The sequence below is a fragment of the Desulfurobacterium crinifex genome (genome assembly GCF_054656775.1).
This window is the reverse complement of record NZ_BAAHXO010000004.1, coordinates 1,410,283-1,634,347: the sequence shown is the minus strand read 5'-3', so window position 1 is coordinate 1,634,347 and position 224,065 is coordinate 1,410,283. Positions and strand designations below refer to the sequence as shown.

General features: G+C 39.8%; 242 protein-coding genes, 1 tRNA gene and 2 rRNA genes (1 of these 245 cut by a window edge). 143 read left to right on the top strand and 102 right to left on the bottom strand.

Translation table 11 applies throughout. The annotated features are described in order from the left end of the window. The 11 genes from ACYQ3A_RS10455 to purT form a co-directional block, all read left to right on the top strand. Positions 1–323 (top strand): 23S ribosomal RNA (locus ACYQ3A_RS10455); it begins 2,655 nt to the left of the window's first position. Between the two features lie 79 nt (positions 324–402). Continuing rightward, positions 403–519 (top strand): 5S ribosomal RNA (gene rrf, locus ACYQ3A_RS10450). A gap of 41 nt (positions 520–560) precedes the next feature. After that, entirely contained in the window at positions 561–797 is a 237-nt protein-coding gene (locus ACYQ3A_RS10445) for a hypothetical protein (RefSeq protein ID WP_459897259.1), read from the top strand. 130 nt (positions 798–927) lie between these two features. Next, entirely contained in the window at positions 928–1,956 is a 1,029-nt protein-coding gene (pheS, locus tag ACYQ3A_RS10440; protein ID WP_459897258.1) for a phenylalanine--tRNA ligase subunit alpha, read from the top strand. A 1-nt stretch (position 1,957) separates the two neighbouring features. Next, entirely contained in the window at positions 1,958–4,339 is a 2,382-nt protein-coding gene (gene pheT / locus ACYQ3A_RS10435; protein ID WP_459897256.1) for a phenylalanine--tRNA ligase subunit beta, read from the top strand. Between the two features lie 10 nt (positions 4,340–4,349). After that, the gene (zapA, locus tag ACYQ3A_RS10430) at positions 4,350–4,643 is read left to right on the top strand and encodes a cell division protein ZapA (RefSeq protein ID WP_459897255.1); all 294 of its coding nucleotides are present in this window, start codon (positions 4,350–4,352) and stop codon (positions 4,641–4,643) included. A gap of 39 nt (positions 4,644–4,682) precedes the next feature. Next, on the top strand, positions 4,683–5,246 hold the full coding sequence (locus tag ACYQ3A_RS10425; protein ID WP_459897254.1) for a 5-formyltetrahydrofolate cyclo-ligase: 564 nt from the start codon (positions 4,683–4,685) through the stop codon (positions 5,244–5,246). Further along, positions 5,237–6,910 carry a ribonuclease Y gene (rny, locus tag ACYQ3A_RS10420; RefSeq protein ID WP_459897253.1) on the top strand — a complete coding sequence of 558 codons (1,674 nt, stop codon included), beginning with the start codon at positions 5,237–5,239 and terminating at the stop codon, positions 6,908–6,910. The genes ACYQ3A_RS10425 and rny overlap by 10 nt, the downstream gene beginning before the upstream one ends. A 28-nt stretch (positions 6,911–6,938) precedes the next feature. Next, the gene (gene selB / locus ACYQ3A_RS10415; RefSeq protein WP_459897252.1) at positions 6,939–8,852 is read left to right on the top strand and encodes a selenocysteine-specific translation elongation factor; all 1,914 of its coding nucleotides are present in this window, start codon (positions 6,939–6,941) and stop codon (positions 8,850–8,852) included. Next, positions 8,853–9,731, top strand: a complete 879-nt coding sequence (locus ACYQ3A_RS10410) for an AEC family transporter (RefSeq protein WP_459897251.1) — start codon at positions 8,853–8,855, stop codon at positions 9,729–9,731. A gap of 115 nt (positions 9,732–9,846) precedes the next feature. Then, positions 9,847–11,025, top strand: coding sequence for a formate-dependent phosphoribosylglycinamide formyltransferase (gene purT / locus ACYQ3A_RS10405; RefSeq protein WP_459897249.1), 1,179 nt, complete (start codon positions 9,847–9,849; stop codon positions 11,023–11,025). A gap of 30 nt (positions 11,026–11,055) precedes the next feature. On the opposite strand, the gene ACYQ3A_RS10400 is transcribed toward purT, so the two are convergent. Genes ACYQ3A_RS10400 through rpoN form a run of 11 tightly spaced genes read right to left on the bottom strand, consistent with a single transcriptional unit; the run spans position 11,056 to position 21,470 of the window. Continuing rightward, on the bottom strand, positions 11,056–12,303 hold the full coding sequence (locus ACYQ3A_RS10400; RefSeq protein ID WP_459897248.1) for a hemolysin family protein: 1,248 nt from the start codon (positions 12,301–12,303) through the stop codon (positions 11,056–11,058). Beyond that, on the bottom strand, positions 12,303–13,568 hold the full coding sequence (locus ACYQ3A_RS10395; RefSeq protein ID WP_459897246.1) for a hemolysin family protein: 1,266 nt from the start codon (positions 13,566–13,568) through the stop codon (positions 12,303–12,305). Before ACYQ3A_RS10395 ends, ACYQ3A_RS10400 begins: the two co-directional genes overlap by 1 nt. After that, positions 13,569–15,041 (bottom strand): membrane protein insertase YidC, encoded by a 1,473-nt coding sequence (gene yidC, locus ACYQ3A_RS10390; protein WP_459897244.1) that lies wholly within the window; start codon positions 15,039–15,041, stop codon positions 13,569–13,571. Positions 15,042–15,050: 9 nt separating this feature from the next. Then, positions 15,051–15,260, bottom strand: a complete 210-nt coding sequence (yidD, locus tag ACYQ3A_RS10385) for a membrane protein insertion efficiency factor YidD (RefSeq protein ID WP_459897243.1) — start codon at positions 15,258–15,260, stop codon at positions 15,051–15,053. Continuing rightward, positions 15,257–15,622 (bottom strand): ribonuclease P protein component, encoded by a 366-nt coding sequence (gene rnpA / locus ACYQ3A_RS10380; protein ID WP_459897242.1) that lies wholly within the window; start codon positions 15,620–15,622, stop codon positions 15,257–15,259. Before rnpA ends, yidD begins: the two co-directional genes overlap by 4 nt. Next, positions 15,607–15,768: a 50S ribosomal protein L34 gene (rpmH, locus tag ACYQ3A_RS10375; protein WP_459897241.1), complete on the bottom strand. Its 162-nt coding sequence runs from the start codon at positions 15,766–15,768 to the stop codon at positions 15,607–15,609. Before rpmH ends, rnpA begins: the two co-directional genes overlap by 16 nt. A gap of 37 nt (positions 15,769–15,805) precedes the next feature. Continuing rightward, entirely contained in the window at positions 15,806–16,501 is a 696-nt protein-coding gene (locus tag ACYQ3A_RS10370; RefSeq protein WP_459897240.1) for a hypothetical protein, read from the bottom strand. Beyond that, positions 16,473–17,096 carry a hypothetical protein gene (locus ACYQ3A_RS10365; RefSeq protein WP_459897239.1) on the bottom strand — a complete coding sequence of 208 codons (624 nt, stop codon included), beginning with the start codon at positions 17,094–17,096 and terminating at the stop codon, positions 16,473–16,475. The genes ACYQ3A_RS10370 and ACYQ3A_RS10365 overlap by 29 nt, the downstream gene beginning before the upstream one ends. Continuing rightward, positions 17,063–19,732 carry a [protein-PII] uridylyltransferase family protein gene (locus tag ACYQ3A_RS10360; protein WP_459897238.1) on the bottom strand — a complete coding sequence of 890 codons (2,670 nt, stop codon included), beginning with the start codon at positions 19,730–19,732 and terminating at the stop codon, positions 17,063–17,065. The genes ACYQ3A_RS10365 and ACYQ3A_RS10360 overlap by 34 nt, the downstream gene beginning before the upstream one ends. Next, on the bottom strand, positions 19,729–20,178 hold the full coding sequence (locus tag ACYQ3A_RS10355) for a phosphate-starvation-inducible PsiE family protein (RefSeq protein WP_459897237.1): 450 nt from the start codon (positions 20,176–20,178) through the stop codon (positions 19,729–19,731). The genes ACYQ3A_RS10360 and ACYQ3A_RS10355 overlap by 4 nt, the downstream gene beginning before the upstream one ends. Continuing rightward, positions 20,175–21,470 carry an RNA polymerase factor sigma-54 gene (gene rpoN, locus ACYQ3A_RS10350; protein WP_459897236.1) on the bottom strand — a complete coding sequence of 432 codons (1,296 nt, stop codon included), beginning with the start codon at positions 21,468–21,470 and terminating at the stop codon, positions 20,175–20,177. The genes ACYQ3A_RS10355 and rpoN overlap by 4 nt, the downstream gene beginning before the upstream one ends. Positions 21,471–21,497: 27 nt before the next feature. Between rpoN and ACYQ3A_RS10345 the strand changes: the two genes are divergently transcribed. The 3 genes from ACYQ3A_RS10345 to ACYQ3A_RS10335 all read left to right on the top strand — a co-directional run bounded on the left by ACYQ3A_RS10345 (position 21,498) and on the right by ACYQ3A_RS10335 (position 23,567). Further along, on the top strand, positions 21,498–22,388 hold the full coding sequence (locus ACYQ3A_RS10345) for a M48 family metallopeptidase (RefSeq protein WP_459897235.1): 891 nt from the start codon (positions 21,498–21,500) through the stop codon (positions 22,386–22,388). Continuing rightward, positions 22,312–23,265 (top strand): KpsF/GutQ family sugar-phosphate isomerase, encoded by a 954-nt coding sequence (locus tag ACYQ3A_RS10340; RefSeq protein ID WP_459897234.1) that lies wholly within the window; start codon positions 22,312–22,314, stop codon positions 23,263–23,265. The genes ACYQ3A_RS10345 and ACYQ3A_RS10340 overlap by 77 nt, the downstream gene beginning before the upstream one ends. 68 nt (positions 23,266–23,333) lie before the next feature. Then, positions 23,334–23,567, top strand: coding sequence for a hypothetical protein (locus tag ACYQ3A_RS10335; protein ID WP_459897232.1), 234 nt, complete (start codon positions 23,334–23,336; stop codon positions 23,565–23,567). 3 nt (positions 23,568–23,570) lie between these two features. On the opposite strand, the gene ACYQ3A_RS10330 is transcribed toward ACYQ3A_RS10335, so the two are convergent. After that, on the bottom strand, positions 23,571–24,851 hold the full coding sequence (locus tag ACYQ3A_RS10330; RefSeq protein WP_459897231.1) for an anthranilate synthase component I family protein: 1,281 nt from the start codon (positions 24,849–24,851) through the stop codon (positions 23,571–23,573). Between the two features lie 94 nt (positions 24,852–24,945). Between ACYQ3A_RS10330 and ilvB the strand changes: the two genes are divergently transcribed. The 3 genes from ilvB to ilvC are packed head-to-tail and all read left to right on the top strand — an operon-like array spanning position 24,946 to position 28,260. Next, positions 24,946–26,685, top strand: a complete 1,740-nt coding sequence (gene ilvB / locus ACYQ3A_RS10325) for a biosynthetic-type acetolactate synthase large subunit (protein WP_459897229.1) — start codon at positions 24,946–24,948, stop codon at positions 26,683–26,685. Positions 26,686–26,694: 9 nt separating this feature from the next. Further along, positions 26,695–27,228 (top strand): acetolactate synthase small subunit, encoded by a 534-nt coding sequence (ilvN, locus tag ACYQ3A_RS10320; protein ID WP_459897228.1) that lies wholly within the window; start codon positions 26,695–26,697, stop codon positions 27,226–27,228. 24 nt (positions 27,229–27,252) lie between these two features. Then, on the top strand, positions 27,253–28,260 hold the full coding sequence (gene ilvC / locus ACYQ3A_RS10315) for a ketol-acid reductoisomerase (protein WP_459897226.1): 1,008 nt from the start codon (positions 27,253–27,255) through the stop codon (positions 28,258–28,260). A gap of 9 nt (positions 28,261–28,269) precedes the next feature. Here the strand turns inward: ilvC and cysE are convergent, their stop codons facing one another. Beyond that, complete coding sequence (cysE, locus tag ACYQ3A_RS10310) at positions 28,270–28,929, bottom strand: serine O-acetyltransferase (RefSeq protein ID WP_459897225.1); 660 nt, start codon at positions 28,927–28,929, stop codon at positions 28,270–28,272. A 67-nt stretch (positions 28,930–28,996) separates the two neighbouring features. On the opposite strand from cysE, the gene ACYQ3A_RS10305 reads away from it, so the two are divergent. Then, positions 28,997–29,293, top strand: a complete 297-nt coding sequence (locus ACYQ3A_RS10305) for an ArsR/SmtB family transcription factor (protein WP_459897224.1) — start codon at positions 28,997–28,999, stop codon at positions 29,291–29,293. A 1-nt stretch (position 29,294) separates the two neighbouring features. Here the strand turns inward: ACYQ3A_RS10305 and mraY are convergent, their stop codons facing one another. Genes mraY through ACYQ3A_RS10270 form a run of 7 tightly spaced genes read right to left on the bottom strand, consistent with a single transcriptional unit; the run spans position 29,295 to position 35,993 of the window. Further along, a complete protein-coding gene (gene mraY, locus ACYQ3A_RS10300; protein ID WP_459897223.1) occupies positions 29,295–30,371 on the bottom strand; it encodes a phospho-N-acetylmuramoyl-pentapeptide-transferase in 1,077 nt (358 codons plus the stop codon). Positions 30,372–30,375: 4 nt separating this feature from the next. Further along, positions 30,376–31,428 (bottom strand): ABC transporter permease, encoded by a 1,053-nt coding sequence (locus ACYQ3A_RS10295; RefSeq protein ID WP_459897451.1) that lies wholly within the window; start codon positions 31,426–31,428, stop codon positions 30,376–30,378. Positions 31,429–31,432: 4 nt separating this feature from the next. Beyond that, the gene (locus tag ACYQ3A_RS10290; protein WP_459897222.1) at positions 31,433–32,422 is read right to left on the bottom strand and encodes an ABC transporter permease; all 990 of its coding nucleotides are present in this window, start codon (positions 32,420–32,422) and stop codon (positions 31,433–31,435) included. Positions 32,423–32,461: 39 nt separating this feature from the next. Then, complete coding sequence (locus ACYQ3A_RS10285) at positions 32,462–33,127, bottom strand: 2,5-diamino-6-(ribosylamino)-4(3H)-pyrimidinone 5'-phosphate reductase (protein ID WP_459897221.1); 666 nt, start codon at positions 33,125–33,127, stop codon at positions 32,462–32,464. 3 nt (positions 33,128–33,130) lie between these two features. Further along, positions 33,131–33,754 (bottom strand): CDP-alcohol phosphatidyltransferase family protein, encoded by a 624-nt coding sequence (locus ACYQ3A_RS10280; protein WP_459897220.1) that lies wholly within the window; start codon positions 33,752–33,754, stop codon positions 33,131–33,133. Beyond that, positions 33,754–35,088 carry a UDP-glucose dehydrogenase family protein gene (locus tag ACYQ3A_RS10275; RefSeq protein WP_459897219.1) on the bottom strand — a complete coding sequence of 445 codons (1,335 nt, stop codon included), beginning with the start codon at positions 35,086–35,088 and terminating at the stop codon, positions 33,754–33,756. Before ACYQ3A_RS10275 ends, ACYQ3A_RS10280 begins: the two co-directional genes overlap by 1 nt. Further along, the gene (locus ACYQ3A_RS10270) at positions 35,070–35,993 is read right to left on the bottom strand and encodes a Ppx/GppA phosphatase family protein (RefSeq protein ID WP_459897218.1); all 924 of its coding nucleotides are present in this window, start codon (positions 35,991–35,993) and stop codon (positions 35,070–35,072) included. Before ACYQ3A_RS10270 ends, ACYQ3A_RS10275 begins: the two co-directional genes overlap by 19 nt. 59 nt (positions 35,994–36,052) lie before the next feature. Between ACYQ3A_RS10270 and ACYQ3A_RS10265 the strand changes: the two genes are divergently transcribed. After that, on the top strand, positions 36,053–36,652 hold the full coding sequence (locus ACYQ3A_RS10265; protein ID WP_459897217.1) for a riboflavin synthase: 600 nt from the start codon (positions 36,053–36,055) through the stop codon (positions 36,650–36,652). A gap of 24 nt (positions 36,653–36,676) precedes the next feature. On the opposite strand, the gene ACYQ3A_RS10260 is transcribed toward ACYQ3A_RS10265, so the two are convergent. The 3 genes from ACYQ3A_RS10260 to ACYQ3A_RS10250 are packed head-to-tail and all read right to left on the bottom strand — an operon-like array spanning position 36,677 to position 38,727. Continuing rightward, positions 36,677–37,012: a class II SORL domain-containing protein gene (locus ACYQ3A_RS10260; RefSeq protein ID WP_459897216.1), complete on the bottom strand. Its 336-nt coding sequence runs from the start codon at positions 37,010–37,012 to the stop codon at positions 36,677–36,679. 33 nt (positions 37,013–37,045) lie between these two features. Continuing rightward, a complete protein-coding gene (locus ACYQ3A_RS10255) occupies positions 37,046–37,993 on the bottom strand; it encodes a SufB/SufD family protein (protein ID WP_459897215.1) in 948 nt (315 codons plus the stop codon). Continuing rightward, entirely contained in the window at positions 37,993–38,727 is a 735-nt protein-coding gene (locus ACYQ3A_RS10250) for an ATP-binding cassette domain-containing protein (protein ID WP_459897214.1), read from the bottom strand. The genes ACYQ3A_RS10255 and ACYQ3A_RS10250 overlap by 1 nt, the downstream gene beginning before the upstream one ends. Before the next feature lie 160 nt (positions 38,728–38,887). Here ACYQ3A_RS10250 and ACYQ3A_RS10245 point away from each other — a divergent pair, with 160 nt between their 5' ends. The 8 genes from ACYQ3A_RS10245 (at position 38,888) to ACYQ3A_RS10210 (ending at position 49,454) form a co-directional block, all read left to right on the top strand. Further along, a complete protein-coding gene (locus ACYQ3A_RS10245; RefSeq protein ID WP_459897213.1) occupies positions 38,888–40,294 on the top strand; it encodes an NAD-binding protein in 1,407 nt (468 codons plus the stop codon). Continuing rightward, entirely contained in the window at positions 40,295–41,464 is a 1,170-nt protein-coding gene (locus ACYQ3A_RS10240; RefSeq protein WP_459897212.1) for a cation:proton antiporter, read from the top strand. After that, positions 41,445–43,133, top strand: coding sequence for a radical SAM protein (locus ACYQ3A_RS10235; RefSeq protein WP_459897211.1), 1,689 nt, complete (start codon positions 41,445–41,447; stop codon positions 43,131–43,133). Before ACYQ3A_RS10240 ends, ACYQ3A_RS10235 begins: the two co-directional genes overlap by 20 nt. Positions 43,134–43,154: 21 nt before the next feature. After that, a complete protein-coding gene (ileS, locus tag ACYQ3A_RS10230; RefSeq protein WP_459897210.1) occupies positions 43,155–45,959 on the top strand; it encodes an isoleucine--tRNA ligase in 2,805 nt (934 codons plus the stop codon). Positions 45,960–46,064: 105 nt separating this feature from the next. Continuing rightward, complete coding sequence (gene radC / locus ACYQ3A_RS10225) at positions 46,065–46,745, top strand: RadC family protein (protein ID WP_459897209.1); 681 nt, start codon at positions 46,065–46,067, stop codon at positions 46,743–46,745. Next, positions 46,745–47,716 carry a D-glycero-beta-D-manno-heptose-7-phosphate kinase gene (gene rfaE1, locus ACYQ3A_RS10220; protein ID WP_459897208.1) on the top strand — a complete coding sequence of 324 codons (972 nt, stop codon included), beginning with the start codon at positions 46,745–46,747 and terminating at the stop codon, positions 47,714–47,716. Before radC ends, rfaE1 begins: the two co-directional genes overlap by 1 nt. An 8-nt stretch (positions 47,717–47,724) precedes the next feature. Continuing rightward, positions 47,725–48,654 carry a TIGR00269 family protein gene (locus ACYQ3A_RS10215; protein WP_459897207.1) on the top strand — a complete coding sequence of 310 codons (930 nt, stop codon included), beginning with the start codon at positions 47,725–47,727 and terminating at the stop codon, positions 48,652–48,654. Next, the gene (locus tag ACYQ3A_RS10210) at positions 48,648–49,454 is read left to right on the top strand and encodes a menaquinone biosynthetic enzyme MqnA/MqnD family protein (RefSeq protein WP_459897205.1); all 807 of its coding nucleotides are present in this window, start codon (positions 48,648–48,650) and stop codon (positions 49,452–49,454) included. Before ACYQ3A_RS10215 ends, ACYQ3A_RS10210 begins: the two co-directional genes overlap by 7 nt. On the opposite strand, the gene ACYQ3A_RS10205 is transcribed toward ACYQ3A_RS10210, so the two are convergent. Then, positions 49,435–50,388: a hypothetical protein gene (locus tag ACYQ3A_RS10205; RefSeq protein ID WP_459897204.1), complete on the bottom strand. Its 954-nt coding sequence runs from the start codon at positions 50,386–50,388 to the stop codon at positions 49,435–49,437. The genes ACYQ3A_RS10210 and ACYQ3A_RS10205 overlap by 20 nt on opposite strands. A 218-nt stretch (positions 50,389–50,606) precedes the next feature. Between ACYQ3A_RS10205 and ACYQ3A_RS10200 the strand changes: the two genes are divergently transcribed. From ACYQ3A_RS10200 to aspS, 7 genes are all read left to right on the top strand, one after another. Then, positions 50,607–51,470, top strand: coding sequence for a DUF4388 domain-containing protein (locus ACYQ3A_RS10200; RefSeq protein WP_459897203.1), 864 nt, complete (start codon positions 50,607–50,609; stop codon positions 51,468–51,470). A gap of 46 nt (positions 51,471–51,516) precedes the next feature. Beyond that, positions 51,517–52,494 (top strand): c-type heme family protein, encoded by a 978-nt coding sequence (locus ACYQ3A_RS10195; protein ID WP_459897202.1) that lies wholly within the window; start codon positions 51,517–51,519, stop codon positions 52,492–52,494. A gap of 185 nt (positions 52,495–52,679) precedes the next feature. Further along, positions 52,680–53,258, top strand: coding sequence for a class II aldolase/adducin family protein (locus ACYQ3A_RS10190; RefSeq protein WP_459897200.1), 579 nt, complete (start codon positions 52,680–52,682; stop codon positions 53,256–53,258). A 54-nt stretch (positions 53,259–53,312) separates the two neighbouring features. Next, a complete protein-coding gene (locus tag ACYQ3A_RS10185; RefSeq protein ID WP_459897199.1) occupies positions 53,313–54,176 on the top strand; it encodes a prephenate dehydrogenase in 864 nt (287 codons plus the stop codon). Then, positions 54,177–56,744: a PD-(D/E)XK nuclease family protein gene (locus tag ACYQ3A_RS10180; RefSeq protein ID WP_459897198.1), complete on the top strand. Its 2,568-nt coding sequence runs from the start codon at positions 54,177–54,179 to the stop codon at positions 56,742–56,744. Continuing rightward, the gene (locus ACYQ3A_RS10175; RefSeq protein ID WP_459897197.1) at positions 56,732–57,619 is read left to right on the top strand and encodes a TonB family protein; all 888 of its coding nucleotides are present in this window, start codon (positions 56,732–56,734) and stop codon (positions 57,617–57,619) included. Before ACYQ3A_RS10180 ends, ACYQ3A_RS10175 begins: the two co-directional genes overlap by 13 nt. Positions 57,620–57,746: 127 nt before the next feature. After that, on the top strand, positions 57,747–59,537 hold the full coding sequence (gene aspS, locus ACYQ3A_RS10170; protein ID WP_459897196.1) for an aspartate--tRNA ligase: 1,791 nt from the start codon (positions 57,747–57,749) through the stop codon (positions 59,535–59,537). Positions 59,538–59,626: 89 nt separating this feature from the next. Here the strand turns inward: aspS and ACYQ3A_RS10165 are convergent, their stop codons facing one another. Both ACYQ3A_RS10165 and ACYQ3A_RS10160 read right to left on the bottom strand, forming a co-directional pair. Next, complete coding sequence (locus tag ACYQ3A_RS10165; RefSeq protein WP_459897195.1) at positions 59,627–60,127, bottom strand: ferritin-like domain-containing protein; 501 nt, start codon at positions 60,125–60,127, stop codon at positions 59,627–59,629. A 56-nt stretch (positions 60,128–60,183) separates the two neighbouring features. Further along, entirely contained in the window at positions 60,184–60,813 is a 630-nt protein-coding gene (locus ACYQ3A_RS10160; protein WP_459897193.1) for a phosphoribosylanthranilate isomerase, read from the bottom strand. 104 nt (positions 60,814–60,917) lie between these two features. Here ACYQ3A_RS10160 and ACYQ3A_RS10155 point away from each other — a divergent pair, with 104 nt between their 5' ends. From ACYQ3A_RS10155 to glnD, 6 genes are read left to right on the top strand one after another with little or no spacing between them, the layout of a single operon-like run. Then, the gene (locus ACYQ3A_RS10155) at positions 60,918–62,624 is read left to right on the top strand and encodes an HD-GYP domain-containing protein (protein ID WP_459897192.1); all 1,707 of its coding nucleotides are present in this window, start codon (positions 60,918–60,920) and stop codon (positions 62,622–62,624) included. Positions 62,625–62,683: 59 nt separating this feature from the next. Continuing rightward, positions 62,684–63,919 (top strand): ATP-dependent Clp protease ATP-binding subunit ClpX, encoded by a 1,236-nt coding sequence (clpX, locus tag ACYQ3A_RS10150; RefSeq protein ID WP_459897191.1) that lies wholly within the window; start codon positions 62,684–62,686, stop codon positions 63,917–63,919. A gap of 11 nt (positions 63,920–63,930) precedes the next feature. Then, positions 63,931–64,686 carry a triose-phosphate isomerase gene (gene tpiA, locus ACYQ3A_RS10145; protein WP_459897190.1) on the top strand — a complete coding sequence of 252 codons (756 nt, stop codon included), beginning with the start codon at positions 63,931–63,933 and terminating at the stop codon, positions 64,684–64,686. Next, positions 64,683–64,961: a preprotein translocase subunit SecG gene (gene secG, locus ACYQ3A_RS10140; RefSeq protein WP_459897189.1), complete on the top strand. Its 279-nt coding sequence runs from the start codon at positions 64,683–64,685 to the stop codon at positions 64,959–64,961. Before tpiA ends, secG begins: the two co-directional genes overlap by 4 nt. 44 nt (positions 64,962–65,005) lie before the next feature. Next, a complete protein-coding gene (locus ACYQ3A_RS10135) occupies positions 65,006–65,563 on the top strand; it encodes a phospholipase D family nuclease (RefSeq protein ID WP_459897188.1) in 558 nt (185 codons plus the stop codon). Then, entirely contained in the window at positions 65,560–68,181 is a 2,622-nt protein-coding gene (gene glnD, locus ACYQ3A_RS10130; protein ID WP_459897187.1) for a [protein-PII] uridylyltransferase, read from the top strand. Before ACYQ3A_RS10135 ends, glnD begins: the two co-directional genes overlap by 4 nt. 284 nt (positions 68,182–68,465) lie before the next feature. Here the strand turns inward: glnD and ACYQ3A_RS10125 are convergent, their stop codons facing one another. After that, on the bottom strand, positions 68,466–69,608 hold the full coding sequence (locus ACYQ3A_RS10125; protein ID WP_459897185.1) for a cation:proton antiporter: 1,143 nt from the start codon (positions 69,606–69,608) through the stop codon (positions 68,466–68,468). A 40-nt stretch (positions 69,609–69,648) separates the two neighbouring features. On the opposite strand from ACYQ3A_RS10125, the gene truA reads away from it, so the two are divergent. Next, on the top strand, positions 69,649–70,401 hold the full coding sequence (gene truA, locus ACYQ3A_RS10120; RefSeq protein WP_459897184.1) for a tRNA pseudouridine(38-40) synthase TruA: 753 nt from the start codon (positions 69,649–69,651) through the stop codon (positions 70,399–70,401). A 28-nt stretch (positions 70,402–70,429) separates the two neighbouring features. After that, the gene (gene gpmI / locus ACYQ3A_RS10115) at positions 70,430–72,013 is read left to right on the top strand and encodes a 2,3-bisphosphoglycerate-independent phosphoglycerate mutase (RefSeq protein ID WP_459897183.1); all 1,584 of its coding nucleotides are present in this window, start codon (positions 70,430–70,432) and stop codon (positions 72,011–72,013) included. 73 nt (positions 72,014–72,086) lie between these two features. On the opposite strand, the gene coaD is transcribed toward gpmI, so the two are convergent. Continuing rightward, complete coding sequence (gene coaD / locus ACYQ3A_RS10110) at positions 72,087–72,593, bottom strand: pantetheine-phosphate adenylyltransferase (protein WP_459897182.1); 507 nt, start codon at positions 72,591–72,593, stop codon at positions 72,087–72,089. 221 nt (positions 72,594–72,814) lie between these two features. On the opposite strand from coaD, the gene ACYQ3A_RS10105 reads away from it, so the two are divergent. The 21 genes from ACYQ3A_RS10105 (at position 72,815) to ACYQ3A_RS10005 (ending at position 90,710) form a co-directional block, all read left to right on the top strand. Then, a complete protein-coding gene (locus ACYQ3A_RS10105) occupies positions 72,815–73,900 on the top strand; it encodes a 4Fe-4S dicluster domain-containing protein (RefSeq protein WP_459897181.1) in 1,086 nt (361 codons plus the stop codon). Continuing rightward, the gene (locus ACYQ3A_RS10100; protein WP_459897179.1) at positions 73,854–74,732 is read left to right on the top strand and encodes an FAD/NAD(P)-binding protein; all 879 of its coding nucleotides are present in this window, start codon (positions 73,854–73,856) and stop codon (positions 74,730–74,732) included. The genes ACYQ3A_RS10105 and ACYQ3A_RS10100 overlap by 47 nt, the downstream gene beginning before the upstream one ends. After that, positions 74,732–75,517 carry an NADH-quinone oxidoreductase subunit B family protein gene (locus ACYQ3A_RS10095; RefSeq protein WP_459897178.1) on the top strand — a complete coding sequence of 262 codons (786 nt, stop codon included), beginning with the start codon at positions 74,732–74,734 and terminating at the stop codon, positions 75,515–75,517. The genes ACYQ3A_RS10100 and ACYQ3A_RS10095 overlap by 1 nt, the downstream gene beginning before the upstream one ends. Next, positions 75,501–76,742 (top strand): Ni/Fe hydrogenase subunit alpha, encoded by a 1,242-nt coding sequence (locus ACYQ3A_RS10090; RefSeq protein ID WP_459897177.1) that lies wholly within the window; start codon positions 75,501–75,503, stop codon positions 76,740–76,742. Before ACYQ3A_RS10095 ends, ACYQ3A_RS10090 begins: the two co-directional genes overlap by 17 nt. 68 nt (positions 76,743–76,810) lie before the next feature. Continuing rightward, the gene (locus ACYQ3A_RS10085; protein WP_459897176.1) at positions 76,811–77,296 is read left to right on the top strand and encodes a Crp/Fnr family transcriptional regulator; all 486 of its coding nucleotides are present in this window, start codon (positions 76,811–76,813) and stop codon (positions 77,294–77,296) included. Beyond that, complete coding sequence (locus ACYQ3A_RS10080; protein WP_459897175.1) at positions 77,284–79,140, top strand: proton-conducting transporter transmembrane domain-containing protein; 1,857 nt, start codon at positions 77,284–77,286, stop codon at positions 79,138–79,140. The genes ACYQ3A_RS10085 and ACYQ3A_RS10080 overlap by 13 nt, the downstream gene beginning before the upstream one ends. Continuing rightward, positions 79,137–79,979, top strand: coding sequence for a complex I subunit 1 family protein (locus tag ACYQ3A_RS10075; RefSeq protein WP_459897173.1), 843 nt, complete (start codon positions 79,137–79,139; stop codon positions 79,977–79,979). Before ACYQ3A_RS10080 ends, ACYQ3A_RS10075 begins: the two co-directional genes overlap by 4 nt. A 1-nt stretch (position 79,980) precedes the next feature. Next, positions 79,981–80,526 carry an NADH-quinone oxidoreductase subunit B family protein gene (locus ACYQ3A_RS10070; protein ID WP_459897171.1) on the top strand — a complete coding sequence of 182 codons (546 nt, stop codon included), beginning with the start codon at positions 79,981–79,983 and terminating at the stop codon, positions 80,524–80,526. Beyond that, positions 80,507–80,851 (top strand): NADH-quinone oxidoreductase subunit C, encoded by a 345-nt coding sequence (locus ACYQ3A_RS10065; protein ID WP_459897170.1) that lies wholly within the window; start codon positions 80,507–80,509, stop codon positions 80,849–80,851. Before ACYQ3A_RS10070 ends, ACYQ3A_RS10065 begins: the two co-directional genes overlap by 20 nt. A gap of 1 nt (position 80,852) precedes the next feature. After that, entirely contained in the window at positions 80,853–81,938 is a 1,086-nt protein-coding gene (locus ACYQ3A_RS10060; RefSeq protein ID WP_459897169.1) for a hydrogenase large subunit, read from the top strand. Positions 81,939–81,943: 5 nt separating this feature from the next. After that, a complete protein-coding gene (locus tag ACYQ3A_RS10055) occupies positions 81,944–82,264 on the top strand; it encodes a hypothetical protein (RefSeq protein ID WP_459897168.1) in 321 nt (106 codons plus the stop codon). Positions 82,265–82,273: 9 nt separating this feature from the next. Next, positions 82,274–82,678 (top strand): 4Fe-4S binding protein, encoded by a 405-nt coding sequence (locus tag ACYQ3A_RS10050; RefSeq protein ID WP_459897167.1) that lies wholly within the window; start codon positions 82,274–82,276, stop codon positions 82,676–82,678. A 335-nt stretch (positions 82,679–83,013) separates the two neighbouring features. Beyond that, complete coding sequence (gene mdh, locus ACYQ3A_RS10045; protein ID WP_459897166.1) at positions 83,014–83,955, top strand: malate dehydrogenase; 942 nt, start codon at positions 83,014–83,016, stop codon at positions 83,953–83,955. Between the two features lie 9 nt (positions 83,956–83,964). Next, on the top strand, positions 83,965–84,810 hold the full coding sequence (locus ACYQ3A_RS10040; RefSeq protein ID WP_459897165.1) for a fumarate hydratase: 846 nt from the start codon (positions 83,965–83,967) through the stop codon (positions 84,808–84,810). A 57-nt stretch (positions 84,811–84,867) separates the two neighbouring features. After that, a complete protein-coding gene (locus tag ACYQ3A_RS10035) occupies positions 84,868–86,073 on the top strand; it encodes a dicarboxylate/amino acid:cation symporter (RefSeq protein ID WP_459897164.1) in 1,206 nt (401 codons plus the stop codon). A 1-nt stretch (position 86,074) separates the two neighbouring features. Continuing rightward, positions 86,075–86,869: an HAD-IIA family hydrolase gene (locus ACYQ3A_RS10030; protein ID WP_459897163.1), complete on the top strand. Its 795-nt coding sequence runs from the start codon at positions 86,075–86,077 to the stop codon at positions 86,867–86,869. After that, entirely contained in the window at positions 86,866–87,738 is an 873-nt protein-coding gene (locus tag ACYQ3A_RS10025; RefSeq protein ID WP_459897162.1) for a UbiA-like polyprenyltransferase, read from the top strand. The genes ACYQ3A_RS10030 and ACYQ3A_RS10025 overlap by 4 nt, the downstream gene beginning before the upstream one ends. Further along, entirely contained in the window at positions 87,726–88,337 is a 612-nt protein-coding gene (locus tag ACYQ3A_RS10020) for a MarC family protein (RefSeq protein ID WP_459897160.1), read from the top strand. Before ACYQ3A_RS10025 ends, ACYQ3A_RS10020 begins: the two co-directional genes overlap by 13 nt. 3 nt (positions 88,338–88,340) lie before the next feature. Continuing rightward, complete coding sequence (gene dtd, locus ACYQ3A_RS10015; RefSeq protein ID WP_459897158.1) at positions 88,341–88,793, top strand: D-aminoacyl-tRNA deacylase; 453 nt, start codon at positions 88,341–88,343, stop codon at positions 88,791–88,793. Between the two features lie 23 nt (positions 88,794–88,816). After that, positions 88,817–89,932: a mechanosensitive ion channel family protein gene (locus ACYQ3A_RS10010; protein WP_459897156.1), complete on the top strand. Its 1,116-nt coding sequence runs from the start codon at positions 88,817–88,819 to the stop codon at positions 89,930–89,932. After that, complete coding sequence (locus ACYQ3A_RS10005) at positions 89,916–90,710, top strand: 6-carboxyhexanoate--CoA ligase (RefSeq protein WP_459897155.1); 795 nt, start codon at positions 89,916–89,918, stop codon at positions 90,708–90,710. Before ACYQ3A_RS10010 ends, ACYQ3A_RS10005 begins: the two co-directional genes overlap by 17 nt. Here ACYQ3A_RS10005 and ACYQ3A_RS10000 read toward each other — a convergent pair. The 3 genes from ACYQ3A_RS10000 to mnmE are packed head-to-tail and all read right to left on the bottom strand — an operon-like array spanning position 90,665 to position 93,321. Further along, positions 90,665–91,051: a bactofilin family protein gene (locus ACYQ3A_RS10000; RefSeq protein WP_459897154.1), complete on the bottom strand. Its 387-nt coding sequence runs from the start codon at positions 91,049–91,051 to the stop codon at positions 90,665–90,667. The genes ACYQ3A_RS10005 and ACYQ3A_RS10000 overlap by 46 nt on opposite strands. Beyond that, positions 91,026–91,922, bottom strand: coding sequence for a peptidoglycan DD-metalloendopeptidase family protein (locus ACYQ3A_RS09995; RefSeq protein ID WP_459897152.1), 897 nt, complete (start codon positions 91,920–91,922; stop codon positions 91,026–91,028). The genes ACYQ3A_RS10000 and ACYQ3A_RS09995 overlap by 26 nt, the downstream gene beginning before the upstream one ends. Before the next feature lie 4 nt (positions 91,923–91,926). Next, positions 91,927–93,321, bottom strand: a complete 1,395-nt coding sequence (gene mnmE, locus ACYQ3A_RS09990; protein ID WP_459897151.1) for a tRNA uridine-5-carboxymethylaminomethyl(34) synthesis GTPase MnmE — start codon at positions 93,319–93,321, stop codon at positions 91,927–91,929. A 47-nt stretch (positions 93,322–93,368) separates the two neighbouring features. Here mnmE and glmS point away from each other — a divergent pair, with 47 nt between their 5' ends. After that, positions 93,369–95,195: a glutamine--fructose-6-phosphate transaminase (isomerizing) gene (gene glmS, locus ACYQ3A_RS09985; RefSeq protein WP_459897150.1), complete on the top strand. Its 1,827-nt coding sequence runs from the start codon at positions 93,369–93,371 to the stop codon at positions 95,193–95,195. Positions 95,196–95,197: 2 nt separating this feature from the next. Continuing rightward, positions 95,198–96,052: a formyltetrahydrofolate deformylase gene (gene purU, locus ACYQ3A_RS09980; RefSeq protein WP_459897149.1), complete on the top strand. Its 855-nt coding sequence runs from the start codon at positions 95,198–95,200 to the stop codon at positions 96,050–96,052. 2 nt (positions 96,053–96,054) lie between these two features. On the opposite strand, the gene hisG is transcribed toward purU, so the two are convergent. Genes hisG through prmC form a run of 3 tightly spaced genes read right to left on the bottom strand, consistent with a single transcriptional unit; the run spans position 96,055 to position 98,850 of the window. Next, complete coding sequence (gene hisG, locus ACYQ3A_RS09975; protein ID WP_459897147.1) at positions 96,055–96,690, bottom strand: ATP phosphoribosyltransferase; 636 nt, start codon at positions 96,688–96,690, stop codon at positions 96,055–96,057. 11 nt (positions 96,691–96,701) lie between these two features. Further along, positions 96,702–97,970 carry a UDP-N-acetylglucosamine 1-carboxyvinyltransferase gene (gene murA / locus ACYQ3A_RS09970; protein WP_459897146.1) on the bottom strand — a complete coding sequence of 423 codons (1,269 nt, stop codon included), beginning with the start codon at positions 97,968–97,970 and terminating at the stop codon, positions 96,702–96,704. A 1-nt stretch (position 97,971) separates the two neighbouring features. Beyond that, a complete protein-coding gene (gene prmC / locus ACYQ3A_RS09965; RefSeq protein WP_459897145.1) occupies positions 97,972–98,850 on the bottom strand; it encodes a peptide chain release factor N(5)-glutamine methyltransferase in 879 nt (292 codons plus the stop codon). A gap of 73 nt (positions 98,851–98,923) precedes the next feature. On the opposite strand from prmC, the gene ACYQ3A_RS09960 reads away from it, so the two are divergent. The 3 genes from ACYQ3A_RS09960 (at position 98,924) to ACYQ3A_RS09950 (ending at position 103,361) form a co-directional block, all read left to right on the top strand. Continuing rightward, on the top strand, positions 98,924–100,714 hold the full coding sequence (locus tag ACYQ3A_RS09960; RefSeq protein ID WP_459897144.1) for a thiamine pyrophosphate-dependent enzyme: 1,791 nt from the start codon (positions 98,924–98,926) through the stop codon (positions 100,712–100,714). Further along, positions 100,711–101,244 carry an indolepyruvate oxidoreductase subunit beta gene (locus ACYQ3A_RS09955; protein ID WP_459897143.1) on the top strand — a complete coding sequence of 178 codons (534 nt, stop codon included), beginning with the start codon at positions 100,711–100,713 and terminating at the stop codon, positions 101,242–101,244. The genes ACYQ3A_RS09960 and ACYQ3A_RS09955 overlap by 4 nt, the downstream gene beginning before the upstream one ends. 314 nt (positions 101,245–101,558) lie before the next feature. Then, positions 101,559–103,361 (top strand): hypothetical protein, encoded by a 1,803-nt coding sequence (locus tag ACYQ3A_RS09950; protein ID WP_459897142.1) that lies wholly within the window; start codon positions 101,559–101,561, stop codon positions 103,359–103,361. Between the two features lie 58 nt (positions 103,362–103,419). Here the strand turns inward: ACYQ3A_RS09950 and ACYQ3A_RS09945 are convergent, their stop codons facing one another. Genes ACYQ3A_RS09945 through ACYQ3A_RS09935 form a run of 3 tightly spaced genes read right to left on the bottom strand, consistent with a single transcriptional unit; the run spans position 103,420 to position 106,771 of the window. Continuing rightward, complete coding sequence (locus ACYQ3A_RS09945; RefSeq protein ID WP_459897140.1) at positions 103,420–105,006, bottom strand: L-lactate permease; 1,587 nt, start codon at positions 105,004–105,006, stop codon at positions 103,420–103,422. Positions 105,007–105,016: 10 nt separating this feature from the next. Then, positions 105,017–105,460, bottom strand: a complete 444-nt coding sequence (locus tag ACYQ3A_RS09940) for an acetolactate synthase (RefSeq protein WP_459897139.1) — start codon at positions 105,458–105,460, stop codon at positions 105,017–105,019. A 9-nt stretch (positions 105,461–105,469) separates the two neighbouring features. Continuing rightward, the gene (locus ACYQ3A_RS09935; protein WP_459897138.1) at positions 105,470–106,771 is read right to left on the bottom strand and encodes a phenylacetate--CoA ligase family protein; all 1,302 of its coding nucleotides are present in this window, start codon (positions 106,769–106,771) and stop codon (positions 105,470–105,472) included. Positions 106,772–106,853: 82 nt separating this feature from the next. Between ACYQ3A_RS09935 and ACYQ3A_RS09930 the strand changes: the two genes are divergently transcribed. The 22 genes from ACYQ3A_RS09930 (at position 106,854) to ACYQ3A_RS09825 (ending at position 127,339) form a co-directional block, all read left to right on the top strand. After that, the gene (locus ACYQ3A_RS09930; RefSeq protein ID WP_459897136.1) at positions 106,854–108,116 is read left to right on the top strand and encodes a phenylacetate--CoA ligase family protein; all 1,263 of its coding nucleotides are present in this window, start codon (positions 106,854–106,856) and stop codon (positions 108,114–108,116) included. Positions 108,117–108,126: 10 nt separating this feature from the next. Continuing rightward, a complete protein-coding gene (locus ACYQ3A_RS09925; RefSeq protein WP_459897135.1) occupies positions 108,127–109,563 on the top strand; it encodes a hypothetical protein in 1,437 nt (478 codons plus the stop codon). A gap of 158 nt (positions 109,564–109,721) precedes the next feature. Further along, a complete protein-coding gene (locus tag ACYQ3A_RS09920) occupies positions 109,722–110,417 on the top strand; it encodes a biotin--[acetyl-CoA-carboxylase] ligase (protein ID WP_459897133.1) in 696 nt (231 codons plus the stop codon). Between the two features lies 1 nt (position 110,418). Continuing rightward, a complete protein-coding gene (locus tag ACYQ3A_RS09915; protein ID WP_459897132.1) occupies positions 110,419–111,093 on the top strand; it encodes an HD domain-containing protein in 675 nt (224 codons plus the stop codon). Positions 111,094–111,102: 9 nt separating this feature from the next. Next, entirely contained in the window at positions 111,103–112,773 is a 1,671-nt protein-coding gene (gene secD, locus ACYQ3A_RS09910) for a protein translocase subunit SecD (protein ID WP_459897131.1), read from the top strand. Between the two features lie 10 nt (positions 112,774–112,783). Next, positions 112,784–113,671, top strand: a complete 888-nt coding sequence (gene secF, locus ACYQ3A_RS09905) for a protein translocase subunit SecF (protein WP_459897130.1) — start codon at positions 112,784–112,786, stop codon at positions 113,669–113,671. Beyond that, a complete protein-coding gene (locus tag ACYQ3A_RS09900) occupies positions 113,668–114,753 on the top strand; it encodes an LptF/LptG family permease (protein ID WP_459897128.1) in 1,086 nt (361 codons plus the stop codon). Before secF ends, ACYQ3A_RS09900 begins: the two co-directional genes overlap by 4 nt. Next, complete coding sequence (locus tag ACYQ3A_RS09895; RefSeq protein WP_459897127.1) at positions 114,747–115,811, top strand: LptF/LptG family permease; 1,065 nt, start codon at positions 114,747–114,749, stop codon at positions 115,809–115,811. Before ACYQ3A_RS09900 ends, ACYQ3A_RS09895 begins: the two co-directional genes overlap by 7 nt. Further along, positions 115,808–116,497, top strand: coding sequence for an endonuclease V (locus ACYQ3A_RS09890; RefSeq protein WP_459897125.1), 690 nt, complete (start codon positions 115,808–115,810; stop codon positions 116,495–116,497). Before ACYQ3A_RS09895 ends, ACYQ3A_RS09890 begins: the two co-directional genes overlap by 4 nt. 72 nt (positions 116,498–116,569) lie before the next feature. After that, positions 116,570–116,992 (top strand): nucleoside-diphosphate kinase, encoded by a 423-nt coding sequence (gene ndk, locus ACYQ3A_RS09885; protein ID WP_459897124.1) that lies wholly within the window; start codon positions 116,570–116,572, stop codon positions 116,990–116,992. 42 nt (positions 116,993–117,034) lie between these two features. Then, positions 117,035–117,865 (top strand): hypothetical protein, encoded by an 831-nt coding sequence (locus ACYQ3A_RS09880; protein WP_459897122.1) that lies wholly within the window; start codon positions 117,035–117,037, stop codon positions 117,863–117,865. A gap of 27 nt (positions 117,866–117,892) precedes the next feature. After that, positions 117,893–118,669, top strand: coding sequence for a fumarylacetoacetate hydrolase family protein (locus ACYQ3A_RS09875; RefSeq protein WP_459897121.1), 777 nt, complete (start codon positions 117,893–117,895; stop codon positions 118,667–118,669). Beyond that, the gene (argS, locus tag ACYQ3A_RS09870; protein ID WP_459897120.1) at positions 118,666–120,306 is read left to right on the top strand and encodes an arginine--tRNA ligase; all 1,641 of its coding nucleotides are present in this window, start codon (positions 118,666–118,668) and stop codon (positions 120,304–120,306) included. The genes ACYQ3A_RS09875 and argS overlap by 4 nt, the downstream gene beginning before the upstream one ends. Then, positions 120,306–120,947 carry an SPOR domain-containing protein gene (locus tag ACYQ3A_RS09865; protein WP_459897119.1) on the top strand — a complete coding sequence of 214 codons (642 nt, stop codon included), beginning with the start codon at positions 120,306–120,308 and terminating at the stop codon, positions 120,945–120,947. Before argS ends, ACYQ3A_RS09865 begins: the two co-directional genes overlap by 1 nt. Position 120,948: 1 nt before the next feature. Then, complete coding sequence (locus ACYQ3A_RS09860; protein WP_459897118.1) at positions 120,949–122,337, top strand: TatD family hydrolase; 1,389 nt, start codon at positions 120,949–120,951, stop codon at positions 122,335–122,337. Then, positions 122,325–122,732, top strand: a complete 408-nt coding sequence (nikR, locus tag ACYQ3A_RS09855) for a nickel-responsive transcriptional regulator NikR (RefSeq protein WP_459897117.1) — start codon at positions 122,325–122,327, stop codon at positions 122,730–122,732. Before ACYQ3A_RS09860 ends, nikR begins: the two co-directional genes overlap by 13 nt. Positions 122,733–122,788: 56 nt before the next feature. Then, positions 122,789–123,532, top strand: a complete 744-nt coding sequence (locus tag ACYQ3A_RS09850) for a YebC/PmpR family DNA-binding transcriptional regulator (protein WP_459897116.1) — start codon at positions 122,789–122,791, stop codon at positions 123,530–123,532. Between the two features lie 58 nt (positions 123,533–123,590). Next, the gene (locus tag ACYQ3A_RS09845) at positions 123,591–124,628 is read left to right on the top strand and encodes a lytic transglycosylase domain-containing protein (RefSeq protein WP_459897115.1); all 1,038 of its coding nucleotides are present in this window, start codon (positions 123,591–123,593) and stop codon (positions 124,626–124,628) included. Continuing rightward, a complete protein-coding gene (locus ACYQ3A_RS09840; protein ID WP_459897114.1) occupies positions 124,615–125,406 on the top strand; it encodes a tRNA (adenine-N1)-methyltransferase in 792 nt (263 codons plus the stop codon). Before ACYQ3A_RS09845 ends, ACYQ3A_RS09840 begins: the two co-directional genes overlap by 14 nt. Continuing rightward, complete coding sequence (locus ACYQ3A_RS09835) at positions 125,407–126,027, top strand: MotA/TolQ/ExbB proton channel family protein (RefSeq protein ID WP_459897113.1); 621 nt, start codon at positions 125,407–125,409, stop codon at positions 126,025–126,027. 55 nt (positions 126,028–126,082) lie between these two features. Then, entirely contained in the window at positions 126,083–126,901 is an 819-nt protein-coding gene (locus tag ACYQ3A_RS09830) for a 2,3,4,5-tetrahydropyridine-2,6-dicarboxylate N-succinyltransferase (protein WP_459897112.1), read from the top strand. 30 nt (positions 126,902–126,931) lie between these two features. Continuing rightward, positions 126,932–127,339, top strand: a complete 408-nt coding sequence (locus ACYQ3A_RS09825; RefSeq protein ID WP_459897111.1) for a DUF2726 domain-containing protein — start codon at positions 126,932–126,934, stop codon at positions 127,337–127,339. Between the two features lie 96 nt (positions 127,340–127,435). Here the strand turns inward: ACYQ3A_RS09825 and rplT are convergent, their stop codons facing one another. From rplT to ACYQ3A_RS09795, 6 genes are all read right to left on the bottom strand, one after another. Continuing rightward, a complete protein-coding gene (gene rplT, locus ACYQ3A_RS09820) occupies positions 127,436–127,783 on the bottom strand; it encodes a 50S ribosomal protein L20 (RefSeq protein ID WP_459897110.1) in 348 nt (115 codons plus the stop codon). A gap of 62 nt (positions 127,784–127,845) precedes the next feature. Then, the gene (gene rpmI / locus ACYQ3A_RS09815) at positions 127,846–128,043 is read right to left on the bottom strand and encodes a 50S ribosomal protein L35 (protein WP_459897109.1); all 198 of its coding nucleotides are present in this window, start codon (positions 128,041–128,043) and stop codon (positions 127,846–127,848) included. 44 nt (positions 128,044–128,087) lie between these two features. Further along, complete coding sequence (gene infC / locus ACYQ3A_RS09810; protein WP_459897108.1) at positions 128,088–128,648, bottom strand: translation initiation factor IF-3; 561 nt, start codon at positions 128,646–128,648, stop codon at positions 128,088–128,090. Then, the gene (gene thrS / locus ACYQ3A_RS09805; protein WP_459897107.1) at positions 128,626–130,602 is read right to left on the bottom strand and encodes a threonine--tRNA ligase; all 1,977 of its coding nucleotides are present in this window, start codon (positions 130,600–130,602) and stop codon (positions 128,626–128,628) included. The genes infC and thrS overlap by 23 nt, the downstream gene beginning before the upstream one ends. A 21-nt stretch (positions 130,603–130,623) precedes the next feature. Next, positions 130,624–132,672 carry a peptidoglycan D,D-transpeptidase FtsI family protein gene (locus ACYQ3A_RS09800; RefSeq protein ID WP_459897106.1) on the bottom strand — a complete coding sequence of 683 codons (2,049 nt, stop codon included), beginning with the start codon at positions 132,670–132,672 and terminating at the stop codon, positions 130,624–130,626. Then, positions 132,669–132,941, bottom strand: coding sequence for a hypothetical protein (locus ACYQ3A_RS09795; protein ID WP_459897105.1), 273 nt, complete (start codon positions 132,939–132,941; stop codon positions 132,669–132,671). Before ACYQ3A_RS09795 ends, ACYQ3A_RS09800 begins: the two co-directional genes overlap by 4 nt. 48 nt (positions 132,942–132,989) lie before the next feature. Here ACYQ3A_RS09795 and ACYQ3A_RS09790 point away from each other — a divergent pair. Next, a tRNA-Arg gene (locus tag ACYQ3A_RS09790) sits at positions 132,990–133,066 on the top strand. Here the strand turns inward: ACYQ3A_RS09790 and purF are convergent. Further along, positions 133,067–134,455, bottom strand: coding sequence for an amidophosphoribosyltransferase (gene purF, locus ACYQ3A_RS09785; RefSeq protein WP_459897104.1), 1,389 nt, complete (start codon positions 134,453–134,455; stop codon positions 133,067–133,069). It lies immediately after the preceding tRNA gene. A gap of 99 nt (positions 134,456–134,554) precedes the next feature. Here purF and purC point away from each other — a divergent pair, with 99 nt between their 5' ends. The 11 genes from purC (at position 134,555) to ACYQ3A_RS09730 (ending at position 143,852) form a co-directional block, all read left to right on the top strand. Continuing rightward, complete coding sequence (gene purC, locus ACYQ3A_RS09780; protein WP_459897103.1) at positions 134,555–135,280, top strand: phosphoribosylaminoimidazolesuccinocarboxamide synthase; 726 nt, start codon at positions 134,555–134,557, stop codon at positions 135,278–135,280. A gap of 2 nt (positions 135,281–135,282) precedes the next feature. Further along, positions 135,283–136,347 (top strand): tryptophan--tRNA ligase, encoded by a 1,065-nt coding sequence (gene trpS / locus ACYQ3A_RS09775; protein ID WP_459897102.1) that lies wholly within the window; start codon positions 135,283–135,285, stop codon positions 136,345–136,347. A gap of 93 nt (positions 136,348–136,440) precedes the next feature. Then, positions 136,441–137,559, top strand: a complete 1,119-nt coding sequence (gene ribD, locus ACYQ3A_RS09770) for a bifunctional diaminohydroxyphosphoribosylaminopyrimidine deaminase/5-amino-6-(5-phosphoribosylamino)uracil reductase RibD (protein ID WP_459897101.1) — start codon at positions 136,441–136,443, stop codon at positions 137,557–137,559. Between the two features lie 27 nt (positions 137,560–137,586). Next, positions 137,587–138,207, top strand: a complete 621-nt coding sequence (bioD, locus tag ACYQ3A_RS09765) for a dethiobiotin synthase (RefSeq protein WP_459897100.1) — start codon at positions 137,587–137,589, stop codon at positions 138,205–138,207. 196 nt (positions 138,208–138,403) lie between these two features. Further along, entirely contained in the window at positions 138,404–139,399 is a 996-nt protein-coding gene (locus tag ACYQ3A_RS09760) for a cytochrome-c peroxidase (protein WP_459897098.1), read from the top strand. Between the two features lie 111 nt (positions 139,400–139,510). Continuing rightward, complete coding sequence (locus ACYQ3A_RS09755; protein WP_459897097.1) at positions 139,511–140,065, top strand: metallophosphoesterase; 555 nt, start codon at positions 139,511–139,513, stop codon at positions 140,063–140,065. Further along, entirely contained in the window at positions 140,062–140,544 is a 483-nt protein-coding gene (locus ACYQ3A_RS09750) for a KdsC family phosphatase (protein ID WP_459897096.1), read from the top strand. The genes ACYQ3A_RS09755 and ACYQ3A_RS09750 overlap by 4 nt, the downstream gene beginning before the upstream one ends. After that, positions 140,541–141,071 carry an LPS export ABC transporter periplasmic protein LptC gene (gene lptC / locus ACYQ3A_RS09745; protein WP_459897095.1) on the top strand — a complete coding sequence of 177 codons (531 nt, stop codon included), beginning with the start codon at positions 140,541–140,543 and terminating at the stop codon, positions 141,069–141,071. The genes ACYQ3A_RS09750 and lptC overlap by 4 nt, the downstream gene beginning before the upstream one ends. Continuing rightward, a complete protein-coding gene (lptA, locus tag ACYQ3A_RS09740) occupies positions 141,068–141,568 on the top strand; it encodes a lipopolysaccharide transport periplasmic protein LptA (protein ID WP_459897094.1) in 501 nt (166 codons plus the stop codon). Before lptC ends, lptA begins: the two co-directional genes overlap by 4 nt. Then, on the top strand, positions 141,552–142,292 hold the full coding sequence (gene lptB / locus ACYQ3A_RS09735; RefSeq protein ID WP_459897093.1) for an LPS export ABC transporter ATP-binding protein: 741 nt from the start codon (positions 141,552–141,554) through the stop codon (positions 142,290–142,292). Before lptA ends, lptB begins: the two co-directional genes overlap by 17 nt. A gap of 549 nt (positions 142,293–142,841) precedes the next feature. After that, entirely contained in the window at positions 142,842–143,852 is a 1,011-nt protein-coding gene (locus tag ACYQ3A_RS09730; RefSeq protein ID WP_459897091.1) for a diguanylate cyclase domain-containing protein, read from the top strand. Positions 143,853–144,176: 324 nt separating this feature from the next. Here ACYQ3A_RS09730 and ACYQ3A_RS09725 read toward each other — a convergent pair whose 3' ends face one another. From ACYQ3A_RS09725 to ACYQ3A_RS09580, 30 genes are all read right to left on the bottom strand, one after another. Beyond that, positions 144,177–145,394 (bottom strand): minor capsid protein, encoded by a 1,218-nt coding sequence (locus tag ACYQ3A_RS09725; RefSeq protein WP_459897090.1) that lies wholly within the window; start codon positions 145,392–145,394, stop codon positions 144,177–144,179. A 305-nt stretch (positions 145,395–145,699) separates the two neighbouring features. Beyond that, the gene (locus ACYQ3A_RS09720) at positions 145,700–146,917 is read right to left on the bottom strand and encodes a phage portal protein family protein (RefSeq protein ID WP_163328832.1); all 1,218 of its coding nucleotides are present in this window, start codon (positions 146,915–146,917) and stop codon (positions 145,700–145,702) included. Next, positions 146,895–147,299 (bottom strand): hypothetical protein, encoded by a 405-nt coding sequence (locus tag ACYQ3A_RS09715; RefSeq protein ID WP_163328830.1) that lies wholly within the window; start codon positions 147,297–147,299, stop codon positions 146,895–146,897. Before ACYQ3A_RS09715 ends, ACYQ3A_RS09720 begins: the two co-directional genes overlap by 23 nt. A gap of 90 nt (positions 147,300–147,389) precedes the next feature. After that, positions 147,390–148,349 (bottom strand): major capsid protein, encoded by a 960-nt coding sequence (locus ACYQ3A_RS09710; protein ID WP_459897089.1) that lies wholly within the window; start codon positions 148,347–148,349, stop codon positions 147,390–147,392. Between the two features lie 165 nt (positions 148,350–148,514). Further along, entirely contained in the window at positions 148,515–149,882 is a 1,368-nt protein-coding gene (locus tag ACYQ3A_RS09705) for an RNA-guided endonuclease InsQ/TnpB family protein (RefSeq protein ID WP_459894822.1), read from the bottom strand. Then, positions 149,857–150,264 carry an IS200/IS605 family transposase gene (gene tnpA, locus ACYQ3A_RS09700; protein WP_459894824.1) on the bottom strand — a complete coding sequence of 136 codons (408 nt, stop codon included), beginning with the start codon at positions 150,262–150,264 and terminating at the stop codon, positions 149,857–149,859. The genes ACYQ3A_RS09705 and tnpA overlap by 26 nt, the downstream gene beginning before the upstream one ends. Positions 150,265–150,347: 83 nt before the next feature. Then, complete coding sequence (locus tag ACYQ3A_RS09695) at positions 150,348–150,593, bottom strand: hypothetical protein (protein WP_459897088.1); 246 nt, start codon at positions 150,591–150,593, stop codon at positions 150,348–150,350. Continuing rightward, a complete protein-coding gene (locus ACYQ3A_RS09690; protein ID WP_459897087.1) occupies positions 150,593–151,582 on the bottom strand; it encodes a hypothetical protein in 990 nt (329 codons plus the stop codon). The genes ACYQ3A_RS09695 and ACYQ3A_RS09690 overlap by 1 nt, the downstream gene beginning before the upstream one ends. A gap of 10 nt (positions 151,583–151,592) precedes the next feature. Next, positions 151,593–152,084, bottom strand: coding sequence for a phage major tail tube protein (locus tag ACYQ3A_RS09685; RefSeq protein ID WP_459897086.1), 492 nt, complete (start codon positions 152,082–152,084; stop codon positions 151,593–151,595). Then, on the bottom strand, positions 152,084–153,268 hold the full coding sequence (locus ACYQ3A_RS09680) for a phage tail sheath family protein (RefSeq protein WP_163328820.1): 1,185 nt from the start codon (positions 153,266–153,268) through the stop codon (positions 152,084–152,086). The genes ACYQ3A_RS09685 and ACYQ3A_RS09680 overlap by 1 nt, the downstream gene beginning before the upstream one ends. A 72-nt stretch (positions 153,269–153,340) precedes the next feature. After that, positions 153,341–153,550: a hypothetical protein gene (locus ACYQ3A_RS09675; protein ID WP_163328818.1), complete on the bottom strand. Its 210-nt coding sequence runs from the start codon at positions 153,548–153,550 to the stop codon at positions 153,341–153,343. Then, positions 153,540–153,740: a hypothetical protein gene (locus ACYQ3A_RS09670; protein WP_459894941.1), complete on the bottom strand. Its 201-nt coding sequence runs from the start codon at positions 153,738–153,740 to the stop codon at positions 153,540–153,542. The genes ACYQ3A_RS09675 and ACYQ3A_RS09670 overlap by 11 nt, the downstream gene beginning before the upstream one ends. Further along, positions 153,733–153,951: a phage protein GemA/Gp16 family protein gene (locus tag ACYQ3A_RS09665; protein ID WP_163328814.1), complete on the bottom strand. Its 219-nt coding sequence runs from the start codon at positions 153,949–153,951 to the stop codon at positions 153,733–153,735. Before ACYQ3A_RS09665 ends, ACYQ3A_RS09670 begins: the two co-directional genes overlap by 8 nt. Next, the gene (locus ACYQ3A_RS09660) at positions 153,944–154,318 is read right to left on the bottom strand and encodes a hypothetical protein (protein WP_459894944.1); all 375 of its coding nucleotides are present in this window, start codon (positions 154,316–154,318) and stop codon (positions 153,944–153,946) included. The genes ACYQ3A_RS09665 and ACYQ3A_RS09660 overlap by 8 nt, the downstream gene beginning before the upstream one ends. Positions 154,319–154,320: 2 nt before the next feature. After that, complete coding sequence (locus tag ACYQ3A_RS09655) at positions 154,321–154,776, bottom strand: hypothetical protein (protein WP_459894946.1); 456 nt, start codon at positions 154,774–154,776, stop codon at positions 154,321–154,323. Then, entirely contained in the window at positions 154,773–155,225 is a 453-nt protein-coding gene (locus ACYQ3A_RS09650) for a hypothetical protein (RefSeq protein WP_459894949.1), read from the bottom strand. The genes ACYQ3A_RS09655 and ACYQ3A_RS09650 overlap by 4 nt, the downstream gene beginning before the upstream one ends. A 1-nt stretch (position 155,226) precedes the next feature. Beyond that, positions 155,227–155,472, bottom strand: coding sequence for a hypothetical protein (locus ACYQ3A_RS09645; protein WP_459894952.1), 246 nt, complete (start codon positions 155,470–155,472; stop codon positions 155,227–155,229). Then, positions 155,469–156,179 carry a hypothetical protein gene (locus tag ACYQ3A_RS09640; protein WP_459894954.1) on the bottom strand — a complete coding sequence of 237 codons (711 nt, stop codon included), beginning with the start codon at positions 156,177–156,179 and terminating at the stop codon, positions 155,469–155,471. The genes ACYQ3A_RS09645 and ACYQ3A_RS09640 overlap by 4 nt, the downstream gene beginning before the upstream one ends. Before the next feature lie 12 nt (positions 156,180–156,191). Further along, a complete protein-coding gene (locus ACYQ3A_RS09635) occupies positions 156,192–156,449 on the bottom strand; it encodes a hypothetical protein (protein ID WP_459894956.1) in 258 nt (85 codons plus the stop codon). 13 nt (positions 156,450–156,462) lie between these two features. Then, on the bottom strand, positions 156,463–156,807 hold the full coding sequence (locus tag ACYQ3A_RS09630) for a hypothetical protein (protein WP_459894959.1): 345 nt from the start codon (positions 156,805–156,807) through the stop codon (positions 156,463–156,465). Further along, positions 156,804–157,262, bottom strand: a complete 459-nt coding sequence (locus tag ACYQ3A_RS09625; protein WP_459894962.1) for a hypothetical protein — start codon at positions 157,260–157,262, stop codon at positions 156,804–156,806. Before ACYQ3A_RS09625 ends, ACYQ3A_RS09630 begins: the two co-directional genes overlap by 4 nt. Positions 157,263–157,272: 10 nt before the next feature. Next, on the bottom strand, positions 157,273–157,524 hold the full coding sequence (locus ACYQ3A_RS09620; protein ID WP_163328792.1) for a hypothetical protein: 252 nt from the start codon (positions 157,522–157,524) through the stop codon (positions 157,273–157,275). Beyond that, the gene (locus ACYQ3A_RS09615; protein ID WP_459894965.1) at positions 157,521–158,027 is read right to left on the bottom strand and encodes a winged helix-turn-helix domain-containing protein; all 507 of its coding nucleotides are present in this window, start codon (positions 158,025–158,027) and stop codon (positions 157,521–157,523) included. Before ACYQ3A_RS09615 ends, ACYQ3A_RS09620 begins: the two co-directional genes overlap by 4 nt. A gap of 2 nt (positions 158,028–158,029) precedes the next feature. Next, positions 158,030–158,764 (bottom strand): AAA family ATPase, encoded by a 735-nt coding sequence (locus tag ACYQ3A_RS09610; protein ID WP_459894967.1) that lies wholly within the window; start codon positions 158,762–158,764, stop codon positions 158,030–158,032. Next, entirely contained in the window at positions 158,757–158,960 is a 204-nt protein-coding gene (locus tag ACYQ3A_RS09605) for a hypothetical protein (protein ID WP_459894969.1), read from the bottom strand. Before ACYQ3A_RS09605 ends, ACYQ3A_RS09610 begins: the two co-directional genes overlap by 8 nt. A 13-nt stretch (positions 158,961–158,973) precedes the next feature. Further along, a complete protein-coding gene (locus tag ACYQ3A_RS09600) occupies positions 158,974–161,670 on the bottom strand; it encodes a transposase (protein ID WP_459894972.1) in 2,697 nt (898 codons plus the stop codon). 49 nt (positions 161,671–161,719) lie between these two features. Beyond that, entirely contained in the window at positions 161,720–161,944 is a 225-nt protein-coding gene (locus tag ACYQ3A_RS09595; protein ID WP_459894975.1) for a hypothetical protein, read from the bottom strand. 122 nt (positions 161,945–162,066) lie between these two features. After that, positions 162,067–162,282 (bottom strand): hypothetical protein, encoded by a 216-nt coding sequence (locus tag ACYQ3A_RS09590; protein WP_459894978.1) that lies wholly within the window; start codon positions 162,280–162,282, stop codon positions 162,067–162,069. Between the two features lie 108 nt (positions 162,283–162,390). Next, complete coding sequence (locus tag ACYQ3A_RS09585) at positions 162,391–162,810, bottom strand: hypothetical protein (RefSeq protein ID WP_459894980.1); 420 nt, start codon at positions 162,808–162,810, stop codon at positions 162,391–162,393. A gap of 20 nt (positions 162,811–162,830) precedes the next feature. After that, entirely contained in the window at positions 162,831–163,058 is a 228-nt protein-coding gene (locus ACYQ3A_RS09580; protein WP_459894982.1) for a helix-turn-helix domain-containing protein, read from the bottom strand. Between the two features lie 114 nt (positions 163,059–163,172). Here ACYQ3A_RS09580 and ACYQ3A_RS09575 point away from each other — a divergent pair, with 114 nt between their 5' ends. The 3 genes from ACYQ3A_RS09575 (at position 163,173) to ACYQ3A_RS09565 (ending at position 164,934) form a co-directional block, all read left to right on the top strand. After that, positions 163,173–163,598 carry a helix-turn-helix domain-containing protein gene (locus ACYQ3A_RS09575; RefSeq protein WP_459894983.1) on the top strand — a complete coding sequence of 142 codons (426 nt, stop codon included), beginning with the start codon at positions 163,173–163,175 and terminating at the stop codon, positions 163,596–163,598. Positions 163,599–163,702: 104 nt separating this feature from the next. Next, complete coding sequence (locus ACYQ3A_RS09570) at positions 163,703–164,479, top strand: tetratricopeptide repeat protein (RefSeq protein ID WP_459894985.1); 777 nt, start codon at positions 163,703–163,705, stop codon at positions 164,477–164,479. A gap of 11 nt (positions 164,480–164,490) precedes the next feature. Further along, positions 164,491–164,934 carry a hypothetical protein gene (locus ACYQ3A_RS09565; protein WP_459894987.1) on the top strand — a complete coding sequence of 148 codons (444 nt, stop codon included), beginning with the start codon at positions 164,491–164,493 and terminating at the stop codon, positions 164,932–164,934. Here ACYQ3A_RS09565 and ACYQ3A_RS09560 read toward each other — a convergent pair. The 15 genes from ACYQ3A_RS09560 to ACYQ3A_RS09490 all read right to left on the bottom strand — a co-directional run bounded on the left by ACYQ3A_RS09560 (position 164,918) and on the right by ACYQ3A_RS09490 (position 176,445). Then, positions 164,918–165,997, bottom strand: coding sequence for a baseplate assembly protein (locus tag ACYQ3A_RS09560; protein ID WP_459894989.1), 1,080 nt, complete (start codon positions 165,995–165,997; stop codon positions 164,918–164,920). The two genes, ACYQ3A_RS09565 and ACYQ3A_RS09560, sit on opposite strands and share 17 nt — an antisense overlap. A gap of 24 nt (positions 165,998–166,021) precedes the next feature. Beyond that, the gene (locus ACYQ3A_RS09555; RefSeq protein ID WP_459894991.1) at positions 166,022–166,393 is read right to left on the bottom strand and encodes a hypothetical protein; all 372 of its coding nucleotides are present in this window, start codon (positions 166,391–166,393) and stop codon (positions 166,022–166,024) included. A gap of 1 nt (position 166,394) precedes the next feature. Then, a complete protein-coding gene (locus ACYQ3A_RS09550; protein ID WP_459894993.1) occupies positions 166,395–166,709 on the bottom strand; it encodes a hypothetical protein in 315 nt (104 codons plus the stop codon). Positions 166,710–166,718: 9 nt separating this feature from the next. Then, a complete protein-coding gene (locus ACYQ3A_RS09545; protein WP_459894996.1) occupies positions 166,719–167,255 on the bottom strand; it encodes a phage baseplate assembly protein V in 537 nt (178 codons plus the stop codon). A 9-nt stretch (positions 167,256–167,264) separates the two neighbouring features. Continuing rightward, positions 167,265–168,797 (bottom strand): phage terminase large subunit, encoded by a 1,533-nt coding sequence (gene terL / locus ACYQ3A_RS09540; protein ID WP_459897085.1) that lies wholly within the window; start codon positions 168,795–168,797, stop codon positions 167,265–167,267. Next, positions 168,787–169,362, bottom strand: coding sequence for a hypothetical protein (locus ACYQ3A_RS09535; RefSeq protein ID WP_163328753.1), 576 nt, complete (start codon positions 169,360–169,362; stop codon positions 168,787–168,789). Before ACYQ3A_RS09535 ends, terL begins: the two co-directional genes overlap by 11 nt. Next, entirely contained in the window at positions 169,362–169,658 is a 297-nt protein-coding gene (locus ACYQ3A_RS09530; protein WP_163328752.1) for a hypothetical protein, read from the bottom strand. Before ACYQ3A_RS09530 ends, ACYQ3A_RS09535 begins: the two co-directional genes overlap by 1 nt. Further along, entirely contained in the window at positions 169,651–170,127 is a 477-nt protein-coding gene (locus ACYQ3A_RS09525) for a hypothetical protein (RefSeq protein ID WP_163328750.1), read from the bottom strand. The genes ACYQ3A_RS09530 and ACYQ3A_RS09525 overlap by 8 nt, the downstream gene beginning before the upstream one ends. Positions 170,128–170,200: 73 nt before the next feature. Continuing rightward, positions 170,201–173,275 carry a phage tail tape measure protein gene (locus ACYQ3A_RS09520; RefSeq protein WP_459897084.1) on the bottom strand — a complete coding sequence of 1,025 codons (3,075 nt, stop codon included), beginning with the start codon at positions 173,273–173,275 and terminating at the stop codon, positions 170,201–170,203. Positions 173,276–173,414: 139 nt separating this feature from the next. Beyond that, a complete protein-coding gene (locus ACYQ3A_RS09515) occupies positions 173,415–173,732 on the bottom strand; it encodes a hypothetical protein (protein ID WP_163328745.1) in 318 nt (105 codons plus the stop codon). Between the two features lie 4 nt (positions 173,733–173,736). Then, on the bottom strand, positions 173,737–174,726 hold the full coding sequence (locus ACYQ3A_RS09510) for a phage late control D family protein (protein ID WP_459894619.1): 990 nt from the start codon (positions 174,724–174,726) through the stop codon (positions 173,737–173,739). Continuing rightward, positions 174,714–174,947, bottom strand: coding sequence for a tail protein X (locus ACYQ3A_RS09505; RefSeq protein WP_163328741.1), 234 nt, complete (start codon positions 174,945–174,947; stop codon positions 174,714–174,716). Before ACYQ3A_RS09505 ends, ACYQ3A_RS09510 begins: the two co-directional genes overlap by 13 nt. Then, the gene (locus tag ACYQ3A_RS09500) at positions 174,928–175,332 is read right to left on the bottom strand and encodes a phage tail protein (RefSeq protein ID WP_459894623.1); all 405 of its coding nucleotides are present in this window, start codon (positions 175,330–175,332) and stop codon (positions 174,928–174,930) included. Before ACYQ3A_RS09500 ends, ACYQ3A_RS09505 begins: the two co-directional genes overlap by 20 nt. Further along, a complete protein-coding gene (locus ACYQ3A_RS09495) occupies positions 175,325–175,855 on the bottom strand; it encodes a hypothetical protein (RefSeq protein WP_459894626.1) in 531 nt (176 codons plus the stop codon). The genes ACYQ3A_RS09500 and ACYQ3A_RS09495 overlap by 8 nt, the downstream gene beginning before the upstream one ends. After that, positions 175,852–176,445 (bottom strand): phage virion morphogenesis protein, encoded by a 594-nt coding sequence (locus ACYQ3A_RS09490; protein ID WP_459894629.1) that lies wholly within the window; start codon positions 176,443–176,445, stop codon positions 175,852–175,854. Before ACYQ3A_RS09490 ends, ACYQ3A_RS09495 begins: the two co-directional genes overlap by 4 nt. Before the next feature lie 82 nt (positions 176,446–176,527). Here ACYQ3A_RS09490 and ACYQ3A_RS09485 point away from each other — a divergent pair, with 82 nt between their 5' ends. The 8 genes from ACYQ3A_RS09485 (at position 176,528) to ACYQ3A_RS09450 (ending at position 182,653) form a co-directional block, all read left to right on the top strand. Beyond that, the gene (locus tag ACYQ3A_RS09485; protein WP_459897083.1) at positions 176,528–177,382 is read left to right on the top strand and encodes a phage tail protein I; all 855 of its coding nucleotides are present in this window, start codon (positions 176,528–176,530) and stop codon (positions 177,380–177,382) included. Next, positions 177,382–178,827, top strand: coding sequence for a phage tail-collar fiber domain-containing protein (locus tag ACYQ3A_RS09480; RefSeq protein WP_459895534.1), 1,446 nt, complete (start codon positions 177,382–177,384; stop codon positions 178,825–178,827). Before ACYQ3A_RS09485 ends, ACYQ3A_RS09480 begins: the two co-directional genes overlap by 1 nt. A gap of 12 nt (positions 178,828–178,839) precedes the next feature. Further along, entirely contained in the window at positions 178,840–179,739 is a 900-nt protein-coding gene (locus ACYQ3A_RS09475; protein WP_459895533.1) for a hypothetical protein, read from the top strand. Between the two features lie 11 nt (positions 179,740–179,750). Then, positions 179,751–180,350 (top strand): hypothetical protein, encoded by a 600-nt coding sequence (locus tag ACYQ3A_RS09470; RefSeq protein WP_459895532.1) that lies wholly within the window; start codon positions 179,751–179,753, stop codon positions 180,348–180,350. A gap of 2 nt (positions 180,351–180,352) precedes the next feature. Continuing rightward, the gene (locus tag ACYQ3A_RS09465; protein WP_459897082.1) at positions 180,353–180,907 is read left to right on the top strand and encodes a YiiX/YebB-like N1pC/P60 family cysteine hydrolase; all 555 of its coding nucleotides are present in this window, start codon (positions 180,353–180,355) and stop codon (positions 180,905–180,907) included. Beyond that, positions 180,864–181,340 (top strand): M15 family metallopeptidase, encoded by a 477-nt coding sequence (locus ACYQ3A_RS09460; RefSeq protein ID WP_459897081.1) that lies wholly within the window; start codon positions 180,864–180,866, stop codon positions 181,338–181,340. Before ACYQ3A_RS09465 ends, ACYQ3A_RS09460 begins: the two co-directional genes overlap by 44 nt. After that, positions 181,337–181,765 carry a 3TM-type holin gene (locus ACYQ3A_RS09455; RefSeq protein ID WP_459897080.1) on the top strand — a complete coding sequence of 143 codons (429 nt, stop codon included), beginning with the start codon at positions 181,337–181,339 and terminating at the stop codon, positions 181,763–181,765. Before ACYQ3A_RS09460 ends, ACYQ3A_RS09455 begins: the two co-directional genes overlap by 4 nt. A gap of 99 nt (positions 181,766–181,864) precedes the next feature. Next, positions 181,865–182,653, top strand: coding sequence for a DNA adenine methylase (locus tag ACYQ3A_RS09450; RefSeq protein ID WP_459897079.1), 789 nt, complete (start codon positions 181,865–181,867; stop codon positions 182,651–182,653). Positions 182,654–182,937: 284 nt separating this feature from the next. Here ACYQ3A_RS09450 and ACYQ3A_RS09445 read toward each other — a convergent pair whose 3' ends face one another. Continuing rightward, positions 182,938–183,141 carry a hypothetical protein gene (locus ACYQ3A_RS09445; protein WP_163328717.1) on the bottom strand — a complete coding sequence of 68 codons (204 nt, stop codon included), beginning with the start codon at positions 183,139–183,141 and terminating at the stop codon, positions 182,938–182,940. Beyond that, on the bottom strand, positions 183,101–183,454 hold the full coding sequence (locus tag ACYQ3A_RS09440) for a GPW/gp25 family protein (protein ID WP_163328715.1): 354 nt from the start codon (positions 183,452–183,454) through the stop codon (positions 183,101–183,103). Before ACYQ3A_RS09440 ends, ACYQ3A_RS09445 begins: the two co-directional genes overlap by 41 nt. A 300-nt stretch (positions 183,455–183,754) precedes the next feature. Between ACYQ3A_RS09440 and ACYQ3A_RS09435 the strand changes: the two genes are divergently transcribed. After that, entirely contained in the window at positions 183,755–184,441 is a 687-nt protein-coding gene (locus tag ACYQ3A_RS09435) for an EAL domain-containing protein (protein ID WP_459897078.1), read from the top strand. Here the strand turns inward: ACYQ3A_RS09435 and ACYQ3A_RS09430 are convergent. Genes ACYQ3A_RS09430 through ispG form a run of 3 tightly spaced genes read right to left on the bottom strand, consistent with a single transcriptional unit; the run spans position 184,425 to position 186,489 of the window. After that, on the bottom strand, positions 184,425–185,060 hold the full coding sequence (locus ACYQ3A_RS09430; protein ID WP_459897076.1) for an epoxyqueuosine reductase QueH: 636 nt from the start codon (positions 185,058–185,060) through the stop codon (positions 184,425–184,427). The two genes, ACYQ3A_RS09435 and ACYQ3A_RS09430, sit on opposite strands and share 17 nt — an antisense overlap. Next, positions 185,057–185,422 carry a dihydroneopterin aldolase gene (locus ACYQ3A_RS09425; RefSeq protein WP_459897075.1) on the bottom strand — a complete coding sequence of 122 codons (366 nt, stop codon included), beginning with the start codon at positions 185,420–185,422 and terminating at the stop codon, positions 185,057–185,059. Before ACYQ3A_RS09425 ends, ACYQ3A_RS09430 begins: the two co-directional genes overlap by 4 nt. Then, positions 185,422–186,489, bottom strand: a complete 1,068-nt coding sequence (gene ispG, locus ACYQ3A_RS09420) for a flavodoxin-dependent (E)-4-hydroxy-3-methylbut-2-enyl-diphosphate synthase (RefSeq protein WP_459897073.1) — start codon at positions 186,487–186,489, stop codon at positions 185,422–185,424. The genes ACYQ3A_RS09425 and ispG overlap by 1 nt, the downstream gene beginning before the upstream one ends. 39 nt (positions 186,490–186,528) lie before the next feature. On the opposite strand from ispG, the gene ACYQ3A_RS09415 reads away from it, so the two are divergent. The 6 genes from ACYQ3A_RS09415 (at position 186,529) to ACYQ3A_RS09390 (ending at position 193,735) form a co-directional block, all read left to right on the top strand. Continuing rightward, positions 186,529–187,266: a methyltransferase domain-containing protein gene (locus ACYQ3A_RS09415; RefSeq protein ID WP_459897072.1), complete on the top strand. Its 738-nt coding sequence runs from the start codon at positions 186,529–186,531 to the stop codon at positions 187,264–187,266. A 36-nt stretch (positions 187,267–187,302) separates the two neighbouring features. Further along, positions 187,303–188,406 carry a redox-regulated ATPase YchF gene (ychF, locus tag ACYQ3A_RS09410; RefSeq protein ID WP_459897071.1) on the top strand — a complete coding sequence of 368 codons (1,104 nt, stop codon included), beginning with the start codon at positions 187,303–187,305 and terminating at the stop codon, positions 188,404–188,406. Then, positions 188,406–189,056, top strand: coding sequence for a DNA repair protein RecO (gene recO / locus ACYQ3A_RS09405; RefSeq protein ID WP_459897070.1), 651 nt, complete (start codon positions 188,406–188,408; stop codon positions 189,054–189,056). Before ychF ends, recO begins: the two co-directional genes overlap by 1 nt. Positions 189,057–189,065: 9 nt before the next feature. After that, positions 189,066–191,765: a UvrD-helicase domain-containing protein gene (locus ACYQ3A_RS09400; RefSeq protein WP_459897069.1), complete on the top strand. Its 2,700-nt coding sequence runs from the start codon at positions 189,066–189,068 to the stop codon at positions 191,763–191,765. Positions 191,766–191,840: 75 nt separating this feature from the next. After that, positions 191,841–193,025 carry an NAD(P)/FAD-dependent oxidoreductase gene (locus ACYQ3A_RS09395; RefSeq protein WP_459897067.1) on the top strand — a complete coding sequence of 395 codons (1,185 nt, stop codon included), beginning with the start codon at positions 191,841–191,843 and terminating at the stop codon, positions 193,023–193,025. Next, positions 193,022–193,735, top strand: a complete 714-nt coding sequence (locus ACYQ3A_RS09390; protein ID WP_459897066.1) for an aminotransferase class IV — start codon at positions 193,022–193,024, stop codon at positions 193,733–193,735. Before ACYQ3A_RS09395 ends, ACYQ3A_RS09390 begins: the two co-directional genes overlap by 4 nt. A 105-nt stretch (positions 193,736–193,840) precedes the next feature. On the opposite strand, the gene ACYQ3A_RS09385 is transcribed toward ACYQ3A_RS09390, so the two are convergent. Beyond that, a complete protein-coding gene (locus ACYQ3A_RS09385; RefSeq protein ID WP_459897065.1) occupies positions 193,841–194,440 on the bottom strand; it encodes a GTP-binding protein in 600 nt (199 codons plus the stop codon). Positions 194,441–194,643: 203 nt separating this feature from the next. Here ACYQ3A_RS09385 and ACYQ3A_RS09380 point away from each other — a divergent pair, with 203 nt between their 5' ends. Continuing rightward, on the top strand, positions 194,644–194,808 hold the full coding sequence (locus ACYQ3A_RS09380; RefSeq protein ID WP_459897064.1) for a hypothetical protein: 165 nt from the start codon (positions 194,644–194,646) through the stop codon (positions 194,806–194,808). Positions 194,809–194,878: 70 nt separating this feature from the next. On the opposite strand, the gene ACYQ3A_RS09375 is transcribed toward ACYQ3A_RS09380, so the two are convergent. The 4 genes from ACYQ3A_RS09375 to ACYQ3A_RS09360 all read right to left on the bottom strand — a co-directional run bounded on the left by ACYQ3A_RS09375 (position 194,879) and on the right by ACYQ3A_RS09360 (position 198,857). Beyond that, the gene (locus ACYQ3A_RS09375; protein WP_459897063.1) at positions 194,879–195,148 is read right to left on the bottom strand and encodes a hypothetical protein; all 270 of its coding nucleotides are present in this window, start codon (positions 195,146–195,148) and stop codon (positions 194,879–194,881) included. Between the two features lie 92 nt (positions 195,149–195,240). After that, positions 195,241–196,380, bottom strand: a complete 1,140-nt coding sequence (locus ACYQ3A_RS09370) for an MFS transporter (RefSeq protein ID WP_459897062.1) — start codon at positions 196,378–196,380, stop codon at positions 195,241–195,243. Next, positions 196,377–197,666, bottom strand: coding sequence for a 3-phosphoshikimate 1-carboxyvinyltransferase (aroA, locus tag ACYQ3A_RS09365; RefSeq protein WP_459897061.1), 1,290 nt, complete (start codon positions 197,664–197,666; stop codon positions 196,377–196,379). The genes ACYQ3A_RS09370 and aroA overlap by 4 nt, the downstream gene beginning before the upstream one ends. Positions 197,667–197,699: 33 nt before the next feature. Further along, complete coding sequence (locus ACYQ3A_RS09360; RefSeq protein WP_459897060.1) at positions 197,700–198,857, bottom strand: N-acetylmuramoyl-L-alanine amidase family protein; 1,158 nt, start codon at positions 198,855–198,857, stop codon at positions 197,700–197,702. A gap of 103 nt (positions 198,858–198,960) precedes the next feature. Between ACYQ3A_RS09360 and bcp the strand changes: the two genes are divergently transcribed. The 10 genes from bcp to ACYQ3A_RS09310 all read left to right on the top strand — a co-directional run bounded on the left by bcp (position 198,961) and on the right by ACYQ3A_RS09310 (position 206,804). Beyond that, the gene (bcp, locus tag ACYQ3A_RS09355) at positions 198,961–199,440 is read left to right on the top strand and encodes a thioredoxin-dependent thiol peroxidase (protein ID WP_459897059.1); all 480 of its coding nucleotides are present in this window, start codon (positions 198,961–198,963) and stop codon (positions 199,438–199,440) included. After that, on the top strand, positions 199,437–200,222 hold the full coding sequence (locus tag ACYQ3A_RS09350; protein WP_459897058.1) for a TIGR04219 family outer membrane beta-barrel protein: 786 nt from the start codon (positions 199,437–199,439) through the stop codon (positions 200,220–200,222). The genes bcp and ACYQ3A_RS09350 overlap by 4 nt, the downstream gene beginning before the upstream one ends. Positions 200,223–200,231: 9 nt before the next feature. Then, positions 200,232–201,401: a succinyldiaminopimelate transaminase gene (gene dapC / locus ACYQ3A_RS09345; RefSeq protein ID WP_459897057.1), complete on the top strand. Its 1,170-nt coding sequence runs from the start codon at positions 200,232–200,234 to the stop codon at positions 201,399–201,401. Further along, complete coding sequence (locus ACYQ3A_RS09340) at positions 201,392–201,781, top strand: ExbD/TolR family protein (protein ID WP_459897056.1); 390 nt, start codon at positions 201,392–201,394, stop codon at positions 201,779–201,781. Before dapC ends, ACYQ3A_RS09340 begins: the two co-directional genes overlap by 10 nt. Further along, on the top strand, positions 201,774–202,265 hold the full coding sequence (tsaE, locus tag ACYQ3A_RS09335) for a tRNA (adenosine(37)-N6)-threonylcarbamoyltransferase complex ATPase subunit type 1 TsaE (RefSeq protein WP_459897054.1): 492 nt from the start codon (positions 201,774–201,776) through the stop codon (positions 202,263–202,265). Before ACYQ3A_RS09340 ends, tsaE begins: the two co-directional genes overlap by 8 nt. After that, entirely contained in the window at positions 202,249–203,538 is a 1,290-nt protein-coding gene (gene eno / locus ACYQ3A_RS09330; protein ID WP_459897053.1) for a phosphopyruvate hydratase, read from the top strand. The genes tsaE and eno overlap by 17 nt, the downstream gene beginning before the upstream one ends. Positions 203,539–203,636: 98 nt before the next feature. After that, complete coding sequence (locus ACYQ3A_RS09325; protein ID WP_459897052.1) at positions 203,637–204,197, top strand: C-GCAxxG-C-C family protein; 561 nt, start codon at positions 203,637–203,639, stop codon at positions 204,195–204,197. Then, positions 204,197–205,117 carry a hypothetical protein gene (locus ACYQ3A_RS09320; RefSeq protein WP_459897050.1) on the top strand — a complete coding sequence of 307 codons (921 nt, stop codon included), beginning with the start codon at positions 204,197–204,199 and terminating at the stop codon, positions 205,115–205,117. Before ACYQ3A_RS09325 ends, ACYQ3A_RS09320 begins: the two co-directional genes overlap by 1 nt. A gap of 3 nt (positions 205,118–205,120) precedes the next feature. Further along, positions 205,121–205,498, top strand: a complete 378-nt coding sequence (locus ACYQ3A_RS09315; RefSeq protein WP_459897048.1) for a toprim domain-containing protein — start codon at positions 205,121–205,123, stop codon at positions 205,496–205,498. A gap of 196 nt (positions 205,499–205,694) precedes the next feature. Further along, positions 205,695–206,804, top strand: a complete 1,110-nt coding sequence (locus ACYQ3A_RS09310) for an NADH:flavin oxidoreductase (protein WP_459897047.1) — start codon at positions 205,695–205,697, stop codon at positions 206,802–206,804. A gap of 396 nt (positions 206,805–207,200) precedes the next feature. Here ACYQ3A_RS09310 and ACYQ3A_RS09305 read toward each other — a convergent pair whose 3' ends face one another. Next, a complete protein-coding gene (locus ACYQ3A_RS09305; protein ID WP_459897046.1) occupies positions 207,201–209,348 on the bottom strand; it encodes a pentapeptide repeat-containing protein in 2,148 nt (715 codons plus the stop codon). Between the two features lie 234 nt (positions 209,349–209,582). On the opposite strand from ACYQ3A_RS09305, the gene gatB reads away from it, so the two are divergent. Beyond that, complete coding sequence (gatB, locus tag ACYQ3A_RS09300; protein ID WP_459897045.1) at positions 209,583–211,040, top strand: Asp-tRNA(Asn)/Glu-tRNA(Gln) amidotransferase subunit GatB; 1,458 nt, start codon at positions 209,583–209,585, stop codon at positions 211,038–211,040. A 168-nt stretch (positions 211,041–211,208) separates the two neighbouring features. On the opposite strand, the gene ACYQ3A_RS09295 is transcribed toward gatB, so the two are convergent. After that, complete coding sequence (locus ACYQ3A_RS09295; protein WP_459897044.1) at positions 211,209–211,694, bottom strand: MotA/TolQ/ExbB proton channel family protein; 486 nt, start codon at positions 211,692–211,694, stop codon at positions 211,209–211,211. A gap of 83 nt (positions 211,695–211,777) precedes the next feature. Here ACYQ3A_RS09295 and ACYQ3A_RS09290 point away from each other — a divergent pair, with 83 nt between their 5' ends. Both ACYQ3A_RS09290 and ACYQ3A_RS09285 read left to right on the top strand, forming a co-directional pair. Continuing rightward, on the top strand, positions 211,778–212,206 hold the full coding sequence (locus tag ACYQ3A_RS09290; protein WP_459897043.1) for an ExbD/TolR family protein: 429 nt from the start codon (positions 211,778–211,780) through the stop codon (positions 212,204–212,206). After that, positions 212,190–212,810 carry an energy transducer TonB gene (locus ACYQ3A_RS09285; protein ID WP_459897041.1) on the top strand — a complete coding sequence of 207 codons (621 nt, stop codon included), beginning with the start codon at positions 212,190–212,192 and terminating at the stop codon, positions 212,808–212,810. Before ACYQ3A_RS09290 ends, ACYQ3A_RS09285 begins: the two co-directional genes overlap by 17 nt. 2 nt (positions 212,811–212,812) lie before the next feature. On the opposite strand, the gene ACYQ3A_RS09280 is transcribed toward ACYQ3A_RS09285, so the two are convergent. Continuing rightward, positions 212,813–213,337 (bottom strand): hypothetical protein, encoded by a 525-nt coding sequence (locus ACYQ3A_RS09280; RefSeq protein WP_459897040.1) that lies wholly within the window; start codon positions 213,335–213,337, stop codon positions 212,813–212,815. An 81-nt stretch (positions 213,338–213,418) separates the two neighbouring features. On the opposite strand from ACYQ3A_RS09280, the gene ACYQ3A_RS09275 reads away from it, so the two are divergent. Genes ACYQ3A_RS09275 through ACYQ3A_RS09235 form a run of 9 tightly spaced genes read left to right on the top strand, consistent with a single transcriptional unit; the run spans position 213,419 to position 223,986 of the window. Next, positions 213,419–214,000 carry a TetR/AcrR family transcriptional regulator gene (locus tag ACYQ3A_RS09275; RefSeq protein ID WP_459897039.1) on the top strand — a complete coding sequence of 194 codons (582 nt, stop codon included), beginning with the start codon at positions 213,419–213,421 and terminating at the stop codon, positions 213,998–214,000. Beyond that, on the top strand, positions 213,997–217,197 hold the full coding sequence (locus tag ACYQ3A_RS09270; RefSeq protein ID WP_459897038.1) for a BadF/BadG/BcrA/BcrD ATPase family protein: 3,201 nt from the start codon (positions 213,997–213,999) through the stop codon (positions 217,195–217,197). Before ACYQ3A_RS09275 ends, ACYQ3A_RS09270 begins: the two co-directional genes overlap by 4 nt. Before the next feature lie 40 nt (positions 217,198–217,237). Next, a complete protein-coding gene (locus tag ACYQ3A_RS09265) occupies positions 217,238–218,923 on the top strand; it encodes a carbon starvation CstA family protein (RefSeq protein WP_459897037.1) in 1,686 nt (561 codons plus the stop codon). Further along, the gene (locus ACYQ3A_RS09260) at positions 218,901–219,167 is read left to right on the top strand and encodes a DUF7990 family protein (protein ID WP_459897036.1); all 267 of its coding nucleotides are present in this window, start codon (positions 218,901–218,903) and stop codon (positions 219,165–219,167) included. Before ACYQ3A_RS09265 ends, ACYQ3A_RS09260 begins: the two co-directional genes overlap by 23 nt. Next, complete coding sequence (locus tag ACYQ3A_RS09255; protein ID WP_459897035.1) at positions 219,168–220,067, top strand: ArsA family ATPase; 900 nt, start codon at positions 219,168–219,170, stop codon at positions 220,065–220,067. It begins immediately after the preceding gene. Between the two features lie 39 nt (positions 220,068–220,106). Next, positions 220,107–221,456, top strand: coding sequence for a tRNA (N(6)-L-threonylcarbamoyladenosine(37)-C(2))-methylthiotransferase MtaB (gene mtaB / locus ACYQ3A_RS09250; protein WP_459897034.1), 1,350 nt, complete (start codon positions 220,107–220,109; stop codon positions 221,454–221,456). Then, positions 221,392–222,510, top strand: coding sequence for a pyridoxal phosphate-dependent aminotransferase (locus ACYQ3A_RS09245; RefSeq protein WP_459897033.1), 1,119 nt, complete (start codon positions 221,392–221,394; stop codon positions 222,508–222,510). The genes mtaB and ACYQ3A_RS09245 overlap by 65 nt, the downstream gene beginning before the upstream one ends. Next, positions 222,507–223,652: a potassium channel family protein gene (locus ACYQ3A_RS09240; RefSeq protein ID WP_459897032.1), complete on the top strand. Its 1,146-nt coding sequence runs from the start codon at positions 222,507–222,509 to the stop codon at positions 223,650–223,652. The genes ACYQ3A_RS09245 and ACYQ3A_RS09240 overlap by 4 nt, the downstream gene beginning before the upstream one ends. Next, positions 223,639–223,986: a DUF6394 family protein gene (locus ACYQ3A_RS09235; protein WP_459897031.1), complete on the top strand. Its 348-nt coding sequence runs from the start codon at positions 223,639–223,641 to the stop codon at positions 223,984–223,986. The genes ACYQ3A_RS09240 and ACYQ3A_RS09235 overlap by 14 nt, the downstream gene beginning before the upstream one ends. Positions 223,987–224,065: the final 79 nt, after the last annotated feature.

Genomic DNA, 224,065 nt, shown 5'->3' with positions numbered 1-224,065 from the left:
CTGGGTTCAGAACGTCGTGAGACAGTTCGGTCCCTATCCGCCACGGGCGCAGGAGGCTTGAGGGGAGCTGCTCCTAGTACGAGAGGACCGGAGTGGGGACACCTCTGGTGTACCAGCTGTTCCGCCAGGAGCATCGCTGGGTAGCCATGTGTCCACGGGATAACCGCTGAAGGCATCTAAGCGGGAAGCCCACCCCAAGATTAGGCCTCCCTTCCCCTCGTGGGAGTAAGGCCCCTGGGAGACTACCAGGTAGATAGGCCGCAGGTGGAAGCCCGGTAACGGGTGGAGCTGAGCGGTACTAATCGGCCGAGAGCCTCGGCCTTTAACCTACCAGGAATCTCAGTTCCCTTATTCATCTGTCAAGGATAGAAGTTGAATAAGGTAAGTTTTGATAATAGAAAGCCTGGTGCCCATAGCGGCGGGGAAACACCCGATCCCATTCCGAACTCGGAAGTTAAGCCCGCCAGCGCCGATGATACTGCCCTGGAGACGGGATGGGAAAGTAGGGCGGTGCCAGGCTTTTTTATTTTGTCTCCATAACTTTTACCTGGAGGTGAAAGATGGAACTCTGGGTAAGAGCCAATGGAGAAACTGTTAAACTTCAAGGTTCTCTAAAAGCTATCTGTGAATCCCTCCTTGAAAAGTTCAAAGAAAATCCTCAAATCCTTGCATTTAATGGAACAAAGAAAGAAAGAAGAAGATTTAAGAGAGAACTTAGATGTGCAGGTAGAGATCTTCTTAAAGCTGCTGAAAATTATCTTGACTGGTATAGAAGGTGCAGAAGGCTTTTTAACTAAAAATTTAGTGTTTAGCAAAAAGAAAGCCTCCTATAAGGAGGCTTTTATTTTTTTTATAGGAACTTTTTTTGTAAGCCCAAGCTTTGTTATATAATCCACTCTGCAAAGTTTCTGAATTTGAGGTAAGGGTATGGCTGTTTCTCAGATTGAGAGTGTAAGGAAAGAGTTCCTGGAAGGACTGGAAAAGGTTAATTCTATTGAGAAGCTGGAAAAGCTCAGAGTTGAATTTATAGGTAGAAAGGGAAAGGTTACAGAGCTTCTGAAATCCATTCCAAAGCTTCCTCCTGAGGAGAGGAAGGAGTTTGGAAAGGCGTGCAACGTTTTGAAGGGAGAGATTGAATTTCTGATAAAGGAAAAGCTGAGCTACTTTAAGGAGCTTGAAAAAAAGGAGAAGTTAGAGAAGGAAAGGATTGATGTCACTCTACCGGGGAGAAGAAGACCTCTTGGTTCTCTCCACGTAGTTACAAAGACTTTGAAGGAGATAGTAAATATCTTTACTTCAATGGGATTCTCTGTTGCTGAAGGTCCTGAGATTGAAACTGACTTCTATAACTTTGAAGCTCTGAACATTCCAAAAGGGCATCCTGCAAGGGAGATGCAGGATACTTTCTACATTTCAGAGGATGTTGTTCTTAGAACTCACACTTCTCCTGTTCAAGTCAGGGTAATGGAAAAGCATCACCCTCCAATTCAGATAGTTGCTCCCGGGAAGGTCTATAGAAAAGATGCAGATGTTACCCACACTCCTATGTTTCACCAGGTTGAAGGTTTGATGGTTGATGAAAAGGTAACTTTTGCAGATCTTAAGGGAGTTCTGGAGCTTTTCTTGAGAGAGATGTTTGGTTCAGATACAAAGGTACGTTTCAGACCGTCCTACTTCCCATTTACAGAGCCAAGTGCAGAGGTTGATATCGGTTGTGTGATATGTGGTGGTAAGGGATGTAAGGTCTGTAAAGGAACAGGATGGCTTGAAATCTTAGGATGTGGAATGGTTGATCCGGCAGTTTTCAAAGCAGTTGATATAAATCCCGATATCTATCAGGGATTTGCCTTTGGGATGGGAGTTGAGAGAATTACAATGCTCAAGTACGGTATTGATGATTTGAGATTCTTCTTTGAAAATGACTTGAGATTCTTAAGACAGTTCAGGGGTATGTAAGATGAAGATAACTTACAACTGGCTTAAAGAGTTCATTGATATAGATGATCTCTCTCCACAAGAAGTGGCAGATATCCTTACTGACGTTGGAATTGAGGTTGATTCTGTCAGATATGTTGCTGAAAATCTTGAGAAGGTTGTTACTGGAAAGATTGTTGAAATAACAAAGCATCCTAATGCAGATAAGCTAAAAATTTGTCAGGTTGACGTTGGAGATACTGTTTTACAGATAGTTACAGGGGCTGATAATGTTTTTGAAGGAGCTGTTATTCCTGTTGCCCTCCACGGTTCAAAACTGCCAATCGGAATAAAGATAAAGAAAAGCAAGCTTAGGGGTGTTGTTTCGAATGGAATGCTCTGTTCTGAGGAGGAGCTGGGACTGACAGATTCCTCTTCAGGGATAATGATTCTTCCTGATGATGTCGAGATTGGAAAAGACATTAAAGAGGTCCTCGGGCTTGACGATTGGATAATAGAGTACGAGATAACAACAAACAGACCTGACGCCCTCTCTGTCCTTGGAATTGCAAGAGAACTAAAGGCTGTTCTCAACAGACCTATCAAGCTTCCACAAGGCGATTTTGAGGAAGGAGATTTTGAGGCTAAGTATGAAGCTGCCCTTTCCGTTCTTGATGGTGGAGCCTGTCCAAGGTATGATGGATTCATCGTTAAAGGAATCAAGAACAGGTACTCTCCACTTTCCATACAGACAAGACTTTATCTTGTTGGCTTAAGACCAATAAATGCGGTTGTTGATGTTACCAACTATGTGATGTACGAACTTGGACAACCTCTTCATGCCTTTGACCTTGAAAAGCTTACCGGGAAAGAAATTGTTGTAAGAAGAGCTAAGGATGGTGAGGCCATAGTAACGCTTGATGGAGTTGAAAGGAAGCTTACAAAAGATGACCTCGTAATAGCGGATGCTGAAAAGCCTGTTGCAATTGCTGGAGTAATGGGTGGAGAGGAGAGCGGTACTTCTCTATCCACCGAAAATATCTTTCTTGAGTCTGCTCACTTTGATCCTATGACTATAAGGAAAACCTCTAAAAGGCTTGGTCTTTCAACTGATGCTTCCTACAGATTTGAAAGGGGAGCAGATATTGAAAGCACAGATTTTGCAGCAAAGAGAGCTCTTCATCTGATTCAGAAACTCTGTGGTGGAAAGGTTGCTAAAGGTAAGCTCTCTTTCTATCCAAAGCCTTATACTCCAAAAGTGATTGTCTATAACCCCGCAAGAGCTACCAGGATACTTGGAGTTGACATACCCCCAAGGAAATCCTTTGAAATCCTAAGCAATTTAGGATTTACTGTTAAAAAGGAACAGGACTATATCGTTGTTAAGGTTCCTTCATGGAGAAAGTACGATGTAACAAGGGAAATAGACCTGATTGAAGAGGTTGTCAGAATTTATGGAATGAAGAACGTTGTCAGCACTTATCCTTTAATGCATTCAGAGATTGAAAGAAACTTTAACTACGATAGATTGAATGAAGTCAGGGAGTTTTTGGCTTCCCTTGGCTTGAACGAAGCTATCAACTACAGCTTTATAGGTGAAAAACTTTATGGGTACTTTGGACTTTCGATTGAGAATCTCATCAAGATAGCAAATCCACTTTCTGAAGAGTGGGTCTATATGAGGGATAAGGTATTCCCAAGCCTTGTTCAGAATGCTGTTTTGAACATTAACAGGAATGAGAAGGACGTTCTTCTCTTTGAAGTTGCAAAGGTTTTTGAAAGTAGAGGAGAGAAGTTACCTGAAGAGCCTCTACACCTTGGAATTCTTTTAACAGGCAGGGTTTCAGAGGGGCTATTTGGAGAGAGAAAAGTTGACTTTTACGATTTGAAGGGAGTTGTTGAGAGTTTGTTTGAGTTTCTGAAGATAGAAGGAGAATTTGAGGCTGTTAATGACATAAGTTGCCTGCATCCAGGGCAGAGTGCAAAGGTTGTTGTGAAGGGAGAGGAAGTCGGATTTATAGGAAAGCTTCATCCTGATATCTTAGAAAAGCTTGACGTAAAACAGGACATATTTGTCGGAGAGCTCAACATAGGTAAGCTTTTAGAGTTTTCTAAGGATGAGAAGATTGCATTTAAACAAATTCCAAAGTTCCCACCTGTTACAAGGGATATTGCGGTTTTAGTTAGTGTAGATACTCCTGTTGGGGAGTTAGAGAAGATAATAAGAGGTTCTGCAAAATACCTTGAGAAGCTGAAACTCTTTGACGTTTACATGGGCAAAGGAATTCCTGAAGGGAAGAAGAGCGTTGCGTTCTCTCTTGTTTTTAGATCTCCTGAGAAGACCTTGTCAGATGAAGAAATAAATAAGATATTGAATGGTATAATAAAAGCGCTTGAAAAATCCGGAGCCACATTGAGGGCATAAGAGGAAGATTGTGAGCTTACCTGAGACTGTTGAAGTTGTAATATCGGGAAGGAAATTTAATATAAAGACGGACAAAGATCCTGAGTATGTCAAGCATCTCTCTCATAGACTTGAGACCATAGTTGAGAGGATCAGAGCAGGTAACAGCAGGGTTACTTTTGACAAAGCCCTTGTTGTTGCCTGTTTTTACATACTTGACGAAAATGAGTCACTGAAGAAACAGATTCAGGAGCTTGGTGAAGAGATAAAACGGCTTGAAGAAGGAGCCAAGCTTTTGATAAGTACAAAAAAGATAGCTCCTTGATCTTCCCTTATGCCCCTCTGTTAAGATGGGGTTAATAGTGTGCTGACAAAAGAACAGATAAGAGAAGAAATAAAGAAAAAGCGTCTTCTTCTGCCACCGGAAGAAGTAAAAACAAAGAGCGAGAAGGTTATAGAAAGACTTCGAGAAATTATTCCTCCTGAAGCACAAACCTTTATGTTTTACGCTCCTTTTAAAAAAGAGGTAGATCTTTTGCCTTTTGCTGAGGAGCTTCTCTCTTCAGGAAAGCAGATTATTTTCCCAAAAGTTTCTGGTAAGGATATTCTTCCTATAGGGGTTTTCTCTTTGAAGGAGCTCTGTTCCGGATACTGTTCTATCTTAGAACCCCCTTTGGATTATTCAAGAGTTGTGAGAACGATCGATATTGTTTTTGTTCCAGGAATTGCCTTTGACCTTTCCTGTTTTCGAATAGGCTATGGTGGTGGATTTTACGATCGGTTTCTTGCAAAACACGAAGTTGGCACTAAAATTGGTATTTGCTTCGATTTTCAGATTGTTGAGAAGATACCACACGATCCTTTTGATATTCCTGTGGATGTGGTGGTTTCAGAAAAAAGAGAGATAAGGAGGAGTAAATGGAGCTAATACTTGTTGCAATACTGGCAATTTTTACAGGACTTACCGTTGGTTACGTTGTCGGTATGAAGAGAAGTCATGTAGAGAGTGAAAAGATAGAGAAAAAGATAAAAGAAGAAGCTAAGGAGGAGGCACAAAAGCTCCTTGATAAGGCAAAGGAAGAAGCTAATGAGCTAAGGACAAAAGCTGAAAAACTCCTGAGAGAGTCTCAAGAGAAGTTTGAAGAGATGAAGAGAGAGGCTTTCCTCAAAGCAAAAGAGGAGATTCTCAAGGAGAAAGAGAAGTTAGAAGAGGAACTGAGAGAGAAGAGGAGAGAGCTTTCTGAACTGGAAAAGAGACTCCTAAGGAGAGAGGAATATCTGGATAAGAGAGAATCAACTCTTGATAAGAGAGAAGATAACCTTGATAGAAGAGCTGAATTCCTTGATAAGCTGGAGAAAGAGCTGGAGGAAAAGAAAGCAGAAGTTGAAAAGCTGGAAGCAGAGCTACTTGAGAAAGACATGAAGGTGACACAGCTAATAGAGGAAGAGCTCGAAAAACTTGAAGCAATTTCAGGTATGAGTCGTGAAGAGGCTCAGGAAGAGCTAATGAGGAGAATGGAAGAGGAGATCAAGAAAGATCTTGCTATTCGCTACAAGAAGCTTGAAGAGGAGTTTGAACAGACAGTTGAGAGAAAAGCTAAGAAGATTCTTGCAACTACAATTCAGAGGCTTGCAACAGAACAGGTTGCAGAAACGACAGTTGCTGTTGTTGACCTTCCGAACAACGAGATGAAAGGAAGGATTATTGGTAGAGAGGGAAGGAATATCAGAGCTTTTGAGCTTGCAACGGGAGTTGACCTGATTATTGATGATACTCCGGAAGCTGTAACGATTTCCTCTTTTGATCCTGTGAGGAGAGAGATTGCAAGAATTGCACTTGAAAGACTGGTTGCAGATGGAAGGATCCATCCAGCAAGGATTGAAGAGGTTGTTGAAAAGGTAAGACAGGAGATTGATCAGGAAATAATCAACGCTGCTGAGGAAACCCTCTTTGAGATTGGAATAGACAACGTTCATCCAGAACTCAAGAGACTCCTTGGAAAGCTCAAGTTTAGGACAAGCTACGGACAGAACGTTCTTCAGCACGTTAAAGAGGTTGCCTACCTTGCTGGAATGATGGCAGCAGAGATTGGAGCAGATGTTCAGCTTGCCAAACGGGCAGGACTGTTCCATGATATTGGAAAGGCTGTTACTCATGAAATTGAAGGTTCTCACGCTCTCATTGGGGCTGACATTCTCAAAAAGTACGGTGAGCCAGAAGCAGTGATAAATGCTGCTGCCGCCCACCATGGAGAGGCTGAGTTTACAACCATTGAATCTGTTCTTGCTGCGGTTGGGGATGCCTTGAGTGCTGCAAGACCGGGAGCAAGAAGGGAAAGCATTGAGGCTTACATAAAGAGAATCGAAAAGCTTGAAAGCATTGCTGAGTCCTTCCCCGGTGTTATGAAGGCATTTGCAATTCAGGCTGGTAGAGAAGTCAGGATAATGGTTGAACCAGATAGAATTACAGATGAAGAGGCAGCATTCCTCGCCCATAAGATATCCAAGAAAATCGAGGAAGAGGTTCAGTATCCCGGTCAGATAAAGATTACTGTGATAAGGGAAACAAGAGCTGTGGATTATGCGAAGTAGGAAATAGTTTGAGGCAGGATATAGAACAATGTCAAACGATAAAAAGTTTCTTGTTATAGGAACAGCAGGGCATATAGACCACGGGAAAACGACTCTTATAAAGGCGTTAACGGGAATAGATACTGACCGCTGGGAGGAAGAGAAGAAGAGAGGGATGACCATAGACCTCGGATTTGCAAATCTTCAGCTTCCCGGCGGGGTTCTGGCTGGTATTGTTGATGTTCCTGGCCATGAGAAGTTTATAAAGAACATGCTTGCTGGAGCTCATGGCATAGACCTTGTTCTCTTTGTTATTGCAGCAGATGAAGGGATTATGCCTCAGACGAAAGAGCACTTGACAGTTTGTCAGATGCTGGGAACGAAAAGGGGAATAGTTGTCCTTACTAAAAAGGATCTGGTTGATGAGGAGTGGCTGGAGCTTGTCAAAGAAGAGATCAAAGAGTTCCTAAAGGGAAGTTTCTTAGAAAATTCTCCAATTATTCCTGTTTCTGCAAAGAGTGGAGAGGGTATAGATGAGCTGATTGCTGAGATTGATAGGCTTTCTCGGGAGATAGAGTCAAAAAGTGCAAAAGGCATTTTAAGGTTACCTGTTGATAGATCTTTCACAATCAAAGGCTTTGGAACTGTCATAACGGGAACACTTCTCAGTGGAAAGACTCGCGTTGGTGACACAGTTGAGATTCTTCCTGCCGGTAAGGTGGTGAAGATCAGGAGTATTCAGGTTCACGGTAAAAATGTTGATGAGGCTTTTGCAGGGCAGAGGACGGCGCTTAACCTTTCAGATGTTTCAAAAGAAGAGGTTAAAAGGGGAGACCTTATAGCAACTCATGGTTATTTAAGACCTTCGGATAAAGTTGATGTTGAGCTAACCCTGTCTAAGGATGCTGATTTGATAGTTCAATCGGGACATAAGGTTCATTTCCACCATCTAACCAAAGAGGTTGAGGGAGAGGTATATCTCATTGATAAAGATGAGCTCCTACCCGGTGAAAAGTGTTTTGCTCAGATAAGATTGAAGGAGGAAGTTGTACCTGTATTTGAAGATAGATTTGTTATCCGAAATTACTCGCCAGCAAGGGTTATAGGAGGAGGTAAGATTTTAAATCCTCTTCCTGAAAGAAAGTTTAGGAGAAGATTTAGAGACCTATGGCTTGAAGATCTAAAGGTTCTTTCTGGAAATGATAAAAAAGCTGTCTTTGTTCACTATGTTGAAAAGTTTCCAGGAAGGTTTTCAGAAAAAGACTTTGTTCAGTTGATTAATCTTTCTCCTGAAGAGGTCAGACAGTTAGTTGAAGAAATGATACAGGAAGGGAAAATTCTTTCCTTTAGCGGAAAGCTTTATCCGTCAGGATATGTGGATGAGCTGAAAGCGAAAGTTCTATCAACTGTTAAAAACTATCATAAAGAATATCCGATTTCTGAAGGAATAAACAAAGAATCTCTAAGAACAAGGTTGAATGTTATCCCGGAGCTTTTGGCACAGGTTCTAAAAGAATTGATCGAGTCGGAAAAGCTTGTAGAATCTGGTGGAGTTGTAAGGATTTCTGGATTTACTCCAAAAGCGGAAGGAACCCGATTTGAAGGACTGGTTAGGAATGTAGAGGAGTTAATTGCTTCTTCAGGATTTACTCCACCAGAAATTAGGGAGCTCTCATCTCTCCTTTCAGTTCCTGAGGAGGATGTAAACCTCGTTGTTAATTACCTTATGAACAGAAGAGGTTATGAAAAGTTAGGAAACTTTATCTACCATCCAGACACTATGAAAAGAATTAGAGAAATTCTCAGGAAACACTTTGATAAGAAAGAAACTTTAACAGTTGGAGAATTTAAAGATTACTTAGGGATTTCGAGAAAGTTTGCCATTCCACTTTTAGAGTACTTCGACAGCACGGGAGAGCTTATCAGAAAGGACAACGAAAGGATTAGGGGGAATCTGAAGTAGATGGGAGATATTTTTCTAAACGTTATCCTGCCTCTTTATCTCCTTATACTCTCTGGTTTCTTTATCGGTAAGTTAAAACCAGATCTCAAAACAGACACAATTTCGTTTGTTGTTCTCTATCTCTTCGCTCCTGCTCTTATCTTTTCTTCTTTTCGAAAGGTTAACGTTTCACTAAAGGACTTTTCCTGTATATCATTTACTGCACTTGGAGTTTTTGTTGGTGTTTTTCTGCTCTCTCTTCTTGTAGAGATATTCATTTTGAAGAAAAAGAATGAGGCTTTTGAGATCTCTTCTACTGTAATGAATGCCGGTTACCTTGGTATTCCTCTGATTTACCTCATGTTTGGAGATGAAGGGATTCCTTTTGCCGTAACCTACATGGTTGTTATGGCGGTTCTTCACTTTACTCTGGGGATAGTTGTTCTTCAGCGGGAGAATTTAAAAGAAGGACTATTATCAGTTCTGAAAATTCCTCTCATCTATGCAGTTGTTCTCGCTTTCTTTACAAAAGGGATTTCAATTCCAGAAGGAATTGAGAAGATTCTCAAGCTTACTGGAGATGCTACTCTTCCCCTCATGCTGGTTTCAATAGGAATAAGTCTTTCAAGAATAAAACCCTCTGAGATTGAGATCAGCGTCCTGGGAACTGTTGTGAGATTTGCTGGGGGAACACTCACTGCTTTTCTCTTTGCCTCAATTCTCAACTGTCCACCTCTTTTGAAAAAGATATTGGTAGTTCAATCTTCTCTACCCTCAGCCATCCTTAATTATGTTCTCTGCGAAAGATTTAACCGCTCTCCAGAGATAGCAGCGTCAATTATCTTTGTTTCGACACTTCTTTTCCCAGTTTATCTTCTAATTCTGAAAAGCTTCATTTGATTTTCTGAGCGGAACAAGGAATTTCTGCAAAGACTTTTCCTTTTTTGTTTAAAACACAGAAAAGTTCGGTATTCGGTACTGGTATAATTAGGCTGAATTTCTAAAAGGAGGAATCATGAAGATCGGAACTCCACTTGCCCACAATGCTACTAAGATACTTCTCCTTGGAAGCGGGGAGCTTGGAAAGGAATTTGCTATTGAGGCTTTGAGGCTTGGAATTGAAATCATTGCTGTTGACAGTTATCAGTTTGCTCCCGCTCAGCAGGTTGCTCAAAAGTTTTACGTTATCGATATGAAGGATGGTAAGCAGATAAAGAACATTGTTTACAGGGAAAAACCAGATTTCATTGTTCCAGAGATAGAAGCAATAGATACAGATATTCTTGTGGAGTTAGAGGAGGAAGGATTCAACGTTGTCCCTTCTGCTAAAGCTGTGAAGTACACTATGGATAGAATTGGAATCAGAAGACTTGCAGCTGAAGAGCTCGGTTTAAGGACTTCAGCTTACCGTTTTGCTTCGGATATTGAAACCTACAGGAGAGCTGTAAAGGAAATCGGTCTTCCTGTTGTTGTAAAACCTGTTATGAGTTCATCTGGAAAAGGACAGAGCATAGTTAGAAGTGAGGAAGAGGTAGATAGGGCTTTCTACTTTGCTCAGGAGAATGCAAGAGGTAAAGGAAACGCTGTTATTATTGAAGAGTTTATAGATTTTGATTTTGAAATTACGCTCCTTACTGTCAGGACGAAGCATCAGGGAACTCTTTTCTGCGAGCCAATTGGACACATTCAGGTTGAAGGGGATTACCACGAGAGCTGGCAACCTCAGCCAATGACAGAAGTTGCTCTTCAAAGAGCAAAAGAGATGGCTAAGGCTGTTACAGATGCTCTTGGAGGGTATGGAATTTTCGGATGTGAGTTCTTTGTGAAAGGAGATGAGGTCTGGTTCAGCGAGGTATCGCCGCGTCCCCACGATACCGGAATGGTAACAATGATAAGTCAGAATATGAGTGAATTTGAAATTCACTTGAGAGCAATCCTTGGACTTCCGATGGAAATCAAGCTCCTATCACCTGGAGCATCTTACTGCTTCCATGCTAAGGATTATGGTGTTGCTCCTCTTTACGATGGACTTGTTGAAGCACTTTCCATCCCTGATACTAAGGTAAGAATCTTTGGAAAGCCTACAACAAGACCAAAGAGGAGAATGGGAGTAGCTTTAGCTGTTGCTGATACTCTTGAAGAGGCAAGAAGAAGGGCAAAAGAAGCAGCAATGAAGATGAAGGTTATTGAGTAATCCGAGTTCTGCCCGTAAGGGCAGAACTTTTTATTTTTCTATGATTTTTATTTTGTTTATTTTCCTCTTGTCAATGTCTTCAACTATTATTTCAGCTGTCCCAAGATCTATCTTTTCACCTTTCTTTGGAAATCTTCCAAGTTTTGAAAGGATAAGTCCAGCAATTGTGGTGTAATCGGAACTTCTTAGTAACGGCTTTTTCAATACTTTGTTTAACTCTTCAATCTCTACAGAGCCTTCAGCCAGTATCTCATTTCCCATCTTTGTTATTGAAATCCTTGACCTGTCAAATTCGTCTTCTATTCTTCCAACAATTTCTTCCAGTATGTCTTCAAGGGTAAGAATTCCAAGGGTTGAACCGTACTCATCGACGACAATGGCCATCTGGTCTTTTGACTTTTTGAACTCTTTTAGAGCGTCAAAAATGCTCATGTATTCTGGGAATATAAGTATCGGTTTCATAATCTTTTTTACAGGGATATCACCATCCTCAATGGTGAGAAGGTCTGAAATGGAGATGTATCCAACGATATCGTCAAACCTCTTTCTGTAAACTGGAAGTTTAGAGAAGCCAGATTTTTCAAAAAGGCTCAGTGCACTCTTCAGAGGAGCATTTTCATTTACTGCGACAACATTAAGCAGAGGAACGTATATATCTCCAACCGTTTTTTCTCTTAATCTCAGGATATTTTTTAGGATGTTTCTTTCGGTTTTCTCTACTTTAAATCTTGAAGAGCTTTCAACTAAAAGCTGAAGTTCTTCTTTTGTTACAAATGGATTCTGTTCGGACTCTGCACCAACAAGTTTCGCAAAAGTCTTTGCAAAGCCCATGACAATAAATGAGATTGGTTTAAACAAGTAGTAGAAGAAGTAGATAGGATAAACAATTTTAAATGCAATTTGGTGAGAGTATTTCTGGAAAAGACTTTTAGGAATTAGTTCTCCAAAGGTTAAGGTTATTGGGGTAAAAGTTAAGACTGTAGCAATTTCTGGATATGATGCTAAAACTGGAAATATTTTTGTAATGTCGTTAAGGATTAAGGTTGCGTAGATGGTTGAACCTGTTACCGTTGAAAGGTTTGTTCCAATCAGAGTTGTTGTAAGCAGTTTTTCAGGTTCAGAAAGGAGTTTGTTCAGTAAAATTGCTCCTCTATCGCCTTTTTGGAGTCTCTTTTTAAGCTCAACCTTTGGAAGGGAAACAATTGCAATTTCGCTTCCGGAGAAGAATCCTTCAAAGAAAACACAGAGAAGAATCAGAAAAATCGGTAAGAGCTCCATTACTTTTCTCTCTCCACGATAACGGATGTTATTCTGTTACCATCCATTTCATCAACGATGAACCTGTAACCTTTATATCTGATGGATTCCCCTTTTGAAGGAATTTTTTTCATCAGAGCCATGATGAGACCTGCAGCTGTGTCAACTTCCTCAAGGATTTCATCATCCTCAAGGTTGAGGAGCTCTTTCAATTCCTCAATAGGTGTGTTCCCAGAAAGCTTGTATCTACTTTCCGTAATTTTTTCTATTTCTTCAGAGTTTTTCTTCTCGTCTGGAATCTCTCCAACTATCTCACTTAATATATCGTCAAGAGTAACAATTCCGGCTGTGTTTCCGTATTCATCAACCACTATTGCCATGTGTCTTTTAGATCTTTGCATCTCCTCAAGAAGCTTATCGAGGGTGAGGAATTCTGTAACAAAATAAGGTTTATCTGTAAATTGATCTACAGGTTTTTCAAGATCCTCTGGTTTGAGTTTTAAAGGGAGAATTTTTCTGGTGTAAAGAATTCCCACGATTTCATCCAGAGATTTGTCGTAAACGGGAATCCTTGAGAACTTGGTCTTTTTTATCTCCTCAATAGCTTCCTTTAAGGGAATATCCTTTTGAATTGCGAAAATTTTGTGCTTTGGGACCATTATCTCCTTTACGTCCATCTCTCCAAGGTCAAGAGTCCTGTCTATTAGTTCTTTCTCTTCTTTTACAATTGTGCCTTCTTTAGCTCCTTCAGAAACAAGAATTAGAAATTCTTCATCTGTAAGAGCTCTGGGGTTGTTGAACAGCTCAATTCCAAACGGTTTCAAAATTAAAGAGGCAAAACCGACAAGAACAATTCTGAAAGGGGCTATCAGTACGCTAATTAGTTTTATAAACCTCAAGATGAAAAACGCATACTTTTCGCTGTACTTTATTGCAAGTGTTTTTGGTGTTACTTCTCCAAATATGAGAAGAGTTATAACTGTGATTGGTACTGCCAGTGTTGCTCCCAGTTCTTCACCGAGAAGTTTTACAAAGAGCATTGCAGAAGTGGCAGCTATTGCCACATTGACCATTTCGTTGCCAACCAAGATCGTTGCGATGAGGTTTGCTGGATTCTGGAGAAGATGAAGAATCTCCTCAGCTTTTTTGTTTCCTTCTTTTGCGAGTCTCTCAAGTCTCAAAGTATTGAGAGAGAAGAAAGCGGTCTCAGAGGCAGAGAAGAGACCGGAAAGGAGAACGAGAATTGAAAGTATGAAATAGTAGAACGTTAAACTTTCAGACTCCATTTAGCTTTTTTCCCTATGAAGCATTCTATTAATTATAAGGTTTTGAATAGCTGTGATTATGTTGTTTGTTAACCAATAAAGAACAAGTCCTGCCGGGAAGCCTGCAAACAGGAAAGTAAATACAACAGCCATTATTATGAAGATCTTTTCCTGCTGAGGATTTGTTGTCGGAGTGAGTTTCTGTTGGAGGATCATTGAAGCACCCATGAGGATTGGCATTATGTAGGTTGGGTCGGGCATTGAGAGATCATTAACCCAGAGGAAAGAAGCTCCTTTCAGTTCAACAGCATTGAGGAATATCTCATAGAGGGCGAAGAAGACTGGTATCTGGAGGAGTATTGGAAGACATCCACCCATCGGGTTGACACCAGCTTCTCTGTAGAGTTTCATCATCTCTTCGTTGAGTTTTTGTGGGTTGTCTTTGTATTTATTCTTTATCTCATCAAGTTTTGGTGCCAGTTCTTGCATTTTCTTCATTGATTCAAAGCTCTTGTGGGTCAGTGGATGTAGAATAATCTTGATTATGACTGTAAGAATGATGATAACGAGTCCCCAGTTTGGAATGAAGTGATGGAGAAAGAGGAAGAACTTGAGAAATGGCTTTGCGATGAATCCAAATATGCCAAAGTCTATAGCTTTGTCCATTCCAAGAGCTTCAAGCTGTTTTATTTCCTTAGGACCGCCAAAGAAAGTGCCATTTCCAATGAATCCTTTTACGACTGTATGTCCATTGATGCTTTCTACAGAAACGACAAACTGGGAATCCTTTATTGCTAAGAGGAAGTATTTGTCCTCTTCTCCTGCCCATTTTACATTGCTAAAGTTGATAAAGCCTTTTATTTCCTTAGGATCCAGCCTTTCTATTCCTTTATCTGTCTCTACAACTGGTCCAATATGCCCCATCCTTGAAGAATGGGCTTCATTTACTTTTATATCTGGTCCTACAAGTGTTATCAGATCTGCATTTTTTAGCTTAGTTTTGATGTCTATTTTGTAGGAATCTGGATAGAACGTTAGTTCTTTGACAAACTTTCTACCGTCCTTGAGTTCACCCTCAAGGTTTAGCGTAACAGGTTTATCCTTTACCTCAATGTTCTCTGAGTTAGGAGTGAGTGAAAGGTTTGCTAACTCTTTTGAAAGCTCTTTGTCAACAGCAATGGTCATAAGCGGGAATATTCCCATCTTCTTTGAAAATTCAGATACCAGTTGAGCGTTGTACTTCTTAACAGTCAGAGATAGGAGTTTACCGTTTACAGTCGAGATTTCGGCAGAGTAGAGAGGGGTGTCCACTTTGACAACTTTTCCTATTTCTTTTGATGCTGGAATATCTGCCTTTACGACCTGTTCTTGCTTTGGAGTTTCCTTAACTTTTTCCTTCTCTTTGGTTTTTCCGAAAAACAGTTGAAAACCAAGAACCAGTATAAATGCAAGTAAAGCAGCTTGAACTATTGAAGCTATCCTGCTCTTTTCCATTTCTCTCTCCTAAGGGTAGTCTATACCGCCTTTTGAAAAGGGATTACACCTGAGAATTCTGTAGATTGCCTTTATACCACCTTTTAAAAATCCATACTTTTCAATTGCCATAATTGCATAGCTGGAGCAGGTAGGATAATACCTGCAGCTTGAAGGAAATAAGGGAGATATGAATCTCTGATAAAGCTTTATAAATGAAATAGCTGCTGACTTAATCACTTTTCCCTCAGAATTCCTGCTTTTTCTGCTAAGTTAAGAAAATCCCTTTCGACGTCCTGATACTTTTTCCCCAGAATTCCTTTTCTTGCTATGAAGATGATATCAACTGGAGCAAGCCTGTGTTTATTCAATCTGAAAACTTCTCTCATAAGTCGCTTTGCCCTGTTTCTGTCCACAGCTCTCTTTGAAAGCTTCTTTGAGGCTATAAAACCAGCCCTTGGATAACCGACCTTGTTCGGTGTGAAATAAAAAGCCACGGTGAAACCACCGAGGCTTTTTCCAGAATCAAAAACCCTTTTAAATTCCAATTGCTTTCTAAGTCTTTCATGCTTTTTGAACGTAAAGCTTACCTTCTCTTCCACTCGTCACTTACCGTAAGCTTCTTGCGTCCCTTCTTTCTTCTCCTTCTGAGGATCTCTCTTCCGCTCTTTGTCTTCATTCTCGCTCTGAAGCCGTGAACTCTTTTACCGTGAAGCCTACTTGGCTGATATGTCCTCTTTGTTGACAACTGGCACCTCCTTATCGGGCTTAATTGGTATGTGGAATTATAGTCCAGCGGAAGAGTTTGTCAAAAGAGAGAGAAAAGCTTTGAATCCGGATTCCCTGTTCTGTTTGTAGGTTTCTATTGCGAATTTTAGCTCTCCCTCGCTGATTCCAAGCTTTTTAAGAAGCTCTTTATTCCTTATCAAATGATATCCCACAAATTGGAGAAGATTTCGTGGTTTATCGGAGAACTTTGCACTTTCAAAGTCAATGATTCGCAAAGCTCTGCCGTCAAAGATGAGATGTTTTTCCCCTTTAATCTCAGAGTGCTGAACTCCGGCTTTATCAAGGAGATAACAGCTCCTTAGAGCTTCTTTGATGACAGTGTATGGGTCGTAATTTTCAAGAGCCTTTGAAAAAGTTAGACCTTCTATGAGCTCCATAGCGATAAATTCAGAAGTACAAAGGTATGGATAAGGTGCAGGGTTTTCACTTTTAAGCTTGTTAGTCAGGTAATTCAGAATTTCACACTCTTTTTGAAGAGGATTCTCTTTTTCCACGTCTGAGCGGAGGACTTTTACGGCAACGGGTTTGCCCTTGTACAACCCTTTGAAAACAACTCCTCTATAGCCTTTAGCGATGAAAGAATCAAGAGTTATTCCCTTTTCTTTCAACAGGTTTAAGAGTTTATTAATTCTCTCCTTTCTCTTAGCAGGATAATCCAAATACTCATAAAATTGTGAAGTCTGGAATTCCATATGCCTCCTTCAAACATTTCTTTATCAGAGCTTTTTCTGTCAACTGTAGTACTTTCTTATGCCAGTAAACTCTGTAGGGAGAAAGTTTTTTTTCAGTGACTTCTTTACACTTTTCTCCAAGGGGTGACTTTCTGAAGAGAAATTCGTAAAAAGTTTCTTCAAACCTGATGAGTTCATTCTCTATCTGTCTGATGTCTTCAAGCTTTTTGAGTTCCTTGAGTTTCTCTAAGATAGAGAGATCCTCAACTCCAACTTCAAGAAGAACCGATTTGAGGATTTTGTAGAGTTTGTCCAGTTTCAGATAGGGAATAGTTTCTTCTCTCAGTGTACCTAAGGCGTCTTTCGCCTCTTTTCTGGTATAGCTTTTGAACTTTTTTTTAACCAGGTCGCCAATATCCTTAAGGGAGAACCTCTTAGGGAGTTTTTCTTCACTTAAGGCAAGAAGAACAAAGCCGAGAGGAATATCAAGGGAATACCACTCCCTTACTGTCGGTGTGTCGTTTACACCTGAAAAAAAGAAAGAGTTGGGGTATGCTTCTTCCAGTCCTGTCTTTATTTCATTCAGGTATTCGCTGAGACTCTTTTCTCTATCCATTGAATGAACTCCTGATACAGCTCCCTTATCTCCCTTTTGAGGGACTCAATTCTACCACTGTAGTTGATGAATCCACCAAAGAGCCTCTTTTCAGTCTCAGCCCATCTGATCTCCCTGTAGAGCTCTACACACTTTTTGAACTTCTCTTCACTCTTTCTAAGTAAATTAAGTGCTTCAAATGTGTTCCCAATTCTTTTTCTTATGAAGAGTTGGTAGATGTAGCCAATAAACTCAAGGTCAACCACACCTCCTGTGGAGTACTTTACATCGTTTCTCCCTTTGCCCAACTCTCTTTCAAGAGTTTCTCTCATCTTCAAAATCTCTTCTAAAGTCTCTCTGTTAAGGGGTTTCCTAAATAGGAACTCTTCAACCACCTTTTCTGTTTCTTCTTTTAGATCTCCTAATAGGAATCTGAACCTTGTAAACGCTAGTCTTTCCCAAACTCTTGCTGTTTTTTCTGTGTATTCTTTGAAATAGTTTAATGTGAATATGAGCTCTCCTTTTTCTCCAAACGGTCTAAGACGGGTATCCACTTCGTATCCTAAGGATTCGAGCTCTTTTATTAGTTTAAGAGCTTTCTCCGTTTCACTTGAGGGTTTCTCAGAGAAGAAGAGAAGGTCAATATCTGAGCCAACGTTCATTTCTCTGCTTCCATGTTTCCCAAGAGATGCTAAGGAGAATTCGGGCTTTAGCTTTTTGTATATTGTCTTTATGACGAAATTGGCAATTGTTGTTAGCTCTTTAAAGAATTCTTCAATCTCTGTTCTTTTTAGTCTAAGTCTTAGAAGAGCTCTGATCTCAGAGAGATTTTTGACAAAAAGGAGATTTTTAAACTCTTCGTAATCTTTCCTCAGTCCCTCAAGACTTATGGGATTTTCTATATAATCCGGATTGAACATAAAATCTACTATTTCTGGGGTTTCTCTAAAACGTTTTATGAAAAACTCCTTTGTTGAAAGAAGGAAGAAGAGGAGCTTTAAAGCGTGGATTTCGGAAACTATAGAGAAGAAGAAAACTCTGCCTTCTTCCTTTTCAAAGAAGGAGATAAGGTTTTTCATCATATTTTTTGAGTCGGGAGCCTCGAATAGGAGCTCTAAGAATCTATCTCCCATAACGTCAAGTCTGTTGATTTCCTCTATGGAAAGGCTTTTAAGATTTAAGAGAACGTCAATGAATCGCTTAACCTCTTCAGGTTCCCTGAACTTCATTTTCTGCAAATCTTCAACTGTAACAACCGAAAGAGGTTTTCTATCTCCTGTTGGGAAGAACTTGTTAAAGTAGTTATTGACAGTTTTCATGACTTGATTGAGTTTTTCTAAAAATGATTCTCTGTTCTCAAATCCCATCTTCTTTGCGAGCTCTTCGGCTTCTTCTCCTTCTGGATGGAACGTCTGAGTCTGTCTGAAGTTTGTTATCTGGAGCATGTGTTCTACTCTTCGCAGGAAAATGTAAGACTCTTTGAGGTCTGAGTACTCTCTCTCTGTCAGGAATCCCCATTTAAGGAGTCTTTTTAGAGCTACAAGTGTGTTCTTTGAGCGGATTTGTGGATACTTTCCACCGTAGATGAGCTGAAAAGCCTGAACGATAAACTCTATCTCCCTTATGCCGCCTTCTCCCAGTTTTAGGTCTATCTTCTTTCCTTTCTTTATCACCTTGCTCTTTATGAGTTCCTTTAGTCTTAAAACCTCTTCTATCAGCGTCAGGTCGATGTACTTCCTGAAGACAAAAGCTCGTGCAAGTTTTACAAACTCAATTCCGGTATTCTTCAGGTCTCCTGCCGATGGTCTGGCTTTAAGGAGGGCAAACCTTTCCCATGGACGGGCAACTGCTGTGTAGTACTGTTCTAAGGCTTCAATGTCGTTACAGACAGGTCCCATCGTTCCATTTGGGCGAAGCCTAAGATCAACGACCATTCCTGTACCTTCTTCTGTCTTTTTCATGAGGAGATCGGTTATATAGTTCGAGAGAATTGTGAAGTAGTCGTGGTTCTGAAGTTTTCCGTAAGAGCCTCCAGAGGTTTCACCGTATCTTGTTTCATATATGAAGAGGAGGTCTATATCAGAAGCATAGTTAAGCTCAAAGCCACCGGCCTTTCCCATATCGACAACTATGAATCCGGATGATGGCTTGCCGTATCTCTTTTCCATTACTTTTTCAGAGAATCTGAGTGAAGCCTTTATTACAACATCGTGGATAAGGGTTACGTCCCTTACCAGCTCACTGAACTTCGCAAGATTTAAGATGTCTCTCAAGACCACCCGTGCCATCTGGAGATTCTTATAGATTCTGATTCTGTTCATAAACTCTTTCTCTGTTTCGTTTTCAACTTCAGGGATTGAGAAGTCGGAAGGAAGAAAGCGCTTTTTATAGATGTTTTTCAAATCTTCAAGGAGTTCCACATGCTTTATAAGAAAGTCTCCAAGGAACTGAGAGTAGGAGAAGAGAGTTATAAGGTGGTAGAGAAAATCTCCTTTTAGAAAATCTGGCATCTGGTATGAGAGCTTTTCTCTCAGTTTTTCAGTATAGATGAGAGCTCTTCTTCTATTTGGCAATTCTTTTGAATTCTCAATAAAATCGAGAGTTTTCTGCCATTCAGGTTCAAAAATGGTTCTACACTTGTCCATTAAGAATTTCATTCCGGTCTCCTCAGTCTACCAGTTATTTTGTAGAAGTAGAAAATCAAAATAAAGAATACCGAAGCAGATATAGAGAGGGCAAAAATGAGAAGGGCATTTTCAGGTTTAGGATCCAGGAGAATGAGTTTTCTTGTAATGACTATGAATCCTATTTCAAGTAGAGCAAGAACATAGTGCATTCTTTTGCTATAGAACATTGCACTGATGAAATCGAGGATAATGAGAACGAATAAAGCATCGGTCAAAAAGTTCCTCATTGTAGAAAATGGCAGTTCAAACTTTGAAACCTTTAGCATTGAATAGAGGTGAATTCCAAGACTCAGTAGGCAGAAGATCAGGTAGATTGTCATTAGTGTTATGAAAAGCAACCTTAGAGAGGAAACAACTCTGTAAAGTGCTTTGTAACTTTTGTTGCTGAAGAGCTCCATAAGGTCGGGAGTTTTCACCTTTCCCTCCTCTCAAAAGCTCCGGGTATGCCCATTTCCTCCCTGTACTTTGCGACGGTTCTCCTTGCTATTTTGATTCCTTCTTTCTTTAATATTTCTGCAATCTTGCTGTCACTTAAAGGTTTCTTCTTATCTTCGGATTCGATGATTTGACGGATTTTCTCCTTTATGCTATCTGTCGATTTTCCTGAAAGGCTTTTGCGGAAGAAGTATTTAAACGGATAGATTCCATAGGGAGTTTCAACAAACTTATCCTTTACTGCGCGGCTTATGGTTGATTCATGAATGGAAAGTTTCTCAGCTATATCCTGATAACTGAGGGGTCTAAGGGTTTTCCCATCTTTCAGAAACTCTTTCTGGACTTCAAAGACTGCTTCTGTAACCTTCCGTAGAGTTTCGTTTCTCTGGTCGATTGCTTTTTTAAGGTTCAGAGCTCGCTGGTACTTTTCAGTTATGTATTTTTTGATCTCTTCTGTTGTGGCGTAACGGAGATAACCACTGTTTATTTTCAGAGTAAAACTTTTAGGAGAAGTTATTTCCACCATTATTTTTTCACCTGAAAGGTAAACCCTTATATCGGGGACTATCTTTGTGTTGAAATCTCCTGTGTTTCCAGGCTCCGGATCAAGGCGTTTCAGGCAGCATAGGAATTCTTCGAGCTCTTCCTCTGATAGTCCTGTTTCTTCCATGAAGTGTTTTTTTCCTTTCTTGAGAAGCTCCAGTTTTTTAACCGCTTCTATAAATTTAAGGGGGGCCTGGAGCTCTTCTAACTGGACGGCAAACGCTTCCCAAAGAGTGTAAGAACCACATCCAGCCGGTACGAGCCTCTTTATCTTTTCCCTTACCCTTCTTACGTCCTCAACTGAAACAGAGAGCCTGTTGCCTATTTCCTCTTCCGAAAGTGTTAGATAGCCCTTTTCGTCAAGATTATCGATAATAAGAGAGGCTATTTCAAATTCTTTATCGCTCAGTTCAAGTCTTGCTTGCTGGAGAAGGGACTCTCTTAGAGAAGTGGAGGAAGGAATCGCAAAAGTTATCTCTTCTTCTGGTTCATAGAGAAAAATGTTTCCATCCTCTATGACAAAGTCAAGAACGGTTTCTTCTTTTTCTTTTTCCTGTGAACTTTCTTCTTCTTCTTCCAGTTCTAAGAGTGGGTTCTCCTCGATTTCATTTAGTATTGCCTCTTCGAGCTTTAAAACGGGAAGCTGGAGAAGTTGAAGATTTAGGAGTATTCCTGGTGTTAATTTGAGCTGTAAAGTTAATTTACCAACCTGTTCTATCTTCTGCTTCATATATCCTCTATGATAGAATTTTTGATCATGAAGAAAAAATATACCTTTACTTTCATTGTAGCACTGATTCTCTTTGTAGCTGGTTGTGGAGTTGTAAAAACTTCCCCCTTTGGAGAAACCTCCTTTATCTTCATTCCTACCTCTCAGGAAGTTGCCCTCGGAAAACAGACAGCAAAGGAAATTGAGAAAAGGGAGAAGCTCTGCAGGGATCCAGTTGTAAACAGCTACGTTGCATGGGTTGGAAACAAAATTGCTGCCATTTGTGATAGACACGACATAACTTTCCGTTACAAAGTTATTGAATCGGACGAACTTAATGCATTTGCACTTCCAGGAGGCTGGGTTTACGTCTATACAGGACTTTTGAAAAAGTTGAGAAACGAAGCTGAGCTTGCTTTTGTCCTTGGCCATGAGACAGGGCATATAGTTGGGAGACATGCAATAAGGAGACTTCAACTTATCTATGGAATCAATTTCTTACTTTCCCTGACTCTGAAGGGTAAAGATCTGGGTCCTGTGGAGCGGGAAGTAATTAGAGTTCTTTACACTCTTGTTGTAAGTGGATACAGCAGAAAGGAAGAGCTTGAAGCCGATGCAATGGGTGCTTACTATGCAGGAAAGGCTGGCTGGAACCCGGTGGCTTCGATTGAAACCATAAAGCTAATTGATTCACTTATGAAGTTCAAGCCTTCTGGAGTCACGGAGCTCTTTATGGATCATCCGACAAACAAGAAGAGAATAGAGAATCTCAATTACTGGATATCAACATTTCAAAAAGAGTGGCTGAAGAATCCTTTCAACGAGGAGCGCTACAGAGAGAAGGTCTTGAGGAGGCTTGGTGTTGGAAATCTTGAAAGTCGGAAAGGAGACAATCATTCAGGAAGCAGAGGCGTTAAAGGCTCTCGCAGAGCATCTTGATGAGAGTTTTGTAAAGGCTGTTGATCTACTCTATAAAACAAAAGGCAGGGTGGTTCTCACAGGAATTGGAAAGTCTGGTCTTATATGTAAGAAAATTGCCGCAACGTTTGCAAGCACGGGTACTCCTGCTTTTTTCCTCCATCCTGGTGATGCTGCCCACGGTGATCTTGGAATGGTCAGGGGAGATGATACCGTTATTGCCGTTTCGAACAGTGGAGAGACTGCTGAGCTTTTAAACATTGTTCCCATAATAAAGAGTTTCGGAATTCCAGTAATTGCAATAACAAACAATTCTGAGTCTTCGCTTGCAAGGTTTTCAGATGTGACTCTTCTTCTCCATGTTGAAAAAGAAGCCTGTCCTCTTGGATTGGCTCCAACGACTTCAACAACTGCAACCTTAGCCTTGGGAGATGCTCTTGCTGTAACTTTAATGAAGCTTAAGGGATTTAAAAGTGAGGATTTTGCAAGATTTCATCCCGGTGGAAAGCTTGGAATCAGACTGTCAAAAGTCAAGGATATTATGAGAAAGGGAGATGATATTCCGGTAGTTTCTCCGAGTACGTCTTTAAAAGAGGTAATCTACGAAATATCGTCAAAAAAACTTGGAGCTACCGTAGTTGTAGAGGACAGAAAACTTGTAGGAATAATAACCGATGGAGATTTGAGGAGGGCTTTTGAAAAAGGAGTGAACTTTGATACGAGAGCTAAGGATATAATGACTGAAAATCCGAAAACTATTCGTGAAGATATTTTTGCTGAAAAAGCGGTGGAAATAATGGAAAAATACAAAATTACTGTTCTTCCAGTTGTCGATGAAAATGGACAAATTACGGGAATAATTCATCTTCATGATATTCTTGGAAGGAGAATAGGTTAGGATTAAAAAGTTTTGATGATTTTATGTTACAATTTGTAAATAATTTTAAAGTATTTAGGAGGAAAAAGATGGCCAGAGGAAGAAAGCCTGGGAAGAGAGCGAATAAAACTGTAAAACTTTCACTTCCCAAGAAGCTCTATTTTGTCCTTTACGGAATTGCCGGAAACAATGAACAGAAAATGAACAAACTTATTAGATCAATTATCGAAGAAAAACTGGAAAGCTCAACAATTTCTGAACTTTCCCAGATGCTTGAGAGCTCCAAAAAAGAGAAGGAAGAGACAGAAGCTGAGGTTGAATAGTCTTTATTTTATCTTTAAGCTCGCAAGTATTGCCCTCCCTTTGTGGAGGGTTTCTTCATACTCCTTTTCTGGATTTGAGTCCCAGACTATTCCTGCTCCAACCTGAAGAAATCCTTTCTCTTTCCTGAATAAAAGGGTTCTAATGACTATGTTTAGATCCATTGTATCGTTAAATCCTATGTACCCAACAGAACCCGTGTAGAGAGAACGTCTCGTAGGTTCAAGCTCAGCTATTATCTCCATTGTTCTTACCTTTGGAGCTCCGGTAATTGTTCCTCCGGGAAATACTGCTTTGATGAGATCAATAGTATCAACTCCTTCTCTAAGGATTCCTTTAACATTTGACACTATGTGCATCACGTGGGAGTATTCCTCTTTCACCATCAGCTCATCGACTTCTACAGTTCCATATTTACAGACTCTGCCTAAGTCATTCCTCTCAAGATCAACAAGCATGATGTGTTCAGCTCTTTCCTTCTCTGAAAGAAACAGTTCCTTCTCTAATGCTCTATCTTCGTTCCTGTCTCTTCCTCTTCTCCTTGTTCCTGCAATTGGTCGTGTTTCAACCAATTTTCCTTCTCTCTTTATCAACCTTTCGGGAGAGCATGAAACTGCCTTGAACTCCCCAAAATCGAAGAAAAAGGAGAACGGAGAGGGATTGATTTTCCTTAGCCTGTCATAGAGAGCTAAATAATCTCCTGAAAATTCAACGTCTATTCTCTGGGAAAAGTTGACCTGAAACGTGTCACCGGAAGCGATGTACTTCTTTATTTTTTCAACGGCAGAGAAGAAGTATTCCTTTGTCATGTTAAATCCAGAAATTGAGGCAGAAAAGTCACCAAAATCTACATGATCAATAGAAACTTTTGGTATTTCGGAGAGTGAAACAATCCAGAGCTCTTTTTTGAGATTGTCGAAGATGAAAGTGATTTCTGGAAGGAAGAAATAAATATCCGGAAGACCGATGTCGTCTATCTGTCTGTTCTCAATCTTTTCAATGTACCTGTTTGCGTCGTAGGATATGTACCCGTATATGCCGTAGGGGAGATGATCGATTTTAAATCTGTCCGAGAGTTTGTTGAAAAAGTCCTTAAGTTTTCTGAAACCATTTAAATCATCCTTTATTTTGAGTTCTTCTCTAATTCCAATGGCAATTACGGAAAGGCGTCCAGTTTTCTGGTTTACAGATGCTGAGTCGAGGAATAACTTAACAGGATATCCTCTCTTTTTAAGGGACTTAAAAACTTCGTAAGGAGGTAGATAGGGCAACTTTTCTACTCTCAATTGACTCTCCTTTTGAAGGAAAGTTTTGAAAGAATATATGTAGCTTGAGTCAATTGTGCTATCATTCCCATTTACAAGTAGTGAGGAGGAACTGATGAAACTTTCAGGTGCGGAGATTCTCCTCGAAGCTTTAAGGCTTGAAGGAGTCGAAAAGATTTTTGGATACCCTGGCGGTGCAGTTTTAGATATCTACGACAGGCTTCCATTTACACCGTTAAAGCACTATCTAACAAGGCACGAGCAGGGAGCAGCCCACGCCGCCGATGGATATGCAAGGGTTACAGGTAAGGTAGGAGTTTGCTTTGCAACATCAGGACCTGGGGCGACAAACCTTGTTACGGGACTTGCGACTGCACAGATCGATTCTGTTCCAGTTGTAGCTTTTACTGGGAACGTTCCCACTTATATGATTGGAAATGATGCATTCCAGGAAGTTGATACAGTCGGAATTACAAGACCAATAACAAAGCACAACTTTCTGGTTAAGGACGTTAAAGACCTTGCTGAGACAGTTAAGAAGGCATTCCATATAGCGAAAACAGGACGTCCGGGAGTTGTTCTTGTTGACCTTCCAAAGGACATAACGAGAGAGATTACAGATTTCTTTGAGGAAGAGTACAAAACACCTGTTCAGATAAGGAGTTATAAGCCTGTTCTGAAGGGACATCCCGGACAGATAAAGAAGGCAGCGAAAGCTATAGCTTCTGCCGAAAGACCTGTTCTCTATATAGGTGGTGGTGTTGTTTCTTCAGGTGCTTCTGAACTCGTTGTGAAGATGGCAGAAGTGGCTTCAATTCCAATGGTTGCAACCCTGATGGGACTTACAGCAGCTCCCGGAAACCACCCTTACTTCCTTGGAATGCTTGGAATGCACGGAACCTATGCAGCTAATATGGCTGTAACTGACTGTGATCTGCTTATAGCTATTGGTGCCAGGTTTGACGATAGGGTTACTGGAAAGCTTTCAGAGTTTGCCCCTCATGCTAAGGTTATCCACATAGATATCGACAGTGCTGAGATTGGAAAGAATAAGGCTGTTGATATTCCTATTGTTGGTGATGCAAAACTTATTATGGAGGAGCTCCTTCCGGAAGTCGAAAAGCAGGTTTCAAAGAATAGGGAGTTCCTTCTCTCTCGTGAGAAATGGTTAATGAAAGTGAAGAGTTGGGCGGAGAGGTATCCTCTCTACTACGAACCAAGCGATAGAATCATAAAGCCTCAGTTTGTTATTGAAAAAATCTGTGAAGTGACTAAAGGAGAAGCGATAATTACAACAGATGTTGGACAGCACCAGATGTGGGTAGCCCAGTACTATAAGTTCAGGTTCCCAAGACAGCTTGTAACTTCCGGTGGTCTTGGAACGATGGGATTTGGCGTTCCTGCTGCAATTGGTGCAAAGGTTGGAAGACCTGACAAAACGGTCTTCTGTATCTCCGGTGATGGAAGTTTCCAAATGAACATGCAGGAGATTGTTACAGCTGTTCAGTACAGCATTCCAATAAAGGTTGCCATAATAAACAACGGATTCCTTGGAATGGTTAGACAGTGGCAGGGAATATTCTACGACAGAAACTACTCTCAGGTTCATCTTGATGTTCAACCAGACTTTGTGAGACTTGTTGAGGCGATGGGAGGAGTTGGACTGAGAGTTGAGAGACCGGAAGACGTTGAGAAGGCTCTGAAAGAGGCAATGTCAATAAACGATAGGCCTGTTGTTATAGATTTTGTTGTCGATAGGGAGGAAGACGTTTATCCAATGGTTCCACCAGGTGGAGCACTCCATGAAATGATTCTTCCAAAGTATGGTAAGAAAAAGGCTAAGAAGGCTATTTGAGAGGCAGAGATGGAAAAGCCAAATTACAGAAAACATGTGATAAGTGTTTTAGTTGAGAACCAGCCTGGAGCTTTGGCGAGGATAATTGAGCTCTTCAGTTCCAGGGGTTACAACATTGAGAGTTTAAACGTTGGGCATACCGAGGATCCAACAATTTCAAGGATCACCATGGTTGCAAAGGGTGATGAGCACACGATAGAACAAATAGTAAAACAGCTTAGAAGGATAATTGACGTTTTCAAGGTCAGGAATTTGACCGATAAGAAGAAGCTTGATAGGGAGCTCCTGATAGTCAGGCTTAATGTTGACTCTACGGAGAAAAAAGAAGAGGTAAAGAGGCTTGTTGATATCTTTGGAGCTCAAATTGTTGACGTATCTCAAGACACCTATACTGTTGAACTGACAGGAGATGAGGAGCAGATAGATGCTTTCCTCCAACTCATAAAACCCATCGGAATTAGAGAGATGGCAAGAACAGGAAGAGTTGCCATGGTAAGAGCTCTACAGGGAGATACATTCGAAGAAAAGAAAGAAATCAAATAAATTAACGACACAACGGAGGTAGGAATGGCAAAGGTGTATTATGATGAAGATGCAAGCCTTGAGTACTTAAAGGACAAAACAGTAGCTATATTGGGTTACGGAAGTCAGGGACACGCCCATGCACTTAACCTTAGGGATAGTGGTGTAAATGTTGTTATTGGTTTAAGACCTGGTAAATCTGCTGAAAAAGCAAAAGCTGATGGATTTGAAGTTCTCCCACCGGATGAAGCAGCAAAGAAAGCAGATGTTGTTATGTTCCTCCTTCCTGATCCTGTTCAGAAGAGGGTTTATGAAGAGGCTGTAAAACCAAACCTCGAACCGGGAATGGCTCTTGCGTTTGCTCATGGATTCAACATCCACTTTAATCAGATTGTGCCTCCAGAAGATGTTGACGTTTTTATGGTAGCTCCAAAAGGACCGGGACACCTTGTAAGGTGGACTTACCTTGAGGGTGCTGGTGTTCCTGCGCTTGTAGCTGTTCATCAAGATGCAACTGGAAAGGCAAAAGAGATAGCTCTTGCATATGCCAAGGGAATCGGTTCAACAAGGGCCGGAGTAATTGAAACAACATTTAAAGAAGAAACAGAAACAGACCTCTTTGGAGAACAGGCAGTTCTCTGTGGCGGTGCAGCTGCTCTTGTTAAGGCTGGATTTGAAACCCTTGTTGAGGCTGGTTACCAGCCAGAAGTTGCTTATTTTGAGTGTCTCCACGAGCTAAAGCTTATCGTTGACCTCATGTACCAGCACGGACTTGCTGGAATGAGATATTCTATTTCAGATACTGCTGAGTACGGTGACTATACAAGAGGTTCAAGAGTTATCGACGAAAGAGTTAAGGAGAACATGAAGAAGATACTCAAAGAGATTCAAACTGGAGAGTTTGCAAGGGAATTTGTTCTCGAAGCTCAGGCAAACTACCCTGTTCTCAACGCTTACAGAAGGATGGAAGCCGAGCATCCAATTGAGAAGGTTGGTAAGAAGCTCCGTGAAATGATGCCTTTCCTCAAACAGCAGAAGAAGGAACTTAAATAAGGGGGTGTTTCACCCCCCTTTCCTATTAATCTCCTGTTTTAAGGACTTCACTTCAAGTTCAAGCTCATGGATTATATCGAGCATCTGTTTTAGAGACTCCATAACAGGATCTGGAAGTTTCCCGTGTTCGAGATCAACTCTTGTGGGTTTAATTCCATCCCTTCTAACCACTTTACCCGGGATTCCTACAACAGTTGAGTTAGGAGGAACATCTTTAATCACAACAGAATTTGCTCCTATCTTACAGTTGTTTCCGATTTTTACAGGACCAAGAATTTTTGCTCCTGCACCGATTACAACGTTGTTTCCAATTGTTGGATGTCTTTTTCCCTTTTTTGTACTGGTACCGCCAAGAGTTACCTGGTGGTAGATTGTTACGTCGTTTCCGATCTCCGTTGTTTCACCAATTACAACTCCCATTCCATGATCGATGAAAAACCTTCTTCCAATCTTTGCACCAGGATGGATTTCTATTCCAGTTAACCATCTTGAAATGTGGGAGATGATCCTGGCAAGTAGCCTGAAATTATGAATCCATAACCAGTGGGCAATTCTGTGGAACCAGATTGCGTGAAGTCCTGGGTAGCAGAAGAGGACCTCTATTATGTTCCTTGCAGCAGGATCACGTTCAAAAACAACCTTTATGTCTTCTCTAATTCTTTTAAACATTTCTTCTCCTGCAAAATCTTGAACTTACTCGTGTTAAAATACCCACTATATAGAGAGGGAGGTTGTAATGGACGATAGATGTGAAAAACGTTATGGGAAGTATAGCGAATATGCCAAACTTTTTGAAATCCTGTCGAATCCAATAAGAATAGGAATAATAGTTGCTCTTGCCAGTGGTCCAAAAAAACCCAAGGAAATAAGAGAGTTGCTTGGAGTCCCTCAACCCCTTCTGTCTCAGCATGCTTCAATTCTAAAAGAAATGGGAATTATCGAAAAGGTTGATAGGTTTAACGTTAAATCTCCCTGTCGGTTGAAAGATGAATCAATTTTAAGCATTCTTAGAGCTGCTGGAGTGGATGTTTGATTCACCTAATCTTCAGCATACTTAAAGCTATCAAAGCAAGAATTATTGAAATAATCCAGAATCTCACAGTTATCTTAGGTTCTTCCCATCCTTTCTTCTCAAAGTGGTGGTGAAGTGGAGCCATTCTGAAGATTCTTCTTCCTTCTCCATACTTCTTTTTGGTGTATTTGAAATAGTATCTTTGAATAATTACAGAGAGTGTTTCAAGAACAAAAACTCCGCCGGCAATTGCAAGTATAAACTCCTCCTTTGTGATTATTGCTACTGTTCCAAGGAGAGCTCCAAGTGAAAGTGAACCGACGTCTCCCATAAAAACTTCTGCAGGATATGCATTAAACCATAAAAAGACAAGTGAAGCTCCTATGACGGCGGCGCAGATAATTGCCAACTCACCTGCTCCGGGAACATAGGGAAGATGGAGATAATTTGCCAGTTTTACGTTTCCGGCAATGTAGGAGAAGACGAGAAAGACAAAACTGGTCGTGATTACAGGACCTATTGCAAGGCCATCAAGTCCATCGGTAAGGTTAACAGCGTTGGAAGTACCAACAATCACAAAAACTGCCCAGGGAATAAAGAGGTATCCTAGATCTATGTGGATATTCTTGAACACAGGGACGTAAAGTTCCGTAGAAAAGTCCATCGAGTAAAGTACTACCGCTATCAGAGTGGCTACAGTAATCTGGGATATGAACTTCTTTCTTTCAGAGAGTCCTTCAGGATTTTTAAGCTTTGCTTTAATGTAGTCGTCAATGAAACCTATTACTCCGAATCCTGTGATAGCTAAGAGACATAGCCATACAAAAGGTTCAGAAAGATTGTTCCAGAGGATGATGGAAAAAACCAGAGCAGTAATAATAAGTAGTCCTCCCATTGTGGGAACGTTTTTCTTCTTGTGAGTTTCCGGAAGGTATTCTTTTATTGTCTGTTTGAACTGCAGATTTTTTAATCTCTTTTCAAAATAGGGGAACAAGAGAAATCCTACAATCATGGCGGTGATAGCAGCGTAGATGCTTCTAAACGTTATGTATTTGAATAGGATTATCCCAAGTATCTGATAGAAAAGAAGGTACAGCATACCGTTACCTCTCCATCTTTACGTCGAAGTAGTCTCTCAATCCATCTCCAAGAAGGTTGAAGGCCATTATAACCACGAAAATTGCAAATCCGGGCAAAAGAACCCATGGGTAAGCAGAGAGAACGTGAACGTTGCTTGCTTCAGAAAGCATGTTACCCCATGATGGGTAAGGTTCCTGAATTCCCAGTCCGATCAAACTGAGGGCGGATTCGCCGAGGATGTAGCCGGGAATACTCAAGGTTGCTGCAATGATAACATAAGATCGAGTGTTTGGTATTACGTGCTTAACTATAGTATAAAAGTGGCTACCTCCAAGGACCCTTGCAGCTTTTACAAATTCAAGTTCTCTAATGGAGAGAACCATACCTCTTATAACTCGGGATAGTCCTGCCCAGCCTATAAGAGAGAGTATTGCGATGATTATTATGAAAACAAGAACACTTGGTATATCAACCGGAAACATCGATCTTAGAGCAAGCATTAAATAGAAGGCAGGGAAAGCCATGAGTATTTCAATGAGTCTCATTATTGCATTGTCAACTTTTCCACCAAAGTAACCTGCAATTGAACCTACTAAAATCCCTATTGAGAATGAGATGGCAACACCAATCAAACCTATGGTTAGAGAAATTCTTGTTCCATAGAGAAGTCGGGAAAATATATCTCTTCCGAGTCTATCCGTTCCAAATAAAAAGATATGGCCATCTTTAACGCCGAAAAGGTGAATATCGGTCTTTATGAAACCAAACAGGTAATGGGTATGTCCCCTAACGAAAAATTCAATTGGATAGATTCGGGAGTAATCTGTTTCATAAGTTTTCGTTACAGAGTCAACAAGTTTATGGCCATAGACAAAAGGTCTCAGATGAAAGTTTCCTTCCCTATCAAAGAAGTGAATTGGTGTTGGTGGATGGTAGGGATTGTGTCTGAACTGGATATCATAAGGGTATGGTGCAAGAAAATCGGCAAAGAGGGCTACAAAGTAGAGGAAAAGGAGTAATACAAAGGAGAAAGCTGCCAGTTTATTCTTCCTGTAAAGACCTTCTAAAAATTTCATTATTCTATCCAGCAACTTTTCCTTCCACTTCTTTCTCTCTTATTCTCGGATCGTTGAGGGCAAGGAGAATATCTGCTATAAGGTTTCCAACAACGAGCATTATTCCGCCAATGTAGAGAGAACCCATGACAAGGAAGAGATCCTGAGACATGACTGCATCAAACATCAATCTTCCCATTCCTGGCCAGGCAGTTATTATTTCGATGAGGGCAGCTCCAGAAAGAAGCCCAGCAATATCAAAACCGATAAGGGTCAAGAAAGGATTCAGTGCATTTCTGAAGGCGTGTTTCATTACAACAACTCTGTAGGGGATTCCTTTTGCTATTGCTACTTTTACATAGTCCTTATTTAGTTCGTCGATAATTGTACTTCTAACAAGTCTTAAAAGCCCAGCTATGCTTCCAATAACAAGGACAGTCAGCGGGATTGCCATGTGCCAGAGCCTGTCAAGGATTTTCCCGAAAAAAGAAAGCTCTTCGTAGTTCTGCGAAACAACTCCACCAATGGGAAAAATTCCCGTTTTTGCTGCAAAGTACATCAGAATAAATGCTAAGAAGAAATTGGGAATAGAGATTCCAAAGAAGGAGAGGAAAGAAATTATTCTGTCAAGAAGTTTCCCGTTGTAGACGCCGGCAATTATTCCCAGAGGAACTGATATAAGCCATGATAGGATAAAAGAGGAAACTGTAAGTTCTAAGGTGTTTAGTAGTCTTTCTCCTATCAGTTCAGTTACAGGTTTGTGATAGGCAAAGGAGTAGCCGAGGTTGAAGTGGAGTGCGTTCCAGAGCCAGTGAAAGTACTGGATAATGATGTTTTGATCGAGACCGTAAAGCTTTCGGAGCTCCTCAATCGTCTCTTTTGAAATGGAAGGATTCATCTCAAGCTGTGTGAAAAAGTCCCCTGGAGCAAGTTTAATGATGAGAAAGGAAACAAACGTCATTCCAATAACAATTGGAATCATCTGAAGGAGGCGCTTTAAAAGGTACTTAAACATTAGCCTTTCTTTATTTCCCTGTTTGTTTGAAGAAGATTGTTATAACGTTCTTTCATACTCTGTTATAACCTGATTTCCGCATTGAAAGACTCTTTTAATCTTAAATCTCTTTACTGCTTCAAGGGTTTTGAATCCTTCTCCGGAAACAAGTGAAGGAACGTCATCTCCACCAACTACTACAGGAAGGTGGATTAACCTTATCTCGTCAACAAGGTCATTTTTTATAAGTTCCCAGTTTACTTTGCTTCCACCTTCTACCATGAGCTTTTTGATTCCCATCTCATAAAGCTTTGGAAGGAGCTCTACAAAATCTACATTTTCATCACCTGCAACAACAACCTGAGCTCCTCTTTCTTTTAATTTTTCCAGTCTTTCAGCTGGAGCTTTTCTTGAAACGGCAATCACCGTAGGTGCTACGTCTGTATTCAAAACATTGGCATCAAGAGGTATATCCCCTGTTGATGCTGGAATAATCCTTGTAGGGTTTTTTCCTTCAACGTACCTTACTGTGAGGTTCGGATTGTCAATCCTTACGGTGTTTGCTCCGACCATAATTCCATCGCACTCAGCTCTTATCTGATGGAGATACCTGTTTGCCTCTTCATCCATTAATTTCATTATCTCTTTGCTTGAAACTCCCTTTGCAAGGGTCAACTTTCCATCAATGGTTACTTCTGAAACTATGAGCACGTAAGGTCTTTTCATTATTTACTCCTCATACTCTTTGCTGTATCGTTTGTAGAGATAGAAAACTCTGTGAAGCAGTGAAAGGAAAGACATAACTGCTATGAGCTCTATTCCATAGGTAAGGATTTTGTGGTGGAACGGGTAAAGGATGGAAGAAATAAACAGAACAAGAAACGTTTCTGGTCTTCCAAAGAAGCCTGTTTTCTCAAGAGGATCTTTGATCTTACCAGTTGTTCTTTCTTCGTATCCAATTTCTGCATATGCAACGGGTTTAATAAAGGTGTGAAGCATTGTTGACACGACAGCCAGCAGAGCAACCCATTCGTTAGCAAAGCGTAGAGCAACAGCACCGAGCACAAAACCATCTACCCACTTATCTGCCAGCCAGTCAAACACAGCTCCAAATTTTGTTGCCTTCCTGTTGTTAACTGCAACGTATCCATCGCAGAGATCAAGAACTCCGGAGGTAAAGAGCATAAAAGCTCCAAGAACTGGATGTCCTGAGTAATAAAGAACTGCAGCAATTGTTCCGGTAATAATTGCACTCAATGTAATAACGTTTGGAGAAACGTTTGCTTTAGCAAGAACCGATCCAAATGGGGAGTAGAACTTCTTCAAAGTATCTCTTTTACTGGTAATGTTCATTACGGTCTCCCTATACTTTCATACATACAAAACTGCTTTATGATAGAAGGTTCCCAGATATTTCTGCCATCAATAACAACTTTTCCTTTAAGTTTATCAAAATCTATCTCTTTGAACTCTTGCCATTCGGTAACAAGTATTAGAGCATCTGCTCCTTCCAAAGCGCTGTACCTATCGGCGGTAAATTCCAGCTTCTCTCCGTAGTTTTCTATCTCGCTTTTGAAGACTTGTTTTGCATTTTCAGTTGCCACCGGATCGTAAGCTTTAACCTTAGCGCCAAGTTTAAGTAGCTGTTTAATTATAGGTATGGATGGTGCATCCCTCATGTCGTCGGTTTCCGGTTTAAATGCAAGTCCCCATACAGCAACGGTTTTTCCGTTTAGGTTTGGTATGTGTTTCAGCAATTTCTCTACTGGTTTTAACTTTTGTCTTTCATTAACTTCAATCACAGATTCAAGAAGTAAAGGTTTTCCATTTACCTCCTTAGCAGTGTGGATAAGTGCCTTTACGTCTTTCGGGAAACAACTTCCGCCAAAACCGCATCCTGCATTCAAGAAGTGTGGACTTATTCTGTGATCGAGTCCCATTCCTCTTGCTACAACGGTTACGTCTGCTCCTGTTTTCTCACAGATGTTTGCTATTTCATTTATAAATGAAATTTTTGTTGCCAGAAAAGCATTAGAAGCGTACTTGATCATTTCTGCTGTTGGAAGATCAGTTATCAGCATTGCAGGCTGGAGTTTCTCATACAAAGAGGCAACCATACCAGCTACATCCCTGTTATCTGCCCCAACAACCACTCTATCCGGGTTCATAAAGTCTTCTACAGCTTTACCTTCTCTCAGGAATTCAGGATTTGAGACAACCTCAAATCTTTCTTCAGGATCTTTTACACCCTTCTCTTTGAGGAGATTTTTTATAAACTCCTTAGCCCATCTTCCAGTACCAACCGGGACAGTCGATTTGTTGACAATAATCTTGAAATCCTCGTTATCTATATGCTTAGCTATACTTCTGTAAGCACTTTCAACGTACGATAGATCTGCTGAACCGTCATCTCGCGAAGGAGTTCCAACGGCTATAAAGATAAAGTCGGAGTTTTTAACAGCATACTCATAGTCATTTGTAAATTCGATATTTCCTCTCTCTAAAGCCTGTTCCAGTATCCTATCAAGGCCTGGTTCATATATTGGAACTTCTCCCCTTCTAAGCTTCTTTATCTTTTCTTCATCTATATCTAAACCGATAACCTTATGGCCTAAATAGGCAAAGCAAGCTCCGGATACAAGGCCAACGTATCCTGTACCTATTACTGCTATCCTTTTTGATGACATTTGACTGCCTCCTTTAGTGCTAATCCGTAAAGTAATCCTAACTCGCTAACCGTCAATTTATCCTTCTTAAAGACTTCGCAAAAGATGGAGAAAAAGACAAGTCCAGGAATTATCACATCAGCTCTGTTTTCTTCAAGACCAACTATTTTTTTCCTCTCTTCAATTGTCATAGAGGAGAGCTTTTGATACCATTTTTTGATGAGGTCCTCTGTTACAACATATCCATGAACAATCTCTGGCTTATAAACTGTCATCTGTTCTTCCATTGCAACAACAGAAGTTATGGTTCCTCCGACAGCATAGACAACGAAGTTCTCTTGCGGAATTTCCTTTTTTACTTTTAGCAGTTCGTTTCTTATAAAAGTTTCCATTTCTTTAAGTTCACTTTCTTCTGGAGGATCCGACTTGATAAAGGTTTCGTGAAGGAAAACAACGCCAAATTTTAAACTGTTTAGATACTCTACTTTATTCTTGCTACCGAAAACGATTTCTGTGCTTCCACCTCCAAGGTCGACTGTCATAGCCTTTCCTGAAGGGTTAAAATGGAGAACGTTGGCAGTGAAAACAACTTCAGCCTCCTCTCTGTCTGAGAGAATTTCGATTTTTAAGCCCAGATTTTCCACTTTTGATATGAACTCTTTTGCATTTTCTGCCAATCTTGCAGCTTCTGTGGTAACAACTATTATTTTTTCTACACTATACTTCTCTGCCAGCTCTCTAAACTCTTTAAGTGTTTCAATAGTCCTTTCGATACCTTCTTTTGATAGTTTTCCTGTTTTCTTTACTCCCTCTCCAAGTCTTGTTACTCTTCCTGTCTTGAAAATTTGTTCAACTTCCCCATTTTTAACATCTGCTATTAAAAGCCTTGTTGAATTGGTTCCGATATCAATAGTAGCTATTCTCAAGTGTCCTTTCCCTCCTCGATATAATTGAATCAAAATTCTACACCAAAATGGAGAGAAATATGTTTACAGGCTTAGTAGAAGAAGTAGGAAGAGTTCTTTCCTTGAAAAAGAGTTCTCAATCTGCTGTTTTAAAGGTCGGATGTCAAAAGATAACAGAGGATGTAAAAATAGGGGATAGTATTTCTGTTAATGGCGTTTGTCTAACTGTTGTCTCTTTTGAAAAAGACTCCGTTACTTTTGATGTTTCTGCTGAAACTTTAAGAAGAAGTAATATTGGAACTTTGAGAACTAACGATTTTGTAAACCTTGAAAGGGCTTTAAGATTTTCTGATCGTCTTGGTGGACATATCTTACAGGGGCATGTTGACACTATAACAAAGGTGGTAGGGATAAAAAGAGAAGGAACAGGATTTCTGTTTTCTTTCAAACTGCCACCAGCATACAGGCACTTAGTTGTAGAAAAAGGTTCTATTGGAATTGATGGAATAAGTCTTACAATAGCAACTCTTTTTGCAGATATTTTTTCAGTTGCAGTTATTCCTCATACTTATGAGAACACAACTCTAAAGCTTAAGAGACCAGGTGATATTGTTAATCTGGAGTTTGATATTATTGGAAAGTATGTGGAGAGAATGGTTAAGTGTGGAATTTTAAAATAAAAGCGCCCGTAAGGGCGCCGGAAATTACTCTTCAACTTCTACTGTGACATCTTCACTGTGCCAGAGGCCGTGAAGATTGCAGTATGCATGAGCAGTAAGGGTTGTTGTTTCTTCAAGTTTTACTTTAAAGACAACTTCTGATGCAGCCCTTTCTGGTTCAAAGTCTGCTCTTGCTACGAGGAAGTCTCCAGCCCAAAGTGATACGTGCTCAATCCAATGTTCCTTTGTGTTTGGGTGGGCAATGTCTTTACCAACAGTTACCTTTACTTCAAACCATTCACCTTTCTTAACTTTACAAGGGGCTTCCACTACAGGTGTGTGTTTTCTTTTGCCCTCTGGTTCTGGTCCGTGCACTTTCATTTCTTTCCCTCCTTTAAATGTTAAGTTTAAAGTTTATCTCAACATACCCTGGACAATCACGTCCACGGCTTCCTCTTCTGTAAGCCCTCTTGCCATTAGAGTTTCAAGTTGTTTCTTATCTATACTACCAATAGCTGCTTCGTGGGTAACTTTTGCAGTTTCGTCTTTAACCACAACTACAGGAACTGCTTTAACTACCACATCTTTTCCTCTTATAATTTCAGAACAATCTATGTGACCTCTACACCTTGGGGCATTTCCGTAAGTTTCCCCTATGAATTCTGCTTTTGCTTGGTCAACTGCAATGATACGGCTCTTAGAGATTCCTCTGGATTCTTCTCCGTCAAGATAGATTATATCTTCTACCTTTATCTCGTCATCTTTCTTACCTATCATCTTTGTTTCAAATACAACAATTCCCTTCTTGTCAACTTTTGCTTTAAGATTTACCCTAACTTTTCCAGCTCTCCCTTTAATCTGCTTGAAAACACTTTTGAAATAGGCATTTTCCCCAACATATGCATCAGTTTCGGTATCAAGTTCGATAAGAGTATTTTCCCCGTTGTAGTGGACATCTATAAACTCAAATCTTGCATTCTTCTCGACAATTACCTTAGTTTTTGCAACGTGTTTGAGTTTAATTCCCTCTGCCATTGCACCGTAAACTTGAAACTTAACGTCTGCTCCTTCTCCTACGATTATTTCACCTTCTGTTGTTTGAAGGTCTGTATTATCTGCTGCTCCAAAGCATAAGGTTACAGGCTCTTCAAGCCTTGTCCCGGGCTCAATGTAAACTTTCGTTTTTACACCAGTAGGTGTTTCTATGACTTCTGACCTTACCCCTGGTGCTGGATATCTAATAACTATCTTGTTCCTGTCAACGAGAAGGTTAAACTTATTTTTTGTAAAGAGCTCTTCAGAGAGCCCAATCTTTATGAACTTTTTCCTGACTGTATCTAAAAGGTTTTTTGCTGTAGTCATTATTCACCTCCAACAAGTTGTGGATTTTTAACCTCACACTTGGTGCACATGTTTTTGAACTTCTCTCCAACCTCCTTCGGATCACCTGTTTGAATGATTCTTCCATCGCACATAAGGGATGCTCTATCTGCTATTTCTGCTATTTCTTCTCTATGAGTAATCATCAGGATTGTTGTACCTCTATCTCTCATTGTTTTGAGCATTCTTGCAATGTCTTCCATGGAGGCAAAATCAATTCCAGAGTCGGGCTCATCAAGTATTGCCAGTTCTGGCCTCATTGCAAGAATAGATGCAAGCTCTACTCTTTTTCTTTCCCCTCCAGAAAGAGTATCATCAACATATCTAAACAGATAACTACTGTCTAATCCTACAAACTTTAAACATTCTTCAGCATCGAAGTCTGGATTGTTTCTTCCAGCAAGTTTCAAGTATTCCTCAACTGTAATTCCTTCAAATCTTGCAGGTTCCTGCCATGCGAGGGTTATTCCAAGCTTTGCTCTCTCAGAAATTTCGAGTCCGTTGAGAATTTTATCTTTGAAAATAATTTCCCCCTCAGTAGGAGACCGTAGATCGTTAATTCCTATAATGAGATTCGCAAGCGTAGATTTACCTGCACCATTGGGTCCCAAAATAGCATGAATTTCGCCTTTGTTGACTACCAGATTGACTCCCTTGAGGATTGGTTTTTCATCGATTGTCAGTTTTACGTTGTTGACCGTCAATATTGGTTCCATTGCTACCTCCTGATAGAGCTTATTTAGAATCTTAGTACCAAAGTTCCAGAATGTCAATACCTTTTTCGTCCTTAATGAGAATTATTTTTATTTTAGTTTAAGTTTACAACGAGTGTAATAAAATTCAAATTTGAATTCAGTCATTAATTCAGGAGAGAGAATGAAACTGATAATTGTTGGGGCAGGGGAAGTAGGGAGAGAGCTGATAAAAAGGCTTAAGAAAGACTGGTTCATAACTGTAATCGATGAAGATAGTGAGAAACTACAGAAAATTGTGGAAATTCTTGATTCTGAGTCGATGAACAGAGTTGTTCTTCTTCAGGGAGACGGAACCAGCAAGCTCATGCTTAAGAAATCTGGAATAGAAGAAGCCAAAGTATTTGTAGCCTGTACTGGAGACGATGAAGTTAACATTGAGGCCTGTAAGCTGGCAAAAGAGTTTGATGTTCCCTCAATCTTTGCCGTTTCAAATAGCACAGAACATGATGGGCGGTATGAGAAAGAAGGAATCAATTATATCGATAAAGCCGTTGCAACTGCTTCCCTTCTTGAGAAACAGATTGAATCAGGAATAGTAACTCCAACCAATATTGGACTTGGAAAAGGAGAGATAATCGAAGTAACCGTCATGCCTACATCCATAATAGCAGGCTATCCTGTGGGGAAGTTTTCGTCCCGAAGGTGGAAAATAGTTGCAATTTTTCGAGGTGAAAAACTCATAATTCCAAAATCCAAAACAGTTGTAAAACCTGGTGATAGAGTCCTTATAATTGGAGATCCAAAGGTTCTCAAATACATAGCAGGACTTATAAGGTCTGGAGAACCTCAATTTCCTTTACAGTTTGGGGTTGAAGAAGTTGTATTCCTTCCGGAGAGAAATGAGAAAATTCTCAAGGATGCAAAGTTTTTCCTGGATAATACAAGGCTACAAAAGGTGTCCATATACACATGCTTCAAAGCGACTTCCGATTTAAAGGGGTTCTTTTCAAGAGAAGAGAAAAACATTGTAAATTTGAAGGAGTTAAACTTCTGTGAAAAAGAGCTCTTTGAAGCCATCAAGGATGAAAACTTTGGTCTGATTGTCATGCCTGATAAGTATAAAGAATTTCCTCTTTTCCTTGGGATAAAAACACTTCCAGTTTTAATAGCTGAAGAGACGTACTCTCCTGTTATGATTGCGAGAGGAACAACTCCTGTGAAGAAAATGCTTGTTCCGGTTTCAGGCTCTTTTAGTGGTTTCAGAGCTCTTGAGGTGGGAATAGAGCTTTCAATAATGCTCGGTGCAGAGTTAACAGCACTCCACGTTTCCATGAGTGGTAGCGATAAAAAGGTGAGTCAGTTGAGAGAAAGAATTGTTAAGTTTTCAAACATGTACAAAATTCCTATAGAATTTCAACTTTCTACGGGAAATCCAATTAGTGAATTTGCAAAGGCTTCCAAGAACTTTGATCTTACCATAGTTGGAGCGAGAAAAGGAAGGAAAACCAATTGGTTTAATCCTTATCCGCCGTATCACATGATTCACAAATCTCACTGTTCTTCAATTTTAATCTGTGTGGGTGAATAGATGGAGAACTCCCTTATTTCAATCATTTTAATTGCCTTAGGGATTCTTTTTGTTCCCTTCCTTAGCAGGTTATTAATGATTCCTGTGGCTGTTGGAGAGATACTCTACGGAATAGTAATTGGAAAGTCTGTTTTAAACCTTGTAGAACCGTCCCAGTGGTTGGATTTCCTTGCCTCTTTTGGTTTCCTTTTGCTTATGTTTGTGGCTGGACTCGAAGTAAAGCTTAAAGAGATTGCTCGTTTGAGTTTAAAAACGAAATTGGTATTGATTTTGATTCCTCTTTTGGTTTTTTCCTTTGCGTTTACCTTAGGTTCTAAGCTTTCTCTTCCTGCTGTAGTTTCAATTGCAATTGGAGTTGTTTCGGTGGGTATTGTGGTCTCAGTCTTGAGGGAAAAATCTATTCTAAGTACCTCTTTTGGGAAGACTGTATTCTTAACAGGAATTGTTGGAGAAGTTGTGAGTATCACTGTATTAACTCTTTTTACCCTTTATACTGAATTTCGTTTTGGATTTGAGTTCTGGATAGGGATTTTAAAGTTGGTTATCTATTTGGTAATTGCGCGAGTTGTTCTGCTCTTTCTCAAAAGCTTTGTATGGTGGTATCCAAATCGTTTTAAGTCTTTTTTTGAAAAGAATCCTTCTGAGATCGGAGTTAGAATCAGTTTAGCTGTAATGTTTATGCTCTCTGTTGCTGCATCCGCAATCCATATAGAACCTATAATTGGTGCATTCATAGCAGGGATGATCTTTGCAACGGTTTTTGAAGATACCGAAAGCATTGAGGAAAAGCTTTCAGGGGTTAGTTTCGGTTTTCTAATTCCTATATTTTTCATCTATGTGGGTATAAATTTTAAAATGCCGGAGCTCAGTCTCCATACGCTTTCTTTACTTGGAATTCTTGTTCTTGTAAGCTTTAGTGCTAAGGTTATTCCTTCTCTGATCTTGATGTTTGAGAGGCTCAGTTTTAGAAAGGCTGTTGCAGGAGGTTTTCTTCTCTCTGCTCCCTTAACTCTTGTGATTGTTACAGCAGAGCTCGGTAAGGAACTGGGTGTGATAGATGAACACCTGGAGAGTATTTTGATCTTACTGTCTATCGTTACGGGAATACTTGCTCCAACTATATTCAACTTACTTTACAAAGAGGAGAAGGTTGAGAATAACAATTCTTGATGGATATGTTGACGAGCCAACATGCCTTGGTGTTCCACCTTACATTTCCACTTATGTTAGATATGTTGCCGGAGCTTTAGTCCTCTCTGGAATCCCGGAAGAGAGCATAGAGTACGTTACGATCGACCAGTACAGAAAAGATGAAGAGAAAAGAGAGCTTCTAAAGGACTCAGATGTCGTCTTTCTCATAACTGGAATGACAGTTCCGGGTAGATACCTTGGTGGTAAGCCAATAACAGAGAGAGAGATTGAAGAGATCGGGGAACTTCCTATCTATAAGCTCGTGGGAGGTCCTGTAAAGTTTGGGTTTGCCCTGAAAGGGGGAGTTAAAGCAAAGCCACTCCTCTTTGAAAACTACGATCTTGTTGTAAAGGGAGATGTAGAACTTGCAGCCTATTATGTTGGTAAAGCTTTGATGGAGGATAAGGAGCTTCCTGAAGGGGTTTTTTTAGAGAGGAGAACGGTTAAACATGTTGATAGGTTTGCTCCATTAGGAGCTTTCATTGTCCGAAAACATCCTTACTTTCCGTATGTAATCTGTGAAATTGAAACATTTAGAGGATGTGAAAGGAAATACCATTGTTCCTACTGTACAGAGGCCTTTTATGGTCATCCAGATGAGAGAGAGCCTGAAAAAGTAGTTGATGAGGTAAGAGCTCTTTACGAGGCTGGAGTTAAATATTTCAGAATCGGGAGGCAGCCAAACATCCTTGGGTATAAGGCTATCCCTTCAGATGGAGAGTTTCCCGTTCCAAATGTTGACGTTATTTGCAACCTTTTTCGCTCAATCAGAGAGACTGGAAACATAAAGACACTCCATATAGATAACGTAAATGCCGGAACAATAGATGCCCATCCTGAAAAGTCCAAAGAAACCCTCTCCTGTATTGCCAGATATGACACAGAAGGGGATGTCGCTCCATTTGGGCTTGAAACGGCAGATGAAGAGGTGATTAAGAAAAACTTCCTGAAAGTTAACCCTGAGGGGATAAAGAAGGCAATTAGAATAGTCAATGAGATAGGAGCCTTTAAAGAAAGAGAAGATGGACTTTATAAACTTCTCCCCGGGGTAAACTTTCTGGTTGGACTTCCAGGAGAAACGAAGAAAACCTTTGAAAAGAATAAGGATTTTCTGAAATCGATTCTTGATGAAGGATTGCTTTTGAGACGTATCAATATCAGACAGGTTATGGTCTTTGAAGAAACGCCAATCTCTGAGATGGTTAAGAGGGCAAAAACAAAGTACAGGAAAGAGTTTGAGAAGTTTAAGCAGTTTGTAAGGGAAGAAATTGATCTTCCGATGATGAAAAAGGTCTTTCCTGTTGGTACGGTTATTAAAGATGTTCTTCTTGAAGCCCACGATGGTGAACACACCCTTGGAAGACAGATAGGCAGCTATCCGATTTTGGTCAGGATTCCTGAGAAGTTGGAACTCTTTTCAGTGAAGGATGTAATTGTTGTCGGTCATAGAGAGCGTTCAGTAATTGGAATACCTCTCCCAGTAGATATAAACAAAATTTCTCACAAGCTTCTCTCTTATATTCCAGGTGTTTCAAAAAAACTTGCGAGCGAGATTATTCTGAAAAGACCTTTCAAGGATAACATGGAGCTTTTAACTCTCTTTCCTCAACTTTCACAGTTCTCAAAGTATATAATTACTTCCCATTAAGCCTCAATTGGAGGAGCATAAATGGAAAAGAGAGATTATAAGGATACGCTCAATCTTCCAAAGACTTCTTTCCCTATGAGAGGGAATCTGCCAAAGAAGGAAAAGGAGTTTTTGAAGTACTGGGATGAGATAGCTCTTTACGATAGAATGCTTGAAGAGCACAAGTGTGACCAGAAATTTATCCTTCACGATGGACCACCTTACGCAAATGGTCACACCCACATCGGACACGCTTTAAATAAGATTCTTAAGGATATTGTTATAAAGTCCAAAACAATGCAGGGTTATCAGACTCCATTCGTTCCTGGATGGGATTGCCACGGTCTTCCAATCGAAAGGGCGGTTTTCCAGAAGATTAAGAAGAGAAAAGATGAGGTTGATCCTGTTGAGATCAGGAAAAAATGTAGAGAGTATGCCACTAACTGGGTAAACCTTCAGAGGGAAGAGTTTATAAGGCTTGGAGTTATTGGAGACTGGAAAAATCCATACATAACAATGGATCCAAAGTATCAGGCTGATATTGTCAGGGAGCTCGGAAAGTTTTACGAAAAAGGTCTTGTCTATAGAGCCAAAAAGCCAGTCTACTGGTGTCCGACCTGTGTGACAGCTCTTGCTGAAGCTGAGATTGAGTATAAAGATGAAGTATCTCCATCTATTTACGTTGCTTTTGAGATTACCGAGAATAAAGGATTAGACTTCCCTGAGAATACGTACCTTGTCATCTGGACAACAACTCCATGGACTCTTCCAGCAAACGTTGCAGTTGCTGTCAATCCGGAGCTCGATTATGTAGTTCTAAAGTCTGACGATAGAGCTTTCATCGTTGCAGAATCTCTCCTTGAGGACTTTAAGGGAAAGACTGGAATAGAAGGAGAAGTTGTTAAAAAGCTGAAAGGTTGTGAACTCGAGGAAGTTGAGTACGTTCATCCCTTTGTTGATAGAAAAGGAAAGGTTGTCCTTGCAGATTATGTTGCGGCAGATACTGGAACCGGACTTGTTCATATTGCTCCTGGTCATGGTGAGGAAGACTATCAAGTTGGTCTGAGGTACGGTCTTCCAGTCATTGTTCCGGTTGATGACTATGGAAGGTTTACAGATGAAGCTCCAGAGTGGTTAAGAGGAATTAAAATCTGGGAAGGAAACAAACTGATAATTGAAAGGCTTAAAGAATCCAGGAACCTTCTCTTTGCCGGCGAAATTTCCCACTCCTATCCTCACTGCTGGAGATGTAAAGGTAAGGTTATCTTCAGAGCTACTCCTCAGTGGTTTATTTCTATGGATAGAGGAAATCCGACACTCAGAGAAGTTGCCCTGAAAGAGATCGACAGGGTTCAATGGATTCCTGAGTGGGGAAGGACGAGAATCAGAAATATGGTTGAGGGAAGGCCGGACTGGTGTATTTCAAGGCAGAGAATCTGGGGAGTGCCAATTGTTGCCTTTTACTGTGAAGATTGTGGAGAGGTTATCTACTCTAAGGAGATTGCCGACTACGTTGCTGAAATCTTTGAGAAAGAGTCAGCAGACGCTTGGTATGAGAAGGATGCGAAGGAGCTCCTTCCTGAGGGCTTCAAGTGTCCGAAATGTGGTGGAGAGAAATTCAGGAAGGAGATGGATATTCTTGACGTCTGGTTTGACTCTGGTTCTTCACACGCAGCTGTCCTTGAAAGAAGATCTGAGCTTTCCTGGCCAGCAGATTTGTACCTTGAAGGTTCAGACCAGCACAGGGGATGGTTCCAGGCAAGCCTCTTAGAATCCTGTGGGACAAGAGGAAAAGCTCCTTACGTATCTGTTTTAACCCATGGCTTTACACTTGACGAAAAAGGCCACAAGATGAGCAAATCCCTCGGCAACGTAGTTGCTCCAGAGGACGTTGTTAAAAAGTTTGGTGCAGATATCCTGAGGCTTTGGGTTTCAAGTGAGAACTTTACAGAGGACGTGAAAATCTCTGAGAACATTCTGAGACAGATTGTTGAAGTTTATAAGAAGATCAGGAACACCTTTAGATTTATGCTTGGAAACCTCTACGATTTTGCTCCTGATATGGCTCTCTCTTATGATGAGCTGGAGGAAATCGATAGATGGGCTATTAACAGATTTTTCGCTCTGGCCAAAGAGATTGTTGACGCTTACAATGATTATAAATTCAACAGAATCTATAGACTGGTTTATGAGTACTGTGCAACGGAACTAAGTTCTATTTACCTTGATATCCAAAAGGATACTCTTTACTGTGAAGCTCCAAATTCAAAGAAAAGAAGAAGTGCTCAGACCGCTATATACAGGATTCTTTACGGTTTAACAACATTGATTGCACCTATTCTCTCGTTTACTGCTGAAGAGGTCTATTCCCATCTTCCAGGAAAAGAGAAGGAGTCTGTCTTTCTGGAAGAGTTTCCACCACTCTGTGAGGCTTTAGATGAAGAGTTCCTTACCCGCTGGGAAAAGCTTATAAGAGTAAAATCCCTTGTAAACAAAGCTCTTGAAAAGGCAAGAGCTGAGAAGATGATAGGCCATTCACTTGAAGCTTCGGTTATAGTTTATGCAGACGGAGAGATAAGAGAACTACTTGAGGCGTACAAGGAAAAACTTCCTTACATTTTCATAACCTCTGGTGCTGAGGTCAAGCAGCTTGCTGCTGCTCCATCCTGTGCTGTTGAGGATGAGGAGATATTGAAGGGAGTGAAGGTAAAAGTTAAAAAGGCTGAAGGGCAGAAGTGTGAAAGATGCTGGATCTACAGCACTACCGTTGGACAGGATGAAAAGTATCCTGATGTTTGCGAAAGGTGTGCAAAGGTTTTAAGAGAATTGGAAAGTAAGAAATCTTAATTTACTGAAATCTCTCCGGTTCCCTTTTGTAAAGGGGAAATCTTTGTTATCCCCCCTTTAAAGGGGGGTATAATGGTTTAGAAAGATCTAATTTAAAGGAGTTCCATGTCCCTCTATACCATTAAGGAACTTCCAGAGTCTGATAGACCCAGAGAGAAGCTTTTAAAGTTTGGTGCTGAGAACTTGACAGATTCAGAGCTCCTTGCCATTTTGCTGAGAACCGGGCTTAGGGGAAAGAATGTCTTAGATCTATCCAGAGAAGTACTCAACCACTTTGGTGGAATAGGTGGACTTTCAAGGGCTCACGTTGAAGAACTTCTTTCGTTTAAAGGACTTGGAAAAACTAAGGCTATAACCCTGCTTGCTACTTTTGAAGTGGGAAGAAGAGCCTTATCAACTGAAGATTTTTCTCCAAAAATAACCTCACCTGAGGATGTGGCAAACCTTGTCTGGATAAAACTTAAAAATTTAAAGGTTGAAGTATTTGGAATAGTGACGCTCAATACCAAAGGCAAACTTATCTCTGTTCACGAAATAACAAAAGGTGGAACAAACTTTACCTCAATCTCTCCGAAGGAGGTATTTTACCCTGCTGTAAAGGACATTGCCTCAGCGGTTATTCTCTTTCACAACCATCCATCTGGAGATCCGACACCAAGCATTGAGGATATGGAAGTTACGAGAAAACTTCTGAATGGGGCTTCACTTCTTGAGATAGAAGTCCTTGACCACATTATCTTTGGAAGAAGTTCTTATTTCAGTTTCAAAAGGGAAGGGTTACTCTGATGTTCAAAGAAGAGATACTGAATTCTTTTAAGGGTAAGAAGCTGCTCGTTGTTGGTGATTTCATGCTTGATGAGTATATTTTTGGAAGAGTGGAGAGGATTTCTCCAGAGGCTCCTGTTCCAGTGGTTGAAGCAAAGGATGTAACGGTTAAACCGGGAGGGGCTGCAAACGTAGCTGCAAATTTATCATCTCTTGGAGCTGTTCCCTACCTTGTTGGTGTTGTCGGAAGAGACGAGAAAGGGAAAAAACTGAAAGCACTTCTTAGGGAACTTGGGGCCAATATTGATTGGCTTATAGAAGATAGCGAAAGACCAACAACAGTTAAAACAAGGATAGTTGCTGGAGCTCAGCAGCTTTTAAGAGTAGACTGGGAAAATAGAGAGTACGTTTCAAGTGCTATTTCGGAGAGGATTCTTGATATTCTCTCAAAGAAATTCAGGAGTTTTGACGCTATCATTATTTCCGATTACGGTAAGGGCGTAATTACTCCTGAACTTTTTGAAATTACAGGGAAAGTCCGAGAAGAAAGACCGATAACACTTGACCCAAAAGAGAAGAATTTTCCATTTTACAGAGATGTTACTACTATGACACCCAACATTAAGGAGACGTTTCAGGCTGTTGGGATTAAACCTGAAACCGATGAAGAGGCTGAAGAGGCCGGGAATAGATTGATTAATAGATTTAACCTCGAATATGCTGTTATCACAAGGAGTGAGAAAGGACTTTCAATTGTGGGAAGAGACTTTAAGAGGCACATTCCAACAAGGGCAAAACAGGTATTTGACGTGACAGGTGCTGGTGATACGGTTATAAGTGTTTTCACTTTAGCCCTTTCATCTGGGGCAACTCCTGTGGAGGCAGGAGAGATTGCAAACCTTGCAGCTGGAATAGTGGTTGGTAAACTTGGAACAGCAACCACAACGGTTGTGGAAATTTTAGAGACTTATAAAACTCTTAGGAGTAGATAGGGGTAAAGATGATTTGTAGAATCTGTAAATCAAAAGGAAAGAGAACGAAGGCAGTTGTTTATATTAGACACCACAGACTTGCTCTCTGTAAAGACCACTTCGTTGAGTGGTTTGAGAAACAGACAGCGAGAACGATAAAAGAATTTAATATGTTCAAAAAAGAGGAGAAAATCCTTGTTGCCGTTTCCGGCGGTAAAGATAGTCTTTCTCTATGGTACGCACTGCACAGGCTGGGTTATGAAACCTATGGCTTCCACGTAAGCCTTGGAATAGAAGGGTGGGATTATTCAAAGAAATCCCTTGAAATCTGTAAGAAATTTTCTGAGAGAATAGGAAGATCTTTAATCGTTTTTAATATGAGGGAAGAGTTTGGTTACTCAATTGAAGAGATAGCAAGGAGCAGTGGAAGAAAAGATGTCTGCTCAGTCTGCGGAACGTTTAAAAGGTACCTGATGAATAAAATGTGTAAAGAGCAGGGCTTTAAGGTTGTTGCCACAGGTCATAATTTAGATGATGAGTCTGCTCTTCTCCTTTCAAACACAATAAGGTGGGAGATTGGATACCTCGGAAGACAGCATCCCGTCCTGCCGGAGAGTAACGGGTTTGCTAGGAAGGTAAAACCCTTTGCTTTCTTCACAGAAAAAGAGATTGTAAGCTATGCAATTCTGAACAAGATAGAGTATTTGGAGACTGGATGTCCAAATGCGAAAGAGGCAACTTCCGTTCTCTACAAAAGAGCCCTTGCAATGTTGGAACATGAGATGCCCGGGACAAAGCTGCGTTTTTACAAGGAGTTTCTGAAGAGAGCCCGCCCCCTATTTGAGAAGGAGCTAAAAGAGCAGCTTGAGCTCAACGAATGTCAGGTTTGCGGAATGCCCACAACAGCTCCTGTCTGTTCGGTCTGTAGAACTCTTGAGAGGTTAAAAGAGGGATGTTAAAGGTTGGAAAGATAGAGTATCTCAACACAATTCCTGTTTACTATGGCTTTCTAAACGGTAGAGTGGACTCTTCAGGCATTGAATTTCAAGAGGATGTTCCCTCTGAACTTAACAAGATGTTGAGAGAAGGGATCCTTGATATCTCTGTAATCTCTTCTTACGAATACCTGAAAAACAGTGATAAATATCTGCTTCTACCAGATTTCTCAATATCTGCAAAGAAAAGGGTTATCAGCGTTCTGTTTCTCTCGACCGTTCCAATTCATCAGCTTCATCGCAAAGACGTCTGGTTAACAAGGAGTTCTATGACTTCAAAGGAACTTCTCAAGTATCTTTTAAGAGAGGTATATGGAGTTGAACCAAACTACCGTTACTACTCCATGAAAGAAGGAAATCTGCCGAAAAATCCAACTGCTCTTCTGACCATAGGGGATGACGCTCTGAGAATTTTCAGGTTAAAAAGATTCCCGTTTGTATACGATCTTGCAGAAGAGTGGTACAACCTTTATGGATTACCCTTTGTCTTTGCTCTCTGGGCTGTAAGGAAAGATTCTTACAAAGAAAAAAAAGGAGAAGTTGAGGAGTTCTACAGAAAGCTTCTCCTTTCCAGAGAAATAGGATTGAAATCCTATGACGAAATCAGTTCGAGATATGCTGAAAAGCTCCATCTCCCAGAGAAGATGTGCAGCAGCTACCTTAAAAACCTCAACTTTTTCCTACGAAGTGAGGAGCTGGAGAGCCTGAAGAAATTTTCAGAAATTATTAACGTAAAAGCCGACCTTAACTTTCTCCCAGTATAGACCTAAGCTTACTTTCAATTTCCTTTCTCTGTTCTTCTTCAGCTTCTTGAAGAATAGCTTGAATAAACTTATCAACCTTTCCTTCCGACTTCTCAAAGGCTTCTTCTGCAACTAAAAAGGCTGAGATGCCAAAATGTTCTGAGAGAAAAGGAAGAACTTTTTCAACATCTGTCATTTCAATTTTCCTTTCTTTCTTTTCTTCTTCTGTGCTCTTCTCTTCCACTTTGACGGTAGGTTCTTCTGAAGAAGCGGAGTTGAACAGTTTCTTTATTTGCTCAAAAACTTCGTCTTTTATTTCCTCTTCAAGTTCCTTAGATAGGAAGTCTAGAAGGTTCTCCACTTTTCCATTCCAAACACTTCTTGCAGATTCAACAATAGCTCCTGTTGCAATGCCAAAGTATGGAAAGAGAATTTCCGTCAGCTTGTCCTCTGGAAAGATAGCTTTCTCCTTCTTTACTATCTCTTCCTTAGGCTTCTCCTCTGTAACCTCAGAAAGTATGGAAGAGATTTTCTCTTTTAACTCATCAGCTTTTTCTTCTTCAATGTCGTGAAGGAGCATTTCAATGAATTCATCCGAGGAGGAAGAAGATCTCAAGGCATCAGAAATTACTAAGGAAGTAGCAATACCAAAGAAAGGATAGATGATCTGTGCAATTCTTTCTTCCTGCCTGTCTGTAATGGTGAACCTTTCTCTTCCAGGTTTTCCTTTTTTCAAGAGAGTGGGTTTTGTAAGTCTTTCAACTATGTTCTTGTGAAATTCTTTGATTTGTGTATCAAGGTCTTTTCCTTCTTCTACTTCCTTCTCAAGTCTTTTAACAGCCTTTCCGTCTTTAAATATATTTGAAATTATCTTGTTTGATGTTTTATAGTATTCTGTTTGGATGTGATAAATGCTTTTTCCAGCTTTTATATCCTGATTAAGAGAGAGAGCCATCAGTACCTCCTCTTCTAATCTGGGTAAAATTGTATTATAATGAAACTGTATGTCAACTGAATAGTTTATTGTTAATGATGTTATTTACAGTTATTCTGGGAACAAAATCTGAAGAATCTCTACTTAAAATCCTTAGAGATTCTTCATCTACTAAAGTAGCTTCAGAATGATAATTAAATCATCTTTATAACAGAATATTGTCAGATGGAGGGGATAGGATGGAACTGAGAGGAGAGATAAGGGATATCTCAATGCTGCTTGAGGTATTTCAGATTGTTAACGTGGGGAAAAAATCGGGAAAGCTGGAAGTAAGTGGAGAGGATGGGAAAGTAATCTTTTACATCAAAGATGGCAACATAATAAGCGTTGATACTACAGTTCCAAACCTACGGGTTTTAAAGGAAAAAACAGAGAAAGGTGAAGCAAAGTTTACAGACTCTCTAATATCCTTCCTCCACTACATTTACTACTGGAGAAATGGGAGATTCCAGTTTAAAGATGAAAATATCAGCGTAAAAGAGCGTGGAAAAGCCGATATGACCAACTTGATTATGGAGTTATCCAAGGAGCTTGATGAAACTCCAGAAGCAATAAAAAAGCTTATTTTTCTTGATCCACAGTTTACACTATCTGGAGACATCTCCTCTAACCAGTTAACCCTTGAGAAGAAGGATTTCCTGGTTTTTCAGGAATTCTTAAGAGGAAAGACTCTCAAACAGGTTTTATTCGCTGGAACTCCCTATTCGGAGCTAATCGCAACGGTTCGAAAACTGCTCTCAGCAGGGATTATATCACCTGTTGAGAAAAAAGAGTCTGAAGCGGGAAAAACTGTTTCTGTAATACCTACAGTTCCTGAAGAGAAGTTAGAACAGGTGAGAGAAAGACTTGTAGAAGCTCTGGGACCCATGGGCGAATTTCTGGTAGATGAAACCTTTGAAGACCTTGGTATTTCACAACTCTTTGTTGATTCGGTTGACAAGTTCATAGAGACACTTATTGAAAAAATCCCCGACGGTTGTATAATTGATGGAGAAGACTGTAAAGAAAGGTTTAGGCAAGAATTTAGGGAGATTCTATCGTAAAATACAAGAAATATTAAGATAAGAGAGAAGAGAGAAGGAGGGAGTTATGACGCTGAAAGGTTTGAGTATCACCCAAAAGGTTCTTGTAGTATTTGCAATTGTTGTTGTACTTTCGACTCTGTCTTTTATTCATCTTTTGGATAAAACCTACGAAAAGAGTCTTGTCTCTCAGGGTAGAAGTATTGCACAACAGATCTTGATTTTCCGTAAGTGGTCAGCCAGCTTTGGTGGCGTGTGGACTAAGAATAAATACACTCCTGGTATTGGTTACCTTATGGAATTTGAAACGAAAAATGGAACGGCAAAGGCTTACGGAACTGGAGAAGCTCTAATGGATTTTGGAGAGACTCACTTCTACCTCCACAACCCTGCACTTGCTACAAGAGAGCTTTCGCAGCTTTCAAAGGCAGAATACGGCTGGACATTTAGGGTTGTCTCTGACAGGTACATGGCACCCCAGGACAAGCCTGATAAGTGGGAGAGCATCGCAATTAAGGAGATTATGAAGAGTAAGGAAAGGGGAGGAGAATTTTGGAGCTGGGACGGAGACAAGTTTAGATTTGCAAAGGCTATTTACGTTAAAGAGGGTTGTTTGAAATGTCACGGAACACCCGAGCAGATACCACCTGCTATTATGAAAGCTCTTAGAGCTAAATATGGAGACAACGTTGATAGAGCTATTAACTATAAAGTTGGTGATTTGAGAGGTATTATTAGTGTTACAATCCTTCCTCCAAGCATTATATCAACAGCTATATCTCTTGTTGACTTCTGGAACATTGCAGCTTTGGTTCTTGCGTTCCTCATCTTCTGGTTCTTTGCTAAGAAAGAAATTATAGCTCCTATTGAGAAGCTTACAAAAGCTGCTCACGATATTAGCCTTGGTAAGCTGGATGTTGACCTGGGAGTGAGAGGACTTAAAGAAGAAAGCGTAAAAGATGAAATTACAAAGCTTGCTATTGCTATTGAAAGGTTGAGGGCAAGTATCCAGATTGCAATGGAGAGACTCAGGAAGAAGAGATAGCTATATTTACACTGGTTCTTCATGAGAAGCCGCCGTCTGGCGGCTTTTTTTATTTGTTAGTTTATTCTACAGATGCTAAAATCCCCTGTCCTTTTGATTTCCTATATGATGGGGATATATGAGGATCAAGGAAAAAGAAATTTTTGGATATATTATCTGATGAAATTTTGTTACGGAGTTTCTAAATGGGTTGTTCACCGTTTTTAAAGGAAAAAAAGGAACTTGTCAGGATTGGCAGGATAATTTTTGAGTCTGGTCTTACAGATACCCACGGTGGGAATATCAGTATGAGGATTGATGATTACATTCTGATTAAAAAATCCGGAAAAATGCTTGGGTATCTTGAACCTGCTGATATAGTTGTAACAACCTTAGAAGAGAATCCTGATCTTGATTCGGAAGCCTCCATTGAGCTGAAAGTACACAGGGCAATTTATAAAGCTCTTCCAGAGGTGAAGGGTATTGTTCATGCCCATTCTCCTTATACTGTGGCCTGCTCTCTTGTTTACGATGAGATTGTTCCTCTTGATTCAGAGGGAAGGCTTTTACTCGGAAAAATTCCTGTTCTTTCGGCAAAACAGGTTGTCTCTTCAGATGAAGTTGCAGAGAAGTTGCCGGAACTTTTGAAGGAGTCTCCAGCCGCCGTTGTGAAGTCTCACGGTCCCTTTGCGGTAGGAAAAACGCTTGAAGAAGCTCTTAAATACCTTTCCGCTCTTGAAAACTCCTGTAAAATAATCTCAATCATGAAAGCTATAGAGAGGTAACCCCCCTATATTCCCTGCAAGGGAAGAATTAAAACTACATGATGGAGAGGTAAGTTGGACTGGGAATTTAAAGAGGTATGCATAGTCGGTCTCGGCCTGATTGGAGGTTCCTTTGCGCTTAACTTGAAGCTCAAGGGTTTCCCGGGAAGGATAACAGCTGTTGATATAAACCCGGAGGCAATAGAGAAAGGACTTGAACTGGGGGTTATAGACTCAGGAAGTATTAAGCACTTAGTAGCTGCGGATGCAGATCTAATTGTTCTGGCTGTTCCCGTTGGAGTTTACAGACAGGTTCTCCAGCAGCTAAAACCTTATATATCTGAAAATGCTGTTGTTACCGACCTTGGAAGCGTGAAAGGACACCTTGTTTATATGTGTGAGGAGATTTTGAAAGGTGTTGCTCCTTTTGTTGGAGGACATCCGATAGCTGGAACTGAAAAATCTGGCGTAGAGAATGCCGTTGAGAATCTCTTTAGCGGTGCAAAGTTCATTGTTACTCCAACGGAAAATACGGACAGAGAGGCGCTAAGAAAAGTTGTTTCCCTGTGGAGAAAGTTGGAATCTGAAGTGATTGAGATGGACCCCTTCTACCATGATAAAGTTTTCGCTGCCGTAAGTCATCTTCCCCACGTTGTTGCCTATTCGATAGTTGATGCGATAGATAAACTTTCTAATGATCTGGGAACTGACCTCTTCCAGCTTACAGGAGGTGGATTCAGAGACTTTACAAGAATTGCCATGAGTGATCCCATCATGTGGAGAGATATCTGTATAGAGAACAGGGAAAATCTTCTAAAAGCGTTGAAAACTTTCAAAGCTTCCATAGAGAAGGTTGAAAGATTGATTGAAAAAGCAGATAAAGAAGAGCTCAAAGATTTCTTTGAGAAGTCGAAGGAGAAGAGGAGCTCTGTCAAATAGATGGAAAATCTTTTCTCGCAGGAAATTGAAAGACTCTCGGCTGGTGAGAGAGTCTTCTTTGGTGTAAGGCAGTTTACGACCTATTTCGAGCTCCTTGTTCTTAGGAAGTTAAAAGAACCAATCTTTTCAAAATTTACCGGAACACTTCAGGAACTTGTGATTGATGCCTTCAACGAGAATTTTGAGAATAAGAGAATTCTATCCGATCAGGAGAGGCTTTTCCTTATTTCAAAAGCAATGGAAACTGCAGGAAGGGAACTTCCCTCCGACGCAGGCTATGTTGAGATTGTAGATAAAAGGTTAAGAGACATTTTCCAGCACAATCTGTCTGAAGAGGAAATAGAGGAGAAACTCCCTCTCCTTGACAGGAAAATTCAGAAAAAACTCAAAACAACTCTCGAAATTATCAAAAACTATAGAGGATTCCTTAGAGAAGTAAACGGGACAGATATCCCTAACCTCTTTCTTGAGGCATCGAAATTGGAATATAACTTCCCGTTTGTGTCTGTTGTTTTTCCAGCATTTCTTTTTCCTGCTGAAATCGAATTTCTCAAAAATGCCGGGAAGGTCAAAATTCTACGTTTCAAAGACTCTGAAGAGTTTTTTTCGGAGCTCTCTTCCTCAAACAGAGAAAGTTTTCCAGACGGCTGGGAAATAGAAGAAGTTGAACCTAACCCTCTCTCAAAAACCCTTTCCCTTTTTGGGGATATCGAAATAAAAACAGAAACTGAAGTTAACATTAGACCCTTTTCTTCAAGAAGTGAGGATGCGAAGTACATTGTTGATACTGTAATAACGCTGATTGAAGAGGGATTTCAGCCTCACGAGATAGCGATAGCAGGAAGAACTATTGATGAGATTCTTCCTTTGCTTTATCAGCTCTCTAAGGACAGAGGTATTCCTTTGAGGTTTCAGACCAGAGGAATTCCTCTAACTGCCAGTCCTTTTGTAAAAAACTCTTTGCATAAGTTGTTGGAACTTGATGATGGAGCTGGAACGCTCCTTGAGTGGACAGAGTGGATGCTTGAGAGGTATTTCACAGAGAATTTTGATGAACCAGCAGTTTTTAATCAGATTGAAAAGTTCTACAAAGAGATGCTCAGTCTAAGATTGAGAGGTCTCTTCCCTGAGAGAAAGTTGACACCAAAAAAGGCTGCTAAGGAGCTTTCGAAACTTTTCATCAAAAGGTACTATCTAATAGAGGAAAATGAACCTTTTGGAGTCCATGTGGGAACTCCAGAATCGATTGTTTCCCTCTTGCCGAAAGCTGTAATCATGGATGATGTTTCAGAAGGTGTCTATCCAAGGACATTTCCCTTTGATCCAGATTTTTCCTACGAAGAGAGGGAAAAAATCAACGAAATTCTTGGCAGAAACTCTGTTTCTCATCAGCCTTTCCCTGTAAGGGAGAGGCTTATCAGCTATGAGTTTTTGACCTTTTACAACCTCCTTTCCCTCCCTCTAAAAAGACTCTACCTGACCTACAACCGTTTCAGGGGAAGATCCCTTTTTGTTGATCAGATACAAAATAAAGTGAAAGTTTCCGATTCCTATAAGGAGATAGTCTCCCATGTTGCTTTTAACTGTTATCAGGTTTTCAAAGAAAAAAAGAAACCTCAATCCCGAGAGGAAAGAGGTATATACGTTTGGAAGAATAGGAGTTCCAGTGCTCTTTACAATTTCTACGTAAAGAAAGAAGTGGCTAAACAGATTGTTAAGAATCTGACGGTAACAGATATCGTCAATTACCTTGACTGTCCAGCCAAAGCTCTTTTTTCTCTTGTTTTTAAGGATGGAGAGGTAACCTTAGATATCCTTGAAGGGATTGTTTACCATGAATCAATTGAGAGGATGTTAAAAACGGGGTTTGATAAGAACATCTTTGATGAAATCTTTGAAGAGAAAACCTCTCGAATAGAGGATCCCGTTGTGCCTCTTTTAAAACCCTATTTCCGTGAAAACGTTAAGCGGTTTATAGACTTCTTCAGAGGACATGAGATCTACAGTAAAGAAGCCGATCAGGAAGTGGAGATTTCTATTAAAGTAAGTGATGTTGTTTTGAAAGGGAGAGTTGACTTTATCAGTCAGATAGATGGTAAAACTCATATAGTTGATTTCAAAAAGGGTAATGTTTCAGAAAGCCGAAAAAGTTTTTATGCTCCTCCGAGTCCTCATTCCCTTCAGGTTATTCTCTACGGTATGGCATTGAAAGGAGGGGATTTGATCTCAGTACTGAAAGAAGAAGAATTTGGAGATCTTGTTTTTCACTTTATTTCTGTATCAAGAGCTAAGGAGGATGTTCCTCCTGAGAAGTGGAAGATTTCTTTCACCGGTGAGGAGAGTAGAAAAAAGCTTAAAGCCGCAGGGATTCTTGCAGCTCTTTCTATCATAGCTATGAAGAACGGATATTTTATTCCTCACAGATTTAGCATTACGGACGACTGGAAAGTGGAAATCAAGGAAGATTCCTGTTATGATGATTACCAGCTCTCTTCAGAGTTACTTCTTGAGTTTAAAAACCGATTTACTGAAATACTGAGACATATTCTGAAGCAATGGAAAACCTAAACAGAACTTTTTTGCTGGCTCTTTTTATTTCTCTGCTGTTCCATATTCCGCTTCTCTTCGTCAAGTTTGATTTCCGGATTAAAAAGATTAAGACGGAAAATGTTGTAGTTTTTGACTTTTCTGAAACTGGAATTGTTGCAGAGAAGGAAGTAGCCCATAAAGGAAGTCCAGAAAAAATTCATGAGGTTAAGCGTAAAGAAGGAAAGAAAAAGGAGAAAGAGAAAGAGAGAAAAAGAGAGAAGGAGAAGAAGAATGTTAAGGTTCAGAAGACAAAAAAGTTTGAAAGAAAAGTGGTTAAAAAGAAGAAAATAGAGGAGAGAAAAAAGGAGGTTTCCAGAGTAGTTGAAAAAGAAGAAGAGAGTTTACAGAAAGTTAAACAGAATACAGAAAAGAGAGAAGATAGGATAGAGGAGAAGAGTTCGGGTATTCAATCAGCAGAGAACGTGAAAAAGGAGAAAATGAAAACGGAGCAGCAGATTTTGGAAAGAGAGAAGAGTAACGTAGAAAGTGGAAATGTGGCTGAAAAATCTGTTTCGGAAGGAGAAGCTGAAAAAGGAAAGCCAGTTGTTAGCACTAATAAGAAGGAGTTTAATAGAGAGAGTTATGTTTCTCTAATCATTCGGGAAATTGAGAGAAAAAAGTTTTATCCTCCTCTGGCAAGAAGGTTGGGTGTAGAGGGAAAAGTGGTTGTGAGAATTGTTGTTGATCGAGGAGGAAAATTAAAGGAAGTAAGTGTTGTAAAGTCCAGCGGAAATAAGATTTTGGACAGAGCGGCTTTAAAACTGATAAAGAAATGCGATTTTCCCCCTCTTCCACCTGAGTATCAGAAAGAGACTTTCGATGTGGAAATTCCAATAAGGTACGAGCTCAAATAATTGCAAGTTTTAATCTCCTATAACTCCTCCTACAAAGGAAAGAATTTTTTTCTTTTTCCATTTTTAAGGGGGGTAATGCAATGTACTATAATTCATTTTCAAAATTTTAAGAGAAGGGGTAACTGGAATGCTTGAACACCTTGGAAATTTTGAGAGAACTTCTTACTGTGGAGAGGTTTCTACTTCAGATATTGGAAAGAGAGTAAGACTCGCTGGATGGGTTGATACGACGAGAGATCATGGTGGTGTTGTCTTCACGGATTTAAGGGATAGAACTGGAAAGATTCAAATAGTTTTTGCTCCTGAGATCAGTGAAGAGTTGGTTGAGAAGGCAAAGAAACTGAAGCACGAGTATGTCATAGCTGTTGAAGGTGAAGTTAGAAGAAGACCTCCGGGAACTGAAAATCCAAAGCTGAAGACGGGAGAAGTAGAAGTTTACGCAGAGAAGCTCCAAATACTTAACAAATCCTTACCTCTTCCTTTCCCAATTGAGGATGATGTAAAGGTTGGAGAGGATATCAGGCTAAAGTATCGCTTCCTTGACCTCAGAAGAAAAAAGATGATGGATAACATCATTTTCAGACATAAGCTTTACCAGATTACAAGGAATGTCTTCAATGAAGAAGGCTTTATCGAGATAGAGACACCATACCTGACAAAGAGTACTCCAGAAGGAGCAAGGGACTTCTTAGTTCCGAGCAGGATCTATCCAGGAAAGTTCTACGCTCTTCCACAGTCTCCACAGCTCTTCAAACAGATTCTGATGGTGGCTGGATTTGATAGGTACTATCAGATTGCGAGGTGCTTCAGGGACGAGGATCTGAGAGCTGACAGGCAGCCTGAGTTTACACAGGTAGATTTTGAGATGTCCTTTGTTCGTGAAAGAGACGTCATGGATATTGCTGAAAAGGTTTTAAGGAGGCTTTACAAAGAGCTCCTCGATATTGAGATTGGTGAAATTCCAGTTATGTCTTACGATGAGGCAATGAGCCGCTTTGGAACAGATAGACCAGATACGAGGTTTGGTCTTGAGTTGAAAGAGATTACTGATATTGCTGAAAAATGTAGCTTTAAGGTTTTCAGGGCTGTTGTTGAAAATGGTGGAATTGTAAAAGCTATCAACTTCAAAGGTGGTGCAACCCTCTCAAGGAAAGAGATAGACGACCTTACAAAGTTTGTCGGAATTTACGGTGCTAAAGGTCTTGCATGGATAAAGGTTACAGATAAAGGTCTTCAGTCTCCAATTGTTAAGTTCTTCACAGAAGGAGAAATGAATGAAATCTTAAAGAAGCTTGAAGCTGAAGTTGGAGATATTCTCTTCTTCGTTGCCGATAAGCCTGACGTTGTAAATGCGGCACTTTCAAATCTCAGATTGAAACTTGGAAGAATGGCAAATCTGATTGATGATAGCAAGATAAATGTTCTGTGGGTTGTTGACTTCCCAATGTTTGAGTGGAATGAGGATGAGAATAGATGGGAAGCTCTCCACCATCCATTTACAAGTCCAAAGGAAGAAGATGTTGAAAAGCTTCTTGAAAATCCTGGTGAAGTTAGAGCAAGAGCTTACGATATGGTCCTAAACGGTGTTGAAATTGGTGGGGGAAGTATTCGTATTCATAGAGAGGATATTCAGGAAAAGGTGTTCAAGGTTATTGGTCTTTCAGATGAAGAGGCACAGGAGAGGTTTGGATTTCTCCTTGAGGCACTGAAGTATGGCGCTCCCCCACACGGTGGAATGGCTTTTGGACTTGACAGACTCTGTGCAATCATGAGGGGAGAGGAGTCAATCAGGGACGTTATAGCATTTCCAAAGACTCAGAGAGGGCAGTGTCTCCTTACTGGAGCTCCAGATACAGTTAGACCGGAACAGCTTGAGGAACTCCACATTGAAGTTGTTAAAGAAGAGGAAGAAGAGTAATCAGGCGGGGTTCTCCCGCCCTAAATTTAATTTGGTAGTTTATTACTTCATTCTTGAAAAAAGCACGAAGAATTTACTCAAGATGACTTTCAGTCTCTCAAAAATTTCAGATTGTCTAAATCTTCAAGCAGAGATTGTAGATCTTCTTCGTGTTCAACCTCATCTGTAAGAATCTGAAGAGCAATGTTGTAAGTTATAGGGTCAATATCTTTTGTGATTTTTAATATTTCATTATATGTATCAATAGCACACTGCTCTCCTTTTATGTTCTGTTCCAGAACTTTTTTTACAAATGGATCATCTGGAGCGTCATAGCCGCAGTTTGTCAGTTCAAACCACTGTTTTGGTGATAGAACGGGAGTTCCTCCGAGCTCTAAGATTCTTGCAACAAGCATGTCTGCATGTCTTAGCTCGTCGTTTGCGTGCTGGATAAGTTCAGCGATTACGGCATCTTTCATAGGTCCTTTAACGACTTTTGAGCCTACCCAGTACTGATAGTATGCAAGCCACTCATCACAGAGTGCTTTGTTGAGAAGTTCAACGATTTTATCGGCATGTTCTCCTACAAGTTCTCTTCCCTTTGTTCCCATTGGATTCTCCTTAGACCTTTTCCTTTGAACTTATAGCAGTAAAAAATAACCTGCAACTAAGTTGAGCACTTTGCGACTTTTACGAACTGGAAAACCTTTTCCTTGTCTTTCTTTCCTGGTTCTGTTTCCACACCACTGCTCACGTCAACAGCATAAGGGTTGACCTCTCTAATGGCTTTTGCAACATTTTCAGGATTCAGTCCACCTGAGAGGATTACCGGAATGTCAAATCTTTCTTTTACTGCTCTTGCAATTTCCCAGTTGAAGGTTTTTCCTGTTCCACCGAAAGAATCCTTAGAGTAAGTATCAAGGAGAATAGCCCTTATTTTTCCAATGTAAGGTTCTATCTTTTCAATCTCAGCAATTTCTTTTAGCCTGAAAACCTTTATTACTCTATTTGCTCCTATATACTCACACTCTTCTGGAGTTTCATCTCCGTGGAGCTGTGCAAAATCTAAATGGGCATAGCTGAGAATTTCCAGAACATTCCGTGGGTCTTCGTTAACAAAGACTCCAACTTTTAGAATGAACGGAGGAAGATTCAAGGTAATCTTTCTAACATCCTTGGCTTTTATAAATCTCTTGCTTTTTGAATAGAGTATGAAACCAAGTGCGTCTGCTCCTGCCTCAGTAGCGGTTAGTGCATCTTCAAGGTTTGTTATCCCGCATATTTTGACCTTTACCATTGTGAGCTCCTTAGCTATTTTTTATAAAAATATTATCACGAATTGCGCTATTAAGTTAGCTATAATTTTATTTTGAATCAAAAGTCTAAATCAGGAGTGCTACATTGGGTTTGGAGGTTGTTAACTTCCTCAGGAAAAAGAATGTCAATAGACTCTTCGCACTTGTCAACTTAGGTATTACAGTTCTTCTGGCTTTTCCAATCCTTGGAGAAGTTGTCTTCAATTACTTATCTGGGAATATAGAACTTAGCCAGGTATGGCGCATGTTACTCCTCTACTACACGATTCCTGGAATTATTCAAGTTGTTGTTTCTTTTCTTATCTACTATGAAAACTCTCCTAAATTCAGCAAACTCGTTTTCTTAGCCCCGATAGTCGCTACGGTAATTAACATTGTATTTGACACAAAGGTTGTCTTTATAACGGAAACTTACTTCATAATCCTTAACTTCTTCTATATTGTTTTCTATGGCTGGAATAACTTCCTTATTGTGGTTTATCTTGTATATTTAAGTTTGGTCATGTTTAGTTCACCAGCCAATCTAAGGGAACATGAGTCAATTTTCTTTGATGTTTCTTTAGTTTTTGCACTTCTTTTCTCAACTATGTCGGGTATATTCGTAAATACGATTTTGAAGTTTCTTGAAATTCAGGTTTTAGTAAGAGAAATCCAGAAAAATCCAAGAATGGACATTCTAAGGGAAAATCTTTTAAAACTTACGTCTTACTTAGGGATTGGTTTTCTTGAAATTAATAGTGGTGTTGATGAGCTGAAGTTAAGTATAGGAAATCCCTCAAAAGAATATCAGGAATTCAGCTTAGGAGCTCTGAGAATAAAGGTTAAAAAACCGAAGAAATTGTTGTATAGGAAAATAATTGTTCCTTCTATGGTGAGTCTCTTAATTCCTGTTCTTCTTAATATGAGACAGTTAATTCAAGAAAGAAGAAGAGCAAAGGAGTTAATAAAAATCTTTACAAGAACGATAGAATTAAGGGATCCTTATACCAGGGGACACTCTGATAATGTTGCTTACTATGCTCTTGAAATAGGAAAAGCTCTTGGGCTAAGTAAATCTGAACAGGAAAATCTTAAGATTGCTGCCCTTCTTCACGATGTTGGAAAAATTGTTATTCCTGATAAGATATTGCTTAAGCCTCTTCCTTTAACTAAGGAGGAGTTTGAAATCATCAAGCTTCATGCTACGGTTGGTTACTCTCTATTAAATAGTATAAGGGGAATGTCACGCATTGCTAAGGTGGTGAAACATCATCATGAAAAATGGGATGGTTCTGGTTATCCTGATGGATTGAGAGGAGAAGAGATACCCTACCTTTCGAGGATTTTGGCAATTGCTGATGTTTTTGATGCATTAACATCAGAGAGGCCTTATAGAGCTGCCCTTTCAAAAGAAGAAGCTTTCAAAATTATGGAGAAGAATAAGAAGGATTTTGATCCGGAAATATTTCCCATTGCGAAAGAAGTTCTTGAGAAAATTCCTCTTTCCAAAGGTTATCGAGTGAATTTTCTGGAGGCAGAAATTCTTGATAGAATGAGAAAGTTAAGTTCTGGAAGTAACATTGTATTGGGAAACTCTTTTCCAGAGAAGCCTTGTATCTTGCTGGTTAGTGCTGAAAACATTGATCCTATGAGGTTCATAAAGAACACTATTTCTCAGTTTTTGGATACTTCATGGTTCCACATGGTTGAAGTGTATGAAGGAGAGTTCTTGGTTATATCTGATTCAAAGGACATAGATTATCTTTATTCCTACTTTGATCGTCCTGGAATTTCTATTAAGCGCCTCTTATAAATGGATAAAAAAAGGAATATATTTTGTTTGATTGAAAACAGTGAAGAGAGGTAGAGTGTATGTTTGAAACAAGAGTTCCTATGAGGAAATGTTCTTTTTGCGGAAGAGATCAGTCAAATGTAGAGGCTCTTATAACAGGTCCAAACGGTGTGGCAATTTGCAACTACTGTGTTGATGAGTGTTACGAACTCATACACAGTGAGGAAAAGAAACAAGTTGGAGCTCCTGTAAGCGTTGATAGATTACCAACCCCTAAGGAAATAAAGGAGTTTCTTGATCAGTATGTTATAGGTCAGGAAGAAGCGAAAAAGGTTTTATCAGTTGCTGTCTATAACCACTATAAGAGAATTATGTCAAACGAGGATACTTCTGACGTTGAAATTGAGAAAAGCAACATTCTTCTGATTGGTCCAACAGGTTCAGGAAAAACCCTCCTTGCAAGGTCTCTTGCAAAACTTCTTGATGTTCCATTTGCCATAGCTGATGCCACAACTCTGACAGAGGCTGGATACGTTGGAGAAGACGTTGAGAACATTCTCCTCAGACTCATTCAGGCTGCTGACTTCGACATAGAGAAGGCTGAAAGGGGAATCATCTACATAGATGAAATCGACAAGATAACCAGGAAGAGTGAAAATCCATCCATAACGAGAGATGTTTCTGGAGAAGGTGTTCAGCAGGCACTCCTTAAGATTCTTGAGGGAACAATTGCAAACGTTCCTCCACAGGGTGGAAGGAAACATCCACACCAACAATATATTCAGATAGATACCTCAAACATTCTCTTCATCTGCGGTGGAGCGTTTGTTGGACTTGAGGACATAATTGCAAAGAGGATTGGTAAAGGTGGAATGGGCTTCACTGCTGACGTTAAGAGAAACAAGTTAGAAAGGAGTGAGCTCCTTAAACACGTTGAACCAGAGGATCTTGTTAAGTTTGGCTTAATCCCAGAGCTCATTGGAAGGCTTCCAGTTATTGCAACTCTCAATGAGTTGACAGAGGAGGATCTGGTCAGGATCCTTGAAGAGCCGAAGAACGCCCTTGTTAAACAGTACAAGAAACTCCTTGAGCTTGAAGGAGTTGGATTGGAGTTTACAGAAGAAGCTTTGAAAGAGATTGCAAAAGAGGCTATAAGGCGTAAGACAGGCGCAAGAGGACTCAGGGCAATAATGGAGAAAATAATGACAGACGTTATGTTTGAGGTTCCTCACAGAAAAGATATAAAGAAGGTTATAATTGACGCTGATGCTGTAAAAACTGGCAAGCCAAAGTATGAGCTTACAAAGGCTTCGTAACGGGGGAAGTTGTGAGAAGGCTTTTAATTGCTGGGAACTGGAAGATGCACAAGACTATTCCGGAAGCTCTCGACCTTGTCAGGGAGTTAAAAGAACTTGTAAAGGATGTCAACGATAGGGACATCTTAGTATGTCCACCATTTACAGCTCTCTATCCGGTTTCGAAAGAGCTAGAGGGTTCAAACATTGTTCTTGGTGGACAGAACATGTATTTTGAGGAGCAGGGAGCTTTTACAGGGGAAATTTCACCTTTGATGCTCAAAAATGCTGGCTGTTCTTACGTTATACTCGGGCACTCTGAGAGGAGGCACATTTTCGGAGAGACCGATGAGCTTATAAATAAGAAGATTCTCTCTGCCGTTAACCATGGGCTTATTCCAATTCTCTGTGTTGGAGAGCTTTTAGAGGAGAGGGAAAACGGAAAAACGCAGGAAGTTGTTGAGAAGCAGGTTAGAGAGGGATTGAAAGGCATTGATGGAGATGCTGAGTTCGTTATAGCCTATGAGCCTGTCTGGGCGATAGGAACTGGTAAAACGGCAACACCTGAGCTTGCTGAAGAGGTTCATTTCTTTATACGTCAGGTACTTTCGGATATGTTCGGAAATGAAAAAGCGAACTCTGTAAGGATTCTCTACGGCGGAAGTGTGAAGCCTGAGAATGCTGCGGGATTGTTAAATATGGAGAACATCGATGGAGCTCTTGTTGGTGGAGCAAGTCTTAAGGCTGAAAGCTTTGCGAAAATAGTTAAGTTTGATATGGAGGCATGATGTTTACCGCTTTGCTTATCTTTCATGCAATTATTGCTCTTCTTCTGATAATAGTTGTTCTTATCCAGCCCGGAAAGGGAGATACCAGTTCACTCCTTGGTGGAGGAAGCGCATCATCTGCCTTTGGCGCAGACACAGGGGCAGTTCTTACAAAGACTACTGCTATACTGGGAGCTCTCTTTATGCTTAACTCTTTGATCCTTTCGGTTGTTGGTTCAAAGCTTGCCCAGGAGAGCTCTGTTGTTGAAAAGGTAAAGGTAGAGAAGGCGAAGTAACTTCAATAAAGATTTAGAGGTGATAAAAACCGGGAGGGTGAAGTTTGAAGGGTGGATTTAAGAAACTCTATTCCTATGCTGTTTTTTTAGCTTTTATTCTATTTTCATCCTGTCAGCAATCCCAAGTAGAGAGTACTTCTCCCTCTGAAGTATCTATCTCTCCTTATTTCTCTCCACGTGGTGGCTGTACCTCTACAGTTATTTCCGAAATTAACCGTGCTAAGAACCATATAGATGTGGCGGTTTTCAGTTTTACAAGTAAATCAATAGCGAGAGCTCTGATAAAAGCCCATAATAGAGGTGTAAGAGTAAGAGTTATCATTGATCAGGGAACAGCGAGATCAAAGAACTGTGTTGGTCCTGTTTTGGAAGCGGCAGGTATTCCTGTTAGATACAAAAAGGGAAACGGTGGTGGCTTGATGCACCACAAGTACGCTGTGATTGATGGAAAGATCCTCATAACCGGTAGTTTCAACTGGACAGTAAGTGCTGAGAAGAGGAACGATGAAAATCTGGTTGTAATAAAGGGTGCCAGTGAAGTTATAGATGCTTACGAAAGGAACTTTAAAAAACTCTGGGAGATGGCAGGTCTTACAAATTGACGATAGAGACTCTGAAGGAGAAGTTTTTCTCTGAAAGGGAGCGGATAAAAAAGCTCCACCTCCAGAAAGAGACTGGGTTTACTGTTGCTGATGAACTGAGAAAAGCTCTTGATTCCCTACTAAAGCCAGCCTTTAATCACTTTTTCGGTAGGTGGGATGTACCGATAGCTTTTTATGCTCTTGGTGGATATGGTAGGGGGGAGCTAAACTTCCATTCAGACATAGATGTGAATTTGATTTATTCTAGGAAACTTTCTGAAAGTCATCTTGAGGATATTGAGGCTTTTTACTATTTCCTCCTTTCCCTGAAACTTGATCTCGGGTTTGCTCCAAGAAGCATTACTGAAGCTCTGGAGCTTGCAGAGTCCGATCTCTCAGTTTTTACGAATCTTCTCCAGAGGAGATTCCTTGCTGGTGATAGAAGTATAGATGAAAGGTTTACGGATGAATTTGGCACCCTCATAGAGGAAAACAAAAAGTCCTTGGTTGAGGAGATAATTATACGTAGGAACGATAGATATAAGCGGTTTTACGGAACTGTTTACTATCAGGAGCCAAACGTAAAAGAGAGCAAAGGGGGATTGAGGGATCTCCACGAGGCTTTCTGGGTGTCAAAGATTGTCTATTCGATAGATAACTACTCCGGTTTTTTGGATAAAAAGATTCTTGATTGGAAAAGTTTCAGGGATGTTATCTCGGCTTACGACTTCCTTCTGAGGGTGAGAAATCACCTTCATATCTCTTCAGGAAGGAAAAGTGATATTCTCTCGTTTGAAATGCAAAAAAGTGTGGCAGATTTCTTTGGCTTCTCTCGGGATAGAAAAGGAATAGAGCAGTTTATGAAAAGCTACTTTAATGCTGCAATAGATCTATCGGTTATAACGAAGGAAGTGATAAAAGGAGCACTTGAAGAATTAGAGAAAAAGGAAAAGCAGTTTTCTTTCCATTCTATCTTTCAGTCAAAGGAGTTGATAGAAGATACGTTTTACGTAGTGGAAAACGTTCTTTATGTTGAAGAGGATAAAGAAAGTGAGCTGGTAAGAGATCCTCTTCTCGTTTTAAAGGGATTTAGGTTGGTTCAAGAGAGAGGACTGGAACTTTCCGCAAATGCTTTTTCACTCTTCAAGCTCTCAGCAGAGACGAACAAAGGAAAGTTCAGGAAAAGGGAAGTTCTTAATGAGTTTAAAGAGATTCTTCTAAACTTAAAAAGGCTTTCTTATACTCTTGAGCTCATGCACAACTGTAAGGTTCTTGATGCTCTCATTCCGGACTTTGAAAGACTCAGGGGGCACTTTCAATTTGATACTTACCACAAGTTTACAACAGACATTCACTCAATTTTCACGGTAAGGGAGCTCGAAAAGATAGAGGAGAAGGGAACAAATGTAACCTCTGTTAGAGAAAAGCAAGATTTCTTCCAGATACTTCAGGATCTTGAAAACCCTCACGTCTTATACATAGCTGCGCTTTTCCACGACATTGGCAAGGGTAAACCTGGAAAACATGAGATAGTTGGAGCTGGCTTAACAAGAAAGTACCTTTCTGAAATGGGCTTTTCTCCTGAGGAGATAGAAGAGGCTGCATGGCTTGTTAAAAACCACCTTCTGATGTCCCACCTTGCCTTCAGAAGGGACATTTCCGATCCAGAGCTGATAGAACAGTTTAAAAATGAATGTAAAACAGAAGATAGGCTAAAAAAGCTCTTTCTTTTGACCTATGCAGACATTAAAGCTGTAGGTCCTGGAGCATGGGACAACTGGAAAAGCTCTCTCCTCTGGAAACTTTATAATGTTACTCTTTCTCTTTTTGTTGAAGGGAAGAGAGTCGAAGAGCTTATATCTGAAAAGCTTCAAAGAAGAAAGGAGAAGGTCAAGAAACTTCTTCAAGGAAGAATTCGTCTGGAGTCTGTGGAGAGATTCTTCGAAAATGCTGATAGAGATTATCTGATTACCTATCCATCGGACGAAATTGCCAGACATCTCATTCTGATGAGAGAGATAAGAAAAAAAGGGAAGGAGTATGCAGTTTACCACGAGAGTTATCCAGACATAGGTTTTACAAAGCTAACTATAGTTACAAAATACAGGAGAGGACTTTTTAATAAGATTGCGGGGATTCTCTCTTACCTTGGAATAAACATAAAGGGAGCCAACATAAGCAGAGCTATAGAAGATGACTGTGACTGTATGGTTTACACGATCCATGTTTCGACAGTAGCAGGAGAGGTACTTCCCTGTGATAGAGTGAAAAAATTTGAGGAGATTCTTGAAAAGCTTTATCTTGGCGAATTCGATCCTGAAGACCTACCGCAGGATCTGATGAAGCCGAAGAGTTTTAGAAGAAGTGTTCCTCTTCCTGCAAATAAGGTGAAAATCGATAACAAGACTTCTGATAAGTACACTATCGTTGAAGTTTCAACTTACGATAGGTTAGGTGTTCTTTACACAATAACAAAGGTTCTCCTTGATATGGAAACCCGTTTGAGAAGGGCAATCATTGCCACAGAAGGTAATAGAGTAATAGACAGCTTTTACATAACGGATATGGAGTATAAAAAGATAACCGATGAGGAATTTCTTAAAGAACTGGAGGAGAGAATCCTCCAAGTTATTAAGTAACCTTCAGGAAGAACTCTCCTCTTCTTGGATTTTCAACACATTCAAAAATTCCTGTTACAGTCTGAACGCTTCCAAAAAGAGATTTTTATCGGCAAATTTCACCAGTTTGTAATGTCTTTCAGTTTCGTTTAGTGCCTCTTTTGGATAACACGGCTCAACGAAAATTGTAATCCGGTTTGAAAATCAGGAAATTCTTCAAAACTTTCTGGAACTCTTCTAAAAGTTTCAAATACTTTCTATTAGAGGTTTTAACTCTTTAAACCACATCTATTCTCCAGTTGGGTTCAAATTTTAAAAATATCATCCAGAATATCCCCTTCTATCTTATAAGGCATTCTGTTGGATATTATTGAAGAGATAAAAGAGGTTGTAATTATTACCAGAAGAAGTGCCACATACGTTTCTTCATCAATTATCCCTGCTTTTAATCCAAAGAGTGAGGCAACGATTCCAAAGGTCAATCTCATGTTGAAAAAGAGACCGGCAAGCTTATATACGGTTCCTCTGAAGAGATTTATTGTTGCGTAAACTGTACCAATATATTTGGTTGAAAATGCAATTATTCCGAGAAGAAGTGATAAGAAAACGACTTTCAAAGAGATTACGGAGAGTTTCACAGTATATCCTGCCTTGAAGAAGAAAAACGGAGCAAGAAAACCGAAAATAATAGCTCTTATCTTTTTCTCAGTCAGATGGTCTTTCCTGAAAAACTCAGCGAAGAAAATCCCTGTCGTAAATGCAAGGACAGCTTCATTTATGTGGACGGTTTCAGATAGAAATCCCAGACCTATCAGAATTACGATGATAAACCTTGTTCTGAACTCTATCTGGTTGCCAGCATACCTTTCAAAGAGCATCTCTCCCCACTTTGGAAGTCTGAAAAGGAGAAGTAACAGTGCAAGTGAGAATATCAGGTTATAGATGTTTATGCCTTCAAAGAGGAAGCTCATTGTTAGCATGCTTGAAATATCGACAACCATTGCTCCAGCAAGGAGAATCTGTCCTGCTGGAAGTTTTAACAGGTTTTTTTCTTTCAAGAGCGGATAGACAAGTGCCAGAGAGGTTGTGGAAAGGGCAATTCCTATGAGAATTGAGGCTTCAAAGGAGTATTTCAGAATGTAGTGGGTAACGTAGAAAATACTTACGAGAGGAAAAAAGTAGGAGCAGAAGCCGATAAACAGGCTTTTCAGGAAGTTTTTCCTCATAAGTTCTGGATCTGTTTCGAGCCCTGCAAAGAACATTAAACCCAAGAGGCCAAGATTGGAGAGGAAGTCTATCCAGTTGAGGTCTCCAAGTTTTAGAAAGTTTGAAGCAAAGACTCCAGTCAAAATTTCAAGTATAGATGAAGAAAACCCAATCTCTAAAGCGGCTATCCCTGCTAAAATTATGAGGATGCTTACGATAAGGCTTTCTGTCTGTAGTTTCACATAACCTCCGGAATAGAAATTTTAACAGACGAGGTAGATCTTGAGAAACATAAAGCTTACGATTGAATACCTTGGTACTAATTACTACGGCTGGCAGAAGTTGCCAGGAAAGTCAACTGTTCAGGGAAAGATCACAGAAATTCTTGAGAAAATTCTCCAGCATCCTGTAAAGCTTACTGGCGCAAGTAGAACTGATGCAGGAGTTCATGCACTCGGTCAGGTAGCAAATTTCAGAACAGAGAAAGAGATTCCTCTCTACAAATTACAATCCGCATTAAATGGCCTTCTTCCTCCAGATATAAAGGTTGTTTCTGTTGAAGAGGTTCCTTTTGACTTTGACTCTCGAAGATGGGCTAAGGGAAAACGCTACAAATACAGAGTTTTTAACAGGGAGATTCCAAGTCCTTTTGAGTACAGACGTTCCTGGTTTGTTCCGTATAGACTTGACATTTCAGCGATGGAAAAGGCAAAAAGATTTCTCATCGGCACTTTTGACTTTACTTCTTTCTCAAAATCGGACAGGAAAACAGAGGTAAATCCTATTAGAACAGTTGATTCCATAGAGATTAAAAAAGAGAACCACCTGATTGAGTTTGTTTTTTTTGGCAGGTCTTTCTTAAGGCATATGGTGAGGATAATGGTTGCAACTCTTATTGAAGTTGGGAGGGAAAAACTTTTTCCTGAAGATGTGGAAGTGATCAGAGATAAGAAAGACAGGAAATTTGCTCCTTTTTTAGCTCCACCAGATGGTCTTTACCTTGAAAAAGTATATTACGATGACTATCCTTATTGAGAACAATTTTCAATTATAGGAGTGGAGAATGGCAAAGTTTGTGACTCTTGTGGTTTTAGATGGCTTCGGATATAGTCCTGAAAAAAAAGGAAATGCAATTGCTTTAGCAAATACTCCGTTCTGGGACTATCTCTGGAATACCTACCCAAGAGGTCTTCTTAAGGCATCGGGCGAAGCTGTGGGACTTCCAGAAGGTCAGATGGGAAACTCTGAAGTTGGACACATGAACATCGGTTCTGGAAGAATAGTCTGGCAGGATATAGTTAGAATTACAAAGTCTACAAAAAACGGAGACTTTTTTAAGAATCCTGTAATCAAGAAAGCAATTGATACAGCAAAAGAAAAAGATAAAAAACTTCATCTTATTGGTCTCCTTTCTGACGGTGGTGTTCACAGCCACATTGAGCACCTCTTTGCGCTCCTTGAGTTTGCAAAAAAGGAGGGGCTGGAAAAGGTTTGTGTTCATGCGATTCTTGATGGTAGAGATACGCCTCCCAAAAGTGCGGAAAAGTACTTAAGAGCTCTTATCGAGAAGATTAATGAGCTTGGTGTTGGAAAAATCGCTACAATGGGTGGTCGCTACTACTATATGGACAGAGATAAAAGGTGGGATAGAACAGAGAAAGCCTACAATGCAATGGTTTTAGGTGAGGGTTCCAAGTGTACAGATCCGATAGAAGCCCTTTTCCAGGCTTACGATAGAGGTGAAACAGATGAGTTTGTTAAACCTTACGTAATCTCTCCTGAGTGTCTTGTAGAGGATGGAGATGTTCTCTTCTTCTATAACTTCAGAGCTGACAGGATGAGACAGATAGTTTCCGCCCTTGGACTTTCTGACTTTAATGGTTTTGAGAGGAAGAAGGTTATTAAACCGTCCTACGTTGCAACAATGACTCTCTACGATGAGACCTTTCCATTTGACATAGCTTTTCCACCACAAGATCTAAAGAACGTTCTGGGAGAGGTTATATCTAAGCTTGGCTACAAGCAGTTGAGAATAGCTGAAACTGAGAAGTATGCCCATGTTACCTACTTCTTCAATGGAGGAAGGGAAGAACCTTTTCCTGGGGAAGAAAGAATCCTTGTTCCATCTCCAAAGGTTCCAACTTACGATTTGAAACCTGAGATGAGCGCTTTTGAGGTAACCGATAAGGTTGTTGAAAGAATAGAGAACGGCGATTACAGGCTTATAGTCCTGAATTTTGCAAATCCAGATATGGTTGGTCACACGGGAAACCTTGAGGCTGCAATAAAGGCGATAGAGACTGTTGACAAATGCCTAAAAAGAGTTGTTAAAGCAACGCTTGAAAAAGGGGGAATCTGTATAGTAACTGCAGACCATGGAAATGCTGAGCAGATGGTAGATCCAGAAACGGGAAATCCTTGGACTGCTCACACCACAAATTTTGTTCCTTTTGTTGTTATCAAGGGAGAGTGCGGTTCTTACGGAGTTAAGAGAAGAGAAAAGAAAGACGTTGAACTTCCGAAAGAATTTGCAGGAATTCCTGTTATAGGAATTCTTGGAGACATAGCTCCATCTATTCTTTACATTCTCGGTGAAGAAATTCCTCCTGAGATGACAGGAGATGTCATTGTAGAAGGAAGTTTCTAATTGTATTTTTCCTCCCGTTTGGGAGGGTTTCTCCCTTTAATAGTTTCCTGGAGATTTCTCTTTGAGAAACGGATTATCTATCCTTTTTTATCTTGGCGATTTTTTCTTTTAACTTTCTTTCTACAAATTCGGTAACAAACTGAGATACGTCACCGCCGTAGAAAGCTATTTCTCTGACAGCAGATGAAGAAAGGTAGGCATATTCATCAGAGGGCATGAGAAAAACAGTTTCAATTTCTGGGTAGAGTTTTCTATTGATGGAAGCCATTGTGAACTCGTGGTCCATATCCGATATGATTCTTATTCCCCTTAGTATTGCTACGGCTCCTTCTTTCTTTGCGAACTCAACAAGAAGGGAGCTGAACGTTTTTACTTTTACTTTGTTGTAAAGTCCTATCTCTTTAAGGCTTTCTTCAAACATTTCCTTTCGTTCTTCAAGAGAAAATAGAGGTTTTTTCTTTGGATTTTCGGCAATTCCAATAATCAGTTCCTGGAATATCTCTACTCCACGTTTTACTATGTCGAGGTGTCCAAGAGTAACCGGATCAAAGGTTCCGGGGTAGATTGCCTTTTTGATCATTTTGCTCCTTTCAGATAACCTTGTCGGGAGTTTCGGGATATTCTACAAAAATTTTTCTATTTCTGCCTCTATGAACCCAATAGCTTAAATAATGAAAATCTTATATTCAGCCTAACTTATATAAAAAAAATATTATCCATATTTAGAAATTTCGAAACTCTTGACTTAATCAATTAATTTTTATATAAATTCCTTAACATGTTAGCAAGGAGGTGGATAGATTGGAGTTTCATATAGATAAGGCAAAAGTGCTTCCAAAGAGCAATTTTCGAACTTTCCTTGAAGGATTAAAGAATTTTGGTGTTCTAATAGCCCCTAAGAAGAAAAAAGAAAAGTTCTTTTTTGACGTTATAGATGACACATCTGAAGTTGAGGTTAATTACACTCGAACTATTTTACCTCCAAAAAAGTTTCTCATTCCCTATAGAAGAGAACGTTTCTCTTATGATGTTGAGACCTTAGAGTTCAAAGATAACTTTACTCCTGAAAATCAGGTGATTTTTGGAATTCATTCATGCGATCTTCACGGTATCTCAATACTCGACTCAGTCTATCTTAAAGAAAATCCAGATCCCCGATACTTAGAGGTAAGGAAAAGGACTGTACTGATAGGACTTTCTTGTAAACCTGATGACTTTTGTTTCTGCCTTTCTACAGGGACAGCTTTTCCGGATGGTACAAACTGGGATCTCTTCCTTACAGATATTGGAAATGATTACTTTGTGACAATTGGAAGTCCTAAAGGAGATGAGATTATCATCTCTTTGAAAGGGCTCTTCAGGGAGATAACGAAGGAAGATCTGTCCCTCTATAAGAAGAGTACCTCTCAAAAGAAGTTTCTCTTTAATCTTGATAAACTCCCAGATCTTGGAAGAATTTCTCAGGTGATAGAGCTTGAGTACGATTCAGAGGTCTGGGAAGAAGAGGCAAAGAAATGTCTTGGGTGTGGAACCTGTACAAACGTCTGTCCAACCTGTTTCTGTTACACAGCAGTTGATATTCCAGATCTTAATGGAAAGAAGATTTCAAGAGTTGAATTCACAACTTCTTGCCAGTATCCCTACTACTCCTTAGTTGCTGGTGGTCATTACTTCAAACCGCAGCGTTCTGCCCGGTTCAAGCACCGTTACTACCACAAGTTTGTTGGCTATTCCTATCAAATAGAGAAACTTGGCTGTGTTGGTTGCGGCAGGTGTTCTGCGGAGTGTCCGGCAAAGATAAGTATGGTTGAGACTATCAAAAAGCTTAGGGGTGTTGAAGATGAAAAAGAGCTTCGAGAAGCTTTTAACGAAACCTCTACCGATTAATCCGTTTAAGCCAGAGAAAGCTCTTATAACGGATATTGAGGATTTAGCTCCTGACCATAAGAAGTTCTCGTTTGTCTTTTTGAATGAAGAGGTTAATGAGAAGTGGAGCCACATCCCAGGCCAGTTTGTAATGCTCACAGTTCCCAAGGCTGGAGAGATTCCGATTTCCATCTGCTCTTCTCCCACAAGGAAGGGAACAATTGAGTTAACTGTCAGAAAGGTCGGAAGAAAAACGGAAGTTCTTCATAGGATGAAGCCCGGAGACTTAGTGGCAATAAGAGGCCCTTACGGTAATGGTTTTCCTGTAGAGATAATGGAAGGGCATAACGTCTTAATAATTGCCGGGGGACTTGGTATTGCCCCACTTCGTTCTCTTATATGGTATATACTTGATAAAAGACATCTTTATAAAGATGTTTACATTCTCTACGGAACGAGAAACTATGAGAGTGTCCTTTACAAGGAAGAATTAAGAAGACTAAAAGAAAGAAACGATATTAAGTGTCTTTACATTCTTGATAAGTTTAAAAGTGAAGAAGATAAAAAGTGGACAGACAGGGAAGGTCTTATAACGACTCTTATTCCTGAAGTTGCTCTCGATCCACAGGAGACTTTTGTTGCCGTTTGTGGCCCTCCAGTTGCTTACAGGTTTATTGGAAAGGAGCTCATAAAAAACGGTTATCCTGAAAGCCAAGTTTTTGTTTCATTGGAAAGAAAGATGGAATGTGGAATTGGGAAATGTGGTCACTGTCAGATAGGTTACAAGTTTGCCTGTGTTGATGGTCCAATCTTTCCCTTGTGGGATACAAAAAACCTTCCGGAGATGATCTGATGGTGAAGATTGGAGTTATGGGGTTAACCGGGTGTTCAGGCTGTCAGTGTGAGATCCTCAACTGTGAGGACGCCATATACAAACTTCTTGGAAAGGTTGAGTTTAGTTATTTTCCATTGGCTCAAGATAGTAACTCCTTTGAGGAGTTTGATGTTCTTTTCGTTGAGGGATCTGTAACGACAGATCTTGACGAAGAAAAGGTCAGGAAAGGAAGGGAAATTTCTAAGATCCTTGTTGCCATAGGAAGTTGTGCCTGTTACGGAGGAGTTCAGTCTCAGAGGAACGATGAGGTTACTATCGAAGAGATGCTGAAAGAGGTTTATGGAACCACAGAACTCTCTGTAAAGGTCTCAAAACCAAAGGCAGTTTCTGAGATTGTTGAGGTTGATTACGAGCTTCCTGGTTGTCCTTTAGACAAGAGACAGTTTGTTTATACAGTTGCCTTTTTGCTAAACGGCGTGAAACCTTTCTTCCCAAAGATACCTGTCTGCCACGAGTGTAAGCTCTCTGAGACTGAGTGTTTAACTCTTAAAGGAATTCCATGTCAAGGTCCAATCACCTTTGCCGGATGTGGAGCTCCATGCACTGTTTCCGGAGTTGGATGTCAGGGATGTAGAGGAGATTGTGACTTTCCAAACTATGAGGAGATGATTTCTATCTTGAAGAAAAATGGTCTCTTTGAAGAAGATGCTTTCAGGTTCGTAAAGGTCTTCAGAGGAAAACAAGCTCAGGATGGAATTTCAAAACTCATTTCGAGGGGTGCTTTGGATGAAAAAGGAGCTTAATATAAACCATCTTACTCGTGTTGAAGGACACGGTGCAGTTAACATTGTTTTTGAAAATGAAAGATTAAAAGAGATAAAACTAAGATTTACAGAGGGTCCCAGGTTTTTTGAGTATATTACAAGGGAAAGACTTTATACAGAAATTCCCAAAATAGTTTCAAGGATTTGTGGGATCTGCTACGTTTCTCATAGACTTGCTTCTATATCTGCGATTGAGGATGCCTTTGGAGTAGAAGTTACTCCAGAAATAGAACTTTTAAGAAGGCTTTTGGTAGTAGGCGAGTACCTTGAAAGTCATGCTCTACACCTTTACTTCTTAGCCCTTCCTGACTACATGGGGTATCCGTCAACCCTCGCGATGGCAAAAGATTATCCAAATGTCGTTAAAAGGGGATTTTTCCTAAAAGATGTTGGAAACAAAATTATGAAGTTAATTGGTGGAAAAACCATTCATGGAGAGAACATACTTCCTGGAGGTTTCAAGTCTGTTCCTTCAAAAGAGCAACTTCAAAAGGTTCAGGATGACCTTTATAAGGTTATCCCAGAGATAAAGGCAACAATTTCCCTCTTTGATTCTTTTGAGTATCCGAAGTTTAATGAAAAATATCCTCTATCTCTCTGTATAGATGGCGACAGATTCACCCTTATGGGGGACAATCTTGCTCTTTCTGATGGAACACTATTTACAAAGAAAGAGTATGAACTCTTTGTAGAGGAAAAAACTTCTACTTACAGCACTGCAAAATATTCAACCGTTAAAGGGAAACCTTTCCTTATAGGACCGCTATCAAGGATTAACTACCATCTTGATAACCTGAGATCCGAAACGAAAGAGGTTGTTTCACTCCTTGAAACATCTTTCCCTTCCGATAATTCTCTTCACGCAAATGTTGCAAGGGCAGTTGAGATGCTTGAGCTTGCCCTTGAGGGAATAGAAGTTACCCAGATGCTTATTAACTCTTATCCGTTTAGGGGAGAAGTTGAAGTAAAGCCAAAAGCAGGAACTGGTTACGGAGTTAAAGAAGCTCCAAGGGGAACTCTCTACCACAAGTACACCTTTGATGAATCTGGAAGATGTGTTTCTGCAAACATAATTACTCCGACAGCCCAGCTACAGGCAATAATAGAGAAGGATTTAGGAGACCTTGTAGGCCTTTCTCCTGATGCAGATGATTTGGAGCTAAAGAAAAGAGCAGAGATGCTCATACGTGCTTACGATCCCTGAATTGCTTGTGCTGTCCACCAGTTCGGTGGGGAAAACGAAGAATTCATAAAGGTTGTCAGGAGATAGGAATGGTAAAGAGTTATTTGGTTGAAACGTGCAGACTTTTTGATGAGTTTAACGAAAAGGAGAAAGAATTACTTTCAGAAATTTTCAACGAAATTGAGTTTCAAAAAGGAGATGTCATCTTTGATCAGGGAGATAAGGCAGAGGAGGTTCTTTTTGTCAGAGAAGGAAGAATCGGTCTTTACAGGAGCGACAACTTTGGAAACTGGACAAAAGTTGCTTTAGTTAATGGAGGAACGCCTCTCGGAGAGTGCGCTTTCTTTCTTGAAACGTTTCACTCTTTGCGTGCTGTTGCAGAAACAGATGTAAAAACTTTATCTTTATCTAAGGAAAGCTATTCATATTTAAAAGAAGAGTATATCCAGATAGCAATTAAACTTCTTGAAGTCGTCACAAATGTAATTTCCGTAAGACTGAAAGAAGAAGATAAGAAGTTTGCAGATATTTTCTGTTTCTTTAGAACCGTAGGAGGTGAAAAATGGCGCAAATAGTTGGACTTCTTGTTGTCCTTCCGTGGATTTTTGCGCTGGCAGTGTTCTTATCTCCCAACCACAGACTCAGGCAGATTCTAACTTTTCTATCACTGCCAGTTTTAACCTATCTTGCATTTAAGGTTTGGAACGGTAACCTGCCTTTCTTTGTTGAAACACCCCACTGGGTAGAAACAGCCATAACTGTATTTGACTACCTGCTTCTTGGTTACTTCCTCTATCAGGGAATTAAGTTTAGAAACTTCCTTGTTTCAGTTCTTGCGATTGCTCAGCTTTTCCTCTTGACCTGGGTTCTTCTCATTCTACCCCATTCGACAACTCCACCAATCTACGTAGATAGACTTACATCTTTTATGTATCTCTTAGTCGCAACCGTAGGAACAATCATTTGTATCTATGCGACTAAATACATGGAACAGGAAAACCTTGATAGAGAAAACCGATTTGTGGCGATTCTTCTATGGTTCTTGGGAGTAATGAACCTTATTGCTTCAGTTAATAACCTTGAATGGTTCTTTGCTCTTTTCGAGACAACAACACTTGCTTCTTACATACTTATCAGATTTAGATGGGATGAAATCTCTGTTAAGAATGCACTAAGAGCTCTTTGGATGAACCAAGTAGGTGGTATTGCCATTTTGATAGGTATTCTTTTCGCGATTAAGTATTACAACGTTTATAACTTCACAGACATCTTGAATATTAATGCTGCTGCTATTTCTATGATACCTCTCGGATTCCTCTCTATTTCTGCTCTTGTTAAAGGTGCACAAATGCCTTTCCATAAGTGGTTACTTGGGGCAATGGTTGCACCTACTCCAGTTAGTGCGATTCTTCACTCTGCAACGATGGTGAAAATTGCTCCTTATCTGATTCTTAGAATCTCACCAGTAATAAAAGGCACTCTTCTTGCAAAGCTTCTCATTACAACAACGGGGTTTGTTTTTGTAGCTGCGGGACTTTTAGCTCTTACCCAGAACAACTTTAAAAAGATCCTTGCTTACTCAACGATTTCCTTGCTTGGATTGATGATGCTTACAGCAAGTATGGGTAGCTCGATAGCTATTCTTGCTTCCATTTTACTTATTCTATTCCATGGAATTGTGAAGGCTCTCCTCTTCCTTGAAGCTGGAATCATGGAAAAAGAGTTCCATGTCAAGTACATAGAAGAAATGAGAAGACTTATAGAAAAAGCTCCTATTACTGTTTTCTTCATTGTGCTTGGATTTATGAGTATGACAATTGTTCCTTATGGTATTTTCATTGCTAAGTGGATTACCTTAGAAGAGGCTTCCAACTTCATTTCTCACGGTGCTTACATTGCTTCAATAATCTTTATTACCATTGGTGGAGTCATACTTACACTGCTTTACTTTAAAGTTATCGGGGTTATTAGCAGAAAGAGTGGAGAATTTGTAAGCTTTAAGCTTGAGAAACTACCATTTATCTATATGTTTACTACGGGGCTGTATGTAATTTCCACCATTGTAGGTTCTCTCTTTATTGCTCGTCTTTCCACAGATTTTGTAAATCTTGTTGTTAAAGACATAACCGGTGAATTTGCAAATATAAAAGCTGAAGGTTTAACTCTTATTACTCCTGTATCTCAGATCTACGACTGGCAGATTATAGGAGCTATTATTCTACTCATGATAGTTCCTATCTTTGCCTACTTCATTCACTTTAAAGCAGACAAGGTTTATGAATATACCTGTGGAGAGAATATTCCACTAAATATTGGAACCTACAACTTCTGCTGTGTTTCCAGAATAGAACCCTTTGTAGAGACTATTGCTATTGCCTTCTTTGTTCTTACTCTTATCCTGGGAGGTGGTCTGGTATGAGCAAGGAACTTTCACTGATTTTGACTCTTCTTTCCCCGTTTATCGGTGGATTGGTATACGGTTTTGAGAGAATTGTTAGAGCAAGAATGCAAAACCGCCAAGGGCCTCCTCTTCTTCAGCCTTTCTATGACTTTTTCAAGCTGATGGATAAAAGATCCATCATGATTCACTCATTCCATGCATTCATGGGAATCATGTATCTGATAGGAACTTGGTTTTCTCTTTACGTTCTCCTTTCCGGAGGAGATATTTTAATTGCTATCTTCTTCCACGTTCTTTCTCTTGCTTTCCTTGTAATAGGTGGTTTTAGTGTAAGGTCTCCTTATTCGGTCGTTGGAGCTATGAGAGAGCTAATCCACATGCTTGCCTATGAGCCTATTTTTGTTCTTGCTGCTGTGGGACTTTACCTTGTAACAGGTACTTTCCAAGTTTCAGAACTTCTTAAAACAGACACTGTTCCTATCTTAACACTTCCTCTCGTATTTATCGCTTTCCTTCTTTCTTTACCTGCTGTTTTGAAAAAATCTCCATTTGACATTGCTGAAGCTCATCAGGAAATTATAGGTGGACCTGAAATAGAGTATTCAGGCAAGTTCTACGAAGCTGTATATACAGCCAAGTGGATTGAGTACGTTTATGCGTTCTTCTTTGTATTCCTCTTTGCCGGAAGTAACTACTTCCTTGGAGCAGTTTTAGTAGTCCTGTCTTTCTTTATCGTTAACCTTATCGATAATGCAACAGCAAGAGTGAACTTCAGGCAAATGGTGTCTTTCCACTGGTATATTCTTATTCCTCTTGTTGTTATTAATCTTATGCTATTAGCACTCTGGAGGGCTTAAGATGAACCTAAAAAAGTATAGAAAAAAGTCTCCATGGATACTCCACTATAACACAGGAAGTTGTAACGGTTGCGACGTTGAAATTTTGGCGTGTCTTGCTCCAAAGTATGACCTTGAAAGATTTGGAATTTTAAACAGAGGAAATCCAAAGCAGTCAGATATCCTCTTAGTTACTGGACCAGTAACTAAGAGAGCCAGAGAGAGACTAATAAGACTCTATATGGAAATGCCTGAACCAAAAGTTGTCGTTGCAGTTGGAGCTTGTGCCTGCACAGGAGGCGTCTTCAGGGGAATGTACAACGTTGAGAACGGTGTCGATAAGTTCATTCCTGTTGATGTTTATGTTCCGGGATGTGCTGCAAGACCGGAAAACATTATTGATGGTGTTGTTAGAGCTCTTGAGATTTTAGAGAAGAAGAAGAAGAAAGACCTTCAGCTTACCAGGAGATGTGCTGGTGATATTGAGTACGTTTTAGGAAAGCAGCTTAATAGGAGAAAGATTGTTGCTGAAGGTATTAGGAGGTGCTATGAAGGTAGAAGAGATTAAAGTTCCTCTCAGAGATGTTAGAAGGGCAATTAGGGATTTTTACAACCCTGAAGAGTGGCATTTTATCACCGTAAATGGAACGGACATTGGTGGAAAAGTAGAACTTAAATGGTTCTTTGCTAAGTACGGCGAGGAAGAGGTTTTCAAAGTCTTTACTGCTGAAGCAAATTACGATGATGAGGTTCCTACTATAACCTACATTATTCCTTCTGCCTGGATATCCGAATGGGAACTTGCAGACCTTTTGGGTCTTAACGTAGAAGGAGCTAAGAAGGGACTCTTTCTTGAGCCAGATAGTCCAAAAGCACCTTTAAGGAGAGGCTAAGATGGGAAACAGGATAACTATTCCGTTTGGTAGTCAGCACGTAGCACTTCCAGAGCCAATAAGGTTTGTCTTTCAAACAGAAAATGAGAAGATAGTTGATGTCGAAGTTGATGTTGGTTATGTCCATAGAGGAATTGAAAAAGCCTGTATGACAAAATTCAAGTATACACAAATAGGTTATGTTGTTGCAAGAGTTTGTGGTCTTTGTGCTATTTCGCATACCTTAGGATATGTAACGGCTGTCGAAAGATTAATGGAAATTGAAGTACCTAAGAAAGCCCTATATCTAAGACTTTTAGTAAGCGAACTTGATCGTATTCATTCCCACTTACTTGCTATGGGACACTTAGCAGAGGTTGCTGGATATGAAAACCTCTTTATGCATACCTTTAGAGATAGAGAACTTGTAATGGAGCTCCAAGAGCTTGTTACTGGAAATAGAATTCAATTTGATTACGCAACTATTGGAGGAGTAAATAGAGATCTCACTCCTGAAGTTGAAAAAGAATTAAGGGAGAAATTAAAGGCTCTACAAGAAAGGTGTCTATGGCTGAAAGATGTTTTTGAAAACGACTACACGATAAAACTTAGATGGAAAGGAGTAGGAGTTATTACTCCGAAAATGGCAAAGGAACTTAATGTTGTTGGGCCACCTGCTCGAGCTTCAGAACTTGCAACAGACGTAAGAAACGAGTTTAACTATCTGCCTTTTAAAGAGGTTGGATACAAATTGATTACAATGAAAGGTGGAAATATATACGCAAGAAATATGGTAAGAGCAGAGGAAACTTTAAATTCCTTAGATATGCTATTTAACATATTAGATGGAATGCCTGAGGGTGACATAAAGGTTCCAGTTAAGGGACTTCCTGAAGGTGAAACCTTTGTAAGAATAGAAGCGCCAAGAGGAGAGCTCTTCTACTACGTGAAAGCCAGTAAGAAAATGATTTTAGATAGGCTTAGAATAAGAGTTCCAACATTTGCGAACATTCCTGTGATGAAAGAACTATTCATCGGAATGGACTACGCAGATGTTCCAGCAACGGTTATAAGTTTTGACCCATGTTTATCTTGTACTGCGAGGTAAGAAGGATGAGAGGGATTTTCTTTGTTCTCTCTCTCCTTCTGACTTTTCAGATTGCTTTTGCGTGTAGTAGTGACTGTTACCAGTGTCACAGCAATATTCCGAAGGATAGAGAACATAAAGTTCTAAATACCTGTACAAACTGTCATCCTACTCACTTTGAATCTGCTTTTAACAGTAAGTGCGGAGCGGACTGTTTTGAGTGTCATTCCATTAAAAAGGTTATGGAGCTTTCTGATGCTCATAAAGTTTTGGAAAGGTGCATAGGATGTCATGAAAAACTTAGAAACTCTGAAGAAAATGACCTCTACAATAGATTGCTCAATTAGGAGGAAACTATGAAAGACATGCTTATAGAATCTTTAAAGAATCTTTTTAAAAAGCCTGCGACTGTTAAATATCCTTTGGAACCGTCACCAACTCCACCAAACTATAGGGGACTTATAGTTTATAAGAAGGAGCTCTGTATCTTCTGTACTAAGTGTGAAATGGTCTGTCCTCCAGGAGCAATAAGGTTCACCTACAACGAAGACGGTTCAAAAGAGTTCCACTATAATCCATACCTCTGTATCTATTGTGGTGAATGCGTAAGGGCATGCCCAAAGCCTGGTTGCCTTATACAGGTAGAGGACACTGCACCTCCTGCAACTGAAGAGGAGCTTCCAAATTGGGATAGTCTTGAGAAAAAGGCTGATGAATCAAAGAAAAAGTGGTTACAAGCGAGAAAGAAGAAAAAGTCGTAACATCTTCTTTCAAAAAGGCTCAAATGTAATAGACAGGTTTTTTTAAGGCGGTTGTCTCCGCCATATTTTTTTCTTTACTGCAGTTTTCTTACTTAACAAAGGGGATTAGGGGGATTTACAAGTCATAAGTTTAATAATTCCTTGTCATCCCCTTTACAAAAGGGGATATGGCTATATGGATATAACTACTCACCACTCACTGCTCCCCATTCACTACTTGCTGCTCACTAAAACCCCTTTGAAGAGGAATACCGTATCACCGTTGGGAAAAGGTGCATGTTAAAAAAATGTTAAAATAAAGCGGCTTTTAAAACAAACTTTTGCAGGAGGGAAAGTTGGATAGAAAAAAGATAACAATAGTTGGCGCAGGAAATATCGGTTCAACCCTTGCATTGCTTCTTGCAAGAAGAGAAACTGCAGATATTACTCTGATCGATATAAACGAAGGAGTTGCAAAGGGAAAAGCTCTCGATATTATGGAAGCCTCTCCAATTCTTGGTTTTAATGCCCACGTTGTTGGAACAGGAAACTATGAAGATACTGCAAATTCCGACGTTGTAATTATTACAGCAGGTTTTCCAAGAAAGCCTGGAATGAGCAGAGATGACCTTCTCTTTAAAAACTTTGAGGTTGTTAAAAGCGTTTCTGAACAGATTAAGAAGTACTCTCCAAACGCTTTTGTTATTGTTGTTACAAATCCTCTCGATGCAATGACTTATACAGCTTTGAAAGTTACGGGTTTCCCAAAAGAAAGAGTTATGGGAATGGCAGGAGTTCTTGACTCTGCCAGATTTGCCTACTTTATTTCAGAAAAGACTAAAATTTCAGTTGAAAACATAAGAGCTTTTGTCATAGGTGGTCACGGTGACGATATGGTTCCTCTCAAAGGATACACGACGATAAGTGGTATACCAATTACAAAGTTTTTATCAGAAGAAGAGCTAAACGAGCTAATTGAGAGAACTCGTTTTGGTGGTGGTGAGATTGTACAGCTTCTCAAAACAGGAAGTGCCTTTTACGCTCCTGCTGCATCAATTCTCGAAATGGTTATTTCTATTCTTTGGAATAAAAGAAAAATTTTATCTGCCAGTGTTTATCTTGATGGTGAAGTAGGAGAATACTACGGAGCTTCTGGACTATGTGTTGGTGTTCCTATAATCCTTGGTAAAGAAGGTGTTGAAGATATCCTCAAGCTTGAACTTTCAGACGAAGAGTGGCAGCAATGGAGAAAGTCTGTTGAATCTGTAAGAAAGCTTGTGGAAAAACTTCCTCTTTAGGAGTAAAAAATGAGAGAAATTCACGTAGATGAGGTTAGGAAGGCTGTTAGAAAGCTCTGTATGGAAGCAAATTACTATCTTCCTCAGGATGTTTTAAATGCTTTTGAGGAAGGGAAAAAGAAAGAAATTTCTCCTGTAGGGAAGAACGTTTTTGACATATTGAAAGAAAACGCAAAAATTGCTGCCACAGAGGAAATTCCTTACTGTCAGGATACCGGTTTTGCGGTCATCTTCCTTGAAATTGGCCAGGATGTTAGATTTGTAGGCGGTAACCTGGAAGAGGCTATAAACAGAGGGGTTGCTGAAGGCTATACTGAAGGTTATTTGAGGAAATCCATCGTTAGCGATCCTCTCTTTGATAGGAAGAATACTGGGAATAATACTCCTGCTGTTATTCATTACAGAATTGTGCCTGGTGATAAGGTAAAGATAACAATGGCTGCAAAGGGCGGTGGAAGTGAAAACATGAGCCGCCTTGCAATGCTGAAGCCTGCTGATGGGATTGAAGGGGTTAAAAAGTTTGTCATCAAAACCGTTAGCGATGCTGGTCCAAATCCCTGTCCTCCAATAACAGTTGGGGTTGGGATTGGTGGAACTTTCGAAAAAGTTGCTTTCCTTGCAAAGAAAGCTCTTTTAAGGCCTATCGGACACAGGAATCCCGACCCGAGATATGCAAAGCTTGAAGAGGAACTTCTTGAAGAGATCAACAAGCTTGGAATAGGACCTTCTGGATTTGGTGGAAAAGTTACAGCACTTGACGTTAAAATAGAATGGTATCCCTGCCATATAGCCTCCCTCCCAGTTGCTGTAAACATTCAGTGTCACGCTTCAAGACACAAAGAGATCGAACTCTAACCGTTACCCTCCTGGCTGCTCGTATAGAGCGGCCTTAACTTTTTCATCGGAGTTGTTATGCACAACAGAAACTTTCTTCTTTTTATGATAGCAGGAGTTATTCTTGGTTTTATCGTGGGTGGTTATCTCCCAGGTTTTGCACTGGCTACATCTTTTATCGGTGAGCTATTCCTGAATGGTCTTAAGATGGTCGTTCTTCCCCTTATCATTGTTTCCATTGCAAACTCAATTCTCAACATGAAGAGTCTTGAAAGGTTTAAGCGGATAGGGGTGAAGACCTTTCTTTACTATACATTAACTACCTCTCTTGCGGTTGGAATTGGAATTATCACTGTAATACTGTTAAGACCCGGTGAAGGAATTTCTCTAAAAACTGAAACTCCTTTTCAAAAGGAAGTTAACTTTAGTATTCATGACTTAATAGTAAACCTGCTTCCACCCAACATCTTTGAAGCACTTGCAGAGTTTAACGTCTTGCCTATCATTGTTGCAACAATCCTCTTATCTCTGGCAATTTTGTCTGTTGAGTGGAAGAGAGAGCTTCAACTTCACAGGTTAATTTCGGAGTTGGACATTGCTCTTCTGAAACTCACAGAATGGATAATAAAATTTGCTCCAATTGGTATCTTTTCTCTCATTGCTTCAAAGATTGCATCAATGGGTGGAGCTGAAACCATAGTTCCGGTTCTTTACTCCTTAGGAAAGTATGTCCTGACAGTTCTTATAGCCCTTTTTGTTCATGCATTTGTCATTCTTCCTGCCATTTATTATGTTTTCACTATGAAAAATCCTTACTTCTACATAGGAAAGGTAAAAGAGGCGCTACTAACAGCCTTTGCAACAGCCTCTTCTTCTGCTACTCTTCCTGTAACTTTAAAAAGTGTGACTGCTGCTGGTGTTAAAAGGACGGTTGCTGAGTTTACGCTTCCACTTGGGGCAACTATAAATATGGATGGAACTGCTTTATACGAGGCTGTTGCGGTTGTGTTTTTAGCTGAGGCTTATGGGATAGACCTTTCTATGGGTCAGTATCTGATCATATTCTTAACGGCAACTCTTGCTGCAATAGGAGCTGCTGGAATTCCTGAGGCTGGACTTGTTACAATGGTTCTGGTTCTTCAATCTGTAGGAGTTCCTCAGGAAGGGGTAGGTCTGATCCTTGCAGTTGATTGGTTTTTAGACAGATGTAGGACAGCTGTTAACGTTCTTGGAGATACAATTGGGGCTGCAATAGTTGATAGATACTCTAAGCTGGAGGCTTGAAATGGTTGGTTTTCTTATTGACCTTGAAGGGACTCTAGTAAAGGATAAAAGTTATACACCGATACCTGAAGCTCTTGAGTTTACTAAACTCCTTGAAGAGAAAGGGATTCCATGGATTGTTGCTACTAACAACTCTACCGAGAAACCGTATCAGTTGATTGAAATCTTGAGATCAAAAGGGTTTAACGTCAATGAAAAAAAACTTATCTCTCCCAGCCTTCTTGCATCAAACTTTCTAAGAAGAGAGGGTGTTAAATCAATCTACTTCCTTGGAACCGAAAAAATTAAGGAGTTCTTTGAGGAAGAAGGGTTTGAAGTTAGGAATGACCATAATGTTGATGCTGTCGTTGTTGGAAGGGATAGAGAAATTAACTACCAGAAGTTGAAAGTGGCTGCTTCTGCTCTTGTATTAAACAATGCTAAGCTTTTTTCGTTTCACATGAATAGATTGATACTTGACCCAGATGGGCTTGTGGGACCAAGCGTTGGGGCTATTGCCACTGCTCTATCTTATGCTGGAAGTAAGTCTATTATCTCCTTTGGAAAACCCTCTAAGGAGTATTTCGAAAGGGCTTTTGAGCTTCTTGGCATAAAAGATCCCGAAAAGGTTTACATGGTAAGTGATGATCCTTTTACAGACCTTGCGGAAGGTAAAAAAGTTGCGAGGTTCAAGACAGTTTTTGTTCTGAGCGGAAAATACAGAAACACATCCATTCTTGATAAGGTTGAGAGAAACTTGCAACCTGACTATATTTTTGACCACCTTGGTGAGTGCAAAAAGCTGTTAGAAGGATGAAAATGTTAGAGAGAATAAAGGTCTATATGGAAATGATAAAGGTAGAGCACACGGTTTTTGCTCTACCTTTTGCTCTTACTTCAGCTCTCGTTGCTGCCCACGGGTTCCCAACGCTCTATCAGACGTTCTGGATAGTTGTAGCCCTTTTCGGAGCAAGAACAGCTGCAATGAGTCTTAATCGTCTTATAGATGCTGAAATTGATGCTAAAAATCCGAGAACTGCTAACAGACATATTCCAAGGGGGATTGTAAAAAAATCTGAAGCCTTAATTCTGGCAATTGTTGGTTTTGTCCTTATGATTTACAGTGCTTACAAGCTTAATCCTCTCGCTTTTAAACTATCTCCAGTAGCAGTTTCAGTTCTTGTTCTCTACTCCTTCACAAAACGGTTCACATACTTGTGCCACATAGTTTTAGGAGTAGCTATTGCCCTTGCTCCACTTGGAGCATGGATTGTCGTTAAAGGTTCTGTTTCTCTTTCTGCTTTTATTCTTTCTTTTTCAGTCGGGCTCTGGGTTACAGGATTTGACATAATCTACGCCCTTCAGGATGTGGAGTTTGACAGGAAAGAAGGGCTTTACTCGATTCCAGCAGTACTTGGAGATGAGAGAGCGCTTATCCTTTCAAAACTATTTCACATTTTGACGTTGATTGGTCTTATCGGGGTTGGAGTTTTAGAAAACCTTGGATTCTGGTACTACATAGGGCTTGGAATTTCTGCTTTTTTGATGGCGAAAGAGCACAGGATTATTTCTCAGGACAGAAGTAAAATTGGTTATGCATTTTTTAACCTCAACGGCTACATAAGTTTAACAATTTTCTTCTTTACTCTGGTTAACTACCTGTGGGAGATGATGTGGAACTCCTGAAATACCTAATTTCTATTCTGGTTATAGTTGATCCAATTTTTGCGGCAATTATTGTTGCAGGACTTGTTGATAACCACGAAGCTATTGAAAGGATTGCATTCAGGACTTCTCTGACTGTTCTAATTGCCTTTCTTGTTACCATCATTGCAGGGGAGAGATTTCTTGAACTTATAGGGGTAAATATATTCAGCATAAAGATATTTGGTGGTCTCATTCTCCTTCACATGGCGTTTCAGATGCTTCAGGCGAACCTTCCAAAGACCAAGCATACCGAGGAGGAAGGTGAAGCTGCAAAGGAGAAGGATGACATATCGATAATTCCTCTTGGAATTCCAATACTTTTTGGGCCTGGTGCTTTTACTACTGTCTTAATCTTTAAAGAAGAGACTGCAAGTATCTGGAGTGAGTTATTGCTTCTTCTTTCGATTTTTCTTGCTGTAATTATCATATACTTTACCTTAAAGAATGCTGGAGTTCTTGCAAGGAGGCTTGGAACAACAGGAATAAACGTTACTGTAAGAGTTTTTGGACTTTTTGTTGGAGCTCTTGGCTCTCAGTTTGTTGTTGATGGGGTAAAACACCTTTGGACTCAGGGGTAAACAATGAAAGTTGTTCTTCAAAGGGTTTTAAGTGGAAAGGTTGTCGTTTCGGGAGAAACTGTAGGAGAAATTGGACAGGGAATAGTTGTCCTTGTTGGATTTGAGAAGGGAGATATAAACTCCTACATAGACAAGATGGTGGATAAGATTGTAAGCCTGCGTATATTTGAGGATGTAGCAGGGAAGATGAATCTTTCTGTAAAGGATATAAACGGTTCTCTGTTAATAGTTCCAAACTTTACCCTTGCTGCTGACTGCAGGAAAGGTAGAAGACCAAGCTTTCAGTCTTCTGAAGATCCAGAACGGGCTGAAGAGATGTTCAAGCGGTTTGTTGAGAAGTGTAAGGAGTTGGGGGTTGAGGTTCAAACGGGAATTTTTGGAGCAGATATGAAAGTCCACATTGTAAACGACGGTCCTGTTACTTTTATACTAACCAGTAAAGACTTTTCTTGTTGAATTTTATAAAAGGAAAAGATTAGATGGAATTACAGCTTCCACAGATAGTTCAGTACTTACCTTCATGGCTGAAGGTAGATTATATTCTCGCCTTAGTATTCTTCTTGCTTTCTGTGATCTCTTTACGGTCTCCTTCACTTATAACAAAACTTCTATTAAAGTTTTTTCTGAGAGATGAGAAGTTAACGAAAGGAGAAAAGCTTTTTATAAAGCTTTCTGTCTGGATTTCTTACTTTTTAGCTCTCCTCTTCTTGGATTTGGCAATTATTCAAATACCAATGCCTAAGAAGACTTTTCTTATTGTTGATAAAGTATTTTTTATTCTCTACGTTGGAATAATCTCGTTCATATCAGTCAAGATCCTTGACATAATCGTTGAAAAGTTTTCTAGTGGCATGAAGAAAAAAGTGTCACCTTCTGAAGCTCCTCTGGTAGATACTTACTACTCCATGCTTTCGAAACTTGTAAACATTTTTGTTTTTACTATTGCTTTGATTGCTATTCTTGACAAGTTTGGATTCAATGTAACTTCTCTTGTAGCATCTCTTGGTATTGGTTCTCTTGCTGTGGGTTTGGCAGCCCAAGACACGATCAAAAACTTCATTTCAGGGGTTCTTCTCGTAACCGACAGACAGTTCAGAATAGGAGATAGAGTTTACATTAAAGACATAGATGTTGAAGGATACGTTTACGATATAGGTCTTAGAACTACAAAAATTTTAACGATTACAGGTAATAACCTTATAACAATTCCAAACTCAAAACTGACAGAAGGGATAATAGAAAACTCCCTCTATCCAGACCCACGGGTTAAGGATTTCGTTGAAGTTGGGGTAGCCTACGGTTCAGACGTTGAAAAGGTTAAGGAACTTCTCGTTAAAGCTACAGAAGGAATAGAAGGAATACTGAAAGAACCTCCACCTACGGTCTATTTCATTCAATTTGGTGATAGCGCCCTACTCTTTAAGTTAATTTACTACGTTGAGAAAAAAGATATGGCTTTTGGAATTAAATCAATGCTTCACGAGAGAATAGTCAATCTTTTCGAAGAAAACGGCATAGAGATACCTTTCCCTCAGAATGATGTGTGGTTTAAAAACCCTCTGAGGGTAGAAGTTAAAAATGGAGAAACTCTATAGTATAAAGATGAGAAGTTCTAAAGGAGACCTCCACATTTCTGGAGCTGAAAGGATAGTTTCTGAAAACGAGATAGAATCTATTGCTGTTCAATTGATAAATAGGGCTTTAAACCATTCCAGAGGGAGGGCTGACTTTATAAACCTGAAAATTGAAGAATTAAAAGAGTCTCCCATTTTCAAGCCTCTTCTTCCTGTTTTTGAGCTTACTGGATACAAGTGTGTTAAAAGCCTTCTGGAAAAGCTCTTCTCTCTATCGGAAATTCCAGTGGATTTAGGAATTAAAACTTATGAGAGACTCCTGTCTGGTCCTGCGCCTGACGGAAAAACAATGAGAGGAGCAATGATTGTAGAGGTTCCATCCGGGAAAAGGCTTGAACCAGATAAATATCGGGGAGTTAGAGCTTCTTATCTTGACGTGGATAGAAAGACGGGTGAACTCTTAAAAAAGTCAGTTAGAGAGTGTTATACGGAGAACTTTAAAGAAGCTCTTGTTCTTTCAACGAAGATTCTGTCATTTGAAGGGGTTTTAGGTGAACTTTGTGTTTCTGATGATCCAGACTACACAACAGGTTATCTCTCTCTTAAAGGAAAAGGATACTTCCGTATAAAGAATATTAAACCACAAGGGTTATCCAAGGGAGGCAGGGCGATATTTGTAGAACCCAAAGTTAAGATATCAGAGTTAATTCACTATCTGGAAAAAGTTCCCTTTATTGCTAAGGGATTTTCCGGTTATTCAACCGTTTCAATTGAGGAAATAGAGATGCTATTTTCGTAGAAATCTCCTGACCTGAGTGTACCTTCTATACTTGCACCTGGTTCTATAGAAAGTTTCTGAGTTACGATATCTCCTCTGATTTTACCTGTAGTTTTAATTTCTACCTCTCGTGAAGATATATTTCCTTCAACTGTTCCCATTATAACAATGAATTCTGAAAGAATGTTTCCCTTTATCTTTGAAGTTTCACCAAGTATTATATAATCTCCCTTGATGTCCCCATTTATTTCTCCATCAATTCTTATTTTTCCTTCAGCTATAACGTTCCCCTCTATTTTCAAACCTTCAGCAAGGATACTTTTGATTTCTGTTGAGCTATTGCTTTCCTTTTTCTTTATCATCAACAGAGACCTCCATATAGCTGATAGGGTTTACTATTTTGGTTTTGTATTTAATAGTATAGTGGAGATGAGGACCGGTACTTCTACCGGTGTTTCCTATCATTCCTATTATTTGCCCCCTTTCTACAAAATCCCCTTTTCTAACGAGAAGTTTTGCTAAATGTCCATAGCGGGTTAAGAAGTCATTATTATGTTTGATAACTATACACTTTCCCATTAACCCACACCAGCCAGACTTTACAACCTTCCCGTCTGCTGGTGCTCTTACAGGAGTTCCCCACTTGTTAGCTATGTCAACTCCGAGGTGAAATTCTATTCTTCCTGTAACGGGATTTCTACGAAGTCCAAAACCTGATGTTATTCTTCCAATTGTAGGGTAGCCCAGAGGTGTTGTTTTGAGGTTGTGAATTATGTAGTCAAGACCTGGAATTACAGAGGATAGATCTATGTCGTCAGTGTTGAAGAGCTCCTCTATTGGTACTGCAAGACCACCTTCCCCTTCGTCAACAGAAGAAACATTTACACCAACTTTTTTCATCAATGAGTCTATGATTTCTATCCTTTTAGCCAACTTTTGTATGGTATTTTCCTTTTCCTCTTTTAGAGCAGCAACTTCTGTTTTGAGCTGGGTATTCTCTTTTTTATATTGGTGAAGTTCTTTTTTGAGTTCTGCAATTTCCTTACTGGTCTGATCGTAATAGTTAAGAGATTTGTAAGTAAGGACTCCTGCATATACAATAAGAATTACTGTGAAGAGAACAGCACTGATTGTCAAAATCTTTATTTTTCTCTTTGAAACCCTATACCTCCTAACCTTCCCCAGCTCGTCTTCAATCAAGATAATTTGTAGCTTCTGATCTTTATCCTTCAATTTTCTACTTTCCTATACAGAATTGTGTAAAGATTATATCAAGCATATCCTCAGTTGTGACCTGTCCAACAATTTTACCAAGTGAATGAAGGGCATCATCTATGTCCATTGAGAGGAATTCTGGAGATTCAAATCCCATCTCAATGCTTTCAATTACTTTACTTAATGAATTTCTAGTTAATTCAAGGAGATCCTTGTGTCTCTCATTTGTGAGCAGTGGCTCTTCTCCTCTTAAGATAGTCTCAGGTTCTAAAAGGATAAGCTTCATTATCTTTTCTCCAAGCTCATCTATTCCCTCGGTGTTCTTTGCACTTAATTCAACGCACTCTTTCCAGTCTAAAACTTCCTTACAGGAAACTTTAAGCCCAAGATCTTTTTTGTTAATTACAAGGATTACATTTTCCTTTTTCCTAGCGATTTCGGCTATCTTTTCATCTTCTTCAGTAAAGCCAATAGATCCGTCCACAACAAAAAGGATTACATCTGCTTCTTCAAGGCTTTTTATACTTCTCTCTATGCCTATCTGCTCTACTTTGTCCATAGCTTCTCTTATTCCGGCAGTATCTATCAATCTCAACGGAATACCTTTAAGAGTGACTGTTTCTTCGATAATGTCTCTTGTTGTTCCCGGAATTTCTGTAACGATTGCCCTTTCCTCTCTCAGAATTGCGTTGAGCAGGGATGATTTTCCAACGTTAGGTCTTCCAACAATTGCTACCTTTATGCCCTCTTTTAGGATTTTTCCGTCTCTGTAAGTTGAGATGAGTTTATCTATCTCTTTTATTATCTCGAGTATCCTTTCCTTGATGTGTCCCGATTCAAGTATCTCTATCTCCTCATCGGGAAAGTCAACAGCAGCTTCTATGTAAGCCTTGACTTCAAGAAGTTTATCCCTCAGTTTTCTTATCTTTTTTGAGAGTTCTCCTTCCAGTTGCTTCAGCGCCAGTTTTGCACCAAATTCACTTTTAGCATTGATGAGTTCGTTTATAGCTTCAGCCTGTACCAGATCTATCTTGCCGTTTACGAATGCTCTCATTGAAAATTCACCCGGTTCAGCAAGCCTTGCACCTCTTGAAAGAACTGTTCTCAATATTTTTCTTACAACTACGATTCCTCCGTGACTGTGGATTTCCACAACGTCTTCGCCTGTAAAAGTCTTTGGAGCTCTCATATAAACAGCCAGGACTTCATCTATAGGCTCTCCAGAGCTATCGACAACAAAACCATAGTGCATTTTCCTATCTTCAAAACTTCCCTTTTTAGTGCCTTTCTTTGTTCTGAAGATCTCTTTGAGTATTTTCAGTGAATCTTTTCCTGAGATTCTAACTATTCCTATTGCACCTTTTCCGATGGGTGTTCCTATTGCAGCTATAGTGTCCTCGCAAAGGTAATCTCTCATAATGCCTCCTGTGTTATACTTTAGCAAATTTTATAAAGGGAATTACTATGTGTGGAATTGTAGGATATGTTGGTAAAGATAATGCCAAAAATGTCATTCTGGATGGTTTGAGAAGGCTTGAGTATAGAGGATACGATTCTGCTGGAATAGCTTTGGTAGTAGATGGAAAATTAAAAGTATTCAAGAGAGAAGGAAAAATAAGAAACCTTGAAATAGAGCTCAATAAACTTAACCTTTTTTCTAATATTGGCATTGGTCATACCCGATGGGCAACCCACGGCAGACCTATAGACAAAAATGCCCATCCACACGTTGATTGTTCCAAAAAGATAGCCCTTGTTCATAATGGAATAATAGAAAACTATCCTGAATTAAAAGAAGAACTTCTCTCAAAAGGCCACATATTTGCATCTGATACAGATACTGAAGTAATTGTCCATCTGATAGAGGAAGAGCTCTCTAACTCTTCTAATTTCTTTGAAGCCTTTAGAAGAGCAATCTCACGCCTCAAAGGCTCTTACGCGATAGGAGTTATTACTACTCTTGAACCGGACAAGATCTTTGCAGCCAGGAAAGATAGTCCACTGGTCATTGGCTGTGGAGAAGGAGAAAACTTTATAGCCTCAGATATTCCGGCTTTTCTACCATACACCAATAGAGCTATTTTTCTTGATGATTTTGAACTGGCAATAGTTAAAAAAGATAGCGTTGAAGTATTTGACTTTGAAGGAAAAAAGAAAGAGAAAAAAATCAACCTGATTCCCTGGTCTATAGCCCAGGCTGAAAAAGCAGGTTATAAGCACTTCATGATCAAGGAGATCTTTGAACAGCCAAGAGCAATTGCAGACACAATCAGCGGCAACATGGCATGGTTTAAAGAAGAAACTGAACTTGAAGGAATTAATCCTAAAAGCTTCGACAGGATTCACATCATTGCCTGTGGAACCTCATATCATGCAGGACTCATAGGGAAGTTCTACTTTGAGAACTTTGCCAATATTCCTGTAGAAGTGGATTATGCATCTGAATACAGGTACAGAAATCCTGTATTAGACGAAAAGGTTCTCGTTATAGTAATAACCCAGTCAGGAGAAACAGCAGACACACTTGCAGCAATGAAACTTGCAAAAGAGAAAGGAGCAAAGACTCTTGCAATTTGTAATGTCATAGGCTCCACAGCTACCAGAGAGGCCGACACCACTATCTACACTTATGCAGGTCCTGAGATAAGTGTAGCATCAACAAAGGCATTTACAACTCAACTTACAGCACTTTTCATTTTCTCCCTATGGCTTGGGAAGAAAAGGAATGTTCTAAACAATGAAGAAGTAGAAAACCTCTTCAAACATCTAATGAAACTTCCCTCTAAGATAGAAGAATTCCTGAACAACGAAAAAGAAAAAGAAACTGTCAAGAAAATAGCCCTTGAATTTTATAAAGCTTCTGATGCTCTCTATCTTGGAAGACACGTCAATTATCCGATAGCCCTTGAGGGGGCATTGAAACTGAAAGAGATCTCCTACATACATGCAGAAGGATATCCTGCTGGTGAGATGAAGCATGGTCCCATCGCTTTGATAGATGAAACAATGCCAGTTATTGTTGTGGCGACAAGTGGTAGGGTTCGAGAAAAAGTACTTTCAAATATAGAAGAAGTTAGAGCGAGGAAAGGGAAAGTTATATCTATAATCAATTATGGAGATGAGGAGATAAGGAAACTTTCGTTTTATATAGAAGTTCCAGAAGTTGATGAGTTTCTGTCACCAATTGTCAATGTTGTTCCACTTCAGCTTTTTGCCTATTACATTGCAGATTTTCTTGGTTACGATGTTGATCAGCCGAGGAATCTTGCAAAGAGTGTAACCGTGGAGTGAAAATGAGAGAAACAGCAACGCTTCTGATTTTCTGCCCAGACAGAAAAGGAATACTTGCAGAGATTACAGGATTCATAGCCCAAAATAACGGAAATATCCTTCATGCCGATCAGCACATAGACTCTCAGAAAGAGATATTCTTTATGAGAATTGAGTGGGATTTGGGCAACTTTAAGATACCAAAAAGTAGGATATCAGAAGCCTTTAGGCCAATAGCAGAAAAGTTTCAGATGAACTATCAGATAAAGTTTAGCTCAAGTATCCAGAATGTTGCTATATTTGTTTCAAAGTACGATCACTGTCTCTACGAGCTCCTTTACAGGTTTAAGGCAGGAGAACTAAAAGGGAACCTAAAGCTTGTTATAAGTAACCATCCAGATCTGAAACCGATAGTTGAAATGTATGGAGTTCCCTTTTACCACTTTCCAAAAAACAAGGAGAACAAGCTCGAAGTTGAGGAGAGGGAGATTGAGCTTTTAAAGAAAGAAAATGTTGATCTAATAGTTCTTGCCCGTTACATGCAGATTCTAAGCGATAGATTCGTTAACGAATTTAGGAACAGAATAATAAACATTCACCATTCGTTCCTTCCAGCTTTTGTGGGAGCAAAACCCTACCATAGGGCTTATGAGAGGGGAGTAAAAATAATTGGAGCAACAAGCCACTACGTAACAGAGGAACTGGATCAGGGTCCCATAATAGAGCAAGATGTTGTCAGAGTAAGTCACAGAGACAGTATTGAGGATATGATTAGAAAAGGTAGAGACCTTGAGAAGTTGGTCCTTGCAAGAGCAGTCAGATGGCATTTAGAAAATAAAATCCTTGTTTACGATAACAAAACCGTAATCTTTGATTGAGATTAGAGAGCCTTTTTAATCCGGTCTATTATCGGTTTTATGATTGAGTATCTGGTTTTGAGGCTCGCCCTGTTTACTATAAGCCGTGCGGTTGAGTGAAGAATCGTGTCAACTTCTCTTAGTCCATTGGCACGCAGAGTAGTTCCGGTCTGAACAAGGTCAACAATTCTGTCTGATAATCCTACCAGTGGTGCTAACTCTACAGAGCCATAAAGAACTATAATTTCAGGGTGAATTCCTTTGCTTCTAAAGTAGTTGTCAGTTATCCGTGGATATTTTGTTGCAACTCTGATAAAGGAAAGCTTTTCAAGATCATATGGTTCTTCTATTTCTTCTGGTTCTGCTACTGATAATCTACAGGCACCAAAGCCAAGGTCAAGTGGTTCATAGAGATCGTATCCCTTTTCCTCGATAACATCCTTACCTGCAATTCCTATGTCTGCCGTTCCATAGTAAACGTAGGTTGGAACATCCATAGGTTTTACCAGTATGAATCTGAAATTTTCCCAATTGAAGATTAACTTTCTTGTCTCTTTCAAAGTTTCTGACGCGTCGATCCCTGCCTCTTTAAGAAAGCCAACTGCATCCTTTAAAAGCCTACCTTTTGGGAGGGCAATTGTTATCTGATCGTACTTCATTCTTTTCTCCTTTAGTATGGAAGTTCACTCTTTTCTCTTCTGATGTCCGCACCAAGGAGCTGGAGTTTTTTCTCCATTCTCTCATAGCCCCTGTCAAGATGGTAGATCCTATAAACCTCTGTCGTGTTTTCTGCTGCAAGCCCAGCTATGACTAAAGAAGCACTTGCCCTTAGATCTGTAGCTGTAACCTTGGCACCAATCAGCTTTTCTACTCCCTTTACAACCACAGTGTTTCCTTCTATGGAGATATTAGCTCCAAGCCTTTGGAGTTCAAGCGCATGCATGAAGCGGTTTTCAAAGATTGTTTCCTTTATGACAGAAATTCCATCAGCAAGGCACATGGCAGCCATGAATTGAGCCTGCATATCAGTCGGGAATCCTGGATATGGCTGAGTAATAATATCTGTTCCTTTTAACCTATCCACTTTTTTAACAAGTACTCTGTTGCTATCAAGTTTTTCTATTTTTAATCCAGCTTCTTCAAACTTCTCTATTACTGCTCCCAGAGTTTCAAAGGGAAACTCCTCCATTTCCACTTCACCACCTGCAAGTCCCACAGCTGCAATAAACGTTCCAGCTTCAATTCTGTCGGGCATTACTCTGTAGTCTATTTCTTTGAGATCTGAGGTTCCTCTGATTTCTATTACGTCAGTTCCTTCACCTTCTATTTCAGCTCCAGCTTTCCTTAGAGCTCTTGCAAGATCAACGATTTCCGGTTCTTTCGCCGCATTTCTTATGATTGTTTTTCCCTTTGCAAGAGTAGCGGCCATCAGGACATTTTCCGTTCCACCTACAGTTGGAAAGTCAAAGGTTATTTCGCACCCTTTCAGCTTTCCGTTTACTTCAGCAGTTATGTAGCCATGGTCTATTTTTATGTCTGCTCCCATCTTTGAAAGGGCTTTAAGGTGGAGGTTTACTGGTCTTAATCCTATTGCACAACCTCCGGGCATGGAGACTCTTGCTCTGCCATACTTTGCAAGTAGAGGACCGAGGCAGAGAATGGAGGCTCTCATCGTTTTCACGAGTTCATAGGGTGCTTCGGTTTTTATATTTTTTCCTGATTCAACTTCTACAGTGTTATCACTTTTTCTAACATCAAATCCCATCTGTTTTAGTAACTGACAGGTTGTTGTTATATCTCTCAAGTCTGGGACGTTTGAAAGCCTGAGCTTCCCGGTCAATATTGAAGCGAAGAGTATGGGAAGAGATGCATTTTTTGAACCGGATATCCTGACTCTTCCTTTGAGCTCTTTTCCACCTTTTATAACAAATTTTTCCATCTTATCCTCTTTTAGCAGTAACGACTCTCTCTATACCTGCCAGATCTTTGTAAACTTTGATGTCTGCAAAACCTGTTTCTTCCAGAAGCTTTTTAACCTCTTCTGACTGTCCTTCTCCAATTTCAACGGCAAAAAAACCACCCACTTTGAGTTTTTCTCCTGCCTCTTTTATCAGTTCCTTGACCACTTCAAGTCCGTTTTCTCCACCAAACAGTGCAACTGCCGGTTCAAATTTCAAAACTTCCTTTTCCAGTCTCTCATCTCCCACAGGGACGTAAGGAGGATTTGAAACAACTACATCAATCGGGAAATCGAGACCTTTTAGCAGACTTGTTTTGACAAATTTTACACTGTTACATCTTAGTCTTTCTCTATTTTCCTCAGCAACTTTAAGAGCAATAGATGAGATGTCAGTTCCGATGTATTTATGCTTATTACCAAGAAGTTTGCACAATGTGAGAATTATGCAACCGGTTCCAGTTCCAACATCGACTACAGTTTTGTCTCCTTTGTCTTTAAGGAAATCATAGACCACTTCGACGAGGAGCTCCGTCTCAGGCCTTGGAATTAAAACACCTCTCTGGACTTTAAATGTGAAACCAAAAAACTCTTTCTCACCTGTGATGTAGGCGACTGGTTCTCCTTTTGCCCTTCTCTTTATCAGTTGTCTGTAGTTTTCTACCTCTTCTTCTGTTAGAGGTCTTTCAAACTCTGTATAAAGCTTAACTCTGTCTTTAAATCCAAGAGAATGGACAAGGAGTAGCTCAGCATCGAGCCTTGCTGACTTTATTCCTCTCTCTCTGAGAATTTCTGCTGCTCTTCTAATTAGTTTTCCAACAGTCCATTTCATGTCAGGAATTATACACACAGGATAGAACAATTAAACAGACTTCGTGATAGAATAAAGATTCATTATTCAACTATGAAAGAATATCATCAACAAAGAGGTAGAGATGAAAAGGACTCTTTTAGGAAATGAAGCTATAGCATGGGGGTTGCTTTACGCTAAGGTTGATGTTATGGCAGCTTATCCTGGAACTCCAAGTTCGGAAATTTTAGAGACCTATCAGAAACTTGTCAAGCAAATGAATCTTCCAGCCTATGCTGAATGGTCAACTAACGAAAAGGTTGCCTTTGAAACAGCTTATGCTGCTGCGATAACCGGTAAAAGGGCAGCCTGTGGAATGAAAATGGTTGGTCTCAACGTGGCTTCAGATGCCTTAATGAGCAGTGCTTACATAGGAAATAAGGGTGGTTTCCTCATAATCTCTGCAGACGATCCAGGATTTTACAGCTCTCAGACAGAACAGGACTCGAGGTACTTCGCAAAGTTTGCAAGGATTCCTGCACTTGATCCTTCAAGCCCGGAAGATGCTTTCAGGTTGGCGGTTATTGGCGTTAACCTCTCTGAAAAGTTTGAAATTCCTGTTATTCTCAGACCCGTTCTTAGGGTATGTCATGGAAGGCAGATAGTTGATATTCCTGACTTTGAGTTTAAGGGAAGAGAAGGAAAGTTTGAAAGAAATATTGAAAGGTGGACGGCAGTTCCGAGAAATCCGAGATTAAAGCAGGGGTATGAGCTTCTGGAAAAGCTTCAGAGAATTGCACAGTTCAACTACGATGAGTTCTTGAAACCCCAAGTTGAAAAGCTTAGAGGAGGAAAGCTTCTTATTATTGCTTCTGGAACGAGTTACTCCTATGTTCTTGAAGTCCTTGAGGATACAGGATTAAAAGCAGATGTTTTAAAGATTGACATGCCAACTCCTCTTCCTTCAGAAAAGCTAAGTGATTTAATCTCCTCTTACGAAGAGGTTATAGTCTTTGAGGAGACCTATCCTCTTATAGAGGAGCAGATAAAACACCTTGGAAACGTTAGAGGTAAACTTACTGAAGATGTCTTCCAGATAGATGAAGTTACACATGATAGAGTTGCTGATGCTCTTTTAAAGAGGGGACACATAAGTAGAAACATCTACGTTGGAAAAGAATATGAAGGGGAAGTTCCTCCAAGAGTGCCTGCTCTGTGTCCCGGCTGTCCACATAGAACAGTCTTTTACGGAATGAAAAAAGTTTTTGGAAATAAGGCAATTTATCCATCAGATATCGGTTGTTACACTCTCGGTTTGAATCAGAAAGCTGTTGATACGGTTCTCTGTATGGGAGCTTCTGTTGGACTCTCCTGTGGCTTCTCAAAATCTGATACTGAAAAGCCGATAGTTGCAACGATTGGAGACTCTACGTTTCTCCATGCAGGTATTCCACCCCTCATTGATGCTGTCGCTAACAGGCACAAGTTCGTTCTGGTAATTATGGACAATAGTACCGTTGCCATGACTGGTCTTCAGCCAACTCCGGAGAGAATAGGAAATGTCAGCATTCCGAAGATTGTTGAAGGATGTGGAGTAAAACCTTTGATTCTCGATTACGATGGAACCATTAAAACCACAGTTGAATTTTTCAAGAAAGTAAAAGAGACATATGAAAAAGCTAACGGACCTGTTGTTGCCATTGTTAATGAGTTCTGCACTTTTGACAAAGAAAAAGTAAAACTGCCTGGAAAGTTTGCAAAAGTTGATCAGGATAAGTGTACAGGATGTGGACACTGTATAAATGATTTCGGTTGTCCTGCCTTTGAGTGGAACGATGAAGGGAAGGTGGATGTAAATCCTTACTTCTGTGTAGGCTGTGGTGTTTGCCTTTCGGATCTTTGTCCATTTGATGCCTTTGTGGAGGATGAGAGATGAGATATCAGATAGTTCTGACAGGAGTTGGCGGGCAGGGAACAATTTTCTTAGTAAAACTCCTTGCCCAGTGTGCTCTAAATAAAGGTATCAATTTTATAGGAACAGAAACTCACGGTATGGCTCAAAAAGGTGGAACAGTTATCTCATACTTGAAAATTGGGGACTTTAAAGCTCCTCTGGTTGGAAAGGGTCAAGCAGATCTGCTTTTAGGTCTATATCCAACCGAAACTCTAAGATTTCTTCACTATCTGAAACCAGAAGGATACATTGTTACAAATATTGAGGATGATTTCCCAGAAATTAATGGATTTAACGTTTTTACTGTTAAGGCTTCAGAGTTAGCTGTAAAGGGGGAAGTAAATCCAAAATCCCTGAACGTTTTTATTCTTGGCTATGCTTTGAAGGTGATTGAGAATTTTCCTTTTTCAAAGGAAGAAGTTGAGAAAGCAATTGTTGAATTGAATCCAAGGTTTGCAGATGTAAACATTGAAGCTTTAAACAAAGGATATGCTGCAGCTTCAAGTCTTTAATTTCCATAGAGAAATTGGATGTCACTCTGAGCTTGCGGTAGTAGGCGAAGAGTCTCAAAAGAGTTTAATTGAGATTCTTCGCTGTCGCTCAGAATGACGGATAGTTATTGTGGTGCAATACTTTTATGTTTTCTTCTTTGTAAGGGGAGTTAGAGGGGTTTCCTGGTAAGTGGCGAGAGACAAGTGACAAGAGACGAGTAACGAGTATAACCCGTTACTTGTTACCCGTCACCTGTTACTTAGCATACTGGAAATGTGAAATTCTATTTCGGTTTTAGTATTAATTACATATTGAGAGTTATCAGGATTTTGAGATGGGGTGGAGGGTAGTTTATTTAGATGGGAAAGAAGGAAGACCGTTTGTAAAGTGTGATACTTGCAAAGAAATAGGACGAAATGTAATAGAGCCAGCTGTTATATTTGTTCCTATTTGGAAATATAACGAATATGAAGAGAAGAAAAAAGAAGCTGAAAAGCGTTTTGTTGAGTTGAAACGAAGAGAAAGTTTTCTAAGAGATAGTTTCCAGAAAATCTTCAAAGAAGAAACGGATAATTTAGAAAAAATTAAGAAAGTTTGCATTTTCCACTGTGAGAAAGAAAATGAAATATGGATTGAGAACGTAAAGGAGTATAGGGAGTGGAAGGAGAGGAGGGAGAGAGCTCTGAAGGAAGGGAAAGTTTTTAGTAGGGATTTAGAGATAAAGTGGAATGGAGTCTTGTTGAATGAGTTTCAAAAAAAAGTAGATGATTATATTATTAGAAGTGGTATTAGAAGTAGTATAAGTTTATATAATGACTATTCTAGTTTCAATTTCAGAAATTTTATTTTTCCAGATTTTAAGTGGAACATAAAAGTTATTTATGAACATTCTCAAGGATTAGTTGATTTCTCAGGGTCTAAATTCGTAGGTAGGCTCTTTTTTGAAGATATAAATTTTGGTGTTGAAGTTAGCTTTAGGGAAGTAGAGTTTTTAAAAGATGTAGAGTTTAAATCTATTAGCTTTTCCAAAAGAGTTGATTTTTCAGAAGCAAAGTTCCATTCTAGTGTTACCTTTGAAAGGGTAACTTTTGTGGATGGGGCTCTTTTGGTTAAGACTCTTTTAAAGGAAGAAGCGAAATTTTCTGATATTTCTTTTGAAAGAGGTTTGTTTGTGTTATCACCTGTTAATAGTATTTCCTCTCTTATTTTCCATGATTTTAAAATTTTGGAACATAGTAAATTTTATATTTCTAATCTTAGGTTTAAAGAAAAGGAAAATTCAGTGGTAAGTTTAGAAATAAAAAATTCTATTTTGGACGGACTAAAATTTGTAGATTGTGATTTCTCTCATGGAGAAATGGAAATAGAAAATAGCTCCTTAACAGATGTGGAGTTTATAAATATTGACTGGGGAGAAATTTCTGAGAAAAGAATATCTCGTGAGCTGTTTGAAAAATCACCTGAAAAAGCAAGAGATGTTTATAGGCAGTTGAAGCTGGCACTGGATAATCAGAAGGACTATATAAGCGCTAATGAGTTTTATTCCCTTGAAATGAAAGCTTATGAGAAAGTTTTGCGGAGGAGATTATTACCTTTACAGAAGAAGCTTGTTTTTTTAATTCATAAGTTCGCCTCTGATTTTGGTCAGAGCTGGTTAAAACCTCTGGTTTTATTAATTCTGTTAACTGTTGGAGAAATGGGAGTTCAGCTTGATTCTAGTTTCTTTTGTGCTGAGTTTCTTTACTTCCTAAAGTCATATATTCTCATTGCTTTGTTTTTATCACTTTTGTTAATGATATTTGAAGAATGGAAAAATTTTTCTGCTTTTAAGGAGCAATTTTCAGTATTTTTAACTTGGCTCTTGTATGTTTGTTTATGGGGAATAAGTGTAATTTTTGCTTTATCAGGTTTTATAGTTTTCAAGGAGTCTTTACCTTGTTTTTCTTTCAATCCAGAGAGTTGGCAACTTTCTCTCAAGGTGTTCTTAGAGGGGTTTGCACAAACATTAAACATCTTCAACTTTTTCAAAAGCAGTCAAGTGCCAAGCGAAAAGTTCTTGCATACTATCTACTCCATAGTAGTTACTTTCCTTACATACCAGATGATCGTTGCAATCAGAAGGCAGGTTAGAAGATAAAAAAAAGGTGGGCTTAGAGCCCACCCTGTGTTTCTCGTCACTTGTTATCCGTTACTATTCACTTCAAAGACATTGTAACGATTATCTGTAGCATAATTCCCACAAACAGCGTAAGTGCAAAAACTGGCCAGATGAGGGTTTTCAGAAGTTGACTTTCATCTTTTCCTTTAAGTCCAACAAGAGCTGCTGCATTTGTGATCTTTGAAGGAGTGATTGCACTTGCTATTCCTCCGGCTACTGCGTGAGCTCCATAGACAGCCATAAATGCATGAGCTCCAATCGTTGACACGACTGCACCGTACTGGATTTTTGCAAATAGAACGTTTGATGCTGTTTCACTTCCACCGACGAAGGCTCCTAAAAGTCCTAAGAATGGAGCAACTATTGGGTAGAAACTTCCAAAGAGATCAGCAATTGTCCTACCAATGATTAAATCCATGTTCATAGCCTTAAAGTTTGCACCTGGCATGAGTTTGCCGTTGACAATCTCCATTCCAGACCATGCCATTATGAAGGCAACTGCAAAGAAGAGAGAGTACGCGATAAACGGTCCCCAAACCCTCTTTATCCATACATTAAAAGCTCTTGAGAGTTGTTCGCCAGAAGGTTTTAGGATTGGCAGAGAAATAATAACAGCAACTAAAATCCAGAAATAGACGTGTGAAAGGATGTTTAGGTCTATTTTCTTACCGCCAACAATGTGAATAACCTCGATAGATCCAAGGAGATTGGCTAAGAATTTTTTCACAGGTGGATAGTTTGTTACAAGGGAAAAAATAAAGAGAAGAAGCCATGGAGAAATGGCTTTCATGAATGCAGTGTCAATTTTTATCTTTCCTTCACCGTTCTTCCTGTAAAGGAAATATGAAACCACCATTGTGAGGAAACCAGAAATAATTCCTATGACCTCAACAGGAAGAATTCCGATAAAGGCCAAGAAGAGTGCGGTCAATGATAGAACAAGTCCTGCAACTGTAGCTCCAGCCCAGTGTTTCTTTAATGCTTCCCACTTTCCAACAAAGTAGAGCATCATGAATGCAAATCCAACGGAGACAATTGGCAGGAAGATTGTAATGTGTCGAGTAAATGACCAGATGAAGTGTTCAACGTTTTCAATTCCTGGCGGTCTAATCCCAAAAGGTCCCCATGCAACGTGGGCAGGAAGTGTAATTGGAATAGAGAGGAGCGCAAAAGAGGTCAGAGGGTCGTAACAAAGGATTGAAATTGCAACAGCCGCAAGGGGTGTAAACCCAAGAGCAACAAAGACAGGAGGAAAGAGTGCTGGAGTTACAACTCCCAAGGAGGTTGCAAGAGAACCGAATCCCATTCCAATAAACAGAGTTTGCTGAATCTTATCCTTTGTTATGGATAGAATTGTTTTTACTATTTCATCGAGAGCTCCCGCCTCCTTCATTATGAATATCATGAGCATTGTAAATGCAACAGCAAATGTAATTGCAAAAGCCTTAACTATTCCGTAAATGCTTGCACCAATGACAACTGCCATTGGTGTTTTGAAGTAGAGAAAGGCAACTAAAGCTGCTGTTATCCAACCGACAACGGACATAAAGACACCCGAACGGGAGAAGAAGAGCATACCCGCAAGAACGATCAGAATTGGAGTGATTGCCATCAGGAAATCCATCCCATCCTCCCTATTCGTAGAATTTTACAGCCTCTACAAGGTTTTGACCGTTTTCCATCAGTACTTCTATTGCTCTGTCAAATTCTTCGTTTTTCACCTTAAAGAAGAGAATTGCCTTATTTGAAGTTCCTGCATAGGCATAGGTGTATTCAACGTCTATTCCGTTGTCTGCAAGTACCTTAACAACCCTGTAGAATCCTCCAGGTTTATCCTCAACCTCAACAGCAAAAACCTCTGTTTCGTTTGCAGCAAATCCTTCTGAGACAAGTATAGCTTTTGCTTTTTCTGGGTTATCAACTACAAGTCTCAGAATTCCAAATTCTGAAGAGTCTGCAAGAAAAAGAGCTCTTATGTTTATGTCAGCCTCAAGAAGTGCTTTTGTAACGTCAACAAGCCTCCCCCGCCGGTTTTCAAGGAAAACCGAGATCTGCTTAACAGCATACTTTGTTTTCATTTTATCCCCCTACAGGTTTAGTTCTCTTCTGTCAATTATTCTCTTTGCTTTGCCCATGCTTCTTTCAAGGGTCTTCGGCTCAACAAGCTTTACTTTTGCATTTATGAATAGGTTGTTGAGGAGTTCTACCTCTAACTTCTTCTTAAGGTTTTCAAGAGTTCCAACTCCATCTGTCAGCATCCTTTCATCAACTTCAACCCAGACTTCGAGTTTGTCCAGAACTCCTTTCTTGTCAACAACAATTACATAGTTTGGTGTTACACCTTCAACTTTTGTTATCACATGCTCAACTTGAGATGGGAAGACGTTTACGCCGTTAACAATTAGCATATCGTCTGCCCTTCCCTTTATGCCCTCTATCCAGACTAAGGTTCTTCCGCACTTACAGGGTTCTCTATGAATGACTGTAATGTCCTTTGTTCTGTAGCGAATCATTGGAAGAGCCTGTTTGGTAAGTGTTGTAATCACAAGTTCTCCTTCCTCTCCATCAGGAAGAACTTCTCCAGTTTCCGGGTCTATGATTTCTGGAATGAAGTGATCCTCAAATACATGAAGAGAACCATGTTCGCATGTTGCAGCAACTCCGGGACCAATTATCTCTGAAAGTCCATAAGCTTCAACGTATTGAATGCCCCAGCTTTCCGCTACTGCCTTTTTGAGTCCTGGAGATGCAGGTTCTGCACCGAAAAATCCTGCCCTAAGCTTAAAGTCCTTCTGGATGTCATATCCTTCTTCCTTAGCTACTTCTGAAAGATGGAGTGCAAACGACGGTGTACAGCAGAGAATTGTTGCTCCAAAATCTTTCATTAGCATCAACTGTCTCTTTGTAAATCCTCCACTTGCAGGAACAACTGAAGCTCCCAAAGCCTCTGCACCGTAGTGAAATCCAAGTCCTCCTGTAAAGAGTCCATAACCATAAGCGTTGTGAACGACATCTTTTTCGTTTACATCTGCCATGAGAAATGTTCTGACCATTACCTCTGTCCATACCTTCAAATCGTGTTCTGTATAACCGACAACAGTTGGTTTTCCTGTTGTTCCGGATGAGGAGTGGATTCTGACAACCTGTTCAAGAGGAACTGCGAAAAGACCGAATGGATAGTGATCCCTTAAATCTTGTTTTGTTGTAAAGGGGAGCCGTTTCAGATCATCAAGACTCTTAATATCTGAGGGTTTTACACCGGCTTCTTCAAATTTCCTTCTGTAGAAAGGAACCAAATGATAAACCCTTTCTACAGTTTCTTTAAGTCTTTTTAGCTGAAGTGCTCGGAGTTCCTCTTTTGGGATGTAATCCTTCTTTTTTAAGGTCATTCCCTACCTCCTCAATTTTTAAAGAAGTAGGAATATTTTATACAATAATTCGAAATTTATTGAAGGAGTTGTGAGGGGAGATATGTTTCAGAGAAGACTTGAAACGCTGGACAGGGAGTTGATTGAAAAGATCCAGCTTGATAGGCTCAAGAAAACCGTAAGAAGGATAAAAGAGAAAAACAAAAAGTACTGGGAAAAGATAGGGAGTCCTGAGCCTGAAGATATAAAAAGCCTCGAAGACCTCAAGAAACTCCCTTTTCTGACGAAGGAAGATTTAAGACAGAACTATCCTTTTGGTCTTGCCTGTGGAGAGCAGTGTGAGTTTGTAAGGTTTCACATGTCCTCTGGAACTACAGGAACTCCTGTAGTTAACCCATATACTCCTGCTGATGTTGAGCAGTGGGGAGAAATAATGGCAAGATGTCTCTCTGCTGCTGGTCTTACCTATAAAGATGTTCTTCAGATTACTCCATCTTTTGGACTTTTTAACGGCGGATTCGGTTTTCACTATGGAGCAGAGAAGATCGGTTGTTTTGTTGTTCCAATAGGTCCCGGAAGAACACTTCTTCAGTTGAAATTTTTGAAAGATTTTAAAACCACTGCCATTGTTGGAATAGCCTCCTATCCTCTAAGGCTTATTGAAGTTGCAAAGGAAGAAGGTTTTGACTTTAAAGAGACCAGTTTGAGAATTGGTATTTTCGGTGCAGAGGTCTGGAGCGAGGAGATGCGCCGATACATTGAAAGGGAGATGGGGATTGAGAGCTTTGATATTATAGGAATGACAGAGACTGGGGGAGTTGGACTCGGAATAGACTGTAAAGCCCATAACGGTATTCACGTCTGGGAAGACCACTACATTGTTGAGATAGTGGACCCTGAAACAGGGGAAGTTCTGCCAGATGGTGAAGAGGGAGAGCTGGTTATTACGACTCTAACCCGTGAAGGATTGCCACTCATTAGGTATAGAACAAGGGATATAACAAAGGTTATTTCAAGAGAAAGATGCGATTGCGGAAGAACACATTTGAGGCTTGCAAGAATAAAAGGAAGAACTGATGATATGCTGAAAGTCAAAGGTGTCTGCTTCTACCCGAGGCAGATAGAAGAAGTGATAATGAAGTACCCGGAAGTTCTCCCTAACTATCAAATAATAATTGGTAAAGTTGAAGGGAAAGATGTGGTTGAAGTTGTTATTGAAGCAGATAGACAGGATCAGTATCTAAAAGAGAGAATAGAAGAGGAGATTTACAGTCTCTTAGGACTTCATATTGAAGTTACCCTTAAAAGAAAAGGAGAAATACCCAGAAACGAAGGGAAGGCTGTAAGAGTTAAAAAGTTCACTTAGGAGGAGGGCTATGAGAAGAGCACTGCTGCTTGGAACCGTCTTTGTTCTTTCATCAAGTCTGCCTTCCTTAGCTGCAAGCGACTATGAAGTTCAGCAGCTAAGGGAAATGATTGAACAGATGAGGAGTGAACTCCAGCAAGTCAAGGAAGAGAACAGGAAACTAAGAGAGGAAATCCGATCCATCAAAGGTAGAGCAACTTTTCTTAAAACTGCCGGAGCTCCATCTTTTAAAAGTAAGTCTGGAAAAAGTGTAGATTTCTACGGCTACTTCAAGATTGATGCGGCCTATTCTGACTCTAAGGCCGTAGGAAACGATTACATACTCTTTGTATATCCGGAACATGTTAAAGGAGGATTAGCAGATAAATTACCTTTCTTGAAAAACAGCAACGATAATGACTTTAACTTAAACTTTAAACACAGCAGGTTTGGTTTTGATATTAAGACAAGAGAAAATGGCTACGATATTCTGGGTAAGTTTGAATTTGACCTCTACAGAACTGACACGAACGACTGGGAAAACAACGACCCAAACAAGCAGGTAGTAAGGGTTAGAAGAGCGTTTGTTGAGCTGAAAGGTGACAGCTGGTCACTCCTTGCAGGACAGGAGTGGATGCTTCTTACCCAGCTCTATCCACACCTTTCAAACTTCCCATCTGGTGCTTTGATGGGTAATATTGGTTATCGTGTTCCTCAGATTAGGTTGACTAAGTGGTTCGAAACAGAATCTGGGAAATTAACTATTCAGACAGCTCTTGATAAAGAATTTGGAGAAACGGATACTCCATGGTTTGATACAGGTTCAGATTCTGGCCTTCCAGATCTTCAAGGTAGAATTGTTTACGATACAAATCTCAGCGGTCTAAAACTTCACCTTGGAGTAATTGGCCATGTTGGAAAGGAGCAGGTTGATTTAGCCGACGGAGGTAACAAAAATCTTGATTCCTACTCTTACGGTTTTGAGTACAGATTTGGTTATGGAAGATTTGAGCTTTCTGGAAAACTTTGGAAAGGTAGAAACCTTGATAAATGGTATACAGGTGGTGTAGGACAAGGCGTTCTGTTTGTATATGCAGGGAATAAGTTTGACACCAAGTTTGATACAGCTAAGTACGGTTATCCTATAGATGCAAAAGAAATAGATGCCCAGGGTGGTTGGATAGAACTAACTACAAAAGTATCACCTAAGCTCATCTGGAGAATAGGTGCTGGTATTGATGATCCCGATAATGATGACCTCAAATACAATGGAAATTATACGGTAATGGCAAGACTTAAAAACACAATGTACTATACAAATGTCTTTTATAAACTAACCCCTTCAATTGGTTTAATGGGCGAATATTTGAGAGTCGAAACAGAGTACCCAGATACGGATTATATAGGTACTAGTTACGGTGACGGCACAGTCAACCGCTTCCAGGGAAGCATTCTCTACTTCTTCTAATTTGATCATCCTGAATCCCCCCTGTAAAATTCCTCCCTTTCTAGAGGAGCAGGGGGGATTTTTATTATTGATATTCTGTCATAAATTTGCTTTATTTTTCTTTGCCACTTGTTACCTGTCACTCGTTACTTAATTACTTTGTCTTCTCGGGGCGGTTTATGAAATTAATTTTTCTCGAGGAAGTAGATTCAACAAACGAATATCTTAAACGTGTTGATTTTTGCCACGGACTCTGTGTGGTTGCTAAGAAGCAAACAGGCGGAAAGGGGAGAAGAGGAAAGAAATGGATTTCTGAGGAAGGGAAGGGACTTTATGTCTCTTTTATGTTTTCTCCGATAAATCCAAGAATAGCTTCCCTTTCAAGCCTTGCCTTTGGTGTTGCAGTTCTTAATACCTTAAAAGCTTTAGATAACAGGTTTTATCTGAAGTGGCCTAACGATATTTATGTAAATGGAAGAAAAGTTTCTGGAATTCTTCCAGAGCTCCTGTCAGACCGCCTGATTGCTGGAATAGGGATAAACCTGGGCTACTCTGAAGAAGAACTTTTATCTCTTGAGGTTCCTGCAACTTCTCTGCTGGTTGAAGGGATTTCTTTTGACAGAGAGAAACTTCTTGAAAAACTTATTTTTGAAGTAAATAGGTACTACAATAAACTATCAAAAGGAATGTTTGACGTAAAAGAATTTGAAAAGAGCTGTCCTTTAATTGGCAAAAGAGTTACTGTTATCGAAGGAAACAGACGTTATACAGGAAGAGCTCTTGGTATAGATATGGACGGTTGTCTTGTTGTCGAATCTGAGATGGATGGAAAAATAAAAAGGCTGTTTTCGGCCGATGTAAGTGTGAGGTTTTAGAATGGAAGGAACTATAGAGTTTCCAACTTACAGGGATTTGATGAAGGATAAGAAAATCCTCTACTACATTAGCAGATCTGACTATTTTCTAAAAGAAATGGGTTATACAGATCATGGAATCAAGCACGCTGGCTGGGTTGCTGAAAAGGCAAGGTTTGTTCTCCTTGAAACCGTTGGTGATCGGAGAAAAGCTGAGTTAGCAGGGATAGCTGGACTTCTTCACGATATTGGCCACGTCATATCCCGTCACGACCATGCTCAAAACGGTGCTATCATTGCCTATAGCCTTCTCAAGGAAAAGGGATTTTTTGACGATGACCTGACAGAAATTACCTATGCAATAGGAAACCATGAAGAAGAAACCGGCATTCCGGCAACAGAAGTTGCATCTGCTCTTGTGATTGCCGATAAATCTCACGTCCACAGAAGCCGGGTAAGGGATGAAAGGAATATTTTTCGGGATATTCACGATCGAGTTAACTACGCGGTTCTTGATGCTGATTTAGAAGTTGAAAAAGAAAATCGTATAATACGCCTTGTTTTGGAAGTAGATACAGAGATTTCGGATTTACTTGACTACTTTAGTATCTTTCAGCCCAGAATGGAGATGTGCCGTAGGGCTACAGAGAGACTGGGATTTAAGTTCAGACTGAGGATAAACGATACAGACCTTTAGGAGAGGAGGATGAAAAGTTTAAAACTTCGAATAGCTATTGTTTTACTGGTTCTTTTAGGTTCACTCTATGTTATCCTCACAAAGCCTGTAACGCTTGGACTTGACCTTCAGGGGGGAACTCACCTTGTTCTTCAGATAGATGTAGAAAAGGCAATGGAAGATGAAGTTTCTGCCGCTTTAAGGGAGATAAAAAACAGACTTCAAAATGAAGATATACCAATATTAAATGCAAAAAGAGATGGGAAGAAAATAGAGATAGTTCTGCTGGAAAAGGATAATCTTTCAAAAGCTCTGGAATTAATTAAAGAAGACTACGGAGATATGTTTGACATAAAAGCAGAAGATGGCAAAGTAGTTCTTGATTTAAAACCTTCTTATGTATCAAAAGAGATAGATAAACTTGCAGAGCAGGCACTTGAGACAATAAGAAACAGGATAGATGAACTTGGAGTTGCAGAGCCTGTAATAGTTAGAAACGGAAAAGACAGGATAATTGTGGAGCTCCCTGGTATTAAAGATCCTGAAAGGGCAAAGAAAGTAATTGGAAAAGTTGCAAAGCTCGAATTTAAAGAAGTTGTTGACACAGCTCAGACTCCAGATGAACTCATAACAAAACTTGGAGGAACAATTCCTCCCAGAGAGACAGTTTCTGTTGAACCATCACCATCTGGTCCAAAGTTCTACGTTGTAAAGAATGGCGAAAAAGAAGAGCTGAAAGTTGCCTCCTTTGAAGATCTTGTTAAGAAGTTTGGTGGATCTGTTCCAGAGGATCAACAGATTCTGATTCAGGAGATAAAAAACAAGAGCGGAAAGGTTGTGGGCTATCAATTTTTCATCTTGAAGAAAGAGCCAATTCTTACTGGTGCTTACCTTAAAGATGCCTATCCAAGTATGGATGAGTACGGAATGCCGGCTGTAAGTTTTGAGTTAAACTCTGAAGGAGCAAGAATTTTCAAAGAGTACACATCAAAACACATAGGAACAAGACTTGCTATTGTTCTTGATAACAAAGTTCAGTCTGCTCCGGTAATAAGATCTACGATTGGAGGAAGGGGACAAATTACAGGTCAGTTTACCTATCAGGAAGCCAAGGATCTGTCAATTGTTCTCAGAGCTGGAGCTCTTCCTGCTCCCGTTAAGATAATTGAAGAGACAACTGTTGGACCATCTCTTGGTAAAGAGTCCATTGAGAAGGGTGTAAAGGCAGGAATTGCAGGTCTTATCCTTGTTATGGTTTTCATGGTTGTTTATTACAAGCTTTCTGGTGTGATTGCAGACCTTGCCCTTTTAATGAACGTTGCTGTTCTCTGGGCAGCACTTGCACTCCTTGGAGCAACACTTACCCTTCCTGGAATAGCAGGTTTCATCCTCACAATCGGTATGGCAGTTGATGCCAACGTCATCATCTTTGAGAGGATAAGGGAAGAACTTAAAAAAGGAAGAAACCTTTATTCTGCAGTAGAAGCTGGATTTTCAAGGGCGTGGGGAACGATCATTGACGCCAACGTAACAACTCTTATTGCTGCTGCCGTCCTCTTCCAATTTGGAACAGGACCTATTAAAGGATTTGCTGTAACCCTGTCTCTCGGTATCCTCTCAAGCATGTTTACTGCAGTTTTTGTCACAAAAGTTCTCCTTGACATAATCGTTAAGTACAAACCAAGAATATTCAGCATTTAAGGAGCCGTTGATGGAAAGGAAGTTTGATTTTATAGGTAAGAGACATATCGCCTACCTTGTATCTTTTCTTCTTCTTATAGCAGGTTCCTGGTTCTACGGAGTTTTTGTAAAAGGACCAAAGTTTGGAATTGACTTTACCGGTGGAGTTCTTGTTCAGGTTAAGATAGAAGATAAGAACGTCAATACAGAGACTTTAAGGCAATTGTTTAAGGGAAAAGTTGATGGAGTAACAGTTCAGAACATAGAGACTGCTGATGAGTTTCTTATAAAAGCTCCTGTAAAAGGGGATCCTAATGAGATTGTGGATACTGTTACAGAAGTTGTAAAGAAAACTTTTAACGGGAAAGCAGAGATAAGAAGAGTTGAGATGATTGGTCCTACTGTTGGAAAGGAACTGAGAGAAAAGGGAATAATGGCTCTTATTTACGCATTGATTGGAATTCTCATATACGTTGCCTGGAGATTTGAACCGATATTTGCCTTTGGAGCCATCTTAGCCCTTGTTCATGACACCCTTGCAACAACTGGAATCTTCATGGCTGTTGGCAGGGAGTTTAGCCTTCCTGTTATAGCAGCTCTCCTGACAGTTATTGGTTACTCCATAAACGATACAATCGTTGTTTATGATAGGATAAGGGAAAACATGAAAGTTCTTCTTCGAAGCAAACCTTTTGAGGAAATAGTAAACGAGAGCATTAACCAAACCCTCTCCAGAACGGTGATTACTTCAATGACAACCTTCTTCGTCGTTCTTTGTCTCTATCTTTTTGGTGGAGGGGTAATAAACGACTTTGCATTTGTTCTTTTAGTTGGAATTATCGTCGGAACCTACTCTTCAATTTTCATAGCAAGTGCTGTTGTTGTTGACTGGTATAAGCACGTTAAAAAGGTGAAATGAAGATAAAGATAGTTCACCGTTATCTCTTGCTTGAGATTCTCAGGGTTTTCTTTCTTACCTTAGGGCTCTTCATTTTTGTTATTTTGATGGACAGGGCATCCTCAATTGCAGAAACTGTCCTTGGTCAGGGAGTCTCTATTCTGGATTTTCTTTCCGTTCTTGTCAAGGGAATTCCAGCCTTTCTTGGAATAACAATTCCCATGTCCTTTATCCTTTCCGTTTTGATTGTTTTTATTCAGCTTGGAAACAATAATGAGCTTGTTGCGTTAAAATCCTGTGGAGTTAGTACAAAAGAGCTATCAAAACCTGTCATTTTCTTAGGAGTTGTTTTTTCTCTTTTCTCTTTTTACTCCCTTATGTTCCTGATGCCAAAGAGTAATGTTGCAATGAAGAAGGAGATTGAGGAACTTGTAAGAAAGAAGATTACAATGAGCATATCACCAAAGAATTTCAGTTCCAATTTTCCGGGAGTTACATTTTACGTGGAAAAGATCTATCCAGAAAAAGGGTATCTTGAGAACTTTATGGTTTCTCTTGTAAAAAAGGATGAGCTCATAACAATCTTTGCAAAAAAAGGAATTTTGAGAACTGAAAAAGATACTGTTTTTCTCGATATTCAGGATGGAAGTGGAGAGTTTCTCAACTGGAAAAAACCAGAAGAGTTTAAAATCTTGGACTTTAAGAACTATACAGTCAAACTCTACAGATTTACGGAAAAGGAAAGATTTGAGGCAACAAAATATAAAACTCTTCCAAAACTACTTTCTTCTGACAACATTGAGGCAAAGGTAGATCTCTTCAAAAGAGCAGGACTCTCCCTTGCACCTTTAGTTGTTGGAATTTTAGCTTTTTCTATTGCAGTTATCATCCCAAGAGGTTCAATAGGACTTGGAGTCCTTATCAGCCTACTAATAATTGTCATCTACTACATACTCTACACACTTACGAAGAAAATTGCTTTTAAAACAGGAATTGTTTTACTTCCTTTAGTACCAGATCTGTTTTTCCTCATTCCTGGATTATTCCTCTACGTTCAGGCAATAAAAGAGAAAATGGAGTTGAGAGTTGGTGGAAGATGGTAAAAATACTTGATAGATACGTTTTTTTTGAGATAGCAAAATATTTCTTCCTTTCTCTATCTACGTTTATCGTTCTCTTCATCGTTATAGACTTTGTTAGTAATATAGACTCTTTCCTGAAATCGGGAATTACAGATGGTCTTCTTTACGTTATCTACCGAATTCCCCTTTACATGGTTAGAGTTATTCCAGTTGCGACCCTCATTGCTACTATGGTGACCCTTGCGAATTTTTCTTCTTCCAGTGAACTGACAGTAGTCAAATCCCTTGGAATTAGCCTTTACAGGTTTTCACTTCCTATACTCTTTTTCGCCCTTCTCTCTTCAATGGTCTCTTGTTTGATAAGTGAGCTGGTCATTCCCCAGTCAATTCCCTTAGCAAAGGAGATTCAGTACAAGGTTAAGAAGAAAAAAAATCTCCACATTTCGGGAAACTCTGTCTGGTTTAAAAGGGATAGTGATCTTTTTGTGTTTATGGAGCAAATTGATCCCAAAACTTTTGAGGCTAAGAGAATCTCGATTTTTTTCCTTGGAAAGGAGTTTTCTCCCGTCAAGAGAATTGATGCTTTTTATGGAGTTAACATCAAAGATGGTATCTGGAAGTTGAAGGACTGTTTTGAGAGGGATTTACTCAACTTAAAAGTTAAAAGTTACCCTGAAAAGGAAATTGATCTTGGAATTGGAAAAAGGGATCTTGTCCTTACCCGTATTGAGCCAGAGATAATGAGCTCTATTTCCCTCTACAGAGTTATTAGACAGCTTGAAAAGGTTGGATACGACGTTCGAAGTTATCTTGTAGATCTATACTCAAAGTTTGCCATCTCATTTCTTCCTCTTGTAGTTGCTGTAATAGGAATCCCCTTAGGAGTTTTTAATCCAAGAAATAGAAAAGGCTATACTCTTGTAATTGCTGCTGCTCTTATAGTTCTCATGTGGATAACCATCTCTTTCTTTACAAGCCTTGGAAAGAGTGGGCTACTTCCACCTCTTTATGCTGCCTTTGCTCCGGAGTTTATGTTTCTCTCGGTTGGACTTATACTGCTTTCGAGGATGGAGACTTGAAATTTGATTTCAGAAAAGCAAGAAAGGCTCAGGAAATATTGAGAAAGAAGCTTACTTTCGAGCCTTTAAGAAAAGTAAGACTTGTTGCTGGTTGCGATCTCACTTTTTTAAATCCTTACAAAACCCCAACCACAGGAATAGGAGCATTTGTTGTTCTTTCTTATCCTTCCCTTGAAGTTGTTGAATATACCCATGAGATTTTAGAGATTAAAGTATCTTATGTTCCGGGTTTTTTGGCTTTCAGAGAGATTTCACTGCTCTCCAAAACTTTTAGAAAACTCAAAAACAAACCTGACCTTGTTATTGTTGATGGTCATGGAATTGCCCATCCCAGAAGACTCGGAATAGCGGCTCACTTTGGAATAGTTGAGAAAGTTCCTACCATTGGCTGCGCAAAGAAACCCCTCTACGGAGTTTTTAAAGAACCGTGTGAGCAAAAAGGATGTTATGAGCCAATTCTTGATCCAAAGACAGAAGAGGTTTTGGGATACGTTTTGAGAACTAAGGATAATGTTAAGCCTGTTTACATTTCACCCGGCAACCTTGTAACTATAGAAGATACACTCTCCTTTATGAGGAGCCTTGAAGGGAAGTACAGAATTCCAGAACCTACAAGGTTAGCTCACAACTACCTCCAGAAGGTAAGAAAGGAGCTGTTAGGTCGTATAAGAAATCCCAGATCTTAATAGAAAAAACATGTATTGCTTGAAAACGTTGGTTATAATTCTCGTTAAATATTTTGGAATAGGAGGAGAAGAATGGCAGTAGAGAGAACTCTCGTGATTGTGAAGCCTGATGCGGTTAAGAAAAATGCAGTCGGTGATATTATCAGGATACTTCAGGAAAACGACCTGAAACTCCTTGCAATAAAGATGGTTCATCTTTCAAAGGAGCAGGCTAAAAAGTTCTATATCGTTCACAAGGATAGACCTTTCTATGATGAATTAACAGACTTTATGTCTTCAGGACCGTGTGTACCTATGGTGTTTGAAGGAGAAGATGCCATCGCAAGGGTAAGGGAGATAATTGGAGCTACAGATCCTGCAAAGGCAGCTGAAGGAACGATCAGGAAGAAGTATGGTACAGATGTAGGGAGAAACGCTGTTCACGCTTCTGATTCACCTGAATCTGCAGCTTATGAAATTCCTTTCTTCTTCAATGCTCTTGAGATTCATGAATAAAGGGGGAGACAATCCCCCGTTTAAATCTTATGGGGAGATTGGATGGACGACAGTTTCAGTATTCTGGGGCTGAGCAAAGAGGATTTTTGTTCCTTAGCCGAAGAAAGAGGTCAGGAAGTAGAGATTACCCACTTTGTCTTTGAGGATCTTCTCGATTCTCAGGAAAAGTTACTCTGTAAAAAGTTTGAGGTTGATGAAAATTTTGGTGTTTACTTCTACCTTCTCACAAAGGAGTCAAGGTCTTTCTTCTCAAAAAGAGATGATAAACCTCTTGAATGTTGCATAGCGTATAAGAATGGAGTGGTTTATACCTTTGAAGATTTTAACTTCAAGATTCAATCCTTAGAGGAGTTTACACTTCTTGTTGAGGCTGTAGAGATTTCTACAGGAAATAGCTTTTTCTTTGAACTGTGTAATCTATGCGAACTTCCTGAAAGACTTTCTTCAGAACACAGTGTGAATTTGAGTCTTTATGCAAGAGAGGTTAAAAAGTTAAGACCTCTTGTTTACTTTGACCAAGTTGCTGATGAGCACAGGGAAATTCTAAAGCTTGCTGTTAAAGGTAATGAAAAAGCGATGGAAAAACTTGAAAGGGAGCTCGGTGAAAGGGAGACAAGAAGGCTTGTAGAAGAATTGAAGTTAAGACCGGAAGAAATTTTTGATACCTGCATTTTTTCCAATCTGAACCAGTATTTTGCTATTGGAATAGTAACTTCCTTTGATAAAGTGGAAGTGGAAGAGCGGGAGCTTTTTTCGATCAATATTTTAGTGGAGGAGATGGAGCTAAACATATTGACTCCTGTTTGTCCTGATGTTACTGACGGAGATAGAGTTCAGGTTTCTGGAAAGATGTTTGGAATCGTGAATGTTTAGGACAACATTTCATAGGGAGGGCGTTCTTTGAAAATCGGAAGGTTTAAAGTAGGAGAGAGAACAATTTTTGGGATTATTCAGGGAAAAGAAATTATTCCTTTAAAGGAAAAAAGAGTTACAGACCTTATGGAGTCTATAACTCTAACAGAGGAAGTTCTTTCATTTTCAGATGTAAAATTTCTTTCTCCGACAAGACCATCAAAGATTGTCGCTGTGGGATTAAATTACAAAGCCCACGCCGAGGAGATGGGTAAACCTCTGCCAGAAGAGCCTCTTCTCTTTATGAAACCTTCAACTGCTGTTATTGCAAACAAGATGAGAATATTCCTTCCAGAAATGTCTGAACGTGTCGATTACGAAGGAGAATTGGCAGTTGTAATCGGAAGAAAGTGCAGGAAAGTTACTCCTGAGGAAGCGCCAGATTACATCCTGGGATATTCGTGCTTTAATGATGTTACTGCGAGAGATTTTCAGCAGAAGGATGGTCAATACACGAGAGCAAAATCCTTTGATACATTTGCACCTTATGGTCCTTGGATATCAACGTCCGTGGATCCTTTAGATTTGAAGATAACAACGAGGGTCAACGGAGAGGTAAGACAGGAAGGTAAGACTTCAGATATGATCTTTTCACCTTTTGAGCTCGTTTCATTTATCTCCCAAATTATGACCCTCTTGCCTGGAGATGTTATCGTTACGGGAACTCCTCCTGGAATAGGGCCATTGGATGATGGAGATAGAGTTGAGGTTGAAATTGAAGGAATAGGAACTCTCATCAATTACGCTGTCAGGGAGAGAAAATGAAGGAGCTTGTGAAAGAAAAGGTAGAGTCTGCGATAAGAGAGATTTACGGTGAGGAGCTGATTGGAGTTGTTGAAAGAGCCAGTTTTGAAAAACCAAAGAAAAAAGAGTATGGAGATTTTGCTACAAACGTTGCTTTTCTCCTTGCGAAAGAGCTGAGGCAGAAGCCATTTTCCATTGCAAATGAGCTTCTTGAAAAATTTAAGTTAATGGAGGAGTTTGAAAAAGTAGAGGTTGCAGGTGGCGGGTTTATAAACTTTTTCTTCAGTCAAAACTTCTACGTGGAAATTTTGAAGAAAGTTCTCCATGAGGATTTCTACCTATCTGATGCTGGAAAAGGTGAAAGAGTTCTTCTTGAATATGTTTCAGCAAATCCTACGGGTCCTCTTCACGTTGGTCATGGAAGGGGAGCTGTTGTTGGTGATGTTCTCTATCGGGTGATGAAGCTTACTGGTTATAAACCTGAGAGGGAGTTCTACATAAACGATGCAGGAAGGCAGATAAAGCTCCTTGGAGTTTCTATATATGCTCGAATGAAGGAACTTTCGGGTGAAGAATATCCATTCCCGGAAGATGGCTACAGGGGAGAGTACATTGTTGAAGTTGCTAAGAAACTTTTGGAGTTAAAGCCAGATATTCTCTCTATACCCGAAGAAGAAGCTGTAGAGATAGCAGCACAATTTGGAAAAGAGGAACTTCTAAAGGAAATCCAGAAAGACCTGAAGGATCTGAGGGTTGAGTTTGACAGCTGGTTCAGTGAGAAGAGCCTTTACGAAAAAGGAAAAGTTGAAAGAGTATTAAAGCTTCTTGAAGAGAAAGGGCTCATTTACGAAAAAGATGGAGCTCTCTGGCTCAAAACCACACTGTTTGGAGACGATAAGGACAGGGTTGTAAGGCGTTCAAACGGAGAGTATACCTACTTTGCATCAGACATTGCCTACCACTACAACAAGATAGAAAGAGGCTACGATAGAGCAATTGACGTCTGGGGGGCAGATCACCACGGTTACATTCCAAGGGTAAAAGCGGCAATTCAGGCGCTTGGAAAATATCCGGACTGGCTTGAGGTAGTTCTCATCCAGCTTGTGAAACTCTTTAAGAATGGTGAAGAAGTTAAAATGTCAAAGAGGGCAGGAAATTTTATAACCCTTAGGTGGCTTATGGATGAAGTTGGGGTTGATGCTGTAAGGTTTTTCTTCCTCCTCAAAAGACATGATACGCCCCTTGACTTTGACATAGACCTTGCCCTTTCCACAAAGAACGAAAACCCCGTCTATTACGTTCAGTACGCTCATGCGAGGCTCTGCAGTATTCTTGATAAGGCAAAGGAGCGTGGATTTTTCCCATCTGAAGAAAACCTTGAGCTCTTATCCTCTGAAGAGGAGAGGGAGCTGATAGCTGGATGTTACAGCTTGAAGTATGAGCTTGAACTGGTAGCAGAGAGAAGAGAACCTCATAGGCTTACCTATTACCTCATCGATCTTGCATCAAAACTTCACAGGTTTTACAACAAACATAGAGTGATTGATGAAGAGAACAAAGAACTTTCTATGGCAAGGCTTGCTCTGATTGAGGCCGTTAGAAAAACAATCAATCTTGGTCTTGACATTCTTAACGTAGTAGCTCCGAGGAGGATGTGATGGAAGGGGATAGGAGGCTTCAGTACATTTTAATGGCTGCAGCTATCGTTATATTTGGCTTTTCCTACATAGTCGGGTACTTTGTGGGAAAAGAGGCAGGTTTTGAAGAAGCTAAACAGAAGTTCAATATTGAGAAGCAAAAACTTCTGAAGACAATTGCAACTCTAAGCCCTGTATCTCAGCCGAGGGTTGAAAACAAAGTTTATGTGGTGGATAAAACAGTAGAAGAAAGAAGCGAGAATGTTACTGATGATGGTACACGGAAGGAAGCTGTTCAGGAAGAAAAAACTTCCTTAGAACAGAAAATTCAAACTGGCGAAAAAGCTACAGAAAAGAAAGTTACTGATAAAATCCAGGAACAAAGAAAAGAAGAGGTTTTTGCTAAGCAAGTTGAAAGAAAAGAAACTGCATTTATCAAAGAAGGAGATTATTATCTCCAGCTTGGTGTTTTCAGAAATAGAGCTAACGCCATCAAGCTGGCATCTCAGTTAGAAGAAAAGGGATTTAAAACAAAAACCCTGTTTGCTGATAAATATACTGTTGTTATTGTTGGATACTTTGAACACAAAAATGAAGCACTGGTGGCTAAAAAGTTACTAAGAAAATTCGGATATGACTCTATTTTGAAGAGGAGGAAGTAGGTTGATAGATACCCATGCCCATCTTCACTTTCCTCAGTTTGATGGCGACAGAGAAGAAGTAATAAAAGAATGTGAAGATAAGCTTGATGCTGTTATTACCGTTGGTGGTGATTTGGAGGATAGTAGGAAAGCTATAGAAGTAGCTAAATCAAGCAAGAAAATTTACGCTACAGTTGGAATTCATCCCCATGAGGCAAAGGACTACTCTGAGAAAGATTATGAAAAAATAATAGAACTTGCTAAAAGTTCGCCAAAAGTTGTTGCTCTTGGAGAAATGGGACTTGATTTTTACAGGAACTTCTCTCCAGAGGAGAAGCAGTACGAAATCTTTGAGATGCAGGTTGAAGCTGCAAGAGAGCTAAATCTTCCGGTTGTTATCCATTCAAGAAATGCAGCAAAGGAGATGGCAGATTTTATAAGGAGTAAATTTAAAGGAGTTAGAGGAGTTGTTCATTGCTTCAGTGGAGAGAGGGGGCTCCTTGAAGCTGCTCTGGATGAAGGGCTTTATATCTCCTACGCAGGAATTGTTACCTATCCCAAGAACAGCGAGCTGAGAGAAACGTTAAAGTACGTTCCAAGTTCAAGGCTATTGATAGAAACAGACTCTCCTTACCTTGCTCCCCAACCAGTTAGAGGAAAGCGAAACAAACCAACTTACGTTGCCTACGTCGCAATGACAATTGCAAAAGAGTTAGGACTCAACTTTACAGACGTTGATAGAATTACCACTGTGAATGCAAAGAGGTTGTTTGGTTTGCCTCTTATAGAGGAAGAAAGAAAAGAGCGTCTGGTCTATACAGTCGGGAATAAGCTATACATCAACCTTACCTCAAAATGTCCCTGTGACTGTAAGTTTTGTTTTAGAGGGAGTGAAGATTTCATTCTCGGCTACAACATGAATCTGAAGAGAGAACCGATTCCAGAAGAGTACATGTATAGGATTAAGAATCCCGGAATCTACGATGAAGTTGTTTTCTGTGGCTATGGAGAACCTTTTGAAAGGTTTGAGACTTTAAAGAAGGTAACAGAATGGCTCAAGAAAATGGGGGCAAGGTCTGTAAGAGTTGATACGTGCGGTCTTGGATACCTTATAACTGGAAGAGATGACATTCTTGATGAGCTGAAAGGTCTTATTGATGCCTTTAACGTTAGTGTTAACGCTTCAGATCCAGAGGAGTACTACCGTATAGTTAAACCGGAGTTTGGAAGAGGAAGCTGGGAATCTCTTTTGAAGTTCATAAAAGATGCGAAGGAAAAGGGTTTCAGGGTAGTTGTTTCTGCTGTTAACTATCCAGGTTTTGATGAAAAATCTTTTGAAAAGTTTGCAAAAGAGCTTGGTGTTGAATTCAAAATCCGAAATTTTAAGAGGTTTAAGAGATGGGAAGAGTAGCTCGTTTTGCAGTTTCAATAGATGAGAAACTACTTGAAAGATTTGACCAGTACATCGAAAAGAAAGGGTACGTTAGCCGTTCAGAAGCTGTAAGGGATTTGATCAGGAATGCTCTTATAGAGGAATCCATAGGAGAAGACAGGGACGTTTTCGGTACTATAACCATAGTTTATGATCATCATCAAAAAGAACTTGCTGAAAAGATAACAGATATACAACACGGATACTTGGAGAACATAATTTCCACAATGCACATCCACGTTGACCACCACCATTGCCTTGAAACAATTGCAGTGAAAGGAAAAGCAAGTGTAGTTAGAGAGTTAGCAGACAAAATAATTACTCTGAAAGGTGTGAAGCACGGGAAGTTGGTTGTTACTGGAATAGAACCTTGAACTCTTTCATTTACAGGCTATATTGGACGGCGGAAATCAAATGAAGGAGGTTTCTGATGGCTGGACACTCTAAATGGGCGAACATTAAACATAGAAAGGCTGCTCAAGATGCAAAACGTGGAAAGATATATACAAAGCTTGCAAGGGAGATTACCGTTGCAGCAAGAGAAGGTGGTGGGGATCCTGAATTTAACCCAAGACTCAGGGCTGCAATAGAGAAGGCTAAAAAGTTCAACATGCCAAAGGAAAACATAGAGAGAGCAATAAAAAGAGGAACTGGTGAAATCGCAGGAGAGACTTACGAAGAGGTTACATACGAAGGTTACGGTCCAGGTGGAGTTGCTATCATCGTAAAGTGTTTGACAGATAACAGAAATAGGACAGCTTCTGAAGTAAGACATGCTTTTTCAAAGCACGGTGGAAACCTCGGTACTTCCGGTTGCGTTTCCTGGATGTTTGAGAGGAAAGGTGTGATAACAGTTCCAGCTGAAAAGTACGATGAAGATACAGTAATGATGGCTGCAATTGAAGCAGGAGCGGATGATGTAGTAAAAGAGGACGGACAGTTTGTTATTTATACTCAGCCACAGGATCTGGAAGATGTGAGGAAAGCTGTTCTTGATGCAGGTATTGAAATAGAGGAAGCAAAACTTGATCTCATTCCCCAAAATACAACAAGGGTTGAAGGGGAAACTGCTCTTAAAGTTCTCAAGCTCCTTGAGGTACTTGAAGACCTTGATGATGTTCAGGAAGTTTACTCCAACTTTGATATGCCTGAAGAGGTTATGAATAATGCATAGATTCTTCTCCTGCTTTTTTACTACTTTTTTAGCAGGAGCTTTTTGCGGAGCTCTGGAAGTGTCTGGAGCTCCCGCTGATTCCATAGTAACTACTGTCGAAAAAGAATCTGCACTTCTCTTTAAAACCAGCATTTCAAAAAAAGAGCAACTTCCAGAGACGGAGCTCTCTATTCCCTGGGATAAACCCTCGTTCCAGTTCTGGCTCTCTTACTACAAGAACAAATGGAACAGAATGAAGCTTATCTCTCAGATCGACAACTTTAAGGTCTTCTATCCAACTATCAAAAAGATCTTTGAAAGAGAGGGAGTTCCAGAAGATCTTGTTTTTCTTGCTATTGTGGAGAGCAATGGTGATCCATCTGCAGTATCAAAAGCCGGTGCAGCCGGCCTGTGGCAACTGATGCCGGGAACGGCAAGACTCTACGGCTTAAAGGTAAACTGGTACATTGATGAGAGATTTGATGTTGAAAAGTCAACCGTAGCAGCTGCAAAATACTTAAAGTATCTTCATTCCCTCTTTGGCAGATGGGATCTTGCAATAGCAGCGTACAACGCTGGTCCTGGAACAATTTTCAAAAGGCTCAAGGCGCTTGGAGCTGATCACTTTTGGGATCTAACAAAGCTTCCAAATGAAACTCTTAACTACGTTCCAAAGTTCTATGCAGTTCTCTCTTTTATCAAAGAAAAGAACTTATTCGAAAATGGTAAGAATTCAGTATCCCTTGTAAAGATAAAGGTTCTATCTAAAACCTCTCTTTACCGGATTTCCAAAAAGTTAAAAGTTCCTTACCACATAGCGAAAAAGTTCAACCGTCAGTACAGGAAAAGGGTGGTTCCAGCCGGTTACTACGTTTACGTTCCTTCAAATTTTGTAAAGAAGACTGACATTCTCAAATACATAGATTCATCAAAAATCTACGTTTATGTTCCAAGGAAAAGCGAAAAGATTATTTCGATTGCAAAACGTTTTGGTGTGGATGCTAAACTGATAAAAGAGATAAATAGACTTAAAAGAACTGTAGTTTACAGAGGACAGCCTATTCTGATTGTTAAAAGAGATTACGGAAGGGAAGAGTTTGCCGATGGGAAAAGTTAAAGAGACAGATACAGTAATTCTCTACGATCCAGAGAAGGACAAAAAATACTTCTTAAATCTTTCTCTTGCAAAGGGAAAGTTTAATACCGATAAAGGAGAAATAGATCTTTCTACTATTCCTGGAAAAAAATACGGCTCGCTGGTGGAAACACATAAAGGTTTTAAATATGTTATTTTGCCTTGTACCCTTTACGATTTCATCATGTTTAAACTCAACAGGCTTACCCAGATAGTCTATCCAAAGGATTCAGCCTACATAGCACTAAAGTTAAACGTTAAACCGGGTGATCTAATTATTGAGAGCGGCATAGGAAGTGGAGCTATGACCGCCGTCTTTGCACACATTGTTGGTGATACAGGAAAAGTTGTAAGTTACGAGAGAAGGGAAGAGTTCATAAAGAATGCTCTTTCTAACCTTAGAAAACTTGGGCTTGATCACAGAGTTGAGGTGAAGCACAGAGATATTGAAGAAGGCTTTGACGAGACAGAAGCTGATGCTGTTTTCTTAGATGTCAGAGAACCCTGGCTCTATATAGATAAAGCTTATAGAGCTTTAAAAACCGGGAACATGCTGGGTATTCTCGTCCCGACTGTAAATCAGGTGATTGAAGTTCTGAAAAAACTGGAAGAATTACCTTTCATGGATATAGAGGTCTCTGAGATACTTCTCAGGAAATATAAGATAGTCCCCGAGAGGTTGAGACCGGAAGACAGAATGCCTGCCCATACTGCTTACCTTATTTTTGCCAGAAAACTACCTGAAAAGATAGAGGTTTAGATGGAAGCTTTAGGGCTTTTACAGAAATCGGGAATTGTAGGTTATATCCTCTTCTTTCTTTCAGTTATTTCTGTTGCTATCATCATAGAAAAACTCTTGATTCTTCGCCTTTCTAAACTTGTTCCTAAAGAAGATTTACGGCTTGTAGTTGACTTTTTAAGTGAGGGGAGCATTGGAGATGCTGTGGAGCTCTGCAAGAAAAGAAGGAGTTTTCTTTCTTCCATAATTCTTGATGCTCTGAAAAACATAGGAGAACCGACAAAGGATAACTTCCTCAGTGCATTTGAGGTAACAGCCAAAAGGAAGTTTATAGAGCTTGAAAGAGGTATGCCTCTACTTGCAACAGTAGCAGCGGTTTCTCCCCTTTTAGGACTTGTTGGAACAGTTCTTGGAATGATAAAGATATTTGGAGTCCTAACAGCAGGTAGCACTTCAATTGGAAATCCTCAACAGTTATCTGCAGGGATAGCAGAAGCACTTCTTACAACAGTTTTTGGTCTCCTTGTTGCCATTCCCGCGGTTATCATGTACAACCTTTTTCAGAGAAAACTGGATAAGATAGCAGCCGAAGTTGAATCTGCAGGAGTCTTAATAGCCAATAACTTTAAAGGTCTCAAGTAATGCTAAAAGTAGCAACCTGAAAGTTAACTTGATAAGAGAGAAATAGGAGGTGGAAATGGAAGATCTTAAAAAGATGATAGAGGAAGCTTGGGAAAACAGAGAACTTCTGAAAGATGAAAAGTACAAAGAAGCTATAAGAGAAGCGGTTGATCTCCTTGATAGGGGAAAAATTAGAGTTGCAGAGAGAATCAGTGTCGGTAACTGGAAGGTAAATGATTGGGTTAAGAAAGCTATTCTCCTTTTCTTCCCGATTTCAGAGATGAAGGTTATGGAAGTTGGACCTTTTGAGTACTACGACAAGATTCCTCTCAAGAAGAACTGGGAAAAACTTGGAGTCAGGGTTGTTCCTCCAGCAACTGCAAGATACGGTTCATTTATTGAGCCAGGAGCAATTCTCATGCCTTCTTACGTTAACATTGGAGCCTACGTAGGTTCTGGAACAATGGTTGATACCTGGGCTACAGTTGGATCCTGTGCACAGATAGGTAAGAACGTTCACCTTTCTGGTGGTGTTGGAATCGGAGGAGTTCTTGAACCACCAAATGCTACTCCTGTGATTATTGAGGACAACTGTTTCATAGGTTCAAGATGTATCATCGTTGAAGGTGCAATCATAGAAGAAGAAGCAGTTCTCGGAGCTGGAGTTGTAATAACAGCTTCTACAAAGATTATTGATGTTACAGGTGATGAGCCTGTTGAATATAGAGGAAGAGTTCCTGCAAGGAGTGTCGTCATTCCAGGAACCAGAATCAAGAAGTTTCCCGCAGGAGAGTACGGACTTCCCTGTGCATTAATTATCGGGAAGAGGAAAGAATCAACTGACAAGAAAACTTCTTTAAATGAAGTCCTTAGAGAATTTAACGTTCCTGTGTAGAAATTGGATAATTCAAGGGAGGGAGGGGAAATGAAACTTGTTTTGCTGGTTTTAATTTTAGTTGTTATTGCATTGGTTATAGTAACTTTACTGCAAAATAAAAAGGAAGGAAATTTTTCTCTCAAGAGGAGCTTTTTAAATGAAAAAGAAGTATCAATTTATGAAGAACTTGTATCTAAACTTTCACCTGACTTTCGTGTTTTTCCCAAGGTAAGAATGTTAGATGTGGTTTTTACAACGAAAAGGAATGATTTTAGTTCTCTTGGCAGAATTTCCTCTAAAGGAATTGACTTTCTGATTACCAACAAGGATTTTAAACCAGTTGCAGTCCTTTCGAGAGATGAAAAAGTCAGAAATATTTGTAAGGATTTAGGTTTAGTTGTTGCAAGAACTAAACCGGAACTCTTAAAGTTAATAATGGAATACAGTAAGAAATAAGTTAATAGCGACGTGAAACTTTTAAAAATCAGAATAAAAACGAAGGATTTTTTTTCTAGATAGTTAAAATCCCGCCGGAAGGCGGGACGAGAATTCTTAAAGAGCAGCTTTTGCTTTTTCTACGATTACTTTGAAGGCTTCAGGATCTCTTACAGCGATATCTGCAAGGATCTTTCTGTCGAGCTCGATTCCAGCCTTTTTAAGACCGTTCATAAACCTGCTGTAGTTGAGACCAAGTGGCCTTACAGCTGCATTGATCCTTGCAATCCAGAGCCTTCTGAAATCCCTCTTCTTCTCTCTTCTATGTTTGTAAGCGTAGAAGAGGGATTTCATTACAGCAATTTTCATTGTTCTGAAGAGTCTGGATCTACCACCAAAGTAACCTTTGGTAAGCTTTTTGAGCTTCTTCCTCTTATACCTTCTTGGGCTTGTCTTTACTCTCATTCTTTCCTCCTTTTTTTGTGAGCTGCAGGCGCCTTTTCAGGCTTTTGGCCTGCTTGCATCACCTACATGTAGAGTACTAATTGCTTGTAGTTTGCTGCCTGAGCTCCTTCAAGGTAACCAGCTTTTCTGAGTTTTCTCTTCCTCTTTCTGCTCTTCTTTGTAAGGATGTGGCTCTTGTTAGGGTGCCAGTGTTTGATTTTGCCTGATGCTGTTACCTTTACCCTCTTGGCAGCAGACTTTCTTGTCTTAATCTTTGGCATTTTAGAGCCTCCTTTCTGTTTTGAAAACGAGAGTGAATTATAGTCTATTTTTTCTTAGGTGCAAGTATCATAATCATATCTCTACCTTCTTTCTTGGGCTTTTTCTCAATTTCAGCTATGTCCTGAACAGCTTCATAAATCTTCATGAGCTGTGCTTCTCCAAGCTCAAGATGTGCCTGTTCTCTTCCTCTGAACATGACTACTGCTTTAACCTTGTTTCCTTTTTCAAGGAACTTTCTGGTCTGTTTTATTCTTACTTGGAGATCATGCTCATCTGTTCTTGGGCGCACCTTTACGGTCTTGACCTCGATTGTTTTCTGTTTCTTTTTGGCTTCATGCATCTTCTTCTGCTGCTGGTATTTGTACTTTCCGTAATCCATGATACGGCAGACAGGGGGATTGGCGTTGGGTGAAACTTCGACGAGGTCAAGCCCCTGTTCTTTTGCCAGTTGGAGCGCTTTCAGTGTTGGCATTACTCCAAGTTTGGTTCCGTCACTGTCGATAACGAGAACCTCTTTTGCCCTGATTCGTTCATTCACTCTGATTTGGTCAAGTCTCTTACTAATGGTACCCTCCTTTCTATCAAAGTTTTTCTTTGATTTCATTTAAAATTTTATCTAAAAAGCCAGATATTTCCATAGCTCCAAGATCCCCTTCTCTCTTTGACCTGACAGAAACTGTTCCACTCTGCTGCTCTTTTTCACCAACTATAAGCATGTAAGGAATTTTCATAAGTTCAGCTTTCCTTATCTTGTATCCTACTTTGCCACTTTCATCATCAAGCTTTACTCTGATTCCAGCTTCCTTCAACCTTGCATAAATCTCATCTGCATAGTCAAGGTACTTGTCGCTTACTGGAATCACTACAACCTGAACTGGAGCAAGCCAAGTTGGGAAAAGACCTGCGTAATGCTCTATCAGAAGGCCTATGAATCTTTCGATACTACCCATTATAGCCCTGTGAACCATAACAGGACGCTTCTTCTGACCATCTTTGTCAACGTAGGTCAGATCGAACCTTTCTGGCAGGTTAAAGTCAACCTGTATTGTCGGGCCGTCCCACTTTCTTCCAATTGCGTCTAAGACTGCTATGTCAATTTTTGGACCGTAGAAAGCCCCATCTCCTTCAACGATGTTGTACTCAAATCCTCTTTCTTTCAGAGCATCAATCAAAGCCTGGGTTGCATGCTCCCAAGCCTCATCTGTTCCGATGTACTTTTCTGGTTTTGTTCCAATGTTTATAACGTAGTCAAGCTTGAACGTTGTAAGGAGCTCCATTACGTAGTCGAGAACTCCTTGTATTTCCTCTTTTAGCTGGTCTGGACGGCAGAAGATGTGTCCATCGTCCTGAGTGAATCCTCTTACTCTCAAGAGTCCATGGAGGGATCCGCTCTTTTCGTATCTATGGACTGTCCCAAACTCAAAAAACCTTATGGGCAAATCTCTATAGCTTCTGACCTGTGATTTGTAAATCAAAATGTGCCCAGGACAGTTCATTGGTTTAACTGCGTACCAGTGAGCTTTTTCTATCTCTTCACAGGTGAGAGGAACTTCCTCGTTTCCAAGCCTTTCCTCTTCATCATGTTCAACAACCGGGACGAAGAACATGTTTTCCTTGTAGAAGTCGTAGTGCCCTGAAATTTTCCACAGGTCTGCCTTCATTATGTGGGGGGTGTAGATCCGCTGGTATCCTCTCTTCTCGTGTTCTTTCTCAACCCACTCTTCAATCTCTCGCCTGATAATTGCACCGTTTGGATGCCAGAAGACAAGTCCAGGACCAGCTTCTTCATAGATAGAGAAGAGGTCAAGCTGTTTTCCCAGAACTCTATGGTCTCTCTTCTTTGCCTCTTCAAGTCTCGTGAGATATTCGTCAAGATCCTTCTTTTTCCAGAATGCAGTTCCATAGACTCTCTGGAGCATTTTGTTTCTTGAATCTCCACGCCAGTAAGCTCCAGCAACTGAGAGAAGCTTAAAGGCTTTTACCATTCCGGAGTGTTCAACGTGAGGACCTCTACAGAGGTCAAAGAAGTCTTCTCCAAGCCAATAGATGGTTACTGTTTCATCTTCCGGGATGGATTCAAGGAGCTCTAACTTGTAAGGATCATCTTTGAAAAGTTCTCTCGCTTGTTCTCTTGTTATCTCTTCTCTTCTAAAAGACTCTTTTGCCTTTACAATATTCTCCATCTCCTTTTCTATCTTTGGTAGATCCTCTTCAGATATGGATACCGGGAGATCAAAGTCATAGTAGAAACCTTCTTCTGTGGCTGGTCCAATTCCGAGCTTTACTTTTTCTCTTCCGTAAAGTCTTTTGACTGCTTTTGCAAGAATATGGGCTGCACTGTGTCTGAGAATCTCAAGGGATTCGGAATCCTTCTGAGTGATTATTCTGATTTTTCCACTTTTTGTTATGGGGGTATGTATATCGATAAGTTCACCGTTAAAGAGAGCTCCGATAGCGTTCTTTTCAAGGCTCTTAGCTATTCTGCCTGCAATCTCTTTTACACTTGTTCCTTTCTCAAATGTTAGCTTGCTACCGTCTGGAAGCTCTATCTCAATCATTTCCTACCTCTCTACCAAAAATTAATGGCTAATTTTACTACTCTGAATCCCATTTTTGAGTATGAAATCTTGATTTATCTCTTTCGAGACTATTTCTCCATTTTTCATTAAAATGTACTCCTTTTTATCTGGAGCTACTCTTTCGTAAAGAAGTACTCTTTCAGCAAGCTCTCTGAAGAGGGGAACTGCAATTTTACTTGCCCATAGCATGTTCTTGGGAACTTTCGGTTCATCTACTGTCACAGCTAAGACGTATCGGGGATTGGTCATTGGGAATGCACCAACAAACGTTGCCGTGATTTTGGATTTACTGTACTGACGAATTTGGGGATCGTATTTAAGAGCTGTTCCAGTTTTACCTCCCACGAAAAAGTTTTGGAATCTAGTCCCTGTACCTGTTCCACCCTCTACAACCATGGTTAAGATTCTTCTCATTATTTTGGAGGTTTTTTCGGAAATCACTCTTCTCTCTTTAATAGATGGAAATCTCTTCAGGATTTTTCCTTTCTCATCGACGATAGCGGAAAGAATTTTCGGTTTTACGTAGTATCCCCCATTTACAAGAACCGAATAAGCTGCAGCAAGTTGCAGTGTTGTGGTTAGAATATTATGACCAAAAGAGAGGGTTGCAAATTCTACTTCTCTCCACTTTTTCCAGTTTCTCAGTTTTCCAGGGTTTTCACCAGGGAGCTCTATTCCTGTTTTACTTCCAAAGCCGAAAGCTTTCAGATAGCTGTAGTACTTTTCCTTGCCAAGTTTCTGGACAACTTTTATTATTCCAACGTTGTCTGAATACTGGATTATTTCCCAGGCTCTTAGTTTTACGTTTCTTCCATGAAATTCATTGTGGAACACTTTATTTCCGATTTTGTAATCAGCAGGACAATCTATAACCGTATCTTTTGTAACTATTCCTTCATTAATTGCAGCAGCTATTACAATAGGTTTTATAACGGAACCTGGCTCGTAAGGGGCCGTGATGAACCGTGGATTCAGTTTTGAAATAAAACTTTTGTCCTTTTTCTCGCCATAATCATAGAAAGGATAACTTGCTGCAGCAATTATTTCCCCTGTATATGGATCCATTAGGACTGCGTTTATGAACTTTGGATGCCACTCCTCTCCATACTTTTTCAGGGTCTTTTCAAAAATGTACTGAAGGTTACCATCAATAGTCGTTATAACATTGTTTCCTTTTTTCTTTGTGAGGAAGATAGAAGCTTCCTTTCCAAGATAAACTCTTCCCCTTGCATCTTTTTGCCCTGAGAGCAGCACTGTGTCACCGGTTATGATCTTTTCTTTTTCCAAGAGGAATTCAAGCCCTGAGAGACCCTCTCCCATTTTGTTTGTAACCCCAACTATTACAGATCCTACAGAGTAGGGGTAAACTCTCTGGAACTCTGAAATATAACCTAAGAGATCAGGATATTTTTTCCTGAATCTGTTTTCTCCTGATAGCGTGTAGTAGATCCTGAGAGCTGTTGATACAGCCTTAAATGCTTTCTCCCTTGAAACAGAAAGATCTTTTTTCAGCCATACAAAAGGAACTTTTATCTCCTTAGGTTTTCCATCATCTCCTTTGACCTTTACTATTGTGTATTTCTTCTCATATACCTTTTTTATTTCTTCATCACTGATTAGAGAAAAGACTTCAAGTCTTTGGGTTATTTTCTTCACGTTTTCTGGGGTTAAAGAGCTTTTTTCCTTTAGATATTTCTTAATAACTTCAGGTTCTCTTAGAAGGATCTTTCGAAGGAGCTTTTTATCTTTGGCTTCTGTAGGCCTTATGTAGAAAGAGATGACTTTTTCACTGGCTGCAAGAGGAATTCCATTTCTATCAAAAACTTTTCCTCTTTCAGAGGCAACTTTTATGGCACCTTCAAACTGCTTTTCTACAAGGCTGATCCAGAAATCTCGATTAAAATGTGATAGGGAAAGAAGTTTTGCAGAGTAGGCAGCAACCAAGAAAATAGAAATGAAAATGAACAAGTTCAGTCTGTCATCTTTGAAGGGTTTAATAAAGTTGTAAAGCTTTGAAAAAAAGTGTTTTATACGGTAAAAAAGCTTCATCTCAGGTATTTGACCTCATTTTCATGGAGTAAATCCATTTCCTTTGTCATTGAATCGATTGTCTTAGGTTTTAGTTTTCTATAGAACTCAATGGTTAGTCTATTATTCTCCTCTTTAAGCTGTTCTATTCTCTTGACCAGTTTTGTTATCTTTGCCTTCTCAAAAGTACACTTGGAGCGTATGTTAATTACTTTGAAACTAACCAGCATAACAGCAGCTATGGTTGCAATGTAGCTTAAAATACATATATACCGTAGCGAATTCTTCACACTTGCTTCCAGAGAGCTATATTATTCTCCTACAACATAATAAACTATGCGCCTGTAGCTCAGCTGGATAGAGCCTCGGACTCCGGATCCGAGCGTCGCGGGTTCAAGTCCCGCCAGGCGCGCCACTACTTCTTTTCAGCCTGCCTGACAATGTTTTCTGGAATCTCTACTGGGTAGTTTCCATCAAAACAGGCTGTACAGTAGTTATCTTTGCTACCTCCTGCAGCTCTTATCATTCCTTCGAGAGAGAGATACCCAAGAGAGTCAGCTTCTATGTACTTACATATTTCCTCTATAGAGTGAGAAGAAGCTATCAATTGATCTCTCGTTGGAGTGTCGATACCAAAGTAACATGGCCATCTGGTAGGTGGAGAGCTGATCCTCATGTGTACTTCTTTTGCTCCTGCTTCCCTTAACATTCTTATTATCTTTCTGCTGGTTGTTCCTCTTACGATTGAGTCATCTATTACAACGATTCTCTTATCTTTCAGGAGCTCAGGAATTGGATTGAGTTTTACTTTTACTCCTATATCCCTCATTTTCTGGTCTGGCTTGATGAATGTTCTGCCAACATAGTGATTTCTTATCAGTCCCATTTCAAATGGTATTCCACTTTCCTGAGAGTATCCCAGTGCAGGAACAACTCCTGAATCTGGAACAGGGATAACAAGGTCTGCCTCTACAGGGTACTCTCTTGCAAGAATTCTTCCAAACTCCTTTCTTACTTCATAAACACTGTTTCCAAAGATTTTGCTGTCTGGTCTTGAAAAGTAGACAAATTCAAAAATACACTGGGATATCTTGCAATTTTCACAACCTGGAATTCTGTAGGAATTCATCTCACCGTTTTCAATAACAATAACTTCTCCGGGTTCAACGTCTCTTATGTATTTTGCTCCTATGAGGTCAAATGCACAGGTTTCAGATGCAAAAACGGGGCTGCCGTCAAGCTCTCCCATACATAGAGGTCTGAATCCCCAGGGGTCTCTTGCAGCAATAAGCTTTTTGTTTGTCATAACAAGGAGGGAATAAGCACCTTTCAGCTTAGAGAGGGCATCCATTAGCTTCTCGAGGAATTTTTTCTTCTTAGACTTTACTATTAAATGGACAATGACTTCGGAGTCTGTTGTTCCTCTGAAAATGGATCCTTCTTCTTCGAGTTTTTCCCTGAGTTCTAAAGCGTTGACAATGTTTCCATTGTGGGCAATTGCCATCTGGCCGTATTTGTACGAGACCACGATAGGCTGAATGTTGTCAGGAGAATCAGAAGCCCCAGAGGTGGAATATCTGTTATGTCCTATAGCGACAAACCCTGTCAGGTTTTTCAGATTTTCGCTTTCGAAAACCGACGAAACCAGTCCAAAGTCTCTGTAGTATGTTATTCTGTTGCCGTTGGTTACTGCAATTCCAGCACTTTCCTGTCCTCTATGCTGAAGAGCATAAAGTCCAAGGTAGGTATAGTAAGCAGCGTTAGGGTTGTTGTAGATTCCGAAAATTCCGCAGTACTCCTTCATCGTCCCTCTCTTATGGAGATAGAAGTTTTGAGATAGAGATTATAGCACCAGAAAAACGTATAATTTCACAACACAGACCAAAAACCAGGAGGAGACGAAATGGAAAAGAAAGAGAAACTTTACGAGGGAAAAGCAAAAGTTTTGTATAAAACAGACAGCGAGAACTTGCTGGTTCAGTACTTTAAAGATGATACGACAGCTTTTGATGGTGCAAAAAAAGAGGTTTTGGAAGATAAAGGTGTTATTAACTGTGCTATTACAACTGTTATCTTTGAATACCTTGAAAAACATGGAGTAAAGACTCATTTTGTTGAGAGACTTTCTCCAAGAGAAATGCTTGTTAAAAAGTGCGAAATTATTCCTGTAGAAGTTGTTGTCAGGAATATTGCTGCCGGTAGTTTCTCAAGAAGATATGGGGTTGAAGAGGGAACTCCACTCAAAGAGCCGCTTGTTGAGTATTTCTACAAGTCTGATGAACTCCATGATCCAATGGTCTGCCCAAATCATGTCTATCTTTTCGGTTGGGCTACAAGAGAAGAACTTGGACAGATGACAAAGATGGCTCTTGAGATTAACGAACTCCTTAAGAAATTCTTTGAAGAGATTGACATAATCCTTGTCGACTTTAAACTGGAGTTTGGAAGGCACAATGGAGAGGTAATTCTTGCAGATGAGATTACTCCAGATTCCTGTAGGCTTTGGGACAAATCAACGAAGGAAGTTCTTGACAAGGATAGGTTCAGGAAAGACATGGGGAAGGTAGTCGAAAGCTACAAAGAGATCTATAGAAGAATCATGGATAGATACGAGAAGGTAGAGGAGTAAGGATGAAGAAAGAGATTCTCATTAGCAACGTTGATAAAGAGATGAAAATTGCTCTTGAAAAATACGAAGAGCCGAAGGAGATAAAAAGAGTTCTTTCAGGAATGCGTCCAACTGGAAGACTTCACCTTGGAAACTACTTTGGGGCACTGAAAACATGGCTAAAACTTCAGGATAGAGCTGAGAGTTTCTTTTTCATTGCTGACTGGCATGCGATAACAACTTCTTACCACGATACAAGCAAACTTGCTGACAATACTGTTGAAATGATGGCTGACTGGCTTGCAGCCGGTCTTGATCCTGAAAAATCAACCCTTTTCATTCAATCCTTTGTTAAAGAACATGCGGAGCTCCACCTTCTCCTCAGTATGATTACACCAGTTAGATGGCTTGAAAGGAATCCAACGTATAAAGAGATGATGGAAAACTTGAAGGATAGAGAACTCGCTACCTACGGTTTCCTTGGTTACCCTGTTCTCCAAACGGCAGACATTATCCTTTACAAGGCTGATACTGTTCCAGTAGGGATAGATCAGCTTCCACATTTGGAGCTTTCTCGAGAGATAACAAGAAGGTTTAATAGGTTCTTTGGAGAGATATTCCCAGAACCAAGACCTTTCCTTTCGGAAGCTCCGAAACTTCCTGGACTTGATGGAAGAAAGATGAGTAAATCTTATGGAAACTGCATCTACCTTTCCGATTCAGAGGAAGAGGTTAACAAGAAAGTAATGTCAATGGTTACAGATCCATCAAGGATTAGAAAAACCGATCCTGGTCATCCTGAGGTTTGTTCTGTCTTTGCTTACCATAAGATGTTTACTCCTGCAGAAAAGGTAAGAGAGATCGAAGAGTCCTGTCGAAAAGGTGAGATTGGTTGTGTTCAATGTAAGAGAGAACTGGACAAAAACCTCAATAGTTTCCTTTCACCAATAAGAGAGAAAAGAGAATACTATCTTCAGAAAAAAGGCGAAATGGTTGACATATTTGTAGAAGGTTCGAATAAAGCGAAAGAGATAGCAAGAGAAACAATGGAAGAAGTCAGGAAAGCAATGAACTTTTTCAGGGCATAAAAGTTGGGTAAAAGAGAAAGAATGCAGTTTGGTATTTTGATTTTTCTTCTCCTCCTCCTTTTTTTCTACATTACTCATCGTGGGTTTTAACTGATGACTCAAGATGAAAAGTTTATGAAAATTGCCATTAGAGAAGCATACAAAGCTAAAGGAAGAACTCTCCCCAATCCAGCAGTTGGTGCTATTGTTGTTAAGAATGGCGAAATAATAGCCACAGGTTATCACAGGAGAGCAGGACTTCCTCATGCTGAAGCAGTAGCTCTTGAAAGAGCAGGAGAAAATGCAAAAGGAGCTACCCTTTACGTTACCCTTGAACCGTGCAATCACTACGGAAAAACCCCACCTTGTTCTGAAAGGATAATAGAAGCTGGAATAAAAAGAGTTGTAGTTGGAATCAGAGACCCCAACCCTGTAGCAAGAGGGGGAGTTGAAAGGCTTAAAAGTGCGGGAATAGACGTAAAGGTTGGAGTTCTTGAAAAGGAGTGTTTTGAACTTATAGACGATTTTATTGTTAACTTGAGGGAAAAACGTCCTTTCGTTTCTCTAAAGTTTGGTGCTACACTTGATGGAATGATAGCTGACAAAAACGGAAACTCTAAGTGGATAACCTCTCCAGAATCTCGCAAACTTGTTCACCTTTTGAGAAGTCACCATAATGCTGTAATGGTAGGAATAGGAACTGTTTTAAAGGATGATCCCCTCCTTAATGTCAGAGAAGTCGAAACTGAGGTTCAGCCAAAAGCAGTAGTTGTCGATAAGAGTTTAAAAATTCCTGTTCATTCTAAGATTGTGAGGGAAAGAGCAAGAGATTTAATAGTTTTAACGGCTCAAGAGTCCCTGTTTTCTTATAAGGCTGGTATTTTAAAGGATTTCGGGGTTACCCTTGTTCCTGTCTATGATTTAGGTGGTAAGTTGGACTTAAGAGAGGGACTTGAGCTGCTTAGAAAAGAGTATGGTATCTATTCGATTATGTCTGAGGGTGGCTCAAAGTTGGCTTGGGAGCTACTGACTAAGGATTTAATTGATAAGTTTTACTTTTTTTATGCTCCGAAAGTTTTGGGTAGTGAGGGAGTTCCTATGTTTGAGGGTGGGGTAGAAATAGAAAATGCATTTAATTTGGAGATTTTCTACTTTCAAAAATTGGGAAAGGATCTTCTGGTAAAATCATACTCACCGAGACTTATTAAAGAGTTTAAAGATTGCTGCAACTAAAACAATCTGAACAAGAAAGATGAAAAAATGATTCTGGTAACTGGAACGGATACAGGAGTAGGGAAAACATTTGTCACAGTCTCCCTTATTAGAGAGCTGAGAAGTAATGGCAGAAACGTTTGTGCTTTTAAAATAGTTGAAACTGGTTGTGAACCGGTATGTGAAGATGCGGAAAAGATTTCTTCAGTCTGTGGAAAAGAAATAAAGCCAGTTTACAGTTTTAAAACGCCTGTTGCCCCATCTGTTGCTGCTAAGATTGAGGGAAAAGAGATATCCATTGAAAAGATAAAAAAGGAAATGATGTCTTTTGCTGCTGAATACGAAAATGTTCTTTTCGAGGGAGCTGGAGGGATTCTTGTTCCTATAACTGGAAAGTACACTTTTCTTGATCTTGCAAAAGATCTAAACATGGAAGTGTTGATAGTTGCTCTAAATAAATTGGGAGTAATAAATCATACTTTGTTAACTGTTAAAGTCTGTCAGTGTGAAAATGTCAGAGTTAAGGGAGTTATTTTAAATCACAGAGGAATGGTTGATAGGAGTGCAGAAACCAATTACGAAAGTTTAAAAAAACTTCTTGATGTCCCTGTTTTTCTCTTCTCAGAAACTGAGGATGCTGTAAAAATTTCCTCCTGGTTGTGTCCTTAGTTTTTTCCCGACTCTTAGAATTTTCCTAATCTTCTATTTAAAAACGAAAAAGTCTCGTTAGTGAGGAAATGCTTCTTTTTATTTTCCATACGAAGTGAATGCATGGCGGTGATGGAATAATGATAGCACTTGAAAATTTTTTGCAAGAAGATATTATTTTAAATAAATTCTGAACAGAGTAAGGAGGAGGTAGGAGATGAAGAAGTTTTTATCTATCTTGAGCTTGTTTGTTGTTACCACAATTGGGCCAGCTGCCGGTATGGGGCAAAGCGCAGTGGCTAAGGATCTCAGATCCTTCTTTACTCCCCTTCCAGCGCTTCCACCAGTTCCAGCCGATAACAGTTTAACGCCTGAAAAAGTTAAGCTTGGAAAGATGCTCTATTACGATCCAAGACTTTCAAGAAGTAAGTTGATTTCCTGTAACACCTGTCACAACCTTTCAATTGGTGGTGATGACAACCAGAAAACTTCTATTGGACACGGTTGGCAGGCAGGTCCAAGGAACGCTCCCACAACTCTTAACTCTGGATTCCTAAGAGTCCAGTTCTGGGATGGAAGAGCTCCAAACCTTGAAAAACAAGCTGCGGGTCCACTTCAGGCTCATGTCGAGATGAACGCAACTCCTAAACTTGTAGTTAAAAGACTCAAGGAGATTCCTGAGTACGTTGAACTCTTCAAAAAGGCATTTCCTGGAGAAAAAGATCCTGTAACTTTTGAGAACGTAACAAAGGCTATTGCGGCGTTTGAAAGAACTCTTAACACACCTAATTCTCCGTTTAACAGATATCTCCTTGGAGATGACAATGCTCTTACTCCAGAGCAGAAAGAGGGTATGAAGCTTTTTGTTAAGTACGGTTGTATTGCTTGCCATAATGGACCTGTTCTCTCTGATGGTCAATTCCACAAGTTCAAGTGGAACAACGACCTCGGCAGATACAATGTGACCAAGAATCCTGCAGATAAGTACAAGTTTAGGACACCTCAGCTTCTCAATGTTGCTGTTACTGCACCATACTTCCACGATGGTTCTGTGAATAGCCTGGAAGAAGCTATCAAGATAATGGCTGAAAAAGAGCTTGGAAAGAAACTTTCCGATGATGAAGCGAAGAAGATAAAAGCTTTCCTTGAGTCTATGACTGGTGAAGTTCCTCTTGAAGCAAGAGTTCTTCCGGTTCTTCCTGAGAAGAAGTAATAGAGGTTTATAAATCCCCCCAATCTTTCTAAAGGGGGGATTAAATTTTTTACTTACATTTTTCCTATGAAAGGAAATGTAATAAAGTTAGAAAAGTTAGATTAGAGGAGAATGAGGTATTTCATTTCGGATACCCATTTCTTTCACAGGAACATTCTTCGGCTGAATTCCCTCAAGAGAAAACCTGGATTTGAAGAAATAGTAGTTGAAAATCTGAAAAGAACTCTCAAAGAAGATGATGTTCTGTACCATCTGGGAGATTTTATCTGGAAGCTGGAGAAAGGTTTTTTAGAGGTTTGGAAATCAATCTCTGGCAGAAAAATTCTTGTGAAGGGAAACCACGATTACAGGTTCAAAAATGAAGAGTTGAGACCTTTTTTTGATGAGATTTATGAGTTCTATACAGTTGTTGAAATAAAAGGGAAAAATGTTCTCCTTTCTCACTTTCCTGCTTTCGACCTCAGGACTTACAGATATAAGGAAATTCAAGCAAAAATTTGGAAGCTTTATAGGGATTTAAAGTGTTCTCTTCTCCTTCATGGACACGTTCACTGGAATCCTTCTGGGGTTTTTTGTGGTTGTCATCTGAGAGGTGTAAAATGCAGAAACGTTAATGTAGAATTTACAGGGTACATGCCGGTTTTAGAGGAGGAACTTTCACTGTGATAAAGCTCATAATCCTTGATGTTGATGGTGTTATGACAGATGGAACAATTACTTACGACAGCGAAGGTAGAGAATACAAGAGCTTTAACGTTAAGGATGGATTTGGAATAGTTACAGCTATAAAGAAAGGAATTAGGGTTGCAGTAATAACAGGTAGACATTCATTTATGGTGGATCGCAGGTGTAAAGAGCTCGGAATAAAAGATGTTTATCAGGGTGTTGATGACAAGCTGGAAGTTTATGAGATGCTAAAGGCAAAATATAACCTGAGAGATGAAGAAATAGCTTTTATGGGTGATGATATACCCGATTTGCCTGTTCTTAAAAGAGCAGGAATTTCGGGAGCTCCGGTAGACGCTGTTGAAGTGGTGAAGAAAAATGTAACCTTCATCTCCTCTTTGCCTGGTGGCAGAGGGGCAGTGAGGGAATTTATAGATTATATTCTTGAGTTAAATAACGAGAAGGAAAAGATAGAGTGAAAGAAAGGATACTCAAAGTAGCTATAGTTCTTGCTGTTATTTCTATTCTTCCTTTTGTTATTCTTATAACCAGGAGGGAAACTCCACCTGAGAGAATAGATGTAGAAACCCACAAAGAGCAGGTAATAAAAGATTTTGTACTTCAATCAGAAGGCTCAAAGCACTGGGTTCTGAAGGCACCTGAAGCTCTTTTTGAAGGGGAAAAGAAAATACGCTTAGAGAATCCAGAACTTACAGTTTATGATAGAGAGAAAGTTCTACTGATTGCAAAAAGTGCTATTTACGATCAGGAAAAAAAGTCTGTCGATCTTAAACAGGTTGTTATTATAGGTAAGGATTTTAGGGGAAAGGCATCTTATGGGATTTACTACACAGAAAGAGAGATTTTTGTCACTGATTCAACCTGTGAGATAACTTTTGATAGTAGTAAAAAGATATCTGGAAAAGGCTGTCAGCTAGACCTAAGAAACAAAAGAGTTATAATCCGATCTAATGTTAAATCAAGATTTGGAGAGGTTGTGAAATGAGGTTTATGAAATTTCTGTTGATTTTCTTGCTGTTATTTTCTCTTCCCGTTTCTGGTGAAACCATAGAAAAAAAATCTGTTCCTGTAGTTGTTGAATCACAGAAGCTTGCCTACAATCAACAAAAACACATGGCTGTGTATATTGGCAATGTCATTGCTCAGCGTGGCAAGATCATAATGAAAGGTGACAAGTTAATTATCTACTTTGATCCAACTGATAAGTATATTGAAAAAATAGAGGTTATAGGTCATGTTTACATAAGAGATCCAAGAGGAGAAGGTTGGTGCGATAAACTTTTCTACTATCCTGCTGAGGAGAAAGTGGTTCTTATAGGAAATGCAAAACTGAAACAGGAGAAGAACCTCGTTATTGGTGACAAAGTAATAGCCTACAAGGATGGTCGGGTAACGGTTGAAGGTATCAAGCAAAGAGTAAAGACAGTTATCTATCCTGAAGAAAAAGACAGGAGTCTTTTAGAAAATGGAAAAAGTAATTGATTTAAACGTACTTCGGGCTGAAAACATAACTAAGATATACAATAAAAGAAAAGCAGTTGATGGTGTAACTATTGAAGTGTTTGAGGGTGAAGTTGTTGGTCTTTTGGGCCCTAATGGTGCAGGAAAGACAACAACTTTTTACTGCATTGTTGGGCTGATAAAACCTGATGGAGGCAGGGTTCTTCTCGGCGAGGAAGACGTTACAGATGATCCAACCTATATAAGAGCGAGAAAGGGAATTTCGTACCTTCCTCAGGAACCTTCAATTTTCAGGAAATTGACCGTTGAGGAGAATATAAAAGCCATCCTTGAAATGCATGGACTTCCAGAAAGAGAAATAAAAGAGAGAACAGATTGGCTTCTTGAGAGATTTGGAATTTCTCATCTTAGAAAGCAGAAAGCAAACTCTCTTTCGGGGGGAGAGAGAAGAAGACTGGAAATAGCGAGAGCATTATCAATAAACCCCAAATTCCTTTTGCTCGATGAGCCGTTTGCCGGTGTTGATCCTATAGCGGTTTATGAGATTCAGGAATTGATCAAAGAACTGAAAGAGATGGATATCGGAATTTTGATTACTGATCATAACGTAAGAGAAACTCTCAGGATTATCGATAGAGCTTACATAATTGGTCATGGGCAAGTAATAGCTTCTGGTTCTCCTAAAGAGGTAGCAGAGAAGGAAATTGTCAGGAAAATATATTTGGGAGAACAGTTTACTCTCTAACTTCCAGCTTCTTTCTCTATCGTTTCCAGTACTTCTTTCATCTGTACTTCCAGAGGATTCCAATCCGAAACTGTTTTTCCCCAGTAATTGAGGTGTAAAAGCTGAAAAAGTGTTTGATATTGACTTTACAAATCTTTCAAAGAACTCTTTGAATCCTGCAATTTTCTAATAACCTGATTTACCACCTAAGGGATACTCCTTCACAATAATTCAAGAATCGCTGTGGAGAAAGATAGACTAAGAACAAAGGTATTCAGTTCAAAAGTTGTTAAATTCCACTTTCGTAACTGTGAATGATGAACTGTAAACTGTAATTACTCAACTTTTTAGAGAAGTAGGAAACGTTTTAGCAGTTTCTAAAGAAGAATACCAAAAGATTATACTGTTTGTTGTGGAGTATAATCTTCAGCAACTTTTAAAGATAGGAAGTTAAGTTAGATTTTACTTAATTTGTTAGAATCTCACTGTGGAGTTATTACTTTGCTTTTTATAAGAAAGAAATGAAGCTTTTTGCTTGCCGTTATACCAGAGTAAGTTGGAAGGTACAGAATGGGGATGTTGGAGCTACTGGAACTCTACAATATAGGTGAAAAGGATTTAGAGGAAATTGCTTCTCTTAAACCTTATTTTACAGATGAATTTAAAAAAGAGCTTGCCAAAAAGACAAGAGACTTCGTTTTTGAGAAACTTCCTCACTCAGCAGAGTTACTTAAAAGGATGAAAGCAGAAGAAACTTTTGTCGAAATTATAGAAAGATTTTTTGACACTCTTTTTGTTCCGGAAAAGCTGGAAATATACGCTGATACTATTGCCAGAACTCATAGAATGATTGAAATACCTATACAAGATCTTCTTAGAGATTTTGTAATCTTTTTAAAAAACATTCTTGAGTATAAAAACATACCTTTAGATAAATTACCTGCCTTTAAAAAACTGATTTTCTTATTAGTTATAGTTTTATATCGGATAACCTTGGGTTATTTAGAGAACTTAGAGATAAAAGAAGAAGTAGATCCTGTAACAAAACTTCCTTCAAGAAAGTATTTTGTGTTTAATCTTCCTCAGTTTTTAAAATCTTTTAAAACTATTTTACTCATAGATTTAGAAGAATTTAAAGAATTTAATCTGTATTATGGTTACAACGCAGGCAATTCTATCCTTGCTTTTATGGCATCTATACTTCAAACAAAGCTTGAAGACTCCTTTATTACAAGACTTCAAAATGATGAGTTTTTAATTTTAACCCATAAATCGATAGGTGAAGTCTGTAAATTTTTACATCGATTAAAAGATAATCTTCAAAAAGAACAGGTGTACATTCCAACAAAACTTGGAACTGAAAGTATAGGTCTTGACTTCACAGCAGTAGTTATGGATACAGGATTATGTACAGAAGCTGATTTTGAGTTATTAATGTGGATACTCTACAACTCCTTAGAAGAAACAAAAGAACTTCCTTATAGGAGAGTAAAGGTTATAAGTGATAAGGATGTAGAAAGGTGGTTAAATAACAGGAAAATAGTTTTAAATGTGATGGAGGCCTTAAATAATCTGGAGTAAAGAAAAAGATGAGAAATGATAAAGAAAAAAATGAGAAAAACGTAAGAAGGCGTAAGGAAACGTAAAAAGGTGTAAAAGGAAAAATCAAGAAAAAGATGAGAAATTTTTGGCTGTTCTCGGAAATTTCTCATTTATTTCTTTACTTTTCAAGAAAAAGTTGAGAAATTTGTTAGGCTATGCTAATAGTTGAATCCTGTCAAATTCAGGTTAAATTTCATTAGTAAGCGGTGGTGAAAGCCAGAAAGTCGCCCTGGCTGGCTGGATGATTCCTCCCAAAGTGGAGGATTCATTCTATGGAGGGGGTGGGCGTCCTCCCACCACCGCCTATTTGATTTTTCCTTTTAGCAGGATATATCTTGGCTCCAAAAGGTTGTGTTTTTTAACTAATCCTGAAGTCCTTAACAGATTGAGCTTTATGCTTTTTTTCTTTCCTTCAATTTTCACTTTTACGGGGGTTTCCAGTTTAACTACAAATTTGGCTTTTTTGCTTGGTGCATCTTTAACAAAAAGGAGAACAGGATTTTCGCTCTTCGCTTTAGTATCCAGTAAAACAGCCTCTGGCTCGGCGATTATTTTAGGTATGCGATAGATATCTATAATGGGAACGCTTGCTCCTCTTGAATTTTTAGCATCCCGTATCATATGTAGAATTCCTCTATCATTGACGGTTATTACAGGATTTTTAATTCTAAAGTTTGTTAACTTTTCTACAAGCTCTCGTATATCCTTGTCTATCCATCCGATATTTTTAAGTTCTCCCTTAGGTTTCCAATCGCTTTTTATTATTTTCTTTACCCAGTTCATAAATTCACGGGTCTTAGGCTGAGTAAATCCAAAGGCTTGTTTAAGCTTCTCTTCAGTAAGTTCTTGGAATATACCTTTTGCCGTTTCTATTAGGTCTTCTAAGATGCCGTAGTTTAAGGCTCTGTCTATTAATGAGTCTGGAATTTCGTAGATTGCTTTTTCTGGATTTCCTTTAAACTGGTGTTCTTTGAGAATCTGTGGGTCTTTGAATTTACCAGTTAGCTTTGAGGGCTTTAAAACAATTTCTCTTTTACGGAGCTTTCCATCTTTTGTAAACTCAACGGTGGTAAACTTCTTTCCGAGTTCACCTCGGTGGACAGGGTAAACGGTACTTCTGCAGTTGTAGTGGTTAGGTGGGTAAAACCTGTCCCAGAACGGATCGTCTTTCGGTTTTATGGTCCCATGGAGTTTCCTGCAGAGTTTTGTGGTGTGTCCATCGAGGATGGCGTTATACATAAGATAGTGAACGGATTTGCTATTCCTGAAATAGCTCTGCTTACCTGCATTGTAGGCTGTCATTACATTTGTGTTATAGTGAGTAGATAAGTGTGCAGAGGTAAGGTCTGGTAGGAGTTTTTTAACTTCTTGAAGAACTTCGGCTTTTGTTTTCCCTTCTTTTAGTCCTTTTTCGTAGATGGTTTTTAGTTTGTTGATAAGGTCTTCAGAAGAAACATAGGCGATTGTGAAAGCTCTGAATTTAAGGTGATCACTAAGCTCGTTAAATTCCTCTCTTGTCATTGGAATCATTGAGCGAAGGTAAGTAATTGCTTCTTTGTAGGGAAGAGTGAAGTGGTCTGATAGCTTTATTTCTCCTGTAAGTTTTGCTCCGTGGTAGTGTCCAAGGAGAAAGGAAAGGGTTATAACTATGTGGAGAAAATCGGTAAATGTTTGAATTTCTTTTTCCTTGATATGTGGATTTTCAAGCCTTTCTTTAAGGATTTTTGTTAGAAAGTCGGTATTTTCTTTTTTGATTTCATTGACTATGGAGAGGAAGTTATCTACAAGTTCCCCCTGGATTTCCAGAGGACTTTTTTCTTCAGTGCTTAAAAAAAATTTACTGGTTTACCTCCGGAGAGAGAAATAGATTGTGTAGGACTATTTGTTATTACCTCTTCCCCTTCTTCTGGTTCTGGAACATTGAGACGGCGGTATAAATAGCTTGCTGGGACTTTAAGTCCTTTATCTGTTGCTTTGAAAATGTCATCAAGTTCTGCTTCGTTCGGAATTTCAAATTTAAATTGGCACTTTTCTTGAATGTCGTTTAGTTCAAGTATCCAGCGAATAAGGGTAATATTAAGTTTTCTGGCAATGTATTTAGCATCAAGAATTGCAATGTTTTCAAGAGTTTCTTGGTGAACCTTTCCGAGTGCATAAGTTCCAGTTTCAGAATTGTTTGTTGTAAGCGTTTGCTTTGTTATCGCTCTTGAAATTTCTTCATTGCACCAGTTTAGGATATTGGTGAAAGAATAAGTTCCACTCATGGTCTGAATAATTTTTATGTCGTCAACTCCCTGGATAAAGGCAGTGGCTCCTGATTTAACAGAAGCTAAGTCTTCTGCTATTTTTCTGAGCTTGCTCTCATCGTCTATATCTCCTTCTTTTTTTATTCCAACAAGAGGAGGATTGGCATATTTCTCCTGGTAAGCAAAAACTTGGTTTAGTGTCTCATATTTAAGTTTCCAGGCAGGATAACAGGCTTTTAGAATGCTTTCTCCGTAAGGATTCTCAGGTGTCGGATTTCTTCTAAAGTAGATAATTCTGTAAGGAGGTGCTTTGTGGTCCCCTGTTGGAGTTTTAATGTAAAGTTCTCCTTTGGGTGTCCAGCGGAAGTATCTGGGATGAGCAGGATCTATCGAAGCAATTTTGAAAAAATTGTTTTCCAATTTCCAGTTAACTACAAAGTAGTAGGAACCAAAAACAAGAAAGTTTAATGCTGATTCAAGGTCTTTTTCAAAGTCTATTTCTTCAAGTGCATATTGAACTTTATCGACTGCCTTTTCATCTCCATCAAAGAAATGGGGTATTGAGAGAATAGCTGCTTTCCTTGCTTCAAAAGAAGCTGAAACTTGAGCATCAAGAAGCATGTACTCTATAAGACTGTAGAACTCCTCTGTTTCAGGTTTTGAATAAAGCTTTGTAGGTAGTTCAAGGAACTGTTGAGTGAATTGAACGCTGTCTCCTATCTTCAATAGAGAGGATACTGCAGATAGTTGTTTGGGGTCCTTTGTCTGCTTCTGTTTAGAATCTTTCTTTTGTTTCATGCTGTACCACCGTTATAGATGTTGTTCTTTTGGGTTCTTCTTTCCCGCAGTCTCCAAGCCAGTCTTTCAGAATTTGTCTTGCTTCTTGAAGCTTATCAGCAGATACCTTTTCTGTTTCGTTCATCGCATAGAGCTGATATATTGCATCTTTCAGGAGATAAAGCTTTGCTATTCCTTTTTCGTCTTCTGTGAGTTCTTTTTTTCCACATTTTTTAAGCTTTATAAAAAGCTTTTGAGACGCAATGTTTATTGCTCTTTCAATAACAGAATCATCAGCTTCTCCCATTTCGCTGTTGAACGTAAGGCTCTCAAGGAGGTCTTCAGGTAGGTGATTTTTAATGTCATCTGTACTTATCAACTCCTTGAGTTCTTCCACTTTCATTGCAATCAAATCTCCTGGTTATTGGTTTCCTCTGTTCCACAAAAAGAGGAAAAATTTAAAGCTCCCCAAACGGGGGAGCGAAAAGGTCGTTTAAACTACTTTTGCATCAATTATTGCGTCTGGGACCGGAATTGTGAGGGGTTTGCTCTGGGCTTCAAGTTCAATGGTCTTTCCGCTGTCTTTCTGGGCTATAAAGATAGGAAGTGCTCTTAGGTCTGCTCTTAAATCATCTATTGCAAGATATCTGAGCCTAAACGGTGCAGCGGTGTCTATCATCTTAATGTAGTTGTCCTGGATTGCTCTTTTAAGGTTGCCGTTTTTGTCTCTGTAGGAACTGAGTAGAGGTTTTACGAAGTAATTGCCGATGTAAAGTCCTCCATCTTTTTGCTCTACAGAAATGGTCTTGCCCTGATAGCTTGCTGCTATTTCGAGAAGTCTGGCATAGGCTTTTCTACCTGCATAGATCTTAACTTTCTCTCCATAACCTTTTTCCTGGAGTTTTCCTTCCATTTCTACGAACAGGTTGTAAACGTCTGCAAGGGTTTCAGGAAGTTTCGAAGGAGATAGGTTTTCTACTTTTCCAAAATCAACAATGTAGCCATCAAGTCCTTCCTGTTTCTTTATCTGGTATGAGATTTTTCCGCTCAAACTCTGAGCTGCAAGGGCTTCTATTGTGGCAAGTATTATCTTTCTGAACTTGTTTATTTTCTCTCTGACTATCTTCTCTACCGCAACGTCTCCAATCGCTTTCATGTTTAGGAGATCAACAGGATTAAGAGTCTCTATAATGTCTATTGGCTGAACTTCTATGTAGTGGTAAGAGGTTTCTCCAGAAGCTACGTTTACAGGTTCCCCTCCTCTTATTACGAGAGGAACGTTTCCTGTAACCTCTTTTATTTCGGAGAAAGGATAGACCGGGGAATCAAACGTATCTACGTCTTTAGAGTAAAGCTCCCTGGTTATCGTTCTCGGTTGCACCGGGGAGACCTTTATGTAATCTTTTATTTTTTGAGGAGTCAAGAACTTTTTAAGATCAATCTTATATGGCATTTTTCACCTCCTTAAACTGCCCAGATGGTTTTCTTTTCAAGGTTTGACAAAACAACCTCGTCCACTGTACTTCCTTCTGCTACTTTAAGAGATTTTGCTATCACTACTCCGTGAACAATCAGAGGGGCAAGTGTTTGCCTGTCTGTGTCAACAATCGTCGGTGAACTACTCCGCCCTTACGGACGGAGCTTCTGGTAGGGATGGACTCCCACCCAGAAGACCCGCTTGGGATTCCTGCTTCAGCGAGGGATAGCTAATCCCCTCTTTTGAGGAGACCCCGCCAGTGCCCTCTCCACAGGCGTAAGTTCGGGTCGCTCCGACCCTACCACCCGTAAGGTGGGTGAGCCCTTCTTCCAGTATGTTTACACTTGCGTTGTAGTCTCTATCAAGCTCTACTCCACAAATAGGACATTTGTGTATCCTGTCTGCTAAGGTCTTCGGAACTTTGTGTCCACATACACTACACTTTTGACTCGTGTATGCAGGATTCACTCTTACTACCCTTGCCCCTGCCATTACAGCTTTATAGGTAGCAAAGGCAATAAGAGTTCCCCATCCTGCATCAAGTATCAGTTTTGCTAATCTGTTATCCTCTACAAGTGCAGGTATGTCAAGGTCTTCAAAGGTTATCAAGTCATAGTTGTCAACAAGGTATCTTGATAGCTTGTGAAGGAAGTCCTTCCTTGCGTTCTTTATCTTTTCGTGAACCTTAGCTACTCTCTTTCTCTGCTTCTCAAAGTTTGAGCTTCCTTTCTCTTTTCTGGAGAGTTTCTTCTGCTGTCGTTTTAGTCTTTTTTCAAGTTTCTGTAAAAACTTAGGATGCTCTATGAATTCTTTTTCACTCGTTACCGCAAGATGTTTTACGCCTAAGTCTATTCCTATTGCTTTTTCTCTTTCCCTCACTCTTTCTTCAGCTTCTTTGAGTATCTGGTCAAGGTCAACTTCTACGCTCACGCATACATACCAGCTTCCCGATGGTTCCTTCTTTATCGTTACTGTTTTTGCTTTCGTCCAGTCTATTTCTCTATGGAGTCTTATTTTGAGCTTACCTATTTTAGGTAAGTGGAGATATGCAAATCGGTTGTTTTTCTTTTCCAATTTGATTATAGGAACTATTTCCCCTTTCTGTTTCATCCAGACTTGTGGAAATGTGAGGGACTTGTATTTCGCTGTCGGTTTCTTTTTGGGATATCCTACCTTAACCTTTTCTCCTTTTTTCTTTCTCTTTATGTCCTGAAAAAACTTCTGAAATGCTTTATCTACTCTCCTGAGTGTATCCTGGAGAACCTGAGAGTGGACAAGTTTTAGTATCGGTTCTTTTTTCTTGAGCTTAGGTAGATTGTTTTGCTGTTCCGAATACTTTACAGTCCTCTGTTCTTCCTTCCAGACTCTTTTTCTTTCTTCAAGTGCATGGTTGTAGAGCCAGCATAAAGCAAAAAGCCAGTTTTCCAGTTTGTATTCCTGTAACGCTGTAGGATAAGCTCTGAACTTATAAGTAAGCAAAAACTTATCTTCTTCCTTGACTCTGGACATATCTCTTTACGTCCTCCAGTTTGACCTGTCCAGTTGTCGCTATGAAGTAGGATGGAGACCAAAACTTCCCACCCCACAACTCTCTTTTCATAACTTCTGGAAACTCTCTCCTAAGTTTCCTTGAGGTTACTGATTTGAGCGAGTTCACAAATCTTGAAAGCATAATCGTAGGTCTTGCGGAAAACAAAATGTGAATGTGGTCTTTATCTGTCTCCTGTTCTATTATCTCAATACCAAAGTGTTCTGCTACTTCCACAACTATCTCTTTTAGCCTATCCGCAAGTTTTCCTACAAGAACTTTTTTCCTATACTTTACCACTAATACAAGGTGGAACTGAAGTGAATATACAGAATGACATCCCTTGTCCAGCTTGTATTCCATGCTTTTATTCTATAGTCAGAACCGACGCTTGTCAACAACGCCTTGCGGCGTCGCTCTGTATCCCCTCCCTTACGGAAGGGGACTTAGAGCGTATTTTTAGTTAAAACTCCTACAATTTCCTGAGTTGGATTTCCGTCACCATCCTTGGCAGCTGGGTCGTAAAGGACAAGCTTTCCAGTTGTCATGTCCCTTGCTATGATGCTTCCAGCTGGTAGTGTTCCCTGCCCTGATTTGAGTTCTTTTGTAACGATTACAGGCTTGTGAGGAGAATCTGCAATTATCTGCTCTTCTTTAATGGAAACTGTTCCTATCTTTCCATCTACTGGCATTATTTACCTCCGTTTGTAAAGGTTCTTGCAAGTTCTGTTGGATCAAAGATGTCAGGGTTTTCTCCTTCAGCAGAAAGGTTTATGGGTTTGAAAAGATCTGAATCTACTGTTTTCTTGGGTTTAATATCTTTGAGGGCTTTTTCAAGGAGATCAAAAGGTGAAAGTTTGTCTCCTGTTGAAAGATGGATTACAGGTTTGAAGAGTGTACACAACCGCTCAATGGCTTTTACTCCTTCTTCTCCCATTCCAGCAGAGAGGGCTATTTCCTTGATTCTCTCTATTTTGTCCTGTTTGTAGAGCTTTTCGAGTTCGGCTGTTTCAGGATTTTTGGAAGGTGGAGATTGATCTTCTTTTTTCTGTTCTTGCTGTTGTGTCTTACTGGCAGTTGATAGTGCTATCTGGACGGCTTCTTTAGTGGCTTTTGAAATTTCCTTCCCCAGCTCTTTTCTAAATTCTTCACTTGCAAACAGAGCTGTAACAATGGCTTTAATATCCATTTCGCTTCCTCCTCTATCGTCGTTAAGCGTTGAAAGTTTTATTCCCTTGAATTCAAGAGTTACAACGTTTTCAATGGTTGAGAGATGAACCTTTTCAACAGATGCTGAGAAGCCTGCAAGTTGATCGGCTGGAGGAAAAGCACCGAGAAGGGCAAGGTGATGCAGATAGCGTTTACCGCTTTCCGGATCCATTCGAATGCCTACTGAATAGCCGTCATACTCCCCATTCTCAACGGATTTTTCAACCCATGGAGAAAAGAGGAGGTCCCCGGCTATACAGATTTTTCCGTTGTGTTTTACTTTTTTGATACTTAAAACTCTTCCTGCTGCAGGGTCTCCGTCTTTGTAGTCATGAATGTGTCCAACCACTATGGGAGGCTTGTAGTTAAGTTTCTGAAATGTCTCAACTACTTCATTAATGATTGGCTCGGTAATAACAAGACCGTTCCTTTTAACGCCTTCACAGACTAAGATGACGTTTTCCTTAACCATTATTTGCACCTCAAATTAAGTCTCCTGGGATAACTTCTCCGCTTGTTGTGTCAACCTTCAGGATTACAGCCCCATTAACTGCTACTTCAAGGAAGTGAACATGAATCGTTAGTTCCATGCTGGAGATTTCGTCTCCGTTTTTGTAGATAGGAGTGGGGATCTCTTCCAGGAAACCATTAATTCGGGTTGATACATCTTGGTCTTCGACTACGCCTTGGGTGGAGGCGTAAACTGTAGCTCTTCCCTTTAATTTCAACTGAACAAAGCCTCTGTTCTTGTTAAGTTCTCTCAAAACCAGTGGGTCATTGATTTTCAACTTTAACTTTGCTGTTATCGGCTCCAACTTGCCGCCTGGGACTTTTACACCAGCAGGAAGAGCAAAGCCGTTGTAGTCAAGCATCTTCCTTTTGGCTTCTACACTTCCTTCTTCTACAAGTCCGAAAAACTCATTACCGTTAACCCATGCTTTATTCTGGTCAAAGGAGATTATTCTGTTTCCCATTACCGATTACCTCCAAAGAGCTTTTGAAACACTTCAGCTATTGCGTCGGAGTTGGCTACCCTTTCAATCGTGATTCCCTGAAGCGGTGAAGAAACGGCAAAATCATTTATGCGGTAGTGAACCTGACCGGAAGCAAGTTCTGAGGGAGTATTAAGATCAAGAGGAACTTCGGCACTTCCAGATATGATTATTCCTTTCGCTTTCCACGTATTAAGAATGTCGTCGATGGACTCCCTTATTCTGTAGACAATTGAAGTCGTTGGATCGTTAGGGTTGTCTATGATGTTTTCGTCAAGGGTTTGAACAAGGTTGTCTTCAATGGTTTCGTCAAGGATATCTGCAACTCTTACCCAGTTTATGAAAACTTCTGCAGGATGGGTATGAGAAGGAAAAGCTGTTGAACAGTTTCCAAAGAGCCTGAAACCTGCCATATCTCTTTTAACAGAGATTATTCCTTTGCTGTTTATATACTGAAGTTCGCTTGATGGATCGTTTGGAACATAAGTCAGGATTCTTTCAAGTCCCACAACTCCTTTAAGTTCTTTGTTTGATGGAGAAACCTGGAAACCTTTTTCAAAGTCTGTTTTGACTGTCAAACCGGCAGCTCTACTTGAAAGCCAGTCGTAAATTACATTCCCCGTTGCGGGGTCAAGGACTTTAACTCTCGGATAGAGACAGTAAGTTCTCTTTGAAGAGAAGTTGTTTTTAAAGCTAAGTGCCTCTTCTGGGGAGGCATCGGCGGGTGCGTTGATGAAAGCTACAGCTCTTATCTTGTCTGCTAAAGCAGACATAGCTTGAGCTACGGTGGTTTTATCGGAAAAGCCGGGAACGTCAAGAATTTTCGGAAAGAATCCGAAGGTGCTTTTCGCTTTTTCAAAAAGTTGTAGTCCTTCGGTTACATCTGTGTCGGCGGTCTCTTCAGGATTTTCTCCAACGCTTACCACTAAACAGGTGCAATCTTTGTGGTCAAAGTAGGCTCTTAAGGCTTTGTGAATTGTTGAGTTTGAGTTAGGTTCTCCGAAAGTTTCAAGGGCTTCGTCCCAATTTCTTACTACAAAAATTTCATCTTTCTTTCCCAGTGGAGAAGTTCCTACAAGACCTATTATTGCAGATGGAACTTCTACAAAGGGGATTACGCCTTTTAGTTTTTCTTTGACCTTTACTCCGTGCAAGAACTCTGCCATCTCCCTTTCCTCGCAACACAGGTTTTTTTCAGTATAGAGCAAAGGAAGATGGCAGGTGGTAAGGTTACCACTTCAAGGCAGACGATATCCTTTCAATTCGTCTATGTGAACGGGTTCGATATTCCCTTCTCTGGTTTCCCTGACTAAAACAAATCTTTGTTTTAACTTAACCGAAAAAACTGTGAGTCTCTTCTTTTTTCGGAAAAAAGTTGATGGAGGTACTCCGTATCTTCGTCTAAAAATGGATTCTGGAATGAATTTAACTTTGAATTTAACTTTCACCTTTCACCTCCAGAAACTTCTGTGCCTCAATGAGAAGCTCCTTAGCTTCAACAATGGCATTTTTCGCTCTAATTAAGGATTCTTCCGCCATGTCAAGCCGACAGTGGCTTCTGATGATGATTTCAAGACCTATACAGACGTCTCTTTCTGCTCCGTTGAGTTTGGATAAAATTCTCTCGGTATCAATCATTTTCCACTCTCCCTTTCCGTTTTCTTGTGTTTCCGGGTTTCCATCCCATGTCCCGGAGGAGGGAGAGGAGGTCGGTAGCCTCCTCCTCCCTCAAATCTTTTGAGGTTGAGACTCCGAAACATAGGCGGAGTATCCGTCTGTATTCGGTATCTGAAAGTCCAAGTTCTCTTTTGGCAATATGAATCTTTGCCAGGTTTTTTCTATCAGGCATTGCTCTCCTCTGGCTCTTTTACGGGAACTCCAAGGGCATAAGCTTTTCTTAAAGCCCTGGATGTGGCTCTTCCTTCGGCAAGCTCAATTTTTCTTTCTGTATCTTCTCCATCTGATGCTGAGCCAAGTCCAGAAAAGGTAGAACCATCGTTAAGAGTTACTGTTACCTTCACAATTGGAAGTTTCGGATCAAGAACTTCTGCATCTATACTTTTCGTTCTTTTCTGGGGTTCAGGATGGTTCTGAGATAGATAGAGAAGTCCGTCAAGGGTAACATAGGGTTTGCCGTTTTCCTCCAGGATTACCCAGTGAATGTCCTTCTGGAGTCCAAGTTGCTTTAGTCTTTCGACAATAGCTTTGTTGTCCATGATTACTCCTCCTCATCGTCTTGAATTTCAGTTATCCATTTGTTTTCTTCTTCGAGCTTTTTCAGTTCGTAATCTTTCCACTTTTCATCTTCCAGTCTTTCTATTCCTTTCTCCTCCCAATAGATGAGAGCCATTGTCACTTCTTGCGGAAGGTAGTGTTTGTAGGGAACGAATCCCTCTTCTGTTTCAACGTAAACTTCTACGAAGTATTCTCCGTTTGTAACGGGAGTGAGAACAAGGTGGTATTTCTTCCCGTTCCTCTCTGCTTCTCCAAGCTTTGTAAACTTCTGTTCAGGATTGTCGTTACAAACTTTTACAGCCTCTTCAAGTGTTTCGAAACCCTTCATCTTTCCACCTCCTGTAATTTTTCTGATTCCACTTGTTGGATTTAAACATTCCTTTAAAGAGTTAAGTTTAAGTTCAAGAAGCCTCATAGCATTAATTCTGAGGAACTTCATCTCAACTCCTTCTGATTCTTTTTAGCAGGTCTGATTGATAGAAATTCAGACTCAGTGACGGTGATATACTTTTCTGCTTTCTCTCCTAAGTCTGCTCGAAGGAGCTTTACATCAACCCTTTCTCTACGGGTTTTCTGGATTCGGAGAACAAACTTTGTTCCACTCCCTGTAATAACTGAAGTTTCTTCAACGTTCTGGGTTACAAGCTCTCCGTAGATGATTCCTCTGATTTGTTGTTTTCTGTCGTTTAGCTCTTGAATTTGAGCTTCAAGTTGTTCATACTCATTAATTAGGTCAGTCAGGTTTATTTGTTGTTGTTCTACTCTGCCGATCCCTTCAGGGGTCGGTGTTTTTTCTAAAAGTTTCCTGACTCCTTCATCACAATAAGCCACCTCTTCCCTCCTTTTAGGGGTTCTCTCTGTTCCGTAGCTAATTTCCTTCACTTCCATCTCATACCTCCACAGTGATTTTTGTTTGCCACTTCTTTCTTCTTTTAGGTGGTTCTTCTATCCTTGCCTCCGCTCCAAAAAGAACCTTGACCATGCAGACAGGGAAATCGTCCGGCAGGATGTAGAGAACTTCAGAGTTGTTAGGCACTTTCTTTGCCACCAGGTAGGTTCTCTCTTTTCCGTTCTCGTAGAGAGTTATCTTTTCACCTATTGCAGGGTCGCTGTGAAGTGGAACTAATACTTTCATGCCAGCACCTCCTTGAGGAAACTTTCCCTAAACCACTTTGCTTTCTTTTTCCTTGCAGGAGTGAAAATTGGATTGCAATCTTGCGTCCATTCGTTTTTAAGATACCAGGCTATTCTTGTGATAATTCCTGGTTGATGTCTTCTCAAAAGAGTCCACATAGCTTTTGCAACAAGGCGGGTTTCTTCTCGTCTTTCCGGGTGCAGATGATAGATGAAAAAGTCCAACCATGCTTCATGGTCACCTTGCACCCAGAAAGTTGCGTAAGGTTCATCTACTTTTTTCATATAGGAAAACGAAGGATGTTGAATCTGGTAGGCAACAAAAATGGGAATCTTAAGCTTGAATGTGGCAATGCTACTTTTCAAATAACCTATTTCCTCTTCTTCTACGCTAAAATCATTGGGGAAATAGTTATCAAGTAAATCGGTAATATCTATCTCTCCCCATCTTGCAATTTTCACAAACTTAAAAGGAGTTTCGTCTCCTTTTTCTATAAGCAAGTTCCAGAATTTTTCAGGATCTTCCACATCTTCACCGTAACTAATAGAAGCAACGGTAGTGACCGCTTCAATTCTTGCTTCGTGGCATTTGTTAGCATGGGAAAAATCCCATAGTTCCACTTTACAAAGCTCCACTTTACAAAGCTCACAATCGTGGTAAGGGGAAAGTTCCCCAATCTTACGGATATACTTGAGTTTTTTACTCACCATGCCTCCTTTTCATATCCTTACAGGTGCTTTCACTATGTCAATTATTATCCTGTCATCGTCAGGGTCGTCGTTTAGTTTCTCCCAGATGATTTGGTTTTCCCTGAAACAATCATCGTAGTAGCAACCGTCGTGGAGACAGATGTCTGCAAGTCCAACTTTGCCTTCCTTTTTTGAATAGGTCTGCACTTTCAATCTCACGTAGAGTTCTCCTTTCTCTATCGGTTCTTCACACAGAAAGCAGATGTAGTCCTTACGTGCTATTGGCACGGTTACCCCCTAATCAAGGTTTTAGCCTGTAAACTTTCCTTAATCTCCATGTGGCTCTTTTGCCCATTACCCTTGTGTAGAACTTGAAATCAACCGTCCCATCTGTGTTTTCATCTATTTCTTTCTTCACTCCAGCTTTACCGAGCCAGCGAATGAACTCTTTGATGCTCGGTCTCTTCTCACTTCCGAGAATCACTCCTCCTTCGTGGGGAAGAAGCTCGATTTCAACTAATTTGGCTGGATTTGGACATTGTTCTGGATTCGCCAGAGTCGCCTTGAACATGGTTACCTCCTGAAAAGAGTTCAAGCTTCTATCCCGTTCTCCTCCAGTATTTCCTGCATTGCCCAGAGTTCTCATCCCACCACCCTCCATTTGGTTATTTCCAGAAATCTCCTTAGCTCTATGCCTTTTGCTTTAAAGTGAAGGAAGAAGCCTTCTCTGAAAAACGTTTCGACATCTACCTGATAGAGTCTTCCCTGGTAAACAACCTCAAGGGTTCCCAATCCATAGTCAGGTTCAGAGTGGAGAAACTTGCACAGGTGCCAGGGGAAACCAAAAGCCACAGATTTCTGGAACAGTCCATGAAAACCTTTTTCTTGTTTGCGAAGAGTTTTTGTGTAAAAATCGTAGTGGGCTATCTTGCGTTGTTTTCTCTTCTGCTCTCTTTCTTTTTTCTTTGTTTTTGGGTTTTGGATAGTATCAAGCTCTAAAAAGACTGTTCCTCCAGCGGTTATGAAGTAGGTTACTCCATCTGGATCTGTGAATCTAACCGGTCTGATTACAACGGTTTCTCTTACCTTCCCGCCTTTCATCTTTCACCTCTTACCATTTGAGTTCTTCCTCAGGGGCATACATAACAAGGCTCTGATAGAGTGTTACAAGCCTGCCGTTTCTTCTGGTTTTGCCTACTTTTCTGACGTGTCCTCTTTTTTCAAGGACTCTTATGTAGTTTCTGACAGTTGTTTCCCAGTTGATTTGAGCTTTTGACAGGTCGTAGGTTTCTTGGATTACATCTACAATTGCAAAGGTTCTCATACGTTTCAAAACGTCTGCTATCTCTTCTCTGGCTTTCATTGAACCCTCCTATACCTCGCCTTCGGACGCTTTGAAGTTTGTTTAAGAAGACCTTCTTTGTAGAGTTTCCTGATGAAGTTTGCAGTTGTCTTTGGGTTAATTCCAACTGCCTTAGCAACTTCTATTGGGGAGAAGTCTCCTTCAAGGCTCTCTATGTAGGAAAGGATTTTGAAGCGTGCAGTTTCCTTACCGGTTGCCTTTGGAATTTTTTTCTGAGTATCGGTGTTGTAGTCTGTTAAGCAGTAAGTATTGTGGTCAGCAGTTACTGGTTTCCAGCCTGTTAGCTTTTTCACTTCGTAAAGTTTTTCTCTCGTTGAACTTCTGATTCCAACAACTCTAAGGTAACCAGCGCGGGCAAGAAACCTTAAGTAATAGCCACAAACATACCTTGAAACCCCGGTTATTCTGGCAACATCGTTAACAGTAAAGACATCATTTACTTTCCTCAGAAACCGCCAGATCCTTTCAGCTGCTTCTCCTTTTTTTAAGGCTACTCTTGCCATTTCTAAGCCCCCTCAAAAGCCTTTCTGTTTTTGACAAAAACTCTTTTGACATCTACGTCGCTAAGGATTTCTTTGTTGTTTGCCACTGCATATCTTTCAAGAGCTTCCAGGGTAATGATTACCTGTCTTGTATTTCCACCTGTTTCGGTTTTCAAAACCTTGAAAGCATCCTGCGAGAGAGATGTCTTTTCGAGACAGGAACTGGCTATCTTTTTGATATCTGAAAGCGAGAGAGGTTCAAGGTGGCGAATAACTCTTACTCTGCTGTGGAAAGCTCCAAACTTCCTGACCAGAGGAAGGAATTCAGGAGAACCCACGAGGAGTATTGGAACCTTAGCTTCGTCGTGAAGGTCCCGCAGGATTTCAACCATTCTTTTCTTTTCAACTAAGCGGTTGGACTCGTCAAGGAGAATGAGGGGTTTTTCTTCTTCCTGCCTCAAGAGAGAGACTATTTCGCTGAATATCCTGTAAAGGTTGCCTTTTGGAGTGCCTCCAAGCTCTAAGAGAAGCTCTTCAAAGAAATCTCTTGTTGACATTGAAGCCTTGATGGACATGTAAACGACATTCTTGTTCTGGGTGTAATACCAGAGGCAGGTTTCTGTTTTTCCAATTCCGTATGGAGCTGATATAATTCCTATGGAAGGGTTACGGAGGCGGGATGCCTCCTTCAATGCATCAATTACCCCAAGGAACGTTGTAACGTTGCTTATGGATGCTACAAATTTGTCTTTACGCATAGCGAACCTCCTTTTGCTTGTTTGTATGGGTTGGTTCTTCAAACGGTGGTTCGTCAAGTGCGATTTTGATGGCTGTTGTGAGGGCAAGCTCAATAAGGCTTTCCTTGCCCTCCTCTTTTGCAAGTTCTCTGAGAGCTACATTGAGCCAGAAATTGCAGGCTTTTTTCCTTAGGTCAACTGTCTTTTGCTCCTGCATGGCTTTACCTCCTCTATGCAAGTTTGATCTGGCTTTCAAGTTCCTCAAATGCCGGAAAGACTTCCATTTTGACGAATTCCTCGTATTTCTCTTCTTTTGAGAAGTTTTTGAGCCATTCGTAGTCTTTCTGGCTTATCGGCTCTCCAGACTGAATTCGGTCTATCAGGACTCTTGCTCTTTCGAAGGGATCAAGGTAGTCTGCTGTTTCTCTTGCTAAAGTTTCGGCTTCTTCCACTTGCTTAATGATTTCCTTAGCTTTTACAACTTCCCTGTTTTCAAACTCTTCCTGCTGGCGTTTGTCAAAGGCAATTAGGTTTGGTTCTTTTTCAAATGAAGTAATTAGAACTTCATAAGGATCTGCACTGAATTTTTTAGTGAACTCTTTAATTTCCTTCTTTTGTCTATTGAGTTCTTTTCTGACACGTTTTTGTGTTTTGGCTATTACCTCTGCTCTTATTTTTTCTCCAAGAGCAGTGTGGTTAAAAGCTCTTGCAATGAAGTTTCCTTTCTCGTCAAAGACGAAGAGAACCCTGTAATCCGATAGATCCTGACGGACATAGACGGTGCAGTCGCCATTTTGCTGGTGGTAAAGGGCAAGCTCTTGAGAGTAGTAGTAAGTATTATGGATTCTGATTCCCTTGTTCGTAAGCTTACGCTTAACTGCTCTTGCAAGAAGTATGTCAAGGACTCTCTCGTCCTCAATTTTTGCAGGTTTCTTAGGAGAGTTGAGAATTAACTGTTCTACGATTCCAAATGAGTGCTTTTCTTTGCGGTAACGTTTCTCTATAAATTCGTTTAGCTTTTTGCTTAATTCCTCCGGAGATAGGTAAATTTCAAGGGCAAAGTCTTCGTCTCTGAGGAGTTTCTTAGCCCACTTTTTCCTGGCTTCTATCCTTCTCCTTTCTGCTACGTTGTGTCCAATGTAGCCGGGAAGGACTTCAAAAACTTGGGTTGCTATCGTTCCAAAAACTCGCTCTACAAAAGCCTTGTATTGAGGTTGGTATGGCGGGCAGTAAATAAGCTCTATGTTGAATCTTTCACAGACCTGCTGGAAGTGTTCAGATTTATAGACAGAGCCGTTGTCTGTAACTATTTTCTCTGGAACTCCAACCTCTAAAAGCCACTTTCTCAGAAGGTTATCAACTACAACGTAGGAGTTTTCTCTCTCTGCAAGGGCAAATCGAACGTCTCTACTGTAAACGTCTATGAGAAAGGTTAGCTGGAGTCTTTTCTGTTTTTCTACTACCGTGCCGTCGGACTGTTTTTCACTCCACTTACACATCACGTCGGCTTTTGTGGAGTCAAGCATTAGAACCTGACCGTAGTATTCGGCACGGTAGGCTTCTTTCTGGTCGCCATAGGCAGGCATATATCTTTGACGCCATTCGTCAGGAGAGAGGATATATTTGATAATGGCATCGTTCTTTTTCCTGAACTCCTTATACCACTTCATAAATGCCTGATAACTTGGTGGATGGTCTTTTAGCTTTCCTTCTTTGTAGTAAAACCTGAGAGTTTCGTAAATCCTTTTTCCTCTTTCTATTCCTTTATAGAGACAGCTCCAGACAACAGCCTGCATTTCTGGAGTAATGGCTCTTTTTCTTCCCTTGTTTTTGTGTTTAGGGAGAAGGGCGTAAAGACCTCCTTCTTCAAAGAGAGCTATCCAGCGGTAGAGGGTTTTAACGGTGAGTTTGTGAATGCCAGCCTCTAAGGCTTCTATGACGTTAATTTTTCCGTTGTTGTATGCCTTTACAAATCTTTCTTTTGCTTCTGTTTCCCTTAGCTCTTTGTTTCTTTTCCTGAAAGTTTTGTAAGCCTTTACGAGCTTGTATCTTGCTCTTGCCTCGTTTTTGTGTTCTTCTTCCGCTACTTCAAAAAGTCTCATCCACTCTTTGAGCTGTTCTGTATCTACAACCGAATGAGCAGGAATGAACTCTTCCGGAACTCCAATAAAGTGTTCAAGGATTTTTGACTGAATTTCTTCGGGGAGATTCTCTACAAGAAACTCTTTCTGGTAACCGCCACGGGTGGGGACTTCTCTGTATGTCCAGTTCTCCTTTTCTGCCCTTCTTCTTACATGTTCTTTTGATAACTGGAGGATCTGAGCAAGTTTGGGAAGTGGAATCCACTCTGGAACGTTGACGCTTTCGGTTACATTGGGAGTAAAAGTTACATTGGAGGTTACATTGGCTTGATTACTCGTGTTAGTTACATTGGAAGTTACATTGGATTTTTGAGTTACATTGGTAATATCTTGATTTTGAAAGGTTACATTTGAGTTGACACTTTTGTTGACGCTTTCTGGAGTAGTTACATTTAAAAGTGTCAACTGTGAAGGGTTGACGCTTTCGGCTGAAAATTGGGTTGAAAGTGTCAACTTTTCTGGCTGATTTTCGGCAGTTTCATGTTTACCATCTTTTAAGGATAGATTTTGATTTTCAATTGCTATTTCTGATTTTTTATTTTTGGCTGGATTTTGATTTTGACCGCAGGTTACATTGTTATTGGTTACATTGGTTACATTGAGGTTACATTGGATTTTTTCTTTTATGTCTGACGGTAATTCCTTAATTATGAACTTCTTTAGTGGCTTTCCGCCTCTTGGGTTTGGTTCTTCTTCATATTTCCAATTTTCGGCTTTTGCTCTTTTAATAATCGCCGGTCTTGAAATGCCGAGCAGTTTAGCGATTTCACCTGCGGTCAATTTCATTGGAGAACCTCCACAGTGTTAACCTTTCCACCTTTAGGGGAAAAGAGTGCTATTTCTTTTCTGGAACTCGTAAAAGGAGCTCGTAGTCTGTAAACGGAATTTCGAGTTTCACTTCTACCTGCCACTCCTTCTTCACAAGTTGCAGGAGATAGGTAAAGAAGAAGTAGAGGAATCCTGTGGAAAACAGAAGAAAGAGAAGTGTTCCAAGAATGGGTTGCAGTAAAAAGAAAATCAGATACCGTGCTACTTTTGAGATAAAAGTTTTGAACTTCATTTTTGCCTCCGTTAACTTCGCAACAGATAGTGTTTTCTTGGTAATCTTCACCTTTGCGATATGTCTGCTCTTGTGGGTTTCTTTTCTTGTTGCCCTTGTTGTTCTTTTCTAAACTTGCAGACCTACTTATCATCTTTGCTACCCTCTATTCTCTTTGTCTTCTCTTCAAGTAACCTGCGAATCTGGTTAACTTCAAAAAGAAGTGAAAGCCCGATGAGAATCAGGTTTACAGCTATGATTTTCAGAAGCCTTACCGGTTCACTTGCTTTGCTGGTTTCTATCAGGAAGACAAGGAATCCCAGAAAAAGAGCTGGAACAAGAGGGAACATCCTTTTCACCGTTGCCTCCTGAAAGAGAGTCCCCCGCAAAGGGGACAACCTATAAACTTGTCGATGCAACCAAACCTAAAGGGGGCAGAGAGAATTGCCACTGGCAACTTGGAACACTTATTCATTGTTTTGCCTCTTGTTTTCTCTGGATTCAGAGCCTATTTTGATTAATGGGAGGATCGTGGTTATTGGGATGGAGATTGACCTTCTGAACTCTTCTGTGAGTCCTTTCGGGTCAATCTCTGTCCCACCCTTAAACAGGGCTTTTGCAAGTGTCCTCTCGAAAGCTTTAAGAACGTGCTCTCTGTAGCTGTCAAGAGTTTTTTCAATGAGAGTAACGAGCTCCTGTTTTTCAGGTTCTTCAATCTCGACGTAACCGCAATCGATAAAAATCCTGATACCGCCTGCTGTTTTAGTTGTCTTGATACCGCCAAAGTGAGGACAGTCAAAGCAGATGCTTCCTGTGATTGTTTTCTCTTCTCTTGGACAGTAAACCGTTACTTGAATCGGAATCGGGAGAGTGTCTTTTACTTTCATGGCATTCCTCCTTTCTGGGTTTAGTCTGGGTAAGGTGGGTCAAAAACTTCCTCTCCGAATTCTTCTATGAGAGCTTCCTTTATTTCAGAAGCCTTGCCATCTTTTGCTGGAGTGCGGAGTGTTACTACCTTTTGAGCGAGTCTATACGGAAATCCCCTTTTATCGCACCAATCTTTCAGGGAGAGATAACCCTTCTGGAGAAGTTTTGTTTTCAGGTTTATGCTGTATGTGAAATACGGTTTACCCATCGCTTCCTCTGATATGATTTCTATGTTCTCATCGTGCTACCAATAGAAATGATAAGTCAATTTTGAGCGGTTGTCAAGCATTAATGAGCGATAACTTGGAAAAGGAGGTAAAAAATGATTGGTAAGCGGTTAAAGAAAGTCAGGAAAACTCTTGGTATTACTCAGCGAAACTTTGCAAAAGAAATAGGTATTTCCGAAGCTACCCTGAGAAGATATGAAAACGAACAATTTCTACCTGACGCAGAGGTTCTTCAAAGATTAGCCAAGAAGTTCGGTATTAATATTCACTGGTTAATCACTGGCGAAGGCTCAATGTTTGTGAACCCAGACCTTAAAGAAATCCCTCCAGAAAAAGCTGGAATAGACAAAGAACTGGCGGTTATGATTTCAATGCTTACTCCAGAGCAACAGGAAGGATTAAAACAACTTTTTAGGGGTTACCAGAAGATGCTTACTTCCAGGCTCTCCGCCTCTTCTTCGGAGAGACAGCGGGAAACTGCTAACCTCTCTAATTCTCACGATGAGAATGTGGTAGAATAATCATTAGAAATTGTCTAATGCAGGGATATATTTTTTTGTCAATTTTCGTTAGCACGATGCTAAATTTAATACGACTAATTTGTTTGCAAACAGAGGAAGGAAAAGTGGCAAAGATTATTCCACTTTATAAAAGTTTTGAGTTTCAAGAGAAACTTAACCGTTGTTTACAGGGAGACGGAGACGAGTGTTTGGACTCCCTCATAGAAGAAATCGAGAGCTATTTGCAAAGGAAACCTGATGATGAAGATGCAGTTCTGTATTTATCTCTTGCTTTAAAGGCGAGAGGGTATAAGAAAAGAGCTCTCGAAGTTGTAGAAAATTTTGTTAATTCTTATTTATCTCCTAAGCTGCTCTTTTATCTAATTAACCTCTATATAGACACGTTAGATTTTAAAAAAGCGATGGAAGTAATCAATACTCTCAAGAGGTTACCGTTGACTCAAAAAGGTAAAGAAAAAGTAGCAGCTTACGAGGCTTTACTTTACTTCAATATGAAAAATCCAGAAAAAATAGCCAATTTATTTAAGGAATTTGGCAGGCAGTTCTCAAAAGTTCTTTTTTCTATCTTATCTTCTGAAAGTGCAGGCTGTATCCTGAGGTTTTATAAGGGATACCAAGAGGGTAAGGAATGGTTATCTACCAAAGAATGGCTTAGGAAAGCCTTTGATGTTTTAAAAAAGCATTATCCAGAACACAGTGTTTTCCTTATAATCGAGAGTGATGAAGAATATCCTGATTGGAAGACCCCCGTGTTCTATATTGTTGGGGAGTTACCCAATCTTTCAACTGACGAGTTTGTTGACTGGAAGCTAAGTAAAGAAGAAGAGGCAGAAAAACTTATCCAACCTTTTGTAAAAGAATTAACCATAGTGAGGTTTTGAGATTCTCCCCAATGGTAGAGATGATAGAACCTAAACACTTCAAACAGATTTCTTATCTAATAGAAAGGTGGTCTATACCGTCTTACCTTGATAATGCTAAGCAAAAAACAGCAATCGGTAGGCTATACTACTATGTGTTCCTTGAAATACGTGAAATTATAAAAGCGAAACTTTCTCCTTCCCAACTCGAGGAACTTGAGTCTGGTAACTTGAGAGGAAGGATTCACATAATTCTCATAAATCTCTTATACAAAGTTGGTCTGACAGAAGAAGGTAGAAACCTCTGGAAGCTCAGAGATATACGGAATTTTGCAGATTACAACTTACAAATGGGTGGAGTAGAAGTATCCCTTTCAGAGGCTAAAAAGCTAACCAAAAATTTAGAAGACTCCTTTCAAAAAATCAGGAATTTACCTGAATCTCAAGTTCAGCAGGCTTTCAACTCAGTAGTTTAACTTCCCTTTCTCTTCCCACTCCCACCTGCCATTCCTTTAGCTCCGTATAGGCGGGAGAATTAACCTTCACGTAGAAAACTCCCTGAATACCCATTAAACGGTAGATAATCTGGTCTGGATTTATAGCCTGTCCTAACTTTTTCCTGGTCTCTGCTATGTAGCTGTCTATGGCTTCTCTGCATCTATCCAGAATTTGTGTGGCAAGAGTGCCAAATCCTTCGGCAATCTTTATTTCCACGTCAACTATAAACTCTACAGGCTTGGCTGGTTTTACTACAACGTAATCGGTTAAGGGTCTTACGTCTTCTGCTGAAAGTATCTCTTCCACTTTTGAAAGTATCTCTGAAGGAACAGGAAGTTGATCTGTTAGAACGTAAACTTCCACAACTCCAGGAGAAGGAGATAAAACTGATACGTCTATCACGCTGGCAGAGGCAGTTTTAGCCCAGTAGATATATCCTTTTCTCGTTCCAGCAGTATTGAAACGGTAAGATGCAAGGCGAATTCTGTCTCTTAAATGCTCGTCATCCTCGGTTTCTTTCCCTCCAGCAGTAATGGTAATGTTTTCAACTGTCTTTACGTAAGGAACAGGTTGAAGAAGATTTTTAAGTTCTCCAGCTAAGAATCCGTTGCCTGCAGTTCCAGGAGTCTCACATATAAATAGGGCATCAAAGGTTGGCGTATTTTCTGGAATGATAAGAGGTTCCCGCGGTTTAAAGATGAGCTGATTGGGAGAAACTATCTTCACGTCTTCTGTATCCAGGAGAATTTGAGGATGGGGAGTTTCCAGATAGAATCTTACAGTGGTAATGGCTGGTTCTGGAGGAAGTCTTTTCACTCCAAGCCACTCTCCAAGCAGGTCAAGAGCTTCTCCTTGTGCATAGCGAAGGAAGTTCTGCTTTCGGTAGTAGTTCATCTGTCCTTCAAGTTGAGAGCGGTCGTAGGCTATGAGGGAAATGAGAAAGTCTTCAACGTCTGACGGAGAAGGGTATCTTCCAGTCATACGGGCGTAGTTCTCTCTCAGCTTCCTGACAAGCTCTTCAGGTGGGGTTACTGTAAACATGCCTTTCTCCTCTTTCTCCTAAAACTAAGGAAGAGTTGCTTTGTATTCTTCGAGAGTTAGCACAGTATCAGGTTCTTTCCACGCAGGATTTTGCTCTAAGGACCTTAGAAGAGGAGGAGGGTCTTTCAGCTTGAAATCCTTACCGTAAATCTTCCCGTTTCCGTCAAAGTCTTCCTGCTGGATAAATTCCTGACTCAATATAACCGCATAGCCAAGAGGAGCTGATTTTCCTCTGTTGTCTATGTTTATGATGTGGTCAGATGTAAAAGCTCCGCATCTATTATTTGCAGAATCCCACAGCATGCAAGCCGATTGGATACATTCCTTTTCCTGAAAAGAAGCTTGCATTGTTGACTGGTCAAACACCCAGTTGCTCATAAAAGGACAAACTGCCATGTTATCCCCCGGAATTACTATCTCCTGAACCAGTTACCACTATTCCAGCTCCACAGGGAACTATGTGAATATCTCCTACTCTATGAGTTGGAATGCCGTTTGTAAGAACTGTAGAACTTCCAGAAACAGCAAAGCTGACTGGACAGTGAGGACAGGTAGAAGCTCCAATGTCGCCCTGTCTCATCTGCTCCCTGCCGTTTACGTAAGTATCAGGGCTACCCGCTATGTGAATACTTATCCAGCTATGGGGACAGCAGGGAGCACCTACACTGCAAATGCCTGCAGATATATCTCCTACCCGTGTGTTGCTGCTCATTTCTTTCCTCTATGGGTTGATATTCACAAACTTTCCTTTTATGGTTACGTTATTTGAGGCTTTAACAGTCGCATCCTGTCCAGCTTCTACTGTTGCGTTCTGGTCTGTCTTTACGGTTACGTTGCCAGTTGCGTGAATGTAAACAGTTCCTTCTACATGAACATAAAGACGGTGTTTTTTACGGTCGTATTCAATTATCGTTCCGTCTTTAAATCGTCTGTGGTATTTGTCTCTGTCCGCTACAGGAGGAGGATCTTCAAGGGTGTAGTAGCTTCCTACTACAAAGCCTCTTTCAAAGTTTGGAGGAGTGAAGAGGCACACTACAAGTTCGTCAACGTCCGGCATCCAGTATTCTTTATCAAGTTCCGTTTTTGTGGTTAGAACCGGAAGCCAGTAGGTTACGAGTTTATCCTTCTCTCCAAGCTCTACTCTGACCTTAGCAGTCTTTTCATCAATTGCTACAACTTTTCCAATGGCTATCACCCTATTGAGTTGTGCTTCAAGCCATTCAAGTCTGTCCTTTACCTCTCTCAGCTCCTCAAACATTAATTCCCTCTAAAAGAGTCTTCGGATGTACCTTCTTGCTACTGCAGATTTTGTCTCTCCTGCCCTTTCAAGCCCTGAAACTGCCATTTCAAGGGCGTCGGGCAGATCGTCATGAGCTCCCTTGGGAAACTCGATAAGCTGATCTATCAGAAGTTTCTGGTTCCTTCTGAATCTGATTAGTCCATTTTCTATGAGAGGAGAAAGTTTCTGGATTCTCAACTCCTTACTTACTTTTGGCTTTATCCCTTTAATCGGTAAGTACACTCCACTTTTACTCGCTTCCCTCATTATCTGATTTTTGTAGATTTCCTGAAATGCAATTTCCTCAAAGAATATCTTTTTGGGTTTGAATGCTAAATATTTCTCGATTATTTTCTTTGTGAGATTTAAATCTGAAATCTTTTCAGCAAAGGCGTCAAGAACGTAGATAATGCCTGTTTCTTTGTCTTTACCAACTGTTACAATCGCCGAATAGTCTCCTGTTTTCTTACCAGTGGCAGGGTCGACTGCCATTGTAACATTTAGTTTTCTATTTACTATTTCAGCTGGTTCATAATACTGAAACCATTCAGGTTTGAATACCATGTCTTCTTCAGAGAGTGGTTCGTTCAGATATTCTGTTGCAAAGGCTATGCTGCCGATTTCTGTTTTTCTCTGGTATAGTCTGTCTAAGGACCAATAATCATTCCAAAGAGCTTTTTCTTTTCCACTTTCGTCCTTGAAGATTGCTTTAAACTTAACTGCAAACCAGTCTTTTAATTTCCCTTCTCTTACTTCTTTTAAGAGCCTTGAAGGAAGGTCGTCGTGGTGGAGAATCGTATTAGTGAAGATTATGAAAGCGTCTCTGTCTGCCATTGGAATGATTGTTCTTTTAAATCTCCTGTAGATTTTTTCTCTTTTAGATGGACTTTCTGCATCGGTATCCTTTAAAACATCATCGCACAAGATTAAATCTGGACGGCTTTCCCTTTTTCTCATACCTCTGAGGGAGCCGTCTATTCCTTTACCTGTTATGTTTACGCCGTTTTTGAACTTCAGCCTTTCTCCTTTCCACTTATCTCCTCTAACGTCTCCAAAGTCTTCAAGGATTCTTTCGTTTTCTTCTACCTCAAGCTTTATGTTTTCAAGGATTTCTTCAGCAGATGGCTTTGATGCAGCAATGATTACTATGTTCTTAGCTTTTTTAAAGAGTGCATTCCAGAGGAGATAGGCTTCAGCCCTTGTAGTTTTGCCGTGCCCTCTTGGTTCTACGTTCACGATTCCTTTTATTTTTTCAGAAGGTTTTAAAATGTCCCAGTCTTTGGGATCTATCCACTTTTTGAGTTCCTCAATTGTTTCTGGAGTTACCTTGTGAGTATTGAAAATCTCAAGAAGCAATTTCTGATAAGGGGCAGGTTCCGAGAAGAATTTGTGAGAAAGATAGTAACGACAGAAAAACCAGAAATCACTTTCAGCCTTTTTCAGCCTCTCTGCTTTTGCTGGATCGATTTCAATATCGACTTTTTGTAGAGCTCTTTGTAGAGCTTTCTTCTTAATGCTCAACTGTAAGCTCCTTTATGGAGTTTATAACAGCTTCTGCAACGTCCGGTTTATCCTGAAATTCCTGTTTAACACGACTGACAAGCTTCTCTATCATCTCCTCGAACTGCTCAGCATATCTTTGTTCAAGTTCAGCCTGAGTCTTTTCGGCATAAGCAGAAGCTCTCATGAAGTTTGAAAGCGTGTTTATGGCTTCTTTTGTTATGGTTATGTGCTCTTTAAGTACTTCGGGATTGAACCCTTCTCCCTGCATTTTTTCTGCCATCTGGTCTAAGACAAAAACCAGCTGCTGATATATTCCAATCATTGCGAAAGACAGCCCTTTCGTAGCTGTTAAAAGCTCTCCACTGTCAAGGTTTTCCCCAAAAGCAAGGGCAACGTCAAACATATTCTGCTTGTCTTTAAACCAGTTCCAGATGGACTTGTAGGAAATTTCTATCCCGTACTTTTCCTGCAGATAATCTTCAAGGTATTCAAAAGTTCTGCCTTCCCTTCTTAACTTGATAATCTCTTGCTTTATGTGGTCGGGAAGCCTGTCAAACTTTTTGAGTCTTGTTTTCCTTGCCATCAGCACTCCCTTGGCAGAACTATGGTTTCATCAACTGCCTGTTTGTCTATAAGCAGATAAGCTTTTGGAGTTGCAAAAAGGACGGTATCAGCATCAAGGTAAGGGGTTTCTTTTCTCAGGTAGCCATCGTTTATAAGTTCAACAATTACTTCTTTGAGTTTAGGAAGTTCCAGAACTCCAGGATCATAGAACCTTAAGAGAAGGGCATATATTTGACCATAAGTAAGACCGCTTAAGTGGTGAACGGTTTTATAGAAAGAAAGTATCCTGCCTTTGAGCTTGGGTCTTTCAAACATCTTTTCCCCCTTGAACCTTCAAAATTTCCTTTAGAAGTTCTTTGAATTCTCTCTGGATTTCCCTTTGTGCCTTGAGGAAGTTGTTGTTCATTTCTTCAAAGCGACGGCTTGTGTCATTCATGAAAGCTATGAGGTCAACCTTTTGAACTAAATTTCTTTCATGCTCTATGAGCTTCTTATCCTGCTGGAGTATCTTTCTATCAAGTTCGTGGTATCGTTCATGAAGAACTTTATCAAGCTGGTAGTGTTTTTCGTTCAATGAGTTAAATTTCTTTTCAAGTTCTTCTTCCAGTTGGGACTGTCTTTCTTCCCATGCTTTGAATTTTCTATCAAGGACAGCTTCAAGCTCCTTAAGGATTTTACTCTGCCCCTTCCACTTTTCATAGAGAACGTAAATCATGAAAATAACCGAGTAAAGAACAGGTGAACCTGCTGCATCTTTAAGGAGTGAGAAAAACATGCTATCCAAGTTTTCTCTCCTTGTGGGAATTTACACTTGAAGATAGCAGGGTTTAAGAGTAAAGGTGGTAAGGTTACCAGCGTTAATGAGCGTAGCCCGTGTTGTCTTCCCAGAGGTCTTTCATGAGCTTTTCAAATGCCCACTTAAGTTCTGGAGTTGCCTTGTCTATGGCTTCAAGGAGCTTTTCTTTGAAGTTCTGTTCTGAAACTCCTTGAAGGGAAACATTCAAGTTAACATTTACCTTTGGAGAAAAGCTAACAGTTTTGTTGCCTTGCTCTTTTACTTTTTCAATCTTTTCCGTAAGCTTTTCCATCTTTTCTTTCTGGGAGAACTGCTTTTCAAGAACTTTTTCGTGAATAGTTCTTTTCTCCTGCTGGTTTTGATGAATTTCCTTCTGGCGTATTTCCTCTCGTTCTCTAAGGGTTTCTCTCGTCTCTTTTTTCTGGTGAAGTTCTCTGATATGCAGTTTTTCGTAAACAACCTCCTTGTGAGTGGCTTTCTCGAATGCTTCCCTGACTCTTTCAGGTGGAACTACTCCTTTTTCTCTTAGCTTCTTTTTCTTTTCCTCTTCTCTTTCTTCGTCTCCGAAGAAGAATCCAAATACACCGGAAATCTTGTCTTTTAGCCAGTTAACCGCTTCAAGAGGCTTTTTGATCACAGAAAGTATTCCAGAAGTGAATGTTTCTATTATCTTTATGCCAGCTTTTGTAAGGTCAATCCCGGTTATAAACTCTACTGCAGATTTCACAGCTTTTAAAAGCAAAACAACAGGATGGTAATCCACAAAAAGTTTTAATCCTTTTCTCAGAAGTCCCGCAAGAGATTTAAAGCCAGACTCAATAAAATCTACAATGGAAGAAAACTTAGACTTGACGGAACTCCAAATATCGTGCCACCTATTTTTGAAGTAAAGAACAGCGGCTATTGTAGCTCCTGCAACTGCGATTATCAGAGTAAATGGAGAAATGAGCATAGAAAGTCCACCTATGGCAAAAGAGGATGCTATTGCTACAAACTGGAGAACAGCTCCCACCATTCCAAGAACAGCTACAATACCTAAAATGGCAAGAGTGATTTTTGTTATGAGAGGATGTTTTTCTGCAAAATTTCCTATGGCGTTAGAGATTTCAAGAATCATATCTCCAACAGGCTTCAAATCTTTTGCAAGGTCATCGAAACTTTTCAGGAAAACTGTTTCCACTTTCCTCCAGGCATCTTCAAGTTTGTCAAAGAGGGTTTTGGACTCTTGAAACATCTGGTCTGTAGCACCCTTCCACTTTCCTAAAATTCTATCCGGGTCGGCTATTGCCTCTCCCATCTTTGCAAGAACCTTGTGAGTGATATCTTCTGTTCCTTGAATCCCGAATATCTGCTCCATTATGTTTCTGGCAGCTTGAACGTCTCTCTTATAGAGAACTGCTAAATGCTGGAGGAGTTTTGAGTAGCCCTCTTTTTTCTTCCTGTCGTTCCCGGTTTCAAAGCCTTCTCTTATCTCCGCCAAATACTGCTTTATCTTCCCTGCTTCGTGTCCAAACTTATCAACAGGGAGAAGCTGGTCAACTATTCCAGCTTTTTCTCCTTCTCCAACAAGAGCCTGCCAGATCGAAATGTCTGTAAGCCTTGCTTTGAAAGATTCTTTTACCGTATCAGCCAGCTTATCAAAGTTGAATGCTCCCTCGTTAGCTCCAGCTATCAGGTAGGCAACAAACTCCTTAGCCGATAGTCCTGCTTCTTTCATTAGCGGAGCGTATTCCCATAGAGTATCAAGTAGATCGTTAGCTTTGTCTCCAGCTTTTGTGAAGACAGTCGTCATAAGGTCTGTCGCCTCTTCTGCTGTAATGCCAAAGGCTTTTCTCATCTGTGCTATAGCTCTTGTTATCTCTTTTGTGTCCCACTCTGGAATTACTTTCTGGACTTTAAGAGCCTGGATTACAGCCTTTTTAAGTTCTTCCCCTTGAAGTCCTGTTAACTGGCGAATCTGGGTATAGACTTCTGCTATTTCTTCTGGAGCTTTTTCAATGATTCGGTAGATGTCAATGAGGTCTTTTTTTACTCTATCAAGGTCTTTAGTGGTTAGTTCTGTCCTTGCAACTATCAAGTGAGCCTGTCTGTCAAAATCAACCATTTTGTTGACAATGTCTTTAATGGCAAAAGAAGCAGAAGCTCCTATTCCTCCGAGAGCAGCCATTCTTTTGAGTCTCGCCCCGACTGTCATAAGACTCGAAGAAGAAAGCTTCTTTTCAAGTTCTTCCTGCTTTTTTGCAGTCTCTTCAAGCTCTTTCTGATACTTTTCAAGGTCTTTTGTAATGTCTTTTAGGGTAAACCCTTGACTCTGGAGAGCTTTTCTCAGGGTTTCTGCCCTTTTAGTAGCTTCTTCCTTTTCTCTGTTCACTTTTTCAAGTTTCTCTTTTTCTTCTCTTAAAGAGGAAGAGACCTTTTCAAGCTTTTCCCTTAACTCTTTCGCCTTGGCGGAAAGGTAAACGTTCCCTTCACCGCTTCTCTTTAATTCTTTTTCAACTTTCTTGAGTTCATCCTGAAGGTTCTTTTGTTCCCTTTCAAGGAGTGCTACAGCTTTTTTGTGTTCAAACTCAGCTTTTGCAAGTTTAAAGAGGGTATGAATCAACCTGCCATAAGAGTCAATTTGTTTCTTAGTCTTTTCGGGTAGCCTATCGTAAAGCTCATAGAGGTTTCCAATTTCCACTCTCTCTTTTTTGAGGGCTTCAGATAGTTTTTTTGACTCGTTTATAGCTTTTTCTTTTTCGCTTTTTATAGCCTCAAGCTTTCGTTTTTCTTCTGTTAGGGAAGAAGAAACCTTTTCAATTTCGGCTCTTAAAGTTCTAAGCTTTTCATCTAACTCTTTGGAACTCCTACCCTTACTTTCGTATTGAGCTTCTACCGTCTTGAGTTCCTGATTAAACTTTTCATAGGTAGATTCGAGGGCTTTAATCTTTTCTATCTGCTTTTGTTCGGCTTGTGAAAGCTCTGAAATTTCCTTGGAGAGCTTACCGAAGACTTCAACGTTTTTAAGCCTGCCGTCAAGGGTCTGGAGTCTCTTCTGGAGTTTTTCAGATAACGCTTCTATCCTGTTAACTTTCTGACTGAAAAGGTCTTTAACGCCAACAATCAACTGAAGTGCAAACTCTCTTCTTTCCACCATCAACCTCTTTTAAGAGCTTCTTCTCTTTTTTCAAGGAACTGCAAGGTAATTTCCAGAACGTAGTTAAGTTCTGAAAGGGGCATCTCTTTAACTTCGCTGTAGCAGTAACCAAACTCAACCAGGAATGGAATTGCCTGTTCTACGAACTCCCCGCTTCCTTTTGAAGTTGCGATAAAAAATCTTCGGAGATACCCAGCAGTTTCATTACAATTTCATCAAAATCCTCTGCCGATAGCTTTTCGGCAAGTTCGAGGGATGGTATTTTTACCCCGAAGTTACAGAGACGGTTGAGAATGCAGATAATAAAAGCGTCTCCGTCTTTTGTTCCAAACGTAGCCTGAGCTTCCTGTGCCGCTTTAATCCTGTCAAGGACTGTTATTTTCTTACGAGTGATTTTGACCGTTTCAATCCTTTTACCTTCTGCTTCAAACGGGTGCTTTAGCCTAACCTCTTCCACTTTGCTATCCTCCTTTCCTGACAGTGATTTTCGTCCTCCAGCCATTTTCTTTCGAGATTGAGTGAACAACTTTAATTGCCTGATACTTTCCAGCGATAAAACCGTAAAGTTCCTCTGGCAGAACTATGTAGTCTCCAGCATTAACAGGCTGACCGTAAATTGTAAAGGTGGCTTCTGCCTTAAGCTCAGACTTACTCTTTTTAATCACTGCCTTAACCTTTTCCTGAGCTTCTTTTAAGTTGTGGGCTATACCGTAGAGTTTAATTGTTTTCCCTTCTTTTACTTCCGGGTTTTCTTCCCGGTAAACGAGGGTTTCTTTTGAACCGGGCTTGTAGTATTCCATCTCAACAACTTTTACAGCTTCTTTCTTTGGTTTAAAGCGAATATCGTCATTCACCAAGTAAGGAGTAATATCCCACTCTCTTGTGGGTAGATTCCTGGCAAAGACCACAGTTCCAGCTCTAATGAAGAATTTGCAGTTGTATTCTCTTGCAATGCGTTTTAAGAACTGTTCGTAAGTCTCGTTAACTATGTCAATCCGGGTTAGCGGGACTTCTGGAGCGTCAACAAAGGACTTTTTACTGCACCTTACAATTATCTGGGAAACAAGGTCTTTAAGTGTAATGTTCTCGTAGCTTTCGTTTCTAACAACCTTGAAGGCTTTAAGGTCTTCGTAGTTCTGGGAAGTCGCCGAAATCGTTAGGACAGAGCCTTTCTCCCGTAAAGTGAAAGAGTCTCCAACGTAGAAGATTCCAAGGTGAAATTCTTGACCGTTGGCAATGATAGAGGCTTTTATTTGGCTGTTTTCCTCTATTGCCCACTCTTTTAAGAAGCGCCTGTCAGGATTGGAGAGAGTGAGCTGGAGTTCGTCTTTTGCCTTCTCCTCAATGGAATCCGTATAGATCACCTCAAGAATGAAGTCCGAGAGTTCCCGTGTAACATTCTTACCATTTATGAAAACCTTTATCTTGGGCTGTCTTATCAGGTTTTCCATGGCGGTGGTGGTAACTCCTTAGTAGGTTGTTCTTCAAGAACGGGAATTTTCAGCTTTAAACCCGCCGGTAAGGTTGGGGAGTAAAGGAGACTTGGGGGTATTTCCTTCTCATTGGCTTCCTGAATAAGGTAATACTTATCTGGAACACCGTAGAACTCATAGCTTATCAAGTCCCAGCGGTCTCCTTCTTTGGTTATGTATTCAGCGTAAGAAGTTGTCATTTCTAACCTCTATGAGTTTTAAGTTAACCGTTAGCTTCTTAATAGAGCCGTCAGGAGCAAATTCTGGAACTTTTTCCATCTCTTCAATCGTGAACTCTCCAAGTATCTCCTGACCTATTACAAGTAGCTGAGGTTGAACATTGTCCATTAGTCTCTTTAGCTTTTTGTAAGTGGCTTCTGGATCCTGTGAAAACGGATAAGCAATGGCAATGGTAAGTTCAATAACCCTTTCATTTTCTCCTGTATCTTCAATGAACGGGTAGCCATTAACTATTCTGTGTCTTGGTTTCCCTCTTGAAAATCTCTCCCGAAAGTTCCTTGGATTAATCCCCTGTATTTCAAAAGGAATATCTCCGAAAGCTCCAAATTTCACAGGATTAGCCATCTCTTACGACCTCTTTGACCGTTGGTACTTCTACTGTTTGCTTTATTTGAAAAACGAGCTTTATCTGGAATCTATCTTGAAAACCTGGAGCAGTTTTGAGGTCAAGAGGGTCCTCGGAGAAAAGAACTGGTTCAAGGTGTCCGTTTACGTCTATTGGCACGATTGCACATTCTCCAAAGACTTCAAAATCGCCCTCTTTCTCCGAAACTGGAGGAAGCTTTAAGTTAACGGGAGACTTAAAGAAATGTTGAATTAGAGAAGAATATTTAATTGCCTTAAAGAGCAAAACGTTATCTCTATTGCCAGTTCCTTTAACGTTTAAAACTATGTCAACGGGAAGCTCCGCAATATAGAAAACTGTAACTTTTCCTTTTTCTTCTTTCCTATCAAGTTGTCTGCCAAGGGAAAACTCTTTTGGCTGGAGTCTCACCTCTACAGCACTCATAGCAGGTGAAGGGTCTATAACCACCGATATTCTTAAAAACTTCTGAAACTTTTTTTCAAGCTCTATTAAATGCTTCACGACAGCTCCTCAAACAAGATTCTCTCAGCAAGTTCCTGTAGTCCTCTGAGCTGCTCTTCCGTGAGATACATAAACGGTCTTGCCGGGATGGTTACCTCTTCTTTCCTTACAAACAAAAGTTTTGGTTTGGACTTCTTTCGCTTAGCTGGAGGAATGCCAAGTATTACTCTTTTTCTGAAAACAATCTCCCAGCCTTCTCCCTTGAGCTTTTCAAGGTAACCTCTTACTCCCAGAGTTTCTACTTCTCTTCTAACTTTCTTGTCTGCTGGGATAACAAGGGTTTTGCTCTTTTTCGGAGTAATCGTTCCTCCAAAATGCTGAATTGGAGCATACCGCAGATTCGTTCCTGCTATTACTTTCAAACCTTCTACTTTTCCAGCAATAGAATTCCTTAAATGCCCTTTATCTCTTAATGGAGGTTTTCTCCCTTTAACTTTAAGGGTTATAGGAGCATTACGTGGTTCTTTAACATTATCAATATTCTTCTGAATTTCCCGAATAAGGAACGGTTTAATTTCTTCGGGAAGTTCCTTAGCTTGTTCTCCAAACTTCTTTACAGCTTCAACAAATTCAAGTAGCGGTTCCATCATAAGGCTTAATCTACAGTTCTTTCCTTTCCAAAGTGGTAAGGTTACCACCTGCCCTTTCTCTTTGCTCTACTATAAAACCACTATGAGTAAGAAACTGCTACCGGACGTTTTAAAGGGCGACAAAAGAGCAACAGCTCTTGCAGAGCTAATTGAAAAGGACAGGCAAGAGATCCAGGAGCTATTGCCGTTTCTCTTTGTTTATAACCTTTCCACACTCTCGGACTCTGAACTCGAAGACCTTGCCTGGCAGTTTGACGTTTCTAAAACTGCCTGGAAACTTACACAGGATAGAAGTCAGAAGGAAGAACTCGTAAAAAATGCAATCATTCTCAAAATGAAACTTGGAACACCGTGGGCTATCAAAAAAGTTCTGGAGATTTTGAAACTCGGAGGGGAAATACACGAATGGTTTACATACAACGGTAAGCCTTATCACTTTAAAATAGACCTGTTCTTTGAAGAGTTGATTAAGAACGGAATTACACTTACTCCCGAAATTGAAGAAAAACTTTTGAGGCTCATAAATGCCTACAAAAACGAAAGAAGCTGGTTAGAGGAACTAAAGTTTAACGTCTTCTTTGAAAACGAGCAGGAAATAGGAGCAAGCTCTAACCTCTCCACCTTCACAAAAGCCACATTTGAAGAAGACAGTGAAAAGAAAATCCTTATGTCCCAGGATGGAGAATACAAAATCCTCGGAACTGGCATAAAGCCAGTTACTTTTACCACTGCCACTTTTGAGGAAAACAGCGAAAAAGTAATCACCGCTGGAGACGGAGTTTCAATCTTTGCTGGAAACGTTACCGCAGATGGTTTCTTGAAAGCTTCCTTTGAATCAACAGAAACAGAATGGGATTTCTCCTCTACTTGTGCAGTTACAGGCAGTTTCAACTCAGTTGCCTTTATCAGGATTAACCTCACTGGAGGAATCAACTAATGGCAGAAGAAATTAAACTAATACCGATAACCACAACAGCAGGATTGCAAAAATTCTTTCAGGTTAGTGGACTTCCAGAAGTAAGACTAAAGCTTACTCATATAGGTTTTGGAGATGCAGGATATACTCCAGAGAAAAGCCAAACAAGTCTGAAAAACGAAATAATCAGAGTTCCAATTGCTTCTGGAAAGGTTTTCCCTTCCGATGGCTACATGGACTTATCTGCCCTCCTTCCAGAAGATGCTCCTGAATTCTGGATAAGGGAGATAGGCTGGTATCTTGAAGACGGCACTCTCGCTTTTGTCTGGTCTCATCCAGAAGTTCCTATTGCATGGAAAAATAAAAATCTAAAGCTTTTGACTGGAATATCTGTAAGAGTAACAGACGTTCCTCTGGACAAGATAGAGATAGTTGAAAGCAATCCAGACCTGAAACTTCTTTACACGGAAGAGTTTGCTCAAGTTTCCCGAATTCTCACAAACCATGAAATTGCGATTGTAGCCATTAAAGATAAGGCAGACGAAGCCATTGAAATTGCAAACGACATAAAAGAAAGACTTGAAGCTCTACTACCTTATGTCAGCAGTATTGATGAAAAGACAGCTGACATAGAGAACAACCTTCTCCTTGAACAACTTACAGATCAGACGGTTCTTGCAAGAATAGGGCAGGCTATTACCACCCTTACGGAAAAGCTGAACCTTGTTAACACAAGTAAACTTCAAGAGGTAGAAGAAGAGATAGACCGAATAGAAAAACTCCTCCAGCAGGTCAAGGACAAAGTTGACTCAGATGTAGTTGCAGGTTTCCAGAAAGAAATAGACAGCCTCAAAAGTCAAGTTGATTCCCTGAAAGACTCAAAAGCAGATAAAACTTATGTTGATAATACTTTTGTAAAAACCACAACTCTTGAAGATTACGCAACTAAAAGCTACGTAGATAACAACTTCACGAAAACAGCAGACTTTACCACTTCAAAAAGACGTTTTTCCGATTCTTCACCAACCCTTAGAGTAGGAGATTCTATCGTAGTTGAATTTGATGGGACTGAAGCCAAAGTATCTTCAATCTTAGAAAAGGGGATCTACACCGTGGCAGTTTTTGTGGATGACTGCCACGGCAACAACGGAACGCCGGTAATACAGATAACAGACAACAAAGGAAATGTTCAAGAGTTTAAACCGATTGGAGACGGAACAATCAATGACGACGCACTCTTCCTATTCAGACTTTTCTGCGGAAACGAGGGACTAACCATAGTTGGAGAGGCAAGCTACGACATAGACACAAGCAGAAGTTTTAACAGCACCTATTCTTCCTTCAATCAGCACTTTGACTTTGGTGTAGATGCTTCAACGGTAAGAGACATCATATTCAAAGTTTTAGACAACAACGGCAGTGCCATTTCAATAGCTGGAAAACTCTCAATAACCAAACTCATATAAAGGAGGTAAGCGATGGACTTAACACAAACGATACTGGAGCTTAAAGAAAACACTTCTGAACTTTTACAACGCTGGACAACCCAGAGCGATAAGTGGAACCAGCAGGTTAATGATTTAGTTAACTATGGGAAAAGTAAGATTGATGGGTTTATAGCTGGAGCAGAAGCAACAATAAAAAGTTGGTGGGCACCAATATTCTACGTTAATCAGCAAACTGGCAGTGACAACAATGAAGGTTCAGAATCTTCTCCTTTTCAGAGCCTCAAAAAGGCAATTGATTCCGTTCCAGTAGGCGGATATGGCATAGTTGTGCTTCAGGATAACTACACACTTCAAGAAAATATAGATGTTAGAAACAAGACTATTTCTGTTGTCGGTACATATTCTTCCGACCAAGATGATTTTAAAGAACTTTTTGCATCTGCCTATGAAACTTGGACAGGAAAGGCATCTGTACACGGCTTCCATCTTTATGGAAGTGCAACAATAGGTTTTCGTGGCTTGAAGATTACATTAGGTCACATAGATAACAAGAACGTAGAAAATTACTCAGGGGACGCAGGCTTTATAAAGCTTGGTACAGGAAGTATACCCATAACAGCAGGAATTAACTTCAACAGGTGTGCAATTCATTATACAGGGACTTGCAATGGCAACATAATACCCATACTTGCTATTCCTTACTGGGACACAGGAACGTTTGCCCATTTAAACTTCTATGCATCCTCAATTACTTTACCAGTTTCGAGTGGGAGTTTTATAAGAGTCCACGGGATTTTAGGACTAACTGTAAAAGGAACTTCGCTTAAAGACGAGAGTTCGAATGACTTAGAGTGGAAAGGGGTTATCGCAGGCATCATAGAAGACACTAATGGAAGACCAATAAACATTATCTCTACAACTGTTCTATAAGGAGGGTAAAAATGATAAGAGTACTTAAAGTAGGAAAAACCATATACAGAAACTTTAATCCCAAGGTAGTAAAACCAGTTGCTTTTGATGAACAAGGAAATCCAGTTCAATTTGAAGAGTCTTATGCTCTTCAAGAATTATCGAATGAAAACATTGCAAAAGGATATTTTAAGGACACTCTCTCTTGGTTCACTGACTTCTACATCCAGCAAAAACTCTCTGAAATAGACGAAGACCTTGCAGACATAACCTCAGAAGCTCAGGTAATAGAAGGAAGGATTCTCTACATAGCAGCACAGGAAGGCATTGCAATTACCACAGATGAAGTTAAGCAGAAAATTGCTCTATTTGTAGCTGGAGCTTACACGCAAGAGCAAGCAATTGAAGACTTAAAGGCAAAAGGACTATCAGACGAGTCTGTCCAGAAAATCCTTCCTCTTCTTGCCCGTGCAGTGGAGATTGCCAGGATATTCAACTGGAAAGAAGAAATCTGGGATAAGGAAGGAGAGCTTGAGAGTCAAATAGACTCAATGAACCTTGAAGAACTCCTCCAGCTTGATGTGAAGAAACTCTGTGAGGATACCTATTCAGAAATTCCACTTGAGGTTTAACAATGGGAGCGAGAGACCTCCTCAAAGTGTATATCCTTGCTTCCATAGGGAAGTCCCTTACAAGCCAGCCTATAAGGATAAGGCAGTGGGGCTTCCCCTTTACTCATATAGCCTTCATTGTTGACCTTAAAGACAGGAACGATCCGGTTGTTATCGAAGCCTGGTGGAACGGAGTAAGATACGGAAAGTTTTCAGAAGTCCACACACCAGGGACAGAGTTTGCTGTTTACTCAGTAGAAGTCACAAAAGAGCAGAGAGATGAAATAAGACACTTCCTCCAGAGACAGATAGGGAAACCTTACGACTGGCTTGGAATTTTAGGATTTGTCTTCTTTAATCCGAATCTGGAAAGCAAGAACAGATGGTTCTGCTCTGAATTGGTATTCACAGCATTTAAGCAGGCAGGAGTAGAACTTCTGAAAAACACTCATCCTTCAGAAGTCAGTCCGAGACTCTTTTTGAAAAGTCCACTCCTGGAGTTTGAATACACGACAAAGTTACCGGAGGCTCACCGTGGCAAGCAGGAAGTTAGAAGACCTGCACCCTGTAACACGTGAGAAAACTGAGAAGTTTCTGGAAAAAGCAAAAGAGAACGGTATAGAGGTTCTCATTTATTGCACCTATCGTTCTCCAGAAGAACAGGAAATCCTCTACATGCAGGGTAGATTAGAACAGTTTGGAATTACCTTAAAAGAATTGAACGAAAGAAGGAAAAAGCTCGGACTCTGGGAATTAACAGAAAAAGAAGCGAGGAGAAAGGTTACAAATGCAAAACCCTGGCAGAGCTTTCATCAATACGGGCTTGCTTTTGACTGTGTACCTTTAGCAGGTGGGAAACCAGACTGGAGTAATCAGGAAGCCTATGCCATTCTTGGAAAAATAGCTGGAGAAGTGGGTTTGGAATGGGCTGGCTCATGGAAAAGGTTTCGTGAACTTCCTCACTTCCAGGATACAGAAACATTTCAAAAAATCGTTAGAAGAGGTAAATGATGCTCTTTGATGCACTGTTATCTCTTGGTTCAACCATAGCTGACAAACTCTTTCCAGATGCAGACAAGAAGTTGGAAACTAAACAGCAGAAAGAGAAGTTTGAACAACTCTATCGCATGGCACTTTTGGAAGAAGCATCAAAAGAAAACTCCGAATTCAGGAAGTTCATGCTGGAGTATGAAGGGAGACTGATAGATATTCCACGCCCCGTTCAGTATTTACGATCTTCTGTAAGACCAGTGATAACGTATGCGGTAACAGGAGCTTACATTTATGCTTTTTTACATCCGGAGAACTTTACTCCTCAACAACTTGCAATGCTAAATACGCTTTTATTACTCGTTAACGCCTTTTGGTTTGGAGAAAAACTCATAACAAGAACCGGATTTTTAGACCTTTTTAAGAAAAGAGATTCCAAAGCTTAAGGAGACCTTCCCTTGTCCTCCTGTCGCTCTCCTCCTACTTAAGCCATTCTCCCTATATGACGTTCTTTTCCTCTGTAAAATTCAAAAGGAGGTTCCATTATGATCCCATACATCGGTGGTAAAAGCAGGCTTGCCAAGTGGATAATCTCTCACTTTCCATCGAATTACACGAAAATGACTTATGTTGAGGTTTTCGGAGGAGCAGGCTGGGTTCTATTCAAGAAAGAGAAATCACTGGTAGAGGTCTATAATGACAAGGATGAAATGCTTGTTAACCTCTTCATTGTTCTCAGGGATCACTTTCAGGAATTCCGCAGAAGAGCACATAGAACACTCTTCTCCCGACGGACATTTACTCTTGCAGTAGAGCAAACAAAGAACAACTACTTCAAAGATAACATAGACAAGGCTCTTGCTTTTGCTGTTTCCGTTGTTCAATCCTTCTCAGGAACAAGAAATAGCTGGGGATACCACATTTCTGCAAACAGAAAGACCAGCAGTAATCGCTGGATTGCTTTCCTGAGAAGACTAAATGAAATCAGATACAGACTTTCAACCGTTCAGATAGAATGTTTAGACTTCAGAAAAGTTATTGAGAAATACGATACTCCTAACACACTTTTCTATCTTGATCCTCCCTACGTTGGAAAAGAACATTACTATAGAACTGGATTTACAAAGAAGGACCACATAGAACTTGCTGAGATTCTTAAAACCATAAAAGGTAAGTTTGTTCTTTCTTACTACCCATGCGAGCTGGTTGAAGAACTTTATAAAGACTTCAACTGGCAAACAAAAGAAGTGAGCAAATCGAGCTATGGAATAACCGAGTTTTCAAGGATGAGGAGCCGTCCCAGAGGAACGGAGCTCCTCATAAAGAACTTTTAACCCGCCGTCCCCCTGAAGGGGGACACATAAATTGTATCAAATCCCGCCGTTATTACGAACGTTTAACATTAAAAATAATTTTCATAAAATTACCTCATGGGAAAAATACAATTAGTGTCTAAGTTTTTGAAGGGAAAAAGTAAAGACGTTCATATTACGATTAATCCAGAACTGTGGAAACTTTTTAAGGATTATTGTGAAGAGCAAGAAGGTATCAAACCAAACCACAAAATATCGGAACTTATCCTGGAATTTCTGGATAAGAAGGGTGTCTTAGAGCAGTATCAAAAATCTCCATCCTCTAAAGGTTCAACATAACCATGTTTTTCAAGCAAAGCTCCAACTGCTATATCGTCAAAAAGATTACTCCTGGCAAGCCATTCTGAATAGCGAAGGTTTCTCAGGACAGTCCTATCCCGACGTGATAAACCCTCATACATATCTTCTCTATTCCAGATTTCCCGAAGGTCTATCAATCCTTCTTTCATAAAAACCTCTCTCTCCTGACGATTTGATCGTATATTCAAGTCTTACATTTATAGAACTTCCATCCTCGTTGATTTCTGTAATCTTTACAGTAGCAATAGAAATTGCGGGAACATTTCTACTAACATCTTTATAGATTGATCCAACCAAAACAGGAACTGTGGTTATTCCCTCGTCAAGATAATCCCAAATACCACATCCATATTCTGGGTCAAGAGTCTTTTCCCCTTTACGTGTCAAGAGAACCATTTCTATCTGCTGGTTAATGTCCTCTATTAACGATGAAAACTCAATGCCAAAAAGTCTTCCACCCATAGTAATTCTGATTTTAATCTTCCTCTGTAACTCTTGCAACTGTTAAGTTAACCTAACAAATTTCTCAACTTTTTCTTTAAAATCAAGAAATAAATGAGAAAAAATCTCGCAAAAATTTCTCAACTATTTCTTTACTTTTTGAAAATTTCTCATCTTTTTCTTGATTTTTTTACAGTTAGGAGTTCCTATTTCTCACTTTTTCTTTTATGCTTAGAAAAGCCAGAAACTCTACGAAATTTAGCAGTTATATGACAAAAAGAAATTTCTCATCTTTTTCTTTACTCCAGAAATAAGGAACGGGTGAAAGTTGCTTTTCAGGATATTGTAGACATAAATAGTGGGAAAGTAGTTTTCAGGGAAGCTCTGGCAAGAATAGTCATTGATGATAATCTTGTTTCGGCTGGTAAATTTATAAATTTAATTGCAAATACTAATATTGAGAGAAAGCTTGACAGATTAGTTGTGGAGCAAGTTTTAAAGATAATTAAAAGTGGAATAGTAAAAGGAAAGGTTTCTTTAAATCTTTCTTCCGGTTTTATTAAGAAAAATATTCACTGGTTCCTTGATATGGTAGAGGAATATGGTATTTCACCTTCATCTATTATTGTTGAACTAACAGAAAGAGATGACATTTTGGATATAAAGGAAACCAAGAAGAAGCTGGAACTTCTTAAAAAGAAAGGAATGTCAATTTTTATAGATGATTTTGGAGTTAAATATGCAAACTATAACTTACTCAAGGAACTTCCAATAGATGGTTTAAAAATTGATGGGTCGATAGTCAAAGATATGAAATTAAACAAACTCGATTCAGCTTTTGTTTCGTGCGTTTTACAGTTTGCCAAGATAAAGAATATAAAAATTGTTGCTGAATATGTAGAGACTGAAGATGTAAAAGGAGAACTTGAACGGATTGCAAAGGAAAATCAGTTAGAAACGCTATATGTGCAAGGATACTTCTTCAGTAAACCTACAGTTCTCCCGTAAAAGATTTTTTCTTACTAAAAAATTCGATGATCCTCTTAGCTTCATCAACAGTTTGATCTATAACCCACTCCGTATTGGGTTTCCCTTTAGGACAGTAGCGTTCTTTTTCCGAGTAGATACAACCACAGTATTGTTGCCGATATAGTTTGTACTCTTTTGATATGTTTATTCCTTCCTTCCAACCCTCTCTGAAGTCGATGTTCAAAAACTTCACACCAAACTTTGCAGCGGCGTTCTCCGCAAGGGGAACCATTAGCTCTCTCTTCTGATACTTGCTGTAGAAGAGTGTAGATGTAAAGAAGTCAAATTTTCCTTTTTTAGCAACGCTTGCTGCCATTTCAAGTCGCATTGAGTAACAGACCTGACACCTTACGGGTTTTTCCTCTCTAAATACAACACTCCTAAGCCACTTTTCCGGTTCGTAGTTTTCAAAGTAAATGATTTTGATGTTTTCAATCTTTTCAAGCTCTTTGACCGATTTCATTCTTTTAACGAATTCGGTACAGGGATGGATGTTGGGGTTGTACCATAGACCAACAATCTCGTAACCTTTTTCTTTTAGAACCTTGATTGGGTAGCAGGCACATGGAGCACAGCAGATGTGAAGGAGTATTCTCACTCTTCCAACTCCATATCAAGATTTGTTTTGCCATCTTTTTCCCAGATAATTTCTATTCCTGCCTTGGAAAACGAGTTCTGAAAAGGCATGCTTAGCTTTGCTATCCTTATAATAACAAGTTCGGGATGCCATTTTCCTTTAATCTTATTTAGCAATGATTCTCCCAGTTCTTCAAGGTATGTGAATTGATTTTTATTTACAATTGTAAGAATGAGGTTATGTAGCTCTTGATAATCAACAAACTCCTTAGACTCAACTTTTACATCCATCAAAATCTGGACTCCCAATTTTCTCTCTTCTTCAAAAACACCACATTTGACGTAAAGCTTCATTCCTTCAATGAAAACAGACCTTCTTGTCATTATTCCCTCGCCGTTTTTTCTATTTCTTCTACAAGCCTTTCAAGAGCTGCTTCTTCAGACAGTTTTTCTATCACTCTTCCTTTAACGAAAAGGATAAAGTAATCTCCAGCTCCTGCAATTCCAACGTCTGCAAATCTTGCTTCTCCAGGACCGTTTACTGCACAACCCATGACTGCAACTTTTAGGGGTTTTTCTATGTGTTCAAGTCTTCTTTCCACCTCTTTTGCAATCGTTTCAACATCAACCATGCACCTGCCACAGGTTGGACAGGATATGACCTCAACTCCTCTCTTCTTTAGCTCAAGGGCAGAGAGAATCTTATAGGCAATCTTGACTTCTTCTTTTGGACTGGTTGAGAGGGAGATTCTCACAGTATCCCCGATTCCCTCGTAGAGGAGAATCCCAACTCCTATGGCGGATTTAACGGCTCCTGAAATGAGTGTTCCGGCTTCTGTAATACCTATGTGGATCGGGTACTCGGTCTTTTCTGCAAAAATCTTGTTGGCAATTACAGTACTCTTAACCTCTGAACCCTTTAGTGAAAACTTTATGTTTGTGAAATCATTGTCTTCAAAGAACTTTGCGTAGTTTAAAGCAGTTTCTGCAAGGGCTTCTGGTGAAGGCTTTCCATACTTTGCTAATATCTCTTTTGGTATTGACCCGGAGTTAACTCCAATTCTGATTGAGATTCCTCTCTCTTTTGCAAGAGAAATGATTTCCTTGACCTTCCAGCTTTCTCCTATGTTTCCCGGGTTTATCCTTATGCAGTCTGCACCGTTCTCTATCGAAAGGAGAGCCAGTTTATGGTCAAAGTGAATATCTGCAATCAGAGGTATTGAGATCCTCTTCTTTATCTCTTTAAGGGCTTCTGCTGCTCTTACCGATGGAACTGCAACTCTCACTACTTCACAGCCAACTTTTTCCAGCTCCTTTATCTGAGCAACGGTTGTTTCAACATCTTCTGTAAACGTGTTTGTCATTGACTGGACGACTATTGGATGCTCGCTACCAATTGGGACATTTCCCACATAGATTGTCTTTGTCTTTCTTCTCTTAATCCATCCCATTTTGAACTCCTTCAAATTACGTATATATTCTAACCCACCATGAAATATAGAGTTAAAGAGAGCTTTTCAAAGGCTGTAGAAGAGTACGATAGATACGCCATCATTCAACAGCAAGCTGGGAAAAGACTCCTTGATAGACTTTGCTTGATTAAATGGGATGGCTTTATACTTGATCTTGGGGCTGGAACGGGCGTCCTTTTAAAAAGGTTTAAAAATACAGTAGCCCTTGATCTGTCCCTTTCAATGTGCAGGAGTTGTAGAAAGCAGGAGCTGTTGCCAGTTGCTGGAGATGGGGAGTTCCTTCCCTTTAAAAGCAGTGTATTTGATGTGGTTTTCTCAAACTTTGCCCTTCAGTGGATGGTTCCTGAAAGGGTTGCTTCTGAGGTTTATAGGGTTTTGAAATCAGGTGGGTTTGCTTTCATATCTCTTCCAGTGGAGGGAAGTCTCTCACGACTTCTTTTGGCCTGGAACAAAGCTCACATTGAAGTTTTCGGAGAGGAAGATGTTCTCTTCAGATTTCCGTCAGAAAATCGGATTCTGGAAGCTTTTAAAGAAGCAGGCTTTAAACTTTTAGAGTTTGAAAGAAAAGAGTTTTCTATCTGGTTTGACTCCCCCCGTGAGGCTGTCAGATGTGTTAACAGAGTGGGAGCGAGAAATCCTTTCAGAAAGAGTAAAACGAACAGAGAGCTTGTGAAGAAGTTTTACGAGTTCTACTCTCTCAACGGGAAGTTTCTCCTGAACTATAGGGTACTGTTTCTTGTTTTGAAGAGGATTTAACCCTATTTTTCCATCAAAACTTTCTGGAGAGAGGTAATGGGATTCAACTGTGGAATAGTGGGACTGCCAAACGTTGGGAAATCAACTCTTTTCAACGCTCTTACAAACTCTGCAAAGGCTGAGGCTGCAAACTATCCTTTCTGCACCATTGAACCAAACGTCGGGATAGTTGAAGTTCCTGATGAGAGGCTCTACAAGATTGCTGAGATTGTAAAACCAAGGAAGATAACACCCACAACGATTGAGTTTGTTGATATTGCAGGACTTGTCAGAGGTGCAAGCAAAGGAGAAGGACTTGGGAACCAGTTCCTTGCAAATATCAGGAATGTTGATGCGATTGCTCATGTTGTCAGGTGTTTTAGAGATGAAAACGTTGTCCACGTAGATGGAAGTGTTAATCCAATTAGGGATATTGAAACGATAAATCTGGAGCTCGTCTTTAAAGACCTTGAAAGTGTGGAGAAGAGGCTCCAGAAGGTTTCAAAGCAGGCGAAATCTGGAGATAAGAAGGCCAGAGCTGAGGTTGAGGCACTTGAGAAGCTGAAGGAAGTCCTTGAAAGAGGAGAGAGAATCTATCCATACCTTGAAGAATTGGATGACGAAGGAAAAAGGGTTGTAAAAGAACTCGCTCTCCTTACTGCAAAGCCTGTAATGTACATTGCGAATGTTGATGAGGAAGGACTTTTAGAAGATAACGAGTATGTGGAACAGGTAAAGGAGCTTGCAGAGAAAGAGGGAGCTCCTGTTGTCAAGATCTGTGCAAAAATTGAAGCAGAACTTGCGGAGCTTGAGGGAGAAGAGAAGAAGGAGTTCTTGAAAGAGCTTGGAATGGAAGAACCGGGATTGAATGTGGTTATCAGGGAAGGCTACAAATTACTTGACCTTATCACATTCTTTACTGCTGGTGAACAAGAGGCAAGAGCCTGGACTATCAGAAAAGGAACAAAGGCTCCGCAGGCTGCCGGGAAGATTCACTCTGATATAGAGAGAGGTTTTATCAGAGCTGAAGTCATAAAGTATGAAGATCTTATACGAGAAGGCTCTATGCAAGCATGTAAAGAGAAAGGTCTGATGAGACTTGAAGGTAAGGATTATGAAGTTCAGGATGGAGACATAATCTACTTCAGGTTTAACGTTTAATGGAGCTAAAAGGCTTTGTCTTACGATCAAAACAGATCGGAAATAGGCTAAGACATATTACAGCTTTCACAGACAAACTTGGAAAGGTTGATTTCATTGCGAAGATAAAGAGGGGGGAATTCCCCCTCAAACTTGATCTCTTTTCCCTCTCTACTTTTGAGATCGTTCAAAAAGGGGAAAACTACGAACTCCAGAGAGCTCTGTTGATACGCTCTTACTTTCCTGATACTGTAGAAAAATTCATTTATCTCAGCAAAATTTCAAAGCTTCTTCTTCCCTACCAGCTTGCTGCAAATCAGAAGCTTTTTAAACTTTTTGAAAACTATTTTTCTATTGGAGATTCCTATAGAGTTGCCTACACAATGTTTCTTTTGAAGTTTACCTTTGTTGAGGGAATATTTCCTGCTCTCACAAAATGTGTGGGTTGTGGAGCAAGACAGCTATATTCATTTTCGATAGAAAGGGGAGGAGTTCTCTGTTTTAGGTGTGCTGAAAAAGACGATATTCCCTGGAGTTCTGATCTTTCTAAGCTTTCTGTGAATCTGGCGAAAAACTCTTTTGAGAAGATGAAAAAGGAAAAAATACCTCTGCAAAAGCTTGATAAAATTAACACGGTTTTTGAAAATCATGTCAGATTCAGACTCTCTTAAAGGTGAATAATGCTTGAGATAATAGAAGCGAATGCCGGGGCGGGGAAGACAACAACAATAGTCAGAAAGTATGTGGAGCTTTTAAAAGAAGTAAATCCTGAAAACATTGCGCTTATAACCTTCACAGAAGCAGCCGCAGCGGATCTAAGAGATAGGGTAAAAAAAGAACTTGAGGAAGCTACGGATCCGGAACTCAAAAAGAAGCTTATTTACATTCCATCCGCTCCGATAGGAACCATACACTCTTTTTGCTACGACATACTGAAGAGGTTTGGTTTTAAATACAGGTTTTTCAGCCTTGATACTGTTGTTGCAACCTCTTTGGAGGTTGAGAAGTTCTTAGATGAAGTGGTTGTAAATGTTATTCAGGAATTTCAGGAGAAAGAGGAGAAGCTTTTAGAGGTAGTTCTCAGGAGGATAAACTACGATAGACCAAGGGCTTTCAATAGTCTAATTACTTTCCTGAAAACTCTGGTTAAAAATAGAACCCGATTCCTCATGTTTGACGACTCTTTTTCTGTTGATAGGATGATGGAAAGAATAAGGGAGCTCTACAGTACAATTCCTAGCTCTACTGAAGTCCTTGTCAACCTTGACAGTAAAGATGCAAATGAGAATGCTAAAAGAGAGAGGGAGATATCCAATCTACTGTTGAGAATATCAAAGGCTGTTGTCAGAGCCTATGAAAAAAAGCTTCTTGAGGAAAACAGGATAGACTACAGCGGGATTCTTCTCCAAGCTTTTGAGCTCGTGAAAAACTTTGACAACGCAAGGGAAGAAATAGCAAAGGCTTTCAGATACATAATAATCGATGAGTTTCAGGACACCGATCCTATTCAGTGGGGGATTGTAAAAGCTCTCTTAAAGCACGATCCAGAAATTTCGGTCATAGTTGTTGGTGATCCCAAACAGTCGATCTATAGGTTCAGATCGGCAGACCTTCTGATCTGGAATGAAGCTAAATCGGTGGCTTCAAAAAAGGAAGAACGACTGACGAATTATAGGTCTGCAAGGGGGCTTATTGATTTCTTCAATTCCATTTTTTCTGAAATCTATAACGAACTTAGAGGTTCTTTCCCGGGAGAACTGGAATTCAGAGGGTTTGAGCTCTCTCCTGAAACGCCTGAAGGTGGAGAGGTAATCCTCTATATCTATCGTCCCAGAAAGGAGAAAGAGAGATTTGTTAAATATGCTATATCCAAAACTCTACCTTATGCAGAAGAAGGAACTGTTGGAATAATAGGTAGAAGGTGGAACGATCTCAGGCCTTTTGAAAGGGTCTTAAAGGAAAACGGTATCGATTACACCTACGTTGCTACTAACCCTTACAACACCTTAGGAGTGGAGGAACTTCTTCATCTCTTAAGGTGGCTTGCAAATCCTGAGGATAAGAAATCTCTTTTTCTTCTTCTCTCTTCCAGAATGTTTGGGCTTACTCACACGGAGGCTCTTAAAGTTGTTCTCACCGGTGAATTTCCAGAGGAATTAAAGGAGTTTCAGGAGATTTGTGAAGAGACAAGGAAGAGAATAGACAGAGAGCTCCACTCCGTTCTCATTCTTCATCTTCTTACAAAGTTAAATTACCTTGACGCTCTCTACCTCACAGACTTTGAGTCTTACCATTCCATTACCGAAGTTGTTAACGAGATCTACAACTTTGAAAAGCAGGAACCTTTATCATTCAGGGAAATTATCTGGTACATAGAAAACATGGGGAAAAATAGAGACTATTCTCTAACAAGTAAAGTAACTGTAAAGAAAGGCTATGTCCTTACAACAATTCACAGTTCAAAAGGACTGGAATTTGATTCGGTTGTTGTAGTTCCCTGGAAAAAAAGCTGGAATTACGGCAATTTTCTTTACACAAACATCGGCTTTGCCGCAAAGCTCTATTCGATTGAGAATCTTCCAGAAGAGAGTCCATACTTCAACATGCTAAAGGAGCTTGACAGTTATCTTGACTACTTAGAAGAGAAGAATCTCCTTTACGTTGCTCTCACGAGAGCAAAAAAACAGTTAATAGTTGGTGTAAACCCGGAAGGTAGAAAAAAGTTCAAGATCGGTTCATTTGTCTTTGACAGAGAGAAGTATGAACAATATGTAGATTATGGAAAAGAGGGGAAGATTTATTCCTTCGAAGAGGAGAGGGATTTCAGACAGAGTAAGCTCTATGAAGCAGATTATGTGAAAGTTGTCAGACCAAGTTCTCATGATGAAAGCTTTGAGAGTGAGAGAAATCCCTACATTCCTTCAGGTATTTCTCCCGGAGAATATGGAACAATCGTTCACGCTCTTTGCCAGGCATTTGTTAATGGAGCTGATAGAGAAAAAGCTGTGAAGTTTGCGCTCTCTTTCTCCTTTGTTCCTTCTGAAGAACTAAAAAAGAGGTTACAGGAAATATACAGTCTGCTTGAGAAAGAATATAACTATCTCAGGGAAAATTCGGAAGTAGAGGTTCCTTTTGAATTAATGAAAGAGGGAAAAATAATAAGGGGGAGAATTGACCTTGTAAGATACCTTCCTGAAGGAATAGAGATCTGGGATTTCAAAACAGGGCTTTACAGCGAAGAGAAGGTGAAAATTTACCAGGAACAGCTCAGACTCTATAGGGAGGCTTTTAAAGAGGCCGGAAAGAAAGTAGCTAATTTGAAGCTGTTTTTCATTGACGAAAATCGCTTGGTAACAGTAGAAGAGCCTGGGTGTAAATAAGAAACTGATAAAGCCATCTCATTCCTTTCAATTGTGCTATTATTTTATTCTGAAAAAACAATTAAGGGGAAAGAGATGGCTAGAAAAGTCCTTGTTCTTGGTGGAGGAATTGGCGGGGTAGAGGCTGCGTTTGCGCTGTGCCGTAAATGTTTTGATGTTGAATTGATCTCAGATAGGGAGTACCTCTACATATACCCTATATCTATCTGGATTCCAACCCATGAGTATGACTGGAAAGATGTGGTTATACCTCTTGAGGAGATAGCAAAGGCTAACGGTTTCAAGTTGACTATTGGAAAGGTTGAGAAAATCTCAACAAGAGAGAAGAAGGTTTACCTTGAGGATGGAACGGTTAAGGAGTACGATTACCTTGTTATAGCTCTTGGTGGTTCAAAGGTTAAGCATAAGGGAATTGAAAATACTCTATCAATCTGTGCAGCTCCAGAGGAGTCTCTGAAGATAAGGAAGAGAATTGATGAGCTGATAGAGAAAGGTGGTGGAGTGATTGCTGCTGGTTTTGGCGGCAACCCGAAAGATCCAAGCGGTGTCAGAGGAGGACCAGCTTTTGAGTTTGTTTTTAACCTTCACGTTTACCTGAAGAAAAAAGGGGTGAGAGACAAGTTTCAGCTTGAGTTCTTCGCTCCAATGCCAAAGCCGGGAATAAGGCTTGGAGAAAAGAATGCTGAAAAAGCCTATAAGATGCTTGACAGGTTTGGAATAAGAAGATACTTTGGAAGGAAAATAGTTGAGTTCAAGCCTGATGGAATTCTCCTTGAGGGCGATTACTTTATAAAATCTGATTTAACTATGTTTATTGCTGCTACCAACGGACATCCAGTTTTTCAAAAGTCAGATTTGCCGCTGAATGAAGCTGGATTTGTAAAAATTGAGCCAACCTGTGCTGTTCCCGGAACTGATGAGACCGTCTGGGCTATCGGAGACAGTGCTGTCCTTGAGGGTCCTCAGTGGAAGGCAAAACAGGGGCACTTAGCTGAAGTTATGGGAAGGATTGTTGCAAGGAACCTTGAGAACAAAATAAATGGAAACCCAGAGAGAGAAAGCTACATTCACCACCTCAGCATTCTCTGTCTTATGGACATGGGAAGCATGGGTGGAGCTCTTGTTTTCAGAAACGATAAGCGTTCAATAATGCTACCTCTTCCGATTATCGGACACTATTTGAAAAAGCTCTGGGGTTGGTACTACAAAGCGAGTAAGCTTAAGAAAATTCCAAGAATTCCTGGATTTGACGCACCATGATGGAAAAGGGCTTTGGGATTTTTGAAACTGTCAAGGTAGAGAAAGGAAAAGCTATTCTTGTTGATTACCATTATAGACGAATGAAACGGAGCTCCGAATGTCTTGAAATACCCTTTTCTTTATCACTGAAAAAGTTCAAAGAAGAGATTGAGAAGAATGCAAAGTTTGAAGTTTCACTTGTCAGGTTGACCCTTTACAGGAATGGAAATTATGATGTCTCTTCCCGTTCCTGTGAGAAAAAGGGTTCTGTTGCTCTTATTCCGGTTGATAGTATAAGAAGGTATTATTCAACTCTTTCTCTTCACAAAACGATCGATATTATGGACTCACTATATGCACTGGAAGAAGCAAGAAGAAAAGGTGGAGATGAAGCTCTGCTCTTTGATACCAATGGTTTTATCTCTGAAACAGCTTTTGCAAACATCTTTTTTGTGAAAGATGGCGTTTTCTTTACTCCATCTCTTAAAACCGGTTGTCTGCCTGGAACAAGAAGAGAGTTCATCCTGGAGCTCCTGGAGAAGATGGGGGTTCCTACTTTTGAAGGTTTTTACACTCTCGAAGATCTTCTTTCGGCGGATGAGGTTTTCATAACAAGTGCAAGGTACGATGCTGCTTGGGTAAAGAAAATAGGAGAAAAGGAATTTAAAGAACCGAATGGCAAAAGCTGGAGCAAAAGAATTTTGAACGTAATTTACGAATTAGGACAATAAGCGTATCCCTTTGAAAAGTTCTTATCAGGAGTTCCCACCTTCTTTGAGCTTAATTTTTGGTGGTACTCCTTCTTTAAAAACATCATACTTCATACAGATTTCTAACTATGGAAAGTCTAATTCTCCGAAGTTTCCTCTTTTCAAAAAGTTTATAAGGCTCCGCTTAGCAATTTCCTTGAAAGTTTCAATAACACCAACACCTTTGATAACTTTGGCCTCAACTTCTGGATAGTTTTGAGGATTTAATTCTCTTCTAAGTTCTTCTACAGGAAGAGCTGTTTGTAAATCTCTTTTGTTGTACTGAAAAACAATAGGAACATCTTTTAACCCTTTAATCTTCAAAAGTTCTTGTAGTTCATGTAAAGATTCTTTATTGTCTTTAAACCTTTTTTCATCAGAGTCCACTACAAAGACAATACCATCTGTACCTGCAAGGACAAGTTTTCTTGCAAGTCTTGCAGCCTTCTTTCCAGGAGAAGCATAAAGGAGATACTTAACCTTGAGACCGTTTGGGAGAGTCAAAACTGGATTGTAAAAGTCAAAATAAATAGTACTACCGTCTTCTCCCAGTAAAGTTACAATCCTTCCTGAGTCTTTAAGAAAGTCACTCAGCCTTACAATATTTTCTGTTTTTCCTGCGTTTTCAGGTCCCCAATAAACAATTTTTAAGTGAACTTCTCCAGTTCCCTTGTTAAATAATCCCATGGTTATCCTCATTTTTTACTTATCAAAAAATGTCCATATATTGTATGTATTCATTAATCACTTTTCAACAAAAAAACGATTTGTAGTTGTAAAATGTAATAATTTATGATTTATTATGAATATGAGGAGTTTTTAATATAATAGAACCAAGGGCTCTAGTTCAAACGCTTCTCTCCATAAGGGAAAAGACAAGAAAAGAAGCAGTGAAAGTTGCTGAAAAAATGAGAAAAAGCACAGAAAGGCAAAAATTTACACATCCTTTGAAAGTGACACTAAGTATTGGAGTAGCCGAGCTTGATCTTCTAAAAGATATAGTTGATTTTCTTCTCTCAAAAGCAGACAATGTAATAAAGATAAGGTTTATCTAATTTTTTTGTGACCAAAAATTTCAAACTCCAAACTAATAAAGGTGCGCTAAAGCGCACCTTTTTAAAGAATTTATCTTCTCCCCCAACCAAATCCAAACCTTCCTCTTCCTTCGCCTCTTCTCCAGCCTCCAAACCAGCCCCAGCCTCTACCTCTTCCTCTCCCTCTGCCAGCTCCTCTTCCGTAACCTCTACCACACCAGCCTGCAGGTGTATCAACCCTTACAATGTTTTCACTTCCACACTTTGGACATTTGACCATCCAGCGAGGCTTTCCGAAGGGTTCTTCAAACTCGTGTCCACAGTCGAAACATTTAAACTTTCTCTTTGGTATTACTTCCATAGTTAGAACCTCCTAATTAGAGTTCAATATAAAATTAAAACATGAATACTGAAGAATCAAGTCCATAATGTGCTTAATTCAGAAGAAGAAATTCATGTGGTCTTGACGCAGAATGGACTTTTAAAAGCAAGAAGCAATCCGGAAAGAAGAGAGATAATTCCATACACTAACAGTGTAATGTCTGTTGATAGATTCCAGAGAAAACCTGCAAATACATTGCCAAGAAGAATGGCAAATCCAGTTACTACGTGAAACAGCCCGAAAGCGCTTCCTCTAAAAGTCTCTTCTGATAAGTCTGCTACAAAAGCCCTCTGGATTCCATTAACTATTGCCATGGAGAGACCGTACAGAAGGAAAACTATCACTAAGGGAGGAATGGAGTTTGAAAAGATAACAATGAAAAGGGAAACACCGAAAAGAATGTAACCTAAGCTAAGAACAGTTTCTCTTCCAAATTTATCTGATGCAATCCCTGCTGGGATGGAAAATAGAGCATATACAAGGTTGAAAACGGCATAGAGGATTAAGGGAGTAATGTTAGATCCTGAAATGGTTTGGGCTTTTACGATGAGAAACATGTAGCTTAAGTTTGAAAAAGAAAAAAGGGCGGAGATTATCAGAAACTGCTTTAGCTCTCTGGAAATTTGAACTTTTCCTTTCTCTGTTCTTTTTCTGGAATTACCTTCTTCTGGTTCTTTGACAAAGAGAACTGGAAAAAGAGCAATAACCGAAAGAATGGCTGCTATCAGTATTACGTTCCCATACGGTAGGTTGAAATTTTTGATCAGATAAATAGCAAGGAGTGAACCAAGAAAAGCTCCCAGCGTATCAAAAGCTCTATGAATTCCAAAACTTTTTCCTGCACTTTTCCCAGAAAGAGAGATGATTGCATCCCTTGGAGCTGTTCTAATTCCTTTACCTATTCTCTCAAGAGAAATTGCAATCAAGATCTGCACAGGAGTTTTTGAAAATCCTAAGAGTAACTTGAAAACTGAAGATACAAGATAACCTGCAAAAACGAATGGTTTCTTTCTTTTTAACCTGTCTGACATATAACCAGAGAAAACCTTAAGGAGGTTTGCGATAGCTTCCCTCGTTCCTCCAATTAGACCTATAGAGATTCCCCCTCCACCCAGCTCAACGATAAAAAGAGGCAGAACAGCGAGAATCATCTCGCTGGAGAAGTCATTTAAAAAACTGACCAGACTTAGAAGAATGATATTCCTATTCATTTCAATAGTTGTTTAAGGTCTTCAAAGAATCGGGGATACGAGGTCTTTATGCATTCGACATCATCTATCTCTATGGTTTCTTGAGATATCAGCGAAGCAACGGTAAATGTCATGGCTATTCGGTGGTCACCATAGGATTTAATTCTTCCACCTTTTAGTGGAGTTTTTCCTCTTATTATCATCCCATCGGAGAGCTCTTCGACTTCTGCTCCAATTGTTCTTAAATTCTCAACAGTTGATTTTATGCGATCGCTCTCTTTAACCCTTAATTCTTGAGCATCTCTAATGATAGTTTCTCCCTCTGCCTGGGTAGCAAGAAGAGCTATGATGGGGATCTCATCTATCAGCCTCGGTATTTCATCTCCTCTGATCTCTGTTGCCTTTAAGTCTGGAGAGTAGGAAACAATAATATCACCAACCTCTTCACCGGATACATTTCTGACATTTTCAATTTTTATCCTTGCTCCCATTCTTTCCATTACATCTAAAATGCCAGTTCTCGTTGGATTTAAAATAACATCCTTTAACAGGATTTCAGATTCTGGTGTAATTGCAGCACCCACCATGAAGAATGCCGCCGACGATATGTCGGCTGGAACGTCTATTTCAAGATCTGTTTCAAGCTCTCTATTTTTACCAAGAGAAACAGTTAAACCCTCCACTTCTAAGTCAACACCAAATGCCTTTAACATTCGCTCTGTGTGATCCCGGCTTTTTGCAGGTTCTGTAACAGAAACCGGTTCATCTGTGAAAAGACCGGCAAGAAGTATTGCCGATTTTACTTGAGCTGATGCTTTGGGACTTTTGTAATCAATCCCTTTTAGTTTTTCCTTTCCAATAATTGTTAAAGGTGGATACTTACCACCTTCTCTTCCATATATTTCAGCCCCCATCATTCTTAGAGGAATTGCTATTCTGTCCATTGGACGGCGTCGGAGATACTGGTCACCGGTAAGGACGGAGTAGAAAGGTTGTCCAGAGAGAATTCCAGAAATGAGCCTTATGGATGTTCCAGAGTTTCCAAGGTCAATGACGTTAAAAGGTTCTTTTAAGGAATGTTTTCCTTTTCCTCTTATAACAATTTTTTCCTGTTTATCTTCTATGTTAACACCAAGTTCCAGAAAGGCTTTAAAAGTATTAAGACAATCTTCCGATCTGAGGAAGTTTTTTACAACAACCGTTCCCTTGTTTAGCGAACTTAGCATTATTGAACGGTGTGAGATCGATTTATCAGATGGAACTCTTAAAATTCCTTTTAATTTACCTTTAAAATCCACTCTAAGCACCCTGACCTCTCCTGTTTATTTTTTTAAAATCTACTAATCAACAACAGCGATGTTATTCAGAGAATCAAAGTAGTCAACTATTCCTTTTGCTATACCTTTTGCAATTTCTTCCTGATACCAGGTTTGAACAAGTCTCTTTCTGTCTTTGGAATTCGTCAAAAAACCTGTTTCCACAAGAATAGCAGGCCTTCCAGGAGTTTTTAGTACCACTATGTTTCTCTTCATATCCTTTATACCGTTAATGAGATTATCGTTAACATGAGCTTTTAAATCGTTTACTATTTTTTCTGCCAGTTTTGCACTTTCAACAAATGTTACAGTAGTTGACATGTTGAGCAGCAGAGGACTTATGCTCCAGCACATGATGTCATCACACAACTTTACTTTCTTTGCTACTGCTTTTGCAGTTGCCTGGGCTTTTGCAAAAAGGGAAGGAGAAGCTTTGAAAATGGTAACGCCGTTCCAATTAGGGAAATTTGGCATTGAATCGGCATGAATGCTAACAAAAGCATCAGCACATGACTTTGCAGCGATTTCAGCTCTTTTTAATAGAGGAACGTAAACATCTCTTGTTCTTGTCATAATTACTTTGATATCAGGATGTTTCCTCAAAATTCTTCTTACCCGTAGAGCAATTGACAGTGTAATGTCTTTTTCCCTTATCTTAGGATGCTTTGAACGAACAGGCCAAATGGCTCCTGGATCTTTTCCACCATGACCGGGATCTATAACAACTATTCTCTTTTTAGTTTTTTTGGGTTCGCAGCTTGTAATGATAAAGTCAGGAAAGATATCTATTACAACTCTAAATGGTCTTCCTCCACACGATTTCAGGGCAAAGATTTTATACTTGTGAGGATCTCTCATTACAACTTTGACTTTGACCAGATGCCTGTCTATCGGAATAACCTTAACTTTTGAAACAAGAGAACTTTTAAGTTTTCTTACTATTTTATTTGCTCTTGCTCTTTTGATCTCTATCCAAAGAGTATTTCCTTTCAACATAGATTTAATGTTTGTTTTTCTTACTTCTCCAGTACAATCCAGAACAATTCTTGTTCTTTCTACGTTTGATGAGTACCTTACTCGTTTTATAATAGGGGTACGAGATGCAGATGCTTCCTCTTCTATGAAGGAGAAAAGACAGAGTCCTCCAATAAGACCTTTCAGAATTTCTCTTCTATCCATCATGATTGGCAATTTTAGCATATAGATAAACGTTTAATTATTATGATCAGCAATAAGGCATGGGTTATAATTTTTTATCCTGAAACTTTTTAGTTAAGGAGATGTCATGACTTTAAATATAGGAGATAAAGCACCCGATTTCTGTGCTCCTGATGAGAGTGGAAAAGAAATCTGCCTTAAAGATTTCGAAGGGAAATGGGTGGTTCTCTATTTCTATCCAAAGGATAACACCCCCGGTTGTACACGGGAAGCTCAGGACTTTACAGAAAAGCTTGAAGAGTTTGAAAAGCTTAATGCTGTTGTTGTCGGAATAAGTCCTGATTCTGTTGAAAGCCATAAAAAATTCAAGGAGAAGAAAAATTTAAAGGTGATTCTTCTAAGTGATCCAGAACGTAAAGTTATAGAGAGTTATGACGTCTGGAAACTCAAAAAGATGTGTGGAAGAGAATACTATGGTGTTGTAAGGACAACTTACTTGATAGATCCTGAAGGAAAGATTGCTTATGTCTGGAAAAATGTAAGAGTTAAGGGTCATGTGGATGCTGTTAAGAAAAAGCTTGAGGAACTAAAAGGAGGGGAAAGATGAGGAAACTACTATTTGCAGCAGTGGTTCTACTTGCATCTACTCAGGTTTCATCCGCTATAACAATTGAAGGTGGAATTGGTGGTTGGAAAGAAGATCCAACAGGATGGGTTGAGTATAAAGATTCAGCTACTCCTGTAGGTGGAACTGTTAAAACCCACGTGGATCTGGAAGATGATCTGCACCTTTCTGATAAAACAAAAGCTTCTGGTTGGTTTGAGGTTGAACATGGTTTACCTCTGCTTCCAGATATAAGAGTTCAATACACTCCAATGAAATTTTCAGGAAGTGGATTGGTTAGTGGTAGCTTTACGTTTGGAGATATTACAGTCAATGGAACAGATTACGTAGAGTCAAAGTTTGAAGCAAATCAGATAGATGTAACGCTTTACTACCACTTACCGTTCCTGAGAACAGTTTCCAACGGTAAAGTGGATCTTAAGGCGGGAGTTAATGTTAAAGTTATTGACGGATACGTAAAAGTTAGAGATATAACTAATGGTCAGGAGGAATCTAAAAGCGCCACAATTCCGGTACCTATGGTGCACCTGTCAGGAGAAATTAGACCTATTAACCTGGTTGGTTTTGAGTTCTCAGGTAACTGGATTGGATACTCTGGAAGTCAGTTCTATGAGACAATTGGAGAGCTGAAAGTCTATCCCGTTGAGAATTTGTTTGTTGGAGCAGGATATAGATACCAGAGATTAAAAATCGATGATATAAGCGACCTTTCTACAGATATCAAAATTAAAGGTATGTTTGTAGAAGCAGGTTTCAGGTTCTAAGGAGATAGAATGAACGGGAGAATTAGAGAACTCAAAGCCTATCCTATGGATCGTCTTGTTAAGGCGAAGGAGGAGCTTAGAAGAGCAGGTAAGAAAATCTACGACTTTGGAACAGGAGATCCAAAAGAGCCTACTGATCCGAAAATCAGGAAAGCATTGATTGAAGCTATTCCGCAAGTCAGTCAGTATCCTATGGTAAAGGGAAGAAAGGATCTAAGAGAAGCAATAGCCAATTGGTTTTTCAACAGATTCCACGTTGTCCTTGACCCTGAAACGGAAGTGATACCAACTGCCGGTTCAAAGGAAGCGATATTCCATTTTCCGCTTGTTTTCATAGACACAGATACTGAGAAGAAAAAGGTTGTCTACGGTACTCCAGCCTATCCGGTTTATGAAAGAGGGACTCTTTTTGCCGGTGGAGAGCCATACCCTATAAAACTTGAATACGATGAGCAGTTTCTACTAAGACTCGACAAGTTACCAAGGTCTATCCTTGAAGAGACAGCAATAGTCTGGATTAACTATCCGCATAATCCAACGGGGGCAGTTGCGCCCCTTTCTTATCTTGAAGAGATCTATGGTATTTGTAGAGAGTACGAAATAATCCTATGCTCTGATGAGTGTTACACAGAGATTTATTTTGAAAATCCACCACATTCTCTTCTTGAAGTTGGCAAAAAGGGAGCTGTAGTTTTTCATTCTCTCTCTAAGAGAAGCGGAATGACCGGTTACCGTTCAGGTTTTGTTGCGGGAGATAGTGAAATTGTTCAAACTTATCTCAAGTATCGTTCTTCCTTTGGAGTTGCTTCTCAAGATTTTGTCCAACAGGCTGCAAAGGTTGCTTGGTCGGATGAAGAACATGTAGAAAAAAGGAGAGAGATATTTCGCCGTAAAAGGGATATTTTTCTGGAATTTTTCAAAAGGATCGGTCTTGAGTTCTTGTATCCTGAGGCAACATTTTACTTTTGGGTGAAATTGCCTGAAGGAATTTCTTCTGAAGAGTATGCTTTACATCTTTTGAACTACGGCATAGTCCTTTCTCCTGGAGAGTTTTTTGGCAAAGGTGGTGAAGGATTTTTCAGGATAGCGCTTGTACCAACCGTTGAAGAGTGCAGAGAAGCTGTGGAAGTGTGGGAGAAAGCACATAAAGAGTTTATGGAGAAGACAAGTTGCAGATAAGAGAAAAAAAGAAAGGACTTATCGCAGATATAAACCTTTCTCCCATATTGGATCTTTCTTTAATGCTTGTTATTTTTCTGGCAGTTACGACTGAGTTTATCTCCGGTGGAGAGATAAAGGTCCGGGTTCCAGAAGGAGGTGCTGCAATTACCTCCTCTTCACAGGTTGTTAAGCTTGTAGTTGATAAGTGGGGAAAGATCTACTACGAAGGAAAGGTTTACTCCGATCCTTCAAAATTAATTCCCGTTCTCCCAAAGGATAGGAGGATATATATAAAAGCTGATAAGGAAACCCCTTATCTGTATGTGTTTACTCTGCTGGATACTTTGAGAAAATCCGGGATAAGAAAAGTTTCCTTAGTGGGTCAGAGAATTGAGTAAGTGCAGAGTCAGAACACTTTCAGTTGAGGAGACCAGAAGGCTGGGAGAAATTATCGGATCCAGTGTACCTGAAGGGACGATTATTCTCCTTTCTGGGGATCTTGGCTGTGGAAAGACAGTCCTTACCAGAGGAATAGCAAAAGCTCTGGGAATTCCCGAGGATGAAATTTCTTCTCCTTCATTTAACATTGTTCACGAGTATGACTCTCTGGTTCATATAGACCTTTACAGATTGGATTCGATTGAAGCTCTGGAGGATCTGGGTTTTGAAGAGATTCTCTTGGATAGAAGAATTAAAGTGATTGAATGGCCTCAAATGGCTGCTGATTATTTCAGAGAATCGGGATTGCCGATTGTTAAAATCAGTTGCTCTTTTTGTAAAGATGATGAGAGGGAATTTGAAATAGTTGACACAGTAGGCAAAATCTGTCAAAAACTTGAAAATAAATTCAGATCAGGAGGCTTTTATGTCAAGGATAGTTGACCTTAGAGCAAGAGAGGTACTCGATTCGAGGGGAAATCCAACTGTTGAAGTGGAAGTAACCCTTGAGTCTGGAGTAAGGGCAAGGGCTGCCGTTCCAAGCGGAGCTTCAACTGGAGAAAGGGAAGCCCTTGAGCTGAGGGATAAGGATCCCAAGAGATACCTTGGAAAGGGAGTTCTCAAAGCTGTAAAGAATGTCAATGAGGTAATAGCACCAGCTCTCATAGGCCTTGAGTCAACGGATCAGGTTAATATTGACAGGCTTATGATTGAGCTTGACGGTACTGCCAATAAGAGTAACCTTGGTGCCAATGCAATTCTTGGTGTTTCAATGGCAGTCTGTAGGGCTTCTGCTGAAGAGCTTGATATGCCTCTCTTCAAGTACATTGGTGGAGCAAACGCAAAAGAACTCCCAGTTCCGATGATGAACATTCTCAACGGTGGTGTTCACGCAGATAACAATGTTGACCTCCAGGAATTCATGATAATGCCTGTTGGTGGCAAGACTTTCTCTGAATCCCTTAGAATGGGAGTAGAGGTTTACCACACTCTCAAGAAGGTTCTTCAGAGAATGGGGCACTCAACAAACGTTGGAGATGAGGGAGGATTCGCTCCAAATCTTACATCAAACGAAGAGGCAATTCAGGTTATCTTAAAGGCTATTGAGGAGGCTGGATACACTCCTGGAGAAGATATCCTTCTTGCCCTTGATGCTGCATCTTCAGAGTTTTACAAGGGAGATGGTATTTACGAACTTGCTGGAGAAGGAAAGAAGCTGGGCAGAGAAGAGTTGGTTGACTTCTACAGAAAGCTTGTTGAGAAGTATCCAATAATCAGCATTGAAGATGGAATGGCAGAGAACGACCACGAGGGTTGGAAGCTCCTAACTGCTGCCCTTGGGGATAGAGTTCAGCTTGTTGGAGATGATGTATTTGTTACAAACACTGAGCTCCTCAGAATAGGAATCAAAGAAGGATTTGCAAACTCGATTCTCATAAAGCTCAACCAGATTGGAACTGTAACGGAAACCCTCGATGCTATTGAGATGGCAAAGAGGGCAAACTACACAGCGGTTATTTCCCATAGATCTGGAGAGACTGAAGATACCTTCATTGCAGATCTTGCAGTTGCAGTTAACAGCGGTCAGATCAAGACTGGAGCTCCAGCAAGAAGCGAAAGAAACGCAAAGTACAACCAGCTTCTGAGAATTGAAGAGATGCTGAACGGTTCAGCCGTTTACAGAGGAACAGACGTTTTCTACAACCTTGACTTTTAACATCCCTTAAGCCCCCTTCAGAAGGGGGCTTAGGGGATTCCAATTCTTACCTTTTTTCTTAAATTAAATTCCTCAAAGATTCCAAAGGAGGTAGTACTTTGCATTTTGAGAAGATAATGGAAAATGTGAAGTTTTTACTTGGTGAAGAGGAGAAAGAGAATATTGAACCTGTAGATCCAGAAAAGATAGCTCAGAGAGCTTATGAGCTATACTGGGAGTACAACTGCGAATATGGTGTTGTCAATGCTTTTTCTCAGATTGCAGGATTGAAGTTTGATTACTCAAGAGTTAGAGAGATTTCAAAGAAACTTCCCTACAGGTGGAACACAATCTGCGGTGCACTTACAGGGGCTTTCTACATATTCGTTGTAACTATACCAGATGAAGTGATAGAGGAAGCAATAAAAGAACTTATAGAGTTTCACAATAATACAGAACTTCCAATCTTTGTTGGAAACAGAGAGCTTGAAATCCCAAAGGCAGCAGTTAGTTCAATTCTCTGTAAAGATTCCATTATCAATTGGTCAAAGGCAACGGGAATTCACCCAAGGACTCTTGAGAGAAGCGAAAGGTGTGCAAGATTGACAGGAGATATTGCATTTAAAACTGCAGAGATAATGAACAAGTATGCAGGAGCTCTTGCAGAAGCTGACGTTTAATGATGGACTTTACAAAACTTTATCTGATAATTGTTTCAGCCATTGCCTTTGGTTACATACTGGCTTCTATTCTCGTTGAAACAAAATTCGTAAACTGGCTCGGGTTAAAAACTCTGAAGCTTTCAAAGTTTGGCATTCATCCTCTTCTTACAAACGTTCCTGTTATCTACCTCGTTTCTCCCCGAGCCGCTCACATTACTGCTTCCAACCTATTGAAAGAAGGCAAAATTGAGCCAATAGACCTTTACCTTGCAATTCTTGCCTCAAACTTTCCCATGCGTTTGATGTTCCTTTATAGATACTATCTTCCTGTTTTAGTTCCTTTGATAGGTGTTATTGCTGTTTATTATGCTCTTCTAAGATTGGCATTTGATATTGTCGTTTTGGTTATTGTTTCAATTGTGGGAAGAATCAGATACAGGAAGTTGAAATTCAACTATCCAGAGTACAACTCTCTTAATCTCGAGTTTTCGTTAAGGATTCTTAAAGAAGGATTTTTAAAAGGATTTAAAGAGGCTCTTTCATTCATTCTAAAGTTCACTCCTCTCTTCTTGGCAATTGTTTTCCTTATTAAAGCTGGATTCATGGAGAAGCTCACGCAAGTTCTAAAACCTTACTTGGGAATGTTTGGCTTTGATTCTCTTGAAATAACCTATATCACAACCGCTGCTATAAGTCCGCCTGTTGCTTATGGATTGATAAAGGTAATGATTGAGAAAAATCATCCTGTTACCCACATTCTCGGAACAATGGCAGTTGGGAACGGAATGTTTTCCCTTCTGAGGAGCTGGTGGGCTTATCTACTTCCCTACTATCTTGGTCTCTATCCTCTCTCTGTAACGGCAGTTCTCCTGTTACTCCAGGCTGGACTTCCAATTCTTTACAACTTTACAGTGGGGATTCTTCTGGTTAAACTATAAAGTATGGAAACAGAAATTAAACTTCTGAAAAATTTATTACTGGATTTAAAACAGTTTTCCCTTAAAAATGAAAGCTGGGCAATTCTGGTTGAAGGAAAGAGGGACAAGTGGGCTCTTGAGAAGTTTGGAGTTCAAAACGTTGTTGAACTAAAGGGTAGGAACTATCACGACGTTGCTGAAACCCTTGCTGATAAGTATAAGTACAAGGGTGTTGTTCTTCTAATGGATTTTGATCCAGAAGGAGAAACTATTTTTCAAAAGCTCTCGAAAATTTTGCCCGGATACGGTTTGAGAATTGATACTTCTTTTAGAGAAAGGCTTAGAGAAACTGGAATAACGTTTGTGGAAAAAATTCCGCAGAAATTAATGTTTTTTGGTTAACTTATCTTTTGACCTTTCGCCTGATGGCGACGATCATTTGATAGGAGAAAACTTATAAGATTCGATTTGCAAGTCAGCTCTTAATAACTTGTTGTGTGTTATGATGTATTACAATTATTCCATACCTGTTTACAGACCTTTGATCGGTTTTGAGAAAAGAAAATAGATAAATGCTTATTTAAGCAGGAGGTTTAGAATGATTTTTAGTGATTTTAATATTGGTAATCTCAAGCTTAAAAATAGAACTATAAGGTCTGCAACGTGGGAGGGAATGTGTGATAGCGATGGTAAACCGACAGAGCGTTTAATTAATGTGTATGAACAGCTTGCTGAAAATGAGGTTGGGCTTATAATCACCGGTTATGCTTATGTGAGTCAAGATGGTATTCAGTTACCTGGTATGCTTGGTGTTCATGATGATAATAACATACCTGCTTTAAAAGAGCTTGCCCAAAGGGTACATGAAAAGGGCGGTAAGATAGCAGTACAGCTTGTCCATGCTGGTGGACAGGCAAATAGAAAATCTTCTGGACTCCAGCCTATTGCTCCATCTGCAGTGGAATTTCCAAGCTACTCAGAAGTGCCAAGGGAAATGACCATAGATGATATAAAAAGAGTAGTTGCTGACTTTGGCGAAGCTGCAAGAAGGGTAAAAGAAGCAGGATTTGATGCAGTTCAGTTGCATGGAGCACATGGATATTTGATTAATCAGTTTTTATCCCCAATTACAAATAAAAGGACAGATGAATATGGTGGTAGTCTTGAAAATAGAGTAAGGTTTTTAAAAGAGGTTGTTGCTGAAGTTAGAAGTAAAGTAGGTGACGATTATCCTGTATTTATCAAGCTAAATTGCGATGATTTTTTAGATGGAGGATTTACAATTGATGAAGCTGTAGAAGTTGCTAAAATGCTTGAAGAGTGGGAGATAGATGCTATTGAGGTTTCCGGTGGTTCTCCAGCATCAAAGGATACATCTCCAGCAAGAACAAAAATTGATAGTTCTAAAAAAGAGGCTTATCACAAGGAGTTATCTAAAAGGATAAAGCAGGTGGTTAATATTCCTGTAGCTGTGGTTGGCGGAATTAGAAGCTTTGAAATTGCTACTGAGATTATTGATAATGGGTTGGCTGATGCTGTTTCATTTTCAAGACCTTTGATAAGAGAGCCACATCTTATTAGGAGATGGAAGGAATCTGATAGAACTAAAGCAAAATGTATTTCTTGCAATGGATGTTTTCTGCCAGGGATAAAAGAAGGTGGTATCTATTGTGTGGTTGAGAAGGAATTGAGAGAAAAGGCGCAATAGTAGTCTTGCTTGGATTTTTAAATAGTTACCTTTAAAAGTGGGAGTGTTTCCTATCTCCCACTTTTTGTTCGAATAAATGAAAGAGTTTGAAAATTGCCAACAGCAATAAAAAAGCCTATTCTCCCTTCCCATAAGATCAAAGAAATTGGAACCTCAAAAGGTTCTAAAGAAAGTTAAGCAATACCTAAAAGAGAGAGGACAGGCACTATTGGTGTTCTGCCTTCGGTTAATGCAGTTGAGAAGTTTATATATACCACTTTAGAATTATCTTTATGTCATTCTGAGCGAAGCGAAGAATCTCAATTGAGACTTTTTGTAGAAACTCTTTGCCTGCTAATGCAAGCTCAGGTATTACATGACGCAACCTGTTCAACATGATAGAAACCGATGACCAGTTTATCTTTTGACCCGTTTTCTAATTGCAACGATCATCTGGTAGGAAAGGAAAGCTACGGCAATTGAATAAAGAGTATAAGGGAATTCGAGTCCCTTACCGTTTTCTTTGAATAGTTTCATCGGGTTTAAAGTCTTTGCGAAATCATTTAGGAAGTTAGTTATTGATTTAATGAGTAATTCAGAGGATAAGTTTCTACTAAGGTCAAAATCTCCAAATACATAACTAAAAAAGCCAGCAGACACAAAAAGGAATATTACTTCTTGCAAACCAAACTCTATAGCTGGGTTTGGGATCGAAACGAGCAAGAAAAAAATGAGATATATCAAGAAAAGGGGAACAAAAAAGATAGAGTAGGCTTTTAGTCCCATCATTCCTATAGTTAACATGATTATCAAGGTAAGTGGTTTTGTCCAGCTTTGTCCAAAGTCGGAAACAGATTTGTGAATTGAAAATATTAGTTTTTCCTGAAAATCTGCTTCTTGTTGTTGTAAGACTTTTTCATAGGCTTTCATCTCAAGAGAATAAAACTCATTGGCGTTTATGTGGTCTTTCTGATTATCTAAAGCCAGTTTTAACTGTCTATAGACATCTCTTGCCTTTGCCGGTGAATTTTTAAATAGTTCTGGACATATTCTTTCTTCGGTAATTTTTCCCCAGTCAACGTTCATAAATTCTGCTTTTGTTAAAGAGCTGTTTTCTATTTCTATTTGTTCTGCTTCTGAAAAGTCACAGTTTATAAACTTCATATTGTTTAGTATAGAGTTTTTTATCTCTATGTTCGGCAAATAATTTTCTTTTTTTAAGTCTTCTCTCTGATTTTCTTCTAAGTCCTCAAACTTTATGATTTTCGTATCGAAGAAAAGAAAGCTATCGGTTATGTTGTTTATATTGTTTAATACTAATCTAACCGTTTGTAGGTTTCTGATTTCTATATAGCTGTCCTTTGATAGTTGAACATGAGAGAGATTAAAAAGTAAACTCTTCCCTTTTGAAATAAAATTAGCCCCATTTTGAAATGTTGCTTCCCTAAAATCAACCTTACTTTGAAATGTTGTTTTCCAAAAGTTAGCCTTGTGTTGGAATTTTGCCAAAACAAAATAAACTTCGTTTTGGAAAGTTGTTCCTAAAAACCAAACTCCCTTTTGAAATGTTGCTTCTCCAAAATAAACTTCGTTTTGAAACGTTATATTCACAAAATAAGTCCAATCTTGAAATGTTATTTCATCAAAATGAACCTCGTTTTGAAATGTTATCAAATCAAAATTAGCTTCGTTTTGAAATATTGCTCCCCAAAAGTTAGCCTCGTTTTGAAATCTTACTTCTTTAAAATTAGTCCAGTTTTGAAATGTTGCTTTTTCAAAATCAGCCAAGTTCTGAAACGTTATTCCTACAAAGTTAGCCAAGCCTTGAAAATTTGCTCCTACAAAATTAGCCTTGTTTTGGAAAGTTAGATACTCTTCCTTATACCAGAAATTAAAAGAATATCGCAGTTGATATGTTTTATATCCATTTATTTCCCTTCCTATTAAGTCTTTTGTTTTTCTTTCAAAAAACAACGGCGTTTCATAAATATAAAACTCTGGAAAAACAAATTTTCTGAAATCGTAAAAGTTTTTCTCCTTATCTAAATTCTCTAAGTTAAAAAGTATTAAATCTTTATTTCTCTCTAATTCATCAATTTCTGGCTTTCCATCTATATCACTACTTCTCAAGCTCTCTATGAAATCGTTCCAATTCTCATTAGATTTTTTCCACAAATCTACATAATCAACAGCAAACCTATATGCTCTTACTCTTTTCCAAAACTCATCAATTAATTTCCAAAACTCACTAACTAAATATTCATTCCATTTTATTTTTATATATTCATCAAAGCCCTTCCCTTCTCTTAATGCTTTATCCCTTTTTTCCTTCCACTGTTTATATTCACCTACGTTCTCCGTCCATATTTCATTTTTCTTTTCACAGTGAAAAATGCAGGTATCAAACTTTTCTAAATCTTCTCTGCTTAAATCCTCTAACTTTTGGTTTTCTCTCAAGAAAACAGCCACAGGTTCTATTACATTTCTTCCTATTTCCTGACAAACCCTACATCCTTTAAATTCCCTGCCATCTTTACCGTCCAGATAAATTACTCTCCACTCCATTTCAAAATTCCAGAGAAAGTTAATCCTGTTCTGTTATTTGTTGTCATTCTGTCCTTATTTAGCAGGTGAGAACCTTAACTACTCCCCCAGTTATTGAGATTCTTCGAGCTCTGTCCTTGGAATAACTTAAGTTGCCGATTTAACAACATGCTACACAAATTGTGAAATAGCATTATATCCTAATTAGCTGTGATAAAATCTCCTCCAAACTAAACTAAGCTAACGGAGTTGGAGATGGAGTTTGAAGCAGTAATCGGGCTTGAGGTTCATGCTCAGCTTTTAACAGAGACGAAAATTTTCTGTAGCTGTAAGAATGAGTTTGGAGCTCCACCAAATACTAACGTTTGTCCTGTCTGTCTTGGAATGCCTGGATCTCTTCCAGTTCTGAACAAGAAAGCTGTTGAGTATGCTGTAAAGGCAGCACTTGCCTTAAACTGTAAGATTAACAAGTACTCGGTCTTTGCCAGAAAGCATTACTTCTATCCAGACCTTCCAAAGGCTTATCAGATAACACAGTACGAGCTCCCGTTTGCAGAGAACGGCTGGATAGAGATTGAAAAACCTGATGGAACGAAAAAGAAAATCAGAATTAAAAGAATTCACATGGAAGAAGACGCTGGAAAGACTGTCCACGGTGAAGGACTTGACCCCAACTCTTACGTTGACCTCAATAGAGCTGGAACGCCGTTAATTGAAATCGTTTCAGAGCCTGATATCTCAACTCCAGAAGAAGCAAGGCTTTATATGCAGAAGCTCAGGGATATCCTCGTCTGGATCGGTGTAAACGATGGAAACCTTGAGGAAGGCTCACTAAGATGTGACGCCAACGTTTCTATTAGACCTAAGGGTTCAGATAAACTTGGAACGAGAACAGAGATTAAAAACGTTAACTCTTTCAGATTCATTCAAAAAGCTCTTGAGTATGAAATAGAAAGACAGATAAAGGTTGTTAAAAGCGGCGGAGAAGTTGTTCAGGAAACAAGGCTCTTTGATTCCCAGAAAGGAATTACAAAGACAATGAGAACGAAAGAGGAAGCTGAGGACTACAGATATTTCCCTGAACCTGATCTTCCGCCTCTCATAATAGACGATGAATGGCTTGAATCTATAAAAGCTTCTTTACCTGAACTTCCAGACCAGGTAAAGGAAAGATTCATTAGTGATTACGGTATTACATCTTATGATGCTGATATTCTTGTTAGAGATAGAGCTCTTGCCCAGTTCTTTGAAGAGGCAGTGAAAAACTATTCTGGAGAAGCGAAGAAAGTTGCAAACATTATCATTTCAGACCTTCTTGGAGCTTTAAACGAAGAGAAGCTTGAAATCTCAGAGTCTCCAGTCGAACCTCGCCACGTTGCTCAACTCCTTGAGCTTGTTGATAAAGAGGTAATATCTCTAAGAGTCGCAAAGGAAGAAATCATTCCTGAAATGGTCAAGAGTGGAAAAGAGCCCAAAGCGATTGTTGAAGAGAAAGGGCTTGTTCAGATATCTGATGAATCAGCTCTCAAAGAGATTATCAAGAAAGTCCTTGAAAACAATGAAAAGGCTGTTAAGCAGTACAAGGAAGGCAACGATAAACAGAAGCAGAAAGCTGTTAAGTTTCTCATTGGTCAGGTTATGAAGGAAACAAGAGGAAAAGCCAATCCGAAGCTTCTCAATCAGTTAATTCCTCAGGTTCTTGAAGAGGTATAGTTCATAGGGTGGGGAGAGAGCTTACGCCCTCTCCCCTAATTAAGTATCAAGACTCCCTCCCCTCTATGTGGACCCGTAGGTCCAAAATAACAATATTTGGTTAAGTCCTATTATATTCAACTGTGTGACTATTGCAATTGACTTAACTTTAGAATGTTGTTATTTAGCCTATCTTCTAAGACTTTTCAAAATAACTACCTTAATTTCTGTCTTTGCTTTGTTGATGAGACTGTTCAGAACATGGTAGTAGATAAGTGTGATTACTGCAACAAATATCCCCAGAGCTGTTGCTTCGAGGGCAAAACCTATTCCTTTACTTACTTCAACTATGTTTGAAATCCCTTTTTCTGCCATTGTTAAGAATGAGTTCATTATTCCCAGAACTGTTCCTAAGAGTCCTAAAAGAGGAGATGCCGTTATGGTGAAGGAGAGTAGTCCCTTTCCCCGTGTCAGTTTTGAAATGAAGTTGTGGTACTGAGCCTCAACCTTGTTTTCATCAAGCTCATCAATCTCTTTCAGGAGCAATTTTTTCTCTGCAGGAAGGGTAAAGGAAAAATAGAGGAGTCTTTCTATAAATACGAGAGTAGCGAGGAAAAGAAGAAAATAGAGGGAGAGAAAAACAGCTTTATGGGCAAGTTCCATTGTTAGTAGCAACATTTCCTCCAGAATAAATTTCATTGATTCTTAGAATAACTGTATAATAAATTTTATTACAAAATCTCTAATAAGGTGAGGAAATGTTTAAGTTTAAAGATGATATTCTCGAGGAAAAGCCACAGCTCATAATTGTTCCTATGGTTGATGTGATGCTTTTCTTGCTTGCTTTCTTCGTTCTCATTGCGGGAAGCATTATTCCCGGCCTTGCAATTAAAACCAATCCACCAGAAACAACCCAGAAATCGAATATTCAGGTCAAAAAGGAGATTATCACAGTTACCATCAAAGAAAACGGAAGTATCTACTTTGGAAACAAGAAGGTTAGTCTTAAGCAACTAAAGAAATTCCTCAAAAATGCTAAGGTAAAAAATCCTCATGTTTCTCTTGCTATAAATGCAGATAGAAACTCAAAGATTCAGCTTCTTGTTAATGTGATGGACGCAGCTCAAGAAGCAGGTATTAACTCAATAGGTCTCATTGCGAAGGAAAGGGATGAGAACAGCCGTTAGGTTTTTACTTGCTTTTATTTTATCTCTTTTGATAGAGCTTGGATTTATAGAGATTCTGGAAAGTCTGAAGAAGCCTGAGAGAGAAGAAGTTAGACAGATCATTAAGATTTCCCTTATAAAGCAGAAAGAACAGAAGATCGAAGTCAAAAGGGAGATAAGAAAGAAAGGAAAGAAGGAGGTTAAGAAGGCATCTATTCCCGAAAAGAAACCGAAAATCATTTCAGAAAAGCCCCTAAGGAAACTACCTGAAAAACAGAAAAAGGAAAAAGAAAAGCCTAAAAAACCTGGAGGTTTAAAGCCGCTTCAAGGAAATCTGCCAGTCTATTACATAGATGCAATCAGAAATGCAATTGAAGAAAACATTTTCTATCCCCTTGAAGCTATAGAGCGAGGAGAAGAGGGAATTGTATCTGTTAGCTTCACTTTGAATAGAAAAGGGGAAGTTGTGGAATGCGAATCTGTCAGCGGAAAGAGCAAGATTTTGCAGGAAGCAACCTGTATAGCGATAAAAAGGGCAAAGTTTCCACCAATTCCTGATACCATAAAGAACAATAAGCTAACATTCCAGTTGGAGATTGAGTACAACCTCGAAAGCGTTAAGTGAAACTACTTTTCTGGCTTTACCTTTTCAATTTTCACCGAAGGGATTCTCAGCTTTGATATCTTTTCTTCTATCAATCTGATTCTCTCTTCAAGCTCCAGAATTTTCTGATTTTGATTTTCTCTATCATGTGTAATCGTTTGCTTTAAAGCAGTTATTTCCTTGTTCAAAGAATCAATTTTTTTATCGGTTTCCGTTCTAAACCTTGAAATCTCTTTTTTTGTGGACTGATTCAGCTTCAGCATGTAGTTTCTGTTTTCTTTGAGAGAATTTTCCAGATAGGAAACTCTGTCTTCCAGTTGTGAGAGCTCCTGATATAAGTTGCTGGTGGAAACTTTGAGCTTTGGGATTTCTTCTTTTATCTGAGTAAGTCTCTGTTCTATTGTCTGAAGCTCCTTCAGGATTTCAGACTGTTTCAGTTCAAGAACCTGAATCCTCGCCTCAAGGTCATTGAGCTTTGCATTTTGCTGATTTGTTGCACAGGAAACTGTTGATAGTGCTATTGTCAGTCCAATTAACCACTTCTTCATTTTTACCTCCGTTTCAAAAATTTTACCAATTCAGGTATAACTTTATACTGAACTGACATGTCAGTTCAGGAGGAAAGGAAGATGAGAGAGAGAGAGAGGGGGAGGGAAAGAGAGCTTTTGCTAAAGGCAAAGACACTATTTTCGGAAAAGGGTTTCTACAGAACTTCTGTTTCAGATATTGTTGAGTCTCTTGGGATAGCAAGGGGGACTTTTTACCTCTATTTCAGAAACAAGGATGATATCTATAAGAGAGTTTTAGAAAAGCTTGTTGACGAAATTTCATCATGTTTGAAAGTTCTTCCTGAAAATAGTCCTCTGGAACAGTTAAGAGAAAATCTTAAATCTGTCTTTACTCTTATGGTAAAGGATAGAGACCTTGCAAAGCTGATTTTCTATCATCCCTATCAACTAAATCCTCAGTTTGACGAAGTTGTAAACAGCTTCTTCAACTCTGTAAAGTTCCTCATAGAGAGAGCTCTTATAAGGGGAATAGAGATGGGAATAGTTAGAGAGTGCAATGTAAAGATCGTTGCTCCAGCCATTATGGGAGCTTTTGTTGAGGTTGGGAAAGAGCTTGTAGAAGGAAAAATTCTAAGCGATGTAGATAGGATTGTTGAAGAGATTCTTCAGTTTGGTCTTAAAGGTCTTCTGGAGGAAAAATGATAACAGCAGGGATAGATGTGGGTTCTACAACCGTTAAAGGTGTTCTGTTAGACGATAAGAATAACGTCCTCTTTGAGCACTATGAAAGGCACGAGGCAAGGCAAGCTGAGAAGGTTTTGAAACTCCTTGAGAAATTTGAAGAGATTGCAGGGAAGGATTTTCAGCTCTTCTTGACCGGAAGTGGTGGAGGAGACATTGCAAGAGCTCTGGGTGTAAAGTTCATTCAGGAGGTCAACGCTGTAAGTCTTGCAGTGGAGAGATTTCATCCAGAAGTGAATTCAGTTGTAGAACTCGGGGGACAAGATGCAAAGATGATATTCTGGATAGATGCTGGAGGTGTGAAACGGAAGGTTACCACTATGAACGACAAGTGTGCTGGTGGGACTGGAGCTACAATAGACAGAATTGTTTCCAAACTGAAAATTCCTCTTGATGTAGCTTCTTCTATACATTTTGACCCTGATAAAGTTCATCCAGTTGCTGCAAAGTGTGGAGTCTTTGCAGAAACCGATATAAACAGTCTCCAGAAGGCCGGTGTTCCAGCAGACGAGCTTTTGATCTCTCTTTTTAACGCAATAGTCATTCAGAACCTTTCGGTTCTTACAAGAGGATACACTTTGCGTCCAGTTGTTCTTCTCCTTGGAGGACCCAACACCTTTTTCCCTGCTCTTGTAGAGGCGTGGAGATACCATCTTGAAAAGCTGTGGAAAGAAAAAGAAATCCAGTTTAATACTGGAAGTGTTCTGCTTCCGGAGAACTCCCAGTACTATGCAGCTCTTGGTTCTGCCCTTTTTGCTGAGTATGAGGAGAGTCCCTACAGGGGAAAGGATGGACTCTTAGCGTTTTCAAAACGCTCGATAACCATTTTGAAGGCAAAGACTGGGGAGAGAGGACTTTTAAAGCCGGGTGAAAACTTAGAGGAGTTCAGGAGAAAGTATGGCGTGCAGCCTTTTAAACCAAAAGAGTTTAAGAGAGGGGAGAAAGTAAGGGCTTTTCTTGGAATAGATGGCGGTTCAACCTCAACAAAAGCTGTTTTGATAGATGAAAAGGGAGAACTTCTTGCAACCGCCTATACTCTCTCTGGTGGAAATCCTCTTAAAGATGTAAAAAAGGTTGTTAAACAGCTTAGAGACCAGGTGGAAAGAGGTGGTGCAGAGCTCCAAATTTTCTCTGTCGGCGTTACGGGATATGCGAAAGAAATGTTAAAGGAAACGATTGGAGCAGACGTTGCAGTTGTTGAAACCGTTGCCCATACGATCTCTGCAAAACACTTCTTTGACGAAGTTGATGTAATTGTTGACGTTGGCGGTCAGGATATAAAAGTAATGGTAATGAAAAACGGTGAGGTTAAGGATTTCAAGCTCAATACCCAGTGTTCTGCAGGAAATGGCTACTTTCTTCAGTCAACTGCCGAACGGTTTGGTTATAGGGTTGAAGACTTTGCAGATGTTGCCTTTAAGGCTGAGTACGTTCCTAAGTTTAACTTTGGATGTGCAGTCTTTTTAGAACAGGACATTGTCAACTTCCAGAGACTTGGTTGGCAGTCCCATGAGATAATGGCAGGGCTTGCAAAAGTTCTGCCGAAGAACATCTGGCTATACGTTGTTAAAGAGCCAAACTTACGAAAATTGGGGAGAAGGTTTCTCCTTCAGGGTGGAACTCAGAGAAACCTTGCAGCAGTGAAAGCACAGCACGACTTCATAAAAGAGAGAGTTCCAGATGCTGAAATCTTTGTCCATCCGATAACGGGAGAGGCTGGAGCTTTTGGTGCAGCCGTTGAGGCGATGAGGGAGTATTCAGGAAGAACTGACTTCATAGGGCTAGATGCTCTTGAGAACCTTGACTTTCAGGTTAAGAGCGATGAAACAACAAGGTGCCACTTCTGTACGAACAGATGTCAGAGAACGTTTATCCACGTTAACCTTCATAGAGGTATGAAAAGGTACATCATTGCTCCATGCGAAAAGGGAACTGTCACAGAGCTTGAGGACGTGAAAGAAGTTGTTAAGAAGCTGAATCAGATCAAGAAAGAGAATCCAAACCTTCAGGAGATATCTGCGAAAAAAGTTTTTGAAAGCTATCCAGTTGAAAAGGTCTATGAAATCAAGAAGTTTGGAATTATCTCAAGAAAAAGTGTGATAGAGAGGCGAAAGTCCCTGAAATTTGGAATTCCAAGAGTTCTTAATTTCTATTCCCTCATGCCGTTTTTCAGAGGTTATCTTGAATCTTTGGGTGTTAAAAACTTTGTCTTCTCAGACTACACGTCAGAAAAGCTTATTAGAGAAGAGTTGAAGGGTGGAGCAATTGACCCATGTTTTCCGAGCAAAGTTGTTCTTGCCCATATCAACAATCTGATTAAGAAAAAACCTAATGTTATATTCTTCCCGAAGGTTGCAACACTCATTTCCTTTTTCAAAGATGCCGAAGGCTCTCACGCCTGTCCGACAGTAACCGGTACTCCGATCTCTATAAAAGCTGTTTTGACAAAGGAAAAAGATATCTTCAATGAGAAGGAAATTGAATTCTTAGATCCAATACTCCACTTTCACGACAAAGAACTCCTTGAATATGAAATGTATGAAGCTTTCAGAGAAATTCTGGATCTCACAAAGGGAGAGAACAAAAGAGCTATTGAAGAGGGCTTTAAAGCTCTAAGCTACTATCAAAACGAGATGAGAAGTCTTGGCGAGAAGATTCTGAGAAAAATAGAGGTAGAAAACAGGATTGGTATTTTGGTTCTTGGAAGGCCTTATCACAACGATCCTGGAATAAACCACGGAATTTTGGAAGAGCTCCAGAAGAGAGGCTATCCAATCCTTACTATTGAATCACTTCCAATTAAAGAGGAATTTTTGAAGAAAGTTTTCAAAGGCAGAGATCCGTTCAGTATAAGAGATGTCTGGAAGAAAGCTTACAGCGAAAATACAAACAGGAAGGTCTGGGGAGCTCTTTACGCAGCAGGTCATCCAAACCTTGCAGTCCTTGACTTATCAAGCTTCAGGTGTGGTCACGATGCACCAATCTACTCTTTAATTGAAGAAATCATGGAAGAGAGCGGAACTCCTTATTTCACATTCCACGAGATAGACGAGAACCGTCCTGCTGGTTCTATAAAGATCAGGGTAGAAACCATAGACTACTTCCTGAAACAACGAATCAAAAAGAGGAACGGAGTAGAAACAGCTCAGGCTGTTTAACTCTTATAATTAGGTTTGAAATTTTCTTTGGAGGAAAGGAATGGTAACAATTCTTTTTCTCATAGCCATTGCTATATCTGTTATAGCTTACGTTACTTATGGAAAGTTCCTGAGCAAGAAGGTTTTCAATCTTGATGACAACAACAAAACCCCAGCCCACACCATGAGGGATGGCGTTGATTACGTTCCTGCTCCAGCTCCCGTTCTCCTTGGACATCACTTTTCCTCAATTGCAGGTGCTGGTCCTATTGTAGGTCCCATAACTGCAGCTTCTTCCTGGGGATGGCTTCCAGCTTTCTTGTGGGTTCTAATAGGGAACATTTTCATAGGTGGTGTCCACGATATGAGCGCCCTTGTGGCTTCAATCAGAAACAAGGCAAAGTCCATAGCTGAAATCGGTGGAATGTATCTCACCAAAAGGGCTGGAACGATATTTAAGCTCTTCATCTGGCTTGCACTTCTCTATGTCGTCGCAGTCTTTATAAACGTTGCTCAAGTTACTTTCAGTGCTAAGATTCCTATCATTGAGAATGGTAAAGTTGTTGAGATGCTGCCGATTGGTGGTGGGGTAGCAACTTCAGCAATTCTTTACATATTCTTAGCCATTCTTTTTGGGTTTATTGTCTATCACAGGAAGAAAAATCTGGGAATAACAACGGCGATCTTTGTAGTTCTCGTTTACTTTGCGGTTTACATTGGTCAGCTCTTTCCGACTCATCTGCCACCAAATGTATGGAACGTTATTTTGATTCTTTACGTTGCTATTGCTTCAGTTACACCTGTCTGGATTCTCCTTCAGCCCAGGGATTACCTTTCAAGTTTTCTTCTCTATGGTGCGGTTTTAGGTGCAGGACTTGGAATAATACTCTCCTTTGGAAAAGTGGATATGAACATTCCAGCATTTATGGGATTCAATTCAGACATTGGACCTCTTGTTCCACTTCTTTTTGTTGTAATAGCATGTGGTTCAATCTCTGGATTTCACTCTCTCGTGGGTTCTGGAACCACATCTAAACAACTTGATAAGGAAACAGATGCTGTGAAAGTTGGCTATGGAGCAATGCTTTTAGAGGGTATCGTTGCTGTTATGTCTATCATCTTTGTAGTTGTTCTTTCTCAATCTGAATTTGAAATCCTCAAAAAGAACGTTGCCGCCATTTACGGTGAGGGAATTGGAAAGTTTTTAAGTGTCTTTGGAATTCCTGAAACGGTTGGAATGGCTTTTGGAATGCTTGCCCTTTCTTCTTTTGTTCTGACAAGCACAGATACAGGTACAAGGCTTGCAAGATACGTCTTTACAGAGCTCACAGGAGTGAAGAACAGATACGTTGCGACTCTCGTTTCACTCATAATTCCCGGTTTTCTGGTCTTCATGAAGTATGAAGATCCAGTTACACATAAGGTTCTTCCTGTCTGGAAGGCTCTCTGGCCAGTTTTCGGTGCTACAAATCAGCTGATTGCAGCTCTTGCCCTCTTTGTCATCATGATATGGTTAATAAAGACGGGGAAAGAGAAGTACTGGTTTATTCCAGGGATTCCTGCTCTCTTCATGGCTGTAATTACAATCTGGTCTCTTATTATGCTCTTTATGAAATGGAAGTTTACGGTTATCGGAATTGCAGCGCTTGTTCAGATCTTCCTCGCTTTCTGGATCTTCTACGAGGGAGGAATATCTCTGAAGAAGCTAAAAGAAGAGGAAAAGAGTGAAGTTCTTAAAGAGTCTTAAATTCTTTTTCAAAGGAGCTCTTGTAGATTCATCTACAGATAAACTTGAGGCAAAAGCTAAAAGCCTCAACGATAATCTGCTTACAGTTGTTCTTAGCGAAAGGCTTGGGATGCCCAATCCGATGTACTACTACATGGTGGAAATACTTCCCTATATTGCAGAAGATCTTGAAGGCTGGAACAGGCGGATGGCTGACAGGAAAAGCGTCATAAGTAGGGTCCTTGGTGAAATTGGAGAACCTTAAATGTTAAACCGAAAGTTCTATTTCTTCTCTGGAAAGGGAGGGGTTGGAAAGACTACAATTTCTTCAGCCCTTGCCGTTGCCCTGTCTGAGAGGAGATTAAGAACGCTTCTTGTTTCCCTTGATCCAGCCCACTCTCTTTCCCTTGCTCTTGATGTGGAAGTCGGTGGAAAGGTCAAGAAAGTTTCTGAAAACCTCTTTGCAGTTGAAATTGACGTTGAATCTGAGATGAAGAGTTATCTCCATAGAGTGAAGAAAGAAGCAGAAAAGGTGGTGAGTCCTGTAATTTTGGAGGAGATAAAAGATCAAATAGACCTTGCCTACTACTCTCCAGGAGCCTTTGAACTGGCGATTCTTGATGTTATCCACAGGATCATCTCAGAATCTGAAAAAAGTTACGACAGAATAGTTTTTGATACAGCTCCTTCTGGTTACACCTTGAGGTTAGTTTCTCTTCCATCCCTTTTAAACAGATGGCTTCATCGGCTTATAGATTTACGAAAAGAGGCTCTAAAGCTTCACTTCTATTCAGATCTTGAGGATAAAAGAAAGCTTGAGGAGGTTTATTCTCAGGATACTGTTCTCTCAGTTCTTGTGAAGAGAAAGGAACAGATTGAGACGTTGAGAGGTGTCCTCCTCAACCGTGGAAAAACTCTCTTTGGAATCGTTGTCAGCCCTGACGTTCTACCCATTCAGATTGCAAAAAAGACGGTTGATGAGCTGGAAGCTTCAGGAATTGAAGTTGAGCTGGTCGTTTTTAACAGATTCAGAGGAGAAGTTGAAAAAGTAAGAAAAGCCTTCTCAGGGAAGAGAATAATCTTCGTTCGGGAAAAAGAAAAAGAACCAATTGGAATAGAGCGATTAAGACTCTTAGGTGAGGAGCTTCTATCTCAACTTACATAGACTATATTTATTGAGAACTATTTTTAAAAAGGAAGGCTTATGAAAAGAGTGGCTTTTTGTACCTTTGGATGCAAGATGAATTTCCACGAGACTGCCTATATGGAGGAACAATTCAGAAAGCATGGTTATGAAATTGTTGATTTCTCAGAAAAAGCAGATATATACGTTGTTAACACCTGTACAGTTACTTCTGTTGCAGATGCAAAGTCCAGAAAAGCACTAAGAAAGGCGAAACACCAGAATCCTGAGGCATTAGTCGTTGCCACAGGTTGTTACTCAGAGGTCTATCCTTTCGATGTGGAAGATGTAAAAGAAGTTGACCTGATAACTGGAAATGTTGAGAAGTTCCAGATTGTTGACATAGTTGAGAAGAGGCTAAAAGGAGAAATCCCGAGACTCTATCTAAAAGGAGTCTGGAAAGAAAAGCGGTTCTATCCTCTGACAATCAGACACTATGAAGGGAAAACGAGAGCATTTCTTAAGGTTCAGCAAGGGTGTGAACTTTTCTGTTCCTACTGTATTATTCCAAAAGCAAGGGGAAGAATGCTCAGTGAAAACCCGGAGAAGGTTTTAGAGCAGGTTAAGGAGTTGGTTGATGCTGGTTACAAGGAGATAGTTCTTACCGGTACACACCTTGGAGGTTATGGATTGGATCTTGATGAAGATATCAATCTTGCAAAACTGATAGAGAAAATTCTTGAGGTTCCGGGACTGTACAGGCTGAGAATTAGTTCGGTTGAGCCTATTGAATTTACCGATGAGCTCATAGAAGTAGTTACCTCCTCTTCAAAAGTTGCTCCACACCTTCACATACCGCTTCAGAGTGGAAGTGACAGGATTTTGAACCTAATGAGGAGAAGGTACACCGGAAAAGAGTTTAGGGAGGTTATTGAAAAGATACTCTCCAAAAATCCTGATATCTGCATAGGAACAGATGTTATGGTTGGATTTCCCGGTGAAACAAAGGAGGACTTTGAAGCGACTAAAAGACTTATAGAGGAAATTCCTTTTGGATATCTTCATGTTTTCCCCTACTCTCCGAGGAAGGGTACTGTTGCATCTCAGATGAAGGATTCTGTCTCTTCTCTGGAGAAGAAAGAAAGAGCAGCGATATTGAGAGAGATTGGTAAGGAGAAGAGTATTTCTTACAGAAAGCGGTTTATCGGTAAAGAGCTTGATTCCTTAGTACTATCAAGCTTAGAAGATGGGAAATCGGTTGTTTTAAGTGGCAACTACATAAGAATGGTTGTTGATGAGGAGCTGAAGCCGGGAGAGGTTGTAGATGTAAGGCTAAAGGAGGTTGGAGAGAAGAGAGAGGAAAATTATGGGGAAGTTATTAATAGAGCCGTTTTATGTAATGAAGGTGTTGGAACGGGCAAAAGACCTTGAAAAGGCAGGAAGAAATGTAATCCACTTTGAGATTGGAGAGCCTGACCTTCCCGTTCCAGAAATTATAAAAAGAAGAGCGATAGAAGTCGTAAAAACTGTTGAGCTGAAGTACACCGAAAGTACAGGAATTAGACTGCTAAAGGAAAAAATAGCGGAATATTATGAGAAGGCTTACAGTATAAACATTTCACCCGATCAGGTCATCATAACACCGGGGAGCTCTCCCGGACTTCTGTCCGTTTTGAAGGTGGTTTCGGAAAAGGTAGGAAAGGTCAGCTACACAGATCCCGGATATCCCTGTTACAAGAACATGTTAAGGTTTTTGAACCTTGAAAGTGTCTCCATACCTGTAAATCCGGAAAGTGGATTCAAGATTTCTCTCAGGGATGTAAAAACGGAAGTACTCATTCTCAACTCTCCGTCGAATCCAACAGGAGTGATTTACTCTAAGAAGGAGTTAAGAAAACTGTCAGAAAAGGTTTTCCTTGTTTCAGATGAAATATACCACGGTCTTGTCTATTCAGGAAAGGCACCATCAGTTCTTGAAATAACTACCGAAGCTGTTGTCGTAAACGGTTTTTCAAAGTTCTTTCTGATGACTGGATGGAGACTCGGTTGGGCTGTTGTACCTGAATGGATGGTAGAAGATATGACAGCAGTTCTTCAGAATATTGCTATCTCTCCTCCAACTCTTTCTCAGTATGGAGCTCTTGTTTGTTTTGAGGAAGAGTGTCTATCAGAGCTGGAAAGAAATGTGGAAATCTTTAAAAGAAGAAGGGATTTGATGCTTCAGGGATTGAAAGAAATCGGTTTTAGAATACCTGTTGAGCCTGAAGGGGCTTTTTACATATTTGCTGATGTTTCAAAGTTTACAGATGATAGTTACTCTTTTGCATTCGAAGTTCTGGAGAAAACAGGAGTGGCGATAACGCCGGGTAAGGACTTTGGTTATAATGGAACCGACAGATTTGTTAGGTTTTCCTTCTGTACTGATGAGAAGAACATCGAAGAGGGGCTTGAGAGACTTTATAGGTTCTTGAGGGAGGGTAGTTGAAAAGGATAGAGAAAAGAATCCCTGCCAAGTACGGTCAGGAAAGAATTCTTGAAATCCTGATGAAATTCCGGGCTCCTCTAATTGTCGGTCTCATAGCCATAATGGTTTCAACTATTGGATATATGATAATTTCAGGGGTTGATCTTCTGAAAGCTTTTTACATGACAATTCTTACCGTAACCACCATCGGTTACGGTGAAATGTGGGATATGGATGCAAAGGCAAGAATCTTTAATCTATTTGTCATGACCCTTGGGGTCGGCAGCGTAATGGGGTATTCTATAGCTGTTCTTATAAACATTGTAACCTCTGGAGAGGTTAAAAAAATTCTGAGGTTCAGAAAGATGGTTTCAGACATCTCTGCTTTGAAGGGACACTACATAATTTTTGGGATGAATGATTACGTTCTTCACCTGATAAAAGAAATGAAACACTACAGAATTCCTGTTGTTGTTGTGGATGTATCGGACAATCTGGAGGAGTTTGCAAAGGAGCATGAAATTAACTATTACCTGCAACTTGACCCTGCAGATGAAAACACCCTCTACTTGGCGGGTATTGAGAAGGCTGTTGGAGCGATCGTTGCCACGATGGATGATTACAGAAATCTTGCCATAACCCTAACTTTGAAGAATGTTGTGACGAAAAATGAAATATCCCCTTTCTTTATACTTGCTCTTGCGAAAAAGGAAGAATTCAAGGAAAAACTGAAACTTGTTGGTGCAGATTATGTGGAGACAATTCCTTCAATCATCTCAAAAAGAGTGGCAATCCTTGCAAGGAAGCCTCCGATATTTGGTGAAAAGTCACTTCTTGAGGAGATTCTATTTGGAGAACATACCTACATAGATATTGAGGAGCTTGTTGTTCAACCAGATTCACCAATAGCTGGAAAGACCCTTAGGGATATTGACCTGAGAAAGCGCTTTGGGATAACTGTTGTTGCAGTTAAAAAATCGGATGGTAAAGTAATATTCACGCCTGGAGGGGATGTTGTAGTAGAACCTCTTGATATACTTGTTGTTGTGGCGCCTAAGAGGAGATTGGAAGAAGCGATAAAAATACTTTTAAAAGGGAAAGTAACTTCAAGGAGTGCAATGCTTAAAAAGAAGATAAAGGAGAGACTCCATGGACTGGGGTAAAGTTGGAACTGCTTTTTTCATAATGATGTCCCTGACAACAACGGTTGGGTTTGTCTATGATGGAGATCCTTACGAACTTATTGCTTCTGTTGTCTTTAACCTTATAGCAACCATACTGAAACTTGGAAGTAAGAAAACTTTGAGCGCAGAGCTCCTTGCAACGAGCCTGGCAGCAGATCTACACTTAATACCAGCACTGATATTTTACGAGCTTGGAGCAAGAATGACTCTTGTTGAAGCGCTTGCATGGGGAGCTTTGGTAGCTAATGTTTTTTCTGTAATTATTGTAATTATCGAGACTGTTTTAGAGGCAAAAGAAGAAACCTGGTGGTAAAATTTGGGGTAGTCCATCGTTAAGATGCTATTTGTGGTCATTCTGAGGACGAAGTCCGAAGAATCTCAGTAGCTAGGGT

What these genes read in the sequence shown, in the direction of transcription:
- ACYQ3A_RS10445 (WP_459897259.1), top strand. Translation starts at nt 561, where the DNA reads ATGGAACTCTGGGTAAGAGCCAATGGAGAAACTGTTAAACTTCAAGGT.
- pheS (WP_459897258.1), top strand. Translation starts at nt 928, where the DNA reads ATGGCTGTTTCTCAGATTGAGAGTGTAAGGAAAGAGTTCCTGGAAGGA.
- pheT (WP_459897256.1), top strand. Translation starts at nt 1,958, where the DNA reads ATGAAGATAACTTACAACTGGCTTAAAGAGTTCATTGATATAGATGAT.
- rny (WP_459897253.1), top strand. Translation starts at nt 5,237, where the DNA reads ATGGAGCTAATACTTGTTGCAATACTGGCAATTTTTACAGGACTTACC.
- selB (WP_459897252.1), top strand. Translation starts at nt 6,939, where the DNA reads ATGTCAAACGATAAAAAGTTTCTTGTTATAGGAACAGCAGGGCATATA.
- ACYQ3A_RS10410 (WP_459897251.1), top strand. Translation starts at nt 8,853, where the DNA reads ATGGGAGATATTTTTCTAAACGTTATCCTGCCTCTTTATCTCCTTATA.
- purT (WP_459897249.1), top strand. Translation starts at nt 9,847, where the DNA reads ATGAAGATCGGAACTCCACTTGCCCACAATGCTACTAAGATACTTCTC.
- ACYQ3A_RS10400 (WP_459897248.1), bottom strand. Translation starts at nt 12,303, where the DNA reads ATGGAGCTCTTACCGATTTTTCTGATTCTTCTCTGTGTTTTCTTTGAA.
- ACYQ3A_RS10395 (WP_459897246.1), bottom strand. Translation starts at nt 13,568, where the DNA reads ATGGAGTCTGAAAGTTTAACGTTCTACTATTTCATACTTTCAATTCTC.
- yidC (WP_459897244.1), bottom strand. Translation starts at nt 15,041, where the DNA reads ATGGAAAAGAGCAGGATAGCTTCAATAGTTCAAGCTGCTTTACTTGCA.
- ACYQ3A_RS10370 (WP_459897240.1), bottom strand. Translation starts at nt 16,501, where the DNA reads ATGGAATTCCAGACTTCACAATTTTATGAGTATTTGGATTATCCTGCT.
- ACYQ3A_RS10365 (WP_459897239.1), bottom strand. Translation starts at nt 17,096, where the DNA reads ATGGATAGAGAAAAGAGTCTCAGCGAATACCTGAATGAAATAAAGACA.
- ACYQ3A_RS10360 (WP_459897238.1), bottom strand. Translation starts at nt 19,732, where the DNA reads ATGAAATTCTTAATGGACAAGTGTAGAACCATTTTTGAACCTGAATGG.
- rpoN (WP_459897236.1), bottom strand. Translation starts at nt 21,470, where the DNA reads ATGAAGCAGAAGATAGAACAGGTTGGTAAATTAACTTTACAGCTCAAA.
- ACYQ3A_RS10345 (WP_459897235.1), top strand. Translation starts at nt 21,498, where the DNA reads ATGAAGAAAAAATATACCTTTACTTTCATTGTAGCACTGATTCTCTTT.
- ACYQ3A_RS10335 (WP_459897232.1), top strand. Translation starts at nt 23,334, where the DNA reads ATGGCCAGAGGAAGAAAGCCTGGGAAGAGAGCGAATAAAACTGTAAAA.
- ilvB (WP_459897229.1), top strand. Translation starts at nt 24,946, where the DNA reads ATGAAACTTTCAGGTGCGGAGATTCTCCTCGAAGCTTTAAGGCTTGAA.
- ilvN (WP_459897228.1), top strand. Translation starts at nt 26,695, where the DNA reads ATGGAAAAGCCAAATTACAGAAAACATGTGATAAGTGTTTTAGTTGAG.
- ilvC (WP_459897226.1), top strand. Translation starts at nt 27,253, where the DNA reads ATGGCAAAGGTGTATTATGATGAAGATGCAAGCCTTGAGTACTTAAAG.
- cysE (WP_459897225.1), bottom strand. Translation starts at nt 28,929, where the DNA reads ATGTTTAAAAGAATTAGAGAAGACATAAAGGTTGTTTTTGAACGTGAT.
- ACYQ3A_RS10305 (WP_459897224.1), top strand. Translation starts at nt 28,997, where the DNA reads ATGGACGATAGATGTGAAAAACGTTATGGGAAGTATAGCGAATATGCC.
- mraY (WP_459897223.1), bottom strand. Translation starts at nt 30,371, where the DNA reads ATGCTGTACCTTCTTTTCTATCAGATACTTGGGATAATCCTATTCAAA.
- ACYQ3A_RS10295 (WP_459897451.1), bottom strand. Translation starts at nt 31,428, where the DNA reads ATGAAATTTTTAGAAGGTCTTTACAGGAAGAATAAACTGGCAGCTTTC.
- ACYQ3A_RS10290 (WP_459897222.1), bottom strand. Translation starts at nt 32,422, where the DNA reads ATGTTTAAGTACCTTTTAAAGCGCCTCCTTCAGATGATTCCAATTGTT.
- ACYQ3A_RS10285 (WP_459897221.1), bottom strand. Translation starts at nt 33,127, where the DNA reads ATGAAAAGACCTTACGTGCTCATAGTTTCAGAAGTAACCATTGATGGA.
- ACYQ3A_RS10280 (WP_459897220.1), bottom strand. Translation starts at nt 33,754, where the DNA reads ATGAACATTACCAGTAAAAGAGATACTTTGAAGAAGTTCTACTCCCCA.
- ACYQ3A_RS10275 (WP_459897219.1), bottom strand. Translation starts at nt 35,088, where the DNA reads ATGTCATCAAAAAGGATAGCAGTAATAGGTACAGGATACGTTGGCCTT.
- ACYQ3A_RS10265 (WP_459897217.1), top strand. Translation starts at nt 36,053, where the DNA reads ATGTTTACAGGCTTAGTAGAAGAAGTAGGAAGAGTTCTTTCCTTGAAA.
- ACYQ3A_RS10260 (WP_459897216.1), bottom strand. Translation starts at nt 37,012, where the DNA reads ATGAAAGTGCACGGACCAGAACCAGAGGGCAAAAGAAAACACACACCT.
- ACYQ3A_RS10255 (WP_459897215.1), bottom strand. Translation starts at nt 37,993, where the DNA reads ATGACTACAGCAAAAAACCTTTTAGATACAGTCAGGAAAAAGTTCATA.
- ACYQ3A_RS10250 (WP_459897214.1), bottom strand. Translation starts at nt 38,727, where the DNA reads ATGGAACCAATATTGACGGTCAACAACGTAAAACTGACAATCGATGAA.
- ACYQ3A_RS10245 (WP_459897213.1), top strand. Translation starts at nt 38,888, where the DNA reads ATGAAACTGATAATTGTTGGGGCAGGGGAAGTAGGGAGAGAGCTGATA.
- ACYQ3A_RS10240 (WP_459897212.1), top strand. Translation starts at nt 40,295, where the DNA reads ATGGAGAACTCCCTTATTTCAATCATTTTAATTGCCTTAGGGATTCTT.
- ileS (WP_459897210.1), top strand. Translation starts at nt 43,155, where the DNA reads ATGGAAAAGAGAGATTATAAGGATACGCTCAATCTTCCAAAGACTTCT.
- radC (WP_459897209.1), top strand. Translation starts at nt 46,065, where the DNA reads ATGTCCCTCTATACCATTAAGGAACTTCCAGAGTCTGATAGACCCAGA.
- rfaE1 (WP_459897208.1), top strand. Translation starts at nt 46,745, where the DNA reads ATGTTCAAAGAAGAGATACTGAATTCTTTTAAGGGTAAGAAGCTGCTC.
- ACYQ3A_RS10215 (WP_459897207.1), top strand. Translation starts at nt 47,725, where the DNA reads ATGATTTGTAGAATCTGTAAATCAAAAGGAAAGAGAACGAAGGCAGTT.
- ACYQ3A_RS10210 (WP_459897205.1), top strand. Translation starts at nt 48,648, where the DNA reads ATGTTAAAGGTTGGAAAGATAGAGTATCTCAACACAATTCCTGTTTAC.
- ACYQ3A_RS10205 (WP_459897204.1), bottom strand. Translation starts at nt 50,388, where the DNA reads ATGGCTCTCTCTCTTAATCAGGATATAAAAGCTGGAAAAAGCATTTAT.
- ACYQ3A_RS10200 (WP_459897203.1), top strand. Translation starts at nt 50,607, where the DNA reads ATGGAACTGAGAGGAGAGATAAGGGATATCTCAATGCTGCTTGAGGTA.
- ACYQ3A_RS10195 (WP_459897202.1), top strand. Translation starts at nt 51,517, where the DNA reads ATGACGCTGAAAGGTTTGAGTATCACCCAAAAGGTTCTTGTAGTATTT.
- ACYQ3A_RS10190 (WP_459897200.1), top strand. Translation starts at nt 52,680, where the DNA reads ATGGGTTGTTCACCGTTTTTAAAGGAAAAAAAGGAACTTGTCAGGATT.
- ACYQ3A_RS10180 (WP_459897198.1), top strand. Translation starts at nt 54,177, where the DNA reads ATGGAAAATCTTTTCTCGCAGGAAATTGAAAGACTCTCGGCTGGTGAG.
- ACYQ3A_RS10175 (WP_459897197.1), top strand. Translation starts at nt 56,732, where the DNA reads ATGGAAAACCTAAACAGAACTTTTTTGCTGGCTCTTTTTATTTCTCTG.
- aspS (WP_459897196.1), top strand. Translation starts at nt 57,747, where the DNA reads ATGCTTGAACACCTTGGAAATTTTGAGAGAACTTCTTACTGTGGAGAG.
- ACYQ3A_RS10165 (WP_459897195.1), bottom strand. Translation starts at nt 60,127, where the DNA reads ATGGGAACAAAGGGAAGAGAACTTGTAGGAGAACATGCCGATAAAATC.
- ACYQ3A_RS10160 (WP_459897193.1), bottom strand. Translation starts at nt 60,813, where the DNA reads ATGGTAAAGGTCAAAATATGCGGGATAACAAACCTTGAAGATGCACTA.
- clpX (WP_459897191.1), top strand. Translation starts at nt 62,684, where the DNA reads ATGTTTGAAACAAGAGTTCCTATGAGGAAATGTTCTTTTTGCGGAAGA.
- secG (WP_459897189.1), top strand. Translation starts at nt 64,683, where the DNA reads ATGATGTTTACCGCTTTGCTTATCTTTCATGCAATTATTGCTCTTCTT.
- gpmI (WP_459897183.1), top strand. Translation starts at nt 70,430, where the DNA reads ATGGCAAAGTTTGTGACTCTTGTGGTTTTAGATGGCTTCGGATATAGT.
- coaD (WP_459897182.1), bottom strand. Translation starts at nt 72,593, where the DNA reads ATGATCAAAAAGGCAATCTACCCCGGAACCTTTGATCCGGTTACTCTT.
- ACYQ3A_RS10100 (WP_459897179.1), top strand. Translation starts at nt 73,854, where the DNA reads ATGAAAAAGAGCTTCGAGAAGCTTTTAACGAAACCTCTACCGATTAAT.
- ACYQ3A_RS10095 (WP_459897178.1), top strand. Translation starts at nt 74,732, where the DNA reads ATGGTGAAGATTGGAGTTATGGGGTTAACCGGGTGTTCAGGCTGTCAG.
- ACYQ3A_RS10090 (WP_459897177.1), top strand. Translation starts at nt 75,501, where the DNA reads ATGAAAAAGGAGCTTAATATAAACCATCTTACTCGTGTTGAAGGACAC.
- ACYQ3A_RS10085 (WP_459897176.1), top strand. Translation starts at nt 76,811, where the DNA reads ATGGTAAAGAGTTATTTGGTTGAAACGTGCAGACTTTTTGATGAGTTT.
- ACYQ3A_RS10080 (WP_459897175.1), top strand. Translation starts at nt 77,284, where the DNA reads ATGGCGCAAATAGTTGGACTTCTTGTTGTCCTTCCGTGGATTTTTGCG.
- ACYQ3A_RS10075 (WP_459897173.1), top strand. Translation starts at nt 79,137, where the DNA reads ATGAGCAAGGAACTTTCACTGATTTTGACTCTTCTTTCCCCGTTTATC.
- ACYQ3A_RS10070 (WP_459897171.1), top strand. Translation starts at nt 79,981, where the DNA reads ATGAACCTAAAAAAGTATAGAAAAAAGTCTCCATGGATACTCCACTAT.
- ACYQ3A_RS10065 (WP_459897170.1), top strand. Translation starts at nt 80,507, where the DNA reads ATGAAGGTAGAAGAGATTAAAGTTCCTCTCAGAGATGTTAGAAGGGCA.
- ACYQ3A_RS10060 (WP_459897169.1), top strand. Translation starts at nt 80,853, where the DNA reads ATGGGAAACAGGATAACTATTCCGTTTGGTAGTCAGCACGTAGCACTT.
- ACYQ3A_RS10055 (WP_459897168.1), top strand. Translation starts at nt 81,944, where the DNA reads ATGAGAGGGATTTTCTTTGTTCTCTCTCTCCTTCTGACTTTTCAGATT.
- ACYQ3A_RS10050 (WP_459897167.1), top strand. Translation starts at nt 82,274, where the DNA reads ATGAAAGACATGCTTATAGAATCTTTAAAGAATCTTTTTAAAAAGCCT.
- ACYQ3A_RS10040 (WP_459897165.1), top strand. Translation starts at nt 83,965, where the DNA reads ATGAGAGAAATTCACGTAGATGAGGTTAGGAAGGCTGTTAGAAAGCTC.
- ACYQ3A_RS10035 (WP_459897164.1), top strand. Translation starts at nt 84,868, where the DNA reads ATGCACAACAGAAACTTTCTTCTTTTTATGATAGCAGGAGTTATTCTT.
- ACYQ3A_RS10030 (WP_459897163.1), top strand. Translation starts at nt 86,075, where the DNA reads ATGGTTGGTTTTCTTATTGACCTTGAAGGGACTCTAGTAAAGGATAAA.
- ACYQ3A_RS10025 (WP_459897162.1), top strand. Translation starts at nt 86,866, where the DNA reads ATGAAAATGTTAGAGAGAATAAAGGTCTATATGGAAATGATAAAGGTA.
- dtd (WP_459897158.1), top strand. Translation starts at nt 88,341, where the DNA reads ATGAAAGTTGTTCTTCAAAGGGTTTTAAGTGGAAAGGTTGTCGTTTCG.
- ACYQ3A_RS10010 (WP_459897156.1), top strand. Translation starts at nt 88,817, where the DNA reads ATGGAATTACAGCTTCCACAGATAGTTCAGTACTTACCTTCATGGCTG.
- ACYQ3A_RS10005 (WP_459897155.1), top strand. Translation starts at nt 89,916, where the DNA reads ATGGAGAAACTCTATAGTATAAAGATGAGAAGTTCTAAAGGAGACCTC.
- ACYQ3A_RS10000 (WP_459897154.1), bottom strand. Translation starts at nt 91,051, where the DNA reads ATGATAAAGAAAAAGGAAAGCAATAGCTCAACAGAAATCAAAAGTATC.
- mnmE (WP_459897151.1), bottom strand. Translation starts at nt 93,321, where the DNA reads ATGAGAGATTACCTTTGCGAGGACACTATAGCTGCAATAGGAACACCC.
- glmS (WP_459897150.1), top strand. Translation starts at nt 93,369, where the DNA reads ATGTGTGGAATTGTAGGATATGTTGGTAAAGATAATGCCAAAAATGTC.
- purU (WP_459897149.1), top strand. Translation starts at nt 95,198, where the DNA reads ATGAGAGAAACAGCAACGCTTCTGATTTTCTGCCCAGACAGAAAAGGA.
- hisG (WP_459897147.1), bottom strand. Translation starts at nt 96,690, where the DNA reads ATGAAGTACGATCAGATAACAATTGCCCTCCCAAAAGGTAGGCTTTTA.
- murA (WP_459897146.1), bottom strand. Translation starts at nt 97,970, where the DNA reads ATGGAAAAATTTGTTATAAAAGGTGGAAAAGAGCTCAAAGGAAGAGTC.
- ACYQ3A_RS09960 (WP_459897144.1), top strand. Translation starts at nt 98,924, where the DNA reads ATGAAAAGGACTCTTTTAGGAAATGAAGCTATAGCATGGGGGTTGCTT.
- ACYQ3A_RS09955 (WP_459897143.1), top strand. Translation starts at nt 100,711, where the DNA reads ATGAGATATCAGATAGTTCTGACAGGAGTTGGCGGGCAGGGAACAATT.
- ACYQ3A_RS09950 (WP_459897142.1), top strand. Translation starts at nt 101,559, where the DNA reads ATGGGGTGGAGGGTAGTTTATTTAGATGGGAAAGAAGGAAGACCGTTT.
- ACYQ3A_RS09945 (WP_459897140.1), bottom strand. Translation starts at nt 105,006, where the DNA reads ATGGATTTCCTGATGGCAATCACTCCAATTCTGATCGTTCTTGCGGGT.
- ACYQ3A_RS09940 (WP_459897139.1), bottom strand. Translation starts at nt 105,460, where the DNA reads ATGAAAACAAAGTATGCTGTTAAGCAGATCTCGGTTTTCCTTGAAAAC.
- ACYQ3A_RS09935 (WP_459897138.1), bottom strand. Translation starts at nt 106,771, where the DNA reads ATGACCTTAAAAAAGAAGGATTACATCCCAAAAGAGGAACTCCGAGCA.
- ACYQ3A_RS09930 (WP_459897136.1), top strand. Translation starts at nt 106,854, where the DNA reads ATGTTTCAGAGAAGACTTGAAACGCTGGACAGGGAGTTGATTGAAAAG.
- ACYQ3A_RS09925 (WP_459897135.1), top strand. Translation starts at nt 108,127, where the DNA reads ATGAGAAGAGCACTGCTGCTTGGAACCGTCTTTGTTCTTTCATCAAGT.
- ACYQ3A_RS09920 (WP_459897133.1), top strand. Translation starts at nt 109,722, where the DNA reads ATGAAATTAATTTTTCTCGAGGAAGTAGATTCAACAAACGAATATCTT.
- ACYQ3A_RS09915 (WP_459897132.1), top strand. Translation starts at nt 110,419, where the DNA reads ATGGAAGGAACTATAGAGTTTCCAACTTACAGGGATTTGATGAAGGAT.
- secD (WP_459897131.1), top strand. Translation starts at nt 111,103, where the DNA reads ATGAAAAGTTTAAAACTTCGAATAGCTATTGTTTTACTGGTTCTTTTA.
- secF (WP_459897130.1), top strand. Translation starts at nt 112,784, where the DNA reads ATGGAAAGGAAGTTTGATTTTATAGGTAAGAGACATATCGCCTACCTT.
- ACYQ3A_RS09900 (WP_459897128.1), top strand. Translation starts at nt 113,668, where the DNA reads ATGAAGATAAAGATAGTTCACCGTTATCTCTTGCTTGAGATTCTCAGG.
- ACYQ3A_RS09895 (WP_459897127.1), top strand. Translation starts at nt 114,747, where the DNA reads ATGGTAAAAATACTTGATAGATACGTTTTTTTTGAGATAGCAAAATAT.
- ndk (WP_459897124.1), top strand. Translation starts at nt 116,570, where the DNA reads ATGGCAGTAGAGAGAACTCTCGTGATTGTGAAGCCTGATGCGGTTAAG.
- ACYQ3A_RS09880 (WP_459897122.1), top strand. Translation starts at nt 117,035, where the DNA reads ATGGACGACAGTTTCAGTATTCTGGGGCTGAGCAAAGAGGATTTTTGT.
- argS (WP_459897120.1), top strand. Translation starts at nt 118,666, where the DNA reads ATGAAGGAGCTTGTGAAAGAAAAGGTAGAGTCTGCGATAAGAGAGATT.
- ACYQ3A_RS09865 (WP_459897119.1), top strand. Translation starts at nt 120,306, where the DNA reads ATGGAAGGGGATAGGAGGCTTCAGTACATTTTAATGGCTGCAGCTATC.
- nikR (WP_459897117.1), top strand. Translation starts at nt 122,325, where the DNA reads ATGGGAAGAGTAGCTCGTTTTGCAGTTTCAATAGATGAGAAACTACTT.
- ACYQ3A_RS09850 (WP_459897116.1), top strand. Translation starts at nt 122,789, where the DNA reads ATGGCTGGACACTCTAAATGGGCGAACATTAAACATAGAAAGGCTGCT.
- ACYQ3A_RS09840 (WP_459897114.1), top strand. Translation starts at nt 124,615, where the DNA reads ATGGGAAAAGTTAAAGAGACAGATACAGTAATTCTCTACGATCCAGAG.
- ACYQ3A_RS09835 (WP_459897113.1), top strand. Translation starts at nt 125,407, where the DNA reads ATGGAAGCTTTAGGGCTTTTACAGAAATCGGGAATTGTAGGTTATATC.
- ACYQ3A_RS09830 (WP_459897112.1), top strand. Translation starts at nt 126,083, where the DNA reads ATGGAAGATCTTAAAAAGATGATAGAGGAAGCTTGGGAAAACAGAGAA.
- ACYQ3A_RS09825 (WP_459897111.1), top strand. Translation starts at nt 126,932, where the DNA reads ATGAAACTTGTTTTGCTGGTTTTAATTTTAGTTGTTATTGCATTGGTT.
- rplT (WP_459897110.1), bottom strand. Translation starts at nt 127,783, where the DNA reads ATGAGAGTAAAGACAAGCCCAAGAAGGTATAAGAGGAAGAAGCTCAAA.
- rpmI (WP_459897109.1), bottom strand. Translation starts at nt 128,043, where the DNA reads ATGCCAAAGATTAAGACAAGAAAGTCTGCTGCCAAGAGGGTAAAGGTA.
- infC (WP_459897108.1), bottom strand. Translation starts at nt 128,648, where the DNA reads ATGAAATCAAAGAAAAACTTTGATAGAAAGGAGGGTACCATTAGTAAG.
- thrS (WP_459897107.1), bottom strand. Translation starts at nt 130,602, where the DNA reads ATGATTGAGATAGAGCTTCCAGACGGTAGCAAGCTAACATTTGAGAAA.
- ACYQ3A_RS09800 (WP_459897106.1), bottom strand. Translation starts at nt 132,672, where the DNA reads ATGAAGCTTTTTTACCGTATAAAACACTTTTTTTCAAAGCTTTACAAC.
- purF (WP_459897104.1), bottom strand. Translation starts at nt 134,455, where the DNA reads ATGAAGGAGTACTGCGGAATTTTCGGAATCTACAACAACCCTAACGCT.
- purC (WP_459897103.1), top strand. Translation starts at nt 134,555, where the DNA reads ATGGAAAAGAAAGAGAAACTTTACGAGGGAAAAGCAAAAGTTTTGTAT.
- trpS (WP_459897102.1), top strand. Translation starts at nt 135,283, where the DNA reads ATGAAGAAAGAGATTCTCATTAGCAACGTTGATAAAGAGATGAAAATT.
- ribD (WP_459897101.1), top strand. Translation starts at nt 136,441, where the DNA reads ATGACTCAAGATGAAAAGTTTATGAAAATTGCCATTAGAGAAGCATAC.
- bioD (WP_459897100.1), top strand. Translation starts at nt 137,587, where the DNA reads ATGATTCTGGTAACTGGAACGGATACAGGAGTAGGGAAAACATTTGTC.
- ACYQ3A_RS09760 (WP_459897098.1), top strand. Translation starts at nt 138,404, where the DNA reads ATGAAGAAGTTTTTATCTATCTTGAGCTTGTTTGTTGTTACCACAATT.
- ACYQ3A_RS09755 (WP_459897097.1), top strand. Translation starts at nt 139,511, where the DNA reads ATGAGGTATTTCATTTCGGATACCCATTTCTTTCACAGGAACATTCTT.
- lptA (WP_459897094.1), top strand. Translation starts at nt 141,068, where the DNA reads ATGAGGTTTATGAAATTTCTGTTGATTTTCTTGCTGTTATTTTCTCTT.
- lptB (WP_459897093.1), top strand. Translation starts at nt 141,552, where the DNA reads ATGGAAAAAGTAATTGATTTAAACGTACTTCGGGCTGAAAACATAACT.
- ACYQ3A_RS09730 (WP_459897091.1), top strand. Translation starts at nt 142,842, where the DNA reads ATGGGGATGTTGGAGCTACTGGAACTCTACAATATAGGTGAAAAGGAT.
- ACYQ3A_RS09725 (WP_459897090.1), bottom strand. Translation starts at nt 145,394, where the DNA reads ATGACAAGAGAGGAATTTAACGAGCTTAGTGATCACCTTAAATTCAGA.
- ACYQ3A_RS09720 (WP_163328832.1), bottom strand. Translation starts at nt 146,917, where the DNA reads ATGAAACAAAAGAAAGATTCTAAACAGAAGCAGACAAAGGACCCCAAA.
- ACYQ3A_RS09715 (WP_163328830.1), bottom strand. Translation starts at nt 147,299, where the DNA reads ATGAAAGTGGAAGAACTCAAGGAGTTGATAAGTACAGATGACATTAAA.
- ACYQ3A_RS09710 (WP_459897089.1), bottom strand. Translation starts at nt 148,349, where the DNA reads ATGCCATATAAGATTGATCTTAAAAAGTTCTTGACTCCTCAAAAAATA.
- ACYQ3A_RS09705 (WP_459894822.1), bottom strand. Translation starts at nt 149,882, where the DNA reads ATGTCCAGAGTCAAGGAAGAAGATAAGTTTTTGCTTACTTATAAGTTC.
- tnpA (WP_459894824.1), bottom strand. Translation starts at nt 150,264, where the DNA reads ATGGAATACAAGCTGGACAAGGGATGTCATTCTGTATATTCACTTCAG.
- ACYQ3A_RS09695 (WP_459897088.1), bottom strand. Translation starts at nt 150,593, where the DNA reads ATGCCAGTAGATGGAAAGATAGGAACAGTTTCCATTAAAGAAGAGCAG.
- ACYQ3A_RS09690 (WP_459897087.1), bottom strand. Translation starts at nt 151,582, where the DNA reads ATGGTTAAGGAAAACGTCATCTTAGTCTGTGAAGGCGTTAAAAGGAAC.
- ACYQ3A_RS09685 (WP_459897086.1), bottom strand. Translation starts at nt 152,084, where the DNA reads ATGGGAAACAGAATAATCTCCTTTGACCAGAATAAAGCATGGGTTAAC.
- ACYQ3A_RS09680 (WP_163328820.1), bottom strand. Translation starts at nt 153,268, where the DNA reads ATGGCAGAGTTCTTGCACGGAGTAAAGGTCAAAGAAAAACTAAAAGGC.
- ACYQ3A_RS09670 (WP_459894941.1), bottom strand. Translation starts at nt 153,740, where the DNA reads ATGATTGATACCGAGAGAATTTTATCCAAACTCAACGGAGCAGAAAGA.
- ACYQ3A_RS09665 (WP_163328814.1), bottom strand. Translation starts at nt 153,951, where the DNA reads ATGCCTGATAGAAAAAACCTGGCAAAGATTCATATTGCCAAAAGAGAA.
- ACYQ3A_RS09660 (WP_459894944.1), bottom strand. Translation starts at nt 154,318, where the DNA reads ATGGACAACAAAGCTATTGTCGAAAGACTAAAGCAACTTGGACTCCAG.
- ACYQ3A_RS09655 (WP_459894946.1), bottom strand. Translation starts at nt 154,776, where the DNA reads ATGAAGTTCCTCAGAATTAATGCTATGAGGCTTCTTGAACTTAAACTT.
- ACYQ3A_RS09650 (WP_459894949.1), bottom strand. Translation starts at nt 155,225, where the DNA reads ATGGAAGTGAAGGAAATTAGCTACGGAACAGAGAGAACCCCTAAAAGG.
- ACYQ3A_RS09645 (WP_459894952.1), bottom strand. Translation starts at nt 155,472, where the DNA reads ATGAAAGTATTAGTTCCACTTCACAGCGACCCTGCAATAGGTGAAAAG.
- ACYQ3A_RS09630 (WP_459894959.1), bottom strand. Translation starts at nt 156,807, where the DNA reads ATGAGAACTCTGGGCAATGCAGGAAATACTGGAGGAGAACGGGATAGA.
- ACYQ3A_RS09625 (WP_459894962.1), bottom strand. Translation starts at nt 157,262, where the DNA reads ATGAAAGGCGGGAAGGTAAGAGAAACCGTTGTAATCAGACCGGTTAGA.
- ACYQ3A_RS09620 (WP_163328792.1), bottom strand. Translation starts at nt 157,524, where the DNA reads ATGAAAGCCAGAGAAGAGATAGCAGACGTTTTGAAACGTATGAGAACC.
- ACYQ3A_RS09615 (WP_459894965.1), bottom strand. Translation starts at nt 158,027, where the DNA reads ATGGCAAGAGTAGCCTTAAAAAAAGGAGAAGCAGCTGAAAGGATCTGG.
- ACYQ3A_RS09610 (WP_459894967.1), bottom strand. Translation starts at nt 158,764, where the DNA reads ATGCGTAAAGACAAATTTGTAGCATCCATAAGCAACGTTACAACGTTC.
- ACYQ3A_RS09605 (WP_459894969.1), bottom strand. Translation starts at nt 158,960, where the DNA reads ATGCAGGAGCAAAAGACAGTTGACCTAAGGAAAAAAGCCTGCAATTTC.
- ACYQ3A_RS09600 (WP_459894972.1), bottom strand. Translation starts at nt 161,670, where the DNA reads ATGAAATTGACCGCAGGTGAAATCGCTAAACTGCTCGGCATTTCAAGA.
- ACYQ3A_RS09595 (WP_459894975.1), bottom strand. Translation starts at nt 161,944, where the DNA reads ATGAAGTTCAAAACTTTTATCTCAAAAGTAGCACGGTATCTGATTTTC.
- ACYQ3A_RS09585 (WP_459894980.1), bottom strand. Translation starts at nt 162,810, where the DNA reads ATGAAAGTAAAAGACACTCTCCCGATTCCGATTCAAGTAACGGTTTAC.
- ACYQ3A_RS09580 (WP_459894982.1), bottom strand. Translation starts at nt 163,058, where the DNA reads ATGGGTAAACCGTATTTCACATACAGCATAAACCTGAAAACAAAACTT.
- ACYQ3A_RS09575 (WP_459894983.1), top strand. Translation starts at nt 163,173, where the DNA reads ATGATTGGTAAGCGGTTAAAGAAAGTCAGGAAAACTCTTGGTATTACT.
- ACYQ3A_RS09565 (WP_459894987.1), top strand. Translation starts at nt 164,491, where the DNA reads ATGGTAGAGATGATAGAACCTAAACACTTCAAACAGATTTCTTATCTA.
- ACYQ3A_RS09560 (WP_459894989.1), bottom strand. Translation starts at nt 165,997, where the DNA reads ATGTTTACAGTAACCCCACCTGAAGAGCTTGTCAGGAAGCTGAGAGAG.
- ACYQ3A_RS09555 (WP_459894991.1), bottom strand. Translation starts at nt 166,393, where the DNA reads ATGGCAGTTTGTCCTTTTATGAGCAACTGGGTGTTTGACCAGTCAACA.
- ACYQ3A_RS09550 (WP_459894993.1), bottom strand. Translation starts at nt 166,709, where the DNA reads ATGAGCAGCAACACACGGGTAGGAGATATATCTGCAGGCATTTGCAGT.
- ACYQ3A_RS09545 (WP_459894996.1), bottom strand. Translation starts at nt 167,255, where the DNA reads ATGTTTGAGGAGCTGAGAGAGGTAAAGGACAGACTTGAATGGCTTGAA.
- ACYQ3A_RS09535 (WP_163328753.1), bottom strand. Translation starts at nt 169,362, where the DNA reads ATGGCAAGGAAAACAAGACTCAAAAAGTTTGACAGGCTTCCCGACCAC.
- ACYQ3A_RS09530 (WP_163328752.1), bottom strand. Translation starts at nt 169,658, where the DNA reads ATGTTTGAAAGACCCAAGCTCAAAGGCAGGATACTTTCTTTCTATAAA.
- ACYQ3A_RS09520 (WP_459897084.1), bottom strand. Translation starts at nt 173,275, where the DNA reads ATGGTGGAAAGAAGAGAGTTTGCACTTCAGTTGATTGTTGGCGTTAAA.
- ACYQ3A_RS09510 (WP_459894619.1), bottom strand. Translation starts at nt 174,726, where the DNA reads ATGGAAAACCTGATAAGACAGCCCAAGATAAAGGTTTTCATAAATGGT.
- ACYQ3A_RS09505 (WP_163328741.1), bottom strand. Translation starts at nt 174,947, where the DNA reads ATGACAACTTCTTACGCTGAATACATAACCAAAGAAGGAGACCGCTGG.
- ACYQ3A_RS09500 (WP_459894623.1), bottom strand. Translation starts at nt 175,332, where the DNA reads ATGGCTAATCCTGTGAAATTTGGAGCTTTCGGAGATATTCCTTTTGAA.
- ACYQ3A_RS09490 (WP_459894629.1), bottom strand. Translation starts at nt 176,445, where the DNA reads ATGATGGAACCGCTACTTGAATTTGTTGAAGCTGTAAAGAAGTTTGGA.
- ACYQ3A_RS09485 (WP_459897083.1), top strand. Translation starts at nt 176,528, where the DNA reads ATGAGTAAGAAACTGCTACCGGACGTTTTAAAGGGCGACAAAAGAGCA.
- ACYQ3A_RS09480 (WP_459895534.1), top strand. Translation starts at nt 177,382, where the DNA reads ATGGCAGAAGAAATTAAACTAATACCGATAACCACAACAGCAGGATTG.
- ACYQ3A_RS09475 (WP_459895533.1), top strand. Translation starts at nt 178,840, where the DNA reads ATGGACTTAACACAAACGATACTGGAGCTTAAAGAAAACACTTCTGAA.
- ACYQ3A_RS09470 (WP_459895532.1), top strand. Translation starts at nt 179,751, where the DNA reads ATGATAAGAGTACTTAAAGTAGGAAAAACCATATACAGAAACTTTAAT.
- ACYQ3A_RS09465 (WP_459897082.1), top strand. Translation starts at nt 180,353, where the DNA reads ATGGGAGCGAGAGACCTCCTCAAAGTGTATATCCTTGCTTCCATAGGG.
- ACYQ3A_RS09455 (WP_459897080.1), top strand. Translation starts at nt 181,337, where the DNA reads ATGATGCTCTTTGATGCACTGTTATCTCTTGGTTCAACCATAGCTGAC.
- ACYQ3A_RS09450 (WP_459897079.1), top strand. Translation starts at nt 181,865, where the DNA reads ATGATCCCATACATCGGTGGTAAAAGCAGGCTTGCCAAGTGGATAATC.
- ACYQ3A_RS09445 (WP_163328717.1), bottom strand. Translation starts at nt 183,141, where the DNA reads ATGAAAGAAGGATTGATAGACCTTCGGGAAATCTGGAATAGAGAAGAT.
- ACYQ3A_RS09440 (WP_163328715.1), bottom strand. Translation starts at nt 183,454, where the DNA reads ATGGGTGGAAGACTTTTTGGCATTGAGTTTTCATCGTTAATAGAGGAC.
- ACYQ3A_RS09425 (WP_459897075.1), bottom strand. Translation starts at nt 185,422, where the DNA reads ATGACAAGAAGGTCTGTTTTCATTGAAGGAATGAAGCTTTACGTCAAA.
- ispG (WP_459897073.1), bottom strand. Translation starts at nt 186,489, where the DNA reads ATGGGATGGATTAAGAGAAGAAAGACAAAGACAATCTATGTGGGAAAT.
- ACYQ3A_RS09415 (WP_459897072.1), top strand. Translation starts at nt 186,529, where the DNA reads ATGAAATATAGAGTTAAAGAGAGCTTTTCAAAGGCTGTAGAAGAGTAC.
- ychF (WP_459897071.1), top strand. Translation starts at nt 187,303, where the DNA reads ATGGGATTCAACTGTGGAATAGTGGGACTGCCAAACGTTGGGAAATCA.
- recO (WP_459897070.1), top strand. Translation starts at nt 188,406, where the DNA reads ATGGAGCTAAAAGGCTTTGTCTTACGATCAAAACAGATCGGAAATAGG.
- ACYQ3A_RS09400 (WP_459897069.1), top strand. Translation starts at nt 189,066, where the DNA reads ATGCTTGAGATAATAGAAGCGAATGCCGGGGCGGGGAAGACAACAACA.
- ACYQ3A_RS09395 (WP_459897067.1), top strand. Translation starts at nt 191,841, where the DNA reads ATGGCTAGAAAAGTCCTTGTTCTTGGTGGAGGAATTGGCGGGGTAGAG.
- ACYQ3A_RS09390 (WP_459897066.1), top strand. Translation starts at nt 193,022, where the DNA reads ATGATGGAAAAGGGCTTTGGGATTTTTGAAACTGTCAAGGTAGAGAAA.
- ACYQ3A_RS09385 (WP_459897065.1), bottom strand. Translation starts at nt 194,440, where the DNA reads ATGGGATTATTTAACAAGGGAACTGGAGAAGTTCACTTAAAAATTGTT.
- ACYQ3A_RS09375 (WP_459897063.1), bottom strand. Translation starts at nt 195,148, where the DNA reads ATGGAAGTAATACCAAAGAGAAAGTTTAAATGTTTCGACTGTGGACAC.
- ACYQ3A_RS09370 (WP_459897062.1), bottom strand. Translation starts at nt 196,380, where the DNA reads ATGAATAGGAATATCATTCTTCTAAGTCTGGTCAGTTTTTTAAATGAC.
- ACYQ3A_RS09360 (WP_459897060.1), bottom strand. Translation starts at nt 198,857, where the DNA reads ATGATGGATAGAAGAGAAATTCTGAAAGGTCTTATTGGAGGACTCTGT.
- bcp (WP_459897059.1), top strand. Translation starts at nt 198,961, where the DNA reads ATGACTTTAAATATAGGAGATAAAGCACCCGATTTCTGTGCTCCTGAT.
- ACYQ3A_RS09350 (WP_459897058.1), top strand. Translation starts at nt 199,437, where the DNA reads ATGAGGAAACTACTATTTGCAGCAGTGGTTCTACTTGCATCTACTCAG.
- dapC (WP_459897057.1), top strand. Translation starts at nt 200,232, where the DNA reads ATGAACGGGAGAATTAGAGAACTCAAAGCCTATCCTATGGATCGTCTT.
- eno (WP_459897053.1), top strand. Translation starts at nt 202,249, where the DNA reads ATGTCAAGGATAGTTGACCTTAGAGCAAGAGAGGTACTCGATTCGAGG.
- ACYQ3A_RS09320 (WP_459897050.1), top strand. Translation starts at nt 204,197, where the DNA reads ATGATGGACTTTACAAAACTTTATCTGATAATTGTTTCAGCCATTGCC.
- ACYQ3A_RS09315 (WP_459897048.1), top strand. Translation starts at nt 205,121, where the DNA reads ATGGAAACAGAAATTAAACTTCTGAAAAATTTATTACTGGATTTAAAA.
- ACYQ3A_RS09310 (WP_459897047.1), top strand. Translation starts at nt 205,695, where the DNA reads ATGATTTTTAGTGATTTTAATATTGGTAATCTCAAGCTTAAAAATAGA.
- ACYQ3A_RS09305 (WP_459897046.1), bottom strand. Translation starts at nt 209,348, where the DNA reads ATGGAGTGGAGAGTAATTTATCTGGACGGTAAAGATGGCAGGGAATTT.
- gatB (WP_459897045.1), top strand. Translation starts at nt 209,583, where the DNA reads ATGGAGTTTGAAGCAGTAATCGGGCTTGAGGTTCATGCTCAGCTTTTA.
- ACYQ3A_RS09290 (WP_459897043.1), top strand. Translation starts at nt 211,778, where the DNA reads ATGTTTAAGTTTAAAGATGATATTCTCGAGGAAAAGCCACAGCTCATA.
- ACYQ3A_RS09285 (WP_459897041.1), top strand. Translation starts at nt 212,190, where the DNA reads ATGAGAACAGCCGTTAGGTTTTTACTTGCTTTTATTTTATCTCTTTTG.
- ACYQ3A_RS09280 (WP_459897040.1), bottom strand. Translation starts at nt 213,337, where the DNA reads ATGAAGAAGTGGTTAATTGGACTGACAATAGCACTATCAACAGTTTCC.
- ACYQ3A_RS09275 (WP_459897039.1), top strand. Translation starts at nt 213,419, where the DNA reads ATGAGAGAGAGAGAGAGGGGGAGGGAAAGAGAGCTTTTGCTAAAGGCA.
- ACYQ3A_RS09270 (WP_459897038.1), top strand. Translation starts at nt 213,997, where the DNA reads ATGATAACAGCAGGGATAGATGTGGGTTCTACAACCGTTAAAGGTGTT.
- ACYQ3A_RS09265 (WP_459897037.1), top strand. Translation starts at nt 217,238, where the DNA reads ATGGTAACAATTCTTTTTCTCATAGCCATTGCTATATCTGTTATAGCT.
- ACYQ3A_RS09255 (WP_459897035.1), top strand. Translation starts at nt 219,168, where the DNA reads ATGTTAAACCGAAAGTTCTATTTCTTCTCTGGAAAGGGAGGGGTTGGA.
- mtaB (WP_459897034.1), top strand. Translation starts at nt 220,107, where the DNA reads ATGAAAAGAGTGGCTTTTTGTACCTTTGGATGCAAGATGAATTTCCAC.
- ACYQ3A_RS09245 (WP_459897033.1), top strand. Translation starts at nt 221,392, where the DNA reads ATGGGGAAGTTATTAATAGAGCCGTTTTATGTAATGAAGGTGTTGGAA.
- ACYQ3A_RS09235 (WP_459897031.1), top strand. Translation starts at nt 223,639, where the DNA reads ATGGACTGGGGTAAAGTTGGAACTGCTTTTTTCATAATGATGTCCCTG.